152 protein-coding genes and 3 pseudogenes (1 of these 155 only partly in view) are annotated in these 190,278 nt (G+C 37.1%); 30 read left to right on the plus strand and 125 right to left on the minus strand.

Going from position 1 to position 190,278, the window contains the following annotated elements; all coding sequences use genetic code 11:
* A protein-coding gene (locus ACIQX2_RS02545) for a glycosyltransferase family 4 protein (RefSeq protein WP_402846642.1) crosses the window boundary here: on the minus strand, positions 1-590 show its 5' portion. It extends 502 nt beyond the left edge of the window; the window shows 590 of its 1,092 coding nt (coding positions 1-590); its start codon is at positions 588-590; the stop codon falls past the left edge of the window.
* Positions 587-2,041 (minus strand): O-antigen ligase family protein, encoded by a 1,455-nt coding sequence (locus ACIQX2_RS02550; RefSeq protein ID WP_402846644.1) that lies wholly within the window; start codon positions 2,039-2,041, stop codon positions 587-589. Before ACIQX2_RS02550 ends, ACIQX2_RS02545 begins: the two co-directional genes overlap by 4 nt.
* Positions 2,042-2,237: 196 nt before the next feature.
* Between ACIQX2_RS02550 and ACIQX2_RS02555 the strand changes: the two genes are divergently transcribed.
* Positions 2,238-3,143: an LCP family glycopolymer transferase gene (locus tag ACIQX2_RS02555; protein WP_402846646.1), complete on the plus strand. Its 906-nt coding sequence runs from the start codon at positions 2,238-2,240 to the stop codon at positions 3,141-3,143.
* 222 nt (positions 3,144-3,365) lie between these two features.
* Here ACIQX2_RS02555 and ACIQX2_RS02560 read toward each other — a convergent pair whose 3' ends face one another.
* The 7 genes from ACIQX2_RS02560 to ACIQX2_RS02590 all read right to left on the minus strand — a co-directional run bounded on the left by ACIQX2_RS02560 (position 3,366) and on the right by ACIQX2_RS02590 (position 10,740).
* The gene (locus ACIQX2_RS02560; RefSeq protein ID WP_402846649.1) at positions 3,366-5,018 is read right to left on the minus strand and encodes an acyl-CoA dehydrogenase family protein; all 1,653 of its coding nucleotides are present in this window, start codon (positions 5,016-5,018) and stop codon (positions 3,366-3,368) included.
* Between the two features lies 1 nt (position 5,019).
* Positions 5,020-6,519: a class I adenylate-forming enzyme family protein gene (locus tag ACIQX2_RS02565; protein ID WP_402846652.1), complete on the minus strand. Its 1,500-nt coding sequence runs from the start codon at positions 6,517-6,519 to the stop codon at positions 5,020-5,022.
* Positions 6,516-6,902, minus strand: a complete 387-nt coding sequence (locus tag ACIQX2_RS02570) for a MerR family transcriptional regulator (RefSeq protein WP_402846653.1) — start codon at positions 6,900-6,902, stop codon at positions 6,516-6,518. The genes ACIQX2_RS02565 and ACIQX2_RS02570 overlap by 4 nt, the downstream gene beginning before the upstream one ends.
* Positions 6,903-7,016: 114 nt before the next feature.
* Entirely contained in the window at positions 7,017-8,177 is a 1,161-nt protein-coding gene (locus ACIQX2_RS02575) for an aminotransferase class I/II-fold pyridoxal phosphate-dependent enzyme (RefSeq protein ID WP_402846655.1), read from the minus strand.
* Between the two features lie 762 nt (positions 8,178-8,939).
* Positions 8,940-9,368 carry a VOC family protein gene (locus ACIQX2_RS02580; RefSeq protein ID WP_402846657.1) on the minus strand — a complete coding sequence of 143 codons (429 nt, stop codon included), beginning with the start codon at positions 9,366-9,368 and terminating at the stop codon, positions 8,940-8,942.
* A 79-nt stretch (positions 9,369-9,447) separates the two neighbouring features.
* A complete protein-coding gene (guaC, locus tag ACIQX2_RS02585) occupies positions 9,448-10,431 on the minus strand; it encodes a GMP reductase (protein ID WP_402846659.1) in 984 nt (327 codons plus the stop codon).
* 87 nt (positions 10,432-10,518) lie between these two features.
* Positions 10,519-10,740 (minus strand): hypothetical protein, encoded by a 222-nt coding sequence (locus tag ACIQX2_RS02590; RefSeq protein WP_402846661.1) that lies wholly within the window; start codon positions 10,738-10,740, stop codon positions 10,519-10,521.
* Positions 10,741-11,152: 412 nt separating this feature from the next.
* On the opposite strand from ACIQX2_RS02590, the gene menC reads away from it, so the two are divergent.
* The 3 genes from menC to ACIQX2_RS02605 all read left to right on the plus strand — a co-directional run bounded on the left by menC (position 11,153) and on the right by ACIQX2_RS02605 (position 14,176).
* Positions 11,153-12,259, plus strand: a complete 1,107-nt coding sequence (gene menC, locus ACIQX2_RS02595; protein ID WP_402846663.1) for an o-succinylbenzoate synthase — start codon at positions 11,153-11,155, stop codon at positions 12,257-12,259.
* 104 nt (positions 12,260-12,363) lie between these two features.
* Positions 12,364-13,341 carry a proline dehydrogenase family protein gene (locus ACIQX2_RS02600; protein ID WP_402846664.1) on the plus strand — a complete coding sequence of 326 codons (978 nt, stop codon included), beginning with the start codon at positions 12,364-12,366 and terminating at the stop codon, positions 13,339-13,341.
* A 235-nt stretch (positions 13,342-13,576) separates the two neighbouring features.
* On the plus strand, positions 13,577-14,176 hold the full coding sequence (locus tag ACIQX2_RS02605; protein WP_402846665.1) for a transposase: 600 nt from the start codon (positions 13,577-13,579) through the stop codon (positions 14,174-14,176).
* Positions 14,177-14,198: 22 nt separating this feature from the next.
* Here the strand turns inward: ACIQX2_RS02605 and ACIQX2_RS02610 are convergent, their stop codons facing one another.
* The 3 genes from ACIQX2_RS02610 to ACIQX2_RS02620 form a co-directional block, all read right to left on the minus strand.
* Positions 14,199-14,996 (minus strand): gamma-glutamyl-gamma-aminobutyrate hydrolase family protein, encoded by a 798-nt coding sequence (locus tag ACIQX2_RS02610; protein WP_402846667.1) that lies wholly within the window; start codon positions 14,994-14,996, stop codon positions 14,199-14,201.
* Between the two features lie 66 nt (positions 14,997-15,062).
* Positions 15,063-16,139: a branched-chain amino acid aminotransferase gene (locus tag ACIQX2_RS02615; protein ID WP_402846668.1), complete on the minus strand. Its 1,077-nt coding sequence runs from the start codon at positions 16,137-16,139 to the stop codon at positions 15,063-15,065.
* Between the two features lie 209 nt (positions 16,140-16,348).
* Positions 16,349-16,825, minus strand: a complete 477-nt coding sequence (locus tag ACIQX2_RS02620) for a C40 family peptidase (protein WP_402847477.1) — start codon at positions 16,823-16,825, stop codon at positions 16,349-16,351.
* A gap of 284 nt (positions 16,826-17,109) precedes the next feature.
* Between ACIQX2_RS02620 and ACIQX2_RS02625 the strand changes: the two genes are divergently transcribed.
* Positions 17,110-18,810: a methyl-accepting chemotaxis protein gene (locus ACIQX2_RS02625; RefSeq protein ID WP_402846670.1), complete on the plus strand. Its 1,701-nt coding sequence runs from the start codon at positions 17,110-17,112 to the stop codon at positions 18,808-18,810.
* Between the two features lie 736 nt (positions 18,811-19,546).
* Here the strand turns inward: ACIQX2_RS02625 and gdhA are convergent.
* The 3 genes from gdhA to ACIQX2_RS02640 all read right to left on the minus strand — a co-directional run bounded on the left by gdhA (position 19,547) and on the right by ACIQX2_RS02640 (position 23,839).
* Positions 19,547-20,929, minus strand: coding sequence for an NADP-specific glutamate dehydrogenase (gene gdhA, locus ACIQX2_RS02630; RefSeq protein WP_402846671.1), 1,383 nt, complete (start codon positions 20,927-20,929; stop codon positions 19,547-19,549).
* A 640-nt stretch (positions 20,930-21,569) separates the two neighbouring features.
* On the minus strand, positions 21,570-23,165 hold the full coding sequence (locus ACIQX2_RS02635) for a M20/M25/M40 family metallo-hydrolase (protein WP_402846673.1): 1,596 nt from the start codon (positions 23,163-23,165) through the stop codon (positions 21,570-21,572).
* Positions 23,166-23,401: 236 nt separating this feature from the next.
* Positions 23,402-23,839 carry a HEAT repeat domain-containing protein gene (locus ACIQX2_RS02640; protein ID WP_093059453.1) on the minus strand — a complete coding sequence of 146 codons (438 nt, stop codon included), beginning with the start codon at positions 23,837-23,839 and terminating at the stop codon, positions 23,402-23,404.
* A gap of 200 nt (positions 23,840-24,039) precedes the next feature.
* On the opposite strand from ACIQX2_RS02640, the gene ACIQX2_RS02645 reads away from it, so the two are divergent.
* Entirely contained in the window at positions 24,040-24,240 is a 201-nt protein-coding gene (locus tag ACIQX2_RS02645; protein WP_402846675.1) for a hypothetical protein, read from the plus strand.
* Positions 24,241-24,366: 126 nt separating this feature from the next.
* On the opposite strand, the gene ACIQX2_RS02650 is transcribed toward ACIQX2_RS02645, so the two are convergent.
* From ACIQX2_RS02650 to ACIQX2_RS02710, 13 genes are all read right to left on the minus strand, one after another.
* Positions 24,367-25,161 carry a hypothetical protein gene (locus tag ACIQX2_RS02650; protein WP_402846676.1) on the minus strand — a complete coding sequence of 265 codons (795 nt, stop codon included), beginning with the start codon at positions 25,159-25,161 and terminating at the stop codon, positions 24,367-24,369.
* Positions 25,162-25,227: 66 nt separating this feature from the next.
* The gene (locus ACIQX2_RS02655; RefSeq protein WP_402846678.1) at positions 25,228-25,563 is read right to left on the minus strand and encodes a hypothetical protein; all 336 of its coding nucleotides are present in this window, start codon (positions 25,561-25,563) and stop codon (positions 25,228-25,230) included.
* Between the two features lie 141 nt (positions 25,564-25,704).
* The gene (locus ACIQX2_RS02660) at positions 25,705-25,947 is read right to left on the minus strand and encodes a hypothetical protein (RefSeq protein ID WP_402846680.1); all 243 of its coding nucleotides are present in this window, start codon (positions 25,945-25,947) and stop codon (positions 25,705-25,707) included.
* 23 nt (positions 25,948-25,970) lie between these two features.
* Positions 25,971-26,669, minus strand: coding sequence for a hypothetical protein (locus tag ACIQX2_RS02665; protein WP_402846682.1), 699 nt, complete (start codon positions 26,667-26,669; stop codon positions 25,971-25,973).
* Between the two features lie 31 nt (positions 26,670-26,700).
* Positions 26,701-28,152 carry a ribonuclease YeeF family protein gene (locus ACIQX2_RS02670; protein WP_402846684.1) on the minus strand — a complete coding sequence of 484 codons (1,452 nt, stop codon included), beginning with the start codon at positions 28,150-28,152 and terminating at the stop codon, positions 26,701-26,703.
* Positions 28,149-28,451 (minus strand): YwqI/YxiC family protein, encoded by a 303-nt coding sequence (locus ACIQX2_RS02675; protein ID WP_402846686.1) that lies wholly within the window; start codon positions 28,449-28,451, stop codon positions 28,149-28,151. Before ACIQX2_RS02675 ends, ACIQX2_RS02670 begins: the two co-directional genes overlap by 4 nt.
* 20 nt (positions 28,452-28,471) lie before the next feature.
* Positions 28,472-28,831 (minus strand): YwqH-like family protein, encoded by a 360-nt coding sequence (locus tag ACIQX2_RS02680; RefSeq protein ID WP_402846687.1) that lies wholly within the window; start codon positions 28,829-28,831, stop codon positions 28,472-28,474.
* A 19-nt stretch (positions 28,832-28,850) separates the two neighbouring features.
* On the minus strand, positions 28,851-29,357 hold the full coding sequence (gene essA / locus ACIQX2_RS02685; protein WP_402846689.1) for a type VII secretion protein EssA: 507 nt from the start codon (positions 29,355-29,357) through the stop codon (positions 28,851-28,853).
* A complete protein-coding gene (gene esaA, locus ACIQX2_RS02690) occupies positions 29,347-32,196 on the minus strand; it encodes a type VII secretion protein EsaA (RefSeq protein ID WP_402846691.1) in 2,850 nt (949 codons plus the stop codon). Before esaA ends, essA begins: the two co-directional genes overlap by 11 nt.
* Positions 32,193-36,671 carry a type VII secretion protein EssC gene (gene essC, locus ACIQX2_RS02695; RefSeq protein ID WP_402846693.1) on the minus strand — a complete coding sequence of 1,493 codons (4,479 nt, stop codon included), beginning with the start codon at positions 36,669-36,671 and terminating at the stop codon, positions 32,193-32,195. Before essC ends, esaA begins: the two co-directional genes overlap by 4 nt.
* A 50-nt stretch (positions 36,672-36,721) precedes the next feature.
* Positions 36,722-38,053, minus strand: a complete 1,332-nt coding sequence (gene essB / locus ACIQX2_RS02700; protein ID WP_402846694.1) for a type VII secretion protein EssB — start codon at positions 38,051-38,053, stop codon at positions 36,722-36,724.
* Positions 38,054-38,066: 13 nt separating this feature from the next.
* Positions 38,067-38,306 carry an ESX secretion system protein YukD gene (yukD, locus tag ACIQX2_RS02705; RefSeq protein ID WP_402846695.1) on the minus strand — a complete coding sequence of 80 codons (240 nt, stop codon included), beginning with the start codon at positions 38,304-38,306 and terminating at the stop codon, positions 38,067-38,069.
* Positions 38,307-38,383: 77 nt separating this feature from the next.
* Complete coding sequence (locus tag ACIQX2_RS02710) at positions 38,384-38,677, minus strand: WXG100 family type VII secretion target (protein ID WP_093059429.1); 294 nt, start codon at positions 38,675-38,677, stop codon at positions 38,384-38,386.
* Positions 38,678-39,295: 618 nt separating this feature from the next.
* On the opposite strand from ACIQX2_RS02710, the gene ACIQX2_RS02715 reads away from it, so the two are divergent.
* The 3 genes from ACIQX2_RS02715 to ACIQX2_RS02725 are packed head-to-tail and all read left to right on the plus strand — an operon-like array spanning position 39,296 to position 42,889.
* Positions 39,296-40,048, plus strand: a complete 753-nt coding sequence (locus tag ACIQX2_RS02715; RefSeq protein WP_402846697.1) for a DeoR/GlpR family DNA-binding transcription regulator — start codon at positions 39,296-39,298, stop codon at positions 40,046-40,048.
* Positions 40,045-40,956, plus strand: coding sequence for a 1-phosphofructokinase (pfkB, locus tag ACIQX2_RS02720; protein ID WP_402846698.1), 912 nt, complete (start codon positions 40,045-40,047; stop codon positions 40,954-40,956). Before ACIQX2_RS02715 ends, pfkB begins: the two co-directional genes overlap by 4 nt.
* A gap of 16 nt (positions 40,957-40,972) precedes the next feature.
* Entirely contained in the window at positions 40,973-42,889 is a 1,917-nt protein-coding gene (locus ACIQX2_RS02725; protein WP_402846700.1) for a PTS fructose transporter subunit IIABC, read from the plus strand.
* A 64-nt stretch (positions 42,890-42,953) separates the two neighbouring features.
* Here the strand turns inward: ACIQX2_RS02725 and ACIQX2_RS02730 are convergent, their stop codons facing one another.
* The 6 genes from ACIQX2_RS02730 to ACIQX2_RS02755 form a co-directional block, all read right to left on the minus strand.
* Entirely contained in the window at positions 42,954-44,447 is a 1,494-nt protein-coding gene (locus ACIQX2_RS02730) for a class I adenylate-forming enzyme family protein (protein ID WP_402846702.1), read from the minus strand.
* Positions 44,448-44,747: 300 nt separating this feature from the next.
* Complete coding sequence (locus ACIQX2_RS02735; RefSeq protein ID WP_402846704.1) at positions 44,748-46,499, minus strand: mechanosensitive ion channel; 1,752 nt, start codon at positions 46,497-46,499, stop codon at positions 44,748-44,750.
* A 129-nt stretch (positions 46,500-46,628) separates the two neighbouring features.
* Positions 46,629-47,447 (minus strand): STAS domain-containing protein, encoded by an 819-nt coding sequence (locus ACIQX2_RS02740; protein ID WP_402846706.1) that lies wholly within the window; start codon positions 47,445-47,447, stop codon positions 46,629-46,631.
* A 16-nt stretch (positions 47,448-47,463) separates the two neighbouring features.
* Positions 47,464-47,796, minus strand: a complete 333-nt coding sequence (ytxJ, locus tag ACIQX2_RS02745; RefSeq protein ID WP_402846709.1) for a bacillithiol system redox-active protein YtxJ — start codon at positions 47,794-47,796, stop codon at positions 47,464-47,466.
* A 212-nt stretch (positions 47,797-48,008) separates the two neighbouring features.
* Positions 48,009-48,473 (minus strand): divergent PAP2 family protein, encoded by a 465-nt coding sequence (locus ACIQX2_RS02750; protein ID WP_402846712.1) that lies wholly within the window; start codon positions 48,471-48,473, stop codon positions 48,009-48,011.
* A 79-nt stretch (positions 48,474-48,552) separates the two neighbouring features.
* Entirely contained in the window at positions 48,553-49,218 is a 666-nt protein-coding gene (locus ACIQX2_RS02755) for a Dph6-related ATP pyrophosphatase (protein ID WP_402846714.1), read from the minus strand.
* A 110-nt stretch (positions 49,219-49,328) separates the two neighbouring features.
* Here ACIQX2_RS02755 and ACIQX2_RS02760 point away from each other — a divergent pair, with 110 nt between their 5' ends.
* Positions 49,329-49,661, plus strand: a complete 333-nt coding sequence (locus ACIQX2_RS02760) for a DUF5658 family protein (protein ID WP_402846717.1) — start codon at positions 49,329-49,331, stop codon at positions 49,659-49,661.
* A 9-nt stretch (positions 49,662-49,670) separates the two neighbouring features.
* Here the strand turns inward: ACIQX2_RS02760 and ACIQX2_RS02765 are convergent, their stop codons facing one another.
* The 5 genes from ACIQX2_RS02765 to ACIQX2_RS02785 all read right to left on the minus strand — a co-directional run bounded on the left by ACIQX2_RS02765 (position 49,671) and on the right by ACIQX2_RS02785 (position 53,967).
* Positions 49,671-50,681 (minus strand): M23 family metallopeptidase, encoded by a 1,011-nt coding sequence (locus tag ACIQX2_RS02765; RefSeq protein WP_402846719.1) that lies wholly within the window; start codon positions 50,679-50,681, stop codon positions 49,671-49,673.
* A 144-nt stretch (positions 50,682-50,825) separates the two neighbouring features.
* On the minus strand, positions 50,826-51,527 hold the full coding sequence (locus ACIQX2_RS02770) for a gamma-glutamyl-gamma-aminobutyrate hydrolase family protein (protein WP_402846720.1): 702 nt from the start codon (positions 51,525-51,527) through the stop codon (positions 50,826-50,828).
* 26 nt (positions 51,528-51,553) lie between these two features.
* The gene (locus ACIQX2_RS02775) at positions 51,554-52,447 is read right to left on the minus strand and encodes an NAD-dependent epimerase/dehydratase family protein (protein ID WP_402846722.1); all 894 of its coding nucleotides are present in this window, start codon (positions 52,445-52,447) and stop codon (positions 51,554-51,556) included.
* Between the two features lie 150 nt (positions 52,448-52,597).
* Positions 52,598-52,735 carry a hypothetical protein gene (locus ACIQX2_RS02780; protein ID WP_402846724.1) on the minus strand — a complete coding sequence of 46 codons (138 nt, stop codon included), beginning with the start codon at positions 52,733-52,735 and terminating at the stop codon, positions 52,598-52,600.
* Between the two features lie 14 nt (positions 52,736-52,749).
* A complete protein-coding gene (locus ACIQX2_RS02785) occupies positions 52,750-53,967 on the minus strand; it encodes a tetratricopeptide repeat protein (RefSeq protein ID WP_402846726.1) in 1,218 nt (405 codons plus the stop codon).
* Between the two features lie 131 nt (positions 53,968-54,098).
* Between ACIQX2_RS02785 and ACIQX2_RS02790 the strand changes: the two genes are divergently transcribed.
* The gene (locus ACIQX2_RS02790; protein WP_402846727.1) at positions 54,099-55,385 is read left to right on the plus strand and encodes a S8 family peptidase; all 1,287 of its coding nucleotides are present in this window, start codon (positions 54,099-54,101) and stop codon (positions 55,383-55,385) included.
* 81 nt (positions 55,386-55,466) lie between these two features.
* Here the strand turns inward: ACIQX2_RS02790 and ACIQX2_RS02795 are convergent, their stop codons facing one another.
* The 17 genes from ACIQX2_RS02795 to ACIQX2_RS02875 form a co-directional block, all read right to left on the minus strand.
* Positions 55,467-55,946: a metal-dependent hydrolase gene (locus ACIQX2_RS02795; protein WP_402846729.1), complete on the minus strand. Its 480-nt coding sequence runs from the start codon at positions 55,944-55,946 to the stop codon at positions 55,467-55,469.
* A gap of 153 nt (positions 55,947-56,099) precedes the next feature.
* Positions 56,100-56,942 (minus strand): 3-hydroxyacyl-CoA dehydrogenase NAD-binding domain-containing protein, encoded by an 843-nt coding sequence (locus ACIQX2_RS02800; protein WP_402846730.1) that lies wholly within the window; start codon positions 56,940-56,942, stop codon positions 56,100-56,102.
* Between the two features lie 4 nt (positions 56,943-56,946).
* Positions 56,947-57,714 (minus strand): enoyl-CoA hydratase/isomerase family protein, encoded by a 768-nt coding sequence (locus ACIQX2_RS02805; protein ID WP_402846732.1) that lies wholly within the window; start codon positions 57,712-57,714, stop codon positions 56,947-56,949.
* A complete protein-coding gene (locus ACIQX2_RS02810) occupies positions 57,711-58,535 on the minus strand; it encodes an enoyl-CoA hydratase-related protein (protein ID WP_402846734.1) in 825 nt (274 codons plus the stop codon). The genes ACIQX2_RS02805 and ACIQX2_RS02810 overlap by 4 nt, the downstream gene beginning before the upstream one ends.
* Positions 58,528-59,436 carry an NAD(P)H-dependent flavin oxidoreductase gene (locus ACIQX2_RS02815; protein ID WP_402846736.1) on the minus strand — a complete coding sequence of 303 codons (909 nt, stop codon included), beginning with the start codon at positions 59,434-59,436 and terminating at the stop codon, positions 58,528-58,530. Before ACIQX2_RS02815 ends, ACIQX2_RS02810 begins: the two co-directional genes overlap by 8 nt.
* Before the next feature lie 30 nt (positions 59,437-59,466).
* A complete protein-coding gene (locus ACIQX2_RS02820; RefSeq protein ID WP_402846738.1) occupies positions 59,467-59,856 on the minus strand; it encodes a MaoC/PaaZ C-terminal domain-containing protein in 390 nt (129 codons plus the stop codon).
* Entirely contained in the window at positions 59,853-60,257 is a 405-nt protein-coding gene (locus ACIQX2_RS02825) for an FAS1-like dehydratase domain-containing protein (protein ID WP_402847478.1), read from the minus strand. Before ACIQX2_RS02825 ends, ACIQX2_RS02820 begins: the two co-directional genes overlap by 4 nt.
* A gap of 18 nt (positions 60,258-60,275) precedes the next feature.
* Positions 60,276-61,322: a phosphotransferase family protein gene (locus ACIQX2_RS02830; RefSeq protein WP_402846739.1), complete on the minus strand. Its 1,047-nt coding sequence runs from the start codon at positions 61,320-61,322 to the stop codon at positions 60,276-60,278.
* Positions 61,309-62,103, minus strand: coding sequence for a 2-phosphosulfolactate phosphatase (locus ACIQX2_RS02835; RefSeq protein WP_402846741.1), 795 nt, complete (start codon positions 62,101-62,103; stop codon positions 61,309-61,311). Before ACIQX2_RS02835 ends, ACIQX2_RS02830 begins: the two co-directional genes overlap by 14 nt.
* Positions 62,104-62,124: 21 nt before the next feature.
* Positions 62,125-62,673, minus strand: coding sequence for a TRAP transporter small permease (locus tag ACIQX2_RS02840; RefSeq protein ID WP_402846742.1), 549 nt, complete (start codon positions 62,671-62,673; stop codon positions 62,125-62,127).
* An 18-nt stretch (positions 62,674-62,691) separates the two neighbouring features.
* Positions 62,692-64,038, minus strand: coding sequence for a TRAP transporter large permease (locus ACIQX2_RS02845; protein WP_402846744.1), 1,347 nt, complete (start codon positions 64,036-64,038; stop codon positions 62,692-62,694).
* A 75-nt stretch (positions 64,039-64,113) separates the two neighbouring features.
* On the minus strand, positions 64,114-65,220 hold the full coding sequence (gene dctP / locus ACIQX2_RS02850; protein ID WP_402846745.1) for a TRAP transporter substrate-binding protein DctP: 1,107 nt from the start codon (positions 65,218-65,220) through the stop codon (positions 64,114-64,116).
* A 63-nt stretch (positions 65,221-65,283) separates the two neighbouring features.
* The gene (locus ACIQX2_RS02855; RefSeq protein ID WP_402846748.1) at positions 65,284-66,060 is read right to left on the minus strand and encodes an enoyl-CoA hydratase/isomerase family protein; all 777 of its coding nucleotides are present in this window, start codon (positions 66,058-66,060) and stop codon (positions 65,284-65,286) included.
* 24 nt (positions 66,061-66,084) lie between these two features.
* Positions 66,085-67,062 carry an NADPH:quinone oxidoreductase family protein gene (locus ACIQX2_RS02860; protein WP_402847479.1) on the minus strand — a complete coding sequence of 326 codons (978 nt, stop codon included), beginning with the start codon at positions 67,060-67,062 and terminating at the stop codon, positions 66,085-66,087.
* A gap of 18 nt (positions 67,063-67,080) precedes the next feature.
* Positions 67,081-68,289: an acyl-CoA dehydrogenase family protein gene (locus ACIQX2_RS02865; RefSeq protein WP_402846750.1), complete on the minus strand. Its 1,209-nt coding sequence runs from the start codon at positions 68,287-68,289 to the stop codon at positions 67,081-67,083.
* Positions 68,282-69,871 carry a class I adenylate-forming enzyme family protein gene (locus tag ACIQX2_RS02870; protein WP_402846752.1) on the minus strand — a complete coding sequence of 530 codons (1,590 nt, stop codon included), beginning with the start codon at positions 69,869-69,871 and terminating at the stop codon, positions 68,282-68,284. Before ACIQX2_RS02870 ends, ACIQX2_RS02865 begins: the two co-directional genes overlap by 8 nt.
* A 350-nt stretch (positions 69,872-70,221) precedes the next feature.
* A complete protein-coding gene (locus ACIQX2_RS02875; protein ID WP_402846755.1) occupies positions 70,222-70,806 on the minus strand; it encodes a TetR/AcrR family transcriptional regulator in 585 nt (194 codons plus the stop codon).
* A gap of 339 nt (positions 70,807-71,145) precedes the next feature.
* On the opposite strand from ACIQX2_RS02875, the gene ACIQX2_RS02880 reads away from it, so the two are divergent.
* Positions 71,146-71,547, plus strand: coding sequence for a hypothetical protein (locus ACIQX2_RS02880; protein ID WP_402846757.1), 402 nt, complete (start codon positions 71,146-71,148; stop codon positions 71,545-71,547).
* A gap of 82 nt (positions 71,548-71,629) precedes the next feature.
* Here the strand turns inward: ACIQX2_RS02880 and ACIQX2_RS02885 are convergent, their stop codons facing one another.
* Both ACIQX2_RS02885 and ACIQX2_RS02890 read right to left on the minus strand, forming a co-directional pair.
* On the minus strand, positions 71,630-72,292 hold the full coding sequence (locus ACIQX2_RS02885) for a ribonuclease H family protein (protein WP_402846759.1): 663 nt from the start codon (positions 72,290-72,292) through the stop codon (positions 71,630-71,632).
* A 354-nt stretch (positions 72,293-72,646) separates the two neighbouring features.
* The gene (locus ACIQX2_RS02890) at positions 72,647-73,522 is read right to left on the minus strand and encodes a helix-turn-helix domain-containing protein (protein ID WP_402847481.1); all 876 of its coding nucleotides are present in this window, start codon (positions 73,520-73,522) and stop codon (positions 72,647-72,649) included.
* A 50-nt stretch (positions 73,523-73,572) separates the two neighbouring features.
* On the opposite strand from ACIQX2_RS02890, the gene ACIQX2_RS02895 reads away from it, so the two are divergent.
* The 3 genes from ACIQX2_RS02895 (at position 73,573) to ACIQX2_RS02905 (ending at position 77,939) form a co-directional block, all read left to right on the plus strand.
* On the plus strand, positions 73,573-73,698 hold the full coding sequence (locus ACIQX2_RS02895; RefSeq protein ID WP_402846762.1) for a hypothetical protein: 126 nt from the start codon (positions 73,573-73,575) through the stop codon (positions 73,696-73,698).
* Positions 73,699-73,774: 76 nt separating this feature from the next.
* On the plus strand, positions 73,775-74,698 hold the full coding sequence (locus ACIQX2_RS02900; protein WP_402846764.1) for a putative bifunctional diguanylate cyclase/phosphodiesterase: 924 nt from the start codon (positions 73,775-73,777) through the stop codon (positions 74,696-74,698).
* Positions 74,699-75,494: 796 nt separating this feature from the next.
* Positions 75,495-77,939: an S-layer homology domain-containing protein gene (locus ACIQX2_RS02905; RefSeq protein ID WP_402846765.1), complete on the plus strand. Its 2,445-nt coding sequence runs from the start codon at positions 75,495-75,497 to the stop codon at positions 77,937-77,939.
* A gap of 56 nt (positions 77,940-77,995) precedes the next feature.
* Here the strand turns inward: ACIQX2_RS02905 and ACIQX2_RS02910 are convergent, their stop codons facing one another.
* The 6 genes from ACIQX2_RS02910 to ACIQX2_RS02935 all read right to left on the minus strand — a co-directional run bounded on the left by ACIQX2_RS02910 (position 77,996) and on the right by ACIQX2_RS02935 (position 86,053).
* Positions 77,996-79,024: an S-layer homology domain-containing protein gene (locus ACIQX2_RS02910; RefSeq protein ID WP_402846767.1), complete on the minus strand. Its 1,029-nt coding sequence runs from the start codon at positions 79,022-79,024 to the stop codon at positions 77,996-77,998.
* A 108-nt stretch (positions 79,025-79,132) separates the two neighbouring features.
* On the minus strand, positions 79,133-79,915 hold the full coding sequence (locus ACIQX2_RS02915) for an undecaprenyl pyrophosphate synthase (protein WP_402846769.1): 783 nt from the start codon (positions 79,913-79,915) through the stop codon (positions 79,133-79,135).
* A 203-nt stretch (positions 79,916-80,118) separates the two neighbouring features.
* Complete coding sequence (locus ACIQX2_RS02920; RefSeq protein ID WP_402846771.1) at positions 80,119-83,466, minus strand: S8 family serine peptidase; 3,348 nt, start codon at positions 83,464-83,466, stop codon at positions 80,119-80,121.
* 1,118 nt (positions 83,467-84,584) lie between these two features.
* Complete coding sequence (locus ACIQX2_RS02925; RefSeq protein ID WP_402846773.1) at positions 84,585-85,505, minus strand: S-layer homology domain-containing protein; 921 nt, start codon at positions 85,503-85,505, stop codon at positions 84,585-84,587.
* A 137-nt stretch (positions 85,506-85,642) separates the two neighbouring features.
* Positions 85,643-85,798, minus strand: a complete 156-nt coding sequence (locus ACIQX2_RS02930; RefSeq protein WP_402846775.1) for a YwzD family small protein — start codon at positions 85,796-85,798, stop codon at positions 85,643-85,645.
* A gap of 108 nt (positions 85,799-85,906) precedes the next feature.
* Entirely contained in the window at positions 85,907-86,053 is a 147-nt protein-coding gene (locus ACIQX2_RS02935; protein WP_402846777.1) for an HNH endonuclease, read from the minus strand.
* Between the two features lie 311 nt (positions 86,054-86,364).
* Between ACIQX2_RS02935 and ACIQX2_RS02940 the strand changes: the two genes are divergently transcribed.
* The gene (locus ACIQX2_RS02940; RefSeq protein ID WP_402846779.1) at positions 86,365-87,591 is read left to right on the plus strand and encodes a hypothetical protein; all 1,227 of its coding nucleotides are present in this window, start codon (positions 86,365-86,367) and stop codon (positions 87,589-87,591) included.
* A gap of 75 nt (positions 87,592-87,666) precedes the next feature.
* On the opposite strand, the pseudogene ACIQX2_RS02945 reads toward ACIQX2_RS02940, so the two are convergent.
* The 7 genes and pseudogenes from ACIQX2_RS02945 to ACIQX2_RS02975 form a co-directional block, all read right to left on the minus strand.
* Positions 87,667-87,804: pseudogene (locus ACIQX2_RS02945) on the minus strand (S-layer homology domain-containing protein); the annotation flags it as partial.
* A gap of 311 nt (positions 87,805-88,115) precedes the next feature.
* Positions 88,116-89,438, minus strand: coding sequence for an MFS transporter (locus ACIQX2_RS02950; RefSeq protein ID WP_402846783.1), 1,323 nt, complete (start codon positions 89,436-89,438; stop codon positions 88,116-88,118).
* A gap of 57 nt (positions 89,439-89,495) precedes the next feature.
* The gene (locus ACIQX2_RS02955) at positions 89,496-90,674 is read right to left on the minus strand and encodes an acetyl-CoA C-acetyltransferase (RefSeq protein ID WP_402846786.1); all 1,179 of its coding nucleotides are present in this window, start codon (positions 90,672-90,674) and stop codon (positions 89,496-89,498) included.
* A 25-nt stretch (positions 90,675-90,699) separates the two neighbouring features.
* Positions 90,700-91,455 (minus strand): 3-hydroxybutyrate dehydrogenase, encoded by a 756-nt coding sequence (locus tag ACIQX2_RS02960; protein ID WP_402846788.1) that lies wholly within the window; start codon positions 91,453-91,455, stop codon positions 90,700-90,702.
* Positions 91,452-92,414, minus strand: coding sequence for a 3-hydroxyacyl-CoA dehydrogenase family protein (locus ACIQX2_RS02965; RefSeq protein WP_402846792.1), 963 nt, complete (start codon positions 92,412-92,414; stop codon positions 91,452-91,454). The genes ACIQX2_RS02960 and ACIQX2_RS02965 overlap by 4 nt, the downstream gene beginning before the upstream one ends.
* Before the next feature lie 89 nt (positions 92,415-92,503).
* The gene (locus ACIQX2_RS02970; RefSeq protein ID WP_402846795.1) at positions 92,504-93,160 is read right to left on the minus strand and encodes a 3-oxoacid CoA-transferase subunit B; all 657 of its coding nucleotides are present in this window, start codon (positions 93,158-93,160) and stop codon (positions 92,504-92,506) included.
* Positions 93,144-93,830 carry a CoA transferase subunit A gene (locus ACIQX2_RS02975; protein ID WP_402846797.1) on the minus strand — a complete coding sequence of 229 codons (687 nt, stop codon included), beginning with the start codon at positions 93,828-93,830 and terminating at the stop codon, positions 93,144-93,146. The genes ACIQX2_RS02970 and ACIQX2_RS02975 overlap by 17 nt, the downstream gene beginning before the upstream one ends.
* Positions 93,831-94,007: 177 nt before the next feature.
* Here ACIQX2_RS02975 and ACIQX2_RS02980 point away from each other — a divergent pair, with 177 nt between their 5' ends.
* A complete protein-coding gene (locus ACIQX2_RS02980; protein ID WP_402846799.1) occupies positions 94,008-94,607 on the plus strand; it encodes a TetR/AcrR family transcriptional regulator in 600 nt (199 codons plus the stop codon).
* A gap of 345 nt (positions 94,608-94,952) precedes the next feature.
* Here the strand turns inward: ACIQX2_RS02980 and ACIQX2_RS02985 are convergent, their stop codons facing one another.
* From ACIQX2_RS02985 to ACIQX2_RS03050, 14 genes are all read right to left on the minus strand, one after another.
* A complete protein-coding gene (locus ACIQX2_RS02985; RefSeq protein WP_402846800.1) occupies positions 94,953-95,882 on the minus strand; it encodes a transketolase family protein in 930 nt (309 codons plus the stop codon).
* Positions 95,883-95,887: 5 nt separating this feature from the next.
* Entirely contained in the window at positions 95,888-96,724 is an 837-nt protein-coding gene (locus tag ACIQX2_RS02990; RefSeq protein WP_402846802.1) for a transketolase, read from the minus strand.
* Between the two features lie 67 nt (positions 96,725-96,791).
* The gene (locus tag ACIQX2_RS02995; protein ID WP_402846804.1) at positions 96,792-98,057 is read right to left on the minus strand and encodes a PTS ascorbate transporter subunit IIC; all 1,266 of its coding nucleotides are present in this window, start codon (positions 98,055-98,057) and stop codon (positions 96,792-96,794) included.
* 13 nt (positions 98,058-98,070) lie between these two features.
* Positions 98,071-98,340 carry a PTS sugar transporter subunit IIB gene (locus ACIQX2_RS03000; RefSeq protein ID WP_402846806.1) on the minus strand — a complete coding sequence of 90 codons (270 nt, stop codon included), beginning with the start codon at positions 98,338-98,340 and terminating at the stop codon, positions 98,071-98,073.
* A 2-nt stretch (positions 98,341-98,342) separates the two neighbouring features.
* Entirely contained in the window at positions 98,343-98,792 is a 450-nt protein-coding gene (locus tag ACIQX2_RS03005) for a PTS mannitol transporter subunit IIA (RefSeq protein ID WP_402846808.1), read from the minus strand.
* A 233-nt stretch (positions 98,793-99,025) separates the two neighbouring features.
* Positions 99,026-100,498: an aldehyde dehydrogenase gene (locus ACIQX2_RS03010; RefSeq protein WP_402846810.1), complete on the minus strand. Its 1,473-nt coding sequence runs from the start codon at positions 100,496-100,498 to the stop codon at positions 99,026-99,028.
* Complete coding sequence (locus ACIQX2_RS03015; protein ID WP_402846811.1) at positions 100,495-100,695, minus strand: 4-oxalocrotonate tautomerase; 201 nt, start codon at positions 100,693-100,695, stop codon at positions 100,495-100,497. Before ACIQX2_RS03015 ends, ACIQX2_RS03010 begins: the two co-directional genes overlap by 4 nt.
* Positions 100,696-100,703: 8 nt before the next feature.
* Positions 100,704-101,498 (minus strand): 2-keto-4-pentenoate hydratase, encoded by a 795-nt coding sequence (locus ACIQX2_RS03020; protein ID WP_402846812.1) that lies wholly within the window; start codon positions 101,496-101,498, stop codon positions 100,704-100,706.
* Positions 101,498-102,289, minus strand: a complete 792-nt coding sequence (locus tag ACIQX2_RS03025; RefSeq protein ID WP_402846814.1) for a 2-keto-4-pentenoate hydratase — start codon at positions 102,287-102,289, stop codon at positions 101,498-101,500. Before ACIQX2_RS03025 ends, ACIQX2_RS03020 begins: the two co-directional genes overlap by 1 nt.
* Before the next feature lie 64 nt (positions 102,290-102,353).
* Positions 102,354-103,364 (minus strand): 4-hydroxy-2-oxovalerate aldolase, encoded by a 1,011-nt coding sequence (dmpG, locus tag ACIQX2_RS03030; protein WP_402846816.1) that lies wholly within the window; start codon positions 103,362-103,364, stop codon positions 102,354-102,356.
* A complete protein-coding gene (locus ACIQX2_RS03035; RefSeq protein WP_402846819.1) occupies positions 103,361-104,272 on the minus strand; it encodes an acetaldehyde dehydrogenase (acetylating) in 912 nt (303 codons plus the stop codon). Before ACIQX2_RS03035 ends, dmpG begins: the two co-directional genes overlap by 4 nt.
* A gap of 12 nt (positions 104,273-104,284) precedes the next feature.
* Positions 104,285-105,277 (minus strand): catechol 2,3-dioxygenase, encoded by a 993-nt coding sequence (locus ACIQX2_RS03040; protein WP_402846821.1) that lies wholly within the window; start codon positions 105,275-105,277, stop codon positions 104,285-104,287.
* Between the two features lie 24 nt (positions 105,278-105,301).
* Complete coding sequence (locus tag ACIQX2_RS03045) at positions 105,302-105,778, minus strand: flavin reductase family protein (RefSeq protein ID WP_402846823.1); 477 nt, start codon at positions 105,776-105,778, stop codon at positions 105,302-105,304.
* 13 nt (positions 105,779-105,791) lie between these two features.
* A complete protein-coding gene (locus ACIQX2_RS03050) occupies positions 105,792-107,291 on the minus strand; it encodes a 4-hydroxyphenylacetate 3-hydroxylase family protein (RefSeq protein WP_402846825.1) in 1,500 nt (499 codons plus the stop codon).
* Positions 107,292-107,656: 365 nt separating this feature from the next.
* Between ACIQX2_RS03050 and ACIQX2_RS03055 the strand changes: the two genes are divergently transcribed.
* Positions 107,657-108,427 (plus strand): IclR family transcriptional regulator, encoded by a 771-nt coding sequence (locus tag ACIQX2_RS03055; RefSeq protein ID WP_402846828.1) that lies wholly within the window; start codon positions 107,657-107,659, stop codon positions 108,425-108,427.
* A gap of 88 nt (positions 108,428-108,515) precedes the next feature.
* Here ACIQX2_RS03055 and ACIQX2_RS03060 read toward each other — a convergent pair whose 3' ends face one another.
* Genes ACIQX2_RS03060 through ACIQX2_RS03075 form a run of 4 tightly spaced genes read right to left on the minus strand, consistent with a single transcriptional unit; the run spans position 108,516 to position 112,727 of the window.
* Positions 108,516-109,991 (minus strand): aldehyde dehydrogenase, encoded by a 1,476-nt coding sequence (locus ACIQX2_RS03060; protein WP_402846830.1) that lies wholly within the window; start codon positions 109,989-109,991, stop codon positions 108,516-108,518.
* A gap of 49 nt (positions 109,992-110,040) precedes the next feature.
* Entirely contained in the window at positions 110,041-111,075 is a 1,035-nt protein-coding gene (locus ACIQX2_RS03065) for an ABC transporter substrate-binding protein (RefSeq protein ID WP_402846831.1), read from the minus strand.
* A 19-nt stretch (positions 111,076-111,094) separates the two neighbouring features.
* Positions 111,095-111,907 carry an ABC transporter permease gene (locus ACIQX2_RS03070; protein WP_402846833.1) on the minus strand — a complete coding sequence of 271 codons (813 nt, stop codon included), beginning with the start codon at positions 111,905-111,907 and terminating at the stop codon, positions 111,095-111,097.
* Between the two features lie 13 nt (positions 111,908-111,920).
* On the minus strand, positions 111,921-112,727 hold the full coding sequence (locus ACIQX2_RS03075) for an ABC transporter ATP-binding protein (RefSeq protein WP_402846835.1): 807 nt from the start codon (positions 112,725-112,727) through the stop codon (positions 111,921-111,923).
* Between the two features lie 674 nt (positions 112,728-113,401).
* On the opposite strand from ACIQX2_RS03075, the gene ACIQX2_RS03080 reads away from it, so the two are divergent.
* The 3 genes from ACIQX2_RS03080 to ACIQX2_RS03090 are packed head-to-tail and all read left to right on the plus strand — an operon-like array spanning position 113,402 to position 117,668.
* Positions 113,402-115,627 carry an EAL domain-containing protein gene (locus ACIQX2_RS03080; protein WP_402846837.1) on the plus strand — a complete coding sequence of 742 codons (2,226 nt, stop codon included), beginning with the start codon at positions 113,402-113,404 and terminating at the stop codon, positions 115,625-115,627.
* A gap of 21 nt (positions 115,628-115,648) precedes the next feature.
* Entirely contained in the window at positions 115,649-117,283 is a 1,635-nt protein-coding gene (locus ACIQX2_RS03085) for a thiamine pyrophosphate-binding protein (protein WP_402846839.1), read from the plus strand.
* Between the two features lies 1 nt (position 117,284).
* Positions 117,285-117,668, plus strand: a complete 384-nt coding sequence (locus ACIQX2_RS03090) for a carboxymuconolactone decarboxylase family protein (protein ID WP_402846840.1) — start codon at positions 117,285-117,287, stop codon at positions 117,666-117,668.
* Positions 117,669-117,994: 326 nt separating this feature from the next.
* Here the strand turns inward: ACIQX2_RS03090 and ACIQX2_RS03095 are convergent, their stop codons facing one another.
* The 4 genes from ACIQX2_RS03095 to ACIQX2_RS03110 all read right to left on the minus strand — a co-directional run bounded on the left by ACIQX2_RS03095 (position 117,995) and on the right by ACIQX2_RS03110 (position 124,729).
* Positions 117,995-119,647, minus strand: coding sequence for a DUF4855 domain-containing protein (locus ACIQX2_RS03095; RefSeq protein ID WP_402846842.1), 1,653 nt, complete (start codon positions 119,645-119,647; stop codon positions 117,995-117,997).
* Between the two features lie 89 nt (positions 119,648-119,736).
* A complete protein-coding gene (locus ACIQX2_RS03100) occupies positions 119,737-121,950 on the minus strand; it encodes a hypothetical protein (RefSeq protein ID WP_402846845.1) in 2,214 nt (737 codons plus the stop codon).
* 241 nt (positions 121,951-122,191) lie between these two features.
* The gene (locus tag ACIQX2_RS03105; protein ID WP_402846847.1) at positions 122,192-122,341 is read right to left on the minus strand and encodes a YwzD family small protein; all 150 of its coding nucleotides are present in this window, start codon (positions 122,339-122,341) and stop codon (positions 122,192-122,194) included.
* A gap of 192 nt (positions 122,342-122,533) precedes the next feature.
* Positions 122,534-124,729 (minus strand): choice-of-anchor I family protein, encoded by a 2,196-nt coding sequence (locus ACIQX2_RS03110; protein ID WP_402846849.1) that lies wholly within the window; start codon positions 124,727-124,729, stop codon positions 122,534-122,536.
* 469 nt (positions 124,730-125,198) lie between these two features.
* Here ACIQX2_RS03110 and ACIQX2_RS03115 point away from each other — a divergent pair, with 469 nt between their 5' ends.
* On the plus strand, positions 125,199-126,560 hold the full coding sequence (locus ACIQX2_RS03115; protein ID WP_402846851.1) for an FAD-binding oxidoreductase: 1,362 nt from the start codon (positions 125,199-125,201) through the stop codon (positions 126,558-126,560).
* Between the two features lie 109 nt (positions 126,561-126,669).
* On the opposite strand, the gene ACIQX2_RS03120 is transcribed toward ACIQX2_RS03115, so the two are convergent.
* From ACIQX2_RS03120 to ACIQX2_RS03140, 5 genes are all read right to left on the minus strand, one after another.
* A complete protein-coding gene (locus ACIQX2_RS03120) occupies positions 126,670-127,995 on the minus strand; it encodes an aspartate aminotransferase family protein (protein WP_402846853.1) in 1,326 nt (441 codons plus the stop codon).
* Positions 127,996-128,054: 59 nt separating this feature from the next.
* Positions 128,055-128,918 carry an ABC transporter ATP-binding protein gene (locus ACIQX2_RS03125; protein ID WP_402846855.1) on the minus strand — a complete coding sequence of 288 codons (864 nt, stop codon included), beginning with the start codon at positions 128,916-128,918 and terminating at the stop codon, positions 128,055-128,057.
* On the minus strand, positions 128,908-129,705 hold the full coding sequence (locus ACIQX2_RS03130) for an ABC transporter permease (RefSeq protein WP_402846857.1): 798 nt from the start codon (positions 129,703-129,705) through the stop codon (positions 128,908-128,910). Before ACIQX2_RS03130 ends, ACIQX2_RS03125 begins: the two co-directional genes overlap by 11 nt.
* 81 nt (positions 129,706-129,786) lie before the next feature.
* Positions 129,787-130,776, minus strand: a complete 990-nt coding sequence (locus ACIQX2_RS03135) for an ABC transporter substrate-binding protein (RefSeq protein WP_402846860.1) — start codon at positions 130,774-130,776, stop codon at positions 129,787-129,789.
* Positions 130,777-130,880: 104 nt separating this feature from the next.
* Positions 130,881-132,215 carry a sigma 54-interacting transcriptional regulator gene (locus tag ACIQX2_RS03140; RefSeq protein WP_402846864.1) on the minus strand — a complete coding sequence of 445 codons (1,335 nt, stop codon included), beginning with the start codon at positions 132,213-132,215 and terminating at the stop codon, positions 130,881-130,883.
* A gap of 368 nt (positions 132,216-132,583) precedes the next feature.
* On the opposite strand from ACIQX2_RS03140, the pseudogene ACIQX2_RS03145 reads away from it, so the two are divergent.
* Positions 132,584-132,775: pseudogene (locus ACIQX2_RS03145) on the plus strand (fumarylacetoacetate hydrolase family protein); the annotation flags it as partial.
* A gap of 142 nt (positions 132,776-132,917) precedes the next feature.
* On the opposite strand, the gene ACIQX2_RS03150 reads toward ACIQX2_RS03145, so the two are convergent.
* Both ACIQX2_RS03150 and tcuA read right to left on the minus strand, forming a co-directional pair.
* On the minus strand, positions 132,918-133,940 hold the full coding sequence (locus ACIQX2_RS03150) for a tripartite tricarboxylate transporter substrate binding protein (protein ID WP_402847482.1): 1,023 nt from the start codon (positions 133,938-133,940) through the stop codon (positions 132,918-132,920).
* Positions 133,941-134,069: 129 nt separating this feature from the next.
* Complete coding sequence (gene tcuA, locus ACIQX2_RS03155; RefSeq protein WP_402846867.1) at positions 134,070-135,578, minus strand: FAD-dependent tricarballylate dehydrogenase TcuA; 1,509 nt, start codon at positions 135,576-135,578, stop codon at positions 134,070-134,072.
* Between the two features lie 178 nt (positions 135,579-135,756).
* Here tcuA and ACIQX2_RS03160 point away from each other — a divergent pair, with 178 nt between their 5' ends.
* The gene (locus ACIQX2_RS03160; RefSeq protein WP_402846868.1) at positions 135,757-136,623 is read left to right on the plus strand and encodes a LysR family transcriptional regulator; all 867 of its coding nucleotides are present in this window, start codon (positions 135,757-135,759) and stop codon (positions 136,621-136,623) included.
* Between the two features lie 502 nt (positions 136,624-137,125).
* Here ACIQX2_RS03160 and ACIQX2_RS03165 read toward each other — a convergent pair.
* The gene (locus ACIQX2_RS03165) at positions 137,126-139,111 is read right to left on the minus strand and encodes a DUF2628 domain-containing protein (protein ID WP_402846870.1); all 1,986 of its coding nucleotides are present in this window, start codon (positions 139,109-139,111) and stop codon (positions 137,126-137,128) included.
* A gap of 992 nt (positions 139,112-140,103) precedes the next feature.
* Positions 140,104-143,736, minus strand: a complete 3,633-nt coding sequence (locus ACIQX2_RS03170; RefSeq protein WP_483880195.1) for a S8 family serine peptidase — start codon at positions 143,734-143,736, stop codon at positions 140,104-140,106.
* A 213-nt stretch (positions 143,737-143,949) separates the two neighbouring features.
* Between ACIQX2_RS03170 and ACIQX2_RS03175 the strand changes: the two genes are divergently transcribed.
* Positions 143,950-144,129, plus strand: a complete 180-nt coding sequence (locus ACIQX2_RS03175; RefSeq protein WP_402846872.1) for a hypothetical protein — start codon at positions 143,950-143,952, stop codon at positions 144,127-144,129.
* Positions 144,130-144,301: 172 nt separating this feature from the next.
* On the opposite strand, the gene ACIQX2_RS03180 is transcribed toward ACIQX2_RS03175, so the two are convergent.
* From ACIQX2_RS03180 to ACIQX2_RS03190, 3 genes are all read right to left on the minus strand, one after another.
* Positions 144,302-148,093, minus strand: a complete 3,792-nt coding sequence (locus ACIQX2_RS03180) for a S8 family serine peptidase (protein ID WP_402846874.1) — start codon at positions 148,091-148,093, stop codon at positions 144,302-144,304.
* Positions 148,094-149,103: 1,010 nt separating this feature from the next.
* Positions 149,104-153,606 carry an endonuclease gene (locus ACIQX2_RS03185; RefSeq protein WP_402846876.1) on the minus strand — a complete coding sequence of 1,501 codons (4,503 nt, stop codon included), beginning with the start codon at positions 153,604-153,606 and terminating at the stop codon, positions 149,104-149,106.
* Between the two features lie 22 nt (positions 153,607-153,628).
* Positions 153,629-155,587 (minus strand): bifunctional metallophosphatase/5'-nucleotidase, encoded by a 1,959-nt coding sequence (locus tag ACIQX2_RS03190; RefSeq protein WP_402846878.1) that lies wholly within the window; start codon positions 155,585-155,587, stop codon positions 153,629-153,631.
* 583 nt (positions 155,588-156,170) lie between these two features.
* Here ACIQX2_RS03190 and ACIQX2_RS03195 point away from each other — a divergent pair.
* Positions 156,171-156,775 (plus strand): annotated as a pseudogene (locus ACIQX2_RS03195) (DUF6904 family protein).
* 273 nt (positions 156,776-157,048) lie between these two features.
* On the opposite strand, the gene ACIQX2_RS03200 reads toward ACIQX2_RS03195, so the two are convergent.
* The 4 genes from ACIQX2_RS03200 to ACIQX2_RS03215 all read right to left on the minus strand — a co-directional run bounded on the left by ACIQX2_RS03200 (position 157,049) and on the right by ACIQX2_RS03215 (position 164,321).
* Positions 157,049-157,516 (minus strand): competence protein ComK, encoded by a 468-nt coding sequence (locus ACIQX2_RS03200; RefSeq protein WP_402846880.1) that lies wholly within the window; start codon positions 157,514-157,516, stop codon positions 157,049-157,051.
* Positions 157,517-157,680: 164 nt separating this feature from the next.
* The gene (locus tag ACIQX2_RS03205; protein ID WP_402846882.1) at positions 157,681-158,163 is read right to left on the minus strand and encodes a sigma-70 family RNA polymerase sigma factor; all 483 of its coding nucleotides are present in this window, start codon (positions 158,161-158,163) and stop codon (positions 157,681-157,683) included.
* 665 nt (positions 158,164-158,828) lie between these two features.
* A complete protein-coding gene (locus ACIQX2_RS03210) occupies positions 158,829-161,558 on the minus strand; it encodes a phosphodiester glycosidase family protein (protein WP_402846884.1) in 2,730 nt (909 codons plus the stop codon).
* A gap of 405 nt (positions 161,559-161,963) precedes the next feature.
* Complete coding sequence (locus ACIQX2_RS03215) at positions 161,964-164,321, minus strand: bifunctional 2',3'-cyclic-nucleotide 2'-phosphodiesterase/3'-nucleotidase (RefSeq protein WP_402846886.1); 2,358 nt, start codon at positions 164,319-164,321, stop codon at positions 161,964-161,966.
* 215 nt (positions 164,322-164,536) lie between these two features.
* On the opposite strand from ACIQX2_RS03215, the gene ACIQX2_RS03220 reads away from it, so the two are divergent.
* Positions 164,537-165,424, plus strand: coding sequence for a C40 family peptidase (locus tag ACIQX2_RS03220; protein WP_402846888.1), 888 nt, complete (start codon positions 164,537-164,539; stop codon positions 165,422-165,424).
* A 622-nt stretch (positions 165,425-166,046) separates the two neighbouring features.
* On the opposite strand, the gene ACIQX2_RS03225 is transcribed toward ACIQX2_RS03220, so the two are convergent.
* The 3 genes from ACIQX2_RS03225 to ACIQX2_RS03235 form a co-directional block, all read right to left on the minus strand.
* Complete coding sequence (locus ACIQX2_RS03225) at positions 166,047-166,904, minus strand: immunoglobulin-like domain-containing protein (RefSeq protein ID WP_402846890.1); 858 nt, start codon at positions 166,902-166,904, stop codon at positions 166,047-166,049.
* Between the two features lie 18 nt (positions 166,905-166,922).
* Complete coding sequence (locus tag ACIQX2_RS03230; protein ID WP_402846892.1) at positions 166,923-167,453, minus strand: hypothetical protein; 531 nt, start codon at positions 167,451-167,453, stop codon at positions 166,923-166,925.
* Positions 167,454-167,595: 142 nt separating this feature from the next.
* Entirely contained in the window at positions 167,596-169,299 is a 1,704-nt protein-coding gene (locus ACIQX2_RS03235; protein ID WP_402846893.1) for a DUF4855 domain-containing protein, read from the minus strand.
* Between the two features lie 642 nt (positions 169,300-169,941).
* Between ACIQX2_RS03235 and ACIQX2_RS03240 the strand changes: the two genes are divergently transcribed.
* Complete coding sequence (locus ACIQX2_RS03240; RefSeq protein ID WP_402846895.1) at positions 169,942-172,416, plus strand: S-layer homology domain-containing protein; 2,475 nt, start codon at positions 169,942-169,944, stop codon at positions 172,414-172,416.
* A 53-nt stretch (positions 172,417-172,469) separates the two neighbouring features.
* Here ACIQX2_RS03240 and ACIQX2_RS03245 read toward each other — a convergent pair whose 3' ends face one another.
* From ACIQX2_RS03245 to ACIQX2_RS03255, 3 genes are all read right to left on the minus strand, one after another.
* Positions 172,470-173,855 carry a S8 family peptidase gene (locus ACIQX2_RS03245; RefSeq protein WP_402846897.1) on the minus strand — a complete coding sequence of 462 codons (1,386 nt, stop codon included), beginning with the start codon at positions 173,853-173,855 and terminating at the stop codon, positions 172,470-172,472.
* Between the two features lie 434 nt (positions 173,856-174,289).
* Positions 174,290-175,762: an S-layer homology domain-containing protein gene (locus ACIQX2_RS03250; protein ID WP_402846899.1), complete on the minus strand. Its 1,473-nt coding sequence runs from the start codon at positions 175,760-175,762 to the stop codon at positions 174,290-174,292.
* 129 nt (positions 175,763-175,891) lie between these two features.
* Entirely contained in the window at positions 175,892-177,466 is a 1,575-nt protein-coding gene (locus ACIQX2_RS03255; RefSeq protein WP_402846901.1) for an NlpC/P60 family protein, read from the minus strand.
* Positions 177,467-177,889: 423 nt separating this feature from the next.
* Here ACIQX2_RS03255 and ACIQX2_RS03260 point away from each other — a divergent pair, with 423 nt between their 5' ends.
* The gene (locus ACIQX2_RS03260; RefSeq protein WP_402846903.1) at positions 177,890-178,192 is read left to right on the plus strand and encodes a DUF2304 domain-containing protein; all 303 of its coding nucleotides are present in this window, start codon (positions 177,890-177,892) and stop codon (positions 178,190-178,192) included.
* A gap of 1,503 nt (positions 178,193-179,695) precedes the next feature.
* On the opposite strand, the gene ACIQX2_RS03265 is transcribed toward ACIQX2_RS03260, so the two are convergent.
* The 5 genes from ACIQX2_RS03265 to ACIQX2_RS03285 all read right to left on the minus strand — a co-directional run bounded on the left by ACIQX2_RS03265 (position 179,696) and on the right by ACIQX2_RS03285 (position 184,832).
* Positions 179,696-179,893: a response regulator gene (locus ACIQX2_RS03265; protein ID WP_402846905.1), complete on the minus strand. Its 198-nt coding sequence runs from the start codon at positions 179,891-179,893 to the stop codon at positions 179,696-179,698.
* 169 nt (positions 179,894-180,062) lie between these two features.
* Positions 180,063-181,592 (minus strand): sensor domain-containing diguanylate cyclase, encoded by a 1,530-nt coding sequence (locus ACIQX2_RS03270; RefSeq protein WP_402846907.1) that lies wholly within the window; start codon positions 181,590-181,592, stop codon positions 180,063-180,065.
* A 54-nt stretch (positions 181,593-181,646) separates the two neighbouring features.
* Positions 181,647-182,417, minus strand: coding sequence for an EAL domain-containing protein (locus ACIQX2_RS03275; RefSeq protein ID WP_402846909.1), 771 nt, complete (start codon positions 182,415-182,417; stop codon positions 181,647-181,649).
* A gap of 5 nt (positions 182,418-182,422) precedes the next feature.
* Positions 182,423-183,034 carry a helix-turn-helix domain-containing protein gene (locus tag ACIQX2_RS03280; RefSeq protein WP_402846911.1) on the minus strand — a complete coding sequence of 204 codons (612 nt, stop codon included), beginning with the start codon at positions 183,032-183,034 and terminating at the stop codon, positions 182,423-182,425.
* 100 nt (positions 183,035-183,134) lie between these two features.
* On the minus strand, positions 183,135-184,832 hold the full coding sequence (locus tag ACIQX2_RS03285) for a methyl-accepting chemotaxis protein (protein WP_402846913.1): 1,698 nt from the start codon (positions 184,830-184,832) through the stop codon (positions 183,135-183,137).
* A 605-nt stretch (positions 184,833-185,437) separates the two neighbouring features.
* On the opposite strand from ACIQX2_RS03285, the gene ACIQX2_RS03290 reads away from it, so the two are divergent.
* The gene (locus tag ACIQX2_RS03290; protein WP_402846916.1) at positions 185,438-185,953 is read left to right on the plus strand and encodes a hypothetical protein; all 516 of its coding nucleotides are present in this window, start codon (positions 185,438-185,440) and stop codon (positions 185,951-185,953) included.
* 511 nt (positions 185,954-186,464) lie between these two features.
* Here the strand turns inward: ACIQX2_RS03290 and ACIQX2_RS03295 are convergent.
* The 5 genes from ACIQX2_RS03295 to ACIQX2_RS03315 all read right to left on the minus strand — a co-directional run.
* Positions 186,465-187,202, minus strand: a complete 738-nt coding sequence (locus tag ACIQX2_RS03295) for a DUF6946 family protein (RefSeq protein WP_402846919.1) — start codon at positions 187,200-187,202, stop codon at positions 186,465-186,467.
* A gap of 455 nt (positions 187,203-187,657) precedes the next feature.
* Entirely contained in the window at positions 187,658-188,077 is a 420-nt protein-coding gene (locus ACIQX2_RS03300; protein ID WP_402846922.1) for a double zinc ribbon domain-containing protein, read from the minus strand.
* A gap of 102 nt (positions 188,078-188,179) precedes the next feature.
* A complete protein-coding gene (locus tag ACIQX2_RS03305; protein WP_402846925.1) occupies positions 188,180-188,485 on the minus strand; it encodes a zinc-ribbon domain-containing protein in 306 nt (101 codons plus the stop codon).
* A 60-nt stretch (positions 188,486-188,545) separates the two neighbouring features.
* Positions 188,546-188,902 carry a DUF2085 domain-containing protein gene (locus tag ACIQX2_RS03310; RefSeq protein ID WP_402846928.1) on the minus strand — a complete coding sequence of 119 codons (357 nt, stop codon included), beginning with the start codon at positions 188,900-188,902 and terminating at the stop codon, positions 188,546-188,548.
* Positions 188,903-189,239: 337 nt separating this feature from the next.
* A partial coding sequence (locus ACIQX2_RS03315) for a hypothetical protein (protein WP_402846931.1) occupies positions 189,240-190,278 on the minus strand: 1,039 nt, incomplete at its 5' end.

The following is a 190,278-nucleotide window of genomic DNA, read 5'->3' on the forward strand; positions in this document are numbered from 1 at the left end:
TATCTTGCAACCATAACTACAACGAAATCGTTTTGATCTATTCCAAACTCATCTGGTGAAAGCTTTTGATACTCCGGTTCCTGAAAGGATATACCATTATAAATAATACTTATTTTGTTCTTTTCTATCCCAAAGCCCTCTAACATTTCACCAAAGCGATGTGAAACGGCAAAAAAGTGATCTATTTTCTTGATCAAATTCATATTTAGCATCGTAAAGACCTTACCCTTTATACCGCCTTTAACAAAATCTAAAGTTGGATTACTATGAATAGTTGTAACCCACTTAAAAGGACATATCATTCTTGTAAGATAGGCAAACAGATTCGCTCTTGGTCCATGCGTATGAATGAGAGAAATTTTTTCCGCTTTTATTAAATTGGAGAGCTTTTTAACGACGGATAGATCGTATCTTGATTTTTGATTTAAAATTATTGTTCGAATTCCTGCTTTTTTCGCATCTGTAGACAGTAGACCTTCTTCCATCACACATAATATAATCTCTTCTGATGAAAATTGACTTAAGAGTGATATTAAGTGATTTTTAGAACCACCAGTTTCTCCCCCACTAATTAGATGCAAAATGGTCATTTAGAAATTCTCTCCTTCTTACTAACAAACTGTATAAACACTGCTGTTATTATAAAGAAATACATCGTAAAGGTTTTGTCTTCCCACATGTTGTAGATAATTCCACACCAGTAGATTCCCACTAAACTTGCAAGTAAAGGAATGGCATATGGATTTGTTTTTCTGTGCTTCCAGAATAAATGTAACAATCCTAAAAGGAATACCGCAAAAAGTATTACTCCTACAGTACCATTTTGCGCAATTACTTCTATATATTGATTGTCTGCATATATATTTGTCTCAATTTCGTAATCTTTATAGATTGGAGATGAATACGATTTGGAAGCTGAGTCTCCGAATGTCCCAAAACCACTACCTATTATTGGATAGTCTTTATATACTTCAAATCCTTTATACACTACATATAATCTTCCTGTAGTCTTACTTTTCTCGAAGGTAGATTTAGTAAAAGTTTCTCCTAAACGCTCAGATTCCGTTGCGAATCCTGTATCTTCTTCTACACCAGTTCTCACAAAGTTTCCAATATCCGTATTATTATTTATCCATTTACTTATATAAGTAGTTGGCATCGTAACAATCAGGAAGGAAACACCAACTAGAAGCATCGCTTTTACAGGTACCTTCCAAGCTCTCGTAAGTAACGTATATACAACAATACCTACCACTACAGCTATCCAAGTACCTCTACTGTAAGTTAAGATCCAAACCCCGACCATTAAGATTAATGAGATATTTAAGAACCACTGTAATTTATTGTTCGTAACGAATTTCTTTAAATAGACTGTTAAAATCGTTGCAATTGTTAAAAATGTTGCCAGTACATTTGGATTATTTAAAAGTCCATAAATCCGTACACGGTTATTGGATGATAGAGATCTATTGATCCATGTCTCTGGCATTAAAGCAGAACGCATCGATAACTTTTCCACTAATCCTTGAACAACAATTATTAATGCCACAATTAATGTATTCCATAAGAAAGTGATTATATCACTCTTAGTTATGGATAGTCTTTTAACTACATAAAGCAATAAGAAGGTAATAGCAAAAGCACGCAATTGGAATACTATTGCTCCAGCGCTAACCCCCGTGATAAATGATGAAATTGCTCCAATTACTAAAAAAGCAATAAATGCCCATTCAAAAATCTCGAAACGTAATATTTGTTTCCAATTAGATCTAGCATCCCAGACGACACGTATGAAAGCACCAATTATTATAATATCTCCAATTAATTTTAGTGAAGGATTAATCTCTACTAAAAAAGAACGAATTGGGAAATAATAAATTAAAAGAAATAAAGATTCTTTCGGTCTAACAATGGAAATGACTCCTAGAATTAGGGTTATAGCATATGCAGTGATTGGTTGAGGAAATAAAAGTGCGATTAAAAGCAATAGTGCACCTAGTAAAACTATTTTCCAAACTGTACTTATTGATGATTGTTTCATTATATATTTCCTTTCTACTGTTCATTCAAAGATAAAGTATAACATATGAAACATACTTTATTCGACATATTTATGGACTGACTTGAAAATAGATAAATGGATATACGAGTTGAATAAATACAGAGGTTCTAGTTAATAATCTAAATAGAATTTTCATATAAATAGACAATGAAGTTCCAAGAAATGAGGATCATGAATGTCTAAGAAGATTATTTGGATTACCCTTATTTGCTGCTTACTTTTAGGCGGAACAATCTACGCTGCTAGCATTTATAAAAATGTGACTAAGACACTCGAAACAATTCATGAACCCGAAATTCGTAAAGTTTCTAATCTGCGAAAAACGGAAGTAGAGCTCGTAGATCAGGAACCAATTTCCGTATTACTACTTGGTGTGGATGAGCGTGAGGATGATGTTGGACGCTCGGATACGATAATAGTACTCACCGCTAACCCCTCTCTAGCTTCGATAAAAGTATTGAGTATCCCTAGAGACACATATACGGAGATCATTGGAATGCAAAAAATGGATAAATTAAATCACGCCTACGCATTTGGTGGAATAGATATGGCACTTCATTCTGTGGAAAACTTGCTAGATATTCCAATTGACTATGTTGTGCAAGTTAATATGGAAAGTTTTCTAGAAATTGTCGATAGCGTTGGCGGTGTGACAGTCGAGAACCCTACTGCTTTTGAGGAAAATGGCTATCATTTCGAAGAAGGTCTTATCCATCTAGATGGAGATATGGCACTTAGCTATGTGCGAATGCGGAAGAATGATCCGCTAGGCGACTTTGGGAGACAGGAGCGTCAAAAACAAGTGCTTCTAGCCGTTCTAAAAGAAGGTGCATCCTTCAATAGCCTGCTCCATTATAAGGAATTATTGGCTACTCTAGCAGAAAACATTCGAACGAATATGACATTTGAACAAATGATGGATATTCAAAAAGGCTATAAAGATACACTCGCCAATATCGAGTCTATTTCTCTTACGAAGGGAAGCGGTAAGCGAATGAATGATATTTGGTATTATGTACCTGAAGAGGAAGAACTGAGTGAAGTAACGATGGATTTGAAGGAGCATTTGGAGCTTGATTAGGGATCTTGAGGAGTCGTTGGGTCGGTTACTCTCGCTCGGGTGCTGGTTACTTGCGGTCAAGCGGTGGATACTTTCGGTCGAGCTGGCCTTACTCTCGGAGCCAAGGCAGTTACTCTCGCTCATGAGGCATTTACTAGCGGAACGGATTATTTACCCAACTTTTCCAACTCAAAAAGGCTATCCCAAAAAGGGAATAGCCTTTTCCTGTATATACTGTTATGACTAGTTCGTTTGATCATGATTGATTCCCTTAAACCACTCACAAGTCTGCATTTTATCACCTAATTTGCGTAACTGCCATGTTTCTTCTATATAAATTGAGCTTAATGATCCAATATGAGGTTTGTTGGCAATTTCTACAGCTATGACACTTTCATACAAGCGTACCATTTCTTTAGCAAGTGCTTTTGCTTCAAATGTTTGGACATCCTTTTGTAAAGTAGCAAATAACTCCATTGCTTCGCTTAGTTGCCCGAGCTTTTCATGGACAATGGATTTCATGTTTGATTCCTCACATTTTTGAAGTCGCTGCTCCATTGCTTCAGCAAATAGATGATGTACATTGAACTTATTCACCAATCGTATGAGCTCTAGCGCTAGGATATTCGCGGTTCCTTCCCATACAGTCAGCACCTGCGCATCACGTAATAATCTAGGAGTGACAAAGTCTTCGATATAGCCATTACCTCCGTGCATTTCAATTGCTTCGTGGGCAAAGTGAATTGCTTGCTCGGCCGTTTCTTTCTTTAATAAAGCTATAAACAATCGATTCAATATCACTTCTTCCTTCGTGGCATCTCCACTTACGACTCGATCATATTGCTCGATTAGATCAAAAGTTGTATACAGTTCTATTTCTAACTTCGCACGCATCCGGCCAAGGGAGTCTTGAATCATTGGAAATTCATTTAATTTATTGCCAAATGCAGTTCGCTTTTCTGCATAAGCAAACGACTCGTTATAAGCACGACGCATAATGCCAAGCGACGCAACCGTATTACAAATGCGTGATAGATTCAGTGCCTCCAGCATATACTTCAACCCTTTGGAAATATCCCCTACTAAGTAGCCTATAGCACCTTCAAATTCTACCTCACCACTTGGGACTGCTCGAACACCTAGCTTATCCTTTAATCGACGAATTTTAATGCCATTTAATGAACCGTCCCCGTTTTTCCAAGGAACAGCAAATAATGTCAGCCCTTTAGAGCCACTTGGGGCATCTTCTATACGCGCAAGCACCATAGCAACTCCAGCCATTCCAGCGTTTGAGGCAAAATACTTTTCTCCAAATAAACGATAATGCTCCCCTTCTTCTACAGCTTTTACTTCATTGGCTCCTACATCCGATCCACCCTGACGCTCAGTTAAAAAGGTTGCACCCTCGTAAAGCTCTTTTTCTCCTGTTGCGATGACATGGGGAAGAAATCGTTCTTTCACCTCCTGATTCGCATAATGATCGAGTAAATAACTAGTAGCCATCGTAAGTGTGACGGGACAATAAAATCCGGCCTCCGCTTGGGATAGTAAATACCCCTGTGCAAAGCTATACACATAGTTTCCTTTTTGCCCAAGCTCAGGTATCTCTTTATGCAAATAACCTACTATGCCCGTTTCATATGTTTCCTTTAACGTCTGTTTATAGCCTTCATTTACCCAAATAACTGACTGATCATCTCCGAATTTTTCATATTTTAGTAGCTTCGGCTCTCCTTCCCGATCGGTATGCCTTGCGCGTTGATCTATTTCATTTGCCACGAGCTCCCCGAATGTTTCTAGCTGACCCTGTGCATATCCATAGAATGCCGGATGTAATTTTGACTGCAAAATATCCTGTAATGATTCATCTCCTGCAAAGTAATTTGCTCGTTCCATATTATTTACCTACTTCCCTTAATGACTGCTTCAGAATTTTTCCGGATGCATTGCGAGGAAGGGCTTGGACTTGTTCAAAGAGCTTTGGTATTTTGAAGGAGGACACTTTTCCATTCAAATGTTCTATTAATTCCTTCGACTCTACTGGCCTGTTTGCCGCAAAATAAGCTTTAACCGTTTCGCCCCATTCTGCGTGTGGGACACCTACAATAGCAACCTCTGAAACTGCTTCATAGGTAATTAATGCATCCTCCACTTCCTTCGGATAAATATTTACTCCTCCTGAAATAATCATGTCTTTTTTTCGATCAACTATAAATATATATCCATCTTCATCAACTCGGGCTAAATCACCTGTCTTTAACCAATCGCTATCAAAGGTCGCTGCCGTTGCTTCTGGGTTTTTATAGTACCCTAACATCGTTCCATCCCCTCGGAGGTAAATTTCCCCGACCTCAGCTACACCTACATCTTCGCCATTAGCATTTACGACTCTTATTTCCGTGAATAATGCTGCTCTTTTCCCAATACTACCTGCTTTGTGATCATGTTCATGCCCTAACAACAGCGTCCCACTTGGACCTGCCTCCGTTAATCCGTATACACATACAAGATTATTCGTTTTGAAAGCCTGTTTCACAAATAAAACCTCTCCACTCGATAATGGAGCACCACCATAAATCCACCACTTCATCGTGCTTAAGTCTGTTTGATCTATCGCGGGATTCTTTCCTGTCATTAAATAAGCAACAGGAGCTCCAAAGAAATGGGTAGTCCTCTCTTCCTCTACTGTTTTTAGCAGCAAATCAGGAGTAAATGTTGGCGTTAAAACGAGTGTTGCGCCAACTATTACTCCAGCTACCATAAATAAATGAAGAGGAGCAGAATGACTAAGTGGCATCATTAGAAGCAATCGACTTTCTGGCTTCATTTCCATTTCAATACAAATCATTTTCGCTACAGTGAGAACATTACGATGACTGAAAAGCACTCCTTTTGGCTGCCCTGTAGTTCCAGAAGTATATAAAATGGTAGATGGCTCGTCATCCGTTGAAGAAGATTTAGGAAGCGTTTTCATTTTTTTCTTAGTTAATTCATTAAACGTAACCCATCCTTGATGCTCGCCACCCGTTTTTACAAGGAGACATTCGTTTTGTAGATCCTTAACTGAATCGAATAAAAGTTCATGTACTACGAATGCCTTTGCATCTGCATGGTTGAAAATATACTCTATTTCCGCAAATGTAGACTTTGCATTAATCGGGACAATTATTGCTTCGATTCGATGTGCAGCAAAATAAGTAATAATAAATTCGGGAACATTGGGCATAAAAAGTATAATTTTATCATCTTTCTTAATACCTGCCTTTAATAGTCCAGTTGACAACTTATCTACTAAATCATTTAAAGCTTTGTAGGTAAGTCTTTGTCCCATTCCAACTACAGCCTCATTAAGTGAATACTTTCTTGCATTATGTTCTAATAGTCTGGATAAATTCATCTGTTTTCCTCCCTTTTTAGATTTTGTAATTTATCTGTAAAAACATGTAGCAAGGTCCCCATTTCTTTTTTCATTTCTTCTAAGTCTATAATCTTCTCTTCTATTTCTTTTATTTTTTCATTTCCATATTCTATTGTTCGTTCTAGTTGTTTTTTTCCAGTTCGATCCATATCAAATAGCAGTACCATCTCTTTTATTTCATCCAGTTGAAAGCCATATTGCTTTCCTCTTTGAATGAGCTTTAGTTTGGTACAATCAGCAGGTCGATAAAATCTCCGGTTACTCTCGCTACGAATCGGATTTAATAATCCCAGTTCTTCGTAATAGCGGATAGTTCTCGTCGAAATACTGAATTGTTTTGCAACATCTGAAATACTTTTCATCTCGCCCCCACTCCCTATGAATATATTTTGAGCATAGCATTTACGTTAACGTAAACTTCAAGTGTTATTTAAAAATAAGACACTAAACAAATGCGTCTAGTGTCTTAGTAATTATTAATTATTTAAAGTAAGCAGGAATTCTTCTAGTCTATTTAATCCTTCTTCTAGCACAGCCATGCTATAGGCATATGAAATACGTATGAATCCCTCTCCGTATTCTGTGAATGCACTTCCTGGTACGACCGCGACTTCGCCCTCCTGTAATAGCTTAGTAGCAAAATCAAATGAATTCATTCCGTACTTTCTTATATCTGGGAAAATATAAAACGCACCATTTGGTTTTTCTACCGTCAATCCCATCTCCGTTAAACGGCTATAGACAAAGTCGCGTCTTTTCACATATTCCACGTTCATCTCCCTCGGGATATCTTTCGCATTGGTTAGGGCTTCGATTGCAGCATATTGAGCTGGCAATGATGCACAAATAGTATTGAAGATGTGCACCTTTACTACGTGCTCCATCACATTTGCCGGTCCCATCAGGAAGCCGATTCTCCAGCCAGTCATGGAATGCGACTTGGAAACGCCGTGAATATAAAATAATTTCTCTCGTATTTCCTGATAACTTGCAAAGGAATGGTGTTTTCCAGTGAAATTATTCTCACTATATATTTCATCGGTTAGCACAAATAAATTCTTCTCTTTTATTACATTGACTAATCCATCCATCGTCTCCTTTGTTAGAACGACACCAGTTGGATTGGAAGGATTATTGAAAAAAATAGCCTTTGTTCTGTCTGTTATCAAGCTCGCAAGTCTTTCTGCAGAAGGTTGAAAATAAGTGTCCGTCGTATCTAAATAGACTACTTTGGCACCGCAAAGTTCAATAACAGGAACATACCCTGAATAAGTAGGAGCAGGTAAAATAACCTCGTCCCCTTCTTCTAATATTGTTCGGAATACTGCATCGATTGCTCCACTTGCGCCATTTGTGATCACTATTTCATTTTGGATATCATAGGAAAAACCGTATTTACCTTTGAAAAAGGAGTTCACAGCATTTCTAAGCTCCAGCAGCCCTGCATTGTGCGAGTATCCAGTTAAGTTTTCTTCAATTGCTCGAATACCTGCTTCTTTTACAGAAGGCGGTGTTGGAAAATCGGGTTGACCAATTGTCAAATTAATCGCATCCGGATAATGAACTAATTGATTGGAGAATTGTCTCGTTCCAGGGATTTTCAATGATTGCGCTCGAGGATTTATTCGTATACTCATCCTGTTACCTCTTCTTTCTTTTTAATATTGCAATAGTTTTATATATAAGTATACTTTATACAGCTTAGATTTATAATGTTTTTTTCGATTATTTAGAAATTAAGAACAATAACCTAGATATGCCATTGATTGCAGCGGAGGTCGGACGCTTTCCGTGGGCACGGCTCGAGCCTGTAGTCTCTCCCTCGTGCTGTCCCACTGGAGTCGTCGACCTGCGCTGCAATCAACAATAAGCCCCTTATATAGGATAGTTGCATACAATATTGCCTAAATAATCTATCATTCTCTAGCCTAATAGTATAAATTAATAATTAAATTCTGCTTTCTTCATCTATCAGTGGATAGCATTTATTATTCAAAAAAGAGTACAAGTAATTTAAGTTAATCACTAAAAATTAGTCCAATCTTTTTATCTTAGCTATAAGCTATGCCAATTCCTTTTGTGTAGTACTACACATTAATTGATTGTAGTGGAAGGTGGCGACTTCAGCGGGATGAGTGAGACAGATGAGCTATCACAGCGGCGCGTTAGCGACGGTGATAGCTCATCGCTCCCCCCGCGAAACGCGTCCACCTGAAACGGAAATCAGTAGTGTTTTTTATTGCCTTTATTCGCTAGTCTGGAGCGACTCAGGCGGGCTAGGTGCTGGAGTCTGGACGGAGATTCACTTGTAGAAAGTTATCCACATACCAATGATTTTATAATTTTCTAAAATAAAAAAAGCTATGCAACGTATCTTGTACGTTACATAGCCTTTAAAGTTATTGTGGCAATTGATCGGTTTCGTGACTAAATTGCCATTCTATACCGAACTTATCTCTCAAGGAACCGTAGCACTTGCTCCAAAATGTTTCCTGAAGCTCCATGCTTACTTTGCCGCCTTCTTTTAGCGCATTAAAAACAGATTTTACTTCTTCTTCATCTTTACTTACAAAAGCTAAACTGATATTGTTTCCTTCCACAAAAGGTGATCCTGGAAATGTATCAGAGAACATTACATTGCTACCATTGATATTTAAGCGAGTGTGTAGAACTAAATCTTTTGCTTCTTCTGGCAAGGCAAAATCGGGATGTTGTGGTGCTTCACCAAATGTCATTATTTCAGGTTTATCCGTATTAAATACTTCTGCATAAAATTCTGCAGCCTCGCGACAATTCCCATTAAAATTAAGGTATACATCTACAGCCATTTAGAACACTCCTCTTTTTCAAATAATGTTATTATTCAAATAATATTGTAGCATTTCATCATTTAAATAACATTAATTATTAATAAACTTTATCTCCATTGAAAATAGAGTTTTTCACGATTACGTAATCTACATTGCGAATTGACTCTAATTTATTTCCACCGGAGTAGGAAATGGAGGATTGTAAATCTTGTTCCATTTCTCTCAATGTATCTTCTAGAGGTCCTTTATATTCTACAAACATCTTTTTACCTTCTACGTTTTTCTTTTCACCTTTTTGGAATTCGGATGCAGAACCAAAATATTCTTTATAGCGCTTGCCATCCTTTTCTACTGTAACGCCAGGTGATTCCTCATGTCCTGCAAATAGAGATCCAATCATAACCATGGAAGCCCCGAAGCGAACTGACTTTGCAATATCACCATGCGTACGAATTCCACCGTCTGCTATTATTGGTTTGCTAGCTGCTTTTGCACACCAGCGCAGCGCTGCAAGTTGCCAACCACCAGTTCCAAATCCGGTTTTAATCTTCGTAATACACACTTTCCCAGGTCCGATTCCAACTTTTGTTGCATCGGCTCCAGCATTTTCTAGCTCTCTTACAGCTTCTGGAGTACCTACGTTACCCGCGATAACAAAGCTCTTCGGTAAATGTGTTTTTAGATGTTTAATCATGTTAATAACAGCATTGGAATGACCGTGTGCAATATCAATCGTAATGAATTCAGGCACAAGCTTCTCGGCTGCCAACTGCTCCACAAATGTGTATTCTTCCTCTTTAACACCCACACTAATAGAAGCTATTAAACCACGTGACTGCATACTTTTGATGAAAGCAATACGTTTTTGCGGCTCAAATCGATGCATAATGTAAAAGTAACCATTTTCCGCTAAATAATTTGCAATGTTTTCATCTATAATTGTCTGCATATTAGCAGGCACTACTGGTAATTTAAATGTATGTCCTCCTAGGGTTACTGTGGTATCACATTCTGATCTACTATTTACCACACATTTCGCTGGAATTAATTGAATATCTTCATAATCGAATACATTTTCCATCGTTTTCACTCCTAAATACGAATATTTATTTACAAATGAACTTTAATGTTCGTCCATTTGGTAATTTACATCATATTTAGTAGTATGTCAATCTATATGTTGTTCATGTGTGAAAGTGAATTCTATCTTTCTATTTAAATCTACATGCATTTCAATTAATTTTATACGGTCACTTAGCTCCAAAACCGCTTGCATAATTTGACGCTGATCTGCTTGTGACATATGAGTTTGAAGTTCTACCTGATCAATCGTTTCCTCTACCTTTCGTAAACTGCGATTCATTACTTGAACTAGATATTCAACTGTCATAGGCTATCCACTCCTCTCATTTTCCTTATTGTATCCATTCGCTAAGTTAATTCAATTGTCAGAATTAATTAATAAATGCAACTATATAATTTTTGGTTTCTTTTTGAACGGAAAATTCATTTTTACTAAGATTTTGGGTCTCAAAATAAATTTTTGCAAATTCATGTCATATTTTGTTTTTCAATAATATAATAGTAAAAAGGATAGGAGGAGATTTTCTATTAACCCTAATCCCATAGAACCTGAAGAAATGGCTTATCGAAATGACTTAGATATACAAGCCTCTTTAAATATGATTTGGGAAGGTGCGCCAGTTTCTCCAATTGATATAGATACTGAAGATCTCGATTCCCAAAAATCTTCCCTACAACAGTAGGGTTTTTTGCATGATAATATTCTAAGGAGTAATAATATGATTATCAAAAAAATTAATATGCGTCATATGAAAATGACGATGAAAAATTCATTTGTCACTAGCTTTGGAAGTCTACAGGAAAAAGAGTTTTTCTTGTTAGAGGTTTTCGATGAAAACGGGAATACTGGTTGGGGAGAATCTGCCGCTTTCCAAGCTCCCTGGTATACAGAAGAAACGGTTCAAACTACCTTACATATGATTAGAGACTTTTTAGTACCTCTGCTATTGAATAAAGAAATATCCCATCCTGATGAAGTAAATGAAATTTTTTCGCCTATCAGAAAAAATAATATGGCGAAGGCTGCAATTGAAACTGCAATATGGGATTTATATGCAAAACGAACTAATCAAACACTAGGACAAGCTCTTGGCGGAAATACCGACAAAATAGCAGTAGGCATTAGCATCGGTATCCAAACAAGTACAGACAAACTATTGGACTTAGTACATCATTATATAGAAGAGGGCTACAAACGGCTAAAGGTGAAAATTAAACCTGGATATGATATCGAGGTGATTCAAAAACTGAGAGAAGCCTTTCCAAATGTTCCTCTAATGGCAGATGCGAATTCTTCCTATACACTAGATGATATAGCGCTACTAAAACAACTAGATGATTATCAGCTAATGATGATTGAACAGCCTCTTGCGAGCGATGATATTGTTGATCATGCGAAGCTTCAAAAACAGTTAAATACCCCAATTTGTCTGGATGAAAGTATCCTTTCCTTAGAGGATGCACGTAAAGCAATCGAGCTCGGTAGTACGAAGGTTATTAACATAAAAATTGCACGTGTTGGAGGCTTAACCGAAGCAAAGAAAATTCATGATTACTGCATGGAAAAAGGAGTTCCTGTTTGGTGTGGCGGCATGTTGGAGGCTGGTATCGGTCGTGCACATAATATCGCTCTAACGTCCCTTCCAAATTTCACACTACCTGGTGATACTGCTGGGTCCTCTCATTACTGGGAGAAGGATATTATTTCTCCTGAAATTGTAGTAATTGACGGTTTTATTGATGTTCCAAAAGGAAAGGGTATAGGTGCCGATCCAAATATGAAAGTAATTGAGCGCTTTATGCTGGATATGGTTGTGTTTGAATAGATGCGAGCTAAAATGACAATTTATTCCTCTATGGTACAAGGTTATATGTTTTGTAGAAATTTGTGATATAATTTAGGCATCTAAACAGAGATGGGAGCATTACAATGTTAAAAGATATTTTTATGGCTTTATCAGAGAATCAATTATTAAATGGTGCGGCAAAAAAATATGGTTTAAAAATGGGTGCACAGCATGTAGTTGCTGGGACCAATATTGAAGAAACAATGGAGAGCATTAAAAAACTAAATGCTATGGGCATCTCTTGTACAGTAGATAACCTTGGAGAATTTGTATTCGAAAAAGAAGAAGCATTAGCTGCCAAAGAACAAATTATCGCAGTGATTGAAGCTATCGAAGAGCATCAAGTAGATGCACATATTTCGTTAAAACCATCACAGCTTGGTCTTGATATTGACTACGACTTCGCTTTAAACAACTTAAAAGAAATTGTACAAGTTGCACACAAATATGGCACATTTATCAATATTGACATGGAATCCAACAAACATTTACAACCTTCATTTGATATTTTGGACGAGCTTTCAAAAGACTACGATAACGTTGGAACTGTTATTCAAGCATACTTCTACCGTGCAACAGAAGACATTCAAAAGTATAAAAACTTCCGTCTACGTATCGTAAAAGGAGCTTATAAAGAGCCTGTTGAATACGCATACCAAACGAAAGAAGAAATCGACAAAAACTATATCGAACTAATCGAATGGCATTTATTAAACGGGAAATTCACTTCTATTGCTACGCATGATCATAATGTAATTAATCATGTTAAACAATTTATCAAAGATAATAATATTCCTTACGATAAATTTGAATTCCAAATGTTATATGGCTTCCGTACAGAAATGCAGCAGCAGCTTGCAAACGAAGGTTATAACTTCTGTACATATGTACCATTTGGACAAGATTGGTACGGCTACTTCATGCGTCGCCTAGCAGAGCGTCCTGCAAATATGAACTTAGTTGTAAAACAAGTTTTCAATAAAAACACGAATACAATGCTTGGTCTAGCTGCTGGTGCATTTGCACTTGGTCGTTTAACAAAACGCAACAAACGTAAGTAATTCATTTATATAAACCACACTCTCCTTTACGGAAAGTGTGGTTTTTTTATTTCTAATAATCCAAAAGATATCTGTGAGGAATTTTATTTTGAATGCTATAATTGGGGGAAAACTAAATTTTAATCACGTTTTCAAACCGAGAATGGAATTGTTGTTAATTATATTGAATTGCGACAATTGTTGTTTTTCCTCTTTTATTGTAAGGTGTTGTCAATATAAAGGAGGCGAAGTGGCGATGGGAAATATCCGAAAAGTTTGGCAGCCAGAACTTTTTTATCATATTACGATGCGTGGTAATAACAAACAATGTATTTTTATGAATAAAGAAGATTTCAAGTTCTTTTTTTATACACTTCAGCAGGCACACACTATTTACTCGTTTACGATTATTGCCTACAGCTTGATAAATAACCACTATCACCTTCTTATTCGCTCTCCTAGGGTTCCACTTTCTGAAGTGTTAATTTTTATCAATCAACAATACTCCGAATACTTTAAGTGTAAGTATAAATTTATTGGACAATTATATGAAACCAGATATTACACTAATATGATTTCTGAACCGTTGGAGTTATTAAAAGTGAGTAAATACATCCATCAAAATCATCTATTTGTACAAAGAACTTTTCTAGACAAATTAGATAATTACCCGAATTGTTCCTATTCATTTTATGTCAACGATAAAAAGGATCAGCCTACCTACCTAAATACGCATTTATTACCTTCTTTGATCAAAAAATATCCGGAATTCAAAATAGATAATTACAAACTATTCTGCGAGCATATTCAAATGGAAATAGAAAAGCCTTCCCATCGTCCATATAGTTTGACGTAGGAAGGCTTTGCCTAAATGTCTGTTATGCTATTGTTTCTTCAGAGGGAACTAATGCAATAACTTGTGCGTTCAATTTACTTGCTTCGACAAAAGCATTAAAGATTGGACGTACTGTATCTACTTGTCCTTCCATCATTTCTGGATGCCATTGTACGGCTACGACAAATCGGTTTTGCGCTTCCCACTCCATTCCCTCGATAATACCATCAGGAGCAATCATCGTCGGTGTAAATCCTTGACCTAACTCTTTTACGGCTTGGTGATGGAAGCTATTTACTTTCAGCTCCTCACTTTGAAAAATACTATTTAATATAGACCCACTTTCAATTTGCACCGGATGGAATGAATGATGTCTAATTGCTTTTGGAACAGAATGATTGATTCCTTCTGGTTTTTGAGAAGCTAAATCTTGATATATCTTTCCACCAGTTGCTACGTTAAGCAGCTGCATTCCACGGCAAATTCCTAGCACTGGAATGTCCATCTCCGATAACACCTTCCGGGCAAGCTTTAGCTCATGCATATCTCTTTTCGGTTCGATATAACCTAAACCAAATTTAGGATATTCACCATACAAATTAGGATCAATATCAGAGCCTCCCGAAAATAAGATGCCATCTAACTTTTCAAGCAGAGGGTCCAACGTCTCTACTTCACTTGTGATTGGCAAAATAACTGGAACCCCACCTGCTCTCTCAATCGCTACAATATAATCATCTGCAAGCATTTGCCATTCCTGATTTTTTGCACCTATACCTGCAGCTAAGCCTGCTGTATCATCTGATAAATAGTTAGCGCATATACCAATTAGTGGTTTCATCATCATTCTCCGTTCTATATAAACAAAATGATCGCCTCTCCGTTAAGAGAAGCGATTAGTACACTATTATTTTTCTAATTCGACTACCCAGCCAAATGGATCTTCGATAATACCTCGTTGAATTCCAGTTAACGTATCGTATAATTTTTGGGAAAGCTCTCCAGTTTCACCGTTATTAACGTAGAATAACTCCCCTTTCCAACGTAATTCTCCGATTGGTGAAATAACTGCAGCAGTACCAGTTCCAAAGGCTTCATCCAGTTTACCATTTAAGTATGCTTCACGAATTTCTTCCATTGAAACTTTACGTTCTGTAATTGGAACACCCCAATACTTTAATAATTCGATGATAGACTTTCTCGTAATCCCATCTAAAATACTACCATTTAAAGCTGGAGTAACTACCTCTCCGTCAATCTTGAAAAACACATTCATGCTTCCTACTTCTTCAATGTATTTTCTCTCTAATCCATCTAACCATAGAACCTGAGAGTATCCTTCACGATCGGCTACTTCCTGCGCCTTTAAACTAGACGCATAGTTACCAGCTGTTTTAGCAGTTCCTGTTCCCCCTGCAACCGCACGAACATATTCACTTTCCACTAATATTTTCACTGGATGAATACCTTCTTTGTAGTACGAACCAACCGGTGACATAATAATGATGAAGCTATATGTTTTTGAAGCAGATACCCCAAGATGAGCTTCTGTTGCGATCATAAAAGGTCTGATATAAAGTGATGTTCCCGGCTCTTTAGGAATCCATTCTTTATCTATTTCTAGTAGCTGTTTCAAAGCCTCAATCGCTAATTCTTCATCTATTTTTGGCATACTAAGACGATCAGCTGAAATATTCATGCGTTTCATGTTTTGCTCTGGACGGAACAATCGAACAATCCCATCCTCAGATAGATAGGCCTTCATTCCTTCAAAAATTGTTTGACCATAATGCAAAATAGATGCAGAGGGATCTAGTGTTAGGGCTTGATAAGGGACTATACGGTAATCATGCCAACCTGTTCCTTCTGTATAGTCAGCGATAAACATATGGTCTGTAAACTTGGTTCCAAACACTAATTGCTCTGATGGAGTTTTCTCATTTTTAATTTCATTTTCTGTAAATCGAATTTTTAGACTATTCATGGTGTGTTTCCCCTATCAATTATAATTAGTAAACTGCAACAATTTTAGATGTGCAATATATTATATGCAATTATACTACTTTTCCAGAAATTATAAATACCTTTTTAAAAATATTTTCGAAATATTTCAAACCTTGCATTAAACACATAAAACAACTATTTTTAAAAAGCCGCTTCAGCTAAGTGCTGAAACGGCAATATATTTAAGGATTATTTTTTTGCTACGGATACGTTTGCTACTCTTTTAGCACCAACGTATTTTTTACCCCAGTAATAAGGATCATTTAATTTATCGATGCGAACGCCTTTGGAAGATGAAGCATGGATGAATTTACCGCTACCTATGTAAATTCCAGCATGAGATACACCTTTACCAGTTGTGTTGAAGAAAACTAAATCTCCCACTGCTAAATTTGCTTTTTTTACTACTTTCCCACTGTTGTACATTCCTGCTGCTGTTCTTGGCAATTTAATACCCTTGCTTTTATAAACATAGCCGATGTAACCTGAACAATCAAAACCTGCCTTCGTCGTTCCACCATAGCGATATTTAATTCCTACCAAACTTTTCGCACTCGATACTATTTCATTGGATGCTACAGTGCTTGCTGCTTCTGTATTTCCTGCAAACGTTCCCGCAGCTAAAACTAAAGTTAAACTAAAAATGGCAATGATTTTTTTAAACATAGAAGTCAAAGCTTATGTTCCCCCAAGTTGTATATTGAAAAATTTATATGAAAATATTTCCTGAAAATTTCTCTATACCCATACTAACATCATTTAAACATTAGTGACTTTACAGTTGTGTAACAAAAGTATTACAGACCATTACTTATTAATTAATAAAAAGAAAAGGAAATTAGTCACAGATTCTTCTGAATTCACTTTATAAAAGTGTATCATTTTTACCTATTTCTATGATATAAATGTTATATATGTTTTATGGAAAGTTAGACAGGAGAGATTTTAATATGAAAAATACGTTAACAGTTCATCTAGGAATGATCATTGTTGGGATAATTGCTTCTATGCTATTAATCACTTCAGTGGCTACTTATAATACAGCATACGATGAACTGTATAAGGCCGCTGGTATTGAAGCTTATGGCTGTGCAAATATTACGACTGGATTGATCCAACCTGATGATGTTAAAAAAATAATTTCAGGAGATTCGTCAGCCGTTGGTAAGGTGAGTGAGCAACTAAATTGGACTACTGCTCATAAAGATATTTTTGAAACACAGTATATTATCGATTTAAATGGAAAATTGCTCGCGTTGGATGACAATTTAATGGAAGCCGGCTTCAAAGTTGGTGATCAATTTCATATTGATGAAGAAGCTATTGCGATGTTAATAGATATGAAGCATTCTACATATTCTGAGGCTTATGAATTTGGTGGTTTAGAAAGACTTTCTGGCTATGCTCCTATTTTTGAGGATCATGACCCTTCCAAAGATATAATTGCTATTAACGTTATTGATTTTGATGCTTCTATTGTTAAAGATCGTACTTGGGACGTAGTTAGTGGTGGAATACTTATCAGCATAATTCCATTAATTTTAGCTTCATTAGTTACACTATTTTTAATAAGAAGAAAAACAAAACCACTCTCCGCACTTATCGCTCATGCTGGTGAAATTGCAAAAGGTAATTTAACAGTAAATGATACCGATTTTACGAGCAAAGATGAAGTTGGAGATTTAAGTAGGACATTAAATACATTAGCATTAAACCTACGTAATATTATCGGAACGATTCAAACAACATCCGTTCAATTGACGAAAAATGTGGAGAACAACTCTATTTCGTTAAACGAGATGAAAGACGCAGTGCACCAGGTTTCAGTTAATATGAGTGAAACTGCCGCATCCGTATCTGACGGAACGATTACAGCGGTACAATCCTCCGATATTTTACAAAATCTAGCACAAGGCTTACAAATATCAAAAGAGCGCGCAGATACGAGTGTCCTAAATTCCAAAACAACTATGCATACTGCGGAAGAAGGTCTAACTCGTGCAAGTGAAATAAGTCGCGATATGGATAAGATTAGATCTGCTTCTATTGAAACGAGTGAAACAATTGGACGTCTAAATGAAGCAACTACTAAAATCCAGCAAATTACAGGTTCTATCTCAGCAATTGCTGCTCAAACAAATTTACTCGCGCTTAATGCATCTATTGAAGCTGCTCGTGCAGGAGAGCAAGGAAAAGGATTTGCAGTAGTCGCGGAGGAAGTTAGAAAACTAGCGGAACAATCCAATACTGAAGTAGAACAAGTCGAAAAAATTATTAAAGACATTACAGAAAATATTAAGCAAGTAGTAGAATCTACAGTTGAAAGCACAAAGTTAATTGAGGCTGGCTCTTCGACGGTTCTTCAAACATCTCAATCATTAAGTGATATTTCAACTGCGGTGGAGAAAACGGTCGAAGAAATCACGATGATTTCAAATATGACAACGGCAGAGGCAGATAATTCGAAACAGGTCGTAGAGTTAATCACACAACTTACCGAATCAATAAGAGAAATTGAAGAGGTTACTACTTCCATTTCAGCAGCAACAGAACAAACGACAGCATCTATTGATGAGATTGCAAATCGTTCAAATGAAACATATGAAATTGCACATGAATTAAATCAAATCGTAGGTAAATTTAAGCTTTAATAGAATATCAAAAAGGAGCACCCTACATCGGGTGCTTCTTTTCTCAACAGATAAGAGAGTAGTTAATATGTATCGTGAATAATGGGTTCAAAATACTTTTAAAAAAAGAAATACTGCTGATTTCCGTTTCAGGCGGACGCGTTTCGCGGGGTGAGCGATGAGCTATCACCGTCGCTTACGCGTCGATGTGATAGCTCATCTGTTCACTCATCCCGCAGAAGTCGCCACCTTTCACTAAAATCAACGTTGTGAGTAGTACTCCAGAATTAAATAATATTAAGCGTATCGCTTAGATGATAATAGTGGTCATAGTAAATATAGGTACAAAACCATCTGTTGAATTAGTTAAATATGCTTTAAAAAGAATCAAAAAAGTGGATTTCATTTATACTAGTGGAAATTAAGAGAAATAGTAAGTGTTCACTAAATAAAGGGGCGAACTAGCGAACGAAATTGTATCTTCGAGAGCTTACTCTATGTATAGGAAAGTATCTTTTCTCTTGTTATCCAAAACCGCATTAACCTGTTTCTAAAAATTGTAAGAGGGCTTTGGAAAGACAAACGCCATAAGATTACCGAAAAAAAGTGATATTGGTTGTGACCGATGTCACAACCAATATCACTAAAAATTCAATCGTTAATATTATAGCAAAACATCTGTCCATAACCCTTCGAGAACGATGGAAACAGGTTTTAATCTTAAGAGAAGGACTGTCATTTTGCACTGTTTTTCTTATTAATGAATACCATGCGCAACCATTGCATCCGCTACTTTAAGGAAACCAGCTATATTTGCACCTATTACTAAATTGCCAGGATGTCCGTAGCTTTCTGCTGCACTATAGCAGCTAGTGTAGATATTCTTCATCACAGTCTTTAACTTTTCGTCTACTTCTTCTACCGTCCACGATAAGCGCATACTGTTTTGCGACATTTCCATTGCTGAAACAGCTACACCGCCGGCATTTGCTGCTTTTGCTGGGGCAAATAAAACACCCTTTGCTTGAAAAGCAAGAATAGCCTCCTCTGTACAAGGCATATTTGCACCCTCACCTACTGCCCGTACCCCATTCGCAATTAATAAAAGGGCATCTTCTTTTTCCATTTCATTTTGTGTGGCACAAGGTAAAGCAATATCACAAGCAACCGACCAAATATTCTTGCAGCCATCAAAATAGACAGCATGAGGATGAGACTTTGTATATTCTTTAATTCGTTTACTATCAAACTCTTTTAACTGTTTAATTGTTTCTACATTAATACCTTTTGGATCATAAATATATCCATTTGAATCACTACAAGCTAGCACCACTGCACCTAGCTCGATCGCCTTCTCCATGGCGTATATTGCGACATTTCCAGATCCAGAAACTACTACTTTCTTTCCTTCAAAGCTATCATTCACGGTCTTCATCATTTCTTCCACAAAATAGACAGTACCATATCCTGTAGCCTCTTTTCTACCTAGGCTACCTCCGTGATTTGGGTCTTTCCCTGTGAATACTCCAGCCTCATAACCACCTCTTAAACGATTATACTGTCCGAACATATAGCCAATTTCTCTCTTCCCAACTCCGATATCCCCAGCTGGTACATCCATATCTGGTCCAATATATTTACTTAACTCAGTTATAAAACTTTGCGTAAATCGCATTATTTCACGCTCTGACTTACCTTTTGGATTAAAATCAGATCCACCTTTACCAGCGCCAATTGGCTGTCCCGTTAATGCATTTTTAAATGTCTGCTCGAAGGCCAAAAATTTCATAATACTACTATTCACCGTCGGATGAAAACGAATTCCACCCTTATAAGGTCCTAAGCTATTATTAAACTGAACTCGGAAACCACGGTTAACTTGAACTTTCCCAGTGTCATCTTCCCACGCAACTCGAAATGTAATAACTCGATCTGGTTCGGTTATACGTTCCAATATTCCATTATGTATATATTCCGGGTGTTTAAGAAAGACAGGTCTTAATGAATCAAAGATTTCACGTGTTGCCTGTAAAAATTCTTTTTCCCCTTGGTTTCTATCCTTTACTAGCTGAAATACTTCATGCACATAGTCATTGGCTCTGCTTTTATGTTCAGCATTGCTTCTAGTTGTTATTTCCATCCGATTACTCCTATCGTAGTATATTATTAGTTTCATTATCTCTAATAAATATCGATTATTCAATGTTTATAAATAAAAAATTATAAATATACACATTTATCAAAAAATAGGAACATTAAATAGACAAAAAATTAAAGGTATAAAGTCTCAGGTGGTCTTTTAAGGTCAAAACTGTTTCTTTCGTTTTCAAAGGGCTACGGACAGACTCCTTGCTATACGATTACCGCATGTTTTTTTAAGAGAAGCTGTCATGACTAGTAAGTCTACCTTCTTCATTATTCTATATAGAATAGTTCCCCTAATTTTGGTAGACGATATGATCACTATATTAACTTTGACTACAATTATCTTCTAAATCATACACTATGCCCAATCTAATAATGGGGGTACTACTTACTTTGTTGATTGTAGTGGAAGGTGGCGACTTCTGCAGGATGAGTGAGACAGATGAGATATCACAGCGACGCGTTAGCGACGGTGATAGCTAATCGCTCACCCCGCGAAACGCGTCCACCTGAAACGGAAATCAGCAGTATTATTTACTTTAAAAAGTATCTTGATCCCAATGTTCATGGGACGCTATTATATTCTTTATCTTTCAAAAAAAGACTTTCTAATTTAGAAAGTCTCGATGGAATAATTAATACAAATTTTTAATCAAAGTTTCGAGCATTACAGGCATTTCTACAAAAGCACTGTCTACATGAAGTCTTTCCGTTTTTTGGTGAGCATCCTTACCGAATGGTCCAACGTTCAATACAGGTCCTTTGAGTTTTGCCATATCGTCAAATGGAATACTATAAGTGTCTCCCCATACCGGAGTATTATTTTCAAAAGCAGTCCAACCCTTACCTTCATCCTCATAATTTACATAACTTAAATCGCAAATTCCATTGAAATAATGGATTTGATCAATTTTATTATTGAATGATAAAGCTGATTTCTGTAACAACTCCACTGCACTTATAATTAGTGGATCACTAGAAGTATTTACTGCTGGATAGTAAGGTGGTGCAAATAAAATTACTGTTGCTGGTGCTAACTCTTGGCATTGGATCATTAGATCATCTACAATACGGAGCGATTTTTCGCGGTCATCCCACTCTTCATTTTCCAGCGTTTGTTTTTTCAATTGTTCTACTTGCTCTGCCCCTAATTTTTTCGTTGCATATGTTAATAGTTCTTCATATCGAATAACCCTTACTTCACCTACTCCGGTTACGTGCTCGCGCGCACAGATCATCGCATAATTTGCGTTCAATGCTTGCATCGCATCTTTAGCTACCTGCTCGAATAAATCCATCACTTGCGATGCAGTACGATTTAGTAAAAATACATTATATAAGGCAACCGCCCGATACGGAGTTTGCGTCGAATAAGACAATTTCAAATCCTTTTGTTGCAATGAAACAGGTAACGGCGTGCTTTCCCCGAGGTCCGTCTCCCGAAATGATTCATTCCATTCCATACGCTGCGTCAAAAAGGATGCAATATAGTTAGCAGTCATCCCCTTCATCGGCTCTCCCACATGGGTTTCCTTTCCATAAAACAAAGCAGCAGGCATGATCTTCCCAATTGTTCCTGTGTAAATATACTCGGCGATGTCAGTCGGATTTTGAGAAAATGAAGGCTCACTATTAAGAAATAATTTGTACGTCAATCCGAACTCCTCACGTATACGCACTAAATGGGTAACTGCAGCACGCATCCCAGCAGAATTGACTTCTTCATCTGGAACAGATGTCAAAATAAGATTAATCGGCCATTGCTCTACGCTCGCTTTTTCGATCAGCTGCATATGAAGAGCAAGCCCCATCTTCATATCCATCGTACCTCGTCCAAATAAATATTTTCCTGTTTCTAAGTCAGCACGAGCACCTTCTGGTAATTCATCAGGATTCTCCATTAACTTTTTTGTTAACTCCTCTGGAAAATAAGCTAGCGGCTCCAAAACACCGTACTCCTCGGTTTGAACCGTATCAAAATGACTGATCAGCACAATTGTTTCTGTAGCTTCCGGGTGTTTATACAACGCTGTTACTACTTGTCTACCAAGACCAGCATCATGCATTTGCAATAGACTCGGTCGCTCTTGAAAATACTGTAGCTCTCTAAGCTTCTGCACTAATTTAGGAGCAAATGCTTGCTCTCCCTCTGTTAAAGTAATGCTATCCCAGCTAACCAATTCACATAACAAAGCCCGTAGCTTATCAGGCGTGTCCCATAACTTATTCATTGTAATTTCTCTCCCATCCCCAGCTCAATCTTCCTACCTATTTAAAATATAGGTGCTCCAATACAAGCTGTCAATCTATTTTGAATTTTTATTAATTTAACTTATAATTATTTTATCTATTTTCTTAATAGTTCTCGAATTTCTCATGAAAATAAGTTCACTTCATAAGTATATATAATAATTTAAATAAAAAAAAGCAACTGCCTAAACCGACAATTGCAATTTTCTAGTATTCATTATTTTAAGTTAGACCATTCGTTTTTTAACCAAGATTCAAATTCGTCGCCTTTGTCACCTTCATATGTATCATATACATCGATACGCATTCTTTTTAACTTAGTTAAAAATTCTTCGAAAGTATGATCGGCTGGCAAGCTCTTCTTCACACGAACAAACACTTTGTTTGCCCCTTTGACTAACTCGAACTTTTTACGCTTAGGCAGTTGTGCTTCTTCCCCAAAATCTAATAAGTTTTGGAAAGCAGCCTCTTGTACTTTGTAAACAGGATCAGTTGCCAGGCGTGTTCTTAAAATGTCTTTCACTTGATTATGATTGTACTTTCCTAGTTCAACTACTGCGTCATAACGTGCTTTCCAGCTTGCAGTACGATTAGCCGCTTTCTTTAGTTCCTCGTAATTCTCAGGTAATTCGTTTTTTATTGTTTTGTTTCCCATGTAATCCAAACTCCTTTATCTTCCCTATTTCAGTATTTTCAGCATCTCTCCATTATATACTACTTAAGTAATATCACCTAATAATTTCAAAAATTAGACATCCCCATAAAGTCTCATAAACTATATACCTAATAAAACTCTTTTCTATCTATTAATCTTTATCAAGACGAATGGTATACTCCGTTAAAGGAGGGAGTATTTTGTCTAATGCTGGTGAATTGAAAAAGTATAAATTTTACCTGAAGTTTAAAGGTGGTCATAATTTGATATTAGAAACGAATACAGACATCCGTACAGCTGAAAGGAATAAAGTAAATGGTGGTCTATTTGTAGATACCGAAAACAATTATACGATTAACCTAGCACAATTAGAAAGTTTAAATGTTCAACTACTTCTTTGAAAATACATAATAAATAAAGTTATATACAGCAAGCACTCAACTCGGTTTAACGAAAAAAGTGCTTGCTGTTTAATTTTCATTTATTTGAATCAATTTCATAGAAAGATATTACATTATGAAATTGATTTATTTAATCGTTACTTTCTGCTTTTGCATCCTTACCAAAACCTCTAATATTTCGGTAACAATGTCTAGATTAGTACTTTGTTTGCCTTCTAATAATTCTTCATTATCTTTTTGAATCATTTTAAATGTCCAGTTGTTACTAGGAGATGTCAGCACATGCATCCCTTCGATAACCCATTGGGTATCCTCTTTGAAAAAAACCATTAAACGATTATTATGTATCATACTCTTTAATGAAGCATCCAATTGACTACTAACCATTTTCCAATTTCCCTCAGAATTAATATCCTCTAGGCTATGCACATCTGTCACTGCTCTTGCTTTTACCCAGGCATTATACGCACTAGTTGGAACAAAAATAGTTTCACCTGCATCGCCAGAGTGACTTTTTACCCCTACAAGCATACGAGGGTAAATGACATTATTCCATACATGATCAGGAGTTCCATGCACGTATAACGTATACTCACCTTCTTCGGTCTCTTTGCATTCTACTACATGGTCTTTACTAAAATAAAAATAACTTTTCTGATGCCCGTCTTTTAATATTTCCACAACCATATTAGTACGCGACATGATCCATAGAGCATTACCGAAGTTTTCTTCTAATTTTATTTCCTTTTCAACTAAATCAATCAGATTTAACTTATGAAGTTTTTTATAGGTTTTCTCCCATTCTTTTTCAATTTCATACTTAGTTAAATGTTCGAAGGGATTGGAAAAGCCTATTAAAGTTTTCGTATTTAACGTTTGCATCATTACATAAATATCCTTAGCTGTAAATGTTGGAATCATTATTTTCCCTTCCTCCTTATTTTCTACTGCATTCTATTTTTACAAACTTCATCTTAAACTAATTGATTATTTTTTCTTTTTCTTCCTATTGTTCTTTGTATATCTTTCACTCTTTGGTAATCCAAAGTCTGGATATACCTGTTTTACCAATTCCATATTTTTATCGATAAAATAGTAGCGATGAATATAAACAGAAAAATAGGAAGTCATAAGAGCAAGGAGTGAAATTAGTACAATCAACAGAGTACTTACCGCGTCGTCACTATAAATAAACGATAATATGAACTGACCTATTATATAACCTAAAGCTCCAATCATCGTCCATGACACACTTATACTATTTTTCTTCTGTAGTCTATCGTACGTTCCAGAATAAAGAGCTTTAATATTTAATATGTTCACTCCTACTAACAAAGCTATAAATAACAATAGCCATAATATAAAGGGCTTTGTCCCCTCTACTCCAATATTCACATAAAGTAATTTTAAAATAACTAAGAAAAATACATACGTATTAACTACTCCATAAATACCGAAAAATAACTAATAGGACTTTTCATTTTTATAAGGATCAATTAAATAAACGATTGCCCAAATGGAAATAAGCACAATAGGAATAATTGCAGCAATTAAAAAAATAGAGGAAAACGGTTCACCTATTATTGGAATTATTCCAGTGAAATATAAAAACATAGTAAAAAAAACAATAATATTTTTTTTATTTACTTCAGGTGTTTGAAACTTTAAATAAGATAATTTAATGTGATCTACTTTAGAATTATTCAAATTTATCTCCTATATATGGAAGATTATTTTTTCTTTTTCTTTTTATTTCTGCGCCTTTCTACCAATGGTAATCCAAACTCTGGAAACATTTCCTTTACTTTTTCCATATTTTTATTGATGAAAAAGTATCGATGAATATTAATTGTTAGAAAAGCTGTAAACAAAGATAAAATGGATAGACAAACAATAATTAATATACTTATTCCCGAGTCTGTATATACAACAGACAATATTATTTGTCCCAATATATACGAAGCCCCAGCTATAGATGCCCACCCTACTGGAATAGATCTTTTTTGTTGTAGCTTATAATACGTCTCACTATAGAGAGCCTTCCAGTTCATCCAGTTCAAACCACCAATTAATAAGATGAACAAGATTACATTAAACAAAAATGGACCCCAGCCATCTATTTCAAGATTTATATACATCATTTTTTGTATACTAACGAAATAAACATAAGTATTTACGACACCATATATTCCAAGAAATAAATAATAGGATTTTTCGAATTTATAAGGCTCTATTATAAGGATAATTCCCCAAATTGTTATTAAAACGGTTGGAATAATAGCAGCTAGGAAAAACTCCAGCGAGAATGGGATGGCCAAAAGGGGAAGTATCCCAATTAGATATAAAAATACAAGAAAGTTTCCAATGATACTCTGTTTGTTTTGTTTTGGTGAGTCAAATTTTAAGTAAGATGTAAAAATATTAGTCATTCTATCTTTTTCTATTGGAATTCTCTCCTATCTATTTAAACCAAGAAGACACTGAGTCAATTAGACCTTTAGTTCCTATTTTAATCGCATCTCCTATTGAATCATCTTTTCCATCATTATTGACATCAAAGAATTTTGCCTCACTTAGAAACGTAGTTACAACTACACCTGCAATTAACCCTGCTGCAGCACCAGCTACTACCCCTACTGGGCCACCAAAAGCACCTACAGTTGCACCAGCTTGTGCACCTGCCCAAGCAGAAGCTGCCATTGAGACACCAGCAACAGCAACATCTCCTGATACGTTTCCAGCTATTTGACTCGCTGATTCGTTGTTTTGAACACCATGAATAATATCCCCACCTGCTGTAGCGAATACACCGATATAGCCTAGTTTATTTGCAGAAAATCGGAAGGTAGATTTTACGTTTGTCGCCGGGTCCACTCTTCTATAAATCTTCTCGTAGTTAGTAGCATTTGCACCCGAATAGGTTTTCTTCCGTACACCAATTAGTTCTGGTCTATCTATCTTAATAACTGTCTTGGATACCCCTTGTTTAGTTACTCTTGTTTCTCTTCTAATTCCGAAGCCCTGAGTAGCCAATCTTACGTCTTTATAGGTTGCATTCCCCGCAGCTGCAAACCCTACAAAATTGGCGGCAGCATTTATAGGCTTTTTTTGCCAATCATTAATATCTAGTCCGACAGTAGTCATAATACTTTCCCATAAACTCTTCTCTGTATAAGCAGGCGAAGATACTCCAACACCATTTTCTCCAACTCGAGGATTGGTAGCTAGCATGTCAATTTGATGTTGCAAATAGAATTGACCAATCGGGGTTGCATCTTGTACAGAATTCCAATCTTCTGCAGGGAAGTTAATATCCGTTAATCCTTCATTCATTAAATACTCAATATCTGTTAACCAGGCTTCCATATTTAAAATGGCAGCTTCTATTAGAACTAGCGCATTTGTTTGCGTCATATCGAATTCATTAAGATCCGTAACCGTATTATCCCTTGAAGTTCTCGCACTAGTTACTCCTTCCCGCACACCACTATCATCTAAATGAGGTAATGCTACAATATCGGAAACAGAATCCATTAAAATATTTGACTCATCCGTAAGATTAGAAGTTACCTGAGAAATTTCCGTTAATCCTTCTTCTACTTCACCCTCCAAATACGCTTGTCGAATATAGCCATTGGCATCAGACTCTAAAGCATCCAATGCGGAATTCATCGTAGTTAAGGTTGTATTAAATGTAGCTTTAAACGTTAAAAAGAAGTGGAGAAAAGGTAAATGGCAATCATTATAGAATGATCGAATTGCATTCCCACCCTCCCCTTTTAGCGTTTCTTCCATCACTACTAAGCCTTGCACGGCAGTTTGGATGGCATTAATTTCTCCTTCTAGTCTAGTGAGCATATTAATATTACGTTGAAGACCATCATGGAACGGTAGTACGTCTAGTATTTTCATCGTGCCACCACACTTGTTCCATCAATAGTACATGCCATTGCTGTTGATATTTTTTGATCAGATTCTTCCATAAAGTCAACAGATGCAGATGTAGTTTGAATATTTTTGGTTGATAATGTTTGATATTTTACAAGTAATTGGTCCAACTTTACAGACAACTCATTAAACTTTGTAACGACATCTAGTGTATTACCCGAAATAGGCGGCTCAGCTTTTGGGTTGAGCTGATTAACTGCACCAGTCATTTCTCCAAGTTGATTTTCCACATCAGCATAGACGATTTTAACTTCTGTAGACATTTGGCTTTCCCCCTTGCAAGTTAGTTTGCTTTCGCTTGGCGTTGACGTTCTTGCTCCGCTAGAATATTAGCGATTGTTTGTTCAATAGATGCAATCTCTGCATGTAATTCACTAATCCTAGTGGAAATCGCACTAAATACATTTGAAAATTGGCTTCCCGATATATCGAAGTAGCTAGTACGAATACCCGATTCTCGAATATCATCAAATTTATCTGCATGTGTCCCCTGCCAAGTTGTTGCTGTGAGCTCTGGCTCTAAACACTTAGGTTCATTTGTACTAAATTCGGATTGTTTCCCTTGCAAGGAAGACTGGCATGAAGTTAATCTCTGCAGATCATCCTTCTTTTTTGCTAATAACGCATAATAATACCCTGGCATTTACATTCCCCTCCCCATATCATTTGGCCGGTTCCGTAGTTTCCGAAGAATTTACTAGCTTCGGCAAGAAAATTACAAACAAAGTAAGAATACCAATCCCAATTAACCCCAAAAATAGGATTGGTCTTAAATTATTACCTGACGATTCCTCTTCTATTTTAGATACTGTTTCATCTGCTTGAGTCTTTTCTTTATTAGAAAATAACTTTAACTCGGACGATTTCGCTGTTACGGTACTTTTTTCCCCGCGTTCAGCTGTTTGAAACAAATAGGAAGTGTCAGCTCTGTTAGGAAGCTTTTTCCTCCCATCAAAATATATATCAAACTGCTTTTTAGGAATTGTATTTTTCATTTCCGTTTTTTGTTTATCGTGAAGATAATCCGTATTTTTCTTGAATTCTAGTTTTTCATAAATAACGGGTTCTATTTCCTCTACCTTTTTCGGCTCGTCTGCAAAAACGACTAAACAATTTCCGACTAACGTTAATAACAATACTAGAAGAAAAAGACGCGATTTAACTTTCATACGCTTCATCTGCCACAGATGCTTTAGATTTATTATTTTTATTTACAAAGTAAGTCGTCCCTAACATTATAATTGCAATAACCGCCGTGATAACAGCTCCCCATATAAAGCTAGTTTCCGGTTCATATTTAATAGACATATAAACGGTAGACAAAATATCTGGGATATTAATATCAGGTACTGCAAGTATTAATAATGGAATGATATATAAACACATTAATGCCAAACTAGCAAGCCATCCTACTGATTGACCAAATTCTAAAGCTGCACGAATAATTGCTGCTCCTGCAAGCAATAAAAGAATTGTGAAGATTGTCCATTCTAGTGCACGGTGGTCATTTAAAATATACATATAGATACTATAGAAACTGATGATTAAACCAACAAGTATAGATAATAGAGCTGTCATTCCTAATTGAAGCCCTATCGGACCTTCGTTCATCTGATAAGAGAAATATCCGATTAATAAACTACTGATTAATAGAATGATAAATAAAATAACTGGTGGAACTTTTTCCATTTCATCAGAAACTGCTGCTTCTCCTTTTACATCAAGAGGATTTACAAAATGATTAAATGCATATCCATTTTCCTGACCATCTACGTATGTATTGGCAAGAAAGTCTTGGATATCTTCATCGAATTCGGACATAGCTGCTACATTTGTATCCCATTTCCCAGTAAATTCATTGGAGGTGTCTTTTATATTGTCTGCTTTAGCAGTTAAGTCATTCGCATAATCTACTAAGCTGCTTTGTTTTTGAGATAAAGATTGAATCATCCCGCTTAACGTTACGAGCTGATTGCTTACATTTTGTTGACCAGCCATTACTTCCCCTTCAGAAGTAGCAGCCACTGGCTCGCCCGCTGGAATCATATTAGTTGGATTTTGGATTTGCGCTAGTAAAACATTTGCTTGTTCACCAATTGAATTTAGCTCATTGACGAGCGTTGCATGTTGCTGCTCCGCAGTTTCTTTATAACCAGACATGATTGCAGCAAACGTTGTACTTAGATCGGACATTCCTAATTCTGTTTCTGGAATAGTATCTTCTACTGATGTCCAACCTTCTAACTCTATTTCATTAATATCCACTACATTTTTTAACAATGCAGTTAAAATTTCATCTTTCAACATTGCATCCTTATTCGCACTGTTTCCTCCCTCGTTTAGTGTGAAATCAAACTGTTCTAAAGTAGCATAGTAGGATAATAAAGAGCTCGTGTCAGTTTTAGCTGCCCCCTTTGCAAACAATGTTTGTAATCTAGTTCGCTGATTGTTTGAAAGACGAGGATTAGCTAATAGAGATTCTTCTTTTTGTTTTATTTCCATGCCAATACGTGCAGTATCTGCAGGATACGAATTAATGATCTGTTGGATAGATTCATACTCTCTAAAAATAGAGGTATAGTTTTCTAATAGCTTTGCATATTCTTCGGAAGCCTGTGTATAATCAGCTGTTCCTGTTTGGTTAGTATTAGCCCATGATGTTTCTCTATCAGCTAAAACGTTCGTGATTTTTCCAAGTTCTGCTTGAATTACATCAATTTCACCGATAAAAGAAGATGCAGGATCTGTTTCTGATACTCTTGCTTTTATAGAAGAAAGTCCTGATAAAATAGTATCTAATTTCACGCGTTCCTGTTCAAGTCCGGGTAAAGTGGTAGAAGCTTTTTCTGTTGCTTTTTGTGCCAATTGTTCCTTAATAGAAATAAGCTGATTTGGCTCCGTCCCTACAACAGCAGCGGCAAGCACTGCATTAGTACCTTTACTTGTCGCAATACCTTTTTCAAGATTGGATAAAATAGTATTATTATAACGGTCAATTGCAGTGCCTTGAACTACTAGTAAATCCGTAACCTGACGATCTACTTCTTTTTTACGTAGTTCTGATAATGCGTTGAATTTTTCTTTATTTGAATCAACGATATTATTCACTTTTTGAATTTCATTGTTAAGTTTGTTATTACTATCCTCCAGCATTTGTACGGACTGATTAAATTGCTCTGCTTGAGTTGCGGCAGCCGCATGGATTTTAGCTAAGCTCGCATCCTGTACCTGCTGTAGTATTTCTCTTTGTGTATTCTGAAATTCCTTATATTGCTGTACATACTTGATAAAGTTATTCATCTGTTGTCCAAACGAATCGGCATTTTTAATACGACTTGCATGACCATTATTTGCTGAACCTATTGTTGTTTGCAGCGATTCCATTTGGTCCTTTTGTCTTTGCATCTGTTCAGCCAATGTTTCTGATTCTGGCTTATAGTATGCAGACATCGCACTTAGGAATTCTGTTTCTTTTCCTAAAATTGTTGTAAATTCTTTTTTAATATGATTCATTTCCTGAGCTATATAGCTCCAGTACATCGTAGAAATTTTATCGTTTACTCGGTCTGTTGCGACTTCTATTTCATGTAATACCTGTTCTTTACGTAATCCTGATTTCTGACGCTGTACTTGATAGGCAAACTCTGCTTTTTTCGGATTTTTTTCATCATAGGACATTATATTTTCCGAGAAATTGGAGGGAATATAAACAATGGCGTCATACTGGTTGGATTTTAATCCACTTTCGGCTGCTCCACGCCCCGTTACATTCCAATCATAATCCGAGTCATCCGCTAATATGGATACTACCTCTACACCCATCTGTACTTTTTCTGCATCCTTCGTTAAGCCCATATCTTCATTTACAATCGCAATGGTCCGTTTATTTGGGTTATTCAAATCAAGAATATTGACACCCATAAGCTGGAAGAAAAGAATGGGAACAGCTAATATGAGTAAAATTCCGGCACCATATTTTAATAATCTGGCATTTTTAGTTGATTTCATTGTACGATCGTCCTCTCCAACTCACTTAAAGGGATTTTCACTTTCGTTGCATTCCCATTTAAAATATAATGTGCAAATCCTATTGGAAGCTCTGATTCTTTGCGTTCATATGCTACTGTAAACAAGGTTTGCTCTGATTTTTTCATGTACACGAGCGCTTGTCGAACAAGCTTTAATTCATTCGTGAAAGCATCATATCCTTTGGTAATTTCGGCATTATTTCCAGACATGATGACATTAAAGCCTAAGTGTGCGTAACGCTTCATCAGTTTTGCTAATCTGTCCTGCAGACCAATATCAGCTACTTGTAGGAATCTGGTATAGCCGTCGATGACAAAATAGGAAAGTGTAATTTCTACTGGATTTCCTTGTTGAATATTTTCGAGATAATTACGTTCTACCTCAGCATAATATTGCTCTGTTCGAGTAACACATTCTACCAAATTCTCTTTTGTTTCCAAGTATTCAATCGCATCATACTCAGCGAATTTTGACAATCCTCTGTCAAACGAATCAAATATAGCGATAAATCCGGTTTGCTGCCCTAGAAGTGTCTGAAGCATCCAAGTAATCGTGTTGGTTTTCCCTCTTTGGACTTGCCCGATAAGCAGACAATGACGATTTTTCTTAAAGTCGATGGAAATTGGTAGCACTGTATCCTCATCCAACCCAATAGGGACGTTTCCATCCTTTTTCCTGCCATCCAAATAGTAGGAGAACGTTGTAGATGTAAGCTCTAATGGCAGCATTGGAATAGATAAAGGCAGTGTTGCTTCCAAATATTGAGTTCGTAAATTACTCACTTTTTTCTTGATTGATTCTAATACCTCATAGTCATCGTCTCCACTAGCAGGTAAGTAAATTTGTGCAAAATAGGAATCCTCTTTTTTTACAATTGCTCTACCTGGGAATGGCTCTAAGTCGAACGGTACTCGACCAATTACTGTAAATGACTCGGTTGTATCCATTAAATAATGGACAACCTTCGTTTTTAAGTTATTCATCAAGGATTGTCGAACCGATTGAACTCTCGTCGCAGCCACGAACAAATAAATTCCGAGGGATTGACCATCTCGACCAAATTGAATTAGTTGAGCCTCTAGCTCTTCCATTTCCTCACGGACAATATCATAATTATCCACGACCATATATAGAAGAGGTAACTTCTCCGTTGATAACTTATTGTACATATGGATATTACTAACCTCTGATTGCTGGAAAGCAATTTTTCGCTTAGCAATCTCTTCTTTTAAAAGCTTTACTAGTTTTTCTCTTTTCAGCTCTTCATCAATCGTGAAATAATCCGCCGTATGCGGGAGCTGTCTTAGTGGAAGAAGTGATCCATTTCCATAATCGAGCAAATAAAAATGCGCTTCCTCAGGAGTTAGATTTTCCGCAAGTCCCAGTACTGTTGTAAGCAATGTAGTCGACTTGCCATAGCCCGAAGATCCAAATACACCGAGATTTCCATCCTTTGTCCAGTTGTAAGCAATTGGTGTCTGGCTTTGCTTTTCTGGTTCGTCTATCATTCCTAAAGGGAATCCTGCTTCACTAGTAGGCATTTCTGCGTGTTTTTCAAGGCGTAAAGCTAATGGCTCTAACCACGGACTAGCTACTTTTTTAATATGCAAATTAGCTGTAGTCTCCGCAATTTTAGCTGTCACTGCTTCCATCTCTGTCATTCCACTCGATTTCTTTTTCACATTTGTTGCAATACCTGAAAGTTGGTATAAGCCGAGATCTGTGACAATTGCCACATCATCTTCTTCCTCTAGAACCTCTTCCTTATAAGGTGCCCCGCTCCAAGCAGATTGGAATAGCTCATACACTTCATTGTTTCCAACTTGTAGATAACCACGACCAGTTACGGTGATAGAAGCGGCATCTCCATTTTTCAGAATTTCTTTACTATCCGATGTATCCTGTACCTTCAAGGCTACTCGGAATCTCGCATTACTCCAAATCTGTTCGTCTATAACTCCTCCAGGCTTTTGCGTAGCTAAAATAAGATGTACACCTAGACTTCGTCCAATACGTGCAGTACTCACAAGCTCTCGTATAAATTCCGGTTCCTCTCGTTTTAACTCTGCAAATTCATCTGAAATGAGAAATAAATGAGGAAGAGGTTCCATCGCCTTTCCTTCTTTATAAAGCGTTGTGTAATCATCAATATGCGAAACAACATATTGATCAAATAGCCTCTGTCTTCGTTTCAACTCACTATTTATGGAAGCAAGTGCTCGCATACTAAAGTTTTTACTACCTTCAATATTCGTAATTGTTCCTAATAGATGAGGAATATGCTTGAACGGCTGTGCCATTCCTCCACCTTTGTAGTCGATTAATAAGAAAGCTACTTCATGAGGATGGTAATGGACTGCAAGTGATAGAATATAAGTCTGTAAAAATTCACTTTTACCTGAACCTGTTGTACCTGCTAACAACCCATGAGGACCATGCGCTTTCTCATGCAAGTTCAATGCAACAAGCTCGTTCTTTCCTTTAAAACCGATTGGTACAGCAAGCGATTTTGCTGACTCGTTTACTGTCCAATTTCGTGCAATTGGAACATCCTCTATATCTTTAACACCGAACATCTCTAAAAAACTAACCGAGTTTGGGATAGAATTTTTTATACCTATTTGATGATTCAGTGTTCGAAGCATTCGTGTGAATCGTTCGTTGCTCGAAGCATCAAATTCATCTAAGTTAAATGAAATATCTACAGCTTTACCTGCCTCAATTAGAATATCTCCTTCGCGTTCATTGACATATCGAATAAGTGTATGAACATTCTCCGTCATTCTTTCCTGTGCAGATTCTGCAAAGATAACAGATATCCCAAGGTCTTTTGTATGCTTGCTTTCTAAGTATTCTAAGATGACATGCTCAGCAAGTAATGAGTAATCCGATACAATGAAAACTAAATGTGGCGCAAATATGCTTTTACCTTTTTGTTCATCTGTATCTCGCTCACGAATAATTTCATATAACGAAGACAATAATTGATCTCTCGTTTCCTCGTTATGTATCAACCCTCTCGCATGCATATGCGGCAGCTTAAAATGAGGTAGCCATTTCATCCATTCAACATCGGGATAATCCTCATCTTTGAAAACATATATAAATCTTGTATCATGATAACTTTGTGAAAAGGCTAATTGACCAATAATTTGCTGAAGTTCGCGCTTAATAACAGATTCTTTGCCAGTTAAGCCTAAAATACCTTCTGATAGATTGGTTGTAACTGGTGCAGAAGGAATCTCCTTGTAAACTTGTTCCATTCTTTGAGCCTGCTCTAGCAAATCATCTATTTCCCTATTAGCTAGATCACCAGAGGATAGCTTAATCTCGTAGCTAGCTTTAACATTCCCTGTTCCTAATCTAAACTCTAAAAAATCATGACTCTCTATTGATCTCTCCCAAATTCTGCTGGACAACTCATTTGTCATTTGTTTCATTTCTTCAAAAGCAGGGAAATGATAATTCAACACTTTTTTTTGTTTCTCGGAAAGCTCATAAAGCTCTTCCCTCATATTTTCTAAATACGCTTTATACACTCGGCGTCGTTTTTCCGCATTTCGCTTATGCTTCTTTTTGTCACGGAAATATTGGACAGTAGACGTTACTAGCACAGTTAAGAACATCATAATGGAAATAATAACAAAAATTCCTCTTGGGATTAAAATTGCTACAAGTCCCATAACTATAAGCATTACAAGTGGTGGCGCTATTATGAGCCATAATCCACGACCGGAATCATCCGTTTCCTGAGTCGGAAATGTCAAGGAAATTTTGTCATCCGGAAGATCGTAAATCATTCTAGGTGTACGACGATAATCAGGATACATCTGTAGCATTTCAGACTGCGGAACATCTATAACAGAAAGCTTCGTTGTATAAGGAACCGAAGCAGTCACTTCAAGCAAATCTTTTTGGAGTAGCCTCATTTCCATAAATGCCCACTGAAGCACATCCCCTACTGCAAGAATTGTGTTAGATTCTACTAGCTTGCCATTTACATATAATGGACAGCCGAAGTCTTTTTTTATAATCCAGCCATCTTTTATTTTATTGAGTGAAAAGTGCCCAGCCTCCACTGCTGAAAAACTTGTTTTCCGTCTTTGAAATGTTGCAATGTCTAATTGAGCATCAAAAGAAACCTCATTGTCAAAGTCTATATAGAAAGTTTTTGAATATGGTTGAGCCGAAGAAGTAAACAGATGAAGTTCTCTTTCCTTCTGTTCAATCGTAAGACCCTCATCATCTGTAAGTCTTCCTAAGAAATTTTCCTCATTATAAACAACAAACCCATTTTCCTCTTTTTTCAATGTTAATGGACCATCCACAAAAGGAAATGTCTGAATCGTAATATCATGTTCGATGGCAGGACCAATCGATAAAGATGTAATGTCACTTTTAGGTATTAGGATCCTCTGATAATTTTCGTCGTAAAACAACCATAGCTGTTGCAATAGGCACACCTTCTTTCGAACCACTTTAGAATTTTAACTAACTTCATTTTTTACTTTGTTTGTTCTGTTTGTTTTTGTTCGAGTTCTTGTTGTTCCTTTTGTTTCTGTTCTAGTTCTTGTTTTTCTTTTTGTTGTTGTTCTAATTCTTGTTGTTCCTTTTGTTTTTGTTCTAATTCTTGTTTTTCTTGTTGTTCTAGTTCCTGTTGCTCTATCTCTTGTGCTTGCATCTCTTCCATTAACTTTTCATATTCCTCTACTTCTTGATCAATCTCGTTAAGTAATTCTTGCATTTCTTCTCCAGATAAATCTCTATCTGCCTTCACTTCTTCTCTTCTTTTCAACAAGCCATAAGTGATTAATTCGCCATCTTCCATGGCTCTTGCAATGTCTACTGCTTTTTCTGCCTCTCCCCGACCGAGATAAATCCAATACCGTAAATAATCTGCGTCGGTTTGCAAGGTGATATTAGAAAGGACATTTTCTTTTTGTTCTTCATCCAGACGTTCATTAGTTACAGATGAATATGCAAGTTCATAAAGAACGATATAAGGCATTGACTCAACGCTATAAGGACTTAATGTTGTTACTACTTGGCTGTAGTTTTGACCGAGGAAGGATGCTTGGCTATTGATAAAGGCTTCTGTTTTTGGCTTTTCATGTACAAAATAAATGATGGCAAAAACAATGGCAGGAACTAGAAGTACACCTAGCCCGATTGAAAGCCATTTGGTAACGTTCCACTTTTTTCTTGGAATTTTTATATTTTCTAGCTCTTTTACTTCTAACTGCTCCATCTGCTGACTTATGAAGTCCAGTAAAGAGTCACTTTCTTTCATGGACATAATAGTAGAGCCCATTTCCTTCAATTCAAGAATCTCGGAATACTTTAAATACTCCTCAAATGTGAAAGAGCCGTCTATTGCGGCTGCAACTACGGCTTTTGTTTCTAACCAGACACGCTCATCATTCGTTTCGAATGGCGGTAGACTCCCTAACACACCGAAGTAAAGAAATACAGGATCCATCCCTCGGCTATACACAATATTTTCGGGAGACACGATTAAATTCAAACGAGGATATGGATGCGCATAAACCTTTTCCACTAGCTGGTATGCAAACATCCAACGAGATTTTTCATCCTCTTCTTGAATCACTTGAAATCGTTTAAAGGATGCTGGTATGTCCGCTTGAATGATTAGCTCATCGCCGGTAATAACTATGTCTTTTTTTATTTTTGGATTCACTTCTTTTAAGAAAATAATTTCTTCTGTTCGCTTAAAACCCACTCTCTCTTTTTGAAATACAAAAGTAGTTTTAAGGGCTTCTTCATTTATTTCTGCACCGATTCGGTTTTTTAAGTATGTATGTGAACGATAGGCCATCTTTGTAGCTCCTTCAAATAATTTCAATTCGGTCACCTGTCGTTATACCGCAATGGGCTAACGTCAAATGTCCAGGGAATACTTTATCTTTATTCACTACTCGCACCCAATGGCCTTCGCGTGGGCTTTTGGAAATAGAGTTGGCCTGCCAGGCAATATCAATCATTTTTTTCATTGTATAGTAATCAGAAAGTCTTAAATCTATGACTTTTCCATCGTATTTAGAAAGATCTACTGTTATCTCTATATACATTTTTTCACCCCAATTTAGGAAAAAGCGCCTTCCTGTGTGGGAATGACGCTCTACTATTTTGACATGCGAACAATTGATTATCCGCGAATTTGATTGGCAACTTGTTGGTCTGCATCTTGCAACGCTTGACCAGCACGGCTCAATTGAATACCTACTTCACTTAATAATTCACGCATTTCATTGAAATGAGGTTTAAGTCTCTCATATTGCTCAGCAAAAGCAGCACTAGAAGAACCTTCCCACATTGACTGCAATTCACCGATCATGCCATCTAGGCGACCAATTTGAGAAGCAACCTCTCCTGATTCATGGTTGTAGCGAGAAGCCATAGCATCTAACTCAGCTGGTGTTACGCGAATAATTCCTGACATTCCATACATCTCCCTTATCTTGAAATTTTGTGGCATTTATAAAATAACTGTGCAATGCTTTTTAATAGCCCCACAGATACTTCCTACATTGACAAAATGAGTAAATAGAAGTCAAACTAATAACCAGTACCCTTTATCTATTAGTTTATAAACCTACTTTATCTAAAAATTTATAATTTTTTGGAAAGGAATTCTTTAGAAAACATTTCCTTTAATATAATAAATACCATGCCAATTTCCCCCCGTCAAAATCCCTTCAAAAATTAGTCTATTTAACTAGACCTATAATCCTATAGACTTTTGTCACTAAGTTTTCACAACTAGAGTTATGTAATGTTTTTTTGTTTTAAAAAAATATTAATTTTTATCTAAAATCAAAATGTTATTATTTAAAATAAATCAGATTACTATTTACTCATTTTTCTGTAATTTACATCATGAAAATATCTCGATAATAAGATACTCAAAGGGAATGATTTCCTTATATTAATCAGAAGAAAATTATTATAAATGAATGAATTTGATTGTTTATGAGCGAATATGATTGATTATGTTTGCGCTTTCAATTATTATAAATTTAACAGAACTATAGTTCTAACCTAGAAAGTTGGTGATGACTTGCTGACAAATGAGCGGCATGCCTATATTTTAAAGAAACTAGAAAAAAAACAAACGGTAAAAATTCAAGAGCTTGTAGATGAAACAGGTGCTTCCGAATCGACAATTCGAAGAGATTTGACTGAACTTGAAAGCCAACAGAAACTGGAACGGGTTTTTGGCGGTGCTGTCCTACCGGGGCGCAATCTAATAGAACAAAGCGTCACAGATAAATCCACCCAAAATCTAACCGAAAAAATCCAAGTCGCACGAGCTGCCGCAGAACTGGTCAAAACAGGAGACAGCGTCTTTTTGGATGCTGGTACGACAACCTTTCAAATGGTTCCATTTCTAAAAAACAAAGACCTAGTTGTCGTAACTAATGGGCTAACCCTTGTGGATACTCTGCATGAATATGGCATCACTACTTATTTGACAGGAGGATTGTTTAAACCCAAAACGAGTGCTTTTGTCGGTTCTCAAACGATACAGGCGTTGAAAAATTATCATTTTGACATTTGTTTTCTCGGCGTCAATGGGCTACATGAAGAATACGGTTATACGACCCCAGATCCAGAAGAAGCGGCTATTAAATTATTGGCAAGTTCCCTGTCTAGGAAAACCTTTGTGCTCGCTGATCATTCTAAAATCAATCAAGTCAGTTTTGCTAAAATCATGGATTTGGAAAACGCCATACTAATTATCGACAGTATGCCAGCAGAAAAATTGGATGCTTATAGAAAAAAAACATCAGTAAAGGTGGCACACGAATGATTTATACCTGCACAATTACACCATCAATCGATTATACCGTTTACTTGCCTACTTTCGAAAACGGCAAACTAAACCGCTCCGAAGAAGTGTATTATTATCCGGGCGGTAAGGGTATTAATGTTTCGCGAGTATTAAAAAGACTTGGTGTTGAGAGCAAAGCGCTTGGATTTACTGGCGGTTTCACAGGTAGCTATATAGAAGATTTTCTACAAAAAGAAGGGGTAGATACTGATTTCATTGAGACTTCAGAAATAACCCGGATAAATATAAAAATCAAGTCAAACAAAGAAACGGAATTGAACGGGCCGGGTCCACAAATGACAGAGCAACAATTAATGGTTCTTACAAATAAAGTAAAAGTCATGAAAAAAGGTGATTGGTTCGTTCTTGCGGGCAGTATTCCTAATTCCATTCCCGATAGCTATTTTCCCGGACTAGCTGAAATCTGTAGGAAGAACGGAGTGCGTTTTGTACTCGACACCTCTGGACCAGCGCTGAAAAAACTGACCAAAGTGCCATCCTTTATGATCAAGCCGAACCTCGAGGAACTTGGCGATTTATTCGATACAGAAATCACCGATATGAATGAAGCACATTATTATGCCAAACAGCTTTTGGAAAACGGTATCGAACATGTTATCGTGTCGCTGGGCGGAGATGGTGCTTTGCTCGTTACTAAAGAACTTTCTTTAAAAGCAAAAGCGCCAAGTGGTGTTGTAGTCAATACTGTAGGGTCAGGCGATTCGCTCGTTTCCGGTTTTATCGCTTCTTATTCAAAAGAAGAAAATTCTAACAAGGCTTTTCGTTACGGTGTCGCAAGCGGTAGCGCCACTGCCTTCCGTTCCGATTTATGTGATCAACAAGGCGTTGAAGTATTACTGGAACAAGTAGAAATCACCCCAATCTGACGAAGGATGTGACAGGATGAAAATTACACAATTATTAACAGAAGAAACTATCATATTGAATTTAGTGGCCACTACAAAACAACAGGTTCTGGAAGAGCTTACTGGTCAATTGAAACAGGCCGATAAACTAGTCGACCAACAAGCTTTCCTACAGGATATCCTAGCTCGTGAAAATCAGAGCACTACAGGCATCGGTGACGGTATTGCCATCCCCCATGCCAAATCAGTAGCAGTCAAAGCGCCAGCAATAGCATTCGGCAGATCTGAAAATGGTCTCGACTATGAATCATTGGACAGCCAACCCGCTCATCTGTTTTTCATGATTGCTGCCACTGAAGGTGCCAATGATGATCATCTCGAAGCGTTGTCACGACTCGCGACATTTTTAATGGATGATAAATTTCGCTCCCAAATGCTTGCAGCCAGCTCGAAACAGGAAGTTTTGCAGGCGATTACAGATAAAGAAACGGAAGCCGACGTTCCAGAAGAGGCAGTTGAAGAAAAAACGAAACTCGAATTATCTGCTAAAAAGATTTTGGCGGTTACAGCCTGCCCGACAGGAATTGCCCATACCTATATGGCAGCCGAAAAACTCAATGAACGTGCAAAAGAACTTGGCATCACATTGAAAGTGGAAACCAATGGCTCAAGTGGTGTGAAAAATCGACTTACCGATGAGGAAATTGCAGAAGCAGAAGCTATTATCGTCGCAGCCGATACGAAAGTGGATATGGCTCGTTTCGATGGCAAACCGGTAATCCAGACTGCTGTCGGCAAAGCTATTTACGAAACAGACAATTTACTTAATCGTGCGGTTTCAAAAGACGCACCTATTTATAAGCATGATAAATCGAAAGATGAAGCACCATCAGGTGAAGCTAAAGGTGGATTTTACAAACATTTGATGAACGGAGTATCGAATATGCTGCCTTTCGTTGTAGGTGGTGGTATTCTAATCGCTATCTCATTTTTCTGGGGCATAAATGCCTCAAATCCTGACAGTCCCGAATACAACGAATTCGCTGCAATGCTAAATACCATCGGTGGGGGCAATGCCTTCTTCCTTATGGTGCCGGTTCTAGCTGGATTTATCGCGATGAGTATTGCCGAACGTCCAGGATTTGCACCCGGAATGGTCGGTGGTTTAATTGCCATTACTGTGACAGGCGTCGAAGGGGCAAGCGGTGGTTCAGGATTCCTGGGCGGACTGATTGCTGGGTTCCTTGCTGGTTATGTTACGCTACTAGTGAAAAAAGTATTTTCTAGACTTCCAAATTCACTTGAAGGTTTAAATCCGGTATTATTCTACCCTGTTTTTTCAATTGCCATTACAGGAATTTTCATGATGCTAGTAAACCCACAATTGACCAAAGTCTATACCGGCATTTCAAGCTTTCTTGAAAGCCTTGGCGGTACTAACCTGGTACTTGTCGGATTGCTTCTTGGAGGCATGATGGCCATCGATATGGGCGGTCCTATCAATAAAGCAGCCTATACATTTGGCATTGCGATGCTTGATGCACAAAACTTTAATTTCATTGCCACTGTCATGGCAGCGGGCATGGTTCCACCACTCGGCGTAGCGATTTCTACAACGCTATTCAAAAATAAATTCACAAAACCTGAACGGGAAGCCGGCAAGACTGCTTATGTGCTCGGTGCTAGCTTTATCACAGAAGGTGTTATTCCGTTTGCTGCAGCTGATCCGGCCCGTGTTATCCCTGCTTCAGTAGCAGGAGCCGCAGTTACCGGTGCGTTGGTAATGCTGTTTGACATCGGCTTGCGAGCTCCTCACGGTGGAGTCTTTGTTATCGGTCTCGTTGATGGCGGAGCAACAAATATTCTAATGTATGCAATCGCTATTCTTGTAGGATCCTTTATTACTGCTATAACCCTCGGGTTCTTAAAAAAGAAAGTCACAGTTACAGTATGATCAAATACAAAAAAGCTTTCGGATCCATCCTCCGAAAGCTTTTTTGTGTGTTTTATAATTTAATTTAATTCCGAAGTGTAGTTTTCAGTACTTTACCACTTGCATTGCGTGGTAAGCTCTCGATGAATTCTACCTCCACAGGTAGCTTAAATTTCGCTAAACTTTTCGAGCATTTAGTCAAAACATCTTCTTCAGTAAGATATTTTCCTTCTTTTAATACAACATACGCTTTCGGCACTTCACCGTATACCTCGTGGGGAACACCGACTACTGCAGCTTCTAGAACTTCCGATATCTCATAAAGAACCTCTTCTACTTCCACTGGGTATACATTTTCTCCACCACGGATAATCATATCTTTTTTTCTGTCTACAATATATAACAGACCGTCCTCATCCATCCGACCTAAATCACCAGTATATAACCAACCATCTCGAATCGCCTGTTTAGTCGCTTCTTCATTTTTTAAATACCCTTTCATTAATTGAGGACCTTTTACAACAATTTCACCTACCATACCAGTCGGAAGTGGATTGCCGTGTTCATCGACTACTTGCACCTCCGTCCCTGGTACCGGCTCACCAACCGAACCTACCTTTTCAAGGGCAAAATGATCTTTCAAAGTCGTTGCTGCCGGTGAATTTTCTGTTTGACCATATATATTCTGGACTTTCACGTCTGAGTATAATGCTTTTATTTTACGAATTAACTCGAATGGCATAGGTGCCGCACCGTACGTAAATAATCTTAGATTTGATAACTGGAGCGATTCCATTTTAGGATTATTCAATAAAATACTATACATTGCTGGTACGCCAAAGAAGACAGTTATTTTCTCCTGTTCCAAAGTGTCCATCGTTTGTTCCGGAGAGAATCCTTCTTCAATAACGACTGTTCCACCAGCATAAATAACAGGAATACTAAAGACATGACTAGCTGCACAATGAAAAAGTGGCGCTACAATTTGCATGCGATCCGCTGAATTTAGTTCGAGTGCCTCAACGTAAAGCTTCGCTGTTGCTTGAACATTTGCAGCCGATAGCATCACCCCTTTAGGTTTCCCTGTTGTTCCCGATGTATAAAAAATAACCGTCGTCGTATTTTCATCAACCTTCACTTCATTAAATAACAAATTTTCATCATTTAATACGGCAAACAACGTATTTTCTTCCCCTAAAGAAAGTAAATCTTCGAAGCTATTCATTGTTTTTGGTAGGTCGTCTAAGATATTTGTTAAACGAGTATCATATATTAAAGCCTTTGCCTCTGAATGATTAAATATATAATCGACTTCTGGAGCTGTTAGTTTTGTATTAATCGGTAGAATTGTAAATCCACCTAGCTGACAGGCATAATAACAAGTCAAAAAGTAATCCGAGTTTATCAAATATACGGCTATAATATCTTCCTGCTCGTACCCCTTCGATTGAAAATAAGCGGCAAGACGCTTCGCCTGCTTGTATAATTCTGCATAGCTAGTCTCCCTACCTTTAAAGGAAGTGATGATTTTCGATGGTTGTTCCTTCGCTAAATAAGCCAATCTCTCTGCTACTAACATTGTATTCCCCCTCCGCCTTATTAATATTCAGAAGTTATTGAATATTGAATCTTCTATACTATTATACATAAATAGGAGAGAAATCATAACTAATGTATATGATAGAATACGCATAAAAAAGTAAGAATCGATCGATGAATGCATATAATCGATCGACCACATCGTAAAATCGATCGATCACCTTTCATAATCGATCGAACTCACTGATTAATCGATCCATGAGCACAAATAATCGATCAATCAAATATTATTCCCCATCAAAAAAGCTTCAGCGAGGTTATTTCTCGCTGAAGCCATTTTTTATTGTTCGTCTTTTCTATCGTCCACCGGGGGTAGATCTACAAATGGATGAAGATCATCTGTCGATGGAATATTATAGCCCGTGCTAGGTGAATCTTCCTCATGAGCAGGATTTACTACGTCTACATTTGCTTCCTGTAAAGGACTCACCTCATCTATATGAGGGCTTGTACCTTTTAAACTTTGTTCTGCTTTCTTAGGATCTTGAAAATTTTCTTTAAATGATTCTTTCATGGACTCTTTTTGCTGTTGATATTTTTCTTTTGAAACTTCTGCATCATTTAAGCTACTTTCCATTTTCGTTAAATATTTTGCAGCATGCTCGCGACCACCAAGTCCAAATGCTAGACCGAACGCTAACGCTACTCCGCCTAATATAAGGATGAATGCTGCATTAATAATTGAAGCAGCTATACCTAGTTGGTCTAATGCCATGAAAAATGCAAATGCTAATATTGCATATTTTGCTACATAACGAAGGAAATGGGGTGTCCCTGATGAATGAGTCATCACGTTTCCAACGAGTCTTTCTACTAAATTAGCTAACCAAAATCCTACTGCTAGAATGATAATTGCTGCAATTACAGAAGGTAAATAAGCAAATATTCCTGTCGCAAGCGTTACCATGAATTCTAGCTCAAGTAATTGAAGTGCTTCAACAACGAATAGCAAGATAATAACAACTTGTACAATTGTCCCTATTAAAGTAGCGAACGATGGTGCTGCTCCACCTGTAGATTTGAAGCCCATTTTACCGAAAATAGAGTTCACACCTAATTTTTCTAAAAGGGATACAACAACATCCTTCACCCACTTAGCAGCTACAATACCAACAAGTATCAATACAATTGCTACAAAAATCTTCGGAAGCATTGTCATGACATCATTTAACATTGCAATAGCTGGTCCTGAAATTCCCTCTAAATCTAAAATCTCAAGAGCTGTAATAGAAACTGGAATCATGATTAGTATAAAAGCGATGATTCCTGCTACTTTAGATAAGCTAGTTCCCTCTATAAATGAAGACAGCTTCCATTTATTCGCTAAACGGTCAACTCCTGCAGACTGCAATAACTTTTCTACTAAGTTACTAACTAGTTTTGCAACAAACCACCCAATTGCAAACACAAGTGCTGCAGATATTAATTTAGGTATGAAGTTAAAGAAGCTTGCTAACATTCCTTCGAACGGTCCACTTAAGCCATCAATTCCTAAAGCGCTTAATACTGCTGGAATGAACAACAGGAATATTAAATAGTAGGCAACTTTTGCTGCCGTATCCGTCCACTTTGCTTGATTTTCAGGCTTCGAATCAAAACCTGCCTTCTCCGAGTATTTATTCAAATTGAGCTTCGATCCGGCAATTTGAATTCCTTTTTTCACAACCGTAGCTAAAACCCAAGCAAATAATAATATCAAAGCTGCTTTCAATATGTTCAAGAATGCTCCAGTCAATCCTGAATACATTGATACAAATGGTGTTGCCATCGTATTTAAGTTCAAAATATTAAAGAATAAAACAAGTGCTAGAATCAATACAATAACAAATACAACCTTGCTAATAATCTTCTCTACGGTCCACCTAGACTTCGTGTTTCCTAATCGTTCATTCACCCGCAACTTTCTTAATAATTTGTGGGTAGCATTTTCCAATACTTTCGCCACAATAAATCCAATAACAAGTACAAGAATTGCGATAAGTAACTCGGGTAAATAAGATAACGTATCATTCCAGTAATAACGATCTGGCATTCCCTCTCCTCCTTCTATTCAACCTTATTGATATTGTTTACATAGATTAGTTACCCTCTCGCTAGTAAAATTAAACAGAAATAGAAAAAAATCCAATCCGCCAAATGAAGGGATTGGATCAAAAATATATTATAATTTCAAACTATCAATAGCCTGCTTTACACTTCCATATGTATTAAATGAAGTAAAGTCAATTCCTGCTTTCACTACAGTCATCGATAAATTAGGTCGAATTCCTGAGAACAATACATGAATTCCTAATAATCCGAGGACATTGTGAATAGTAAAGATATGCTGAGCTATTTCTGTATCTATTGCTAAAATCCCACTGAAGTCTATGATTAAATGGTCTACTTTTAAACTTGGGATTGTAGGAACAACATAATTCAATAAATGCTGCACACGGGTATAATCTATCGCGCCAATTAACGGTAAAACGGCTACACCGTCTTGAATAGGGACTATGGGTGCAGACAACTCATTAATCTCTTTTTGATGATCCTTCATCAATTTATCACGATAACTTTCATACGCTTGAATCGTTTCTATCATACTGACATCCATCAAATAACAGAATCGATTATTTACATACACCACATCTTCTGTTGATAATCCATGATCCATCGCTATTTTAGAAATCTTTTGCAAAAATAACAATCTATTCATGGCATACGGTTTCATAACAGAGGAAAATTGATCAAACACCTTCGCCTCTTCCTCACCGTTCTGTTTGCTCCACTCTTTTAGTACTTCCTCTGCTGAATCAGTGGATTCTTGAAGGGATTCAGACAGTAATATCAAAAACTGTATGTTTTTTTGAATAGCTCGTTCTAATTCCTCAGGTGTAATTTTAATTGTTACATTCTTTAATGCTACATCCAAGATTTCATTTATAATCGTTTCTGCATTATCCACTAAATAATTACTTACTTTTAGTATAGGTTCCATTCCTTTTCTCCAATCACTATAAACTTGACGTTACATCTTCCAACTCTTTTTTCGTAATTTTCCAGTGGGATGCATTCCAGACAGCTTTTCCATTTGCAATTACAAATGCTTGAGGTGATTCATGTTGGATTCCCAGGTCGCTAGCTATTTCATTGGAAACAGGTCTATGCTCAATTACCTTTACCAAGTAACGATCCAGTGGACTTTCAAACGAATTAAACTCTCCATAAGCATGTGCACTTACAGGACAGGTTGTACTATGCTTAAATATTACTACCGGTTTATCACTTGACTGCTCCAAAACTTTTTTCCACTCATCAACGGATGTAATTTCTGGATATTTCTCCATTTGATCATATCACCTTTCTTATTTATATATGATACCACCCTTTACCCTATCTTAAGCAACATTAATCAATTTTAGAATGAAATAATAATGGAATATTTAGTTTTCTTGTGCTTATCTTTCATTTAAGATTTAAATTTGCTGAACGGATAAGTATATTCTAAAGTAAAAATCCTCCGTTGCCCAATAGAGGACCACCGAGGATTTTCGTTTGCTCAATCTTCCAACTTTGCACATAATACCCCAAAAGCTGTCCCTAATAACGCACCAGCCATAACTTCTACCGGCTGATGACCAAGTAGCTCTTTTAATTCGATTTCTCGTTGAACGTATTCAAAACTTGGGAAATTTCCTGAAAGGGCCGCAATGTTATCTTCCAAATCATTTACTAATTGTGCAATCTCACCTGTATGTCTGCGAATACCTTGTGCATCATACATAACAATTACTCCGAATACAACCGCTAGCGCCGTTTCTGTATGACGGGTCCCCTTGTTTGTAGCAACGTATGACGCCAATGCTGCAACGCCTGCTGAGTGAGAACTTGGCATTCCACCAGTCGTAAATGCCTGCTTTACATCCCATTTACCCGTTAGCTTTTTATGCGTTAATACCTTCAAGCCCTGAGCTAGACCGATTGCTGAAAGGGCAGTTATAATTCCTCTATTCATTTTCGTCATTTCGATTCTCCACCATTTCAAAAAATTATGTATCTTCTTTTTACATTACCCTTTTTCTTATTTAATAATCAAAAAGAAATTAACTTTTTTTATCGATTTTTACCGGTGAGAACACATAGTCGCCTCTTACAATGGCCTGCTCTATTTTTATAGGTACCCGACTTGTAAAGATTGGCCCGTCCACAACAACCGTATGAAATTCTCCATTTTCACCACAAGCATCAATTCCTAAAGCCTCTAATTCAAGGATTATCTCTTTCGAAAACTTTCTTCCAACAAATTCTGCAGGCATCATTGTCGTATTTACAACTATAATCCAAGCTTCAAATCCAGAGTTTATCAAGTCCTGTATAATTTTGCGACGGGGCTCCTGCCAAAATGGGTGCACGGCAACAATATCCGATTTTGCACATGTATTTTGTACCCACTCTAAATGCCCCTCTAGATCAATGTCTCCAAATACACCATGAGTAATTCCTTGAGCTCGGCATTCATCCATAGCATTTATAAACTGCCCCTCATAAGAATTCCAACTAGCTTCTTTTATTAATAAAGGTACTCCTAAGCGTTCAGCCTGCGCTGCCACGACTTCTAGAGGAAGAGCATGAGATTTAGAAATGTCTCCATCCTCTTCAAACATTGTCAGCAGCTTTTTCGGATTCATCCCCATTTTTATAGCCCGGTAATAAGCCATTGCAGAATCCTTCCCACCACTCCAAGAACATATAAACGGAATATTTTTCAATTTGGCACACCCTTTCCCTACTAACTACATTGTAATCTATTTTGAAAAATCAAGAATATAATTCTTCCCTTTGATCACATACTAAAACATAAATGAAAGGAGTACGCTGTTTGCAAATTTCTTCTACACTAGCTCGTTATAAGCTAATTAGTTTTGGAATCATCCTATTAGTACTCGCTACTTTTGATGCTCTATTTACCGATTTCGGTATTAAAAATCAATTTATAACAGAATCTAATCCAATTATGCGAAGAATATATGAAATGAGTGTTTCTGGTTTTTATTTAATAAAAATTGCTCTTCCCGTTTTATTAATCGTTATTATAACTAAATTAGAAATGAACCGATTCATTTTGTTTTTATTAAGCTCAGCAGTTTTGCTATATGTAAGTGTGGTGATGCTTCATTTTTATTGGCTAACTGTTACATTTATAAGTAAGTAAATCCAGCAACTAACTTGCTGCTGGATTCTTTTTTGCTTGTTTTTCCTGCTTCTCCCAACGCTTCAATAAAGGAAACGGATCGTAAGCCCACTCTATGCGTCCGTTAAATTTATACATTCCGTAGTGCAGATGTGGCGGGAATTTCCCGGAGGTTCCCTCGCGACCATAACCGGAACTACCGACGTAGCCGATAACAGTACCCGGTTCTAAAATATCCCCTTCTTTTAACTCCTTCGTATAACCCGATAAGTGGGCGTAATAATGATACGTATTATTCACATCGCGAATCCCTACACGCCAACCACCATAGTCGTTCCAGCCCTTTGTTTCGACAATTCCATAAGTTGTAGACTTCACTGGGACACCATAAGAAGCAAATAAATCGGTACCTTCATGCATTCGTCGTCCACCCCAGCCACGGCTGTCTCCCCAAGTACTTCGGTAACTGTAATTATGCTGAAGAGCCAGTGGAAATGCACGTCCATCAAGGTCAACCGTATTAAAATGCTTATAAATTTTAGCGTTCGTCATGATCTGCTTAACTGCTTCATCTCTTTTGTAATATTCCTTCAGCGTCTTTTCAAAATCCCCTTCTGTTACGATGCGTTCAGTCAAGTAATTAGTTAACGTAAACATTACGTCATCATCCTGTTTAAGGTCAGCGAAGCCGTCATTATTCCCATCAAGTCCTCTACCATCAAAGAAAATGATTGATGTGCTATCCCGATCATCTCTTATCGGATTCAATAAACCAACCCAAATGTCATCAGAAAATTGAAAAGCCACAACTCCATCTCGTTTCGGGAGATCACTTCGAACCTCTTGCAGATTACGTTCATATTGGTCAATTGCCGCCAAGTAATACCACGGTAGCATCTCGCTCGAATACTTTATATAGTAATCCATGCGCATTTCCAAAATCTGTTCTCGTGTCGGTTCTTTCTCCGCTGCCGAAACACTAGTAGAGATCAAAAAAGAAAGCAAACAAATTGAAAATCCTCGTCTCAGCCAGATTATCAAAGCCCAATTCCTCCTTTTTCATGATTCATTTAGCTTTCCCCAGAAAAAACATTTCATGAATCACATTTTTTTGTTAAAAAGGACAATAATAAAAAACGACTGCCATGACAGTCGTTTAAGAGAAATGCGCCAGCTAGACAAATATTATTTCTTACAAGCATTCATAAAAGCTTCAAATATCGCAAGGGAACTCGCATCACCTTTAGGTAATAAGCTTTCCGGATGCCACTGAACGCCCATTACAAATGGATGCTTTGTACTTTCAAACGATTCAATAACGCCATCACTTGCAACCCCACTAACGATAAAGCCATCTGGCATATTTCGCAGCGCCTGATGATGGTAGCTATTCACTTTAAATTTATCCACACCGACAATTTTGTGTAGCAAAGACCCTGCTGTTACTTCAACAAAATGAGAGCCATGCCAATTGGGAGCTTGCTGGTCATGCTGTAATAATGACCCTCCTTTTTGCGAATATATATCCTGATACATATCCCCGCCCACCGCAATACTCATAATCTGGGCACCGCGGCAAATTCCTAAAATCGGCTTACCTAGCTCCAACATCTTTTGAATAAGTGCCATTTCAAACTCATCCCGTTCGGGCACAATATTCCCTAGTCCTGGCAATGGCTCTTCATCAAACAAAGTTGGATCAATATCTCCGCCGCCAGTTAATAATAGCCCATCGATTGTTTCTGCAATCTGTTCTATTTCCTCTCCAACTAGATTTGGCAGCACAAGCGGAATACCTCCGAACTGCTTGATTGCTCGTATATTACTCATCGGAACGGACAGCAAATCCTCTTTCACATTTGACGAAACCCCAATAATAGCTTTCAACCTAAAACCCTCCCCCAAGTAAAACTTTAATTCTCATTCATTTTAGTTAGCGATTCACCTATCAACCCAGGCAAATACTCCTTTAAATTTCTAAACTCATACCCTTGCTGTTTAGCATTTTCATTGCTAATCAACCAAGTTTCTGAAATATTATACGGAGATCCGCTTTCTTTCTCGGTCGTTGCAACTACCTTCGCCGGTTTTCCAGTTTTTTCTTCTATATATTCAATCAGTTCTCCCATTGTTACGTTACCATCTGATTTCGCATTAATTGGACCCTCAAAATCAGATTGTCCAACCCATGCCAAGAAATCCCCAGCCTCTTCTTCGGATATATAATCCATCGCAGCCTCTAGGTTGACCAAATGTACTTCCTCTTCATTTCTAACTTTTTGAATATAATAATTGAGTCTCTCCGTATAATCATTTATGCCAATGACGATTGGAAATCTTACAGCAACTACTGGAAAAGATGCACGCTGAAAGAATGCCGCTTCTGCCTGTCTTTTTCCTTCGCCGTAAGTAAAATCTTCTTTTGGTCCTATTTTTAATTCGTATTCAAATGGATTAAAATCCTCTTCAGCAAATCCTTTATCTCCCCCACCTTGTTCATAAACTGATTTGGATGATGTAAACACATATTTTTTAGTTTTTCCAGTAAAAACGTCTATAGAATCGATTGCTTCCTGAGAGGAATAACAAATTTGATCGAATACGATATCCCAATTGGTTGCTCCAAAATTCTTTTGCATTTCACCAACATTAAGACGGTCTACCTTGACACGATTCACTTTATCTCCAAACGGATCCTCTACATTTCCGCGTGATGCAACAGTTACATTAAACCCCTGTTTTAATAATGACTCAACTAGTTGGACACCAAAAAATCTTGTTCCACCTAAAACTAATGCATTTCTCATATTTAAAGCCCCCTTATTTGTGGTTCTCTCTACTATCCCATTTCACTAGACTGATAGTCAATATGAGAAAATTCACTTTTCTCTAAAAACAAAAAAAATACCGGTACTGAGTTCAACTAACTCAGTACCGGTAAAAAGGTAACCCTATATTTAAATAATAGGAGGATGAATAGGTAGTGATAAACTATCTGATGATTTACTAGTTGCTGCAGATTGTACATTGTCTACGTTAAGATTGATAGAAATAGAAACTACAATAAGTGCCAAAATCAATAGAGTCTTCTTCATGCATATTCACCTCCTTAAATCTGAAATTGAACTGCTTTATCAAATTTGCCTTCTTCCTTGTAATAATCAGAAAGTATATTAGAAAAAAGTTTATGTGCATCTGCACAACGTCCGTTGCTAGACGTATACGGCAATAATTTCCCTTCTAAATAGGCCATCGCTTTTTCCTTAGTTTTATCTATAAGCAATAAATAAAAAGTAGCATACATACCGTAATGGTGTGCTTTCATTTTAGTAGCTTCCTCTTTCAATAACTCAAAATTCCCTCTGCTCGTATCCCAATTTTTTAATTGGTATTCTGTTTGTCCAAGGTTGAACACACATAGTAGAAAATCCTCTGAGTCCCTCGGCATTTTTGTCAGGCTTTTTTTAAAGTACGCCCGCGCGATAGAGTAATTGCCCATTATATAATGTAAATCCCCAATATTATGATAAACCTGAGGAAGTAAAGAGCTATAGTTAAAAATTTCAGCATTTCTTAACAAATGTCCATAAGTTTCAAGTGCTTTATCATACACTTTTACCCGTGAATAATTCATAGAAAGCGATAAAAGCGTGTATAAAATTCTTCTAAAATTAATTTGCTCCTTGAAGTATTCTAAAGCTTTTTCTCCATAGACAATGGCTTGATTGGGTTCTGCCATATGACCTTTTACAACCGCGATATGATAAAGAACCTCCCCTTCAAAAATACCCAAACTAATATTTTTTTGAATGATCTCCATTAAGTTCTTATCCGCTTCATAATATTTACCTCTTAATACTAAAAATATCGAATGGAAGTAAGAAAGTAAATAGTTCTCATGTTGGGAAAAATTTTGTTTCTGTGTCTGTAACCACTTGAATTGTTCCTCCGCTGGCTTTATCTCATTTAAAGACAAAAAGTATCTCAGCTTATATAGCTCATATAAGTACATATAGTCAGTAAACACAATAAATTCCTTATAATTTTCTAATTGTTCATAAGCAGGTGGCAACTTTTCCAATTCATAATATTGCAAATGAGATACAAATTCATCGAGTAAATGTCGAATATTACGTTCGCCATTTTCTACTTCACTAATATTTACCTCCAAACGCTCTAGCAACAATTGGATAGTTTCAGAGTTTCCTTCTCGTGTATTATTCTCAATTTTACTTAGATGGGTAATCGAACAAATACCCTCGCATAGCTTTCCTTGGGTCATTTTTTGCTTCGTTCGATGATATTTGATCAAAGGACCTATTTTCATGCAATCACATTCCTTCTGAGTGTTTTCTATTGATTTTATAATAGTTGAAATTTTCCCAATAAACAAAACTATTAAACTATGCTAATTTTAAGTTGTACTGCAAATACAAATCGAAAAGGAGTTTTGGAGAAATGAACAAAGTAAAATCGTTATTATTAAGTGTAGCATTAATCGGTTCACTAACTGTACCAATGCAAGGCAGCTCATTCGCAGGCGCAACCTCTTCCGATTCAGTGGATGCTGTAAATGGAACGGAGACATTTCGCGTTTATGTAGAGAGTAATTCTAAATCTACAAAAAATAACTTAAAAAATCAATACCAAACACGATGGGAATTAACGGAGAACGGATTTTCTACTAATATGAATCAAAAACAGTTTGATGCACTCCAAAAAAATAAAAACGTTACGGTAACAAAGGTTGACAAAGTTTCACTTGAAGCAGATGTACGTTCCACAGAATTTGAAACGATGGCAGGAGAATACCCAACACATCAAACGCCTTGGGGCATAAAAGCTATCTATAATAACTCAAACCTAACTACTACTTCTGGAGGATCAGGTATTAATATAGCTGTACTGGATACAGGGGTTAATATCAATCATTATGACTTAACTAATACCGTAGAACAATGTAAAAACTTTACCTCTGCTTCTACTCCAATTGTAGACAATAGTTGTAATGATGCAAACGGACACGGTACACACGTAGCTGGATCTGCTCTTGCAGACGGCGGAAGTGATGGAGCTGGGGTTTATGGAGTAGCACCAGATGCGGATCTATGGGCTTATAAGGTTCTAGGAGATAATGGCTCTGGTTATTCAGATGATATCGCTGGAGCAATTAGACATGTAGCTGACCAGGCAGTAGCTACTGGAACAAAAACGGTTATTAATATGTCACTTGGCTCTGCTGCTAGTGATAGTTTAATAACAAGCGCAGTAAATTACGCATATGGCAAAGGCGTATTAATTGTCGCTGCTGCAGGTAATTCAGGTCCTGCACAAGGATCTATCGGATACCCTGGTGCATTAGTAAATGCAATAGCAGTAGCAGCACTAGAAAACCGTCAGCAAAACGGGACATATCGTGTTGCGGACTTTTCATCTCGCGGCTATAGCTCTACAGACGGAGATTATGTAATCCAACAAGGTGATGTTGAAATTTCCGCTCCTGGAGCTGCAATCTATTCTACTTGGAATAATGGTGGATACAACACAATTAGCGGGACGTCTATGGCAACTCCGCATGTAGCTGGACTTGCAGCAAAAATTTGGTCTCAAAATCCTACTTGGTCCCATACACAACTTCGTACAAATTTACAAAGTCGTGCAAAAGCAGTGGATATAAAAGGTGGCATTGGCGCAACAACAGGTGACGACTATGCTTCTGGATTTGGGTTCGCAAGAGTGCAATAACTAAATATATAAATTAGGCTTCCTCCACTGTTTTCCCCCAAAACAGATGGAGAAAGCCTTTTTTTCATTGAAAATATATTTCTATAGATATTTCCCAAAGACACCATAACCAAAATACACAGTAAGAACCGATAATGCCGCAAATACTAAATACTCAGCTGTTCCACCAGTTCGTGTAGTGATTGGAAAACGGACAGTTATTTTTATTGGAAACAATAGCTTGATGCCATTTTTAGTTGCCATATCCAATAGTAGATGACTGACAATACCTACTAAAATTCCGATAACTATTGATTTATTGTCTACAAAAGACGTTAAAAGAATGGCTATCAATCCTAAGAATAGCAAACTGTGGGTGAACGATCGATGTCCAAAAAGGGTGTTAATCACTTTCGATAATATTTTAAATGTACGCCCAATTTTACTGCCTCCATGGCATATATCAGGTATAAGTGCGCCAACTACTCCAGCACCTACTAATAGAATTGGTTCATAGTTGGTAACCTGAGCAACAGCAAGACTTGCTGCAAGACCGCCGATGATGTGAGTGTTTCCTGTCATGCTATTAATCTCCTTCGAGTTGTGATGAATTTTAAGTATACTAAGAAGAGTGTAGTTTAACTATCCTACTCACCGCTTATTTTCTACCATAAAAAAACGCATTTCAATCTACTGAGTAGATGAGATACGTTTGAGTATTAATCCCAGTCTATTTTATTTATAATCATAAAAACCTTTACCACTCTTACGTCCTAGATTACCCGCTCGCACTTGTTTCTTAAGAATTGGCGGCACTCTATATTTTGAATCACCGGTCTCTTGAAATAACGTTTCTGCAACAGATAACAGTGTATCTAGTCCGATTAAATCCGCTAACGCTAATGGTCCAATTGGATGATTGGCACCGAGCATCATTCCTTTATCAATATCTTCGGCAGTAGCAATCCCCTCGCCATAAACGAACATTGCTTCATTTAGCATTGGGACAAGTATTCGATTTACTATAAATAAAGGTGCATCTAATACTGATATACTTTCTTTTCCTATTAAGCTAACTAACTCTTTCGCTCGCTCATATGTAGCATCGGTCGTTTGAGAACCTCTTATCAATTCTACTAGCTTCATGATCGGTACTGGATTAAAGAAATGCATCCCAATTATGCGATCTGCTCTACTAGTAGCACCCGCCAACTCTGTTATACTAAGACCCGACGTATTGGAAGCGATAATTGTTTTTTCTTCACACAGCGCATCTAATTCTGCAAAAATTCGTTTCTTAACCTCCATATTTTCAACAATTGCTTCAATAATTACATCATGATCACTTAAAACCTGTTTATCCGTAGTAAATATAATATTATCAATAACCATATTTATTTCGGATAAGTCTTTTTCCTGTTTCTTAAATATGCGAGTTAAGTTCCTGTGTATTGTATCGGATGCTTGTGACAATTTTTGCTGATCTATATCACAAAGTACAACCTTCAATCCTGCATATGCCAATGCCTGTGCAATTCCATTACCCATTGTTCCTGAACCAAGAACCCCAATTTTCATAATCTCAACTCCCAATGAAATTTGCTTCTCTTCTATCAAAAAATGCTTTTGCACCTTCTTGTAAATCTTCTGATCCAAATAATTTTCCACAATAACTAATCTCTATTTCGATAGCTTCCTTTAAAGGTAGATCGATGCCCTCTTGTATTGCTTTTTTTGCAGCTCCGATTGCAAGAGGAGCTTTTCGTTTGAATATCTCTGCCATTGCAAGTGCGGATTCCATTGAAGTGCCAGTTGCTACAACCTTCTCTACCACTCCTAATTTAAGTGCCTCATCCGCTTTTATATATCTACCTGAAAAGATTAGTTCCTTTGCATGCCCAATTCCAACTAACCTAGCTAATCTCTGAGTCCCTCCATAACCAGGGATAAGACCTAAACCAGTTTCAGGTAGTCCAACTTGTGCTTGCTCCTCTATTATTCGAATATCACATGCTAGCGCTAATTCTAAGCCTGCCCCTAGTGCATATCCGTTAATAGCCGCAATAACTGGGATTGGTAAACTTTCAAGTGTCTTGAATACTTGTTGACCCTTCCTCACAAGTTCCTCTCCACTTAAAGCATCGCATTCTAGGAATTCACTAATCTCTGCTCCAGCAACAAAGGCTTTTTCTCCAGCTCCAGTAATGACAACAGTTCTTACCGAAGAATCCTCTGTGATTTTGCTAATCGCATCTTCAAGCTGAGTAATTGTTAATTTGTCCAGAGTATTCATTGGCGCTTTATCAATCGTCAAAATACAAATAGATTCAATAACTTGCATGTTTATCATGAATGGTTACCTCCTTCGAAAAAATCTGGTAAGTCCTGAGCATTCATTTCAAATTTTGCAGGTCTTTTCTCCATAAATGAATTAATACCTTCCTTTGCATCCTTTGAAGCACCTACCCAGTGTAAGAATTTCGATTCCAACAAATGTGATTCCATTGGATGATTAGAACCAAGCATATTCCATAGTAGTTTTCGAGAGAATGCGTTTGAAACTGATGAAGTATTGTCTGCAATATCCCTAGCTATCTCTAACGCCTTAGTGTATGGATCCTCCACTTCATATTGGACTAGACCAGCTTCCAACATCTCTGAAGTTGGAAGCATCCTGCCAGTAAGAACCCACTCAATTGCTTTAGATATGCCAACAATTTTCGGTAAAAACCAACCACTTGCAGCCTCTGGTCCAATCCCTCTTCTACCAAAAACAAATCCAATTTTGGCATCTTTTTTTACAATTCGGATGTCCATTGGTAACGTCATCGTAATTCCAATACCTACTGCTGCTCCGTTAATAGCTGCAATTACTGGTTTTTTTAAGTTATGAACAACCATACTTACTCTTCCACCAGTATCCCTAAACGACTCACCGGGTTCGTTAGATGCAAATACATCGTCTCCAGATGCTAAGTCCATTCCAGCACAAAAAGCTCTCCCATTTCCTGTAACGATAATGACTCGAACATCATTATTGGAATCTGCATATTCATATGCACTTATAAGCTCTTCCATCATTTCCACATTAAAGGCATTCAACTGATCAGGACGATTAAGTGTAATAGTCATTATGCCATCTTCAATCTTGGTCAAGAGCGTGTTAGGCATAGGTTATTACCTCTTTTTTTGCTTCCTCATACTCCTGTACCAATCTTTCAACAATTCTAGCTGTTGTTTCCACTGATTTAATAGTTGTCACTCCATGCCCCGCTGACCAAATATCTCGCCAAGCTTTTACATCCACCATATGAGACAAATCTACAGATTCACGCGGCTTCAAATCCTTTGGATCAATATTATTTTTTAATAAGCTAGGAATTAAATAATTTGCATGAACTCCACTAAAGGAATCAGTATATAAAATATCCTCGATTGTTGAGTCTACTAACATTTCCTTATATTCCTGGAGTGCAACACTTTCCTCAGCGGCTATAAACCTTGTTCCCATATAAGCAAAATCTGCGCCCATAATTTGAGCAGCCAATATATCCTTTCCTTCAGATATTCCTCCAGAAAGAATAATTGTGCCATTCCAATACTCTCTCACTGCAGCTATAAAAGCAAAAGGATTTAACATACCACCATGTCCGCCTGCTCCTGCACAAACAAGTATCAGCCCATCTACACCAGCGGAAGCTGCTTTTTTTGCATGCTTAAGTGTCGCCACATCGCTATATACCTTGCCACCGTATCTATGCACAGCTTCCGTAACAGCTCCAGGATGTCCTAATGAGGCTATGACAATTGGTGGTTCATACTTCTCGATTAATTCTAAATCTGTGTCATGTCTTTTATTTGTTTTATGTGCAATAAAGTTCACTGCCCATGGTTCTGTAGGAAGTGCCTCCTTCAATTCCTTTAACCACGCTTCACATGCCTCAGATGTACGAGCATTTAATAGTGGGATAGATCCAATAACTCCGCTTTTACAGGCTGCAATCACTGACTCTGCACTAGATACTAAAAACATGGGAGCAACGATAACTGGAAGTGATAATTTATCAAACATACTTTATCCTCCTCAAACATAGTTTTAGAATCAATTTACTAGATTTTGAACTTTGGATTTTATCATTTCAAAATTTCCGATTAGTTTTATTTGGCCATCGTTATTAATTATTTCTATTTCCCCGTGGATATTTGTTTCTTTTTCAATCCATTGTCCCTTGATTGTAAGCTCGTCGCCTGGATATACAGCTGATTGGAAACGAACTTTTATTTGGGTGAATTTAAAGTCTGGAAACCATTGCATGATTGCATTTGTTGCCAGACCCATAATATACATACCATGAGCAACAACATTTGGATGCCCTCTTTCAATTGCACTTTGAGGGACTGTATGCAATTCATTGAAATCTCCAGATGCATCTGCGTATCTTACAAGGTTGGAGTGATCAATTGTCAATTGAATAGAAGGTAGCTCCTTCATGCCGAATCCACCTTCAGTTCTATTAAAGTTGCTCTACTAATCGCAACTTCTATTTTCATTTGGTTTGTATATACTGTTTCTAGAAAATAAAATATTTTGTTGTTCTTGTGAAGGCTATTTACTAATCTTCCTTTTGCAAAAATCGTATCTCCGACAAAAACATCTTCTTTATATTCATAAGATTGCTCTCCATGCAAAACATCATTAGAGGGAATATTAAATTCTTCTAGCATCTGATAGAAACCACGGTCATTCCAATAATCTATTACCGTGAAGTAAGTAGGTGGAACTGCTATATGGGTTGCAAATTCTGTCTCCAGTCCTAGAGCTTTTGCAAACCCTTTTACTTTACCTATATCAATTAGAAATGGTTCAAAAAGGAAATCCTTAGGTGCATTCATATCCAATATTCTTCACCTCTAGAAAAGTTGGTTTGTTCTCGTTAAGTTGGACATGTCAATCAAATTAGAAACTCCCTTGTTCAATTCACCAAAGCGTGAGTCACTGATTGCTCCAATTTTCCAACGATGATGAATCTGCTGTAAGATGACAGCTAATTTATAAAAGCCAAACGCCACGTAGTAGGAAATTTGTGAAACATCTCGACCGCTTTGAGATGCATACTCTTCTATGAACTCTCTTCTTGTATAGAAGCCAGGCTGATCGGTAATTATATTTATCCCCATATCTGGGTCGTTTGACTGTCCCCAATAAGCAACTGTTGAACCTAAATCACTTAGAGGGTCTCCAATTGTGGAAAGCTCCCAGTCTAGTATTCCTGCTGTTTTAGATGGATTTTCTGCATCCATGACCATATTATTTAACTTAAAATCATTGTGTACGATTGTCGTTTCTGGATTTACTGGCAAATTTGCAATTAACCATGTTTGTAATTCTTCCAGATGTGGAATCTCTTCAGTTTTACACGCTCCATATCTTTTTATCCATCCAGCTACTTGGCGTTCCAAAAATCCTTCAGGTTTACCCATTTCCGCTAAACCAGCGTCTTTATAGTTAATGGATTGTAATTGTACTAAAGTACTTATTACATTTTTTGAGATTTGAGGTCCCGCTACCGTAGAGTCCCCATACTTCTCTGGAAGCTTGTCGTCTATAACTACCCCTTGCTTTTTCTCCATAACATAAAAATGCTTATCCATAATCTCTGGATCTTCACAAAAAACATAGGGTTTTGGAGCCAAAGGAAAAACAGGGTTCACTTTTTCCAGCATTTTAAATTCTCTTGCCATATCATGCGCTTTTGGGGGCACCTTCCCAAAAGGTGGTCGTCTTAATACGCCTTCCCAATTATCAATCTTTAGTAAATAGGTTAGATTGGAGTAGCCTTCTGAAAATTTTTCCACTTCTAATTCTCCACTAGGAAGTCCATTTATTGATTTTCTTAAATAGTTCTCTAATCTTTTCCAATCAATGGTTTCCTTCGTTTTCTCATTAGTAATACTCATGTCGATATCTCCTTTCGCCTATCTTAGAACCCGTCTCTTCTTTAAAAATAATGTCTTCTGTGGGGTGAACGATAATTTTATTTCCATCCAAGACAGGAACCACGTCAATCTTTTCGAAATGATCCAACACATAGGCAATGGATTTTTCATACCCTAAAGAATTTAGTAGATTAGCAGTCTCTGAAGTCAGTAATCCCTCGAAATTTTGTGATAAAGAATAGTTGAAAGCATCTCTAGCTAATTTGGAAGAATCGGATAACGAATAATCTCCTTTGTTCATTAAATGATGAATGATATGCCCTGCACCGATAAAATCCTCCATCGAGAACCGATCATCATTTCCTGAACAAATTAACACGATGGATGAATTATCAGTTTGGTCGTGTAAAGAATTTGCAACTACATGCCCATTGATTAGAGAAGAAATATATAGTTTCTTTGCGTTCTCGGCTTTTTTAATAGCTCTCGTACCATTTGTAGAGCATATAACTGCCGCTTTCCTCGATTCTGTCCGGACAAGCAAAGAAGGATCTGGGTACAGAAACCCTTCAATAGCATCCCCTTTAGATTCCCCCAACAATATATAAGGTTCATCTATTTCTATTGAAAGCAGTAATCCACTCTCACTATTTTCCACTGCATATACCGGCCAATAGTTTTTGTCGATTAGAAACGTGATAGTAGAGGTAGCCAAAAATACATCTAGAACAACTACCGTACAGCCCTCGATTTTTTGTTCATCTACTGCCTCTTTTTGTGTAATGACGTGAACTTTCCTCATATAATCGATTCCTTTTATGAATTATAGTAGTTCTTCAGGACCGTTATCCTGAATTTTCATAACCAATGTCGGTTCATTAATCATTAAATTTCGAATTAAAACAAAGATATTTTCAATAATAATCATCACAAACGCAATTGGAATGATGAAAAACAGAGGATACAAAGGATAAAGTGTTCCTGCGGCTGGAAACGCTGTTTTTCTTTCTAATCCATTCATGGCATATTCCATACTAAATTGAACAATCAGTACAAGTATAAATAGCTCAATCAGAATCATCACTATTACAAAAATTCTTTGAGCTTTAATATTTACCTTTTCTAATAGCATATCCATTTTCGGTAATACACCAGAAGCATACATAAAAGCTAATCCTGGAAATACGACGAGCGGCATTAAATAGTTTTGGATTATTTCGAAGCCGCCTCGGATCGAGCTATTAAACAAATTACGCATCACTACGTCATAAACGATCATGAGCATCATCACTAGAATGAAGAGACCACTTATAATTACACCAATTTTCTTCAAGTAATCGAATATTTTATATGCCTTCCATACTGAATCCATTTAAGTTTCCTCCTTTCATTAATTCATCAATCCTGGTAGCCATGTAGCTAATTCAGGGAACACAATCATTAATGTACAAACGACAATCATGGCAACAATTGCAAATACCATCGCCACTTTGAAGATCTCTGATGATCGAATACCACTTACACCCGCTACCGCATACACACTCAATCCGACTGGGGGTGTCAGTAAACCGATTGTACAAATCACAGCTATGAATACACCGAACCATAGTATATCAACTTGTAATTCTTGAATGATTGGTAGAATTACAGGAATGGACATTAATATTACAGCTGCACCTTCTATGAACATGAACATAATGAAGAGAACTACAGAAATTGCTATTAATACTAGTACAGGAGAATCCATAATCGGTTCTATTAAAGTAATTAACTTTCTTGGCAATAAAGATAGAGAAACAAATCGACCAAATATTTGAGCACCTATCATAATAATCATTACCATTCCTGTTAGCCGAACTGTTTCTACTAGTGATTTTGTAAAAAACCCTAAATTTACTTTTCCTAATGCTAGTGCAGCAAGTAAACCTATAAACGCTCCAACTGCACCTGCTTCAGTAGGGGTAAACATCCCTGAATATATTCCTCCAAAAATTACAAGAACGATTAGAAAAGCAATAAAACTAACGATGAATAATCGAATAGTAGGAATTTTTCTCGTTTCTTCCACTGGTTCAGCTAAAACTGTACTTGCCAGCTCTGCTTCCATAATTGAAACGGTACTATTACTTCTTTCAAAACGATAATACACGAGCATTACTAAAATAAAGACAAACATCGTGATAATTCCGGGTATAAAAGCACCAATAAAAAGACTACCTACTGCTGTTTCAGTAGCTACTCCATATAAAATTAATATAATACTAGGGGGAATAATTCCCGACAGAGAGCCTCCAGATGCCGCTATTGCTCCAGCAAGTGGTCCACTGTAACCGTGCTTACGCAATTCTGGAATAGCAACCTGACCTAACGAAGCTGAAGTAGCAGTTCCTGAACCCGACACTGCTCCAAGCATCCCACCGATAATTAGGGTTAATACGCCTAGTAAACTATTTTTCCCTTTAGAAACTTTATGGACAATGTAAAATATGTCCTGAACCATACCTGAATGTAAGATAAACTGTGCCATTAATACAAATAGAGGGATAGTAGTTAATGTATAACTAGCAACCCTATTAAAAGGTTCATTACCAAGCAAGCCTGGTAAAATATCGAATCCTTCTAGCAATATCAAGCCAATAATTCCACTTGCAAATAGTACTGAATGTATATACATTCCCGAGAGTAGCAGAACAATCATTAATACTAATATAATGCCGATAACTAATAAGTTATCCATATTGGTCCTCCTTACAATCTACTTAGTAGGAAGAGAGAAAAAAAATTCTCTCTTCGTTTAAACAATGCAAATAAATTACTTCAGATTCTTAACTGACTCTGGTACTTTTCCTCCATTTTCAACAACGAGATCTGCCCATAGCTTCACTAATTCATTACCTGGTTGACCATTATCCTCTAATAACTTTGCATAGCTGCTCCAAGTGTCTTCCATACCTTTGTTAAAGTGATCTTGTACTTCTTGATTTAGAGAAGAAAACTCCACAAACTTTCCGCCTTTTTCTTCATTCTGCGCAATAGCAGCTTCCGAACGAGTAATCCATTCCTGTGCACCCGCCTGGAAAATTTCTTCATTTGCTTGCGTCATTGCTTCCTGAACATTTTCAGGCATTTCATCCCACTTTTCTTTCGTCATTCCGATAAACGTATTAAAGTGACCAAAGTTAATACCAGTAACGGTATACTTAAACAAGTCTTGGAATCCATAACCAGTCCAGTCAGCTATACTGTAAAAACTACCATCAAACGTTCCTCGGCTTAATGAATCATACATTTCAACTGCAGGCATTGTTACACTACTTAAGCCTGTTTGTTCGGCGTACATTTCATGTATTCTAGAAGGAGTACGTAACGAAGTACCAATTACATCCTTCGCTGACTTAAATTCTTTTCCCGTCGTCGAAATGGAATATTCCTGTGTAGTAGATACTGGGAAAACCTTAAATTGACCAAACTGAAGCTCTGAATATGTTTTACCATCTGCTAGTTCTACATCACTTTCAAGTAGCGCCTTCCAAGCGTTTGAAGCGATGAAGGTGTCTGAGTGATTAAGTGGTAACATCGTAATTTCTGCCATCGGGAATTGGTCCGGCTGATAGATTGGTAATACAAGGGATACATCTACCGTTCCTGATTCCAAAGCTTCTGCTTCATCAGGCACAGCAACCAATTCTCCTCCTGTGAAGCTTTCAAACTCAACTTGCCCATCCGTTAATTCTTCCACTCGCTCCATCCACGGTTCCATCGAGGCAGCCCACCAAGCATGTTGCGCACTTAATCCTGTTGCAGCTCTTAGTTTAATTTTTTCTCCTTCTGCATTTGCTTCACTTGAATCGTCTCCACAAGCTCCTAGTATCAAGGATGCACTTAAACCTAATGTTAATAACAGACTCCATTTTTTCATGTAATTTTCCTCCATTCATTTTGGTATTGAATTCGAGCATTTATAATTGCTGTACTTTTTATTTCATTTACCTAAAAACTGAGGCTCTCGTTTTTCAAAAAATGAGGATATACCTTCTTTATGATCATTGGTTTGTAGCAGCATCGCCTGTATAACATTTTCTTGCTGGAATGCAGTTTCCTTATGAAGCTCACCGACGTGGTTCACTAAATACTTTACGTATTTATTGCTTATCATTGGACCTTTTACAATGAATTCGGCAAATGCGGTAGCTTCCTCAACTACTGAGTGTTCTGCAATTCTATTAATAATTCCATAGTCTTGTGCTTCTACAGCAGTTAATACTTTCCCACTGGAAATCCATTCTTTCGCAATAGGTGGGGAAACACGCTCAGTTAATAGTTTGATAAGTCCTAAATCCGGTATCAAACCTATGTTAGTAAAGCTTAGTGCAAACTTTGCGTCTTTTTCTGCTACGATAAAATCTGCTGCTAACGCAATACTAAAACCAGCACCCGCTGCGTATCCGTGAATAGCTGCAACGACATATTTATCTATGGAAAGCAATTTTTGAGAAAGGCTTGAAACATAGTCAATCCAACTTAGCGCGGCAGAAGGATTATCCATGTTTTTCATCGAATCAATATCTCCTCCAGCACAAAAGGACTTACCTTCGCCCGATAGAATAATCACTTTTACCTCTTCATTTTCCGAAAGTTCGTCTAAAGCTTGAAGCATTTCTTCTACTAAAGGTTTCGAAAGCGCATTCAATTTTTCAGGTCTTGTCATCTTCAAATAACCAATCTGATCATTCACTTTTACTTCCACTAAGTTTCCCAATCTTTATTCCTCCTTATTTAAGATTTAAGGGGTAACGACTAATTTGCCATAGGTTTTCCGGTCTGCTAAATAATCCAATGCCACTGGTACATCTTCAAATAAGTACTCCTGATAGATAAGCGGACGTATTTTCCCTGCCAGAAAAAGTTCCATTAACTCGTCATGAGCTTTTTTTACTTCGTCCGGATACAGCTTTCGGAAAAGTCCAAAATGTACTCCAACCACAGAATAATTTTTTATAAGCGCATGATTCGTTGGAGCATCTGCAATTCGACCACCTGCGAATCCAATAACTAATATTCTGCCTTCAAAGGCAATACATTTTCTTGATTGGTCAAAGGTGTCTCCTCCGACAGGATCAAAAACTATATTTGCGCCTTTTCCATCTGTTTCCTTTTTGACAATCTCGATAAAATTCTCCGTACGATAATTAATCACGACATCTGCACCTAGTTGCTTACAAATCTCTAACTTTTCATCACTGCCTGCTGTTGCTATAACATAGGCTCCAGCCGCTTTACCCAACTGAATCGCCGCTGATCCTACTCCGCCTGACCCTGCATGGACAAGCAATACTTCTCCAGCTTTGATCCTGGCCGTACGATGCAGTGCAAAATAGGCAGTTTGATATGTTATAAAAAATGCAGCTGCTTCACTAAAAGAAAGTTCATCAGGTATAGGAAAGACATGCATTTCCTTCACGGCCACCCACTCTGCTAATCCACCGTTTGGCAATAAAGGAGTAGCTAAAACTCGCTGCCCTTTACTAAACGTTTTTCCATCTGCAGCTTCTACAATTCCCGCAATTTCGGCCCCTGGAATAAACGGTGTTTCATGCTTTTCTTGATACTTTCCCTGACATTGCAAAATATCAAAAAAGTTAAGTGCAGCAGCTTCTATTTTCACTAATACTTCTCCCGAGGAAGGTTCTGGATTTGGTACAACTTGCAGCTTCAAGACGTCTTTCGGTTCACCAATTTCTGTAATAGACCAAGCTTTCATTAATCCCACAGCTCCTCCCTATTTCAATTGCTCACGTAATTCTAATTTTCCAATATCACGTAGGTGAACTTGATCTGGTCCATCGACAATTCGAAGTGTGCGGGCATTCGCCCAATGAGCCGCTAACGGAAAATCATCTGTAACTCCTGCTCCTCCAAATAGTTGAATAGCACGATCAATTATGTTTAACGAAATGCGTGGAGCTAAAATTTTAATCATAGCAATTTCTTTGCGTGCACCTTTTGCGCCAACCAAATCCATCTTGTGAGCTGCGTGTAAAGTCAACAGACGGGCTTGCTCAATTTCAATACGGCTTTCAGCAATAATTTCTCTGATGACATCTTTATCTGCCAATTTGGAGCCAAATGCTTCTCTGTCATTAGCCCGTTTACATAGAAGTTCTAGCGCTCTTTCAGCTGCTCCAATCGCTCTCATACAATGGTGAATTCTACCTGGTCCAAGCCGTCCTTGGGCTATTTCGAATCCTCTTCCTTCACCTAAAAGCATGTTGGATGCCGGAACACGAACGTTATTATAATGTACTTCTGCGTGTCCATGAGGAGCATGATCATAACCGAACACAGGTAAGAATCTTTTTATCTCTACTCCTGGTGTATCAAAAGGAACTAAAATCATAGATTGTTGTTTATGCTTTTCAGCTGTTAAATCTGTTTTCCCCATAACAATTGCAATTTTGCAGCGAGGGTCCAGCGCACCTGAGGTCCACCATTTTTTGGCATTAATCACATATTCATCGCCATCTCGAACGATGCTTCCCTGAATATTAGTAGCATCTGAAGAAGCAACTTCAATCTCTGTCATCGAAAAGCATGATCTTATTTCCCCACTCAGTAGTGGCTCTAGCCATTGTTCTTTTTGTTCTTCTGTCCCATATTTCCATAACACTTCCATATTTCCTGTATCAGGTGCATTACAGTTGAAAATCTCTGGAGCTATTAAAGAGCGGCCCATGATCTCACAGAGATGAGCGTATTCATAGTTAGTAAGGCCTTGACCATATTCGGCGTTATCCATAAATAGATTCCAGAGATTTTGTGCCTTCGCTTTTTTCTTTAGCTCTTCAATAATTGGAGGAACTATCCAACGACTTTCGCCATCATTTAACTGTTGCTCATATACGGCTTCATTTGGATAGACGTATTCATCCATAAATTGAACTAATTGCTCTCTAAGGACTTCTGCTTCGTGTGATAATTCCTTAAGCATTCTTAACTCCCCCTAAATTCTTTAAGTTATTTTTTAGTATTTTTCCAGATGCATTTCTTGGAAGTGAATCTAAAATCTCCAATTCCTCTGGCACTTTAAATTTGGCTAAATGCTTTAAACAATGCTGCTTTATATCAAAAAAAAGTTCCTCTGTTAAATTAGGTCCGACGATAAAAGCTTTCACTTTTTCCCCGAATATCGGATCTGGTTCTCCAATGACAGCCGCTTCTATCACTAATGGATGATTTTTTAATACATCCTCGACTTCAATGGAAAAGATTTTCTCTCCTGCACGATTGATCATATCTTTCATCCGATCGCGGATATAAAAATAGCCTTCATCATCAACAATACCTATGTCACCAGATTTCCAAAATCCTTCGCTAAAGCTGCTAAGATTTGCTGAAGGATTATCCCAATACTCTTTAATAACCATTGGACCTTTTATATAGAGTTCACCGGATTCTCCAGGCTGACATTCTTCCCCTAATGGATTCATCACTTTTATATCCGCAACTTTAACAGCCTTTCCAACGGACGTTACTTTTGTATTTGGATAACTTACTGGCATTAACGTTGCAGGTGAGGTAGTTTCAGTTGAACCATATGCGTTGTGTAAGCTAGCATTCGGAAATGCTTTCTGTAGCAACTGAAACGTTTGCTGATAAATAGGGGATCCACCAAAAGCAACTTTTTTCACAAAATCAAATGAACCTATTTGAAAGGCTTTGCTCGTGAACATCATGATGAAAATAGTAGGTACGTTAAATAAAAAGTTAATCTGATTTTCTAGAACTCTATGAATGTACTCTTCGTTTTGATAGCGTCGTATACTATAAACTGTTCCACCAATGTAAAACATATGGAGTAACTGACCAACGAGCCCCGTCACATGAAACATTGGTACAGCAATGGCTGTTTTTATCGATGCATCCGTTTCAAATACCGTTGCGTAATTCATCACACTATGAATAACATTTATGTGACTGAGTACAGCACCTTTAGGACGTCCCGTTGTGCCTGAAGTATAGAGAATATAAGCACTATCTTCCTCATGGACATATGACAAATAAGGTGTTTCAATTACTTCTAATAATTTAGAAAAGGTGTTATCTCCTTTAATTTCGAAAACAAATTCCTTACTTGGTAAGACTGTAGATCCCATTTGTTCAATCGCAGTTACCTTTGCTTTAAATTCATTTTCATAAATTAATATCTTTGGTTTTGAATGCCCTAAAATATAATGGATTTCGTCAGGAGAAAGCTTCACATTCACTGGTACCAAAATGGCTCCGATTTTGGAGCATGCAAGAACGCTTAAAGGAAATTCACTTCCATTCCCAATGAGGACAGCTACTCTATCCCCTTTCTCAACTCCATAGCCATTCTGAAGATTCGATGCAATCCGATTAGAAATCTCATCCAATTGAGCATAAGTAAATCGCTCATGTTCTGTTATTACTGCATCCTTGCTGGCATATTTCTCCAATGTATCTCGAAAAAAGTGGTTGATCGTTGTCGGACGATTCACAAAAACCTTTACTCCATCTCTACCAAATAACTGAGTACTTTGGAACTCCATCGTATCCCCCCTGAATATTATCTGTTAACTTATAAGTTTGAAGATTCAGACATTTATAGGCAAAAAAATATACATTTTTGATCTCTCAATAATTACTGCTATCCGTTGACTACCACCGTTGCACAGACTAGCTACAACGTATTTGAATACCACAAGAGTTTCCAACAGTCAGCAGTCACAGTACCATCCTTCTTAAAAGATGGTATAGACTAGCTAAGTTTTCTGAAGGTACATCAGCTTTTAAATATCCATCAGTCTGCACCTTTTCTTTGAGGCATCTCCACTGCTACTATTTTTTTAGAGAAAATGCCTTCATTTCTTTCCTTCCCAGTAAGCTTTTGTAGCAACTTTTATTTAACAATTTTCAATAAATACTCCGAGTATATTTTCTGAATGTCCTCCATCGACTTTTCGCCACCCGGCTTATACCATTGCTGTATCCAGTTCATTGAACCTAATAAAATCATTCTTCCTATCTTTGCTTCAGTTATCGTAAATTCACCATTTGCCATACCTTCTTCAATAACTAAATCAAACCACCTAGCGTAATGATTGCGCTTAGCAAGTATGGGACTTAATTGTTCTCTGGAGAATGTTTGATCTGGTCGAATAATCATATTGAATGTTTCTTTTTCTTCAATGGCGTAACGAATATGCGAAATAATCATTCTCCGCAGTTTTTCCTCGCTTGTAATATTTGTTTCAAAGTGGCTCTGTAGTTCTTCATCTGCCTGCCCTAGCACCAAATCATGACACTGGAAAATAAGATCTTCCTTATTTTTAAAATAGTAATAGAGAGAACCCTTTGTCATTAATAGCTCTGCCGCAATTTCTTCCATTGTCGCTTTAGCATAGCCTCTCTTATTTACAATTTTTACTGCAGATAAAATTATTTCTTCTTTCTTCTTTTTAAGTTTCTTTTCCGAGAGTTTCACATCGGAACCCCCTTATAATGATTTGTGTAAAAGAAAAATGTAAGTGCTTACATTTTTCTTTTAATTTTTTCTTAAATTTTTTATATGTCCTGTACCAATACTATAATCCACTAAAAATAATAAGTAAAGATTTTTTTGAACATTGTTTAAATTTTAAATATAAAATAATTATTACTTATAAATACTAATTAAACCCTATGTTTTATTATTTAAACATAATTTAATTTTTGAACAAAATATTATCTTGAAATAAATTTCATGAAATTCAGGTTATTTCTTTTGGAAAAAGGATTGAGTCTAATAAGAAGTGGGTATAAATAGAGAAAGGGAGTGATGAACATGGCAAACGGTAATACAAGATCCATGTTAATAGGAGCAGCTACCGCACTTGCAGCAGTATATTTTACAAACAAAAACAATAAATCACAATTAAAAACAGCAGTGAAAAATTCTAAAACAAAACTCGATTCAATGGTGTCTTCTAAAAACACTAAACCAAGTCAAATGACAAAGACAGGTTTCTCTGATCCGAATGACCCAGATGATAATCGTATGGTTGAAGAGGGTGCGATGACAAGTGTTCAATATTATAACGAAAATGTACAAGACGCCAATTCAAAAGCAGAAGCAAAACAAGCATTTCCAAAATCCCAGCAGAAGAAACTTGCAAAAAAAGTAGAATCATTACCGGAAGACAACAACGATTCCCCAGCAAAACAAGAAAATACAGCACACTTATAAAATTAGAATAAAAAAACACCAGTGTCTAAGGCACTGGTGTTTTCTTCATATGAACTTATTTAATGTTCTAAGCACGAGCAACTTAATCTTCCACTAATTCAACCACGGCCTGAATTTCAATACCATTCAAGCCCTGGGTAGCTAAACGGTCTGCCTCACCGTTCATTTTCCTTGGTACTAGTTCATATTCTGCTTGAATGCCTAGCTCTTTTAGTTTTGCTTCAATGCGATCTGCCCAGCCTGTTAAATCTCGCTCTATTACCGGCCACTCGCCGTTTAAATGATTAATCACTACCTGTGAATCCCCTATAAAACGAACAGGTAAATGATGCACACCTAGTAAATCCAGTTCCTTTAATCCTAGATGCATGGCTGCATATTCCGCTTCATTGTTCGATTCTAAACCCGTCGTAGCAGCATTTCTTCTTAGTCGATATGACTTTCCATTCTGTTCATAATAAATGACGCACCCAAGTCCCGAACCTTTTGTTTGACGGTCATATCCTCCATCAAAATAGACCGTCACATTATGTGGCTCTGTCTCAATACCCTTCAAATAACCTTTTAATTCCTTCACTGTCCACGAACTATCGAACCGATCCACAAAGGTCACCTGCTTTAATCGCCCCGTTCGCTCAATATCTTCCGCAAACAAAATGGCTTGTGCAGCCGGCACTTCCTCTGAAAAAAATTCCATAAGCGCTCCACGCGGGGTTTTATACACCCACTCCATTCGTACCTTCATGTCGTATTCCTCCTTCTATAGCATTAATATTCCCTTATCGACAAAAAATCTTCATCAAACATGAAAAAATGCATCACCTTTCGAAGAAAAAGTGACCCATTTTTATTTTTCTAGTAAAAAAGTCATTTTCAGCATAGGTAAAAAGAAGAAAATATCCATTTATGCATATCCTACAGATTTTTTATCGGATATCTAGTATATTTGAAATGCAAAAAGAAATTAATACACTTTTAATTAAGTATTTCGGACCCTTCTAAAATACTCATAGAATTTTAAAAGGTTTCAATACTTGATACAAGATTGGAGGAACTTATTCTATCAATATACCTTTTTGAAATATGCAAGTTACCCTGTCTAATCTAAGTATTGCTGTTTATTCTGTTTGATCGCTTTAATGTAAAATGGAAGTTCTTGAAATTCAAAAATGAAAAGAGCTTGTCTATACACTTCACTAATTTCTGCAACTGGTGCATCTTTCTTTTCTAAACACTGTCCCTTGTAATAGAGAAATTGCCCAGCTAGAAAGAAAAAGGATGACTCTTTAGCTTTGTGAATACCAAGATTCGCAGTTTCTAAAGCTGTATCATAATCTTGGATATCATATAGAGTTTTACATTTATTAAATATAACCGTAATTAGCGTTTCATATATTTTATAGTCATTATAATTTTTATGAATATGCTCTTTTAGGATTTTATTATAATAGTACAAACACTTTTGAATTTCTCCCAACTCACCATAGACATTAGCAATTGAATTGTTAATTTTTATGTGTAGAAAACGGAACTGGATAGTTGTTTGGTTTGAAAAGTTTAAAATGTTTTTCAATCTTTTTATGCATTCTTCTGGAGAAATCATCTTCAAAGAATATTGAGCTGTATTTAGCATGTATTCTAAATATAAGCTTAACCAAATATTATCTTTATCTATTTTGTTAGCATTAATGATTGAAATGACTTTCTCATAATTATGGACTTTTAAGTTAGACTCGATATCTTTAATTAGCATTTCACTTTCAAGTACATTTTTATGGAATAACATTTCTATAAAGTATTCAACAGGGACTTGAAGCTTTAAGGCTATTTTCAACAAAGTATCTATTGCTGGATAAACTTCTCCCGCCTCAATCCGACTTATCGTCGACTGTGTACAAATATCTTTTGCGAGCTCCTTTTGGGAAATTCCCAATTCAGCTCTCATCTTACTTATTTCAATGCCTAAGTACTTCATTTCCAACAGAATCACCCCATAATATATAAAAAAAAGGACGGTAAAAAAACATGAAAAAATTATCTATTATTTTATTAATCGTATTAGCAGTAGCTTTATACCCTAATGTAAGTAACGAAACTGCTGCATTAGTAAAAGGTCCGGTTACTACTTTAGATTTACCATACATTCACTAATAAAATTAAAATCCAATAAAATTATACCATTAATTTTATTGGATTTTCTTAAAAATACTCGATAAGGAGATAAATCATGCAGACAAAAGCAGAACTTAAAGCACAGCAAACTTTACAAAATAAGCATAGATCAGATTTATTAAGTTCTCATCATGATAATGATGGAAATAAAAGTAAAAATGTACCTATTCAAGTACTTGTGCCTACAGTAACTGAATTGGAAGCAGACCTTGTACATGCTATCGAGCGCAATGAATTTGAATTATATTATCAGCCAAAAGTGGATGCGAAATCTAACCAAATTATTGGCGCAGAAGCACTAATTAGATGGAATCATCCTCAGTTCGGAATTATATTACCAAATGATTTTATTCCACTTGCAGAGAAAACCGGCTTTATTAATCAAATTGGTAAATGGGTTAAATATACTGCTTGTAAGCAGAACAAAGCTTGGCAGGATGCTGAATTACCAGCGATTCCGGTTTCTGTTAATTTATCTGCTTCCCGCTTCCTTGAAAATGATTTAATCTGTAGCATTATGGAAACTTTAAAGGAAACGCAATTGGATCCACAATACTTTGAAATAGAAATTACAGAAACTTCTATTCTTGAAAATGAAACTGTCGTATTCTCTATGTTAGATCAATTACGAAAATTAGGGATTAAAATTGCCTTGGATGATTTTGGAACTGGGTACGCATCTTTGTCTAACTTACAATTATTCCATGACAAAATTGACATTCTTAAAATAGATCGTTCTTTTATTAAGAACCTTCGCAACCCTAAAAATGATGAGGCAAACTTTATAGTACATATGATTATTCAGCTTTCGAACCACTTAAATTTGAACATCATTGCTGAAGGAGTAGAAACAAAGGAACAGCTAGAAGTTTTACAAAGTTATAATTGCGATACTGTGCAAGGTTACCTATACTCTAAACCAGTGCCAGCAAGTGAATTTGCTGAATTATTGAGCAAAAGGAAAATTGATATTGCATAAATCATTTCTCATGCCAACTTTTCAATGACTCAATTAGACCAGGTGATATAACAGTTTCCAATCCTTTCGTTTTCATTCACCCCTCCTATATTTTTCATAACCAGCAGAAAAAAAGTCAATCAAAATTTTTTCTTATAGCAAGTTTCGACGGTTTTTTTAAGTGAACTCTGCTATAGTAGGCACAAAATAAAGGGGTGACGTCACTTGCAACCTGATTTTTCATTACAATTAGATCGAATCTTTGGACCACGGCAAATTTTCCATGTGATGGAGTGCTATACCTGTGGCTATGATCAATGTTACTTTCAACATCGTAAACCAAGGTCGATGAACATATCGGATGAGTTATATGTTCCTTATTCTAAATGACTAACGAAATACTATTCAACTTTATTTTTACTCGCTATTATAGCTCTTGAGCTATCGATCAATATTTCCCTCAACCGCCTATCTAAGTGACATCATAACTCTATTCAACTTTCCTCCCCAAAAAACCTCTAAAAATAACAAATAAAACCAATATAACATTACAATATCAGCCAATATGAGTTAGATATATATTTTCTTATATTTTAGAGTTTTGACCGAATCTTACCATTTCTAGTAATTGAATAAATCATTTTTGATTATTATTTATTGTTTTTTTCGCTAGAAAGGGTACTTTATAGGTAATTTTTATATTTTCGTTCCTAGTATTTCCATAGTGTAATAGATAAATATCATATACAATACGAAATGTGTACTTCAAGTATGAAAGTATATATATATCCCAAGTGGGAAACAGGAGGAACATTTTATGACATCAAGATCTAATAACTATTCCAAGTTTGTTGCAGCAGCAGCGACTGCTACTATGGTAGCTTCTGCAATCGCAGTGCCAGCATCTGCGGCATCTTTCTCAGATGTGAGTTCTACATATAAAACAGCAGTAGACTATCTAATTAGTAACAATATTGCTAAAGGAACTACAGATACTACTTTTGGTACAACAGCTTCTATTACTCGTGGCGATGCAGCAGTAATGATTGCGAACGCACTAAAACTAAATACTTCTAAAGCGCCATCTGCTGGTTTCACTGATGTAAATTCACGTGTGGCTGGAGCAGTTAATGCATTAGTAGCAGAAAAAATCGTATCGGGTAAAACTGCTACAACATTTGAACCTGATGCTAACATTACACGTCAAGAAATGGCTAAAATTGTAGCAAATGCCTACAATCTTAAAGCTGGGACTACTAAAAATGAATTTACAGATGTTAACAATAACTGGGACGGTTTTGTAGATGCTTTAGTTGCAAACAAAATTACTTTTGGTAAAACTGCAACAACTTTTGCTTCTACAGCTTCTATCACTCGTGGAGAGTTTGCATTATTTGTTTACCGTGCGGAAAACCTAGCTCCTACTGCTGCTGAAGTAGTTTCAGTAAATGCTATAAACGCTAAAACAATTGAAGTAATCTTCAGTACTCCTGTTGATGCTGATACTCTTCAAAATGATAATAACGTAGACGTTATTAAAGTGAACACTGGAAATGGTGCAACTGATCCTGAAAATGTAACACAAACATTAAGCGAAGATGGTAAAACTTTAACACTTTCTGCTGCTAACTTCTTCAAAGGTGACTACACAATTGCTGTGCCATTTGAAGTAGTTAAATCTACAACTGGTGAGTTTGTGAAACCAGTGAACAAAACGGTGAAAGTTAATGATTTAACTGCTCCTGTTGTTACTTCAGCTACTTCAACTGTTAAAGATACTAAAGAAAATGTGAAATTAGTTACTATAGAATTTAATGAAGATGTTCAATCACTTGATTTCATCAAAATTACTAATCAAAACTATACACCTGAATCAATCGAAGGTAATGTTGCAACATTTGCAGTAGATCTAGATGCAACTAAAAACTACGACATCACGGTTGTAAATGCAAAAGACGTTGCTGGAAATGTAAAAGCTCTTCAAACAACTGGTCTAACTATCAATGTAGACAACCAAGCTCCTTCAATTACTAATGTAGTGGCTACTGGTGAACAAACATTAACAGTTACAGTGGACGAAGCTCTTAAAACTAACCTTGTTCTTACAGGTATAATTGGAACATTCAATGCGAATGTCGTTTCTTCTGTAGAAGTTAATCCTAAAAACAACAAACAGTATTTCGTAACATTAAATCCTGCTTACCTATATAAAAACGGCAACTCAGATTCAGTTACATTAACTGCTGCAAAAGGATCTCTATCAGATTCAATGGATAACACAAACGCAAACGATATTACGAAAACAGTAGTAGTATCAAAAGATATTACAGCTCCAACTGTTGAAAATGTAGAAGTAACAGAAAAAGATGGTATTGTTACTGGATTTACAGTTTCATACTCAGAGGAAATAACAGATTTACAAACTGCTAAAGTTTCATTAGTTAATGCTAAAGAAGAGATTCTTTCTTTCGCTAATATTGCTACAGCAGAAATTTCTAAAAATAAAGTAATTGTTACATTAAAATCCGATGTGAAACCTGAAACATATACATTCAATTTTGCTGAAGGATTTGTAACAGACAAGTCTCTTGCTAAAAACAAAGCAACTTCGAAAACTGTTGTGATTGATGTAAAAGATGCTGAAGCCCCTGTTGAAACAGCATTTACTATTAAAGAGGTAGCAGCTGCTAACAACGTAATTACAGTTAACTTTGGTGAAAAAGTGAAAGCTTCTGCACTGAACGCTTCTGCTTACAAATTAAATGGTGTAGCACTTCCTACTGACACAAAAATTGCATTTGTTAAAAATGCTGCAGGTGTTGTAGATCAAACACAAGTTGAAATCACTCTTCCTGCTGGATTAATCGTAAAAAATGATACAAAAGCAATCTTCCAAGTAGAAGGTATTCAAACATTAGACAACAAAGTAAACAACGCATTTACTACTTCTATAGCTGTTACAGATAATACAGCACCAGAAGCTAAATCGTTTATTACAACTGATCTTGATGAAATTACTGTAACTTACACAGAAGCAGTTCAGCTTGCTGCTGATGCCGATGTTACAGATGAAATTAAATTATCAGATGACAAAGGTGCTGCAGTGGCAATTACTGCATCTACAATTGTTAACGGTAAACTAGTATTAACTGTAGCTGATTCTTCTAAAGTAACTAAATTAACTACAGTTGCTAGTCAAACAATAGACGTAAAAGATGCTGCTGGAGTTAGTCAAAAAGCTGGTTTAACAATTAATAAATAATTTATCTATAGCAACACCCCTTACTCGGATGGAGTAAGGGGTGTTTTTTCTATTCATTATTTCCTTATAAACATTTGAACCCAGTAGTTCCCGTATTTCCCTCCACCTTCAGCGTAACCAAATCCAACATGCGTATAGCTGGAGCTTAAAATATTCGCACGATGACCACTGCTATTCATCCATCCTTTATGGACTGCATTTACAGAAGAATATCCAGCTGCAATATTTTCACCAGAAGCAGTCCAGTATACCCCAAACTTTGTTAGCATATTACTTGGAGAACCATAGGTTGGCGAAATATGATCGAAATAATTATTTGTTTTCATATCCTGCGCCTTAATATTAGCGACTTTCTCTACGGTTGTATCATACACTAAAGGTTTAAGATCACTCTTTATACGTTCCTCATTAACTAGTTTTAAAAGCTCCGTAGCTCTTAAATTATCAGGTGCTTCTTCTGGATTTTCAATTGGAGGTGGCGCAATAATTTCTTCGTCGTTACGCAATGTCCTATAAATAAAAATAGCCATTTGCAGACGGCTTACTGTACGATTGGGGCTAAACTTTGTGGCAGAGGCACCTGTCGTCACTCCATTTGCAACAAGAATTTCTACATATGGCTTCGCCCACCCATTTGCAGGAAGGTCCGTGAAACTCGTTTTTTTAGAGCCTTTCAACTCGAATGCAATAACTAAAATTTTGGCCATTTGTGCACGAGTAAGCGACTCATGTGGATTAAAATTCGTCGCTTTAGCATATACACCTTCATCTACTAAAGCAGCGATATATTCATAGCCAGTAGTTTTCGAATTTACATCTACAAAGCCAGGATTTGGTCTATTTTTAGTTTCGATATTTAATGCTCTTCCAATATAGATAGCGCTCTGTGCACGCGTCACACCATTTGCCGGTCTAAATGATACGTCTGAATAACCCTCAATTACGCCAGAACGAGATAGCTCTTCTATTATTGGATAACTCCATTCCTTCTCCGATACATCTTTAAAATGGCTAGCAGCTAGAACGGACATATTGAAACCGACGGTCAAAATAGCAATTAGAAGTATGAATTCTAATTTTTTCAATTTATATCCTCCTTAATAATTCTATTAACTAGGTTAAAAGTCAGAAAATTCACTCATCCTTTTATTCCCTCTTAGACTACTTTTAAACTTGCATAACATCATATACTACTAGGAAAGTCCCCCAAATTTTCTATTTCTACCTTGAAAGCTTTCGATTGCATCCATTAAACATTCTTCATCAAAATCTGGCCACAGCATATCCGTAAACCAAAACTCAGTATAAGCTAGCTGCCAAAGCATAAAATTACTTAATCTAATTTCTCCACTAGTGCGAATAAGTAAGTCGGGATCTGACAAATGCGAAGTCATTAAATGCTCGCTTACTAATTCCTCACAAATATCCTCACAGGTGATATCACCATTCTGTGCTTTGTTTACAATTTGCTGAACCGATTGTACAATCTCATCTCTACTGCCGTAGTTCAATGCAAAATTTAAGATAAGACCATTATTTCGGGAGGTTTGCTCTACTGCTTTTTTAATAGCGTATTTTGTATGCTCCGGAAGATTATCATGATTACCAATCATCTGAACTTGTACATTTTGTTCAATCAGTTCTGGTAAATATGTGCCTAAAAATTCCACTGGTAATCGCATTAAGTAATCTACTTCTGTCTTTGGTCTACTCCAATTTTCAGTAGAGAATGCATACAAAGTTAAAACTTTAATTCCTACTTTGTTTGCAAACTTCGTAATTTTCCTTACTGTTTTCATCCCTTCGTAATGCCCTACAACTCGAGGTAAAGCCTTTTTTGTAGCCCACCACCCATTCCCATCCATAATAATGGATATATGAGCAGGACGTGATTCCATTTGAGCCATTTCTATTCTTCTAGCTAAATCATTACGTTTAGTTGTATGCTGCTTTTTACGAATAAGCTTTCCAATCATGACTATACCCCCTATCTAGATCATTCAAAATTATGTATTTGTTTATCTTATCAGAGATTTCCAAAAATTTTTCAAAAGAAATATATAAATCTACAATTTAACAAACAATTACTTTTAATTTTTTGGAAATATTTTTCGTAAATATGGATAAAAAAGTACCCTATTCGATGTTTCCATCGAATAGGGCATTAACTTCTTGTTTCTTACTTATTATTCCCTTTTCCTGTGTTCAACACAGTCACGCCGAATGTAAGAGTATGCTCACCATAAGTAACAGTAATCGTTGTATTACCTTGACCTTTTCCTTTTACAACGCCTTCTTTTACAGAAGCTATCTTATCATTCGCAACTTTGTATGTTGCAAGTTTTGTAACATCTTTTTCAGTTGTTTTACCGTCAAATGTTGTTACTTCAGTAATCTTGACCTTCACTTCTTTACCGATTCTAGTTTCAACTTGAGCTTGATCGATTTCTAGTGTTACCACTGGCACTAATTCTTTTTCATAAATTAATGATTCGCCAACATTTCCAGCAGCGTCTTTAATTACGACGGATACAGCATCTGTTTCTGCTGTTACTGGGAATGTGAAGCTACCATCTTGATTTAATTCAAATGCAACTGGAGCCTGTGCTTCACCGTTTACAGTTGCAATGTAGGAAGCTTTTAATTTGTCATTTAAGTTGTAATCTAAACCATATTTAGATAATTCAGCATTATAATCGATATACTTGTCTGTTACTTTACCTGTAGCTACACCTTCAACTACCGCACCTGAAATTGCTGGTTTTGTTGTTTTAACCACAACCGGTCCAACATAATCTGAAACCACTCCTGAAGCTGCAAGACCAGTGAAGTCAATTGTGTATAGACCATCTGGAATTGTTGTTGCAGGTGCACTGCCCCATGGTTTATACTGACCAGCAACGTTCAGCGTGTAAGAGCCTTTTCCAAGTGCTGAGCCTGAGTGTAGATAGCCAATATATCCGTCCCCGTATTCCCCGCCTTCAGGATTCATAATATCCCAAAGCTCGATATAGTTCGTTGTTACATCTCCAGTTAAAGTAAATGAAAGAACGCCTGAATCTTTGACTCCATCTCCGTTAAAGGATAGGTCTGTTTCTGTAATCTTGAAATCTTTTAATTCAGTTGCTGCCACGCCACCAAAGTCAGCTGCGAATGGCAGTGAAATTTCTGAATCCCCACCGTTAATGTGGATATAACCTAGAATTTCAGAACCGTTTGGTGCAGTTGCTTGAGAAGCAGTTAAAGTAACGTTTAGAACCTGCTCACCAGCAAGATTGAATATCGGCTTATCAACCGTTACCTTTGCATCACCAAATGATTTTTTTACATCAACAGTGACGTTATAGTTGCCACCATTCCCTTTAATGTCTTTAACTTTAATTTGTTTCGTTACAGAAATATTACCGTCTTTAAGTGATTGTGGACCGAAAGTAACTGTCCCTTTCAAATTATCCACAATAGTGCCAGTTCCATCTAGCACTGCAGTATCTAATGCGTACGCTAGAATTTCTGGATGAGCAGCTGCATAAGCATTAACACGCCCTGCACCTTGTGAGAATACATCATACTTCGCAGTATCTAGAATTTTTGCAGTATTAGAAAGTGCTACTTTCACATCGAACGCGGTCCAATCAGGGTTTGCTTGTTTAACAAGTGCAGCGATACCAGCGATATGCGGTGTTGCCATAGAAGTACCTGTTTTACGGTCATATGCTTCACCGTAAACAGCGTCAGGAAAATCTGTTTTGTACATTGGGATCGTTGACATAATGTTTGTTCCAGGTGCACTTACATCTGGCTTAATATCAAAGTTTGGTGTAGAAGGTCCACGTGAACTTGATGAATTCACATCATCTCCAAGTGTTTTCGTGGAAGCAAACTTACCAAAGCTTACTTTTGCAGTTCCACCTGCTAATGCAGCGCGGATTGCATCGCCATCTGTTACGGACATATCAAATGTTGGTAAGAATGCAAATGAATCGCCAAGGAATGTACCCGAAATGTTCGGTGCATTCGTTCCACCTGCAAAGTTATGAATTATTGTTGCAACTGCTCCATTTGCCTTTGCGTTTGCAATTTTATCGACAAATGCGATACTACCACGAGATATCAATGCCACTTTTCCGTTTACATCGATTCCTTCAAAGTCTTTTACTTCTCCGTTTCCAGGAATAGCAACTAGGTCAAACTCCCCTTGAAGTTGTGTTGCTAAATCTTTTCCAAAAGTTGTTCCCATCAATGGCAGTTGTTTTGTTAAGTTGAAGGGTCCAACTGTCACATTCACTTCGCCATTATGCATTGTTTCTGGATTTGTCGTGTTACCTACTGCTATCCCTAAACGAGCAGTTGCAGGAGTTCCCATCGTTCCACGATTCGGACCAGAGTTACCTGTTGCAATTACTCCAATTGTTCCTGCGATCATTGCGTTATTAATTGCGAATGAACCGGCGTCTGTTTCAGAGTTAGCCCCACCACCAAGTGATAGATTGATAACGTCCATTTTTTCTATAACTGCTGTTTCAATAGCTTTGACAATTCCGGAAGTAGCTCCACTCCCATATGCTCCAAGAACACGGTATGCGTAAAGGTCTACTTTTGGAGCAATCCCTTTAATACCGAATTCGTTCGCACCGATAGCTGCAATTGTTCCCGCAACATGTGTACCGTGAGAAGTGTAGAATGAGCTTCCGTTTGCATTAAATTCAGGTGTCCCAGCTGGACGCTCTGAAGGTAAAGTTTCTGATGCATCGTCATCTGCACGCGGTTTTGCGTAAGTGGATGAGTTAGGAATAAAGTTCTTTCCACCTTTATAAATTCCAGCGAACTCAGGGTGGTCTGCATCAATACCAGTATCCAATACCGCTACTTTAACCCCTTGTCCTTCAATTCCTTCGTCCCATAGCTGTTCAATACCTAGGAACGAAACACTTGTATTCATTTGTGCTTCTAATGTTTCATCTTTTATAAGTTCAGATGATTTCGTCGTATTATCTTCTGATGCATAAACCGTTGCATCAGGTTCGATTAATGTAATTCCTTCTACTGTAAGAAGTTTCGGAAGGTCGTCTGCCTTAACAGTTACCGCAAATCCGTTTAACACAGTATCGAACGCGTATCCTTGCGTCATTTGAACCTTTTTAGCAGTTAACTCTTTTTTTACTTTTGCTTGCTGTGCTTTTACATTTGCACGAACTTCATTTGCTCGAGCATTGGAGAATTTTTTTCCTTTTACTTGGCTCATCCCTTGCTCTAGTGCTACAGGCTTCTCAGATAAATGAACGATGACTGCGACGTCTTGATTGCCTGATACGTTATGTAAGCTTTCGTGAAGGGTTGGACCATCTTTAGACAAGCTCAGCTGTTCAGCGATAGCCGCCTTTAGTTGAATCATACTTTCACTTTGGCCATTCTGCTTGAATGGTTTTGAATCTTCAGCACTAGCACTTGAGATTGGAACCAATAAAGAAAGCACCATAATCAAAGCTAGAATACTACTAAAAAACTTCGTAAACTTAAAATTTTTCAAATCTCATTTCCCCTTTGTTTCTATTTTTCACACTTTTCAGTTTAGTGTGACATTACCAATTTATCACAAGAAAACTAATTCGAATATCGAAATTTCGAATTATTCGAAAAAATTGATAATTAGTATTAGTTTATTAAATATAAGTTAAATCTATCTACCTAGTAATCTAATAAAAAAAATAGAACTTTCAAACGAGAAATGACTTACAGTAATTCATTCATAGATTCAATCTATTCTATAATTTTCTTTGTTTCGTCAATTGCTACAGAATAACCCCCGGTTAATAAAAAGCACTACTTGCTCGATCAAGCTTGCGTTGAGAATCCTCCGAATCATTTAATAATCTCGTAACCTATGCTATTCCCCATCTCCGGCACAAAAGACACATAATAACGAATGTGCCTTTAATGCTACTATTTTTCTTTATCATTCTGAAGAAACTCCTGTACGAATGTATCATCATTTAACTTTGGATAGGCTGCGTAAACTCGGTCTATTTCTTCTGCTTGACATGGGCTAAGTATTCCATGATTAGCTAAGCACCAATTCCCATGCAGGAGCCCTTGTCTACTCAGCACTTCATTGATCCCAGCAATACTTCCTTTAAAGGCATTTTTTGAATCAAAGAATGCTGAATTTGCATCTGTTACATTTTGAGCAATAGAAAACCAACGCTTATCAAGTTCATTATGAAGTCGAGCTTGTTTTAGGTGGCGACTTCTGCGGGATGAGTAAGACAGATGAGATATTATATACTTCTTTTTAAAAAAGCCGCCCTTTTAAAAGGACGGCATGTGTAACTATTTTATTTTTCTCAAAAAGGTAAGGTCTTTCTAATATTCACTCAACCCATTATGAGGATAAAACCTTACAGGCAAATTACCTTTATCTGTATGAGCTATAAAGTGATATACCAATCGGTCGTATTCTTTCTTTGTATAAACCAATCATACACTTTTTCGGAAGTTGTTTTCTGGTAGTTTATCATCACTTTTGAATGAAACTGTTTAAAGTCTTTTAATAGAATGTTAGCAGCTTCGTCCTCTGTTAACTCAAAGCTACCTCCACCAATATTATCAAATTCATATGCAGCAAGTTTCCAGTCGGCAGAGGATTTTTCAAATTACTGTTTTAACAACAATACGAGAAGGAGTATTTTCAGCAATTTCAAATCGATAATTTAACTCCTGTGTAGGATTAGCGAATATCATCATGTCACACTTTGTGCACATCTCATTATATCCAGTCTTTAAATAATCCTTCACAAAAGGAGCCGTTCCAAAATCCAACAATTCATTTTGCACCGTTTCAAAGGGACTGTTCTTCACTTTATGCATTAACATCGTATTACCAATCCGATTAGGGACACGATATATTAAGTCAAAGATTTCATGCTTCGATAATAGTGGGTCTGAGTCTGGCACGGGGATAACCCTAGAGTTTAACGCTCGGTGTAAAAATAAAGAATAATGAGCGCGAGTAATTGGCTCGCCCGGCATAAAATCCCCTAATTTCCCTTTTGTTATCCCATTTGCTGCTAACGCCTGTACATGTAAATAGCCCCAGTAAGCAGACGATACCTCATTAAAATGATGGAAATCAATAATACTCAAATCAAATGCAATATCCATTACCTTTGCCATTTCCACACGAGTAATAGATGCATCAGGATTGAAATTACCTTTATTATCCCCACTAAAAATTCCAGCATGAGTCAATTTCATAATAGCTTCGTAGTTTGGGTGATTTAGTGGAACATCCTTATATTTAACTTTTGAAGATGTAACTTCCGGAAGAGTTAATGCTTTATCAAGCAATGCTGCTGCGTGCTTCCGAGTAATTTTTTCGTTCCGACGAAATGTACCATCTGGATATCCATTTATGAATCCTTTATCTCGGAGTTGCATAATCTCCTCATAGTTTGGATACCCTTTTTTCACATCAATGAAAGATTTCCCTTCAGCAAAAGCAGTCGGACCAACCAAGGCAAAAGCTATCAATATCCCAAAACAAATTATATATTTTGAGAAAAACTTCATCCAATACCTCCTCGTTTAATTAATGTTAATTTAATTATAACATAATTAACTAAAAATTTAGATAATAAAGATTAATTGAAGCTTTTAAGCTCTCTAAAACAAAAAAACCGCTCTTTTTAAAAGAGCGGTCAGTTGATTCATTCATTATTATTTACATTATCGAGCAATACTTTTAATTGAGTAGACAACTCCTCGATTAATTCGCTTGCTTTGATTGTTTTATTTTCATTTCCTAGTGTATAACCATATTCTAATATTTTTTTAAATTCTTCCTTTATTTCTAACGCTGTCATTTAATGCTCCTCCTACATCAACATTGTTCTTCATTAATTGTAAATCAAATTTCGTCTATTATAGCTAATGTCGCTAAAAGTTAATAATCTTGTAATATTTAGAAAAGCTTATCGGTAGCCACTTCCGCCACCCCAAATTTCTCGTCCTCCAGTGTGCCCAGTATTTTGATGTGTTTCTACATTTACTAGTTGAAGGACTCCAGGGTCTTCACTGTGTTGCCAGTCATAGCCCGCAGGTGTTGTACCTGATGCCAATGCTTGTACATCTAAATTTAGTTTTATTTGCTACTTGAAAATGGGTATATATCCTGTAATCCTGTTATCTTACGGCGTTTTGGTATTTGTCGACAATCTTTTCAAGTAATGTCGAACAAATTACATTCACAAAAAGGAAATTATATAGTATATTAGTAACTCATTAATTGACTGATTTTTTAGAAATCAAATAAATGATAGGAAATTAGATTAATAATAATTACTTTTATCCTTACTTTCATGGCACAAAATGTATTGTATGTAACTATTAAGGATATAATAAGAGAATTCTACAGAAAAGGAGTTAGTCTATGAAAAGTGATCGAAGTATTTTACAGTTAGGGTTAGTTTTTCTATTTGGAGGTTTTACTTGTAGCAGTTTATTAAGTCAATTTAGTCCAAAAGCACTCATTCTACCATTAATACTTATTATATTTATATTTTTATTTCGTAAAACTAATTCTATCCAGCTTTTTTGTAATCTTATTATTGCCTGTCAATTAGCATTTGTGATTACACATATTTTTTCTAATTTAACTGCTGTTTGGTATAGTATATCCGCATTAATAACATTCGTTTTGTTGTGTTTGATAACAGATTTGATTAGAAATAGAAAAGTTACTGATTCAATTACTAATAGCTTACTTGCTGCAGGTGCCGCGAGCGTACTAATTATGAGCATTCAAGATCACTTTTTGTTTGACTATATCATTTTGTCTTACCCATGCGTTACTGCCTTTATATATGTAATATTAAGTAGCAAAACAACTTATGGCATTAATATTCTTGCAAGTAACATCGTTATTACATTACTGATCTCTTATTTCCTTATGGCTAATTTGTCCATTAAGCTTGAGTTTGCTGTGATCGCAATTTCTTGGGTATCCATTTTATTCATTTCATTCATTTCAAATAGCAATTCGAATTTTGACCTTAAGTTATATTATCGCCGCTTTCAAAAGAAAAGAAGACATCTTAAATCGGATATTTTCACTTTAAAGAGTAAACTCGACAATGCTAACAAATTGAGCAATGAAGAATTATTTAGCGTGATTCTATCTCTTAAAAACATTAAAATGGAATACAAGCTTACAAGTTTGATGAGTGGTAATATATCAAGATTTAATTTGCACACAAAGGTAAACGATATGAAAACAAGTGCATGGTTCCTCGTTTTCGTGGCATATTTGGTTGTAAGCATAGCGATTCTATATATGGCTAACTTAGCTATAAACGATCATCTCATTATATTATTATCCGCTACCATAGCCTATCTGATTCTTGCACCATACGTCATTATGTACTTCTTAAAAAATAGAATGGTAGAACATATAAATTCAACGATTATAAATCCGTTCAATCAGCTAATCACCGAAAGAAATGAACTGATTATGTCAATAGAAGAAATTCTTCTGGACAGAGGTTTTTCAAAAAGAAGGTTAGAAGAATGTGAAGATTTGAGTTTAGAAAGAAATGAAATAATGGAAAATCAGCAAGAGACTTTAAATAATGTAAAACTCATGGAAATTGAAATTTAGCTATTTAAAAGCAGCCTGGAATGCGCTGCTTTTTTGTGTATAAAGGTTTGAAAAATCATTGCATACTTGAAAAGTTTACAAAGATTTTAGCTGCATGTATGGAGCAACTTTTCCTGCCTTAAGTCCTAATGTATTTGCGATAATAGAAGTAGCTTGTTTACGCGTTATTTTGTCGTTTGGCTTAAACGTACCGTCCGTATATCCATTCACTACACCGAGAAGTCACTACAATCATTTCTCGGGAAATATATTTCTGAGAAAGATGTAACTTAGAAACTATTTCCACATGGGATACGATTTCAAACATTGCTGCCAGTGTTTACTCTCGGTTTGACGCTGGTTACTTGCGTTCACACGGCGAATACTCTCTCTAGAACGGACATTACTCTCGGACCCGCGTCGAATACTCTCGCTCGGGCTGGATTTACTTGCGGAACCCATTTAATAACCAAAAATATAACTCTCCATTCGCCCAGTCGGACGTAAGGAGAGTTATAAGGCTTGATGCATAGTTGAAATTACAGTTACAGTGAAGTTTCAGTCTTAATATTTACTCTAGTAAGCTTTCCTTCTTTTCGTTCTGTTGATAATTTTAAAGTCATTAATGTGATTGCTCCTATTATAAGTAGTCCTGCAATGATGAACATTCCAGAAGTAAAGGCTACAGATCCTAAAATCATTGGCCCTACAAAACCACCTAATGCTGCAAATGAATTAACTACTGCAATTCCAACTGGAGCAGTTGAATCTGTAAAGAAGAAAGTTAAATATGCAAAGAAACATCCAGTAAATCCATACAAGCCCGCAGATGTAATAGCTAGCATAAGAACCATCATAAAGACGCTACTAGAAAATCCACATCCGATAAATCCTAAAACTGAAATTAGGAAACAAACAAGTAAGTGGTTTTTATACGCATTTGTTCTGTCCGCATTCCATCCGACGAACAAAATAGCTGGAATTCCTACAATAGATGGGATCATAGCTAACCAGCCTATTTCTAAGTTTGTTGTAGCAGTAGCGGATAATGATTTTATAATCGTTGGCATCCAAAATGACAAACCATAGATTCCAGTATATGCTGCAAAATAAAGTAGAGACAGCTTCCAAATTTTTAAGTCTTTTAACATTTCTAATTTAGATACTTTATTCACTTTCTTGCTTGCTTGTCGCTCGGCTTCAAGCTCTCCCTCTAACCAATCCTTTTCTTCCTGAGTTAACCATTTAGCATTTGTTGGTCGATTAGTCATATAAAATAGAACTACGACTCCTAAAATAAGAGCAGGAATACCTTCTAGAATAAACATCCATCTCCAGCCGGACATACTTAACCAAGCAATATTATCTAAAATCCATGTAGACAATGGTGCACCTATCAACCCACCAATTGGTAAAGCTAGTAATAGTACGGCAGTTGCTTTTCCTCTTTCACGATTTCTGAACCAATAGGTTAAATATAAAATAACTCCTGGGAAGAAACCTGCTTCAGCGACCCCCAATAAAAACCGTAGAATATATAAATGCATAGTTGTTTGTGCAAATCCAGTTAGTATAACTACAATTCCCCAAGTTAGCATAATGCGGGCAATCCAAATTTTCGGACCTACTTTATGCATTATCATATTACTAGGTACTTCGAAAAAGAAATAACCGATAAAGAAAATACCAGACAGAAGTCCGAAAACTTCAGCAGTTAACGCTAATTCAGCGTTCATTTGTAAGGCTGCATAACCAAGATTAACGCGGTCTAAATAGGCAATAATATATAAGATTAAGATAAATGGAAGGATACGTATCATCGTTTTACTTACTACTCTTTTTTCGAGTGCATTCACTGTTGGATTCATTAACTAAGATCCCCTTTGTAAGGTAATTTTTGCATTTCATTTTCCCATCCTATTTTTTTAGTTCACATTTTCTAGAATTATCGCAATACCTTGACCCCCACCAATGCAAAGCGATGCTAAACCATAACGGACATTTCGTTTTTTCATTTCAACTGCTAAAGAATACGTAATCCTTGTCCCACTTGCACCAACCGGATGCCCCAATGCAACGGCTCCACCGTTAACGTTTACTTTTTCCATATCAAGACCTAACTCTTTTACAACCGCTAACGACTGAGCTGCAAATGCTTCATTTAGTTCAAATAAACCAATATCATCTAAAGTTAAACCAGCTTTTTCTAAAGCTTTTTTACTCGCAGGAACTGGACCAATACCCATAATAGAAGGGTCAACACCTGCTACACCCCAAGAAACAATCTTAGCTAATGGCTTTAAATTATGTTCATTCACATAAGCCTCAGATGCCAGTAAAACGGCAGCAGCTCCATCGTTAATCCCACTTGCATTACCCGGGGTAACCGTTCCATCTTTTTTAAATGCTGGCTTTAATTTAGCTAAACCTTCCATTGTTGCACCATCTCGAATGTATTCATCCGTATCAACAACAACATCGCCCTTTTTACCTTTAACCGTCACCGGTGCAATTTCCTCAGCAAATCGGCCATTGTCTCTAGCTTGTACAGCTCTTTCCTGTGATACGACTGCAAATTCGTCCTGTTCTTCGCGAGAAATATCATATTTTACAGCTAGATTCTCAGCTGTCATTCCCATACCGCACCCAACGTATGTATCCGTTAAAGTGTCCCAAAGCATATCCTCTACTAGAGGTGCTTTGTTTGGTGAACCGAAACGAGTTCCTCTTAATACATGGGGAGCTAAACTCATACTTTCCGTACCTCCAGCAACAATCACATTCGCATCCCCAAGTTCAATTGATTGTGCTCCTGAGACGATAGACTGCATACTAGATCCACAGAGTCGGTTAAGTGTAAGTGCACTTGATGATTCAAGCATTCCACTTTTCAGACCAATATGTCTTGCTAGATAAGCAGAATCCCCACTAGTTTGTATAATATTTCCGACAATAATTTCATCGATATCTGAAACAGGAATTCCACTTCGTTTAATAGCTTCCTTTGTTGCTATAACGCCTAGATCAATATCACTTACATCCTTCAGAGAACCTCCGAAGCTTCCAAAAGGTGTTCTTGCTCCATCAATAATGTATGTTGTCACCTGTTATTTCCCCCTTGTTTTTTTATTACATTCCACCTGAAATACTTAAATGCTCACCTGAAATTCCGCTTGCTTCATTGGCTGAGAGATACACTACCCCCGATGCAACCTCTTCCGGTAATATAAGTCTGTTCATCGACTGTCTTGGATAAAGAATGGTTTCCAATGCTTCCTGTTCTGTTTTGCCAACCTCCATCAAATCATCTAGCTGTCTTTGAAGGAGCGGTGTGCGAACAGGACCTGGTAAAATAGAGTTCACAGTAATATTAAAAGGAGCTCCTTCTATAGATGTCACACTGGTTACACCAATTACACCATGCTTCGCTGCAACGTATGCAACCTTCTCAGGGCTCGCCATCTTCCCATGAACAGATGAAATATTAACAATTCTGCCAAACTCTTTTTCTTTCATAAACGGGAAAACATGCTTAGTCATTAAAAACACACCCGTTAACATGACACTAATTAGTAAATCCCACTTTTCTAAAGGAAACTCATCCACTGGTGCTCTATGTTGTAACCCGGCGTTATTCACTAGTACTTCAATATATCTTCTTTCATCAATAATAGATTGAATGACTGCTTGAACACTCTCTTCGTTCGTCACATCTAGTGCAATTCCTCTAGCGTTCTCGCCTAATTCACTTGCTGCCTTTTCTGCTGCCTCTTGATTAAGATCTGCTACAAAAACAAAATCATTTTGAGCGACAAATTTTTTGGAAATAGCATAACCCAATCCACCCGCTCCACCGGTTACAATTACTGTTCTTTGTTTACTCAAGTAGTGATTCCCTCTTTTACTTTCAAATTTGAATGTGTCGTAAGTAGGTGTCTAACCAATTCAGCATCTCGATCGATTACAAAACCATCAAAACTTTTACCTGGATAGTCATAGAAGCCTTTTCCGGATTTAACACCGATAGTTCCTTCTTCAACCTTTTGTTCAATTTTTTTAAAGGATCTGACACCAGACTCAATTTCCGGCTGAAGTCCATCCATTACAGCTTTCCATACATCCAAACCTCCGAAGTCCATAATTTTCAGAAGTCCACTTGTCGAAAAACGGAATCCCGGTCCTTCAAAAATAGCGGTATCAAGATCCTTTTCAGACACCACACCATCTTCTATTAAGGAAAGAGCCTCTCTCACCATCGCAGCTTGTATTCTATTCGCAACGAGTCCAGCAACCTCTTTTTTCACTTCTATTGTTACTTTGTTTTTTTTCTCCAAAAAGGTTTTAACTTCATTGAAGACTTCATCGCTAGTATCACTTGATCTTAAAAGTTCTACTAATGGAACGATATGTGCCGGATTAAAGAAGTGCGTCAATAATGTTCGATCCTTATGTTTCGTCACATGTCTTGTAATATCTGAATACTTTAAACTAGAAGTATTTGATGCCAGTATTGTTTTTGCTTCACAAATTTCATCTAATTCCTTGAATATATTTTGCTTTAAAGTTAAATTTTCGGTGACACTTTCAATAACTAAATCGGCATTTGCTAAATCTCTGAAATCTGTCGTAAAGGTAATATGAGACATAACCTCTTCGTCTGTAAATCTAATATCGTAGCCTTCAGCACGAAACAAATTTAAATAAGTGTTGAATTTACCTTTTGCCACTTCTAACATTTGTTCAGAAATATCTACTAACTTCGTTTCTACTCCATTAATTGCAAACTGAAAAGCAATACCAAATCCCATCGTCCCTGCACCGATAACTCCTACTTTTCTGATCAAGCTGTTCATCCTTTCTTAAAAGAACATTATTGCAATTATTAATGCTTGGTATCTCCATACCTAAGCCAACGGATGAGTTACCGTTACTCCTAATTGATCTCTACGGGAGTATTTAAATACTCCAATTGGAAGCCAATCTTTTCACTTAATTCCTCAATGGAAATAGGCTCAATCAACTCTACTACTCTAGGTCCTTCCTCTGTAAATTTAAAAACTGCATAATCAGAGACAAATAAATCTACTCTACGAATTCCACTAGTTTTATACGTCAGTTTGTTCACTAATTTAGAAGTTCCATCTTTTGCAAATAGTGTGGCTGCTACAATAACTTTTTGAGCCCCAGTTACTAAGTCCATTGCTCCACCAACACCTAAGATTGGTTGGTTTGGAACAGCCCAGTTAGCAATTTCTCCGTTAATATCTACCTGAAGGATCCCTAGTACTGCGACATCTACATGGCCACCTCTGATTAACCCAAAGGAATCAGCACTATTAAAAAAAGATGCACTCTTCAAATAAGTTACTGGTTCTTTTCCTGCATTGATCAAATCGATATCTAGATTTTCTTCCGTTGCTAGCGGCCCCATTCCGAGTAGGCCGTTTTCTGTCTGTAAGAAAACCTCCTTATCCTCTAAGTACTCGGAGACTAAAGTTGGGATACCTATTCCTAAATTGACTATTTGACCGTCCTTTAATTCTTCTGCAATTCTTTTAGCAATAACATGTCTTTTATCTTGACTCAACATATTCACTCCCTACTTTGGAATATTTACTTTGAACAACATAATCCACGTATGCATGAGGTGTGACAATATATTCTGGATCTAAATCTCCTACTTCTACAATTTCATCTACTTCAGCAATAACAATTTTCCCGGCAGTAGCCATCATTGGATTAAAGTTTCTAGCTGTCGTATGGTATATCAAATTTCCGAGTCGATCCGCTTTAGCGGCTTTAATAATTGCGACATCACCTTTAATCGCCTTCTCAAAAATATATCTTTCTCCATCTATTACTCGTTCCTCTTTACCTTCTGCTAATTCGGTTCCAACAGCAGTCTTTGTATAAAAGCCACCGATTCCGGCTCCACCACAACGAATAGCTTCAGCTAATGTACCTTGTGGTAATAATTCAATCTCCAATTCCCCTTTTGACCAAGCAATTACTGCTTCTCTATTAATAGAAAAGAATGAACCTATTGCTTTTTTTATTTTCCCTTGGATAAATAGTTTATGTAAGCCCTGGCCAAGATCCCCCAGGTTATTACTCACTACAGTTAAATCTGTAATATCCGTTTCTAGTAGTTCATCAATTACAGTTAGAGCTGTGCCCGATAAACCAAACCCTCCCGATAAAATCTGATCCCCACTTTTAAACAACTTTCGAATTTCATGCGATTCAACAACTTTATCCATTTTCATCCTCCTATTGTTTAATACGGTCTCAGGTAAGCGCTTTCTTTTTTCAATGTATTGAAATAGAATTAAAACTATCATTCTCATTAGTTATTATGTTTATTATTTTAAAACTAGACCGTGGTCTAATATTATAATTATTGATACTATTCTGTCAATATACATTGGAGGAATTTTATGACTAAACTAGCGAAAAAACAGCTTAGGGGAGAAAAAACCAAGAAAAAGATTTTAGAAGTTGCTTTAAAGCTTTTTGCAGAAAAAGGATTTAATAAAGTGACTGTTGACGCTATAGTAAAGAAAAGTAATACGTCAAAAGGTTCCTTTTATCAGCATTTTAGGACAAAATCAGATGTTTTCTTAGAGCGATTTAAAGAAGTTGATACGTTTTACTTGGAAGTATACAAATCTTTCCCCCCCAACATGGACCCGATCGAAAAACTATCTATTTTCACGCAGAAATTGATGCGTTTTTTAGAGGATGAGATGGGGAAAGACTTGATGAAGGTTATATATAGTGCCGCATTGGAATCGGACGAGCATACATACTTTTTAGAATCCAATCGTTATCTTTTTAAAATCCTGCGCGGATTATTAGAAGAAGCTATTGAAAAAGATAGAATCGATCCAGCGTTTTCAATAGATGATTTGTTAACGATGGTTACCCAAGCCTATATGGGAGCAATATATCATTGGGGATTGCAGACTACAGATAGAAGTTTAGAGTCGTTTTCTATACCGCTTATGCAAACTTTACTGAAGGGTGTTTCCAAGTAATTAATTTTGTAGGTACCGGGTACTTTTATTTCACAAAAGGACGTCCTGAATGTGTTTACTTGCGCTCGATTGGTGAATACTCGCTCTCGATCAGGTGGTACTCTCGGTTTGGGCTTATTTACTCTCGGTCTCTCTTTGTTTACTCCCTTGAGGGAGATTTACTCTCGGAGCCGGGACGGTTACTCTCGCTCAGGCAAGATTTACTCTCGGAACTGGAGTTTATTCCATTTTATGACCAAAAAAATAACTCACCTTTCCTCCAATTGGATGAAAGGTGAGTTTTTAAACTTCAAAAGTACATTTCCCTGCTCATTTGCGGGAGAGGCTATTGGCTGTAGTTTAATATCAGAAGAGTTTGCTACTCAGCGCAACTATGGACTTTCTAATTTTCTCCACCGAAAGTCCGCTTGCCTCTAGCAACTCCTCATCCGTCCCACAACCAAAAAAACTATCGGGAACACCAATTCTATAGAGTCTCTTTGGTAATTCTTCCGATAAAATTTCTGAAACGATACTTCCAAGTCCACCACGTATGTAATGTTCCTCCACAGTTACTACTAGTGGAACTTTTCTAGCACCTTCCAATAACAATTCTTTGTCAAATGGCTTTAATGTCGGAAAATGCTGGTGAGCAATTGACATATCTTCCATTTGTTTAATAGCTTCAGCTACTCGGTTGGTCATGCTCCCAGTAGTTACCATTAAGACGTCTGTACCTTCCCTTAGCGTTTTACCCTTGCCGATTTCAAACTCCGAATCAGGTAAAAATAAGGGTATCGTTTCATCTCTAGTTAACCTTAAATACATAGGTCCAGTATTTTTATGCATGGCGTTCATAGCAGCTACTGTTTCGCCAGCATCGCCAGGGGCAATGACAGTCATATTTGGAATTGTTGTCATGATGGCTATATCGTCTAAAGAATGATGCGTCTTACCAGTGTTGCTTGTAAGCAATCCACTATAACTGCCAACTAACTTTACATCGAAATTGGTCTGGGCAACACTTATTACAATTTGGTCCAACGCTCTTTTCGTTAAAAATGTGGCAAAGCTGCACACCCATGGCTGAAACCCTATCGAGGCTAAACCAGCTGCAACGCCAACCATATTTTGTTCCGCAATCCCCATTTGTAAAAAGGAATCTACTGTTTCTTTCTCTATAGAATCTAGACGCGTTGAGTTTCCAAGATCTCCATCTAGAGCAAGAACTTTGGAATCATCTTGTGCTAATTGCGCCAAGTGCTTTCCAAATTGGTCACGTACACTTATCGACATGTCGTTTACCCTCTCTCTTCTAGTTCAGTTAAAGCCATAATATACTCCTCATCATTTGGAGCTTTAGAATGCCAAACATAATTATTTTCCATAAAATGAACACCCTTACCTTTTGTCGTATTGGCAATAATCGCTTTAGGACGACCATTCCGCATACTCTTCACTTCAGTTAACACATGTATTAAATCTTCCATATAATGCCCGTCTACTTCCCATGTGTCAAATCCAAAACTGTCGAATTTTCTTTTTCCATTACTCTCTGGTTTCATTCTGCCATGACCATTTTTCCAACCATATTGCTGCAGACCGTTTTGATCCATAATAACTATCAAATTATCTAACTTATATTTTCCTGCTATATTTGCCGCTTCCCAAATTTGACCTTCCTGAGATTCTCCATCTCCTATCAAACAATACACACGTAAACCTTTCTTCAACCTCTTCGCACCAATTGCTATACCAACCGCCGCAGATAAACCCTGTCCCAAAGAACCTGTTGACATATCTAGCGCATCTAACTTGGTCATATCTGGATGTGCCTGTAGACGTGATTCATATTGGTCGAAGGTTTTAAGTTCCTCTTCGGAAATGTATCCCCTCAGTGCAAGTGTCGCATATAGCCCCAATGCCGTATGCCCCTTTGATAAAACAAATCGATCTCTATCCTCCCATTTAGGGTTAGACGGATCGATAGATAAGTGATAAAAAAATAGACTAACTAAAATATCCGCACAGGATAGAGACCCACCAACATGCCCCTGTTTTTTATAATAGGCAGTAGATAATATCCTTTTTCTAAGTACTGTAGCTGTCAGCTTTAGTTGTTCAATCGATTGTACCAATGAAATACCTCTCCTTTAAAAATAGGTAACCCTCTTCTTAACTCAAAAGAAGGCTACCTAAAAATTTTCAGCTAAATAGATTTGCGATGAATCCAATAATAATGCCGATTACACCAAAATCTGAATCACCAAATGTTGTATTAGCAAAACCGAGCTCTCCCAAAACTGGCAATAAAAATGCTGGCAAGAAGCTGATTAAAACACCATTTACAAATCCTCCGGCAGCAGCACCAATTCTACCTCCTGTTGCATTACCGAATACTCCTGCACCTGCTCCAGTAAAGAAGTGAGGAACAAGTCCTGGAATGATGAGTGGCAATGATAAGACACCTAAAAACGCCATACTAATAAGCCCTCCAGCAAAGCTGAAAAGGAAACCAATCATTACAGCAGTAGGTGCAAATGGAAATACAATCGGTATATCTAGTGCAGGTTTTGCACCGGGAACAAGTTTATCTGCAATACCTTTAAATGCCGGCACGATTTCATTTAGAATCATACGTACACCGAGTAAAATAATACTTAAGCCTGCAGCAAATGTAATACCTTGCATAATACTGAACATAATATAGTTTTGATCTCCAGAGAAATTAGACACCACATCTGATCCTGCTAGAACAGCTAAAATGATGAAAATAGCTATCATTGTTAAAGCAGTAGATATCAAAGAATCCTTCAGAAATGACCATTTCTCTGAGATTTTAATATCCTCTGTGGATTTCGCTTTATTGCCAAACCATTTCCCTATTAAACCAGCAGAAATATAACCAAACGTCCCAAAGTGACCAATCGCAATATCGTCATTTCCAGTAACTTTCCTCATAAATGGTTGACCGAGTGCTGGCATCAAAACCATGAAAAAGCCTAAAAGTAAGGAACCAACAATTACCAAAGTAGCCCCTTCCATGCCAGCTGTTCCTAAAACAGCAGATAACAGTGCAGCCATAAAGAATGTATGATGTCCGGTTAAAAAGATATATTTCCAAGGAGTAAAACGAGCAAATAATATATTCGCAACAAATCCAAACCCCATAATAAGTGCTGTTTCCGTACCAAACATTTGCTGAGCAATAGCAACTACCGCTTCATTATTCGGAATTACACCTTGAATATTAAAAGCTTCTTCAATAATTCCACCTAACGAATCTAAAGAACCTATAATGACCCCTGCACCAGCACCTAAAATAAGCAAACCAATAATACTTTTAAGAGTCCCAGACATTACTTTTGTAGCAGCAGCACGTTGAGCAACAAGTCCAATCAACACCATTAAACCAACTAACACAGCAGGAATGCTTAAAATTTCATTCATTAAGAATTCAAAAAAAGCCATACCTCTATCCTCCTTATATGTTTAATACTGATTCCAAACCAGCTCTTACTTCATTGGTATCTGCAATATTTTTAACACTAACTACTTTCACTTTTCCTCCCTCTAATTGTCTTGCAAATTCTTCGTTAGTGAATATGAAATCGGCATAGGTACTCGTTGCTGTGGTAAAATCGGCAGTTTCTACATCCGCTGTAATACCTTTTTCCTTTAGTACTTTTTCGATTGTCATTTTCAACATCATGCTAGACCCAAAGCCCATTCCGCATACTGCTAAGATTTTCATGTCTAATGCTCCTCTTTCTCATTGAATAACTGAAGAATTTCGTCATGCTCTGTTGCATTTTTTAATTGCTCTATCGAATTCGCTTTTGAAATCACCTCCGCAACTTTTTGTAAAATGTCGATATGCGATTCACTATTTAATGCGGCCAAGCCGATTAATACCTTAAATTCTTTACCAGGTTCAAAAGCGACTTCCTTGTTTAAAACGACAAGACTAATACCCTCTTGAATAACCCCATCTTCGGGACGTGCGTGAGGCATAGCTATACCAGGTGCTATTAAAATATAAGGTCCGAGTTCATGAATATTGCTGATCATTGCATCTACATAAGTCGGATTTACTTTTCCCATTTTCACAAGTATTTCTCCGCAAATACGTACAGCATGTTCCCAGTCTTTCGCTGTAACATCTAGCATTATCGCTTGTTTTTCTAGTACTCTACGATTCAGCATTTATTCTCCTTTGTTGCTTTTTGTATTATATGCTTGTTTAACAATGAACATGAGAGGGACCGTAAGCTTAAAAATACGAAAAGCCGCAAGAAGTGATTAGTTCACTTCTTACGACTTTTGATAAATGACTAGTCTTAATGCTGGGGCATATCTTTATTTGAAAAACTCAACAAGTACCTTAGCCAATCTAAATATCCCTTATTTTCAATCCCTGAGATATTAGCGAGGGTACTCTAGTTCAAAGCAATACAAATGTTTTTAGCTTCGGAGAAAAATTCTAGACTATGATGTCCTCCTTCTCTTCCAATACCACTCTTTTTAAATCCTCCAAATGGGGCGCGTAAATCACGAACGAACCAACAATTCACCCAAATTGTTCCTGCACGAACGCCATGTGCAATTCGATGGGCACGTTTTAAATTCTCCGTCCAAATAACACCATTCAACCCGTATTCCGTGTCATTCGCAATCGCTAAAGCTTCTTCTTCCGTGTCAAATGGAATGATCGTTACAATCGGTCCGAAAATTTCTTCTTGGCAAATTCTAGCTGTATGATCTTGATGATAATAAACAGTAGGCTCTAAGTAATAGCCGCTCTCTAAGTGAGGTGCAAGTACTGGAATCCCACCACCAGTAATAAGTGTTGCCCCTTCTTTCTTAGCAATCTCTAAGTAATGTTTTACCTTATTAAAATGTTCTTCACTTACGAGTGGTCCCATTTTAGTTGTTGCGTCTTGTGGATCGCCAACGACAAGAGATTCGGCTGCATGTTTAAATTTCTCAATAAATGAATCCAAAATCGTTCGTTGCACTAAAATGCGTGAGCCTGCTAAACAAACCTGCCCGGAGTTCAAGAACGCGGCTTGGATGGATACAGGAATTGCTTTATCCAAATCTGCATCTTCAAAAATAATGTTGGCAGCTTTACCGCCTAATTCAAAAGAGAATTTTTTAAGCGTATTAGCACCATTTTTCATAATAGCCTTTCCAGTTGTAGTAGAGCCTGTAAATGATATGAGGTCGACATTTTTGTTCTCTGTAATTGCTGTCCCTACTACACTTCCCTTGCCATGTATGATGTTGACTACGCCGTCAGGAATTCCTGCCTCTTTTGCTATTTCTCCTAAAAGGGAAACGGATAGCGGCGTCATTTCAGCTGGTTTAATAACTGCTGTATTTCCAGCAGCTAAGCACGGACCAAGTTTCCAAGTAGTCAGCATAAATGGTGCATTCCATGGAGTGATTAAGCCTGCAACACCTACTGGTTCATAGCGAGTATAATTGAGAAAAGCCTCTTCCATCGGATAAACTTCCCCGCCTTGTTTTTCCATAAAGTCAGCAAAAAACTTTAGATTATGAGCAGCACGCGGAATTTCTCCTGTAAAGGCATGACTATAAGGTTTACCGACATCAAGCGCTTCAAGACGAGCAATCTCTTCTCTTCGTTCAAGGATAATTTCGGCCATACGACGAATTTTATCGCAACGATCTGAAAGAGACATAGTTCTCCATGGACCATGATCAAATGCAGTTCTAGCAGCTTCACTAACCTTTTTTACATCTTCCTCTGTAGCTTCTGAAACAACAGCAATCACTTCCTGTGTTGCAGGATTTTTTACTTCAAATGTCTGATCGTCGGAAGAGTTTTCGTATTTCCCATTTATAAAATGAAGTACTCTTCTAACCTTGACTTCTACAGTTGTCATTTCGATTCCTTCTTTCTTTTTGCAATGGATTGACCAGCAATCCCCCAGTGCGTAGTTGGAACTTCCGTAATCAATACTCGTATATTTTCTATAGGTGCATCTATCACAGCTGAAACTTTTTCGGTAACTTCATAAATTAATTGTTCTTTCTTTTCAGGGGTTCTTCCTTCAGCAATCGTAATTTGAATGAATGGCATAGTTATCTTCACTCTCCTATCTGAAAACTAGTATTTATCGTTCCAAGTCCATCAAATGTTGCTTCGAAGTGATCTCCTGGTGATATATGCATTGCCTGTGTAATGGCCCCACTTAAAACTACTTGCCCTTTTTTAATGAATTGGTTTCTTTTTGCGATCTTATTTGCCATCCACGCAATGGCTACTGCAGGATTCCCCATAACAGCTGCCAATGTACTTGTGGCAACAACCTCTCCGTTTTTTCTAAAAACAATTCCCGTCAACTGTAAATCTATTTTCTCCGGTGACATAAACTGATTTCCTAGAATGTACCGAGAGGAAGATGAATTGTCTGCTATAGCATCATGCAAAGTAAATTTAAAGGCTTCAAAACGACTATCAATTACTTCAAAAGCTGGTACAACGTAATCTGTCGCATCCATTATTTGTGCCGGAGTAATATAGCTTCCTTGTATATCCTTCTTAAAAACAAAGGCAAGCTCAGGCTCTAATTTAGCATGTATAAAAGGAGTCAAGGAGTGTGAATCTCCTTCTATCAAAACCATATTTTCAAGTAACACACCATAGGAAGGTTCATGCACACCCATCATTTGTTGCTTCGCCTTGCTAGTCAATCCTAATTTCCATCCTGAAACTGCCGTGTTTTCTTCTTCACACTTCTTCTGAACGAGCTTTTCTTGGATATCATAAGCTTTATCTTCATCCATCCCCGGAAACTCATTTGCGAATTGAGGAAGTGTTTTTACACCTTTTTCTGCATCAAATAAATCTTGTACAACGTTCTCTATTGTAATAGTTTCCATCAACTTTCCCTCCCATTATCGAATGAGGCTGTAACAGTACCTAAATGAGCAAAATTAGCTGTAAATGTGTCACCATCTTGGATTTCTAAAGCAGCTGTGAATGCACCAGATAATACAATTTCTCCTGCTAAAAGTTTTACACCATAAGCAGATAAAGCATTCGCAAGCCATGCAATTGCGTTAATTGGATTTCCTAGCACTGCCGCTCCAGTCGCTGATTCGACATATTCCCCATTCTTCAACACATTCATTCCTAAACAAGTTAAATCTAAACCTTCTAGTTTAGTTGCTTTACTACCAATCACAACTAATGCAGAAGAACCGTTGTCTGATACAGTATCTTCAAACTTAATCTTCCAATCTTCGATACGACTATCTATAATTTCAATTGCCGGAACGATGTAATCGGTTGCTTCTATTACATCTTCTGGTGTTACATTAGGTCCTATTAAATCTTTCTTTAATACGAATGCAATCTCACATTCTACTTTTGGTTGAAGTAGATTTTGAAGAGGAACTTTGTCGCCGTCCATATACATCATTGTGTCAAATAAATGACCATAGTCCGGTTGTTCTACTCCAAACATCGTTTGAATAGCTTTACTTGTCGCCCCGATTTTTTTTCCAACTATACGTGCTCCGCGCTCTACTTTTTTCTCCACATATTGCAACTGAATATGATAAGCATCTGATAATGTTAGATCTGGGTAGCGCTCTGTTAAAGGAGCTATAGGAGCTTTATAATACTCTGCTTCGATTAGTTCATTCGCTAGCTTCGAAATTAATACCATTTGATCCTTCCTTTCTATGTAGGAAAAAGCCGCTAATGGAATTTCACTAACGGCACTACTTGTATTACTTCACCAATTGTTTTTGTGCCAACTCGAGTGCCACATCCAATATCCAGTCTTCCTGACCGGCTACCGCATGACGGCGACCTAACTCTTCCATAATAGAAACTGGACTTATATCGAATTTTGTGGCTGCTTCTCGCACATGTAACAAAAAGCTATTATAAACACCTGCATAACCGGCTGCTAGATTATCACGATCAATTACTAATGGATAATGGAAAACCGGAGCAATGATTTCTTCAGCCGTATCCATTAATATCGTCAAATCAATTCCAGTGTCTATTTCCATTTTGTTGAGCACTGCTACCAACACTTCCGTCGGAGCATTCCCGGCTCCCGCACCTAATCCACGTAATGTTCCATCAATTTGATCAGCACCTGCTTCTAAAGCAGCAACTGTATTACCAATTGCTAACCCTAAATTGTTATGCGCATGAAAACCAACATTAATAGAGAGTGAATCTTTGAGTTTTGCTACACGTTCCCTTACACCATTTGGGACTAGGGCCCCTGCTGAATCTACGACATAGACGCAGTCTGCCCCATAACTCTCCATGAGTTTCGCCTGTTCGGCTAACACCGATGCTGGCTGTGTATGGCTCATCATCAAAAATCCTACTGTTTCTAGACCTCTCTTTTTAGCCTGTTCAAAGTACTGGAGCGTTATATCCGCTTCTGTACAATGCACCGCAATACGTAGTACATCGATCCCAATATCCGCAGCAGTATTAATCTCGGGGATTGTTCCTATTCCCGGTACAAAAAGGGATGCTATTTTAGATTGTTTTTTATTCGCAACAGCGTTCTCGATTAACTTCCATTCGTCATACTTCGAAAAACCTTGTTGAATTGTTGAACCACCAAGGCCAGATCCATGACTAACTTCAATTATAGGTACACTTGCTGAAGCTAATTTGCTCACTACTTCCCCTACAAAAGAGGGGGAAAAAGAGTGACTGACTGCATGGGAGCCATCTCGAAGTGTTGTATCTGTCACTATCGGCTTTTTCATACAATGACCCCCTTCTCTTTCAATAGATGCGAAGCAAATTGCTCTCCTACTTGTTGAGCTGCAGCTGTCATGATATCTAAATTACCAGCGTAAGTTGGGAAAAAGTCTCCCGCTCCTTCTACTTCGTTTAGGATAATAACAGTTGGCAAATCACCCCAAGGCGAATGACGAATATCAATATAAGGCTTTCTCTTTAAACGATAGCCTGGTACATATTTTTGCACTTCTTGAACAATCTGCTCAATAGATTGTATAACTGCTTCTTCATCCGCTGTTTCTTCTAAAACGGCATACACCGTGTTGTTCATTATAATTGGCGGCTCTGCTGAGTTAATTACAGGAATTGCACGAGCGCTCTGTGCTCCTCCGATTTTCTGACATGCGTTTGCAGTCGTAATCGTAAACTCATCTAGGTTATGCCTCGTTCCAGGTCCAACAGAAACGCTTGAAATAGTTGCGATAATTTCACTATATTTGACAGCCGCTACTCGGTTTACCGCATGCACAAGCGGGGTCGTCGCTTGACCACTACAAGAAATCATATTCACATTCATTTTCTCTAAATGCTCTGCTAGATTAATAGCTGGTACTACGTATGGACCAATCGCAGCTGGAGTCAAGTCAATTGCAATAATATTCGCTTCTTTTAAAAGACGTGCATGCGCAATATGTGCTTTAGCACTTGTTGCATCAAATACAATACGTATGTCTTTTTCCTTCAAAATACCTTCTATACCTTCTGCAGTAATCGGGATTTGAAGTTCCTTTGCACGTTTTAAACCTTCAGAATCAGGGTCGATGCCAGCCATCAAAGCGAGTTCCATTGACCCGTCTGTTTTTAATAACTTATACATTAAATCTGTTCCAATATTCCCGGAACCTAAAATAGCAACTTTTATTTTATCCATAAGTGCCTCCTTTTATTCAGCGACAGCTTCTAAAGTGACAGGAGCTGTAACCGGTGTTCCATAATTCCAAAATGAATCTGGAAATACAGCGCCAATCCATGTATCGCCATTTCCTGGCACATCTTTCATTTGCCAAGTAATTGGTTTAAAATCAGGGTCTAAAATAAGATATCCTGTATCTCCGAAAAGCTCTATACGATTACCACTTGGCTCATATGCATACATACAGAAAGCTTGACTAATCCCGTGTTTGTTCGGTGGAATTTCAATGAAATAACCATGGTCTTTCAAAATATCTGCTGCATCGTATAAGTTTTGAGGAACCCCATACCAATAGCACACATGATGTAACTTCCCTTTTTGGCCTGTCGGTTCTTGCATAATAGCTAATTCGTGCATTAAATTGGATACGCTGATCCAAGAGCCTAATACATATCCATCATCCACGATTTGTTCACGTAACTTGAATCCCAATGTTTCTATTAAAAACTCTGTATCTGCTGCTGGATTAGAAGACATCAGGTTTAGATGGTCTAATCTGCGAACTGGAACCCCTTGTAGAGGACGTTTTTGACTTCTTGAAAGTAATTTTGAACGACTTTCAACCGGACAGTCGAAATATTCTACTTCCCAAAAAACTTCCATTAGGTGCCCATCTGGTGTAGTAAATTGATAAGCGGGTCCATGTCCATGCTGATCCGTTGACCAACCAATTCCGTTTCCGCTTGCTTCTAACGCTTTTACGCGACGTTCAAGTGCTTGAGGAGAAGTTGTTCTCCATGCTACATGACCAAGTCCTGGTTCATCAGACTCCGTTACAATAAGCGAGTATTTATAATTATCCTCATAAGCTCTTAAATACGTTTGATTGTTAATTTGCTCGATTACTTGCATCCCTAACATATCCGTAAAAAATACAATTGTTTCTTTAGGCGTATTTGATAAAATTTCTACATGCGCAATTTGCGCTACATCAAAGATTGGTTCTTTATACAATTTTGTCATTTAAAATTCCTCCATTTTTTGGTTTTAGAATGTCACATATTCCGATTTCAATGAAGCATACTGTCCACTTGCAAATAATAATGGTTCCCCATCTTTTACATGTACTTGTTCTGGATGTCCTATAAAAATAGTATGGTCACCAGCTAGGATTTCATGTTCTACTCGACATATGATTTGAACTAATGCACCTTCCACTACAGGAAATCCATTCGAAACATCAAATTGAAATGGTTCTTCTGCCTTCACTTGCCCAGCAAAACGTTTGGAAATATCTATTTGTTCTTTCGCTAAAATACTTACTCCAAATCGTTTACTTTCTTGTATTAGCTTAAGTGTTTGTGCACGTTCCCCAATAGATATAGCAACTAGAGCCGGGTCTAATGATATCGACATAAAACCGTTTGCAGTCATTCCATGATAGTCACCATCTACATCTGTTGAAATCACGGTCACACCAGTGGCAAACTTGCCCATCGCATTGCGAAATTCACGACTATCCATTCAAACCCCCTCCTCAAGTAGTTACAATTTTTTCTTTCCATGTTTCATTAGTCCAACCGTTCAAATCATAATCACTCATAGCTTGATCGACTAAAGCTTTATGTGAAGCTGCGTTTCCGCTGCCGATCGAATGATACATCGCTTCTAAACGAATATTTTCATGGTTTCCTGCATAATTCACTTCATATAACTCATGGCGACCGCCAAACTCAGATCCTATTGTATCCCAAACCATTTTCAACAATTTGACACGCTCTACTGCTGTAACTCCAGTTCCCTTATAATATTGGTCTAAATAAGGACGAATTTCTGGGTTTAAGAAATCAGTTGCACTTGACGGCAATTGGATTAATCCACCAGCAACTACTTGTTCGAAAATCTTTTTAACCTTTACCCATACCTCTGGGGCAAGTACACGATATGCATTAGCTGCATCTCCACCAGGAACAAGAACACCATTACGTCCTACGTCTGGGTTCGTTGCCATCGCTGTTGACAAACTCCAAATCATATTGCGAAGTGCTACAACTTCTCCAATATTCGCTTGAACACCTCGGAAACCATTAGTACCGGATGATTCTGTAGCTTTCATCAATAGACCAGTCATAAAGTCCAGCTTTACCCCTAAGCGGGCACATCCATGGAAACTAAAGCGATTTACAAAATGCGTTTGTGGAACAAAACCATTTGACACTTCTAGGTTGTTATAAGTAAGAACATCCTCCCAAGGAATAAACACATTATCTAAAATAATTACCGCATCATTTTCATCAAATCTGCTAGATAGTGGATAATCGAATGGAGAACCATTTGTATGCGCCTGAAGTTCATATGATTGTCTGCTAATCATTTTTAGACCTGGTGCATTCATCGGAACTAAGAATATTAATGCATGGCTTATATCACCATCACCGAGTTCTTTTGGACCATAATTTGCGACAAAATTATAATTGGTTAATGCAGCAGCTGTACCAACCATTTTGGCTCCACTTACAATAATTCCGTTTTCAAGTTCTTTCACTGCTCGCACAAAAACATCCTTGTTTTCATGTAGTGATTTCGAACGATCCATTTGAGGATTAATAACCGTATGATTGATGAATGGTAAATCTCTTGAAGCTTTGCGATACCATGCCTTTGCATTATCTTCAAACCCTACGTAATAATCTGAATATCCTTCTAAATGACCTAGAAAGGAAGCCTTATAATCTGGTGTTCTTCCCATAAAACCAAAACTCAATTTTGACCATTCTACGATAGCATCTCGTGAGCCTACCAAATCTTCAACAGAACGTGGAGTTTTGAAAAATTTATGTGTGCGATCTCCATACTCGTTTATCGTTGTAAGCACATCTTGTTTTTCTGGATCATGCAAAGCATCGTACATACGCGCATAGGATTGAGCAGAATTACGGTAAGCCGGGTGCTTTGTAACATCTTCAATTTTCTCTCCATTGAGATATACAACTCGGCCGTCATTTAAGCTTTCAAGGTAAGATTGACCAGTAAGCATGAAAACCACTCCATTTCGTTTTATGATAATGTAGACCATACATTTGTTTAAACAATACAATTTATTGTAAACGCTTTCAAAGATACAAAATGTTTATAAAACTATTTGAAACTATCACCCTGTGTTAGAAAATGCAGAATATTAAATTCATCGTCGTCTTAAGCATCACTAAGTTGAAGATTGTTTCTTTTCATTTATTAATCATAGCTTCATATATTTGTAAACGGTTACAAAACCTCCTTCAATTTGTTGTTATTTAGTTATATACTGATGATAATCAAGAAAACTTACAGATACAATACTACTGTCCCTCTAGGAGAGACAAAAAATAAAATATTCAAAAAATTCAATCAGAGGTGGTCCAAGTGAGTACAAGTAATGACTATATGCTTAGCTCCGTCAAAAATGCTTTAAGAATTTTACAGTCATTTAAAATGGATAAACCACAAAAAGGAGTACGTGAACTTGCTGCTGAGCTTGGAATAGGCAAGAGTAGTGTACAACGGATCTTAGCCACTCTTGCTTCTGAAGGTTTTGTCACCAAAGACATAGAAACAAACAAGTATCAATTAGGCGTCTCCGTTTTGGAGTTAAATTCGATTGTTCTCGGTCATCATGACTTGCATAAAGAAGCACTACCTACTATTAAAAATCTGGTAGAAAGATGTAACGAAACTTCGCATCTCGTTGTTTATAGCAATCAAGAAATAGTTTATTTGTGTAAGGAAGAAGGGAAAAACTCAACTCGGCTAGAAACGCATCCTGGTCAACATAACTATCCTCATTGTACAAGCTCTGGAAAGATTTTACTTGCGCATGGAGATCCTTCTATTGTAGAGATGATGATACAGACAGGGTTAACAAAAGTTTCAGCTAACACAATTACCGACCCAATTGTCTTTCAAAACGAATTGGCTGCAATTCGGAAAAATGGTTACGCTAAAAGTTTCGGTGAATATACACTGAGTGTAAATTCTGTTGCAGCACCAGTCCGAGACTACACTGGGAAAGTAGTAGCGGCTATAAATCTTGTTGGTCCTAGTAATCGGATGTCTAGACAGCGTATGAACCATTATGCTACTGAGTTAATACAGGCAGGAAGAAACATCTCAGAGAAACTTGGGTATAGTTACTGATGAAATAAGAAGGGAAAAGCAGCCAAAATGGTTATTTTGGCTGCTTTTTGACGATATTTTTGGGGGTTTTAGATAAACATCCTAAGTGTTATTTTAGAGCAATGCAAATATTTTTTGCTTCTGTGAAAAATGCAAGGCTATGGTGACCACCCTCACGTCCCACTCCACTCTTTTTAAAACCTCCAAATGGTGCGCGAAGATCGCGTACAAACCAACAATTCACCCAAATCGTACCTGCCCTCACATGATGAGAAATACGATGTGCACGTTGTAAATTTTCTGTCCAAATAACACTATTCAAACCATAATCTGTGTCATTTGCAATTTCCAGTGCCTCTTCCTCTGTATCGAAAGGAATTATGGTGACAATTGGTCCAAAGATTTCTTCTTGGCTTATTCTTGCTTTAGGATTGTTCTGAATATAAATAGTCGGTTCCAAATAATATCCATTTTCTAAATGAGCAGAAAGCTTAGGACGTTTGCCACCATAAACAAGCGTTGAATTTTCTGCCTTGGCTATTTCTAAGTAACTAGTCACTTTCTTATAATGTTCTTCGCTCACGACTGGCCCCATATTTGTGGATGGGTGTTGTGGATCACCGACTTTCAGTTCAGACGCCGCTTTTTTAAAACGCTTTATAAATTCATCCATAATAGAGCGTTGTACTAATATTCTTGATCCTGCTAGACAAACTTGGCCCGAATTCATAAAAGCTGCTTGGATAGAAACGGGGATAGCTTTATCTAAATCTGCATCTTCGAATATAATATTTGCTGCTTTTCCACCCAATTCAAAAGAGACTTTTTTTAGTGAATCCGCTCCAGCTTTCATGATAGCTTTTCCAGTAGAAGTCTCTCCAGTAAAGGAGATTAGATCGACATTTGGATGGGTTGTGACGAATTCTCCTGCCGAATTGGGACCGAATCCTTGAATCACGTTAACTACTCCATCTGGAATTCCCGCTTCTTTCGCAATTTCTCCTAAGAGTGAAACGGATAATGGCGTTGTTTCAGCAGGTTTAATAACGGCAGTATTTCCTGTCGCCAAACATGGTCCAAGTTTCCAAGTTGTTAGCATGAACGGCAAGTTCCATGGGGTAATTAGTGCAGCAACTCCTACTGGTTCATAACGTGTATAGTTTAAATATTCTTCCCCCATTGGATAAGTTTCTCCACCTTGTTGTTCCATAAAATCTGCAAAAAAGCGCAAATTATGAGCAGCACGAGGAATCTCTTTTTCCAATGCCAGTTGATATGGCTTACCAACATCCATGGCTTCTAAACTTGCTAATTCTTCTTTTCGTTCTAATATAATATCAGCCATTCTGCGAATCTTTGTACAACGCTCCGCTAGAGGCATAGTACTCCACGGTCCTGTATCAAACGCACGCCTTGCTGATTTACATGCTCGATCAACATCTTCAAAAGAGGCTTCATGCACATGTGCAATTACTTCTTGAGTAGCAGGGTTCCTAACTTCAAACATCGATTTATTACTCGAGTCTACATATTCCCCATCAATATATAGTTTGATTTCTCTTAGAGTAGTTTCAATAGTACTCATTTAATTGCCCTCCTCGTATACCTCTCCCTACACTTCAAAACTTTCTAAGTTAAAAATCATTTGCTTTTTCCAAAAAGCTTGAATTTAAATATTTGTCAAGATCAATATCACCTGTAATTACAGGCGGATCACCTTGTTTAAATTGCTCAACCAATTTTTCCCATGAAGTTTTATCTATATAACCATATCCTTTTGCAGGATCTTTAAGCGTAGTTAGATCTATAAAAGTATCGAGGAATATACGTCCCACTTCTTCATCTGTATACTGCTCCGGTATTGCTTTTTTCATCAGATCATACGCTGCATCTGGATCGTTGATTGCAAAATCAGTTGCTTTCGCAATAGCACGGTTTACTTTTTCAACTAGCTCTGGTCTTTCTTTTATCACTTTGTCACTTGCTACGATTGTTGTCGAAGGAAGCGCCTGGAACTCTGCGGGAATAAGGGATTTGGATTCGAAACCTCTTGCATATAAAGACACTAGGTCATGAGCGCCACCAATATATGCCTCTATATCCCCTTTTTCGAAAGCAGTAAGAATAGAAGTTGCTTCAGAGCCTATTGCTCGTAGCGTTACATCCTTATCCACAGTTAATCCGGCACTAGAAAGAATAGAACGAACCATTGGTACTTCTCCACCACTTAAATCAGAAACACCTATTCTTTTTCCTTTTAACTGCTGAATATCTGTTATAGCAGAATCTTTAGGAACCATGAAATCGAACAAATTTTTATAATTTACTTGATATACCGATTGAATAGCAACGTCTTTATCCCAAGCCGGCAAAACAGCTGCAATAGCCGTTATACCAAAGTCAACTTGACCTGCTCCTACTTGCTGAACTACATATGTTCCACCTTTTCCAGCGATAAGCTCTACATCGAGACCTTCTTCTTCAAAGAAACCTTTATCACGAGCAACATAAGCATAATACATTGTTGTGCCTTCAGCAGCCAAGATAAGTTCGAGCTTTTCTAAATCACCACTTTTAGACTTTGCCCCCGCTTCATTAGTACTATTTTTCCCACACGCACCAAGCAATAAAATAACACTCAAGATTAATACTAAAATCTTTTTGTTCAACCTAATCTCCCCTTTTAAGTTAAATAATTTTATCGTGATCACCCCAGAAAATAAGCTTGCGATCCAGCCATTCGACGAATAGATACAAACCTAACCCCATGAGAGACAAAATAATGATTAGCGCATAAACTTTTGGCATTTCTAACTGAAAATTGAACGTTTCAAGAAGCAATCCAAGTCCTTCATTAGCCCCCATAAACTCTCCAACGATTGCACCAATAAGCGCAAATGTTAAGGATGATTTCAATCCTGCAAATATATTAGGCAAAGCTGTCGGTAATGAAAGCTTTAAAAATACATCTTTTTTCTTCGCAACCATTGATTTAAAAAGAAGTCGACTTTCATCATCTATCGATTTTAGTCCAACAACTGTATTTATAAAGGTAGGGAAAAAACAAATGGTAATTGCCATCACTACCTTTGCAGTAGATCCAAAACCGAACCAAGTAACAAATATTGGTGCTAAAGCTATTTTCGGAATTGCTTGGAAAACAACAATATAGGGATTTAACACCTTATACAAAGTTAAATTAGTTGTAACTAGAACTCCTAGAACAATTGCCAAGATACATCCGATGAAAAATCCTGCAATTGTCTCGTATAATGTAATCCCAAAATGAAGATAAAAATAAGATGACGTCAACAATTCCCAAGTAGCAATAACTACTAACGATGGTGCTGGCAATATTAATGGATGGAAAATTCCCACTCTACTAAATAATTCCCATATAAAAACGATCAAAAGTAATAAAATAAATGACAACATTGCTTCTTTTCTTTGAAATATCGTAGGTTTCTTCCTCGTATTCTTCATTACAATTGTTTTTTCCATCGCGGCCCTCATTTCATCTACCAACTCCTAATAGCTTTCGAATGTGAAGTACATAATCTGCATATTCTTTTGTCGCCATTATTTGATCCGTTCTTGGCTTCGGAATATCAATGAATATGTTTTCAAGAACTTGACCAGGGTTAATACCCATTACTACAACACGGTCAGACATTAGAACTGCCTCACTAATATTATGAGTCACTAAAACTACTGTCTTTCCACTCTTCTCTGCAATATCCATCAGTGAAAAGTTCAATGTCTCTCTCGTAAACTCATCTAATGCACCAAATGGCTCGTCTAACAGTAAAATATCTGGATCCGTCATCAAAGTACGAGCGAGTGAAACTCGTTGTTGCATCCCACCTGAAAGTTCTTTCGTGTAGTATTTCTCATATCCCTTTAACCCAACGAGTTCAAGCAATTCACCAATTCTCTCACTTGCCTTTGAGATGTCACCTTGGGATAACTCTATCGGTAAAATAAGATTTTGCTCAACCGTTCTCCAAGGTAGTAATACTGCTTTTTGGAACATGAAGCCGATACTTTTACTTGGACTGTTAACTTCTTTCCCATTAATGGACAACTTGCCACTTGTGCTAGAAAGCAATCCGCCAATTATTTTTAATAATGTTGATTTTCCACATCCACTTGGGCCGAGTAATGAAACAAACTCCCCTTTTTTAACATGAAGATTAATATCTTCAAGTACTTTCACATCGCGACTTCCCTTTGAAAAAGATTTACTTACTTTTTGAATAACAACTTGGTAATCTCTTTTTTGAGTACCCTTTTTATTTTCATTTTCAGTTAGCTGAACCATCTTCATCAATCCTCCCAACTACTAAATTAGTAGTAAACCATAATTGATTCTTCCTTAAGTTGTAAACGCTTTCATTTACCTCCCCTCAAACTGTCTGCTGAATGTATTTCATATAGTAATCAATAAAATAGAAGTATACAATACAGATGTCCCAGTAAACGGGACATAAAATAAAAAATATTCAGAATACTCTAGTTAGAAAATTACGATTCACTCTCTACATTTCATGTATTCAAGCAATTGGCATCAATTACTAACGTCCACTTAACATTGTATATATAATCAGAGCCTCATTTACCTTTCCGGGAGCTATTGTTCCTCTGTTAGAAAATCTATCTTTCTAACAGAGGAACGCAATTACTAGCGGAACAGGAATTTATACCGTTTCCCATCAAAAATTTATCTCTTTTCACTCCCCATTTAACAGAAGGAGAGCTACTTATTTCTTTATATTTATTCAATGGGAGTGGTTACTTCACTAAGACTCACTCCCATTGAATTTAACAACTTTTTGCTGTAAAATAGATAGGATGGGAATTCTTTCTAATGGTTATTTCGAAGCGAATTAACCTATGCGGAAATGGATTCTATTTTTTTACTATTTTAATAATAAAATTACAACCCTTTTGGAAAAATAGGGTATATAGTATAAAGAACTTTTTTAGGAGGATCACATGAATATAATAGAGCCTTATTACATTACAGAATCAAAGAGAATCTGCAAAGTTGCGGGGATGGATCCAAATGAGGTATCTAGGCCAAAGACTTTCTTAAGCGATAGAGAGTTTGAACAGAAGCGAAAATCATATTGCGAAATACTATCAGTTGTGAGTTTTTTCTCCAATAAGCTACTCGATTCCTTGAAAGGTACTCCGATACTTGTAGTTGTTTCTGATGCAGCTGGTTATCTTCTTGAAATTGAAGGAGACGAAACGATCAAGTCTACCATTGAACAATTCGGCATCATGCCTGGCAGCCTATTTATCCAAGAAGAAACAGGCACAAATGTTATTAGTCTAACGTTGCAGCAAAGACATCCGATTAGTCTAATTGGCGATCAACATTATCACACATTTCTTCATGAAATTGCTTGTTACGGGACCACCTTTCACTATACAGATGATAACAACTTGCTTGGTAGCGTGTGCATCATGATGCCGATTCAATTTCAGAACGAACTTTTTTTAACGATGCTAACTCAGGCAGTTGACTCTATCGAAAGAGAATTACTATTAAGAAAACAAAATAGGAAGCTTAACATTATGAATCAGATTATGTTAAGTAGAACGAGAAATGGAATTGTTATTACAGATGAAAAAGGAATCACTACCGAGTTTAATAACTTCGCCCAAAAAATTTCGAGTAACAGCAGAGAATCAGTGGTGGGAAGAAATATTCTGGAATCTCATCTAACAGGAACTTACTTTAAAGAAGTAATCGAACACGAAAGAATATTTAAAAATGAAGAAATAAAGTTTAAAGATGAAGCCGGTAATCTCATTGTGTGTTTGTTCGATGCACAACCTATTTATGAAGACGACAAAATGATAGGTGCCTTTGGTCAATTTAGAGACATTTCAGATCGTTATACATTGGAGGAACAGTATAACTATTTAGCGTTTCATGATGATTTAACAAATCTACCGAACAGGCGATATATTAATAAGGAAATAGAATCCATTATTAAGGAAATAAAATCAGGTAAGCATAGAACTTTAGCCCTTTTATTCATCGACTTGGATCGCTTTAAAATAATTAATGATAACTTCAGTCATTCTTATGGCGATAAACTACTAATCGAGGTAAGCAATCGGTTAAGTGGTTGTCTTGGGAAAAAGGATATTCTTGCCCGAATGGGTGGCGATGAATTTATCTTCCTTTTGCAAGACTTTGCTGATGTAGATTATGTTACGAGAAAAGCCAAAGAGATACTCCAGTTATTGCTGCAACCTTTTCTTGTTAACGGGAAAGAATTACACACGACAGCTAGTGTTGGTGTTGCGATTTATCCTGACTACCCTATTACAACGGAACAGCTTCTGGTCTATGCAGATAATGCAATGTATCAGGCAAAATCGCAAGGGAAAAACCGCTATGTTGTTCATACATCGGAATTGTTAGATACAATGTTGGACGACTATATGCTCGAGATAGATTTAAGAAGAGCACTAGAGCAAAATGAGTTTGTTCTCCATTATCAGCCGCAGATTAATAATGCTACTGGTAAATTAATTGGATTTGAAGCCTTAATCCGCTGGCAGCATCCAAAGTTAGGTCAGATACCACCTGGAAAATTCATAAAACTGGCAGAAGAAAACGGATTGATCACTCAAATTGGAGAGTGGGTCATTGATGAGGCCTGTACCCAAAACAAAAAATGGCAGGATGCTGGAATGACACCAGTAAAAATGTCCGTTAATTTATCCACCCAACAATTCCTTACCAGAAATCTTGTTACTTATATGGAAGATGTAATCGAACGTACCGCTATTAATCCGGCTTATGTGGTCGTGGAAATTACCGAATATATGGCAATGGAATACGATTATTCTATCCACGTATTGGAACAACTGAAAGCACTTGGTATCGGCATCAGTATTGACGATTTTGGGACAGGTTATAGTTCACTTAATTATCTAAAGAATTTTCCAATAGATTATATTAAGATCGACAAATCATTCGTGGGTGAAATGATGAACAATGAAAAAGATGCCGTCATTATAAAAGCAATAATCTCGTTAGCACATAACCTTCATAAGGAAGTTATTGCTGAAGGAGTGGAAACAAAGGAACAGCTTGAATTTCTGAAAAAACATCAATGTGATATTTCACAGGGCTATTACTTTAGTAGACCTCTTCCCGCTGATGAAATTGAGAAAATTTATATAGAACAACATTGATCTTAAAGGGAGACTAACAGCATGAAAATGGCATCCTCCGTTTTAGTAGCAAATTTTAAACATTGGGGACTTCAGCATATTTTTGGTATTCCTGGAAAGGCAGTATCCCCTATATTATTCGAGATTTTGCGCCATGAAATGGAATTTGTATTAAGTAAACACGAAGCAGCCGCAGGATTTGAAGCGACTGGTTACGCTTTAATGAATCAGAAAATTGGAGTCGCAGTTGGTACGTCTGGACCAGGTGGCACTAACCTGCTTACAGCTGCTGGTCAAGCGAAAGCCTCTAATCTACCCTTATTAATCATCACGGGACATCCTTCGATGAAAGATACAGGAAAAGCAATGGGGCAAGACTCTAGTCTATTTGGTGCAGACCTTGTGGACATGTTTAAATCGGTCACGAAGTTTAGCGCACGGGTAGAACGTGGCGATATGCTACAGCCATTTTTGCAGCATGCTTTGGAAAAAGCTATATCAGGCGTAAAAGGACCGGTGCATCTTGCCATTCCGTTCGATATTTTGCTAGAAGAGATTGAACCATTCCTATTAGATTTACCAGTGTCCCATGAAATGATTTCTCCTAAAACGAGTGATGTGATCGATAAACTGAATATGGCGAAGCGTCCCCTTCTATTCTTAGGAAAAGGCGTACATTCAAGTAAAGCATACGCAGAAGTGCTGCATCTCGCAGAGCATTGGAACATCCCTGTCATCACCACTCCAGGAGGAAAAGGATCATTCCCTTCCAATCATATACTTTCATTAGGTGCATTCGGATTGGGTGGTACGGACGAAGCAACCGCATACTTAAATGAGAAAGTAGACCTCATGCTCGTTATCGGTTCAAAATTAAGCGATATGTCCATCGCCGGATTATCGGAAGCGATGTATCCAGAGCATCTTATCCACTTCGATTACGACCCAACCTTTATCGGGAAATCAATTCAAGTACCAACTACCCCCTTACTTGGTGATATTAAAGCGAATCTGACAGCTATTTTAGAAGATGTACCGAAAACGGATAGCGTTGCATTTTTAACAGCCATTGAGAAGATTCAGCTTTCGGAAAATAATTCAGGTGAGCGAATGTCTGCTGTCCAAGCACTACGGGCGATGCGTTACGCACTTCCAGATGATGCAATTATTTTTGGAGATGATGGGAGCCACTCTTTTTACGGCATCAAGTATTTTGACATATACAAGCCTGGGACTTTCTTCTTTGACGATATATTCGGTGCAATGGGTAACGGTATTGGCTATTCCATAGGTGCAAAACTAGCAGCCCCTGAAGAAACAATTGTGTGCTTGGTTGGAGATGGGTGTATGTTCATGCATGGAACAGAACTTTCGACCGCATACAATTATAACTCCGCTGTCTTATTCATCGTTTTGAATAATGGACGGTTGGATATGGTTGAGAAAGGGATGCAAAAAATGATTGGCACTTCAATTGGTGGAGTGTATGAGACTCCTCTTGATGTCGCTCGTTTTGCCGAATCTATGGGACTGGAAGCATATACGTGTCAAAAACCATCCGATTTAGCCGATAACATAAAAGAAGCATTACATAAAATCAAAGAAACAAACAAACCGATTGTGATTGAAGTATTAGTAGATGAAAACGAAATACCACCAACTATGGGGAGGCAATAATATGGAAATGGATAAGCGATACGAGGCCGGTTTACAGGCAATGGAGGAACTATTTTCCCCAGAAGTACGAACTGGCATGGAAGGGATGAAGAAAATCTCACCTGACCTTTGGGAAATGATTGTATCTTTTGGATACGGAGATCTTTACTCTAGAAACACCCTTTCCCACGCACAACGAGAAGTCATCACCCTAACAACACTCATCACCCAGGGAGCGTTCGACCAACTGAGAGTTCACTTACAGGCAGCTCTAAACGTTGGGCTCTCTAAAGAAGAAATTATCGAACTTATCATCCATTGTGCGGGATACGTAGGTTTTCCAAAAGCCGTTCAGGCAATGGGAATTGCTGGCGGAGTATTTAAAGAAATGGAAGTAACTCGGTAAATATTAGTAATGAAAACGTCCACTTGACGAAAAAGTGGACGTTTTTTGCTGTTCGTTATGTTTCTGCCGGAAATCATAATGCCTTTACTCTCGTTCACTTGTTGTTTACTCGCTCTCGAGGGGGTGGTACTAGCGGATGGGTGTAATTTACTCTCGGTTCCTCAGGGTTTACTCTCGCTCCTGGTGGATTTACTAGTGGAAAGGAAGTTTATTTCATTTTATCTACAAAATGAAACTCTCCTTCCGCCATATTGGACAGAAGGAGAGTTTTTTATTTCATTATATTATCTAGCAGTAAAGTTTGTAGAGATTAAGCAATACGCGTTTTACTGAAGCAGTTCACTCAGCTGGCGGTAAGCTTCTTGATATGGCGCTTGTTTGTAGACTCCCATTCGATTCACCATATCCGTTCCTTGGTATAGAAGTAGGCTTTGTCCGTTTAATCCGTACCGCTCTGCGAATTCTAAATACTGTGAGAAGTTCGTTAGACCAGCGTCCATCTGGTGAGGTGAATATGTGTCGATTTCTAAGGTAATGCCACTTCCTTTAATTTGTGCTTCTAGAAATGCTTTGTGTAACCTCTTTTGAGGATCGCCTAATGCCAGTCTGAATGTGTTTGGTTGTAAATAGGCACCGTCGAAACCGTAATACTTCCAGTTTTCAAAATTCGTTGTGCGTGCATGTGGTGCATAAATAATTTTTTTATTTAGGTTATGGACTTTTTTGGCTGAACTTGTGACTAGACGTTCGTCATCCGCATGGATAACGGTTTCGTTTAACCAATAGTAGCCCTTCATAGTAATGTTGCTATAGTTCTGTTTTTTCCATTTATCTTCAACTGTGGAGATATACCAGTTGACTAGTTGCTCACGTGCTTGCAATGTATTATTCACTTTTGCGCCGTCCAGTTTAATGATAGACTCGTTTCGTTTAGGATACGGGATTGCAATATACACTTGAACTTTTCGTTTTTCGTTGGCTGCAGCACGATTCAACGCATCTAGTGCCCCGTCTTTGGCAAACGTCGTATCTGCGTACCACTTCCACTCTTTGTAGTTCGCTTTATTTTTGGATGTTTCAGCGAATTCACCACCTGCATACGTACGGCCGAGCACAACAAATGTATCGAAAAGGGTACTCGTCCCGTTTGATAAATAAGGTTTAAAAAAGTCCGAGGAAAAATACTCCTTTTCAGCTCCATTGTATATAAGTACTCCATTTTTAATACCGGTCGGCGTGAGCGCAGCTGGTTTCATCGCATAATTCATAAGAGAATTATTTTTGGGATGAACAGTCGCTCTTGGATACTTCACAGCTAGTGTAATCGCCTCTTCTGCTGATCGAACCTCCTGCAGCACTTTTCCATCTTGCTTCACCGTAAATGAAAGTGGCAGCTCGTATACTCGCTTCAAAAATGTTGAAAATTGCGCACGATTCACGACTACTTTTGGTTTGAATGTTCCGTCCGAGTAGCCTGTTGTGATGTCATTTTGGGCGATTGCATCAATGAATTTATAATAGGAGCTCGTCTTCGAAAGATCTTTGAATATTGACTTTCCGGCACCTTTATAGTCATAAGCAACAGCAAGTACACGAGCCATCTCTTCACGAGTAAGCGGGCTACCAGGTTTAAATGAATTATTAGTGATTGTGAACATCCCTTTATTGGCTGCTATCATCATTTCAGCATAGCCAACCATCGTTGGCTTCAAATCAGTCGGCTTTACAGTAGGACGTTGTACCGTCGGAAGTTTTAACGCTCTTACAATCATCACTGCGGCATCCTTACGCGTCAGTGTTGTTAGCGGCTTAAAGCTACTATCCGAAAATCCACGAATTACTTGTTTGTCCGTAAGAAAACGTATTTCATCATGCGCCCAATGGTCTAAGGGAACATCCTTGAAGGATTGCGCCCCTACAGAAGGAGCAAATAAAATAAAACATACTAATACTACAAGAAACATTTTAATCTTTTTCATTTGGTTTAATTCCTTATCTGAGGTATTTTCGTATTCCAACTATTATCCTATCATATCTATAAGCTGCTAACGTGCTTTTTCACTGTGAACTAAGCCACTAGCATTTCCAAATTCATTTGTTGTGGTACGATTGGCTGTGATTTTAATACCGCTTCAATATACGGTTCGAGCATTTCTTCTATATATTCTTCTCTATCATCAGAGGCATGGATGAGCTTTATAGTCTTTGGTAATTTCTTTTGATCAAATACATAATCCATCATAAAGTTCAGCTCTTCACGATTCAATCCTAGTTCTTCCGAGTTGGATACGAATATTTTTTTCATTAGCTCATATATTCCAACCGAATCATCTTCAATAAAGTGATCAAGCGCTTTTTTAGAAGCCTTCGCACCTACCCAACCACCAATCATACCACCTATGAAAGTACCCACAACTGGCACAACAGAGCCTATAGTAGCACCAGCTGCAGCACCGCCAACACTCGCACCAGTGGAGCCGACGTTTTTGAACAATTGCTTTCCAGAAATCCTACCTGCAATTGCATCATATATAGAGCCACTAGACATTACAGCAGTTGCTACTGCCATTGTTACCATATTACCTCTCAGCACTTTAGATAATTGATTTGTCGCTGCCGCTCCGTGAATTGCCTTTTTACCCGATTGTCTGAGGAATGTATTTACAATCTTCGCCGATGCCTTCGAACCTAAAACTTTCTTTGTCATATAGTCTGTCATCGGTCTGAGGCTTTTTTCCACTGCTGTTCGGCCAATATGTTTCGTTGCAATATGGGTAAAAATAGAGGTTCCAAACACTTTAGAACCCGTGTTCATCGCATTTTTAGCAGCTTCCTCTATATCTTCGCCTCGCCAAATACTTTGTGCGAATGAAATAGTAACGGATATTCCGAGAGCCTGTGACGCCTGAATCATTCCAGAGCCTGCGTCGTAGACAATTCCTTCGATTGTTCCTGCTTTGGCAATACGCCGAGCAGTATTATATGTAATATTTCCTTTCTTTACGATATCTTTTGCAGCATCCGGATCTGTAATTCCGAGCTCTTTCATATCTCCACGTTCAATGCGTGCTTGCATCGATTTAATAGCGTCTTCGTATTTATCTTTTGGCACTTCAATTGCCATCGGTTTTCCATCATTTACATAACGGAATACACCTCTATCGAAGCACTCTTCGATGCATATACCACCTGTTCTACAGTATTTTGTCTGAATATATTCATTACCAACAATTCGATCAGCGCCGTTTAGTTTATTGTCATGCCCCTCTAAAACAGCATCCTTTCCTTTTAACTTATCAATCATATGGTTGGCATGCTCTGCAGCAACACCATGCCCTCTAGATCCCAAAATCCTTACATCATCTGCATAAACTAGGGATGTATTATACATCGAAGCACCAAAGATACCTGCATTTAAAAAGTCCGATCGCAATTGCTGCTCCACTTTAATGGATTGAGAGGAAATTGTCTCCCCACCTTGCACTCCAATTAGAAAGTTGGAAACTACATTAATAGCATAAACGATAATTGGAATCTCGTTTTCATCGTTTTTCAAATGGACTTCTCTTAACTCGGCACGTAATGTAAAGAGCAAATCCTCCGTTATTACTTTCATTTCCCAATATGAAAAATCCCTAGCTTCAGGATATTGCCAGTCCCCTTTAGAATCTAGGCGTATTGCCCGCAGTAATCTTTGGATCTTTAAAAAAGCAAAATATCGTTTATTATCCTCAAAGGTAACTTCTACTTCCTGCTCAAAATAATCGACAAGTGACAAAGTTTTTGCCGGTTTATTGTAATACTCCCAAGCTTTTGGGCGTAATGTTTCCAATTGAAAATCGACATTAAATAAGTGAGATATTTCTGGGTTGTCTTCTGCTTTAGTATTTAGATAATCCTCCACAGACATTACCCGGTCATATAAACCAAAAGGAAAACGATAATGGCAGGCAATGGAAAGCACAGCAGCAGATAACTTCACTTTTTCAGGATTCATACTTTCTTCCAGTAGGCTTTGGAGTTTTATCTCTTGCACCATTTCTTGAATTATTTGAGTCAAAGCATTTATGTATATCGTGAATAATTGATGCTGCATACTGACGGAAAAGTTCTTCTCATCAATCGTAAAAATCCCTAAATTGTCTTCTACCTTTTTTCTAAATAAAAGAAAAGCGTCACGTTCGATCGGTGTGAGTTCTTCCTGCCGCTCATCGAAGTCCAAAATATCAATCAGTAAACGCGTCTCTAAATCTAAGCTGTAAACCTGAATTCCCTCTTTCAAGAAAGCCACTTCCCTATATAATAATAAGCAATATTACCCAATTCATTTTAGTCCCTTTTACACTAGTGGACAAGTGCTTAAACGTATAAAAGATTACCAGAATTTAGATTCTATGAAATGGACAGCCTATAAAATCTGAAAAATAGCCCATAACCTTTCAATATAGCCCATACTGGCTAGAGCTAAGGAAACTTACTCCACAAAAAAACCACCCTTATGAAAAGGGCGGCACAGCAATCTATTATTTACTTGTATCTTTAAATAGGATTTTCAATTGCTCGGATAACTCATCGATTAGCTCGCTTGCTTTGATAGTTTTATTCTCGTTTCCTAGCGTATAACCGTATTCCAATACTTTTATAATTTCTTCATTCAATTCTACTGTAGTCATAAAATAATCCTCCTGCAATATATTCGCTTCTCTCCTTTACCCTAAATGACCTTTTAATCTTTCATTTTTTCAATTAAATAGCTGATCAATTAGAAAAGAACGCCATTTCTGACGTTCTAAATTTGCATATTGTGAACTACCACATAAACTCAAAAACTAACACATAAATCACTCTAACCGCCACATAACAAGTTATTTACCAGTTGTTTTCGATAACATCTCGGAAATTACTTTGGCAGCTTGTGCACGGGAAGAGCTTACCTTAGGTTGGATTTCTCCATTTTGGTTGCCTGTCATTACTCCTAGCGCATGTGCTTTTTCAATTGCTTCTTTAGCGTAGCTACTAATTTTATTCGAATCTTTATATTGTTTTACCTGTTCAACTTGTACTTTAGTATTTGTTTGATATTCGTAAGCTCGTACGATTATTGCTGCCATTTGCTCACGAGTTAGGTATTCGTTTGGTTTAAAACTTCCATCTGCTTTCCCTAATATAATTCCAGTCTCCATCAGCGCTTGGATTTCTGCTTGTGCAGCTGCTGGAACATCGGTGAATGTCCGTTTATTCGTTGTCGGTTTTACATCTAAAGTTCTCGCAATCATCATAGCAAATTGTATGCGAGTTACTTTATCCTCTGGGGCAAAGTTCTCTGCTGTTTTTCCTTTTACAATTCCTTTTCCTACTAAATCCTCGATAAATGCATGTGCCCAATGACTAGGCTTTACATCTTTAAATTTAGGACCGTTTGGCAACTTTTTCCCACCAAACTCATAGACAGCTACTGTTCCTGACACCTCATGCGTTGCTGCTAAAAGAGGATAGCCGGTAGGACTATTTTGTGCATCTATAAATCGTAGCCCCTCAGGAGATACATCTCCTTTTATATCCGCAGTAAAATCACGGCTCGAGATTAACGTGACAAATTTAGGGCTTAAAGGATTAGACAGGTCGTACACCATAATTCCACTAAATCTCTCCAACGCTATAAATGCATAGTTTGTTCCATTAATCTGACCACTTACGGCAGTTTCGGGCTCTGGTCCTTTTGCGGAGCTACGCTTATCATATACAATTTCTTCATTGTCTGTATTAAAGAATTCTGGTTTTGCGTTAGCGGTAATTTCCTCAAATTCGCTTCCACTGTCGTACACTAGCTCCATCGTAGCAGCATCAAATATCGAAAAGCTACGCCCCCCATATGTATACAACGCTTCATAGTTTCCATCTTCTGCTAAGCCATGTTCCAAGGTTATTTTAGTTTTTTTAATATCTTTGAATAAACCACCGGCTACTAGTTTATCTAACTCGGCTTGCGTGTAACCTTTATAATTATCTGCTTTTAACTTAATTTTATCTGCGATATCTGCAATTTCGGCTTCCTCACTATATGCCTCATAATCACGAGAATCGCCTTCATTTGGAGTTAAAATATACGTTTTACCATCGTGCGTAAATGTATCAATTGCATCAGGCATATACAAGCCTAATAGCGGAAGACGTTCAATCTTTGTTTTATCATCTCTTTTTCCGTCTAATTCATTTCCTTCAACTGAATGATCTTTTACACCTAGACCCTTTACGTGTAGAATTTTTCCAGCCTTCAAATCTAACGTTGCAATTGCATTATTCTCTTGCATAGAAATATAGGCAAAATTACTATCTGCTGAAACGGAAATGTACTCAGGCTCTAATTGCTGTAAAGTTGTCCCTTTCGAATTTACATGAACTTTATCATCTAACTCTACATCTTTGAAGGATAAGTTATGTGCTTTAACATTAATTACACCATTCGACACATCTATGATGGATACCGTACCCTCAGGATCTACCGAATAGTCGTCACTTGGCTCACCTTCATTCGCAACAATTGCTTTAGAACCGTCTGGCGTGAAAGTCACCATATCAGGTAACGAACCTACCTGCACCTGAGACAAAAATTCACCAGATTTCGTTAAAAATACAATATAACCTGGATCCGTTTTAGGGTCACTTACGACTGAGACCGCAACTAAATCCTTCGTTGGATGGGCAGCTAAACTAGTAATATCTTTTACTCCGTTAATTCCAAAGTCCTTCAAATATATACGCTTTAGCGACTTCACATTCGTGAAATGTCCAGACTTCAACTTTTCAAATGAAAGAATATCAATGCCAGATTCAGCACCATTTGTCACAAATGCGCGTTTTAGCTTCTCGTCATAGGTTAAAATTTCCGTTCCACCAATTCCAGAACCACTGTCATACTGAGCAATTTGCGTAACTTGTAAATCTTCCCCTTTATATTGAAACAAAGGCGGTTGTTCCGCAAGTACATTATAAGAATGACTCCCGGCCATTAAAATTCCTACTGCCGTAATACCTGAAAATAACTTTGTTTTAAAATCCAACATTCATTCCTCCTAATATATTATCTAAGAGTAAACTTTACTTACCAATTGTTAAGCTAAAATGAATAAGAAGTAATTTTTTTGTATTATTCATTTATTTTAACTTATCGAACTTAACATTGAATTAATTCTTCAAAACAACCAATAGATAATGTAATAAATAACTCCAAACTTGAAAATCTAGTGGGCATTATTTGGTGCTAGCTCATTTGATGAGTAATTGTCAGAAATGTTCTTTACACAAGGTCTCTTCAAGATTATTTCTTCACCTATTGAAATTGAACTCTTGCTAGTGGGAACGGCTTTTATTACAATTAATATTATTCAGAATTTTCTTTTTAATATTATTACTGTTTAGCAGTTTTAATCACGTTGTTTTTAGGTCAAGTAGTAATCAACCTCGTTGAATTTCTTTGATTTATTGTGAAATTGATTCTAAAAAATTTAAATAAGTAAAGGATGTTATCAGGTGTTTATCCAGAAATTGCTAGAGCGTCTCGGAGAGGAAAAAGTTAGCCAAAATGAAAACGAATTGTTTCGTCATAGCCATGATGAATCTTTTCATCCACCTGTAGAGCCAGAGGTTGTCTGCTTTCCCACAGGACGAGAAGATATAGAAGGGATTATGCAGGTAGCACGCGAGTATAAAGTACCTGTAACACCATTTGGTGCAGGATCTGGTTTAGAAGGGCAAGCAATTCCAATTCAAAAAGGGATTTCTATTAACTTTGAAAATATGAATAATGTCATAAAGTTTTCACCCGAAGATTTAATGATTACGGTACAACCAGGTATTACACGCTTACAGTTAAATAAGTTTGTAAATCGACATGGCTTAATGTTTCCAATCGATCCAGGTGCAAATGCAACGATTGGGGGAATGGTGGCTACGAATGCGAGCGGTACTACAGCAGTTCGCTATGGATCTATGAGAGATCAACTGCTCGATCTAGAAGTTGTTTTGGCCGATGGAAGAGTAATTCATACAGGTTCACATGCTAAAAAGTCGTCTTCTGGATACCATTTGACTGGCCTATTTGCTGGATCCGAAGGTACATTGGGCATCATCACTGAAATTACCTTACGACTTCATGGGATTCCAGAACATACGATAGCAGCACGATGTACATTTAGTACACCAAAAGAATGTGCTGAAGCCGCTCAAACTATTTTACAAAGCGGGATACCAGTCATGCGCATGGAGCTAGTTGATGCAGATAGTATTGCACAAGTGAATGCATATGGGGACTATAATCTTCCAGTTGCTCATTCCCTATTTTTTGAATTTGCAGGTATGATGACCTCGGTTGAGGAAGAAGCAAAGCTTGTAGAACAATTAATGCGCGAACTAGATTGTGACAACTGGGATGTCGCAAGTGGATCTAAAGAGCGAACGGAACTTTGGAAAGCACGTCATGAAATGTCCTATGCATACCAACATGTAAAAGGATTGGCCAATACAGGAGCAGATGTGTGCGTTCCAATATCGAAGCTATCAGAACTTATTGTATATGCTCGCGAACTAATTAATGAAGCTGGATTGACAGGAGGCGTGCTGGGGCACGTCGGCGATGGAAATTTCCATACAATTGTTCTTTATGATCCAAAAGTGGAAGGCGAGTTTGAAAAAGCAGAGTATACAAACGAAGCACTCGCAATAAGAGCAATCGAAGTTGGTGGAACATGTACAGGCGAGCATGGTGTCGGACTTGGTAAGAGAAAATTCCAAGATAGAGAACATGGTGCTGCAGTTTCCGTTATGAAACAAATGAAGCAAATATACGATCCAGAAAGATTATTAAATCCCGGAAAAATATTTTTCGAAGATTAATGAATCATAAAAAGATCTGTTGGCAGTTTTATTGCTAACAGATCTTTTTGACTGAAATGTTGTTAACTCAACATTTCTGTCTTTTACTTTTTTAGCGAGGCTTTATCGTCTAAACTAACTCGACAGTTACTAACGTCGATTCGTATTCTGTTATTGCTTCATCTAACATTTGTAAGCCTTCGTCAATTTGCTCTTTTGTCACAACTAATGGCGGAATCATTCTGATTACATCTCCATGGTTTCCACAGAGATAGAATAATACTCCTTTTTTTAGAGCCAGATCCAAGATCTTTAATAACCCTTCTCCATTAGGTTTACCTGTTTTATGATGAATAACTTCAATACCTATCATTAAACCAACAGCACGAATATCCCCAAGAACACTATGTCGTGCTTTTATATTTTCTAGTTGTTGGACTGCATAACTTCCCATTTTTCTAGTGTTTTCAAGAAGATTTTCTTCTTTCATAATCTCTAAAGTGGTCAATGCGACCGAACATGCAATAGGATTGCCACCAAATGTTGTGCCGTGACTACCAAGCGGCCATTGCTTCATCAGTTCACTAGACGCAACTGTTGCGCTAAGCGGAAGACCTGATGCAATTCCTTTTGCTATTGCCATAATGTCTGGAGTAACATCGAATGTTTGCGCAGCAAACCATTCGCCTGTACGACCGAATCCGGTTTGCACTTCATCAAAAATTAGTAAAATTTGATGGCGATCACAAATTTCTCGTATTTTCTTTAACCAACCTTTAGGTGGAACAACATAACCGCCTTCTCCAAGAACAGGTTCTAAAATAACACAAGCTACCTCTTCAGGTGTTACTTGATGATTAAATAATGTTGCAAAGTCATTTTCCAATTTATCGATTACGTAAGTTTCAGGATCAACCCCTGGAGGGCATCCTTTAACATTTGCATAAGGTATTTGATATGTAAGCCCTGATGGTTGCATAAATTTACGATATTTACTTTTGGACGTTGTTACACCTAATGCACCTAATGAACGACCGTGAAACCCACCAGTAAACGAAACTACATATGGCCGTTTCGTTACATACTTAGCAAGTTTAAGAGCACCTTCAATTGCTTCTGTTCCGCTATTTGCAAAGAAGAAGCAATCAAGATTCCCAGGCATAATTTCTGCAAGTTCATCTGCTAGCTTCAAGATAGATTCATACATGATTACTCCCGAAGGTCCGTGTACTAAACCATCTGCAGCATCTTTTATCGCTTGAACAACTTTCGGATGACGATGACCGACATTTGTTACAGCAATACCAGATGTAAAATCTAGGTATCTATTTCCATCTGCTCCGAAGTAGTAACAACCTTCCTCTTTCACAACTGGTAGATTTGGATGATCCTTAGCCATACTCGGAGCTAACCGATTCGGCATGTTTTTTAGTAGATGACCCCAATTATTTTCCATAAAATTGACCTCCATAATCGTATTGTGACACTTAAAATAACTAGGTAGGAAGAGAATTTCTAATGAATAGATTTCAAACTTTCTTCCCGAATGAGAGATAATAATTCCTCTTTGTAATTTCCAAATTCAACTGTGCTTTTCATACTAAATTCTCTTGGTCGTTCCAATGTAATTGGAATTTTTTTCTTTAAACGTCCAGGTCTTGCTGTCATAACATAAACGGAGTCTGCTAAAAAGATAGATTCATCGACATCATGTGTAATAAACAAAATTGTTTTTTTAGACTCTTCCCATGCTTTTAGTAATACTTCTTGCATGATCGTTCTAGTTTGGGCATCTAGAGCACCAAAAGGTTCATCCATTATTAGTATTTTGGGATCGTTGGCCAAAGCACGAGCAATAGCAACTCTTTGTTTCATCCCTCCAGATAACTGGATAGGGTAATGTTTCTCAAACCCTACTAAACCTATTAATTGTAAGTAGTGTCTTGCGAGATCATCCCGCTCTTTTTGAGGAACATTTTTTAACTTTAAACCAAATGTAATATTGTCTTTAACATTTAACCATGGATACAAAGTGTAAGATTGAAATACCATTCCACGATCTGGCCCAGGTCCATTAATTTCTTCCCCATCTAAGAGAACTTGACCTGAAGTTGACTCTTCTAAGCCCGCTACGATGCGTAATATGGTGGATTTTCCACAGCCTGAAGGTCCTAAAATGGTTACAAATTCTCCATCTTCTACAGTAAAAGAAGTCTTTTCGAGTGCTACTGTTTCTCCAGATTTCGTTTTAAATATTTTGCCGACGTCTTTAATTTCTAACTTTGGTGTGGTGGTCTTTGGAATAGCAGTACCTTGTATTTTTGAGTCGGAACTTTCTCCCGTAGTGTCTTGTTTCTGTGTCACCATATTAAAATCCATCCTTTCTCATCCAAGAAAACGAAGCTCGGTAAATGGACTTAAACATGATATCCGTAATAAGCCCCAATAAACCTATTATCAATATGCCTACAATAATTTTATCAGGCTGCAGGAAACGAGAGGCTTGCATAATCATATGTCCCAAACCGCTAGATGCTCCAACAATCTCAGCTACTACTAAATAAGTCCAAGCCCATCCAAACGTAATACGAAGTGTATCCACAATTCCTGGTAGGGAAGCGGGTAGAATCACTCTTGTGAAGAGTTGAACATTCTTAGCTCCTAATGTATAGGAGACATCTATCAGATCGTTTTGCACATTTTTTGTAACATCCATTACCATAAGAGTAAGTTGAAAAAACGTTCCTAAGAAAATAACAGACATTTTCTCTGCCTCACCAAGGCCAATCCATAATATTAATAATGGAATAAATGCTGAAGCTGGCATATAACGGATAAAACCAATAATTGGTTCAAAAGCGCCTTCCATAATTCGTAACGATCCCATAAGTATCCCTAATGGTATCCCGATTAACGCAGCAACTAGAAATCCAGTAAATACTCTTGAAAAACTGATACCAATATCTAAAAGAATATCCCCACTTACAAATAACTTAACGGCTGTTGCTAACACTGTTGTAGGAGTAGGTAAAAATATGGCATTAACAAACCCACTATAACTTAAGATTGACCATAATCCGAGAACAACAAGAAATGTGATGAACCCAACTGAAGTATAAATTTTCTTTGGTATTTCTTTTTTAGGAGTAAACCACTTATTTGCCATCAAAAATCCCTCCATTCTATACATCTTTGTGGAATGGTGTCGTTAACGTTTACTTTAAATGTTAACGACACCTCTACTCCTTTACTTTAGAAAACTAGGATCGATTACATCTTCTGCTTTTACATCTTTCTCAATCACTTTTGAATCTTTGTAAAACTGAATAGTATTTTCTGTCGATTCATAAATAGATCCTTTTTCACCATCTAGACCAAATAAGTTGTCATTGTCTTCTTTTGAGAAAAATTTCAATCCTGTTTCAGTTGCTTCAAACTCTGCTACATCAATACTAAGGCCTTTTGCCATTATTTCATTTGCTTCTTTTTTATTGTTCTTCCAATAATCCATCGCTTCACCCATTGCTTTTACAAATGCTTTTATATCTTCAGGGCGGTCTTTGATAACATCTTCTTTAAAAGAAACAGTATCGATGATAATTCCAGGTAAATCTTTTGTAGATAACAATACTTTCCCGTTTGCTTGTGCTCCTTTAGTTAACCAAGGTTCCCAAGTAACAGCTGCATCTACCTGTCCAGCTGCAAACGCCGCACCAGCATCACCAGCTGACATTTGGACGACTGTTACATCCTTTTCAGTTAGTCCACCTTGAGCTAATGCAGTTAATGCAAGCAGTTGACTTGTTGAACCTACTTCAAAGGCCATTTTCTTCCCTTTTAAATCTTCTACACTATTAATATCATTTTTTACAAGAATTCCATCGCCGCCATAAGAATCGTCCAATAACCATACAACTTTAACTGGAATACCAGCACCAGCAAGCGTTATTTGTACATCTAGCGCAGTTGCCATACCATCCACTTTCCCTCCAGCTAAAGCTGCTTTACGCTCCCCTAAGCCTTCCACAATAGAAAGTTCAACGTCCACCCCATTTTTTTCAAAAAAACCTTTTTCCTTAGCTAAAAAAAGTGGACCATACCCTGTCCATGTTGGAAGAGTCACTTTTAACGGTGTCGATACTTTCCCATTTGTAGCGATTTTACTTTCTTCCTTCCCACAAGCTGTTAACACGATAAGTAATATTAGTGAACATACAACCAATGACCATTTCTTCAACCTAATTCCCCCTATTAATTTGAATGTAAAAGTGTTTTTTCCACTATGTTCCTATAAATTTTCTAGCCTCTTTTTTATCTCCCCCTTTCTAAGGCAATATGAATTTATTCGTTTTTCTTGTCTAAAGAAGTAGAGTACTTTTTTAACTTACGAACGACAGAAGGTTGACTAATTCCTAATACATGAGCCATTTCCGTAGTCGTCTTGTAACGCTTTTGTGTATTCAATAGTACTTTCCTTTCAACAAACTCCAATATATGAGGTAAACTTTGACCGTCTAATTCAATACCAATTTGTTCCCCTTCTGATGGTTGGTATTGTATTGGCAAATCTTGAAGGGTGATTAAATTCGTTTCACTTTCAATAACAATTCGCTCCATTACGTTTTTTAACTCACGGAAGTTTGCTTTCCATTCAAGCTGAAGGAGGTGGATGTACACATCATCCGCAATTTTCTTATTGTATTGATATTTCTTATTGAATGTTTGTAAATAAAAAGAAAAAGCTTTTTCAAGATCTTCTGGTCTTTCACGTAATGGTTTCAAAGCAATGGATGTAATGTGAAGTAAGTAAAATAGATCTTCTCGGAATTTGCTTTGATGGACGAGTTCTTCCAGTGGTATTTCGCTAATGGCAATAATTCTAGTAGTCGTTTGCTTGTTTAAAAGGGTAAAAAGGATTGCTTGGGCAGCTATTGACAGTTGGTCAATTTCCTTTAATACGAGAGTACCGCCCGATGAAAGAGAGAGATAACCTTGGGATTTAGTGTCTAGTTGACCGACGAAAGCGTCCTCAAATATAGAGTCCGGTATTGATCCACAATTAACTTCAATGAAAGAACCTTCACTGTAACTGCTTTGAGCATGAATAAACTTTGCTAGCGATGTTTTTCCAACTCCATGCTCACCTTGAATGACAATGGGAACATCAAGACGTGCCATTTTATGAGCTGTTTTGATAGCACGAGCAGAAGAATGACTTTCCATAATCAAGCTACTAATTTGAATATGCTGATCTCGTAAGTAGGCAAGCTCTTCTTTTACTTTGGACATTTCGGTTTCTAAATCTTGCAAGTACTCTTTCATGACGATTAGTTCAGAAAGCTCGTAAGAATAACTAATAACAAATTCAACCTCACGCTGGTCATTAAAAAGCGGAATACCTGTTATTAATACTTTTCGTCCTGATGGTGTCATTTGAACGGTCACAATTTTTTTCTTTTTTTCAACAACTTCAGGAGTAATAGCTGGAGAGAAAATACCTTGAGCTTGTAAGTCTAAAACTGATTTCCCTAAAAGTTCAGAAGGACTCATACCGTAGTGTTCACCGCTTATTTGAGTAACTTTGATTATTTTTCCTTCACGGGAAGTTATAATGATATCTTCGTCATAGGTATCAATAATTTCTTCCACGCTATTTGGAAGAAAATACATCGACATCATACTCTCCCTCCTTTATTCATTCTTGTATAAGACTATACAATATTGAATAATCGAATTGCAACAAAAATTTAAATTATTCTAATAATTTAGTTGAAAAATATTTCTTGTAAAAAAAGTGGTGAAAATTAAGTTCTTTTCATTTTTAACAACTCTATTTTTCATAGACAAAAAAGTCGGGAACTGGGACGGTCAATCCAATAAAAATGGACCGAGTCTATTTGTATAGATTTAATGAGAGTTTACTTATGTAAAGCTTATGCTCTTGTACTCGGTAAATCACTGGATCACTTTGCTCGAATGGGACCTTACCTGGTAACTTGGACGACATCTACCCTCACAATTTAGACATCTAATGTAAAGTAAATGGAGAAGTTCGCCAATCTGCCAATGCAAAAGATTTAATTTGTAACTACTGTACAATCATTGGTTATGTATCTCAGGATATAACGTTGAAACCTGGGGATGTGATTTTCACCGGTACACCAGAGCGGGTAGTTAATGGATATTCCAAAGGCGATCAAGTTAGGCTTAAATCTGGAGATAAAGTGGAAGTATGAATATAAAATATTGGGACACTAGTAAATACATATAATAAAATAAAAGGTGCCAGATTCTGATTTTCATCGGAATCTAGCACCTTTTTCATAACTACCCTCGTAGAATACAAAGACCTATACGTTCTAGTTTAATATTTATTTATCATTTAGCCATACCTAGCGCATTAAGCAATTCAGCAATTTGATCATTCTGCTGATCTAAAAATAGTTTAAAGTCTTCTGAATTTTTATAGTCACTTTCCCAGCCAGAACTTGTCATAGCTGTTTTCCATTCTTCAGTTTCTACCATTTCTTGAAGTTTATCGTTCCAATAACTAAGCGCATCTTCACTCATCTCTTTCGGTCCAAAAATTCCGCGCCAAATCATAAACTCTGCATCGATTCCTAGTTCTTTCATAGTTGGAACGTCTTTAAGTTCCCCGCCCAACCGCTCCGGTGAAGCGACCGCAAGTACTTTTACTTCTCCAGCTTTTACATACTGGGTTACGGATGAGGCATCTGTTGCAAGTACATCAGCATTACCACCTAGCAAAGCAGTCATTGCTTCTCCGGTGCCATCATACGATACATATTTAATTGATTTATGATCTATTCCAGACTTATATGCAGGTAAAATGGAAACTAAATGATACATCGAGCCAGGACCCGATCCTCCTGCAAATGTCACAGAAGTGGGATCCTTTTTCAAATCATCTAGTAAAGATTGGAGATCATTATATTTAGAATCTGATTTCACGACAATAGAGCCATAATCTTTCGTTAATTGAGCAAGCGGCGTAGTATCGTTATGTCCAAAAGGACTATTCCCTTCTTTTTTCAAATGATTAATTAAAACGGGAGGTGATCCTGTGAATAATTTGTAGTCATTTTTAGCATCTTGTGTAACATAACTAGCAAGAAAGACAGTCCCACCACCACCGGGCTGATTTTCAACCATCATGCTCCCATCCACAAGCTTGGATTCTGTCATCACTTTCGTAAATGTCCGCGCTGTCCGGTCCCACCCACCGCCCGGTCCAGAAGGTGCTACGACAACAATTGCTTTTTCAGGATACACATTTTTACTTGCTCCGCTCGCAGTATTACTCCCTGATTCACTACAGCCCGCTAACCCCACCGCCATAATAGTTCCAAGTAAAATACCTTTCCATTTTGCTGTTTTCATCATTACTACTTCACCCCTTCAGATAGTATGAATCTCCATTTTTTATAGCAAGTCATGTAAGCGCATACATTATAATTTAAATGAATACTCCTCGACACAAAAATCAAAGAGTATTCTATTCGTATAAAATTAGTTCACTAGCTCCGCATTTTTATCCAAAATATACCGCGCAGCGGATGTACCGGCTAATTTTCCATAAACAGCACCAGACATTAAACCAGATCCGCCCGGATAGTTTTCGTAAAAGATTCCACCAATCATTTCACCAGCCGCAAACAGTCCTTTAATTGGTCGTTCTTCTTTATTTAACACTTCTCCCAATGTATCTACATGTAGTCCACCGAACGAGAATGTGATACCACATGTTACAGGGAATGCGTAGAATGGACCTTGCTCGATTCGGAGTGCCCAGTTCGATTTTGGTGGAGTAAGCCCTTTCGTTCCTTTCCCATCTTTCTCTGCAGGTTTGTAATCGCCTTCTTGCACCGCTTTGTTATACTCCTCGATCGTCTCTAAAAATTGTTTTTTATTTACTGGCAATAAATTCACAAGTTCCTCAAGCGTATCAGCTTGATAGAAAGTAGCTTCTTGCAAATCATATTCTTTCCGCAACATCGGGCGTACTTGTGCATCATAAATTTGGAAAGTTACATGGCCAGGCTGTTTCAATACTTCGCGACCATATTTGGCATACGTATAATTCCGTAAATCTGCTCCTTCATCTACAAAACGTTTTCCTTCGTTATTGAGCATAATACTGTAGGGATACGAATGCTTTTTGAAAATATCACCTGGTTTTGTAAAATCCCCCACTTTCGGTGCGTTAGAATCTGTCCCAATCGAATGGCAGCCGGACCATTCTCCAAATTTTTGAGCCCCTACTTCTAAAGCCATGAAAATACCGTCACCCGTGTTAAACTCTGTTCCACGGACAATTGCTGCTTCCCATTCTTCACCGATATGTTCACTTCTCATTTTTTTATTTGCCTCGAAACTACCGCAAGCTAAAATGACACTATTTGTATTTACCGTAATGGCTTCCTTGTCTTTTTCCACAACAATACCCGTAATCTGGTCGTTCTCTTTGATTAATTTCACTGCTCGCGATTCATACCAAGTATCGATGCCGAGCTCTTTCACTCTAGCGAAAAGCTGTTTCATAAGCCCCACGCCTTTATCTTCCGTTTTTATAGGTAAACCACCCCAAAAATGGCGTTTACCATCTTGTATAAAGGATTGATTTTCATAATTTAACTCAAATTTGATACCTAGATCTCGCATCCATGCAATCGTTTCATAAGATTTAGAAACAAGCTGATTAGCCAATCCAGAATCACTTTTTCCACCTGTAACTCGCATCAAATCATCATAGTAATCTTTTTCAGCGTATTCAGGCATCACAATCATTTCTGCTTCTTCGTCTGTCAATTCAGGTATGACCTTTCGGATAGCGTCTAAATTATTGTAAGCAACACGAATCGCTCCATCTGTAAAAAATGAATTTCCTCCGCGTTTTTCCACTGGTCCTCGTTCTAGTACAAGAACGCTGGCACCACCTTCTTTTGCTGCGATTGCCGAACATAATGCTGCATTCCCTGCTCCAACTACAACTACATCGTAACTTTGTGTATTTGACATGCTGACTCCTCCTGTTCAGTTATGGTAACTCTTTAACGTTATCCTAAAGTAAAATGAAAGATAAATATAATATCGTTTTTTTATTTCAATCCATAAAAAAAATTTATTAATAAGTAATCAAGTGATATGATGAGATTAATTGATTGAATATTCTTTCTCATTAAAGGAGGTACGATTATTGGATGAAAAAGATTGGCATATATTAACTACGCTTCATGAGGAGAAGAATATAACGAAGTCAGCACAACGGCTTTATATTTCCCAGCCAGCGTTAACATATCGATTACAACAGTTGGAAAAAGAATTTGATACAAAGATCGTCTCAAGAGGAAAAAAAGGAGTCGAATTCACGGTAAAAGGAGAATTTCTTGTACAATATGCACATGACATGCTTTATCAATTACGCAAGACGAAAGAGCATGTTTTAAATATGGATAATACCGTAAAAGGTACATTGCGATTAGGTGTTTCTGGCCTATTTGCTCGATATGAACTTCCATCCTTATTAAAAGATTTTTTAGCATTATACCCGGATGTAGAGGTGAATTTAAAAACAGGATGGAGTTCCGATATTCATCAATTGCTCCAAAAAGAAGAATCGCATATCGGAATTGTAAGGGGCGATTATAACTGGAAGGAAAATAAGATATTATTACGTGAAGAAAAGATTTGTATTGCTTCTAGTAAAAAAGTAGAATTTGACGATCTTCCTTTCTTGCCAAGAGTGAATTATCAGACGGACCAATCCCTAAAAAATACAATCGAAAACTGGTGGCAGGCAACGTATTCGGTTCCACCAATTATTTCGATGGAAGTAGATCGGATTGATACATGCAAGGAACTTGTACTAAATGGTCTAGGATACGCTATTCTACCGGAGATTTGTATTAAGAACGATGAGGAATTATTTATTGCACCTATTCTATTAAATGAGAATAGGTATTTACTAAGAAATACGTGGATATATTATCGGGATGTTACACTTGAGTTAGCTCAAGTAAAAGCATTTATTGATTTTCTGAATGATTCAAAGCAGGATAAATAAAGGAATAAGAAAGATCAATACTTAAAATGAATCTACATAGTGAAATCTACCAATTAGTAAATCAAAGAGTTTATTCAGCATATTATTCCATGTGGATATAAATGAGAAATATTGTGAACCCTAGCTTTGCTTTGTTTCTAACATAAAATCGCATTTTTAAACGCTCGCTGTTTCGTCAATTGGGCGTTTTTGGTCCTGGCTTAGATTATTGAGTTTTTTCGTAAAGCAATTTCCCTATAATTTTTCACCTCAAAAAAATAAGAAAATACACAGAAAATTAATATAACCATAAAAACTATTTGACCCTTACATATTTACAATATCTTTTCAATGAACTTCCACAGCTTGATATGGATTACAACCTAAAAATGGAACATCTCATGCCATGGTCCAAGACCTCCATGTTGATTGCTAAATTCAGTCGAAGAAATAGAAAATGCCTTTCTGACAAAGAAGTCGGAAAGGCATTTTCTATCTTTGTTTCTGACACAGGGACCCTTTCTTAATCCAAGCTATCCTCCGCATGGAATGCTTGAAATATAGATTCTGTATCCGACGAATAATCTACATATTTTATTTCATTGGAAATATACTCCCCTTGAACTTTGAACTCATTGTATTGCTGGTCCATCATAGTTTGCATAATAATTTCAATGTTATCTCCATCACCCAATGCATATATGAGTGCATATACAGCACTTACAAAAATCCTTGAAGATTCCCCTGCTGCTTCTGCTTCTTTTGGATTACTATGTTCGCTATAGATAGCAACCCTCTTTAAAACGTTATCAGCATTAATAGAACCAATTAAGTAAACGTCTTCCTCTAGTTGCCAAGTGAACGTACCTTCATTGTCCTCCGTAAGTTCATAATCCGTAATTAATGCACCACTCTCCACCTTCAATAAATTCTCGCTATAAAACTCCTTAAAATTATTCAGAAAATCCTCTTGTGTAACACCAAGCGATAATTGCTGCACTTGACTTAAATCAATCGTTGTTTCATTGGAAACGGTATTTTCATTTTGGATAATCTCATCATTTTCCACTTCTGGATGGTTGGTAACCATCAGATTTTTATCTAATGTGTAATAATTCTTGTTCGTATATACTTCATATTCATCTAACCTTTCAATTGCACCAACAAAAGTATCTACATATTCTAAGCCGTCTGGGGTGAATTGATATATATCCGTTCCAGTTAGTCGGTAACCTGTTTCATAGAATAACTCCATCCAACCGTCTAGATTAATATCATATAAATATAGAGTAGGAGCATTTTCTGCATCAACTGTAAGTGATGATACAGCACCCGTTTCAAATTCAACTAATATCTCTACTTGTTCATTTAAATAGCTGTCACCTACCTCTGGTCCCCCCTTAAAAGTAACTACTTCAAGGAAACCATCATCATTAACGTCCATTTCCTCTGTAATAAAAAAATCATACATACTATCTGCCTTTAAGGTGATGTATGCTAGTTCATTAGAAATGGAATTCTCATTAATCTGTACGGATTGGGCTTCTCCTAAATAATTCACGGACTCGACTTCTGTTTCACTAAATTTCCACTGTTCTTTTTGTCGTTTAAGTGTATGTATGAAAACAGATTCATTATTACGGAAGTTTTCCCCCTTTATAAGAGTTGTTGTTTGCGTAACGCGAACTTTAACCTCTTGCCTGGAAATCGATAAAAATTCAAAGTCGTTCATTTCATAAGCTAAATCAAAATTTGCAAATAGATCTTTTACCATCTTTTTTGTTTCTTCATAAATAGTTTGGTCTTCATCTTCATACACGGTAGCCATATAGTCATCTACATGCTCACTTTCCAGAGCCTGCATATTACTTTCAAGAACTTCGATTATCTCCAATTCAGTGTCATAATCTTCATCATTCTCCGCCTTTGTCGTACTGTTTAAAGCTGGAACAAAGCTGAAAATGCACATTGCTATTAAAACATAAATGGAAAAAAAACCAACTGATGCAAAAGCCCCTTTCCAACTAGTTCCTCCATTTAACTGAATTTCGTCTAGTAATAATTCAGGATTAGTTAGATTATCGTCTCTTAATTCACGAATTCGCTTTAATGCATGGAGTCTGTATAAATTGTTGCCGCAAATTCCGAGAGTACATGAAACAGCAAAGCCTATCGCATTATCAAGAATGGCATCGTCCATTCCCAGTATTGCAACAACTAGGTCAATTACTATAAAAATTCCTAGAATCAAGAAAATTGATTTATACATTTTTCTATAACCTAGCCAAAAAAGTGAAAAGAAAAATGAAGCCCAGTTCCAAGAGTTCATTTTTGACCATTTTCGGATGTAATAATGTTGCTTTTTTTCACCGATAAATAGTTTAAGATTCTGATTATCATGATCAGGTTGATTTTTTTCCCTAATCTTAGGTGGATTGAATTTTACATCATCATCTTGATGGATGATCTTTTTCCCACAGGTAGAGCAAAATTGTGCTGCATCAACCATCTTAGAACCACACGAAGAACAGAACAGTTACATTCCTCCTATTATTAATTCCTATACCTCTTCCATATGATATGCTTTAGTATACTCATTATTACGTACTGAATTTCCAAGAACTTCAAAAGTAATTTGCTTTAATTTAATAGTAACGTCAAATAAATAGACGCTTACGAAGAAAGTATAGTTTGAAATTTTTACTAATTGTACCTACCTAATTATTTTGTGCTTAATAAATACCGCCCAACTGATTGTCAAGTGGGCGGTATTTGGAGTTCGCTTATTTAATAACGAAGTATAGTCTATTGTCCGAATAATGTAGAATTGTTTCTAACACAGGGATGCTTCTCCAAACCTCCTAACTTTTGATGTTATTGTGATTATCACAAAACATCTGGAATGTTAGAGGGTGTGGGTTATTTGACGCGTTGCAACTCTTCCGATACTTGCTCATATAAAACAAAGTCAGTTTTTCCTTATCCGATAATTCTGGGTACCTTAATTGCTAAATAAATATCAGAGAAATTATTATGCTGTTGCAGTATCTTTTACTAAAGTAATTCGATAAGGAATTGATTTATCTCCATCTGCTTTAATCTAATTTCAATCTTCCGTACTTAATAAATTGCCTGTGATTGCGATATTTCCTTCAGTCACTTCGATAGCTGCTGTATTGCAGTGTTGCTTGGTATTTACTAGATATAGGAATGAGAGTTACATTTATGAAAATTTATTTTAATGAACATCAACGACAACCGTTATAAGCCAAAAGATGAAATGGAATATAAACATATGAATACCTTTGAAGAACTAATACAACTAGTCGATCGCTACATGATCTTCTACAATGAATCAGAAGACTATGGAATTAAAAACAGATGACTCCGGTGGAATACCGAAGCCATCTGATAGCTGCATAAATAGTAGGTTGCTTTTATTATACTGTCCGAAATTTAGGGAGCAGTTCATTTCTACCTATTAGGACGGTTTATTATTATTTACTTATTGTTTCCTTTTCCTGGGTTCACTACAGTCACGTCAAACGTAAGTGTATACTCACCATACGCTACAGTAACTGTTGTTTTACCTGGACCTTTGCCTTTTACAACACCATCTTTAACAGAAGCTACGTTATTATGCGCAACGTTGTATGTTGCAATTTTTGTTACATCTTTTTCAGTCGTTTTACCGTCAAAAGTCGTTACTTCTTTAATAGTAACTTTTACGTCTTTACCAGGAGTAGTTTCGACCTGCGATTGGTCGATTTCTAATGTTACAACTGGCTCCTTAACTACAGGTGCTTTAACTGTAACGTTTACAGATACTTCATTACCACCGTATGAAACAGTAATTGTAGTTGTACCTTTTCCTACTGCAGTTACTAATCCATTTGTCACTGTTGCAACAGTTTCATCCGCAACAACATACGAAGCTTTTGAAGTTACGTCTTCCTCAGTTGCATCACCCTCTTCAGGCGTAGACGTTTCTTTTACCGTAAGTTGTGCAGTTTCTCCAGCTGTTAGGTCTAGCTCAGTTGGATTTACAGAAAGTGTCACTACCGGTTCCACAACTTCTTTTTCGTAAATTAGTGCTTCGCCAACATTTCCAGCAGCATCTTTAATTACTACCGATACAGAATTTGTATCTTTTGTTACTGGGAATGTGAAGCTACCATCTTGGTTCAATGTAAATGCAACTGACGCTTGTGCTTCACCGTTCACAGTCGCAATATACGAAGCTTTTAATTTATCATTTAAGTTGTAATCTAGACCATTTAAATATAATTCTTCATTGTAGTCGATATACTTATCTGTTACTTGACCCGTAGCCACACCATTTTTAACAGATCCACTAATTTCTGGTTTCGTTGTTTTAACAATAACTGGACCAACGTATGCGCCAATAGGTCCTGTAGCTGAATTTGCAGAAAAGTCAATTGTATATAAACCATCTGGAATCGTTGTTGCAGGCGCACTGCCCCATGGTTTGTACTGTCCATTAATAGGAAGCGTGTAGGATCCTTTTGCAAGTGAAGAACCTGCGTGTAAGTATCCAATATAGCCGTCTCCAAACTCTCCACCTTCAGGATTCATGATATCCCAAATCTCGATATAGTTTGTTGTCACATTACCCGTCAACGTGAATGAAAGCACAGCAGAATCTTTCACACCGTCTCCATTAAAAGAAAGGTCCGTTTCCGTAATTTTCATGTCTTTAATTTCCGTAGCGACTACTGCACTACTTAAGTCAGCTGCAAATGGCAGTGAAATTTCGGAACCTCCACCGTTAATACGGATATATCCTAGTATTTCAGAACCTTTTGGTGCTGTAGCTTTTGAAGCAGTTAACGTAACGTTTAACAGTTGTTCGCCATTCAACGTGAAAGTCGGTTTATCAACCGTCACTTTCGCATTACCAAATGTTTTTGTCGTTTCAACTGTTACTTGATAAGAGCCTCCAGCACCCTTCAAGTCTTTTACTAGAATTTGTTTTGTAACAGAACGATTTTCTGTAAGTGGTTGCGGACCAAAAGTAACAGTCCCTTTTAAGTTGTCAACGATTTTTCCACTACCGTCTAGTACTGCTTTATCAAGTGCATAAGCAAGTGCTGTTGGGTGAGCTGCTGCATATGCATCAACACGTCCAGCACCTTGTGAGAACACGTCATATTTTGATTTATTCAGCACTTTTGCCGTATTAGAAAGTGCTACCTTTACATCAAAAGCATTCCAATTTGGATTTGCTTGTTTTACAAGTGCTGCGATCCCTGCGATATGTGGTGTAGCCATTGATGTTCCAGTTTTGCGATCATAAGCTTCATTATAAACTGCATTTGGGAAATCTGCTTTGTACATTGGAATTGTTGACATAATATTCGTACCAGGCGCACTTACATCCGGCTTGATATCAAAGTTTGGTGTAGAAGGTCCACGTGAACTCGAATCATTTACCTCATCTCCAAGTGTTTTCGTGGAAGTAAACTTACCAAAGCTTACTTTACCTGTTCCACTTGCTAAGGCAACACGGATTGCATCCCCATCTGTTTGGGACATATCGTACGTTGGGATAATTTCAAATGAGTCACCTAGGAATACACCAGATGCATTTGGTGCATTCGTACCTCCTGCAAAGTTATGGATAATAGTTGCAACTGCTCCATTTTCTTTGGCATATGCAATTTTATCGACAAATGCAATGCTACCACGTGAGATCAATGCAACTTTGCCTTTTACATCGATTCCTTGATAATCCTTCGCTTCCCCGTTTCCAGGAACTGCTACTAAGTCAAATTCACCTTGAAGTTGTGTTGCTAAATCTTTACCAAAAGTAGTACCCATTAATTGAAGTTGCTTTGTTAAGTTGTAGTTTCCAACTGTAACTTTAACTTCTCCGTTATACATTGTTTCAGGATTCGTAGTATTACCTACTGCAATACCTAAACGAGCTGTAGCTGGAGTTCCCATCGTTCCACGGTTAGGACCTGAATTACCTGTTGCGATTACGGCAATTGTCCCGGCCATCATTGCGTTATTGATCGCAAAAGATCCGCTATCTGTTTCTGTATTAGCACCGCCACCAAGGGATAGATTAATAACATCCATCTTTTCAATAACAGCTGTGTCGATTGCTTTCACAATACCAGAAGTAGCTCCACTTCCATATGCTCCGAGTACGCGGTACATATAAAGGTCCACTTTAGGTGCTATCCCTTTAATACCGAATTCATTTGCACCGATTGCTGCGATAGTTCCAGCAACATGCGTACCGTGAGAAGTATAGAATGCACTTCCAGTAGCATTAAATTCAGGTGTTCCTGCAGGACGTTCTAAAGGAGAAGTTTCCGAAGCATCATTGTCCGCACGGGTTCTCGTATAGGTAGATGAGTTTGGTATAAAGTTCTTTCCGCCTTTATAAATGCCTGCGAACTCTGGATGATTTGCATCGATTCCTGTATCAAGTACCGCTACTTTAACCCCTTGTCCCTGGATTCCTTCATCCCAAAGCTTTTCGATACCTAAGAATGAAATACTTGTATTCATTTGTGCTTCTAGTGTTTCATCTTTTAAAAGTTCTGATGATTTGGACGCACTTTCTTCTGATGCATAAACTGTTGCATCAGGTTCGATTAATGTAATTCCTGGTACTGTAAGAAGTTTCGGAAGATCATCCGCTTTAATTGTTGCCGCAAATCCGTTTAATACAGTATCAAATGTGTATCCTTCCTTCAGCTGTACTTTTTTAGCAGATAATTCTTTTTTTACTTTTGCTTGTTGTGCTTTTACATTAGCACGCACTTCATTTGCTCGAGCATTGGAAAATTTTTTCCCTTTCACTTGGCTCATCCCTTGCTCAAGTGCTACAGGCTTCTCAGATAAGTGTACGATGACTGCAACATCTTGATTGCCTGATACATTTTGTAAGCTTTCGTGAAGGGTTGGACCAATATTCATTAGACTAAGTTGTTCAGCAACAGCTGCTTTTAGTTCTAGTGTGCTTTCGTTTTGCTCCTGCGATTTGAACGGTTTCTTATCCGTGTTAGCAAACGCATTCGTTGGAGCCATCAATGCAAAAACCATCATTAAAATTAGGAATGAACTAAAGACTTTGTTAAATAATTTTTTCCTCTTCATTTGATTTCCCCCAGTTAGCAAATTTGTGCAACAACATTTCTACATGTTCTTAAAACCGCATCCTTTCTACATGTATCATTAGGGTTTTTGTTAAAGCATCAGGTGTACTGACGCATAACGTGATACTAATACAGTGTATGAATAAGTGGGTCATGCTATGAAGAAATTAAGTGAATGATATTTTGATTGGAGGTTTTTGGAGATTTGGTGGTCGTGTACAGGAATAAATCCCCTGTTAACAAGGTCATTGATAGATTGATTTTAAATGTTCTAGTTGTTGTGATTGCGAGCCGTATCCTTCGTTTACCATTTTCTCTTGCTCCGACTGCGAATACTCTTGCTTCTGTTGTTGATACTCTCGGAGATGTGAGTTTACTATCGTTGCAAGGCTGATTACTCTCGCTTGTCGTGCTTTTACTCTCGGAACAGTGGTTTATTCCAATTATTTTACCAAATGAAAAACTCTCCGTTCGTCCAAAGGGACAGAAGGAGAGTTTCAAATTTTCATACATTCTAGAATTGCAGTGAATTATCAGAATAGTGTCTAACCCAGGGGTTTGGAAATTTATTTTTTCTTTGACACTTTAATAATTTGTGTAGCTTCGTTACCTACAAGGTCCACCACTTTTAATTCAAACGTGTTATTGCCAGAAACCATTGGAAGCTCGACATTAATTGTCTTGTTATAACCTAGCATTTCATATGGTTCGGAAATTGGCTTGTAGAAAACTTCACTACCGTTTAGATATAGGCGGATTTCATCGAAATTGTCCCCAACATTCACTTGAATAACGGGATTCGCTTCATTCGATGATACGTTTTTCGGAACGGTTTTAGAAACGGCTTGCACTGTTGGTTTTGTTGTATCAACGAAAATTCTACGTGTGATTGCCATTACATTTCCGAATTCGTCGATTGCTTCCACATTGACAAACTGTACACCATCTTCAAGAATCAATGTGTGTGTAAAGTTCTCCCCATCAAAAGTTGTTACATTTTGTCCATTAACTTTTAACGATGCAATATTAGAATCGTCTTCAACAGTACCAGCAACAACTACTTTAGATGATTTATGGTAGCTGAAGAATTCAGGTGTATTGATATAGATGACTGGTTCAACTGACTCTGGCTCGTTCGGTGTTGAGTCATCTTGATTACCTGGATCTGTTTCGCCCGGAGTAGCTTCGTCTGCAGGGTCTTCAACTCCTACTTCATCTGTAGATTTGCCATGACCTTTAAACTCTTTTACTGTAACATTACCAGCAATGTCCCAAATTTTAACTTCAACTTTGTCATCTTTTGAAACTTTTTTCTCAAATGTGTACTTTTCAAGCGTTGCTTCTTCAGCGACTTCTTTCCCATTTAAAAGAACTTCTACGCGGTCAATACCTACACCTGTTTTATTGTCCATAAGTTTAGCAATGGAGATAACTTGTTTTTTCTTGTCATAACTTACGTCTGCTAAAGGTTTCACTGTATCCACGATGATTGGGTATTCAATAGATTGCCATTCTGCTCCTTCAAAATCAATGACTCCTCGTAGCTGAATTTGGTATTGACCATCTACAGCTGCTTTGCCATTGATTAATCCATCCCACCCATAAACAGGGTTGTATGTGTACGGTAAGTTAGGTGCTGTAGCCGAGTAATGTTTCGTTAAGTTGTTTTCTGTACGAATTGTGCGTAGTTTATTGCCTTTTGCATCTAATATGTTTACTTCGAATTTTTTCGCATTACGCATTAGAGAGTAAACAGGAATTGCCTTATCCACGTTGCCATCCCCATTTGGAGAAAATGCAAATTTCGATGGGTCGATACCTTGACCATAAGTTGATCCAAGGATAAAGTTCCCTTGTTCATCAGCTAAAGCTTGCATGCCATGATAACTTTCCGCTTCCCATGCAAAGTAGTCAAAAATGGATGCATCATCCCACGAACCATTAAATCCAAAGAAAGGTACTGTTAATGGTACGGTTCCTGTTGTTTCTTCGTTCGGGTCAATTAGAGATACGAATCCATCAATGAAGAATCCGTTTACGAATGTTTTAAAGTCCTTCATATCTTTCAATGCAGACGCATCCACGGACACTCGAACTTCCACTTCCCCATTCGCCGGAACAACTACCGTTTCTGGTGCATCTATATTTACCGCATCCGTAACAACATTAGATCCTACAATATTTGGTGCAACGACATCATATCCAGATGTAGTTAATGCATAATCCGTCTGAAGCTGAACGTCAACATTATAGTTTTTCTCCACATCCGAGTAATTTTTCGCTGTTAAAGTGAACTGGAAGTGTCCATTGTTAATTTCTTTTAGCGCTACTTTTGCTACACCAGTTGCTTTGTCTGTCAGCACAACATCCGTTTCCAAAGCATTCGCAAGCTGCATGATACCCGCACCTTGACGACGTGGTGATACATATTCTGTTATACCGTCATATTCAGCAAATACCACTTTGGAAGCTGTATTCATCAATAAATTCTTGGCTAATTGAACACGTGCTGCACCAGTTAATCCGAACTCTTCATTCACACGTTCCATCACTAGCGCCGTACCACCTGCCACATGTGGAGCTGCCATTGAAGTCCCGCTCATCAAACCGTATGAGTCGTTATTTAATGTCGAGAAGATGTTTCCACCGGGTGCTGTAATTTCAGGTTTGAAATCTAAATTCGGTGTAGGACCCCAAGACGTAAATGAACTCATTTTCCCAGCAGTAGGACTTGGTGTATCTAAATACTGACCATCGAAACCTACTGTTACGACTTTTCCAGCATCAAGTCCTGCTTTGATTGCTAATCCATCCGCTTGAAGTGTGGACATGTATGGAATTTTAATCGCTGGGTCAGATGCCATATTAATTGTTCCTGCAGCATTGTTATATACGATGATACCAGCAGCACCAGCCGCTTGTGCATTTAGTCCTTTTTCAACGAAAGAAAACCCTCCACGAGAAACTAATGCAAATTTGTTTGTCCAATCTTTCCCTTCAAATTCAGCAGGGCTACCGAAACCTGCGAATTCAATTTGATATTCTACTTCAGGAAGATCGTTCGGATTTTGGTCATTTGCAAGTAAGAACAATGAACGACCAGATTCCACCCCATCAAATTTATATTTGAAACTAGAAGCCGTGATCATACTATTTTCAAACGATGCCACACCAAATGAATCTTCCGAAACAGAAGGTGAACCTGTTAATGCATAATCTTGGTTTTCTGCGTATGGATAGAAGTATCCAGAACCTAACATATCAGAATTACCCGCAGAAATGGCTACTAACAATCCATTGTCTTGTGCACGTGTAACCGCCTGCTGTTCAGGATTGCTGTTATCGACATAACCAGCAGTCGATCCAAGTGACATGTTCAACACATCTGCGCCAAGCTTAATCGCATCGTCCATAGCTTTTACGTAAATATCTCCAAATGTGGAAGGAAATAATGGGTCATTCCCAAATACTTTAAGTGCCAAAAGTTGAGCTTCAGGGGCTACTCCTTTAATCCCTCCATTTTCTTCATCACCATTTGCTCCAACTGTTCCAGAAACGTGCATCCCATGCATGGAAGCATCTGGTCCCAGATCCCGAATTTCTTGGTTTCCGTCCATGTAGTTGTATCCGTACGGAACTTTAGCTGAGTAGTATCTACCCGATTCGATAGAACCGTCTCCCACTAAAGCTTGCACTTCATCAGCTGTAATGTCGCCGGATGCGTTATCCGTTAAAATCATATCGCGATGACTTGGATCTATACCCGTATCGATAACGCCGACTACCATTCCTTCCCCTTTGAAGTCATATTTATCCCAAGCCAATTGAGCTTGTACTAATTCTTTCGAGTGAATCATGTTTGGCTCAGCACTTGGTCTCGTATATTCAGTAGATTCATAGATTGCCTTTACACCTTCTGTATTTGCAATGGCTGCAACATCTCCCGCTTCCACTTCAGCGGAGAATCCATTGAATACAGCTGTAAATTCTTCTTTGAATTTAACTTTTTTGGCATTTTGCTTTACTTTTTCTTTTACATTTTTTTGATCTGCTTCAATAGATGCTTCCACACTTTTTCGTTGTGACTTCGGAAGGTTCTTATAAAGAACACCTTTTTTAGTAGCAGTATCAATTGCAGGTGCTTTCTCAAGCTCCACGATGATTCGAACTGTTTCACTTGGATTTTCCGGTGCAATCAGTCGCTGAGGTACTGTGCTTACCGACTTTTGCAATTGAAGCGTTGGAATCTGTTTCTTCAATACGTTAGCGGCTGTTGGAACTGGTGCGCTGAAAGAAGCAGTGCTAAGTACTAATGTTCCAGCAAGAGCTAGTAACATACTTTTTTTCTTCATCCCCATTTTCTTTCCTCCCCTTTTCATATCTCATAATTTAAAGGACTTTACAATTTTTATAAACTCCCTAGTAAATTATGCACATAAGAAACTTATCATATTTTCAAATTATTTTAAATAGTTTATAATATTACATTTTGGTTACAAAAAGATTTATAAGAAAACTTTTTTTGAATGGATTTAGTTCGTTTGGATGAGTCTTAATTCGTCTCTCTATCACACTAAATCCACTCTCTACAAAATAATTTGTATCTCGTCATAAAATCACAAAATATTACATTGAAATAACAAAAATGATTCTATTTTCAAATGGAGAGGACTATTGTCTAACACGGGGAAGCCCGAAAATTTACTCTCGCTCAGCCTGTGAACACTCTCGCTTTTGTTTAAGATACTCTCGGAGCGGTAGAATTTACTTTCGTTCCTGGGTTAGTTACTCTCGCTCGACGTGATTTTATTCTCGGAACGGGAATTTATTCCGCTTCTACACTAAAATTTAATCCTCTTCTTCATTTATTACTATTTACTCTCGCTCAGCCTGCGAATACTCTCTCTTCTGTTGTAGATACTCTCGGAGCGGCAGGATTTACTCTCGTTCCTCGGTTGGTTACTCTCGCTCGACGTGATTTATTCTCGGAACGGAGTTTATTCCGAATTAAAAACCCTCCATTCGTCCAAAGTGACGGATGGAGGGTTTCAAATTTCATATATTCTGGAATTGCAGTAAATTGTCAGAATAGTGTAGAATTGTTTCTATCACAGGGACGCTTCGATAATAACGCTCTCTACCACATAAATACTTATATCTACCACATAAAGATCTATATCCACCACTAATAATCTGTTAACTGCCACATAAAACAATATAACCGACACATAAAGTTTTATAACCACCACATACATTCTATTTACACTTTATTCAACCCCAAAATTTTACATGCGACATGTATTATTAAAAATAAAACTCTCCATTCGTCCACATGGACAGATGGAGAGTTGTAATTATGTTACTTGAATTATGAAGCTTTTTGGAATTCAGAAGAACCCACTTGTTGCCAAATTAGGTTTACCCACTCCGGATGGTCGATGAATGGATTGCGGTTGCCTTGCCATTTTTGAATCGTGTTATTGCGGTTGCGTTCGAATTCATCGACTGGGTCTTGCTCGTGCCATTTTAGTAGTGTCGAAAGCTTGCCGTGGTATGGTGCGCTTCCATTACCTAGTTTTTCGTTTAGTTCTAGGTCTACTTTATCTCCTTGTTCGTAGCGGGTTGCCATGTAAAATAAAATCCGTGCCACATCACCCTTTACACGATCTGGTGCTTCGAAAGAATTAGATGTTTTTTTACATCCATTACATCCACTAATAGCGGAGCCACCGTTATCAAAATCTAAGTTTCCTCTAGCGCTATTTACTTGTACGTCAGTAGGTCTAAGATGGTGAATATCTGTTCCGGGTCCTTTAGTTGTGCCGAAGTCTCCATGGGATTTTGCCCATGTGTGCTCTCGGTTCCACTGTCCTACGTTTCCACCATTAGCAGTTTTAGAGCGCGAAACTCCCGAGTAAAACAAGATGACGTTGTTTTTATTGTTCGGATCCTCATCGGTTTCTCGTAATGCTTCCCATACTTGGTCATAAGAAAGCTGCGTATGCTCGTCAATTATTTCATGTAGGGCTGCTTTTAACGCTTGCCCCTCTTTACCAAAAGCGTCTTTATAATAGTCATCGGATGGCGTGCTCTCAGCAGTTACAAGTACGCTAAAGCTTGTTGTTACACTTTTTTCACCATCTGTAGCGGTAACTCCTACAATATGACTCCCTTCTGAAAGTGTTAGTTTTAACGTAGCCCCTTCGATCGTCCCTAAAGTGGAAGAAAACGATAGCGATTGTTTCTCAGGGTCTGCGAAATGATTTGTTAATAGAATGGAAAGGCTGTCTCCAGTTTTAACTGTTTGGCTTGGAATATTTTTTATTACGATTGGCGCTTGGTTTTCACCTGGTAAGGTAGGAGCCGCAATGGGCTCCCCCTTTGAATTGAAGAATTTTATGTTTTTGCTATCTGCACCGTTAATAAATTCATATTCCTGAATATTTTCGGCACCTCTTATTTCTTTCACATTCGGACCATCAATAATCACTTTTTGAACATTTGTCCCTTTGAAATCCATAATTGCGCCAGCATTTTCTGGTTTAATCGTTACAGTTTGCTCTGCAAAACCGTCTCCATGGAATTCTGCATAATCACTTGTTAATAAAATGCCTTCCGTGATTTCTGAAGCATCGTCAAGTGTAATAGAAACGCTAGGTTTACTAATAGTTAGTTTTTTTGTTTGTAGATTTTTGATATTGTAAAACTTTTCAGCGGTAATCGGTGTAACCACTTCATCTGCCAATAGATCAATTTGTACCATTACCGGATCATGGTCACTTGCACGGCCTGCCATATCGGTAAAGTCTGCATTGATATGAAGAATGTCTATTTTCGTTTTATTTTCTAAATTCTTCGTTACTAAAATATGATCTAGCACTTGCGAGTTCCCTTGGTATAGGTAAGTGTAACGATCGGATGTTTCCACTTTGTTAATCATATTTGTCATATGCTCACCTTCATGAATTAAAAGGGCATCGGCAAATTGATAATCGTTAAAGTCACCTAGTGATACAACATTCGCAGCTGGGTTTTTCGTTTTAATATCTACAACAAAGTCAGAAACAATTTTCGCAATTTGTTTACGTTGGACTTCACTGTCGTATTTTGGTGGTTGAATGGATCCAAATAGTGGTGTATCACCAGTTTTAGAGTTCCAGTGATTCGCAATAACAATGACGCTTTCACCTTGGAAATCAAATTGTGCCGCTAAAGGTTTACGACTACTGTTAAATGCACTATTTGTTGGATCGATTCTACCTGGGTTAAGTGTTAACTTGCCATCTTGGTAACCAACAGCAGCAGTTGCATTTCCAGCAGTAATACCCTCTGTCAATTTCACTCGCTCTGGATTATAAAGGAATCCAACACGTATATTTGCATTTGGTGCACCGCCGTCTTTGTTCACTTCAGGGTCAATATTTACATACTTATAGGTTGGTCCACCAGCAGCAGTAATTGCAGCGATCAGTCTGCTATAGCTTTGATCTGCCTTGGAATCTCCAGTGCCTTCTCCATTATTATCTTGGACTTCTGTGACACCAACAATATCAGGACTCTGCATATCCGTAGCAATTGCTCTTGCTAATTTACGTGCTTTGTCGTCTGTAGTAGATGTTTTGTTATTCGAGAAGTTTTCTAAATTATAGGATGCAATTGTTAGTTTATCTTCTGCTTTTTCAATGGTTGTTTTTTCTGGTGTTGCAGCTCCTTTTGTATGAGCAGCTTTCATTTCATCTAAAGAAACATAGATTTTAAAGTTTTGGAATGAATAGCCTACCACTCCCATAATCGGTCCTTTAAATTTATCGCCAGTTGCTACTTCGAACTCACGACCTAATCCATTTGGTTCTAAACGGAATTGTACGCGATTAGGGTTTTGATTATCCTTTTCATATAAAACTCCGCCATGAAGGGAGTTCGTTGGAGCACTTTCCAAAACGGTAATCAAATCGCCATGCTCTTGAGGCGCTACCGCCTTCACATTTCCAACTTGCACACGCATGCCTTCGATACTTTCCCAGAAATCGATTGCATCCACTGTTGGGTTGAACACGGTAAGATTGTCGCTATCAATTTTTGCTAGAGACATTTTAGTTTCATCAATGATGATTGGAGCTGGTAAAGTTACGCCTCTTTTAAGGACCGTCACTTTTCCACCTTGGTCATTTCGAACATTGATTTGCGTAGTTTTCAAGTCAGTTTCTTGACGATCCGAATAGCCGTCATATGCAAATTCACTAACTCGACCGGTAACCGATACTAAATCCCCTACTTGAACCGGCCATGTATTTGTTCCGCTATAAAGCAAAATAGCTTCAGAAGTATTTGGATTCGCGTCCGCTAACTCATCTGGTGTTTGGATATGATAATACGTTGCACCATTTAACAAGAATGAGTAAGTAACAACTCCTTGAATTCCTTCGACTGTTTTATTTTCAAAAGAAGTGAAGTGTCCTGCTCCTTGAATATCGTGAATTTGCAGACTATCCGTAATTGTATAGTCGAATGTCTTTACTTCACTGAAAGTTCCATCTTGTGTTTTAACAACTGCTTTAAGTGTTGAATTTTTTGCGATGTTAATTGGAGATACATATTTTACACCAAACTCTATTGGATCTTTTCCATCCACTGTGTAAAAAATCTCTGAATTTGCCGTAGTTGTGGATAATGTAACTGTTGTACTTCCAACAAAAGTTCCACTCCCCGGGTTTGCTATAACAGGTTGTATAATGGAGCTATCTTCAACGATATCTGAAACAGAGCGGGGGATAATTTGATAATCCGCATCAAACTGTTGAACAATACCAGTAATAGATTCATACGTTTTCCCTACAGCTAATCCTAGTGAACTGTTTTCATCACGAACGATAAACTGCGTTTTTCCATCTGTCGCTGTATAGTTTCCTGCATTTACTGCGGTTAATGTAATTTGCTTTGCTTGGACAAGAAGGGATTCATTGTTTTCATTTACTTCTGCTCCTGTGACAACTTTAGGAGTTGGAGGACCCACATTTTCTGCTTTGCTAACTATTGTGGTTGCGTCTAATTGAAGCAGTCCTCGGAATTCTGCTAACTTACCAGTAAGTGTTACTTCATCTCCTATGGAAGCAGGTAGACTTGCGGGACGGATAGCAATTCCGCCTGTTGCATCTTGGACAGAAACGGTATTTTTCAAGTTGGCAGCAACGATTGCTTTTATCGTCACGGTTTCACCAATAGCCTTCGAGCGTGCATCTGCAATGGACACACTTACTGGCGTTTCTTCTGGTGGTGTAGTTCCACCATCCATCGTATGAGTGCCAAGATTGGAAGCATCGTCTTTAGCTAATTTTGTCCAATCAGCCGCATTGAAGACGTCACTTGTATTCGAATCTCCCGTTACAATATTACTGTTACGTACGAGCGTAACATCCGATCCAAACAGCGCTCTTGACCCTATTTGCCCAATCGAATCAATGACAGTGCCAGTTTTCTTCAGAACGACTGGGTCATCACCATTAAAATTTATGACGGTACTATTCGCAAGGTTTCCCTTGCTTTTTATATCAGCATTCGCATCGTTATGATAAAGTACGTACGTCTTTCCATTTTCCAATGTGCCTGTCAAACTTAATTTAGTGGTAGGTGCAGTTACGCCATTTGCATAAAGCTCAAGAGAGTATGCACTTAAATTCACATCAGCACCGGTTCCATTGTAAAGTTCAATCGCCTTATTAAAGCTGCTACCTTCTATATATTCTGAAATGATTAAATCAGATGCATTTGTTGCGGCTACTGCTCTCGTTGGCAATGCGGGAAATACTAAACTAGCTACTAAACTGGCAGATAAGAAAGCATTTATGGACCTTTTCCAATTCCTTTTACGCATCTATACAATTCTCCTTTGTGTGTTAAAGAATAGTTTCTCCATCAACAATGATTCCATCAAGGTCTACATTTTCCACGTTTAGTCCTGAAAGGTCTAAGTTGCCGCTAACTATAATATTAGAAAGTGACAAATTATTAGAGGTACCTGTTAACGTTAGATTACCTTTAATAATGGCATTTCCAAGGGAGCTTAGATCTGTAACCGAAACTGTCACGTCGCCGTTATAGATTTTTGGGACTTCAACCGTTCCTGAAAAATCCTTTGCATCAATATCTCCACCTGGATATTCATTGTCTGGCTTTTCATCCTTTACATCAACGATGCGCCCTTCGACTTGCGGGTCAACTTGACCAAGACTTACTAAGTGATCACGGAAGTTTTCCCAATCGGATAAACCTAAATCTGTTACTCTACCGTTCTCGTATGCTTTTTTCAGTACATCATAGCCATCTCCACCTTTAGCAGTAAAGGCATTCGTTGCAATGGTGTATGTGCTGTCGTCTTTGAGATCTGTGTAAGTTCCATCTGCATTTTTGTAATGGACGGAAACTACACGTTGTCCAACCGGCTTCGTGGAGTCATAGCGAACTTTTGCTCCTGACACATGTAGGAATCCACCGTTTTCTTTCGGAAATTCTTTCAAGCTGATTTCAAATGCTGCCTTTATTTCAGCTCCTGTAAGTTTCATCGTTGCTAATGTATTCCCAAAAGGCAGGACAGTGATTACTTCACCAACTGTAATTGGTCCTTGATTAATCGCAGCTCTGATTCCTCCACCATTTTGGAAAGCCATAATTACATCTTTGTTGTATTCTCTTGCTTTTTTAAGCATGCCATCCGCAATCAGATTCCCAAGTGGGGTTTCATTGCTTCGAACACTAGAACCACCAGTACTAGATCGCGGGTTTTCTAAAGCCTTTACCGCATTAGCTCCGGTAAGCTCATTTTTCAAATCATTAATTTTTGATGAATATTTTACTAACAGCTCTTTTGCCTTAGCATCATCAACTTGAGCGTTAACATTTATTAATTCGCCAGCGTGTTCAATTACTTTTCCGCTTTTATCGAACTCGACATCCAATGTTCCTAAAAACTCACTATATTGATAAGCTTGTACGATAACCGTCGGATCTTTCGCTTTTCCTGTTAAATCTTTATCTACAACAACTGGTTTTTCTAGTTTAGTATGACTATGTCCGCCAACAATTACGTCAATGCCACTTACTTTTGCGGCTAACTGCAAGTCATTGTCATAAGCAGGATTATCATCATAGCCTAGATGTGTTACAGCAATTACTTTGTTTATTCCTTGCTTCTCGAACTCGTCTACCATTTTTTGAGCAGCTTTCACATAATCATTAAATGTCACTTTTCCAGGGCTTGAAATATCCTTGGTTTCTGCAGTTGTTAATCCAAACAGCCCTACTTTCTCTCCGTTTATAACTTTAATAATACCACTATAAATTTGACTGCTTTTGGGGTTATTTTGTATTTTCACACTAAATAATCCTTTTAAATGCTCATCCTGTGAAAAATCAGCATTCGCACTTACAAGCGGAAAATTAGCTTTTTTCACAAAGTCTGCTAATGCTTTATGCCCTTCAGCACTAGAGCCCAAATCAAACTCATGATTACCAAAAGTCATTAAATCATAATTCATCAAATTCATGAATTCTACATCGGCTTGTCCCTTGAATTCATTGAAGTATAAAGTTCCCGAGAACACATCCCCAGCATCGACTAATAATGCGTTTGGATTTGCTTTTCGATAGTCTTTTACTGCAGTAACACGCTTGGCCACATTATCTAATTGGGCATGTGTGTCATTTGTATGCATGATAGATAAATTGAAGGTTTTACCAGAGTTTCCTCCCTTATTATTGCCATTTGAATTATTGGCAAAACTGACACTCCCAGAGGCTAGTAATGATAAGGTAAGAACGGAAACTACAACGGACTTTTTGACTCTATTCTTTTTCATAAATTCCCTCCTATTTAATTTGCTGTTCGCTTATCTTATTTAATAAGTTTCGAAAATATGAATATAAATTCCCATCCTTCCACAGTTTTAATAGTGAAACAATTCCATTGTAGCAAAGCGGAATTGTAAAGAGTGTTTATTTTTTGTAAAATTCTCAAAATTGAAACTTTAAACTCATGAGGTAGTACTTTGTTTCTATTTATATTGTTAAATTATTTCTGTGTATTAAGGCATAGCTCTTAAAAGAATGATGATACAATTCTTTCGTGCTGTTTACTCGTTCTTATTTGGTGAAAACTCTCTGCCGATACTGTGGTTACTCTCGGATAGTCGGTTATTACTCTCGGGGCTAGGTTGATTACTCTTGGATATTTAGTGATTACTCTCGGTGCTAGGTTTGTTACTCTCGCTCAGCTTGGATTTACTATCGGAACGGGAGTTTATTCCATTTTTATTTACAAAAATCGTTTGTTGAATGATTGAATTGTAGAATAGTGTTGGAATAGTGTAGTATTGTTTCAAACACATATAGTAAAGGAGGAGGCCATTGATACAAGTGCAAAATACGCCAAACCTTGCTGGCGTGACTACTAGTGGGGATTATCATGATTTTGAAGAGTTGTACGATGCTCTCCATCTAATTGTAGGAAAGGAAATGGAATATACAAATTACGATGCAGTTCGGTTGCGGGTACTAGGTGTTTGTTATGATATTCGACATGCCATGATAGGAGACCGAGGTGCCCAACATGTTCCGAATGGTCTTGACCGCGAGCGAATGCTAAGACTTTCCATCGCTGGATCAGAGATGAATTTCTATTTGTCATTCGAAACATACTTGCCCGAGATGATTTTTGTTTGTTATGCACTGAATGACTTTATATCGCTGCATGAGAAAAAAATAAAACACATGCTTGGGTCGCAACAATTGCTACCGTCCGTAAATTCCAAGCTGCCGTTGCTACTTACTTAGAAGAAACGTTATCTGTTAATAAATTTGCTCAAATAAAAAAATACATCACTCCTCATAGAATCTGGGATACAAATAAATATGAAGAGTATGCAACACAATACTTAGATATGCACAACATCAAATTTATCCAAATGGATAAAACTAAACGAGAAAAGAATCTCACCATTTTTGCCAAAAGACTCGGTGAATTAGATCAACATTATCTCCGAGAATAGAAAGACATTCACGAGTTTGGACGTGAGTCGGGATTACACCCAGAAGAAATCCGTTATGCTAAAGAGTATCCTGAATTGATAGAATGGTAGTTTTAAAAAGCTGTTAGCTAGTTGCTGTTTCCTGTGTTACACACAACTCTGAAACTATTCAGAATCGTGTTGGAGTTGTGTGTAACACAGGGACGCAAAAAAATAACGCTCACCAGTCAAGTGGTGAGCGTTACTTATACAAGTGAGGGAGACAATTTTTTGTTTTCTTAAATGCCAATTACCCTACTTATTTCGATGATTCATACTATATATGTTTAACGAGGTGTGGAGTCTCTGGTGTTGTTTTAGTAGTACGTTCTTCGAAGTATGCACAGGAACTGAAATTCCGTTCATAAAATGAACGAGTGACTTTCCATTGTCCAGTTCATCCACATAAAAAGGATGATTGAATATCCATACACATTCTACACGCCTATAGGACATAGTTGGAAATGCACCTAAACCATTTGGTTCTATTAGAAGTGGAGTCTTTACCGAATAATTCATTAATTTTCTCGTTGCCTTCACTCGACCCTCGAATGTGGATGCAAATCGATTACATGCATCTTCCAACAACTCCAATGGACTCTCTTTTGCATAGTAAGTTCCATGGGTCGTCACGATTCGAGTTTTTACCTTATCTATAAAAACAGGTTCGAGCAATAATGTTTCCCTATCGATCAACTTTGAATTATTTTTACTATCCTTCATTGCATTTCCCCCTTTTCGCCCCCTCCCTATGTCTATCCTATCAAACTAGCATATAACTTACTAGTCAAAATATACTAAATATATACAATATTATAAAAATAATCCCTAATTACCTCTTTTAACTTTTCAATATTTAGTATTAAGTCCTATACCCGAAGAATTTCTTACTTATCCATACGATCTCTTAATTTTGCCAGTATCCTTTCCCGTCTCTTTTTAATACCTGGTATCGATATACCCACTCTAGTTGCTGCTTGCTGCAGCGAGATTCCCTCGACAAAAATCCACATTAAAAGCTCTCGCTCGTTTGGTTGCAAGGATTCAACTGCAATTTCTACATCCTCTCGAAGTAAACTTGTCTCCAGAGATTGTTCTAGCAAAAATGCCAGCTCGTCATCCTCTACAGGATCAACTTGCTCCTCCTGCCGCTTTTCTCGTTTTAATTCATCCAGCATTCCACCGTATATCGAACGGTATGCATAAGGTGCAAAATCTCCTCTTTCCTCGTCATACTTTACCAATGCCTTCCATAATGCGATTGCACCAGCTTGGCGATAAAGCTCATGATTTTTGTAAATACATAACTTTCGAATGCAGGCAGAAATCATCGGCTCAAACTGCTCCAATACTTCTTCAAAATTCGTCAATGCTCAGTTCCTTTAGAGTCATGCATGATTCGGTTATTCCTAGGTAGCCTAAGAATAATCAACTTATCATGCGAACACCAATGCCCCTTTAGGTAGGAATAGCGAGTCAAACGTGACGTTTGAGACTATAGAACAGTGAGTACTGTGAAGGAGTATTATTAAAACTTGTACAAATTAAAGTATATTTTTTGTTGGTAATTTTATTTAATCATTGTCTCACGAATCATCTTCTATAAATATTAATGAAAAGTATTCCTCATTTTAGGTTTTTCAAATCTAAATACTCTTCTCTATTAAATTATATATTAGGTAATTTAGTTTTTAATAAATTATACAAGTTCGATAAATAGTTTACCCATTCTCGATTATCAAGACCTAGATTCAACAAATCAGAGATCAGAGGCTACTAAAGTATTTTATAGGTTATTAGAAAACCTTTAATACAATTATCCTTAGTAGAAAATTAGGCAATGTGTTTTATGTGAGAAATGAACTTTTAAAAAAACACCAAAACATTATCGTTTAATTGAATTAACTATAATCATGCTAGTTAATAGAAAAAGGTAGAGATCCACTAGCGCTCACCATTCTTTTCCATACAACAAAAAAACTCGAATAGTACTCCTATATCAGGAGAGTCTATTCGAGTTTCATATTCTATCAAACTATTTATTTAAGGTTCTATACAAGAATACAGAGAAGTCTACTCTTGTGATGTACTGAGCTGGTCCAAATTTGCCAGATCCGATACCTTGCGTGATGTCGTTTTTAGCTAAAGAGTTAATAGCGTCGTAAGCAAAGCTTCCTTTAGTATCCGAGAAGTAGTTAGTGTCGCTCAGTGGCAATTTGAATCCACGTTGTAGAATCGCTGCCATTTCTGCACGCGTTAACTTGCCGCTTGGGTCAAACTTCGCTCCACCATCTTTCCCTTTGATTATGCCTGCGTTTGCTACTGCTGCTACTTCCTCGTAGAAGTTAATACCTGCTGGCATGTCGCTGAATCCAGGATCTTGGACATTTGTAGTAGGTAGATCCAGTGCACGAGCAAGTAGGATTGCTCCTTGTAAACGAGTTAGTTCTTGATAAGGACCAAATTTACCATCTTGATATCCTCCAATTACTCCTTTGTTTACTAAGTCTGCAATTTCTTTTTCTGCTCGGAATGTTAATCCTGTGTCTTTGAATAGTGCTTCTTTATATGAATCTGTGTAAATAGCTTTTACATCGTCGATTAAAATTGTTCCAGCTGTTTTCGTTGTTCCTGCTGGCTGTGCGATATAAATTTGGTCGAGTTTAACAGGTGCTGTTACTCCTGCAGGAATGTCTGCAGTAACGAAGTTCCATCCTTTCCACTTCAGACCGTTTTCTTCTGTGAAATTGATTGTATGCTCCGTTCCTTTTCCATCTACAATTTTACCACGGACCCAAGAATTACTTGCATCTCCATATAGTCGCATGCCAATTTGTTTTGGAACGTCTCCTGTAGAGATAGATTTCGATGCATTAATGTATGCTGCAGAGGTTCCTGTTTTGTTCAAGAAATTGTATTGAACTTTTAATGCTCCTGAACCTTCATAAGGAATTTCTTTGCTGCTATTTTTTACAATGGACGCAGTTCCTTCTGCTGCTGATGCAGTCCAGTTCGTAATGCTATCTATTGAGTCCAGTTGTACGGTTGTCCCACTTACAGTAACAGGTATCGACACTGTTTTACCACCTAGAGTTGCTGTTACTGCTCCTTTTGCTTCCTTGTTTGTAGCTGTGAGTTGCCCGCTAGTAGAGATTGTACCAATCTCCCCTGTAACTCCCCATTTAATAAGAGAAGAGTCGAACACTATTTTACGGTTTTGCGCGTCATAAGCATTTATCGAGAAGGCTTTTGTAGAACTCATCCGAATTGTTGCACTTGCTTCAGATGGTTCAATTTTCGTTACACTATCTACTACTTCAAATGGTATCGCTTTTATTGCTGTACCGTATTTCACATCAATTGTACCTTTACCCGCTTTTGCTGCTGTGAAATTCAAGCCGCTTGGAGTTATTAAAGCTGATGAGATTGAAAAAGCTTTAGCATCCGTTGTTAATGGATTATAGTATTGGTCCATAACTTTGCCTGTTTTTACTGATCCTTTTGTTCCTTTTAAATAGACTCCAGCTTTAGAAAGTTCTGCTGTAATATACTGTGCATTTCCTTTTGGTGCAGTTGAAAGAGCATATAAAACAGTGGACACTGCTCTTTCTGTACCATCGGAAGGCTTGTTGAACAATGAAACGTTCGTGTCACCTGGCTTACGAACTGCCATCGCAGTCGATCCACCACCATCTAAGTTAAGTGCACGATAAGCTCCCATCGATTTAAGATATTGAGCGAATTCATTTAGACTCATACCAGTACTGTAGCCAGATTGGCGTCCATCTACTGTTACCATCCAAACTTTTGTACCTGTTTTATCAATTGCAATCGCTGTTCGCGGTGCACGTTCTCTTGCTTTACTAGAATTAGGATCCATTGATAGGCCGACATTTCCGTCTTTTACTAACATTGGTCCGGATGTCAGCATGAATGATGCATCCATCCACATTTGGTCGATTCCTGTATCGATCGTAACAGGGTCACCTATTTTCATTTGTTTCAAAGCTTCCATTGCTGTTCCGTGTGCTGAAAGTACAAAGCCGTCAGCTGGAATTTTCGTTACTTCGTCTGTGCCGTATGGTCGAATATGGGAAACTGTACCCGTCAATGTTTCTCCAAATTCCAAATCCACCGCTCCAGGTACCCCTGAAATTACTACTTCCATCCCAAAAGGATTTGTTTTAGTAGTTCCTCCAGGGAAGATTGGTGTAAATAAAATGGTGTTGTCGTTCGTGCGCTGTTTGTTTGTACTCGTAATTTCCGATGTTATTCCATTATGTGTGTACGTCAAATCTAAATTGTATGTATCTATTTTAGCTTTTCCGTTCGCATCGATACCAAATGCAAGTGGCTCGTTCACGTATTGATCTTCCCCAGATGCAATAATTCCTGCATTGACTAACTTATTACGATAAGAAATCAAATACATAGGAAGTAGGTCCCCACTGAAGAACGAGCCGTTTATAGCTCCTGCTACTTGTTGGCCTGGTCCAGTATAGGCATTGGCCTGAGCTGTTACTCTAGCTAATCTGTTTAATGGATTAGGTATACCAACATCGACTTTTGTATAGGGATCATTTAAATTAGTTGTTAATACTCGAATGGCCTGTGGGTTTTGAGAAACTGTTTCTTGCTTGTACTCATAGTCTACTCCCCCTGAAATCTTCTGCTGATCAACAACTGCAGCAGACGTGGTAAGTGGAAGTGCAAGCAATAGAATTGTGACTAGTAGTAGTTTTGTCGAATTAAGAATTTTTTGCATGTAATAAATGGTCCTCCTCTTCTAATCTAGTACCATTATAACTTGCTAATAGTTTCCATTCATCGAACATTCGACCCTTTTTTATGGAAATTTTAATTTTGTTAGGATGGGTTACGTAGGATTTTATGGCAAATAATTACTATATTATTGTAATAAAGGTCGATCTTTTATAAATAACTCTACTTTTGTGAATATAGCCCCTAAACGCTGGATGATAGCCCTAAATCATCTGGCATAGTCCATAAATTGATAATTATAGCCCATAACCGACATTTTTCTCGAAAAAAACCTTATATGTGGAGGACCTCTCTTAGATAGGCTTGATTTACTCTCGTACAGCTAGTTATCGATGAAAGTGTATCTAAAAACAGATCCCCCATTTCTAGGAGATCTGTTTTCGTTTGGTTATTTTAATGAGTACTTTCCGAAGCCGTCTGTTCCTGGGCCAACGTATTTAATCGAGCTATCCGCTGAAAGTACTTTTTGCGCGGATGGGGACGATTCGAATACGACATTTGCTGTTGCTGGAAGCGTGGAGAATTTCCAGTTTGCATCTGCAGATGGATCGATTGTTTTCTTTGCTAGAATGTAGTCGATTACTGCTTGTCTGTTTTCGTCTGGGAACATAATTACTTCTGTGTTATTGCGAACGCCTGGGAATTTCCCGTTTGCGCGATAGTTATTAGTAGCTACTAAAAATTCTTGTTTTGGATCGATTGCTTTGCCGTTGTATTTTAATTCTTTCACACGATTTGCATTTTCATTTACTAGATTTCCTTCTGCATCGTAGCGAGCTGGCTGAGTTACGTCAAATTCGTACGTTACTCCGTCGATTACGTCATAATTATACGAACGGAACTCTGTATTGATAAGCGATTGCTCTCCTGATGCGGTTGCGCTAATTTGGTTGTATTGTCCTGCTGACATTTCTAACCATTCTTTTACGTCCGCTCCAGTAACCTTCAGTGCTGCTAACGTATTATCATATAAATATAAATCTGCTACGTTTTTAATAGCAATTTCACCTTTAGGTACGAATGAATAGTACTCCGCATCACCACGTGTACCTGCCTTAAATGGTGCTCCTGCTGATAAAATTGGTAGGGATTCATTTGCAGTACCTTTTACTTTTTTCTCTAAGTACCATTTTTGAGCATCTGTTACGATTTGAATAGACGGATCATCTTGCACTTGTGAGAAGTAGCTATGAATATCTGCCGTTGTTGTTCCAACTGGATTGCGTACATACTCTAATGTTCCTTCATGTGCTTCTTTCACTGCTTTCACGATAGAAGGATCTACATCGCTAGCATCCTTTTTAATAGCACGTACTTCTGCTTTGGATTTTGCGACATTCCACTTCGAGCCTTTTTTCTCTAAAGTTAAGTCGATTACCCCTAAATGACTTCCGAATTTACCTGGCATTACAACCGGTACTCCATTTATCGTACCTTCCGCTGTATTTACACCTGGTAGATTCGTATACGCACCTGGGAACACTTGATGAGCATGACCTGTTACAATAGCATCTACCCCAGCCACTTTAGTTAATAAATACGTAACGTCCTCTTCGCCTTTCGTATGAATAGCATCTCCCATACCTGAGTGAGAAAGAACTACGATTACTTCTGCTCCTTGCGCTTTCATTTGCGGAATAACTGCTTTAACTGCATCCACAGAGTCGTCTACTGTCACTTTTCCCTCTAAAATTGATTTATCCCATTTCAAAATATCTGGAGGAACGATTCCAGTAACTCCTACTTTAAGAGACACTTCTTTGCCTTTAGAATCTTTTACTTTTTTCGTAATGATTGAGTATGGATTGTATTTATTTTTACCTATTTTTGCATCCTTCACGTTTGCATTTACGAATGGATAATCTGCATCATCTAATACTTCGTCTAAATAATCTAGTCCATAGTTGAACTCATGGTTTCCTAATGTCCCAGCGTCATAACCAAGAAGTTCCATTGTCGTAATCGAAGGATGTTCTTCTCCATCTACTAATTTATCAACCGTTACTTTATATGATCCCAGTGGAGTTCCTTGTATTAAATCTCCATTGTCGAACAATAAAGAATTACTATTCTCTTTGCGTGCATTTTTGATCAAAGTAGCTGTTTTAGCCAGACCAAGACTATTGGATTCTGCATCCTTATAATAGTCGTAGTTTACGATGTTCGTATGAATATCTGACGTGCCTAAAATGCGAAGTGCTACTGTAGAATTTGCCTTACTCGGATTATATTCCTTTAAGAAGCGATGCACGATGTTTTTCATTTCACCTGGAGTAACTAATTTAACAGGTTTGATCGTTTTGTCTGCAAAGCCAAGGAAAAAGCCCAAGCCTACTCCTTTAGAGACTTCAGGTAAAAGACTTCTACTAATATTTTTGTTGTCTTTGAATTTGTTTACATTTGCTTGTGGGAACGTTTTGTCTGTATCAACACCACGAACGGCAATAACAAATGCTTGTTCACGATTAAGTTTTTCGGAAGGTGCGAATGTTTTAGCTGACTTTCCTTTAACAAGTCCTAACTGTACTGCTTTTTCCACATAAGGTGCCAAATCTTTTGGTACATCCTTATACGTTAATGAACTTCCTGAGCCTAGCTCCACTCCCATTCCAGTAATGAGTGTTTTAATGTAGTCTCCTCTTGTTACGCCTGAGTCTTTACTAGCAGCTTCTCCATTGGAAACTCCACTCGTTGCTAACAAACTTAATGCAAGTGCAGATGCCGTGACTTTTTTCCAAACCGTCATTCTCAAATCCCCTTCAACTGTTAGAATTGTGAATCTATTAAATTATACAATATGATTGTTAAACTATGGTAAATAATTTATTAAACCTAAAAAACATTATTTTAAACCTATTTTTGAGTCTTGTAATGAAATTGAAATATTACTGTAAACTAATTAATGATTACTTCATGATAGACTAGTTTCAGAGCAATTGAAGGGAGTAACACAAATTTAGTATGAAGAAATTAATCTCACTTATAGTATTAAGTTTACTAATTACTTTTTCTGGCACTCAATCCACGGAAGCAGCATCCATATCTTCTATTAAAACAGAAGCATTTAAATATTTAGGTACACCATATAAGTACGGCGGAACTACAACAAGCGGTTTTGACTGTTCGGCATTTGTTCAACAAGTATTCAAAGATATCGGCATTTCTTTACCACGTGATACTGGGTCTCAGTACCAACAAGGTAAAGCAGTAAGTAAAAGCAACTTAGAATTAGGTGACTTAGTCTTTTTTAATACGACTGGGAAAGGTGTTTCCCACGTAGGTATATACATAGGAGATAATAAGTTCGTCCATGCAGCAAGTTCTAAAGGTGTTTCAGTAGCATCGATATATGATCCATATTATTGGGGTAGCAAGTATATTGGCGCTAAACGTATTGCAGAAGAGGCAGCAACTGAAGTTAAAGCAGCGGCTACTGAAGTAAATGCAACTCGTGGTGAAGTAGCAATGGTCCTTGCAAACAAGTTAAACTTAACTTCAAAAGATACAACTTCTAACTTTAATGATGTTCAATCGAACTCAGCATATTTTGAAGCAATTCAAGCGGTTTCTGAAGCGGGAATTTTTACTGGGGATAACAACGGTAACTTTAATCCATCGAATCATCTAACTCGTGCAGAACTAGCAAAGGTATTAGTGAATGCATTTGATATCGAATCTGGCACTGGCAGCTATTCATTCAAAGATGTGTCAGCAAGTTATTGGGCAGCACCTTATATTCAAGTGTTAGCACAGCATAATATCACTCGTGGTATGGGTGATGGAACGTTTGGAATTTCAGATCAATTAACGAAATCTCAGTTGAATATGTTTATTGAAAGAATTAAATAATAATAGCTAACCCCTCTCGCCAAAGTGAGAGGGGTTTTTGTTTGAGCTCAGACTGTTAATCATCTTGCAGTGTTTAGTAATACTACTGATTTCCGTTACAGGCGGACGCTTTCCGCGGGCACGGCTTCAATCTCCTCGTCACTGCATTCCTGCGGGGCTTTCAGCTCGTGCTGTTCCCGCTGGAGTCGCCGCCTTGCACTCCAATCAAAATAGCGGGTGGTACTAACCTACAAGATTAAGCATAGTTTATAGCTTGGAGGATAAGATGAGCCAAAGTTAATATATTGATAATATGGTCTGTAAAGATTAGGTATACTACTCTGAAGTGTTCACCAAATAATGAAGTGAAATAGCGAACGAAATTGTATCTTCAAGAGCTCCCTCTATGAATAGGAGAGTATTTTTTTCTCTTGTTTCATCAAAAAGCACTTACCTGTTTCTAAGAGTTGTAAGAGGAGAACAGATAGACAAACGCCATAAGATTACCGAAAAAAAGGATACTGGTTTGGTTGTAACGAACAGTCACAACCAAACCAACATTCTTAAAAATTCCACGGTAATCATATAGCAAAACATCTGTCCAAAGCCCTTCGAAAACGATAGAAACAGTTTTGACTTATTGTCATTGAACTTCGAAGGTATCCTCTAGTACGAATTTATGTTTTGCTGAGCCGGCGTTGAGTGCTAGTTTGTAGGTTCCTTTTGTTAGTGTATAACCAGTTAGCAGTTCGCTATTATGGGAACCGGGTGTTAATAATGTTGATTCATCTTCTATATCTAAATAACTCATTGACCATGCTGTACGAATCATTGCTGGTCCTAGAAAACCACCTGTTTGTTGTTGTCGTTTTACTTCTACCCATTTTTTGTCTTCCTGCTTGTATACGTGCCAGTTCGTACCGTAGGACAAGTGGTTTGGTCCCCAGTTTTCTACGATGAACGTAATTTGCTCGTTTGGTTTGTATCTGTCTTTCATGACGTTCATGGCCATATTATACGTTTCAAATGTTGTATATAGAGGGTCATATCGTGTATCCTTCAAATTTCCATCCTTATCATATACTTTTAATGTGTAACGGTAAAGCTTGCCGGGTTTGTTTGGTATTTTTACAGGTGCCTCTTCTAAATTACTCGTTGTCTTTTTCTCTATTAGTATTGGTTTCTCTGCATGTCGATTTACTTCCTCTAGCAGCACATTCATGACATAGCCTTTTTGTAATTTGTCTGGTAAATCGGGTTCATAGGTACTTCCCGGATATATTTCGATTGCGCTACCTCCTCTTGATATTCCATATCGTATAAAGACATTTCCAGTTGAGTTACGACTCGTACCGTCATTGACGACTCTTGCAAATATAGGTATGTACAGTTCTTGAAAGGTTCCTATTGAATTGGTTATTTCCACTTCTGCACTTTGCTTATTTGGAGCACAGCTTGATAGTAGAAGAACGGAAATTCCTACGGCTAGTAATCTTTTCATATGCTGAAGTCCTCCATTCTATTTTTGGATCGGAACTTTCGTTGTTGTTTTACCTTCATGTATTGTTGCATGTGTCAGGCTTTGGCTGATTTTTTTATCTAAGAATATAATATTTGTTCGAGGGGATGCATCAGAAGTACAAATACTACCACTGTTTTTTAACGTTAGGTTCAAATTTCCTTTATTATCATACTCGATATTTTCTATTTCTTGAGGACAGCTTCCAGATTCCTCATAACTAATTAAAAGGATGTCTTCTTCTTCATTATCTGCGCTTGGCAACTCATTCTGTAGAGAGATTAACTCCTCTAGGGTGTCTTCTGACTTAACGATTTGGACAAGATATTGGTAGTGTGGCGTTTCTTCTCGTTTAAAGGAAAGCTCGTCAAAATTCGTAGGAAAACTTTCTTCTGTTGCAACTACCTTAAAATTTTTTTCTGTCTCTACTACCTTAGTGCTTTCATCTCTTTGTGTAGTAGTTGGATTAGAGCAACTAGTCAATAAAAGTAGGATAAGTCCGAGTATGGATAGTGACGTTCTGATCTTCACTTGGTTTGCCCCCTTTATATGTATTTGACGGAAGTCTTTAAGAAAAGTTACATTTATTAACACCTATTAAAAAAACCGAAAACTTTACTATTCGTAAAATTCTCGGGGCTAATCTTTTTTGAGGGAGTTTTTGTTCCATCCTCTATTCTTCTATTGAAAAGGGAAAAAAAGTATCGGTCAATTGTTTATAGAAGTTTTGATACACGGGATAATTGAAAGTGGCCATTCGATAAACCATATTTCTATCCTGATAAAACATCATACCTTTTTCGGATAGATTATATCGCTTGGCAAAATCCATATACATTTCAAAAGCTTCCGCACCTTGTAATGCTTGGGCTTCCGTTCCATATGAATCTATCTCCATAGTAATACCTGCTCCGTAGATTTGAGCATTTACGAATGCACGGTGCAGTCTTTCTTCTTTATTTGTGATATTCGTTCTAAAAGCATTTGGTTGTAGAAACGCTGCATCAAACCCATAGCTTTTCCATTTTCTGAAATTTGTGGAAGTTGCATGTGGTGCGTATATAAAGAACTTCCCTTTGTTTCTAATATAGTTTGACAAAGTTGAAATAAGCACTTCATCCTCTGTTACCTTTACTGTTTCATTCATCCAATAAAAGCCTTTTAAGTTTAAGTTGTCAAATTGACTACTTTGCATTTTATTCAAAACACGATCAATATACCATTTGCCAATATCATAACGAGCATAGACATCATTCGCAATTTCGGAACCATCTAATGCTATAAAGTCTTCTGTGCGTTTTGGATATGGAATTGTAATATATATATCTGCTTTTTGACCCTTAGCTTTTGCTGCAGTATTTAAATTATTTAACGCACCGTCATCTGCAAATGTCCTATTTAGTATCCACTCATATTCAGCATAGTTCGCTTTGTTCTGCGCAGTTTCTGAAAACTGTCCTCCATCATAACGCAATGCTAAAATTACAAAGGTATCAAACATGCTCTGTTCCTTGTCTTCCTGAGTTTTATAGGACAGATATGGATCGAAAAACGATGGAGTAAATGTGTCATTCTCCCCAAGTCCATTATAAATCAAGACCCCTGCTTTTATGCCTGTCTTGTCTGCATTTGCAACTTCTTGTGAGAATGACATATATTTGTGACTTGCGGGATGAATGCTACTGCCCTCGTAATTACCAGCCAAATAAATTGCAGTATCTAACGATTGTACTGTCTCCACTACTTCCCCATTCACTTTTATCTCATATGCTATAGGCTGGTGGAAAACTCTGGATAAGAAAGCACTAAATTGCGCACGGGTAACTTGCTCCAGAGGTCGAAACGTTTTATCTTTGTAACCTTCTGTTACCTCATGATACAAAATAGCATCAATATATTCGTAATAGGGATTATCTCTAGAAACATCCACAAATGACGAAGTTCCATTTCCATTGTAACCAAAAGCTGTGGCTAAGGCCCTAGCCATTTCATTTCTTGTTAGATTGCCATCAGGGAGAAACTTCCCTTCAAACGTTGAAAACCATCCTCGTGAAAGTGCCATTTCCACTTCTTTGTACCCAGGTGAGGTTGGAAGCATATCCTTCACTACTACTTCCTGATCCCCAAGTTCTGTTTTTTCCAAAGCTCTAACCATCATGACTGCTGCATCTTTACGTTTAATTGTTAGTCCGGGTTTAAACTCTCCACCCTTAAATCCTGTAATTACGTTAAAACTCGACAAAAAATTTATGTCATTATAAGCCCAATATGTATAGTCAACATCCTTATAATTATGTGCCTGTGCCAATGGAGTAAAGCTACCCAATCCTAAAACAATTGTTGCAAGTATAACAATAATAAATTTAATAAATTTCATAATTTCTCCCTTCAAAATGTTAATACCTTTCCATTCTCTCAATACTATTCTACTATGTAAAGTGACTTTCATCCTAAACTTTCGATTATTTAACGTATTCAACTATAATAAATTAAAAATTTAAGGAAGTTTTAATTATTTTTAAAGCAATATCTTTTAATTTTATACAGTATCAGCTCTATTTGATGATATCCCTCTAAATTCAACTAAAGCAGGTATTACTTACTAGCAGTAACCTTCCTCTTATGGTTTATACAGCAATTATTTTACTCACAATTGCCTTCTATTAGTTACTACTTTACAATAGTAGAATTTCAATTTAAATTGGAAATTGTACCTTTCCAAATCTATAAGATTATTTTTATGTTCTTTTTTTTCATCTATCTAAAATTAAAAAAACAATTAAATGCAACTCATTTTTTACCATTAATAGTAATTTAATAGTATCTTTTACTCTTCATTTTTTAGTTAAACTGCAAAATACCTTTTAATATTTAATTGCATTTAGGTATTTAAGACCTATTTACTTTAAAGCGTTTTAATAGTGTTTAAGAAGGGAATGAAGTAGAATACCAATATATTCTATAACTACTAGAGTATATATAAAATACCCTAATAAGGGTACATAGGAGGAAAAAATTAATGACGAAAAAATATAACAATTATTCCAAGTTCGTAGCAACAGCAGCAACAGCTACTATGGTAGCTGCTGCAGTAGTCCCATCAGCATCTGCCGCATCATTTTCAGACGTTAGCTCTACTTATAAGGTAGCAGTAGATTATTTAGTTGCTAATAATATCGCGAAAGGAAAATCAGACACAATTTTCGGTACAACTGATTCAATTACTCGCGGAGATGCTGCTGTAATGATAGCAAACGCCTTGAATCTTGATACAGCAAATGCCCCATCGGCTGGTTTCAAGGATGTTAATGCACGTGTTGCTGGTGCAGTTAATGCACTAGTAGAACAAAAGATTGTATCTGGTAAAACAACCACAACATTCGAACCAGATACTAAAATTTCTCGTCAAGAAATGGCGAAAATTATCGCAAATGCATATAACTTAAAAGCGGGAGCTACTAAAAACGAATTTACAGATGTAAATAGTAATTGGGATGCTTATGTAGATGCTTTAGTTGCGAACAAAATCACCTTCGGTAAAACTGGGTCAACTTTCGCTTCCACTGCATCCATCACTCGTGGAGAATTTGCTCTATTTGTTTACCGCGCTGAAAACCTTGCTCCACTTGCTAACGAAGTGGTATCAGTAACAGCTATCAACGCTAAAACTATTGAAGTAATCTTCAGTTCTCCAGTTGATGCTGCTACTTTAAAAAATGCTGCAAAAGAGGATTTAATTCAAGTAAATGCTGGAACTGGCGCAAAAGCTCCTGGTACTGTTACACAAACACTTAGTAAGGATGGTAAAACCTTAACACTTACTGCGGCAGACTTCTTTAAAGGTGACTACACAATCTCTGTACCTTTTGAAACGGTAAAAGGTACAAATGGTGAATATGTTAAACCTGTAAACAAAACTATAAACGTAAATGACACTACAGCACCGGTTGTTACTTCTGCAACTGCTACGGTGAATGATACAAAAACAAATGTGAAATTAGTTACATTACAATTTAACGAAGAAATTAAATCAATTGAATTCATCAAAATTGGTGATCAAAACTATGCTCCAACATCAACATCTATCAAAGGTAAAACTGCTACATTTGCAGTAGATTTGGATGCTACTAAAAACTATGACATCACTGTTGTTAATGCAGCAGACGTTGCTGGGAATGTAAAAAATCTTCAAACGACTAGCCTTACTATTAATGTAGACAACACAGCTCCTTCTATTACAAATGCTGTGGCTACTGGTGAGAACACATTAACCGTAACAGTTGATGAAGCTTTGGAAAATAACCAACTTGTCCTGACAGGCAAAGTAGGAACATTCAACTCAGATGTTGTATCGAAAGTTGAAGTAAATCCTGATAATGACAAAGAATATCTAGTAACGTTAAATGATACCTATCTATTTAAAAACGGTAATACTGATACGGTAACACTAACTGCAGCAAAAGGAGCTCTTAAAGATTCTCTAGGAAACTCAAATGCAGAAGATATTACTAAATCTGTAGTTGTATCTAAAGATATTGTAGCGCCAACTGTACAAAAAGTTGAAAACATTGTGAAAGACGGAAAAGTTACTGGTTTCACAGTTTCATACAATGAAGAAGTAGCAACTTTAGACACTGCTAAAATTTCAGTAGTTAACTCAAAGGATGAGATTTTATCGTTTGATAATATTGCTACAGCAGCAATTTCAGAAACAAATGCAAAAGAGGTTGTATATACTTTCAAACCTGCTGCAACTGCAGATAGCTATACATTTAATTTTGCTGAAGGTTTAGTAGTGGATAAATCTCTTGGTCAAAATAAATCTCAAGCAAAATCTATTGTAGTAAAAGTAACAGATGCGGAAACTCCTGTGGAAACTACTTTCACTATTAAAGGGGCAACTGCTACTAATAATGAAATTACAGTTGACTTTGGCGAAAAAGTAAAAGCTAGTGGTTCTGCCTCAGGTCTTAATGCTTCTGCTTATAAGTTAAATGGTAAAGCATTACATGCTGATACAAAAATCGTATTTGTACAAGACGGTGTGGGTACTGTAGATCAAACAAAAGTAAAAATTACCCTTCCTGCAGGATTTGTTACTGCTAGTGATTCACAAGCAATCTTCCAAGTTGCAGGTGTAGAAACATTGGATAACAAAGTAAATAATGCATTCACTACTTCTGTAGCTGTTACAGATAACACAGCCCCTGAAGCGAAATCATTCATTGCAACTGAGTTAACTGAACTTACTGTAACATACTCAGAAGCTGTGGCACTTGCTGATGGTACAGATGTAAAAGATGAGATAAAACTTTTCAATAACCAAGGTGCAGCGGTAGCAATTGATGCGTTCAAAGTAGTTGATGGCAAACTAGTATTAACAGTTGCAGATTCTTCTGCAGTTTCTAAGTTGACTACAATTGATAGCAACTCAATTGATGTTAAAGACAAAGCTGGCGTACCTCAAAAAGCTGGAGTAACGATCAACAAATAATTTTATAAGCAAACACCCCCTAACTTTTATAAGTTAGGGGGTGTTTTTATTTATTAAGATTCAGTTTTAAATTCCATCAAGTACCTTTTACCATTTTTCACCTTAATTTCAAGAAGGTAATTACTATTTGGCTTATATAAATCCAATCCTTTTACCATTAACTGCTTTGGGTTTGAATTAAAGGAAACTTGAACTGGTATTTCTTGATTAATTGCATATATGTTCACTTCAACAGTAGATTTATCCACTATTGACCGGTCAAAGTTAATCATCCATTCTTTATCTAATCTTACATTCTCATAGGAAGGTAAGCTTACATAACTAGTTGCGCTTAAAGCCTGTTGTATTAAATTTACATGTGTATAAGAAGAAACATTGACAATTCCTTCTCCAAACAAAGGATCCCAGTATAATGTACCTCGGTCGTCCACATGTGTTTTCAATATTAGCTCTAGTTCATCCGTCGTACTTGTAGGATGATCTTTTTTTAACATCGCTACAATACCACTTACAAAAGGTGCTGCCATCGAAGTACCACTTGCTACTCCGTATTTACTACCTGGAATACTCGATAAAATTTCCACCCCTGGAGCAGCTATATCAATAGAATTACCTGTATTACTAAAGCTAGCAAGATTATCATACTTATTCGTAGCAGAGACAACAATTATATCCTGCTCAGATGCGGGGTAATAATTATCCGTGTTTGAACTATCGTTACCGGAAGAAGACACTAAGAGTACATCATGATCTAATGCATAATTAATTGCATTCGCAAGATATGTCGAATAATTTTCTCCTTGGAAACTCATATTAATCACCGATGCTCCGTGATCTACTGCATAGTAAATACCTTTGGCAATATTAGAATCATAGCCATTCCCTTCTTCGTCTAAAGCTCGGATGGGCATAATTTTAATATTTTCATTTGTAGACTCCGCTACAATTCCCGCTACATGCGTGCCGTGGTAATGTTCATCCATAGGATCCGTGTCATTATCAACAAAATCATAGCCATCTACCATTCTATTTTCTAACAATGGGTGCGCATAATCTACACCGGAATCGATTATTGCAACTGTAATATTGTTATTTGTTAAAGGAATTTGTGATGTTAAATTTGGAATGCCAATTCGCTCTGTTGCCCAAGTTGTTAGTTCTTGACTAGCAGCATTTACTAAATCGATGGAACGAATATAATCTGGTTCTATCATATTTACTGTGCTGGCTGTAGCCGATATTGAAAAGGAGGATTTCAATTGTTTCATAGACTCTAGTTCCTGCCAAGTGATGCTCTTAACATCTTTTTTGCCTGCTGCGTTAGTAATTTCCACAATAACTCGATCTGTTTGTTGTTCTATATCTGTGTTCCCAAAAACAACACTTGGAAAGATGAACAAGCCTACGGGAATAAGTAATATTTTAAGAAATCCTTTCATTTTTACACCTCGAGTAGAATTTTATGTCATTGAATGCTTTTACGCATAACTATTATCCTATTATTGCAGTATTTTAAAAAGAGTAAATATGCCTAACAAATTTTAAAAAATACATCTATTTCCTGAAACTTTATGGGGTACTAAAGATATATGAATGAATAGTGACAGATAAATTCAAATACCTTTTACAGATTCAGCATGTGGGCCACTGCATACGGCTGATCCCCTTTTGAGGATGCAGGTCTTAATAAATATTCACATGGTTAGTGCTATTTGTTTCCTTCTAGTCCTCCGCACGGAATCACTTGATACCCGCACTACCTGTCAGCTATAGATAGCGCCACTATGGCATGTTTAGGGACTTTTCGAGAGAAATCGCTGTCAAGCGCACAAAATATCCCTTCACCAGTATGGTAAAGGGATATTAACTCCTATTATGGAAGAATGAGATAAGATGCTATATAACCAGAGACTTTTTTTCCATTCACTTCGGTCTGTGCTGGATACCAAATAAAATTGTTTTTAGCGGTAGCGTTCCGATCGGAAACAGGATCTGCTACTATTGTAAATACAGCATTGTTTGGAATGGAAATATCTGCTGATTGTGTACTTGGTTGTGTACGCATTTTTCCACTATTGTACTTCACCTTTGCTCCTTCTTTTAATAACTCTTTAGATGGAGTTGGAACTTTTCCAGTAAGCGTAAAGTTCTTTTTGTTGAAAACTATACGATAATCTGTTGCCTCATTGTATGTGAAATCTGCTGACTGCATATCAATTGAGCCGATATTTGTTTTAACTAGTCCATAGTCATCTAGTGCTTTATATACTTTTTCCTGATATGCGGTATAATTTCGCAAACCAGTAGCTGAATAAAGTGGACTGTTTACAGCTTTTGCTCCATTATAGGCTAATAATGCAAAGTACCAGCTTTCTAAATCGGTTGGATTATGGCTTCCAACTTTAGGTAAATCTAATTTGAACTTTTCCTGAAGAATTTCAATTCCTGCTTTTATGTTGTATTTTAAGTCATACTTTAACTTTGTGTCATCATATTTAGGATTATTAGTGATTTGCATCAAGCCAATACCACCATCACCCTTACCATCTCCATCAATATCTCTATTCATAATAGGCTCACCGTTCGATTGAAAATGCACCCATCCACTTTCTATCGTTGCGGCTGCTTTTACAATTTCAGGAGGTATATTAGCATCCCTTGCCGCATCTGTCAGTAGACAGTTCATCGTTTGTCGATCTGGATTTACTCTGCTTTGTGTATCATAACCGCATTTGTTAACGGGTAAGCGTAAATCATCATTTAATGCTCTTGCTAAAAATGCCGAGAACTGTTCACGTGTAACTGGCTTATTCACTTCGAATTTTACTGGAGAAAAACCTCCTGCAATACCGGCAGCGTACACTTTACGAATAGAAGAATAGGCAGATGAACTAATAGCAACATCTTCAAATGGAATTACTTCTTCATCTACAAGCTTGAATGCTCTTGCTAATAATGAGGCCATATCTCCTCTTTTAATAGGGTCGTCAATTCCAAATGTTGTTTTTGTATATCCGTTAATGATTCCTGCATCATACGCCGACTGAATAGCACCTGAAGAAACACTTTGACTAGAAACATCATTAAAAACAGTATCTCGTTTTGCCGTATCCAGCTTTAGTGCTCTGGCAAGCATTAATGCAGCTTCCCCACGTGTTACATTGTTCTTTGGTGCAAATGTATTTGGTCCCTTACCGTTTATCACGTTTTGTTCATACAAATAATAAATATGTTCATAGAATTGGTTGGTCGATGAAACATCAGTGAATTTTTCTTGCTGTGCAAAAACCGAGTTACTTGATCCCATTAATAATAGTATTGCAACAAAAGCAATTATTTTTTTCATTTAGTACCCTCCTCATATATGTTAAGTTTACACGATTAATAGAGTGTTGTGTGATTCATTTGGAAAAATAGTTCCTTTTATGAGAAATATCCCCTCCAAAATTAAATGGAGAGGATATTAGTATATTAGTTATTTTATATATCTTCTAGCACCTGCATAGTTCGTTTTGTAAGCTCCTGCACTAATAGATTCTATTTTTACTTTAGAGGATGCGTTCGGAGCATGAATCATTTTTCCGTCACCTACGTATAACCCAACATGATATACTTTTCCTTTTCCAGCGTTTCCTGCAAAGAACACCAAATCTCCAGGCTGAAGCTTACTCTTCGAAACTACTGTTCCTTTTGTAGCCTGATAGAATGAGTCTCTTGGTATGATAATACCGTGATTTTTGTAAACTGCATAAATAATTCCAGAGCAGTCATAGCCTAAAGCAGATGTACCCGCCCATAGATAAGGAAGATTTAAAAATCGTTTAGCTTCGTCTACAATTTGTTTTTGCGTTGGCTTCGGAATGTCAGCATATTTCTTGGCTGTTTTTGCATCACTTTTCTTCAATAACTTCACACCATTTGCTGGTGTTTGTACATGTAGCCATTCACCCTCTTCTTTAATGATCGGTAAGATAGTCGAGTAGCTGATGTCCATGTATTTCTTCTTGTTATCTAAATTATAGAGTGGTGCCATTTTTGCCTTTACCACAGCAATCGAGCAATCTGTAAAGTCAGTAGTCGTTGCAACTACATGGGATTTTGGCACCCATCCAGGATATCCTTCCTTTTGATAGGGCACGTACTGATCTTTTATCGCAATGCGGTGCCAGTTGCCACTGCTTTTTAATATCGTTACTTCATCCCCATATAAGGCTTGAGTATCTATTTTGTCTACTAACCACCATTTTTGAGCTAAGGTCATATCTTTTGTCCATTTACTAATATTGACTGGATTTGAAAGCGATGGCTTATCTACCTCTCTTGTTTTGTTCGGTACATGCCAAAGTGATGTAGCTTGGACGTTTACTTTGTATGTTCTAGTTTTCGTCGGTTTTTCACATGCGGCAGGCACAGGTGGTGGCGGAGGAGCTAATACAAATTCTTTTCTAAAGTCAGGATTTAGAATACGTGCTATGAATACAAGATAATGCGCTTTTGTGATGAATGCCCCTGGTTTAAAGGTATTATCGGGATAGCCATTTGTAATCTTATTCGCTAACAATGCTTGAATTGCAGTATGTGCCACAGAAGATTTAGGAACGTCCTTGAAGGAAAATTCCGTCGTTCCCTCGAGCTTATACGCGCGCACTAGAATTAGAGCCATCTGTGCACGAGTTAGCTTATCATTCGCCATAAATTCGCCTTTGCCATTACCTGTCATAATTTTCTCATCGACGATTGCAGCTATTAACGGCATCATCGGATCATCCGGTGCTACATCGACAAATATCGGAATAGGTCGATTTTCGAGATCTAGCTTGAGTGCCTTACCTAGTATTTCAACAGCTTGAATTCTAGTAACCTCTTCGTTCACTCCATATTCCACCGTAGGATCTGAAGTGAGTATTCCTTCTGCTACTAAAAAGTCGAACTCAGCTTTAGATGCAAACGTATCTGTCACATCACTAAAGATAGGAGCTGCAGACGCAGAATTTAGTGGGGCAATGAATAACCCGAGAGTAAGAAGGATGAAAATAATCTTTTTAAGCATTTGGAACCTCCTGCATTTCTATTTATTATTGTTGAAATAATTAAAATTTAATAACTACCTTATTAGTATACTTCTAGGATACTTAACATGATAGGTTATTATTATAAATGTAATATTTATCGTTCATAAGGTAGAAGATTTCACGGGTAGAAGTAAACGACAAATAACGCCACCTATTTGTAAAAAGGGACGTTATTTGTCGTTTAGCTTTTAATAGAGAATCGTAGTAAATTGTCGGAATAGTGTAGAATCACTTCTGACACAGGGAAGTTTTACTTTCGAAATCTATTCAGAAGAAACTTACAAGATAACCGAAATAGATTAAATACTTTGGTATCAAAGGAGCGTGATATCGTTGTCCACCAACTAATGCCTAGCTGAAGTTAAACCTGAAAACCCTAAAATGAATAGGAAAATAACGATGTGGATGACACCATTATAGCCACCACCCTTTTTTTACTACAAGTTATATGGTTAACGGCAAAAAATAAACTTTCAGACAAACACGTATTTACTTGGATTATCTTTTCCATTGGTGATGTAATAGTTGCATTAGGGTTACCATATATAAATGAAATAGCAGCAAAACTAGGCATATCTTACATGCGGTCACTTATATTCAAGATTACTTTTTTAATCATTCTTCCGCTTCTAATTTATCATACAATCACCATTTCCAAACACGATAAAAACATCAAAAATTTAGTCCCGGAAGTAGCCTACTAAAATAAAGAAATTGTGGATATACAAAAGTTCATCGAAAAAAAGTGAAGGAAAAGAAAGGATTTACATGACACTTTTAACGCATTATTAATTTTACTTAACACTCTTAGCATTCTTCGTAATTGCCTCTTTATTGATTTGGTGTCTATGCGAGAACTTTCTCGTTATTTTGTCTTGAGTAACTATGGAAATACCGATAACAATCTCCAAACCCTTGAGCAACTTGGGATTGATAGTATAGAATATAGGGAAAAACTTGGTTGCTTTTGTTACACGCCCTGCTACTGGAACTGTATCTGACACTGCAATTCTTACTGCAACAATCGCTAAAGGAACTGCAACTACAAATGAAACGAACTCTTAATGTAACAGTTCCAGGTGTAAATTCATTAACTGATGGTGCAGTAAAAGTTGTAAAAAACTAATTTTTAATTGTACTAATACCAGTATAGTGAACACTTTAAAAAAGTAGACCTTTAAGGGTTTTTTGGAGCCTTTAAAAATACTCTATATAAATTTTTAATACTATTTTTCCCCAGATCATGAACAATAAAGAGTCAGCAAGTACTAGTTAGGTTGGTATATATTACCACGGTTAATTTATTGCTCAGAGGTTATATATATAAAGTGAGACTTTGGTTGGTAAGCCATATATTTTTCTCACTTGAACGCCTAAGCTTCTGCTTAGGCGTTTTTAATGATAAAGTATCCTTATCCTCTGTTGTTTTAGTAGTACGTTCTTCGAAGTATGCACAGGAATTAGTGGTTGGAGCTCCTTTATTTTTCTTTTTACTTTTTTTATAAATTCGATGGAGATAGTAATGGAAAGAGGGAATGTTGGAACTCAGGTAAGTGCTTAATAATTTTTACTGCATACAAATTATTAACATGCACACATTGGATAATGTGACCAAACTTGTTACAGCTGTATAAGAATATGTAACGAAACCGTTGCTTAGATAAGGGTACCCCTTTCCCAAATATCAAAATCATTCCTTCGAATCCAGTGTATAATATTCAAAAAGTGATAGTCTACTAGAAAAGGTTGGATTGTCATTTACACAAAAATATTTACAGTACCAATTCATTTCGACACTATTAAAAGGTTTATTTTAGCTTATAATTTCGCTTTTTTATCTAATACGTCTAATACTATTTTTGAGTTTGATATTAAAGGAGATTGCTAATATCGAAAAAGTGACGTTGTTATTGAGCTTTTTTATAAATATTTTTTAAATGGAAAAACCATTATGAACTGAGATTGTTCATAATGGTTTCTTTCTACTTAGGAGTGTCTTTCCCAATCCGTCAAAATAAGGTCGTCAGTCCTATTTATATTTCTAAGAACATTTTAAATATTTTTAAGTATGTATTTAAGATTATGAAAATATGGTTTTACAACGAAATCTTTAGCTCCGAACTTTAATGCTTCTATAATAGTATCGTGTCCACCCAGCGACGAACATATAACAACGTTCGCGTTTTGGTCTAAATATTTTATTTTAGTTATGCCTCAATACCAGTCATCTTTGGCATAGTTAAATCCATTAGTACAATGTTAGGACCGTACTTTTTATACTGTTTAATTGTTTCTTCTCCATTAGTAGCTTCAGCAATTACAGTAAACCAAGCTTGATTAATCTGTCGTTTCAAAATACTTCTCATGAATCTTGAATCATCAACAATTAGTATTGATCTTTTCAAATAAATAAAACACCTCTCCTATAAAGGTAACATCTAAAAAGGAGACCGAACTGCCAACTCAGCCACTATAGCATTTACAATTTTTCGTCGTCTACTTTTGTAAAGTTTGCCTTTAAAATAAATAATTTATCATTCATATACACAAAATGGAATCTTGAATATCCATATACTATAGTTTTTTCTCATTCTCAGCCTTCACAATCTGGTTCCTTCCATTCGTCTTAGCTTGATAAAGAGAGACATCTACTCGGTTATAAAGTTCATCTATTGATTCTTCCGATTGAAATTCTGTGACTCCAGCCGATATGGTTATATAATCATTAGTCGGACATATTGAAGAAGCGATATTTTGTCTTAATCTCTCTGCTACATGACTCGCTTGTTCAAGGTTCACTTTTGGCAATAGGATAATGAATTCTTCTCCACCAAACCGTATACATACGTCAATTTCACGAACAACTTCCTTCATTTTAGTTGATACAAATTGTAATACTTCATCGCCTGTATGATGACCATATGTATCATTTACATCTTTGAAATGGTCTATATCAATCATAATTATAGAGAATGGATATTGACTATACGTCCACCTTTTCGTTATTTTTTCAAAGTAACGACGATTCTTTAGCTTGGTTAATGCATCAGTATAGGAACGTTCTTTATAATCATCAACTCTCACTTGTTGCCTTTCTGCAAATTCTTGAATGGTTTCATTTAACTGCTTCACTTCAAAATACCACATCGAAATTTTGTCGATTGCCTCAACGTCTCCCTCTCTTTTTTCTGTTTTTGAAAACATTGCTATTTTACGTAAAGGGGAGGATAATTTTTCAGCCATTATTAATGTAAGTACTAAGATACATAACACAAATGGAATAGAGTATAAAAATATTTTACTCACGATCCCTTTTAACGGATGGAGACTTACATTATATGGCGTTTGAGAAACGATTCCCCATTTGCTATATGGGAGATATTGATAGGCTGCAAGATATTCTTCACCGTTAATATTGGTTACTTTTTTAGTTCCACTTTGATGTTTCTTAATCAATTGTATGACGTCCAGTTTCTTAGCGTTTGTCCCAATAATTTGTTTATCTGGATGATAAATCATGTTCCCTAAATCATTTACAATGAACACATATGAACCATTATTTGCCAAATGATCACCAATGATATCATCGAAGAAATTATCCTCAGCTAAGTATATAGCACCACTTAAATATCCTTTATATATATTGTCTTTATCCCAAATGGGCGTAGAGATTAGAATAATGGGATGTCCAGCTGCAGAGTTGAAGGGTTGTGAGATGAGGGTTTCTCTCTTGATAAGAGATTCTTTTGAACCGGGTGTCTCTAATTTTTTTCCAACGATACCTGAGAAAGGTGCGGCATCCAAAACGACACCTTCTTTGTTTACAACGGTAATGGCATCGAAATTATCCATTTTCATTAAAATTTCATTTAACTTTTTATCTAATAACACTTTGTTATCCATCAAATAGCTAAAATCTTCGGACATTGACCATATGCTTTCTTGCAATATCGTTAGTTCGTCCTCTAATTTCTTCGACAGATTTTGTACGTAATTTTTGTTGATAATCAACGAATCATTGATTAAATTGTGTTTCGTTACAACATAGCTTGAAATTAATGCAATGCTAAGGATTCCAATAATTGTGAATAATAGCAGGAGCATTATCCAAAATCGTAATGTTTTAATTGACTTTCACTTCCATAAATCGTATTTTTTTCAAACCTTTAATGATGAAGGACCATCCATATCAATGACAGTTGGTTGCGAATGGACAATCGTTTCTTCTAATAAGCGAAAGGGCTTTGAAATATAATAGCCTTGAAACAAAGGTACACCTAAGTCTTTGGCAATTAATAAATCGGCTTCGCTTTCAATACCTTCTAAGACTAATTCAACGTTTTCATCTGTGTAATCCAAAACAAGAGATATTAATTGTTGTTTTTCTATTGAGTTTGCTAAGTCTTTGGAACGAGTATGATCTAATTTCACAAAATGAGGGACAAACTTCTCCATTTGTTCAAATGTACTTCTTGTAATTGGTATATCATCAAATGCAATTCGTATACCTACTGATTTAAGATACATCAGACGTTCAAAAAAGATTGGAAAATTCAACAAAGATTCTTCTGCCTTATCTTCATTTATCTCGAATACGACACGTTTTTTTATGTGAGGATAACGCGATATTAAATTCTGGATAAGTTTTAGGAAGTCTTGATGTATGATTGTGGATGGAAAAATATTCACAAACAAAAAATATTTTTCTAAGTAAGCTGTTGGAAACTCTCCAATCGCATTGTTAATACAAAGTGTATCTAATTCATATAAAATACCCTGATTTCGAGCATCTTGGATAATAGTTAACGGATTTATCCTCGGATTACTTCGCATAAGTGCTTCAAAAGCAAAGGTTGCATCTTGTAAATTGGTTAGTGGTTGATATTCACAATACAATAATTTTTCTTGAATTAATTTCTTGGTATTCATCGTTACTAACTATTCCTCTCTTCATCCCGAATGCTTATAGTTTGGGAAGTAATTCGCTTATAACGATTTCTCACACTAGTTGGCGTACGATTCATTTTTACAGCAATTTCATTAAACGTGAGACTTTCACTACGTAAAGCAATAAGCTTCCTATCTTCTTGAATGGTCCAATTTCGATATCTTCTCTTTTTAATAAGTTGATGATCTCGCTCTTTTTTTCTCTCCTTTTCAACCCAAGAAGGTTCTGGGAGAAGAACTTGTTCTTCAATGGCTAAAAATTGTACCTTGTCTTTGTGTTGTTCGGCCCATTTCCAAAAATCACTTGGTCCAATAAAATAAAAACTTTTTGATTCTCTTGTAACTCTCTTTTTATATGGTAAGGCATGATCTTTCATCCATAATCGAACGGTCGAACGATCAACTTTTAATAGATTAGCCAGCTCGCCCGTTGTAAAATAACCTAATTGCAATTTAGTATTTGATAAACCTAACCGTGTCATTTTTACTTTGACGGAATCATAGGAACGATTCAAATTTTTCGCGATAGTTGAAACTTTTTGTAGACCAATATTTTCACTTAGATAGTCGATTTCCTCCGAAATCCATACCTTCCTCATTCTTAAACTCCTTTTGATGTATATATACATCGTATAATTCTTAATTCAAATAAGGTTGAAGGATTTTTAATCCCCCGATCTCGTATTCATTGGAAATCGCTCAAAGTTTAAAGTGTCGAACGATACCATTCAGCTCTTCTGCTAAATTAGCAAGTTGTTCTGCACTACCAGCTACTTCTTCAATTGAACTATTTGATTGTTCGACCGTTGCTGCCGTTTCTTCTACCCCTGCTGCAGCTTCCTGAGAAACTGAAGCAATTTCTTCAACTTGGCCATTCATCTCTTGGCTGTTCGCTGAAATCTGTGCTAAATTATCCGTAATGGTTTGTATATTTTCTACCATCACCGTAACAGACAGCGTAATGTTCGTAATGGTTTCTCCTGTCAAATGAATCTGATCTTTCCCTTTTTCTACTTCTTTATATCCATTATTTAAAGATTCATTTACTTGCCCAAAATCTTTTTGTATGTTTTCCACGATCATTGCAATGTCTTTTACGGAATCATTCACTTGTTCAGCCAGTTTCTTCACTTCATCTGCCACGACCGCAAAGCCTTTCCCATGTTCACCTGCTCTTGCTGCTTCAATTGATGCATTTAAGGCTAATAAATTTGTTTGACCAGCAATGTCCTGAATGACGGAAACTAAACTTACAATTTCATTTGTTCTTTTCTCAAACTCTTGAATTCTTACAACAGATTCTTTTATTACTTGATCCACTTTCCCCATTTGTTCATTCGAAGAATCCATTAATAGCTTACCTTCGTTTGTCATTTTCAAAACTTCATGTGAGGATTCTTGAATACGTTCTCCGTTTTCATTAGCTTCTACAACTCTTGAAACAAACGCATCCATAATCGAAGATAAATCACTCGCACTATTCGCTTGTAATTCTGAACCCGAAGCTAGTTCTTGCATTGTTGTAGCAATTTGATCTGTACCTGCTTTCACTTCATTCGCAGCTTGTGTTAGTTCTTCACTATGACTGGATAGCGTTTCTGAACTTTGAGAAATGTGCGTCATCGCTTTTACTATGTTACTTTGCATTTGATTGATTGCATTTGTCAGGCGGCCAGTTTCATCTTTAGAGTAAACAGGCAGAGGTTCCAGACTAATGTCACCATCCGCAATTACATTCATTCGTTTCATAACTGAAATGATAGGAGTAGTAATCATTTTTGAAATAATTAGAGCTATTATTATACCTAAAGCCACCACAACTAAAGACACTATTACACTTACAGATAATGTTGTTTCCCCACTAGAAATGACTTCCTTACCTGCATTAACAGCCAGTTTTTCCCTATTTTCAGCACCTTTTTTAAAACCTTCCATTATTTCACGTGCAAGTGGTTGAACCTCGTTATATAGATTTTGAAGAGCTAAATCTTCATTTCCTTTGTCATACTCGTTAAATACGTCATTTATGACTATTTCCCGCCACTCCACGCTCTGATTTATAAGCTTTTCAACTTCTTCCGAATCACTATTTTCCAAGATATATGCTTGATACCCTTTACTTTCTTCCGTATACTCATTAAATTGTTCCTTATAGTCTGCATCACCAAACAAAACGTAACCACGAGTTAATGCTATTCTTTGAGACATGCTAAAAGCCAACTTTTCATCAGCAATTAATAATTGAAGCTGGTTGTTCACAATTTCTTCTGTACTTTTATTGGATTTATTAACTGCATAGTAGCTATATATTCCTAATATAAGTGTTAATAATATGACAAGAGTGAAACCCATTAAAATCTTTGTTTTTATACTTTTGATTTGTAATAATTTTTTCAAAATACTGCACCTCATTTTCTTTATTATTTTTTTCACTATTATTATTAAGTGTGTGGCGCACTAACTAATTCCTAGAATATCCGGCCAAATAAAATTCACTTACATGTATTGATACATCCGCAATTAAACTCACTACAAGGTCGTTCTTTTTTCCCTTTTAATGAATCTGTTAGAATTCAACAAATGATAAATTTGGTGTAGATTTATCTAATAACTTTTGCATTTAGCTTTAAAAAATCAGTAATTGCTTCCAATTCACACACTCATCAATAAATATTTATAGAAATATAGTGATTTTTAGTTTTGTCTATCCAAAAAACCGTTACCTTTTTACCAATAACCATACTCGTGAAAATAGTCTTTATTAATCATAAAACACCCAAATCTAAGAATACTACAAGTACAATAATTATTGTGTAATTTTTTTGTAAATTATAGTGATTATGTGACAAATTAATGAATTTAAAAGCGGTCTTTTAACAAAGGGAATATAACGAAATTTAGAACTAATCTAGCTATGGCTGTTAGGAAGGATTCTCAACATATATTGTCGAATTAATAGATTTATATTGGACATTAAGATATTAGTAAGGAGGAATTTAGTAATGTTATTAGAATCATCGGGTAAGGAATTGTTTTGGGAATTATGTAACCAATTAAATACATTAAAATTGGTTATTGATAAAAAGAAAATTCAGGAAAATGGTACAGTTGAAAGCGTCCCTTTTTACTTCCATAAGGATATTCAAGGAAATGGAGATGCTAAAAATTCAAAGCGTCAAGTTGCTTCCGTTCAGTATAATGGAGGGAAAAAGAAAATAATGCAGAAAGAAGTGACTGGAGTTACACTTCGTTTCTATATATTACCACTAGAAGGCTTTAGATTAGACAGTATATTAGAAAGACATTCAACTTTCCGTTCACAAAAAAAAGGACCCATTAGCTCCTCATATTACGATTATATTTTTGATGAACCCTATTCATCTAATGATGTATATACGAGTATCTCTGCTCTTTTTACCGACTTAAAAAATGAATTTATTCATGTATTTGATTCAACCCAAACAAGTCTACTATTAACAAATTTACCAGAAAGCATAAAAGACTTGCCGAGATATTAAAATAATATTAAGGATTTGAATTGAAAGAAAGGGAGGTTGGGTCGGAGGGAACGGAGAAGCTATTCTGCCCTACTAAGAGCATAAGGAATAGTTTGATATGCCTGAAAGATATATACATCTTAGTTCTTTCGGTCACATATGAATAATAATAGTGTGCTGGAATCATAAACGTATCTATTTTTCCAATTGCCCAGGTACAACTTTAACAATAACTCACCACGGAGACACACTATCCTGCCTAGCTTTCGCTACTGGGACGGTAACATTTTGGGAATGGTAAACACCCTTCTGACGGGCTACACAAATGTGTTAGACATAGCCGGAGCAGACATGATATTCAGTGGGATTTTTTTCGTCGTTTTACAACCATGCATGTGCCTTTCAAACACATGGAGGAGTGCCTCGCTGCATGTTCAATTATTAGTTCTATTTAGCTCCTACCCTTTAGTCTTTTATGTATCGAAACAGTTTTTTCTAGAATTCCTCTATTGGGTCAAGCTAAGCTAATAAGTTAAACCACCGAAACTATTTTACCTATATACAGTGGTATGTTATTTGGAATTGTTGCTCCACCTGTTACTGCCACTGGTCCGATAAGGTGACCCGGTGTTAGTCTGATTGTCTGATGAGTAAGTCGACTAACAAAAGCATCTAGGTCAGCATTGTTCTTTTTTTGTGCAGCTTGAGAATTTGAATTTGAAATAAACTGATGAACAATAAATATTGCAACGGATGCCCCTTGTTTTTGTGCTTCAATTAAAGTACCGGCTACCCCATGCAACAATTGGTAACGAAGGTCATAAATTACACGCTCTTCTAACAACGCAGATGCCATTAATTTAATTCTTATCGGTAGCTTAGATGTTTCCGAACTCTGTTCAATACATTTTCCTATTATTTCCCCAAAAGTTTCATCCGCTTTTGCTTCAATAGAAATCAGTACTGGCTGTTCATTAAGCGTACCTCTAATAAGTAAGTCATGCACACGTCCTTTTCCATAGTTGTCTAGCTTCGTCTCCACTTCTGCAAATGCTGTGTGTAATTTTATAGAATGTAACTCTTTCGAGCTGTTTAATAAGTTTTGTAATACAATCGGTACTTTTACTTCTTCCCCCTCAAACCAAACATGCGCTAATTCAAACGCACTCCTCCCTTTTTTCCAATGAAATTCTTTTCTTGCTGGTGGTGCGATTCTCAACCACTCTTGCTCAGAAGTGATTTCTTTCCCCTCTTTATTCAAAATCTTCATATGCAATCCTCCTACACATTTAATTTCAAATTTAGATCAATATAATCGTTTAACCATGAAATTATGAGTACAAATTTTAAAATAAAAGGGGTAATTGTAATTGAAGGATACTGAAATGGAATATTCAAGGAAATCAACTGGTTTAAGAACACTTTACATATATTCTTTTAAGCAATTCTCGTCTCCAATTTTTCCCTTCTTTCTTCAGAACTTTCAAGCTATCACATAGATTACTTTTTAACTCTACTAAGCAAAAGTTGCTTTTGATTGCATTCTATTGAAACCTAGCACTAAATAATCTTGCTTTTGCCTTTTTCCTCTACTCTTTTAATACCAGCCTATCAGCAAACTTGAATTGGTAGATTTTATACATAGCCTGGCTATCTTTACCATGAAAATCCCTAAGCAAAATTGTTTGCTTAGGGATTTGACGACACCTTTATTAATTATCAATATTAGAAGAATTCCCATTCTTCTATTTGCTTACCTTCTCTTCGTTTTTTGGCAATTAAATATGAATCTATAATTACCAATGGAGTCGTTACAAGCACAGATAGCCCTACTGTAATAAAACCGATAATAATAGCAACGACAAACAACACTATACCCTTAATGACTTGTCCGTTCACGATTTGGCCTAATCCTGTCAGAAAGAATGATAATACTGCAGGAATTGCTGGATGCATACCTTCACTAGAACCAACCGATTTACTTTTCTTAATACTTACTCCGCATGACGTACACATTTCTTGTATTTCTTTTACAGATTCACCACAATTATAGCAATAATTCTTTACTTTATTCTGTCTTACGCCACATTTCGGACAGATTTCAGCTAAGTCTGAGATAGTCTCAGAACAATTTGTACAATGCATGATAACGCCTCCTAGACGGATTTAATATATGTAATTGTAGTTTCAACATTGAAAAATCTTAAATTAAATCGCCCGCTTCAAAAAGTGGGCGATTCTTTGAAATTAATAATAGTATGATGATGAATCAGCCAAAACTCCTAAAATACCAAAAATAACTGATAGAACGAACCAAATTGCAACTGAAACAAGGGCCCAAATTAAAGCTGATTTTGCAGCTTTTGGTTTATCATTTTTCCAAACAAAGAACATTACAATTCCTAAAATTGGTATACAACAAAAAGAAATTAAATTAACTGCAATGTTTGGTTTATCTTCACCAGAAGATGAAGCGCCTTTGACTCTGACCCCGCACTTCGGACAAATCTCCGCGTGTTCTGATATTTGATCGCCACAATGTGGACAAAACATAATTTTATGCCTCCTAATATGATTTCAGAAATTTATATTTATGTATGAAAACATAACGACTTAAAGAAATAAGGCTTGTCCTAAATCTCTCCCTATATTCACGAAAATAATTGTGACATTGATGATAATAAAATCAATCGAAATACCACCCATAATTCCTGTTATTAATCGACGAAAGTTGTTACTCTCCCACTTATGAAAGAGTTGTCCAGTGCCGTCCACGACCATAGGTATAATCAGAGCAAATGAAAGGAATAGTGATAGCCTTCCGTATGTCGATAGGATAAATAACCCAGTGATATAGCCAAACATGATTCCCAAACATCGAGCACATAATGGAAACTGCTTACCATGAAAGTGAAACGACCTTCCGGGCATACGGTGACACATAAAAGCATACTGAAGAAACTTATCCATGTTTACTACCTTCCCATCTCATAAATACAATCCTAAAATAGTATAATATTAGTATATACCATTACTGGAAATTTGTAATTAAAATTTAGAGACTTTTATATTATTTTTACGATTCAACCTAGTTCAATAGTCATTTTATTTATCATTTAATAAGGTCAAAAGAAAACCATCACTCATAACATCGATTATGTGGGGTGATGTACTTTATATTATTAACTTGTCTCATTAACTTAAGTATAAGATATTTGTAGATTATGTAAAAATTTTTATTTGCATATATTTTTTTATCCCAAAAAAAAGGTCAGAGAGAATGATATCTCCTGACCTTTATTCTTTTTTAACTCATAGCTTGGCAAGTTACATTAATATAAATGGTTTTAGTTCCTAATTTTACTGTGATTCGAGCTGAACCATTTTTTGTCGGATCAACTACTCTGATGATTCCATTAGAATCTACTTCTATTAATTTTGGATTACTACTTGTAAAAGTAGCAAATTTAGTGATTTCTTCATTACTACCATCATTGAAAAATGCTGTAATAATTGGTTGTGCTGGTTTATCTTCTGTAATCACATAGGATGTTTTATCTGCTACAATTTTCATTAACGCTGGAATTATATTGACTGTTTGTGTAGCTTCTTTTCCACCATAGCTTACTTTTATAGTATAATTCCCTCTTGTTGCTGTTGTTAATGCTCGTAGAGTACCACCACTTGCAGTAATTCCTTTTACTACATTCCCTTCACCATCAACAATGATTGCTGTTGCTAATGTGGAAATGTTTTTTGTACTACCATCTTCATGCAATACCGTTACCGTGTAACGTGATGTTTTCCCAATTTCTACTAATAACGAATCCTCTTGGATTTCAACGCCCGTTACCACTTTTTCTACAGTAACTGGAATGCTTAGTGTTTTGGTGCCGTATTTCACTGTAATAACTACGGATCCTGTTTTCGTCTTATCCAATACTGTAATTTTTCCTGTTTCATCTACAGTTGCTAGTTTTGCATTACTACTTGTATAGGTTGCTGCTTGTGTTACATCTTCGCTACTATTGTCATTGTAGTGAGCAGTAATTGCTAGCTGTGTGGGACTTGCTGTTGTCACAACTAGTGATGGTTGATCTGCCGTTAGTTTTGTTAATACTGGAACTACCTTTAAGGCTACTGTGTCTTCTTTTCCACCATAGCTTACTTTTATAGTATAATTCCCTTTTGTTGCTATTGTTAATGCTCGTAGAGTACCGCCACTTGCAGTAATTCCTTTTACAACATTGCCTTCATTATCAACAATGATTGCTGTTGCTAATGTTGTAATGTTTTTTGTACTACCATCTTCATACAATACCGTTACCGTGTAACGTGATGTTTTC

The sequence above is a fragment of the Psychrobacillus sp. NPDC096623 genome (assembly GCF_044762655.1).
GTDB lineage: Bacteria > Bacillota > Bacilli > Bacillales_A > Planococcaceae > Psychrobacillus.

Coding starts and splice junctions, on each gene's coding strand:
- ACIQX2_RS03095 (WP_402846842.1), bottom strand. CDS start 119,647: ATGAAAAAGATTAAAATGTTTCTTGTAGTATTAGTATGTTTTATTTTA.
- ACIQX2_RS03210 (WP_402846884.1), bottom strand. CDS start 161,558: ATGCAAAAAATTCTTAATTCGACAAAACTACTACTAGTCACAATTCTA.
- ACIQX2_RS03180 (WP_402846874.1), bottom strand. CDS start 148,093: ATGGGGATGAAGAAAAAAAGTATGTTACTAGCTCTTGCTGGAACATTA.
- ACIQX2_RS03305 (WP_402846925.1), bottom strand. CDS start 188,485: ATGTTTTGTCCACATTGTGGCGATCAAATATCAGAACACGCGGAGATT.
- ACIQX2_RS03310 (WP_402846928.1), bottom strand. CDS start 188,902: ATGGATAAGTTTCTTCAGTATGCTTTTATGTGTCACCGTATGCCCGGA.
- ACIQX2_RS02620 (WP_402847477.1), bottom strand. CDS start 16,825: ATGTTTAAAAAAATCATTGCCATTTTTAGTTTAACTTTAGTTTTAGCT.
- ACIQX2_RS03270 (WP_402846907.1), bottom strand. CDS start 181,592: ATGCTCCTGCTATTATTCACAATTATTGGAATCCTTAGCATTGCATTA.
- ACIQX2_RS03245 (WP_402846897.1), bottom strand. CDS start 173,855: ATGAAAGGATTTCTTAAAATATTACTTATTCCCGTAGGCTTGTTCATC.
- ACIQX2_RS02710 (WP_093059429.1), bottom strand. CDS start 38,677: ATGTCAGGAATTATTCGCGTAACACCAGCTGAGTTAGATGCTATGGCT.
- ACIQX2_RS02570 (WP_402846653.1), bottom strand. CDS start 6,902: ATGAAAAGTATTTCAGATGTTGCAAAACAATTCAGTATTTCGACGAGA.
- ACIQX2_RS02610 (WP_402846667.1), bottom strand. CDS start 14,996: ATGAAACCACTAATTGGTATATGCGCTAACTATTTATCAGATGATACA.
- ACIQX2_RS03105 (WP_402846847.1), bottom strand. CDS start 122,341: ATGACTACAGTAGAATTGAATGAAGAAATTATAAAAGTATTGGAATAC.
- ACIQX2_RS03045 (WP_402846823.1), bottom strand. CDS start 105,778: ATGGATAGTCGTGAATTTCGCAATGCGATGGGCAAGTTTGCCACTGGT.
- ACIQX2_RS02805 (WP_402846732.1), bottom strand. CDS start 57,714: ATGATAAACATGCAAGTTATTGAATCTATTTGTATTTTGACGATTGAT.
- ACIQX2_RS03015 (WP_402846811.1), bottom strand. CDS start 100,695: ATGCCATTCATTCAAATTACGATTGCTGAAGGAAGAACCCCTGAAAAG.
- ACIQX2_RS02790 (WP_402846727.1), top strand. CDS start 54,099: ATGAACAAAGTAAAATCGTTATTATTAAGTGTAGCATTAATCGGTTCA.
- ACIQX2_RS02665 (WP_402846682.1), bottom strand. CDS start 26,669: ATGACTAATATTTTTACATCTTACTTAAAATTTGACTCACCAAAACAA.
- ACIQX2_RS03300 (WP_402846922.1), bottom strand. CDS start 188,077: ATGCATTGTACAAATTGTTCTGAGACTATCTCAGACTTAGCTGAAATC.
- ACIQX2_RS02590 (WP_402846661.1), bottom strand. CDS start 10,740: ATGACAGTTGAATATCTAGTTCAAGTAATGAATCGCAGTTTACGAAAG.
- ACIQX2_RS03075 (WP_402846835.1), bottom strand. CDS start 112,727: ATGGTTCAGCTAACTGAAAATGAAAATAAAAAGGGTACTCAAAAAAGA.
- ACIQX2_RS02580 (WP_402846657.1), bottom strand. CDS start 9,368: ATGGCTGTAGATGTATACCTTAATTTTAATGGGAATTGTCGCGAGGCT.
- ACIQX2_RS03235 (WP_402846893.1), bottom strand. CDS start 169,299: ATGAAATTTATTAAATTTATTATTGTTATACTTGCAACAATTGTTTTA.
- ACIQX2_RS03005 (WP_402846808.1), bottom strand. CDS start 98,792: ATGCTGAATCGTAGAGTACTAGAAAAACAAGCGATAATGCTAGATGTT.
- ACIQX2_RS02940 (WP_402846779.1), top strand. CDS start 86,365: ATGAAAAGTGATCGAAGTATTTTACAGTTAGGGTTAGTTTTTCTATTT.
- ACIQX2_RS02915 (WP_402846769.1), bottom strand. CDS start 79,915: ATGATTGGAAAGCTTATTCGTAAAAAGCAGCATACAACTAAACGTAAT.
- menC (WP_402846663.1), top strand. CDS start 11,153: ATGATTATCAAAAAAATTAATATGCGTCATATGAAAATGACGATGAAA.
- ACIQX2_RS02810 (WP_402846734.1), bottom strand. CDS start 58,535: ATGCCTAACACGCTCTTGACCAAGATTGAAGATGGCATAATGACTATT.
- ACIQX2_RS02895 (WP_402846762.1), top strand. CDS start 73,573: ATGAAAAAATTATCTATTATTTTATTAATCGTATTAGCAGTAGCTTTA.
- ACIQX2_RS03060 (WP_402846830.1), bottom strand. CDS start 109,991: ATGAGTACTATTGAAACTACTCTAAGAGAAATCAAACTATATATTGAT.
- ACIQX2_RS03080 (WP_402846837.1), top strand. CDS start 113,402: ATGAATATAATAGAGCCTTATTACATTACAGAATCAAAGAGAATCTGC.
- ACIQX2_RS02640 (WP_093059453.1), bottom strand. CDS start 23,839: ATGGGAAACAAAACAATAAAAAACGAATTACCTGAGAATTACGAGGAA.
- ACIQX2_RS02555 (WP_402846646.1), top strand. CDS start 2,238: ATGTCTAAGAAGATTATTTGGATTACCCTTATTTGCTGCTTACTTTTA.
- ACIQX2_RS03125 (WP_402846855.1), bottom strand. CDS start 128,918: ATGGATTTTAATATGGTGACACAGAAACAAGACACTACGGGAGAAAGT.
- ACIQX2_RS02905 (WP_402846765.1), top strand. CDS start 75,495: ATGACATCAAGATCTAATAACTATTCCAAGTTTGTTGCAGCAGCAGCG.
- ACIQX2_RS03240 (WP_402846895.1), top strand. CDS start 169,942: ATGACGAAAAAATATAACAATTATTCCAAGTTCGTAGCAACAGCAGCA.
- ACIQX2_RS03040 (WP_402846821.1), bottom strand. CDS start 105,277: ATGACAAAATTGTATAAAGAACCAATCTTTGATGTAGCGCAAATTGCG.
- ACIQX2_RS02840 (WP_402846742.1), bottom strand. CDS start 62,673: ATGGATTCAGTATGGAAGGCATATAAAATATTCGATTACTTGAAGAAA.
- ACIQX2_RS03185 (WP_402846876.1), bottom strand. CDS start 153,606: ATGCGTAAAAGGAATTGGAAAAGGTCCATAAATGCTTTCTTATCTGCC.
- ACIQX2_RS03070 (WP_402846833.1), bottom strand. CDS start 111,907: ATGGAAAAAACAATTGTAATGAAGAATACGAGGAAGAAACCTACGATA.
- ACIQX2_RS02860 (WP_402847479.1), bottom strand. CDS start 67,062: ATGAAAGCTTGGTCTATTACAGAAATTGGTGAACCGAAAGACGTCTTG.
- ACIQX2_RS02950 (WP_402846783.1), bottom strand. CDS start 89,438: ATGAATCCAACAGTGAATGCACTCGAAAAAAGAGTAGTAAGTAAAACG.
- ACIQX2_RS03275 (WP_402846909.1), bottom strand. CDS start 182,417: ATGAATACCAAGAAATTAATTCAAGAAAAATTATTGTATTGTGAATAT.
- ACIQX2_RS03200 (WP_402846880.1), bottom strand. CDS start 157,516: ATGAAGGATAGTAAAAATAATTCAAAGTTGATCGATAGGGAAACATTA.
- ACIQX2_RS03290 (WP_402846916.1), top strand. CDS start 185,438: ATGTTATTAGAATCATCGGGTAAGGAATTGTTTTGGGAATTATGTAAC.
- ACIQX2_RS03140 (WP_402846864.1), bottom strand. CDS start 132,215: ATGTCGATGTATTTTCTTCCAAATAGCGTGGAAGAAATTATTGATACC.
- ACIQX2_RS02885 (WP_402846759.1), bottom strand. CDS start 72,292: ATGAAGGTACGAATGGAGTGGGTGTATAAAACCCCGCGTGGAGCGCTT.
- ACIQX2_RS02635 (WP_402846673.1), bottom strand. CDS start 23,165: ATGAATAAGTTATGGGACACGCCTGATAAGCTACGGGCTTTGTTATGT.
- ACIQX2_RS02750 (WP_402846712.1), bottom strand. CDS start 48,473: ATGACGAAAATGAATAGAGGAATTATAACTGCCCTTTCAGCAATCGGT.
- ACIQX2_RS02930 (WP_402846775.1), bottom strand. CDS start 85,798: ATGACAGCGTTAGAAATAAAGGAAGAATTTAAAAAAATATTAGAATAT.
- ACIQX2_RS03010 (WP_402846810.1), bottom strand. CDS start 100,498: ATGACAACTGTAGAAGTCAAGGTTAGAAGAGTACTTCATTTTATAAAT.
- ACIQX2_RS03090 (WP_402846840.1), top strand. CDS start 117,285: ATGGAAATGGATAAGCGATACGAGGCCGGTTTACAGGCAATGGAGGAA.
- ACIQX2_RS03280 (WP_402846911.1), bottom strand. CDS start 183,034: ATGAGGAAGGTATGGATTTCGGAGGAAATCGACTATCTAAGTGAAAAT.
- ACIQX2_RS03190 (WP_402846878.1), bottom strand. CDS start 155,587: ATGAAAAAGAATAGAGTCAAAAAGTCCGTTGTAGTTTCCGTTCTTACC.
- ACIQX2_RS02625 (WP_402846670.1), top strand. CDS start 17,110: ATGAAAAATACGTTAACAGTTCATCTAGGAATGATCATTGTTGGGATA.
- ACIQX2_RS02835 (WP_402846741.1), bottom strand. CDS start 62,103: ATGAGGAAAGTTCACGTCATTACACAAAAAGAGGCAGTAGATGAACAA.
- ACIQX2_RS03295 (WP_402846919.1), bottom strand. CDS start 187,202: ATGAAGATTTTGAATAAAGAGGGGAAAGAAATCACTTCTGAGCAAGAG.
- ACIQX2_RS03035 (WP_402846819.1), bottom strand. CDS start 104,272: ATGGATAAAATAAAAGTTGCTATTTTAGGTTCCGGGAATATTGGAACA.
- ACIQX2_RS02995 (WP_402846804.1), bottom strand. CDS start 98,057: ATGGCTTTTTTTGAATTCTTAATGAATGAAATTTTAAGCATTCCTGCT.
- ACIQX2_RS03130 (WP_402846857.1), bottom strand. CDS start 129,705: ATGGCAAATAAGTGGTTTACTCCTAAAAAAGAAATACCAAAGAAAATT.
- ACIQX2_RS03150 (WP_402847482.1), bottom strand. CDS start 133,940: ATGAAAACAGCAAAATGGAAAGGTATTTTACTTGGAACTATTATGGCG.
- ACIQX2_RS02605 (WP_402846665.1), top strand. CDS start 13,577: ATGGGAAATATCCGAAAAGTTTGGCAGCCAGAACTTTTTTATCATATT.
- ACIQX2_RS02900 (WP_402846764.1), top strand. CDS start 73,775: ATGCAGACAAAAGCAGAACTTAAAGCACAGCAAACTTTACAAAATAAG.
- ACIQX2_RS03085 (WP_402846839.1), top strand. CDS start 115,649: ATGAAAATGGCATCCTCCGTTTTAGTAGCAAATTTTAAACATTGGGGA.
- ACIQX2_RS02735 (WP_402846704.1), bottom strand. CDS start 46,499: ATGCCAGATCGTTATTACTGGAATGATACGTTATCTTATTTACCCGAG.
- ACIQX2_RS03170 (WP_483880195.1), bottom strand. CDS start 143,736: ATGAAGAGGAAAAAATTATTTAACAAAGTCTTTAGTTCATTCCTAATT.
- pfkB (WP_402846698.1), top strand. CDS start 40,045: ATGATTTATACCTGCACAATTACACCATCAATCGATTATACCGTTTAC.
- ACIQX2_RS03215 (WP_402846886.1), bottom strand. CDS start 164,321: ATGACGGTTTGGAAAAAAGTCACGGCATCTGCACTTGCATTAAGTTTG.
- yukD (WP_402846695.1), bottom strand. CDS start 38,306: ATGTATATAGAGATAACAGTAGATCTTTCTAAATACGATGGAAAAGTC.
- ACIQX2_RS02785 (WP_402846726.1), bottom strand. CDS start 53,967: ATGAAAATAGGTCCTTTGATCAAATATCATCGAACGAAGCAAAAAATG.
- ACIQX2_RS02725 (WP_402846700.1), top strand. CDS start 40,973: ATGAAAATTACACAATTATTAACAGAAGAAACTATCATATTGAATTTA.
- ACIQX2_RS02870 (WP_402846752.1), bottom strand. CDS start 69,871: ATGGAGTTCCAAAGTACTCAGTTATTTGGTAGAGATGGAGTAAAGGTT.
- ACIQX2_RS03000 (WP_402846806.1), bottom strand. CDS start 98,340: ATGAAAATCTTAGCAGTATGCGGAATGGGCTTTGGGTCTAGCATGATG.
- ACIQX2_RS02775 (WP_402846722.1), bottom strand. CDS start 52,447: ATGAGAAATGCATTAGTTTTAGGTGGAACAAGATTTTTTGGTGTCCAA.
- ACIQX2_RS02575 (WP_402846655.1), bottom strand. CDS start 8,177: ATGAGTATACGAATAAATCCTCGAGCGCAATCATTGAAAATCCCTGGA.
- ACIQX2_RS03250 (WP_402846899.1), bottom strand. CDS start 175,762: ATGAAAAAAATAATTGCTTTTGTTGCAATACTATTATTAATGGGATCA.
- ACIQX2_RS03020 (WP_402846812.1), bottom strand. CDS start 101,498: ATGGAAACTATTACAATAGAGAACGTTGTACAAGATTTATTTGATGCA.
- ACIQX2_RS02865 (WP_402846750.1), bottom strand. CDS start 68,289: ATGCTTAAGGAATTATCACACGAAGCAGAAGTCCTTAGAGAGCAATTA.
- ACIQX2_RS02970 (WP_402846795.1), bottom strand. CDS start 93,160: ATGTTGAGTCAAGATAAAAGACATGTTATTGCTAAAAGAATTGCAGAA.
- ACIQX2_RS02800 (WP_402846730.1), bottom strand. CDS start 56,942: ATGAAAATTGGGGTTCTTGGTTCAGGAACAATGGGTAATGGAATTGCA.
- ACIQX2_RS02825 (WP_402847478.1), bottom strand. CDS start 60,257: ATGAATGCACCTAAGGATTTCCTTTTTGAACCATTTCTAATTGATATA.
- dmpG (WP_402846816.1), bottom strand. CDS start 103,364: ATGAAAAAGCCGATAGTGACAGATACAACACTTCGAGATGGCTCCCAT.
- ACIQX2_RS02925 (WP_402846773.1), bottom strand. CDS start 85,505: ATGAAGTTTTTCTCAAAATATATAATTTGTTTTGGGATATTGATAGCT.
- ACIQX2_RS02845 (WP_402846744.1), bottom strand. CDS start 64,038: ATGGATAACTTATTAGTTATCGGCATTATATTAGTATTAATGATTGTT.
- ACIQX2_RS02560 (WP_402846649.1), bottom strand. CDS start 5,018: ATGGAACGAGCAAATTACTTTGCAGGAGATGAATCATTACAGGATATT.
- ACIQX2_RS02985 (WP_402846800.1), bottom strand. CDS start 95,882: ATGTCGATAAGTGTACGTGACCAATTTGGAAAGCACTTGGCGCAATTA.
- ACIQX2_RS03025 (WP_402846814.1), bottom strand. CDS start 102,289: ATGGTATTAATTTCGAAGCTAGCGAATGAACTAATCGAAGCAGAGTAT.
- ACIQX2_RS02815 (WP_402846736.1), bottom strand. CDS start 59,436: ATGTTTGATAAATTATCACTTCCAGTTATCGTTGCTCCCATGTTTTTA.
- ACIQX2_RS03120 (WP_402846853.1), bottom strand. CDS start 127,995: ATGGAAAATAATTGGGGTCATCTACTAAAAAACATGCCGAATCGGTTA.
- ACIQX2_RS02675 (WP_402846686.1), bottom strand. CDS start 28,451: ATGTCTACAGAAGTTAAAATCGTCTATGCTGATGTGGAAAATCAACTT.
- ACIQX2_RS02980 (WP_402846799.1), top strand. CDS start 94,008: ATGACTAAACTAGCGAAAAAACAGCTTAGGGGAGAAAAAACCAAGAAA.
- essA (WP_402846689.1), bottom strand. CDS start 29,357: ATGAAAGTTAAATCGCGTCTTTTTCTTCTAGTATTGTTATTAACGTTA.
- ACIQX2_RS02600 (WP_402846664.1), top strand. CDS start 12,364: ATGTTAAAAGATATTTTTATGGCTTTATCAGAGAATCAATTATTAAAT.
- ACIQX2_RS02650 (WP_402846676.1), bottom strand. CDS start 25,161: ATGATTCCAACATTTACAGCTAAGGATATTTATGTAATGATGCAAACG.
- essB (WP_402846694.1), bottom strand. CDS start 38,053: ATGGCCTATCGTTCACATACATACTTAAAAAACCGAATCGGTGCAGAA.
- dctP (WP_402846745.1), bottom strand. CDS start 65,220: ATGAAAAAATGGAGTCTGTTATTAACATTAGGTTTAAGTGCATCCTTG.
- ACIQX2_RS03225 (WP_402846890.1), bottom strand. CDS start 166,904: ATGAAAAGATTACTAGCCGTAGGAATTTCCGTTCTTCTACTATCAAGC.
- ACIQX2_RS02680 (WP_402846687.1), bottom strand. CDS start 28,831: ATGCCAGGGTATTATTATGCGTTATTAGCAAAAAAGAAGGATGATCTG.
- ACIQX2_RS02975 (WP_402846797.1), bottom strand. CDS start 93,830: ATGGATAAAGTTGTTGAATCGCATGAAATTCGAAAGTTGTTTAAAAGT.
- ACIQX2_RS02730 (WP_402846702.1), bottom strand. CDS start 44,447: ATGTTAGTAGCAGAGAGATTGGCTTATTTAGCGAAGGAACAACCATCG.
- ACIQX2_RS02565 (WP_402846652.1), bottom strand. CDS start 6,519: ATGAATTTATCCAGACTATTAGAACATAATGCAAGAAAGTATTCACTT.
- ACIQX2_RS02615 (WP_402846668.1), bottom strand. CDS start 16,139: ATGAATAGTCTAAAAATTCGATTTACAGAAAATGAAATTAAAAATGAG.
- ACIQX2_RS02880 (WP_402846757.1), top strand. CDS start 71,146: ATGGCAAACGGTAATACAAGATCCATGTTAATAGGAGCAGCTACCGCA.
- tcuA (WP_402846867.1), bottom strand. CDS start 135,578: ATGTCAAATACACAAAGTTACGATGTAGTTGTAGTTGGAGCAGGGAAT.
- ACIQX2_RS03255 (WP_402846901.1), bottom strand. CDS start 177,466: ATGCTTAAAAAGATTATTTTCATCCTTCTTACTCTCGGGTTATTCATT.
- ACIQX2_RS02780 (WP_402846724.1), bottom strand. CDS start 52,735: ATGAAGAAGACTCTATTGATTTTGGCACTTATTGTAGTTTCTATTTCT.
- ACIQX2_RS02820 (WP_402846738.1), bottom strand. CDS start 59,856: ATGAAGGAGCTACCTTCTATTCAATTGACAATTGATCACTCCAACCTT.
- gdhA (WP_402846671.1), bottom strand. CDS start 20,929: ATGGAAATAACAACTAGAAGCAATGCTGAACATAAAAGCAGAGCCAAT.
- ACIQX2_RS03165 (WP_402846870.1), bottom strand. CDS start 139,111: ATGGTTGATGCAGCACAATTTTGCTCTACCTGTGGGAAAAAGATCATC.
- ACIQX2_RS02550 (WP_402846644.1), bottom strand. CDS start 2,041: ATGAAACAATCATCAATAAGTACAGTTTGGAAAATAGTTTTACTAGGT.
- ACIQX2_RS03050 (WP_402846825.1), bottom strand. CDS start 107,291: ATGCTTACTGGTCAATCTTACCTTGAAAGCTTAAATGACGGCCGAGTT.
- ACIQX2_RS03220 (WP_402846888.1), top strand. CDS start 164,537: ATGAAGAAATTAATCTCACTTATAGTATTAAGTTTACTAATTACTTTT.
- guaC (WP_402846659.1), bottom strand. CDS start 10,431: ATGGAAAATGTATTCGATTATGAAGATATTCAATTAATTCCAGCGAAA.
- ACIQX2_RS02830 (WP_402846739.1), bottom strand. CDS start 61,322: ATGAGTATTACTAATGAGAAAACGAAGGAAACCATTGATTGGAAAAGA.
- ytxJ (WP_402846709.1), bottom strand. CDS start 47,796: ATGGAGAAATATCCAGAAATTACATCCGTTGATGAGTGGAAAAAAGTT.
- ACIQX2_RS02670 (WP_402846684.1), bottom strand. CDS start 28,152: ATGAAAATACTAGACGTACTACCGTTCCATGATGGTCTTCAACGTAAT.
- ACIQX2_RS02890 (WP_402847481.1), bottom strand. CDS start 73,522: ATGAAGTACTTAGGCATTGAAATAAGTAAGATGAGAGCTGAATTGGGA.
- ACIQX2_RS02740 (WP_402846706.1), bottom strand. CDS start 47,447: ATGGAACCTATACTAAAAGTAAGTAATTATTTAGTGGATAATGCAGAA.
- esaA (WP_402846691.1), bottom strand. CDS start 32,196: ATGAAATCAACTAAAAATGCCAGATTATTAAAATATGGTGCCGGAATT.
- ACIQX2_RS02795 (WP_402846729.1), bottom strand. CDS start 55,946: ATGACAGGAAACACTCACATCATCGGCGGTCTTGCAGCAAGTCTTGCT.